Here is a 230,686-nt window from a genome sequence, read left to right on the forward strand (position 1 = left end):
ACGAATGAGTTGATATAATCGTCTGTAAATGAATGCCATTCTTATCCTCACTGTCACTGACTCCTTCAAACAGAAGATTTTTGATATTATTAATGAATATATATTGCATTTGCGGATGTGTATGCGCTTCCGGTTCTTCGATAAATAACAGATTGATATCCGCAGGTGTTGTGCCAGGATCACTGTCACCGCGCATATCACAAAGAATTGTCTCAATTTCAAATATCATGCTGATGAGATTCATGTATCCAAGGCCGTTGTAGCTTTCCGGCAGATTGTGCTTCTCAGCCTCATACATGACCTTTGTATTTCCCTTGAGAAATTCTTTCTGGCTGAGCGTTGAAACAATTTTTATAATTGTATCGTTTTTTCTAACTCCTCCAAACTTTTTAACTTTGCCAATCACATTGCCAAAAAGTTCGTCGTAAATTTCTGTAAAAGATGCATCTGTGCTGCTCAGAGCATCCTCAAAGCTATCGATGACTGGATTTTCCATGTCATTTTTCATTCTTTCATAATATTTTCCAGACAATGTGGAGAGCGAGGTGTCATTCTCCTTATTGTCACTGTCTCTGCGGGCGCTGATATAGTTAAAACAAACAATTTTGTCAATTTTTACAGACCTGTCGAGTATTTTATAGTCCTCCTCATCGACATCTCCTTTTTCTACATCATAGCGCACTGCTTTTTTCTGTGTTTTAAAATATCTGCTGAGCCGGGACTGCACGAACGCCTCAAAGCATATTTCCTTAGAAGGTTCAGAATCTTTATTTTTCTTCACAGTTTTCTGCCAATACTCTTGCCAGTCCTGCTGGAGCTTTTCTATTTGGTCATCTGGAAGGATGTATTCAAATTTGAGCACAACAATATTATTTTCCGGATCAAGATCCATCATTAAATCACAGATATTCGCATATGAATCATTGTCGTCGTATTGTATAAAAAGGTATAGCTCAATCCCTTTGTGATCTTCGGTTTCCCATCGTCCATCCTTCTCAATAGCCTGATACAGCTTTGACTGAAACTCAAAATTGAAGTCATTATAACCAAATGATGCCGAACTACAATTAATAAATTTGTTCAAGACCGTCAGCAGTGATGTCTTACCTGTGTTATTCTTTCCCACGACCAGTGATAGAAAGTCCTTTAAACTTACATTTATTTCTTTAAAAACACGATAATTGTGTACTCGCAACTGAGTTAGCTTCATAATCTCAATCCCTCTCCCCTATCCCTTAATCTAACTTTCTACCAGCACAGCGGCGCTTAATAGTCTATGCGTAGTAAAAGCGTCGGCGGAACGCCTGCCTTCTTTAAAACTTTGCTGTTTAATCTTCATCTTTTTTCGGGCAAAATCAATTTCTAAACATCAACCCCCAAGATCTTCAGCTGCTCTTTAATTTCGGCCTCTAACGTAGCGATTTCTTTATTATCTTCCTCCAACTGTTTAATCACAACATTTAAATCAATGGGTTCTTCTTCCTCAAATGTATCAACATAGCGCGGAATATTTAGGTTGTATTCATTTTCCTTAATCTCCTCAATCGAGGCCACATGGGCGTATTTGTCCACATCTTTGCGTTCTTTGAAGGTTCTGATAATCTTATTGATGTTTTCACTGTTCAGGATATTTTGATTTTTACCTTTCTCAAACTCCCTGCTTGCGTCAATAAACAGAACATCCTTGGTTTTTCGATTTTTTTTAAACACCAAAATGGTCGTCGGAATGCTCGTTCCATAAAACAAATTGGCTGGCAGACCGATGACTGTATCGAGGTAATTTTTCTCAAGCAACGTCTTTCGTATTTTCCCCTCGGCGGCTCCGCGGAACAGAACGCCATGCGGCAGTACTATGGCCATTGTCCCCGTACTGTTCAAATGATACAGGCTGTGCAGAATAAAGGCAAAATCAGCTTTTGAGGCCGGCGCTAATTTTCCATAATCTTTAAATCGCGGGTCCTTTAATTTTGTCTCAGCATTGTCCCACCTGGCTGAATACGGCGGATTCGCGACCACGGCATCGAATGACCTCGGCTGATCAACGCCCTTGCTGTCTGGCCCGTCCGGCCAGTCGTTTTCCAGGGTATCGGCATTGTTCAGGGTCATGTTGCTGTATGACACATCGTGCATCATAAGGTTCATGCGGGCCAGGTTGTAAGTCGTCGTATTTAATTCCTGTCCATAAAACTTAATGGCGCCCGGCTGGTTGCCGCCAGGCAATTCTTCCCGGACTGTTAAGAGCAACGATCCTGAGCCCATCGTGGGGTCATATAAGGTAAATGTATCCTTCAGTTGTTTTACATCGCTGGTTACAATTTTAGCCAAAACCTGACTGACCTGATGCGGCGTATAAAACTCACCGCCCTTTTTACCAGCGCTTGCCGCAAATTGCCCAATAAGATATTCATAAATCTCACCGAGAATATCCCGGCCATCATCGCTTTTATATTCAATATCATCCACCAGTTTTACAATATTATTCAAGGATTTTGCCCGCGCCGTTGTGGAATTGCCAAGGCGGGAATCACCTAAGTTAATATCGTTAAATACGCCTCTGAAATCTTTGGCTGCCTCTTTGTTGAGTTCGGCGTTTTTGTTAAAATTGTCAAATATTGTCTGATAATCGCTCGGGATAATCTGGGCATCGTTTATCTTTTCATTGAGCGACACCCAGGTATCCTCAGGGGCGATCGCATACCCCAGGCTGGAGGAAATATCTTCCAGATAGTCTGTTAAATCTTCCCCTGCTGCCTGTTCTCTGTAGGCCTCGTTGACGGATTGGCCTTCGGCTACGTCAATGACATTGTAATCGACCAGGTAGGCTTCCTGATGTTCGGACAGATAGCGGTAGAACATAAAAGCCAGAATGTAGTTTTTAAATTCCGCCGCGTCCATATTTCCACGCAGCTCGTTGGCCATGGCCCACAGCTTGCTGGTGATTGTCTGTAAATTACTATTTGACATGGTTTAATTTCCTTTCGATTTTTTGGTTATACAAACATTGATTGTAGTAATGCTTTTTTTAGATCTTGCAGATGGTCTAACTTACGTTGATGAAGGGTGATGAGGGTGTCGAGGTTTCTGAAAAAGCATCCAATTTGGACTTGTTCATTTTTCGTTGGTACTGAAACCATCTTCGCAATAAGTTCGCCTTTTGTAATTCCTTTAATTGATGTTCCTTGAACTGAATTTAATTCCCTTTGCAGTTTTCTATAAATCAAATAGGCCGTAAACCATATATCAGTTTTAATCCTACTCAAAGACAAAAAATCTTGACTTGTAGTATATGAAAACGGCATAACTGCAAGCTTTCCGACACCTACACGAGTAATTATTGCAATGGAATTTTCGGGAACTAATTTCGTCGCAGAATTCATTAACCCACTTTGAGAAATATACTTCCGTGGCTTTACTCCAAATATCCGGTGTTCCTTTAAATCAGAAGATTGTATCCAAGGAATTTCACCGTTCCAGTAAGTATCATTTGATGTATTTGGCGTTCCCCCACCATAGGTATTATCAGCCAATTCTCCCAACTTCCGCTGTTCCCAAGCGTCAGTGAATCCCGGAAAACGAAGTTCTGGAAAATCTTCACCTTTTTTCGGAAACATTTTTTGAAGCAAACTTTTCTTTTCGTCTTTTAAGTGGTCTAACTTACGCTGATGAAGGGTGATGAGGTGGTCAAAAGATTCAAAATATGTAGATATTTGTCTTTGTTCTTCTAATTTAGGAAAAATCACCAGTCCTTTTAATGCATTTTCATTTGATACCTTCATATCATTTTTGGCGCCTTTATTTACAAGCGGACGCATATAATTATTCATTCTTGTATCTTGTTCAAAATACACTTGGACAAATTTGGGATCTGCAATGTCTCTAGGCTTGTAAACTGCATATAAAGTTGATACAATACCTGCTTTTCCTTTATTTGTCTTAATTATTCCATATGGATTAGCTTTCAATGGCGACTTTGTGTAAACAACATCTTCATTTTCCACCACACCATAATTAGCAACCGAAACTCCTGCAAATGATCTACCTTGAAATTCAATCTGATTTACTATGCCTACATCACCAGATACAGATAAAACATCTGTTTTATCGTATGTCTCTTCCTTATTTTTTTTTGGTGATACTTCTAAATATTCTCCCAACTTCCGCTGTTCCCAATCATCCGTAAACCTCGGAAACCTCAGCTTAGGCGCCATTCTCTTCTTCTCACTCACTTCTTCTCTCCCTGAATCTGCCTGATTTCTCTGTCAAAATCTGAAATGATTTTTTGATGTTTATTAAATTCTCTGTATTCTCCGATGGCTTTTTCCTTGGCGGTGCCATGGGAAACGTGTCCATGCCCTTCCAGGATTTCATACCGATTAAATTTCAGGAATTCATCGATGCTTGCCACAAAATCCTTCATCCCCAGCAAGGTCTCATCTTCGAGCAAGCGTTCAACATAATCAAAGTAAGCGGAAATGTTTCTCTCAAGGCGGCGGATTTCCTTCTCGGACAAATAGTTTTTCGCAACCACCACATCAGACTTAAGTATCCGGCCATCCGGTGAATTTTTCCACGATGTCAGTCCCATGTGCTCTTTATTTCGATCTGCACTGTCGTAGACAATCTCTGCCGCTGTTTTTCCTGTTATCGCGTAATGAAATTTGTTTTGAACCGTCGCGTAAAATTGCTTTGTGATCTCGGAATTCTTATCATAGTCATAGGATACTTCGGCAAATACATCGGTAATCTGCTGCCAGATTCTTCGCTCACTTGCCCGAATAGAGCGGACCGTTTCGAATAACTCACGAAAATAATCTTTGCCAAGCACAGCCTCCCCCTGTTTCATACGCTCTACGTCAATCTTAAACCCTTTTTGGATATACTCTTTTAAGATATCGGTCGCCCAGATACGAAACTTTGTCGCTTTTTTGGAATTCACACGGTAACCGACTGAGATGATCGCATCCAAATTATAAAATTTGACATCTTTCGTCTGCGTTTTCCCCTCAAGAGCCCCATGCCGAGTGGTGTTTTCCAAAATGGAAACAACCACTTTCTCATCAAGCTCCTCAGATTCAAAAATATTTTTTAAATGCTTGCTGATCGCAGGAACACCGACATCAAATAGTCCTGCGATGGCCTTCTGTGTTGCCCAGATTGTTTCATCTTTGACGACAACTTCTATTTTTTCGCCTGCGTCATACATTAAAAACTGTATTTCATTCATATTTTCTTCCACCTCAATTTTCCACCAGATTATCCGCTAATTGATGGATTGCTTCACGCAGACCATTGCGATACTTAATCTTTGACAGCGTCTGAACTTCCTCATCATGCGCTAAATTTTTGTAATCAACACTGGCCTTCGCAATGATATCACGAATCTGACCTGTATCATCTAAATCCTGCACGCCGTATCGATGATGGCTGAACAACGCCCGCATCCCGGCGCTTGTGATAATATCCACAATCCCCCATTTGATTCTGAAATCCAGGAGTGTTCGATCCAGACTGATACAGCTGGCTGCCTGTATCGTTTCCTCACTGCTGTTTAATCTTGCCGGATATCTGTAGCCAGAGCCTTTTGGAGGATAATATCCTTTTATAATGGCCGTTGCAGCGTTCATGATCTTCGCAGCATAATTTCGATCCTCCAGGCCATTAGCAAACTGATTGATTTTTTCTCTGGTCTCTCTGGCTTCTTCTGTCTGCTGCTCATGCACCTGATTTAACAGATCTTCAACCAGTTTTGTCAGATAATCATAATCTATTTTTACGTCTTTTACATGTGTCATTTTAAGTTCTATTTGGTACAACGGGACTTTTTTTTCTTTTGCGATATGCTGTTTCAGTTCATTGGTTAATACGGTTGTCAGCATTACTTCCTGCTCGCCCGTCATCCCAAGGGCCTCGACTAACTCATCCGGATCATCATAATTAAAGCCCACTTTAATTCCATCCACTTCCCCGGGATCATACTGTTTTAGTTTGGCCATACCAATGTTGTATTCTTTAAGCAATTCCATCATTTCTTCTTTACTTTTTTCAGATGGCGGCAGCTGCTGAAACGCGTTTGTCAAACCGCTTAACTGGTTCACCACCTTTTTCACTTCGGCAAAAACATCTTCAAAAGGCTTTGCGATAACGCCGTCTTTTTCGTTGGCTTTACGCTGTTCATCCTCAGATAAATTCGCCGATTCTTTATTGGCATAGACCGCCAGAGCCGCATTCATCAGTTTTTCATTCTGCGCGGGCCACCGATAATTTACAACACGTCCCCAGGGTTTTTCCTGCATATCCGCAATACGATTGGTTCTGGAATACGCTTGGATAAGTGATGCTCCCTTGAGTGTTCTGTCGACATAAAGCGTGTTGAGCTCCGGCGCGTCAAAGCCCGTCAACAGCTGATCGACAACGATGACGAGATCGAGAAAATTTTTATCCGCTGCCGTCTTGTTTAAACGGCTGATAATATCCTGCGTGTAACCTGACACATTATCCATTCCAAAGCTCGTATCAAACGCTTTATTGTAGGTTTGAATGGCCTCAAACAGTCCTTTGTTAGTTGAAAGCATGCTGTTATTATTGGAGTTGTTTTGACTGAAGGTCACTGCAACTTTTAAGGTTTGGCCGCCATTCTGTCTGTTTTGAGCATTCACACGTTGGAATTCATTGTAGTACATCATTGCCATCGGCGTACTCGCTTCTCCTCCCCCGACATGGGTTGTAAAAAGAGCATTGTACTTTCCTTCATTCGAGCGATTGCGCCAGTTCTTAAAGATGTCTTCAACGACCAAACGAATGTGTTCGGGGTTTTCATCATAAAAACTCGGTTCAACCGCATCATCCATATCCTCTCCGGTAAGATTTGCAATTTTTTCCTGTATCTGTTCATCAGACCACTTTGGGTGTCGGTTTTTATAGAACCTTGGTAAGTAGTCTGTCTTCATTTTTTCTTCGTCAATCGTTGTTTCAAAATCGACTTTAAATCCCAAAACATTTCGATCTGCAATGGCCTCACGAATTGTGTAAGCGTGAAGTAAAGGGCCAAAAATATCTTCTGTGCGCAATCCCATCTTTATCTCATCAAACTTTGGCGTTCCCGTATATCCCACCCAGGCAGATTTTCTAAAAGCCTTTTGAATTTTTGCAAAGCTCTCGCCCCCGGTTGAGCGGTGGGCTTCATCGACGATAAACACAATATTTTTGTCCGGCGCTTTAAAGTTTTTTCTTTTAACTAAATTTTCCAGTTTCTGCACAGAGGTGACAATGATATTGTTATCCTTTCTTTTTAACTTACGGCTCAACTCATTGGTATTCTTTGTATCTTCGATGCTTCCTATTTTATCGTCGTTGTCGATATCGCTGTCCGGATCATAGGCTCTGTAGTTCTCATTTGTCTGTGTCGTCAGGGCGATTCTGTCCACTAAAAAAACGACTTTATCAATTTTAGGCATACGGCTCGCCAGCCATGCAGTTTTAAAACTGGTAATGGTCTTACCAGAACCGGTCGTATGCCAGATATATCCTACCTTATTTGTTCCGAGTTCAAAATCAACCTTTTTCAGACTTTCAATCACTTTTTGTGTGGCAAATACCTGATAAGGGCGCATCACCTTAAGCATTTGCTTATTTTTTGTGCCGTCCAGAATCATGTAGTTTGTCGCCATTTGATGCGCCATTGGAATACTCAGCACCCCATCCGCAAACTCTTTCCAATGATGTACAATTCCATTGTCTTCTTTACGCTGCCAGTGAAAGGCGAAATCCTTGTTAAATTTCTCGGACGTTGTATTTGCCATGTATTTCACATTATTGGGCGTCATTGCGACCAAAATTTGTAACGTCGAGAAAATATCGCGGTATTGATTCTCATCAATGTACTGGTGCATTTGATTTAATGCTTCGTTGATGTCATGGGTATCGCTTTTTTCTTCTATTTGAATGATAGGCAACCCATTGATGAGCAGTGTGGTATCGAAACGGCGGGGCTTTTTTCCTGCAATCACTGCGGGACGATAGATTTGATTAACGACTTGATAAACCGTATCCCCCGCTCCAATCTGTTTTTGGTCAAACACTGTCAAAAACACATGGCGGCCGTCATCTAAATCAATTTCGATTTGTGATACGCCGTTGAGTCCATATAAAAACTGTCCTGCCTCATAGGGTGTCTTAATATCCGATATAATTTTCTTAACCTGATTAAATTCAACGCTGCTGAGAGGATGATCCAAGGTGTTATGGTTGTGTTGTTCCAAAATATCCTTGAAATTGTTCCAAAGTGCCTCTGTGGTTTTAATTGTCGGTTCATATTTCCATTGCTTGATTTTCACACCATAGCTCTCAACCGTTTCACGAACAAGTGTATTATCCTCCGATTGTGTTCCTACACCGCCTGTTAGATGCTGAATTAGCTGTGTTTCAAACTGATTTTCATTCATTTAGGTTGCCTCCTCCAATTTTTGCAATGTAATGGCTTTTTCAAATCTAATTGCACGCTCTTTGATCGCCGCCAGACGTAATTGTTTAAAGTAAATATCCCCAATAATTTTTTGTCTGTCGAGTGATGGGAAAGCTGGTATCTCAAGTTCTTTTACTTGTTTTACAGTGTATTTTAAAACCTGAGATCCCTGCATCCCTCGCGCAAATTGTTTTCTGACCGCTTTATTTTCGTTCAATAAATAAACCAAATATTGGGGATCGATATCTTCACCAGGAACTAGCTTGACATAATTTTGTGTGTACAGGTATCCTTCATGTTCTTCTCTAACTATTGAAGCTTCACCCGATATTAAACTGAACAGCACGTCTGAAGCCATAAGCGTATTGACTTCATCCCATGTACGTATCATTTTATTATCATTACCGTCCGAACGAATACCAGTTAAATCCTCTGATAAATTCACCTGACTATAAACCAGGTACATAGGTGTACGTTCATCAAAACTCTCATTAATCCTGAATTGTGGCGTGCCGCTTACGAATCGAACAATTTTATGCATCATCATTTTAGTGCCTTCCAAAAATTACATTTTATCTTAGTTCTATTCTATCATCTCACTTTCAATTCGTCAATCTTTTTGTGCTTTTTTCAAATTACAATAAAAAAATGACAGGTTTCAATGGTTGAACACCTATCATTTTTAATCATCGACTTAACCATATATCGAAAGTTAAAACCAATATATGCAATATCGCTCTAAACTCTATATACTTATTTTAAGACCTATTATTAATTTTCCATATGCCACGTGAGCTAACTTTTGCTGACTCCATCTTCCCTAATTTCCGTAACTCCGTTGCAGCCCATCTAATGTCATACTGCCATGTATAAAATAAATTTTCAGAATGTTCTAACTGTGTTTGGTAGTGTTCCCAAATATATTTACATACACTTACAATATCAGCCTTTCCTCCTAATTGATCCAAGGTATCGTACAATATATTTGGCAAATCATTTCTATTCATTACTTTCACCTCATTAATACTATATTTCTAAAACTTCTGCATAACATATTGCCAGCCTCTCTCCTGTTGATAGCAAAAACATCATCACCGTAAGAACACTTATTTTTGTTTGAGATAACAGACCGTCTCCACATGCCCCCCATGAGGAAACATATCCACACAGCAGACCTTCTTCACCGCATACCCTGCTTCTTTAAAAAACGGCAGATCCCGCGCCAGGGAGGTGGCTTTGCAGGACACGTAGATAAAGGTGTCCGGTTTAAAGTCGATAATTTTAAAGATCGCTTTGGGGTGGATGCCATCCCTCGGGGGGTCGAGGATGATGATATCGGGATTGTCAGGAAGCTCGGCGACTTTTTCCATGACATCGCCGGCGATAAACTCGCAGTTGCGCAGGCCGTTGGCTTCGGCGTTGACCCTGGCGGCTTCGACGGCTTCCTCAATGAGCTCGATACCGATGACTTTTTTCGCCACCGGGGCCAGTACCTGGGCAATGGTGCCGGTACCGCAGTACAAATCAAAAATGATTTTATCCTGGCGGTCACCGACGTAATCGCGGACAACAGAATACAGCTTTTCTGCGCCCAATGTATTTGTCTGGAAAAAAGAGAAGGTCCAGATTTCAAATTCCAGACCTAAAATTTTATCATGGATACAGTCCTCACCGTACAGGATATGCAGGTCATCTTTTTTCACCACATCGGCCACGCCGTCGTTGATGGTATGGAGGATACCCTTAATTTCGCCGGACAACCCGAGCTTCAGGAGCAGCTCGATAAAAGCTGCATTGTCCAGTTCTGCCTGAGTGGTTGTGACCAGATTGATGAGGATTTCTCCAGTCTGCTTGCCTTTGCGGATAACTAGATGGCGCAGGAATCCTTCATGGCTGCGCTTGTGAAAATAGGTCACGTCCTTTTCTTCAAAATAACTGAGGACAGCTTTCTGGATAATGTTAAAGTCCTCATCGGTCAGGCGGCAGCAGTTGGTTTTGACAATGTTGTAAAAGCTGCCGCGCTCGTGCATGCCCAGAAGCAGTGGACCATCCTTCACATCGTCGCCGAAAGAATACTCCATTTTATTGCGATACTCAAACACCTCCGGGCTGGGGATAATCCCTCCAAACTCAAAGCCGTCGATTCCAGCTTTATCCAGCAGGTTTAAAACGTAATCGGCCTTTAGATTGAGCTGTTTTTCGTAGGGCAGGCTCTGGTAGGTACAGCCACCGCATTTGCCAAAGGCCGGGCACCTCGCCGGAATCTCTAAAGGAGACGCCTCCAGAATTTCCAGAGGCTGTCCTTCAATTTTCTTACTGCGTTTTTTGGTAATTCGGGTTTTAATGAGCTGCCCGGGAATGCCATTTTTGACCACAACCTTTTTTGCGCCGCTCTCTTCCTCCACCATTCCCCAGGATTTTCCTGGAAATTCAATGCCTTCTATTCTAATATCGATAATATCGCCTTTTTTCATTGGTTCCTCTTTCTCGTGTTTAAATATATTGATAATTTATTGTATCATCTTTGGTTAAAAAAAGAAACGCCACGGCTATATTAAGACAGACAAAACAGATAATATGGTGTTAAGATAAAAAACCCGGAGGATATCAATGTACCCTCCGGGTTTTTTATTCGTATAATTCCTTCTTCATAATCAACAGTTTACGGATACCTGCTATGCGCAGCAGAAGATTGGCCTGTATTTCAGTGGTCTTAAAGCCCAGATGACGGTACAGGCGGATGGCATTTCCGTTGTCGCCGATCACGTCCAGGCTCAAGCTGGTAACACCGATATTTTCAGCCACATAATTGATCATTTTTGTGGCAATGCCCTGTCCTCTGCAGACCGGGTCGGTGGCCAGAAAGTCGATGTAGCCCTCGTCATCCCTTTTTACAGCGGGCTTTCCAATGATAAACATAAGCTGCGTCTTGATGACTCGGCTCTTTACAGGCCCGAATAACCGGGATGCCCCGCTTCTTTTTATATCGAAGGCACGGCGTTTGTTATCGGAGTAGGCCAGCAGGCCCACGACTTTTTCGCCGTCAAGACAGACATAGGCCATATCATTTCGCAGCGCCGGCTCAAAGAGCTGAAACAGCACTTCCTTATCGGCCGAAATAGATTTGATCATATCGTAAAAGCCCTCGACAAACAAATGGACCGCCTGGTGCCGGAAGTCAGACTCCAGTGTATTGAGTTTGGTAATTTTATAATCCTTCTTCATGATTTCCTCCCAGTGTTATTACAATGATTATACCCCGCTTCGCTTAAAGAAAAATCAGGACGTTAAAAAAGACCTGCTCTCGCAGATCCTTTTCCTTTTATAACGAATTGCCGTCTTCAATACTGATTTCATTAAATTTATCGGTCAGGTCTCTGACCACCAGGGCGTCCTTCACGTCGTCAGATTTATCAATCACGATATTACCGCGGTGCATCATGACCAGCCGGTCGCCGTAGTTGATGGCAAACTTGAGATTATGCGTAACCATGAGGGTGGTCAGGTTTTTTTCGCGTATCAGCTTTTCGGTGAGCTCCATGACGTTTTCGCTGGATTTTGGGTCAAGAGCAGCGGTATGCTCGTCAAGAATGAGCAGATCGATGGGCGTCATGGTGGAGATGAGCAGCGCCAGGGCCTGACGCTGGCCGCCGGACAGACTGCCAACCTGCAGATCAATTTTATCCTCAAGCCCCAGCTTTAAAAGCTCCAGCTGGCTTTTATAAAAATCAATGCGCTTTTTATTAACGCCAATGCCCAGTCCATAGGGCTTGCCTTTCCGGTCTGCCAGGGCCATGTTTTCAAGGATAGTCATACTGGGACAGGTACCTAGAGAAGGATCCTGGAACACACGGCCGATAAAGGCTGAGTGCTGGTATTCCTTGAGCCCGGTAATATCCTTGCCGCCGACATAAACCTTTCCCTGATCTACAGGCAGGCTGCCGCAGAGCAGGTTTAAAATGGTCGTTTTTCCAGAGCCGTTACTCCCGATGACAGAAACGAAGCGTCCCTTTTCAATATTCAGATTAAAGTCCTGAAACAACACCACCTCATTGACAGAATCCGGATTGAAGGTTTTATAAATATGTTCCATACGGACAAGGGGTTCATTATTCTGCATGGTTTTTCTTTCTCCTTTCCGGGAAAAGCTTGCCGCCTACCAGAGCAATCGTGAATATAATGGCCATGAGCAGCTTGAGGTAGTTTGTCGGCAGGCCGATCTGCATGGCGATGGCCAGGCAGGCCTTGTAGATGATGGCTCCGAAGATCACTGCAAGGGTCGGTTTTACAAAGGATACCCGCTTGAACAGGTTCATCCCAATGATGACTGAAGCCAGCGCCATAACGACCATCCCTGTCCCTACCGCCACGTTGGCGGATTCGGTCTGCTGTGCCAGAATACAGCCAGACAGGGCGGTACATCCGTTGCCGATGGCCAGACCGATGATTTTCATCTTTCCGGGATCACGCCCCTGTGAGACAACATACTGCGGGTTATCCCCGGACGCGCGGAGCAGCATGCCGGACTGGGTTTTTAAATACAGATCGATGAGCAGCTTGACCACAATACAGATCACTGCCACCATGATCACAAGACCGTAGCCTGGGGGCAGAATGGTCGCCAGCCCGGTGTTAAAAATGGTGGGCATGTTGTAAAAGGGCAGCACTGCGCTGCCGCCGGTCAGGGCCAGGTTAATACTGTACAGCCCCGTCATCACAAGAATCCCGGAGAGCAGGTCGGTGATACCGAGCTTCACATGGAGAAATCCGGTAATACAGCCAGCGGCCGCCCCCACGATAAAGGCCGCGACGCACGCGAGCCATGGATTAACCCCGGCGGTAATCAGCATAGCGGTGAGACACATCCCAAGCGGGAAGGTTCCGTCGACTGAAAGATCGGGAAAATCCAGAACAGAATAGGTAATATACACCCCGACGGCCATAATCCCATAGATAAAGCCTTCCTCGAGGACGTTGATTACCAAGCCACCTATAATATCCATTTAACATAGTCCTTTCATTGATTAACTGAAACGTACAAAACAGAGGCCGCCGCCCGGGCGCCTCTGCCTGATTTTATCTGGGAACCGGATTCGATTCTTCCTTATTTGGAAACTGCGGTCGCTGTGCTTAAATCCTGCGGCAGTGTTAAGCCCAGGGTTTCCATGACTTCCTTATTATAAACCGGTGAGCTTTCAGTCACTTCCTGAACGGCCATATCCGCGGCCTTTTCTTCACCCTTTAAGATTTTAGCGGCCATTTCGCCGGTCTGTTTTCCAAGGGCGACATAGTCGATGCTCTGAGATGCCAGACAGCCGTTTTTAACCTGTTCCTCCTCTGAACCAAACACTGGAATTTTCGCGTCGTTAGCGGCTTTTAACACTGTGCTCAGATTATCCACGACGTTATTGTCGGTAAAGTTGTTAATGCAGTTGACACCCTTTGATACCAGTGTCTGCGCGCCTGCGGCAACCTCTGAAGCGTTGGTCACGCCCACAGCCTCTACCTCAAAGCCATAGTTTGGAGCAATCTGTTTGAACTTTTCCAGATGCGATACGGAGTTCGGCTCACTGGTGGTGTACAGGATACCGATTTTCTTAGCGTCTGGCAGGAAGGAACGGATCATTTTAATCTGGGCTTCCAGAGGCAGCACATCGGCTGTACCGGTGCAATTGTCGCCTGGTTTTTCCATGGACTGAACGATCTTAGCAGATACCGGGTCGGATACTGCGGTAAAGACCACAGGAATATCGCCGCCTTTCGTGGCTGCATAGGCAGACATCGCTGCTGGTGTGGCGATACCGGCGATCAGGTTGTATTTTTTTGACACCATGTTTTTTGCGGCCATATCGGCATTGGCGACATCGCCCTGGGCGTTCTGGAACTCGATGGTCAGATTCTCGCCTTCCTTAAAGCCGCCGGCTTCCAATCCCTGTTTAAAGCCCTCGTAGCAATTATCAAGAGACGGATGTGTCGCGTACTGAATGACTCCGACCGTGACCTTGCCGTCGTCTGACGCGCTGCCGCCGTTACTGCTGCATCCCGCTGTAAAACCTGCTACCATCGCGACACTTACCACACCAACCAATACTCTTTTAAATAATTTATTCATTTCATTTTCCTCTTTCTGTTTTAATATTTAAATGCTGAATTTCCGTTTCTCATTTTATCTATATTATCGTTCCACCAGCCAATCATATGACATCAACTCCTTTTTATGGATCATATTTTGCTACCGTTCGTCCGCGAACGCGCACTACTCACTGCCAATTCCATAGAACTTGGACAAAACATCAAAAAAAGCCTGCCCCTTACACAAGGGACAAGCTTCATAAGCCTGCGGTACCACCCAAATTGACGATAAATCGCCCACTCAAGTTCGTATACTAACATACACGCTCCCTTTATAACGGGTGGAGATCCCGTCAGAGATACTTGGCAATCTGCCTTTTGCTCTGCCCTCATAAGCCCATTCAACCGACCGCATCTCACCGCTTTTCCACCGTCCGCGGCTCTCTATCCAGATGACATGCCTGTTTACTTACTCTTAATCACAGGTTTAATTTATATTATGTTTCGTATTATAAGCTTGCCTGTGTCTTTTGTCAAGCCTTAAATTTTTTACCCTTCCAGAATAATAATAAACATCCCGGCCCCAAAACTTGCGCTTCGCTGCACTTGCCTCTATAATAAAATCAGAAAGGCAGAACCTCAAATGATTATTCGAAACGCATGGGTTTACACTCCCGACCATCACTTTACACAAAAAGACCTTATTTTTGACGGCCCCTATATCCGCACACAGACCGCTAACCCGGCCGAAATAGACGCCTCTGGCCTATACGCCATTCCCGGCCTCATCGATATTCATCTACACGGCTGTATGGGCCATGACTTCTGTGACGCTGCCGCGGATACCCTTAATGCCATGGCCGCTTATCAGGCACGCAACGGCGTAACAGGCTTTATCCCCGCCTCTATGGCCTTTTCTGAGAAAAAGCTGTCCGGCATTTTCAAAAACGCCGCCCGCCGGCCACAGGAGACCGGCGCCATGCTTTTGGGCGTCAATATGGAAGGGCCTTTTCTTTCCGAAGCAAAGAAAGGCGCGCAAAACGGGCGCTACCTTGTCCCACCAGACATTTCGATGTTCCGTCGGCTGAACGCTGTTTCAGACGGCCTTATCAAGCTGGTTACCCTGGCGCCTGAACTCGCCGGCGCCGCTGAGTTCATCACTGCCCTGAAAGATGAAACCGTCATCTCGCTCGGCCACACCGAAGCCTGTTTTGAGACTGCCGCCCAGGCTTTTACGCTGGGCGCTTCCCATGTGACGCACCTGTTCAATGCCATGCCGCCCTTTAACCACCGGGAGCCAGGGCTCATCGGCGCTGCCTTTGACCATCCCAGCGTCACAGCTGAGCTCATCTGCGACGGTGTCCACGTCGCTCCGGCCATGATCCGCGCGGCTTTTAAACTTTTCTCAGCCGGGCGCATTGTTTTCATCAGCGACAGTATGCGGGCTGCAGGACTGGGAGACGGCGAGTATACCCTTGGCGGCCAGACTGTGCAGGTCTGCGGAAACCGGGCAACTCTCGCGGACGGCACTTTGGCGGGCTCAGTCACCAATCTGATGGACTGCCTGAGAAATGCCGTAGCTTTTGGCATTCCCCTGACGGACGCAGTTCAGGCTGCTGCTGTCAATCCGGCGCGGGTCATCGGCGAGTCTGACCGCCTGGGCAGTCTGGAACCCGGCAAGCTTGCCAATGTGGTACTGCTTGATAAGCGCCTGAATGTTGTGAAAATTTTTATTAAAGGAATTGCCGTTTCCTGAAAAAGCCCCGGTCAAAACTGCCTAAGCAGCATTGACCGGGGCTTCTGTTTTTATCCCTTTATTCCGCTGAATAATAATTCAGTTTATCCCTGAGCTCGGACTCTGGTCTCAAACCAACCAGAGTTTCCACAACCTCGCCATCCTTGAACAGCTTCATGGTCGGGACGCTCATCACACGGTATTCTGTGGCTAAAGCGCTGTTTTCATCGATATCGACCTTGACGATCTTCACCTTGCCGCTCATTTCTTCAGACAGCTTGTCCACAATGGGTGTTAAAGCCTTGCAGGGGCCGCACCAGGTCGCGAAAAAGTCGACCAGGACAACACCCTTATGATCTAAAACTTCACTTTTAAACTCACTTGAATTTACTTTCTTTGCCATTTTAATGCCTCCTATAAATTTTTAATCTGCTGTGCCAGCGCATCCAGCTCTGCGACAGCTTTTTTATTTTCAAGTGCCGGTGTCTCATCGGTGTGGGAAATCTCCACAAAGCCCATGGGTACGGCGTTCAGATTTTTCAAATACCATTCCAGCGTGTACTCCATGCCCTTGAACTGGTGTCCGTAGGCAGGGGCGCCGCCCACTCCGATAAAAATGATTTTCTTATTCGGAATATGAGAATGATCCTCCAGATTGTAAATCATCTGGGTACGGTCAATAACGGTTTTCAGTTTGGAAGGAAACGCGGTAAAGTACACAGGGCTCGCAATGACCAGAAGGTCGCAGTCCATAAAATCCTCATAGATCCATGTCATATCATCGTCCCTGATCACGCACTCTCCCTGATGAGGAATACAGTAGTCACAGCCCTTGCAGTGCTCCACGTGCACCTTGTTTACGTTGATGAGGCGCAGCTCATTATCCTCCCGGATCTGTTCCAGAAAATAATTCAGTATTTTATTGGTATGGCCATTATTCCGATGGCTTCCCATAATTGCGGTAATTTTCATCCTTCTCTCCTCGTCCTGTTGGTAACTCTATCCTAAACCCTTTAACAGAAAATGTCAATATGACTTCCCGCTTCGGTTTTTTCCACAATAATCTTAGTATCAATGCGGTCCTTCAGCTCCTCAACGTGAGAGATGATGCCCACTGTGCGGCCGTCATTTTTGATGGCCAGCAGACAGCTGATGGCATTATCAAGGGCTTCTGGATCCAGGGTCGCAAAACCTTCATCAATAAAAATGGTATCCAGTGAAATGCCGCCCGCGTAGGACTGGACAATATCTGAAAGTCCGAGAGCCATGGAAAGCGCCGCCATAAAGGTTTCTCCGCCCGACAGGGTGTTCGCACTGCGGCGCAGCCCTGTATAGGCGTCAACCACCTCGATCTCCAGGCCGCGGTTGCCGGATTGTCTGAAGTCACCCATGACCTCCAGCCGATAACGTCCTGAGGACATTCTTTCCAGAAAAACATTGGCGCTTTCCAGAATATCCTGTAAATATGCGGACAGGATATACCGCTCAAAGCTGATCTTTGGCTTTCCGGCCAGGGTACCCTTGATGGTCTGGTCCAGATGGGTGTAAATTCCCTGAAGGCGCTCGACCTCTTTTAATTCCTGTACCAGCCCTTCGATTTTCCCGATCTGCTGGCGGTTCTGGGCGATCTTTTCATTCAGAAGCGTTATCTCCCGGCGGTAGCCTTCGATCTGCGCTTCCAGTGTCTGCTGGCTTTCACGGTAACGCGTAAGCTCAACAGGGTTCTTATCCCTGAGCCCGTCCTCAAGCTCCCGCACCCTTTCGGCCGTGCTTTTGAGGTTAAACCGGTATTGCGTGAGCTCCTCTTCCATGGTCTGGATCGCTTCATCGCTCATGCTATGGCAGCCTGCATAGGTTTCCGGCGTAAGTCCTGCATCTCTGAGGGCTCTGCTGTAATCTTCGTTCAGCTTGCTTTCTTCCTCGGCTGCCTTTTCCAAAACCTGACTGCCGCTTTTATAGTTGGCTGCCTGTACGGCCTCCTCCTGCAGCAGTTTCTGGTGCTTTGCCTGAATGTTATCTTTATACCCCTTCTTTTCAGCGATTAACGCGCTGGTATTGCGCTCAAAGCTTTCAACTTTTTTTAAAAAAGCCTTTGGGTTCTCCATTTCTGGCGGAAATTTTAAAATCTCTGCCAGGTTCTTGATCTGTTCCTCCATCTGGGAGAGCTGCCCGCGCAGCAGTCCGGCTTCTTCTCTGGCTTCTTTCAGCTGTCCCTCCAATGCCCCGTAGCTTTCCAGCTGAGTTTTCAGCTTTTTTGCCACGGATTCCAATCCTCCTTTTTCCTTCTGCTTAGCCTTCAGCTGCTTTTCAGCGCTCTGGCACCTGGCGTGCAGGACTTCAAAGCTCTCTTCCAGATTTTTTTGCAGGGCGCTCACTGCCGCTTTGTCTGGAAGTACATTATCCGCGGTATCCATCATTTCCGCAAGGCGTCCTGAGAGCTCTGTCTGGCGCGTTTCGATTTCTCTGCGCTGCAGGGTGCCTTCATTCTTCAGGGAGCCGCTTTTAATCTTCAGGGCATTCAAAGCCTCTGTCGTCTCTGCCAGGGATGACTCCTCCACAGGCTCATGGGCCTCGGCCTTCTGGGGATGGTGAACGCTGCCGCACACCGGGCAGGGCTGACCCTCCTCAAGCCCTGCGGCCAGTCCCGCGGCTGTTTGCTGCTGCTGTTTCTCAATTAAAGCCTGATACGCAGCCTCCTCCGCCTTGATACGGTTCTGGTTTTCTTTCCATTCTTTTCTCAGAGCTGTAATCCGGCGCTCGCGATTTTCAATAACACCATAAATTTCCAGCGCCTCCTCCACCCGCTTCTGCCGGCTTGTCAGGTTTTCAAGCTCATGGCCGCTTCGCTGAAAGGCTTTTTCCAGCTCGAATATTTCCTTATCCAGAGTGTAGCTCTCGTGCTCCAGCTTTTTCAAAGACTCACTGTCCTCCTGCTGGCGTTTTCCCTTTTCCTCAAGCTGCGAAAGCTCTCCGCTTCGCTTTTGCAATCCCGCATGCTTTTCCTCAAAGACACGCAAACTTTCAGACAGCCTTTTTTCAATATCCAACTTTTCCTGAAGCTGCTCAATAACCGTGATGTATGATGGCGCGCTGACAGCCTCGTATTCTGCTTGCGACTTTTCAAGGGCTTTCTGGCAATCCTCCAGCTGCTTTTTAATAATGGTCAGCTCTGCGGCAGCCCCTTCTTTTTTACGGTAGGCCCGGGCCCAGGCTTCCTCATAGGGCTTGACCAAAAGCGCTTTCTTCGACAGAGCCAGCATCTCCTCTTTTTCCCGGACTGCTTGCCGCTCATTCTCCAGTTTCACCAGCCTTTTTTTCTGGTTTTCCAGCTGCTCAAACTGGATGTTAATCTGTTCACCAGCGGCAAGAGTAATGCGCAGCTGCTCCAGCGACTGGACCGCCTCTTTCTCCTGTCCTGTCAGAACACCAATTTCAGACGCATCGGCCTCGATTTCCTTCCGGGTTAAATCCAGTACATAATCCATGGTTTTATCATTCTGCGTCAAGGTATCCGCCAGCGCGGAGCCCCCACTGCATTTGATGTGCTGGCGCTCTGTCTCCATCTCAACACTCAGGTCATTATGGCGTCCTCTTATTTCGCGCAGTCCTGAGGCTACCTTATCCTTGAGGGTGTTGTACAAATCCATTCGGAAAATACTTTTTAAGAGCTCAACCCGCTCTTCTTCTCTGGCTTTCAGAAGACGGCTGAACTCTCCCTGGGGCAGCATGACGATCTGGCGGAACTGGTTGGCGTTAATACCGAGGATCTCCTGAACCTTTTCTCCCACCTCTGCCACTGAAGCGGAGATCAGTTTTTCCTCACCGCCTGCTATCTCGTACAGCACAGCCTCGTGCTTTTGCCGGGCCGTACCCTGGCCGCGTTCTTTTTTCCGATCCTGTTCAGGGATTCGCTTAATGCGGTAGGTCTTTTCCCGCAGCTCAAAGGTAAAATCCACCCACATCATCTCCAGCGGGTCGCCAAACTGGCTTTTCATCTCTCTTGACTGGCGAAAGGTGTTGCTGCCCTCGCCGTACAGTGCGTAGCACAGCCCGTCAAAAATAGTGGTTTTTCCGCTGCCGGTGGGGCCGGTAATCAGGAAAAGCTCTTTGTCCAGCCTCGTGAAATCAATTTGCTCCTCCATAAAAGGACCAAAATGGTGCATATAAAGGGCAATGGGTTTCATTTCTCTTCCTCCATAGTGGTTTCAAGCAGCTCCGTTATCACTGCCTGCTCATCTGCCTGCATAGCCTCGCCGTTGACAAAGGTATAAAAATCCTCAAACAGCTTCAGCGGGTCCTGTATCCGCTCCTTGATACGGCGGCTGCTTTTCTGTGCTTCGGTTTTCTCCCGTTTTTCGTAAGCCATCTCCAGCACATTCGGGTAAACCCTGCGAAGCTTGTCCATGGGATTTACCAGCCGCTCCTGATCCTCCAGAATTACCTTCAGATAATCCTCTCTGCCCTCAGCCTCGTAAGCCTCAAGAGCGGTCAGCCCTTCAAGCTCCCCATGGATAACGCGCAGGTCGCGCAGCGGTTTAAAGCTTACCGGTTCCAAAGCCAGAGCACCCTTTTCACCAAGCTCCACCAGTGTCACAGATTTTTTCTGATTCCATTCCGAAAAAGAATATTTTAGCAGAGAGCCGGAATAGCGCACCTTATCCCACAGCACCTTCTGCGGCCTGTGCAGATGGCCCAGTGCCACGTAGTCAAAGGCTTCAAAATGCTCGGCACAGGCGTACTCAATGCCCCCGATCTCAATGGGTCTGACCGAATCATCAATGGTCTGAATATCTGCCATATTGCCTAAAATCAAGCCGTGAGAGACCAAAACGTTGCGTCTGGACATATCCATCCGCTCTGTGATCTCATCGGTAATCTCCCGGTACATCTCATCATAGCTTATGGTCTTTTCAAGCTTCATCAGGCTCCGGTATTCCACAGGCTTAATAAAAGGCACTGTCCAGAAGCAGACCTCGCCCCATTCATCGTTTAGTATCACAGGTTCCTGCCCTGGCAGGTAATTGCCCGCGATATGAAGGCCCTGCTTTTCAAGAATGCCGCCATTCATGGCCAGCCGCTCCCGGCCGTCGTGGTTACCGCCGATGAGCAGCACAGGGATTTTCAGATTGAGAATAATTTCCGAGAGCACTGTATCCACCAGCCCCAGAGCTTCCTTGGAAGGAACCGACCGGTCATAGATATCGCCGGCGACTAAAAGGATATCCGGCCGCTCCCGGTCAAGCCAGGCAAGCAGCTGTGTGAGTACAGCCTCCTGATCCTCCAGCAGGCTTTTTTCATTAAGTGTCCGGCCTATATGCCAGTCTGAGGTGTGTAATATTTTCATGATCGTTCTCCTTTATGACAAGTATAGCGGATTCTTACAAAAAACACAAAAGCCGGAGTACGAATACTCCGGCTGATTTGTAAAAATTTTGAAAGAGGGTAACTTGTTTACAGTGTTATCATACTGCTTTTTGCTTAATTGCCCCTTAAGCTTTTGGGGCGTTTTTATTCTGGCTTACCACGCTTTTTAATGCCTTGTGAAACTTTGAGGAGCACTGAATCTTGGCGCCGCATACCCGATCGCCCTCACGGTAAAGCACGACGTATTTAGCCTTATTCTCGATCCGGGCCACGGTATAATTCTTAACCTTGCCGTTAATCCCCTTAAAGGCCTCCTCCGGTATCACATCGAACATTGCCTTTACTGGAATATCTGCAACTTCTTTGCGCCAGAAAAAGATTTTCCGCTCGATGTTCAGGCTTTGATGCGTCAGCAGCATAAAAAACCCTGTGGTGATAAACCGAAGAATTACAACAAACACCACAATCATCACAATCAGAGCTGCGATGCCGATCCCTGTTTTTAAAGCGTAGTCATCCATTTGACTGATGGAACGGTTATAAATAAATACATAGGCCACGACAAACAACCCGATCAGTATCATGCCAACGGCGCTGAACTCCCGGCTGCGGACCTCTTCTCTTGCCTTTACTGCCATTATAATCTCCCTTGATAATCGATTCTTTTCAATTATCATACCCGATTTGGAGAAGTTTTGCAAGGCTGCCCACTGTCTCAAAAAACAAAAAATCCCTGGCACTCCAGGGACTTATTCAAAAGCCTTAATTAAGCTTCCGGTGAAAATTCATCTTTGCTGACGCCGCATTCCGGGCAAACCCAATCTTCCGGCAGATCAGCAAAAGCTGTTCCAGGAGCTACACCATTATCAGGATCACCTACAGCGGGATCATAAACATAACCACAGATATCACATACATATTTTTGCATTTTTTCTCCTCCTTCGAAGGTCTAGAATTTGTTTGTCTTGTATATACCCCGGAGCCTTTAACTTTAAACTCCGTTACCGCAATTATAACGAAATTTTCTCTATTTTTCAATGAAAACTTAAACATTTCGGGATTTTAAGGTATAATAGTTTTCGACATCTGTCATTGGAGGCGCTTATGCAAAAAATAAAACCCTATCTGGCTATTTCCTATACTCTTGTTTTCTGGGGTATTTCTTTTATCAGCACAAAAATCTGTCTTCAGGCTTTTTCAGTATACGCTTTAATTTTCGGGCGCTTCGCCATCGCGGCGATTATTCTGATGCTGGTCAAGCGAAAGCTTGAGCCCGAACAGCGGCTTCTGAAACATGATCTTCCCCGTGTTTTAATCGCAGGCCTCATCGGCTTTACGGGCTATTATGTTTTCGAAGCTGTGGGCGTAGACCTGACCGGAGCTTCCATGGCTTCCATTTTATTGAGCCTTGTGCCGATTTTCTGCATGCTCATTGACACAATCATTTTAAAACAGCGTTTTACGCTCATAAAAGCTGCCGCCGTAGCCTTTTCCGTAGTGGGCGTTGTTATGATTGTGGGCCTTTCTGAAATTCAGCTCAATCCCTGGGGCTGTGGCGCCATGATTCTTTCGGGCCTTGGCTGGCTTTTATATAACTATCAGGCCAAGCCCCTTTACAGCCGTTATACCGGTCTGGATATCACCACCTATCTCTCGGCCTGTATTGCGGGGGTTACACTGCCACTTGCCCTTATTTTCCCGCCAGATTTCAGCCTTTTTACTGGAGAGATCATCATCAATTTTCTGTTTTTGGCAGTATTGGTCTCCGCAACGGCAAACCTCACCTATATGTATGCCCTGAAGAGCATCCCCATTCTTACTGTGACCATCCTCGTCAATTTTGTACCGGTCGTCACCATTATCTTCAGTGCGCTTGTGCTCGGCGAGACCTTCACAGCGCTTCAGCTGCTCGGCGCGGCCCTGGTTATCGCATCGGTATGTCTAACCGCGCTGCCAGAGAAACCAGCGGATGCTTCTAAAAATAAAATGAAACCTGAAGGTTGATTTCATTTTTGAATTTTTACTTAACTTTAAATTTTCCGTCACCGGAGAGCGCGCTGCGTTTTCCGGCTTTTTATTTTGCCTGCCGCATCCTGTAAACACCTCTATGCTTCCTTATTATATATACGCCAAACTATTTCCTTCAAAAATATTTTTCTATTTTTTTCGTAAAATATTATAAATTTTAAAATAGAAATTTGAAAACACGGATAAAAATCTTCATATTTCATCTTTGAAATCCTTTAATGGTTTTTTTTACAAAAAACGGCTGTTTTTAGCCATTCCTTTGCTTTCGACTTTTTGGCACGAGACTTGCGTTATATAAAGGCATAAGAAAAAACACATAATGATCATGGAGGGTAATGATTATGACACGTAACTTTTATTCCAATTTATTCACTCGCAAAGAGGACATTGAACTGATTCACGACAAAAGCTTGTATCTGCTCGCAAATAAGGGGATTTTATTTGATAACGAAGAAGCTCGCGATATTTTAGCAAAAGCAGGCTGTAAGGTAGACGGCAAGATTGTCTATATCGACAAAGACCTGGTTGAAAAATGTGTGGCTCTGGTTCCAAAGACCTTTGATATGTATTCAAGAGGTATGAAATTCACAACAGGCGTCGGACAGGAAATGATGGTCCAGTCTTCACTGGGTCCGGTCAATGTTCTGGATAACGGCGAATACCGTAAGGCTAACGCAGAAGATTATATCAATTTCATTAAAATTCATCAGGACAGTGATATCATGCACCTGATCGACGCCGACATCGTCGTACCAAATGATATTCCGACAAAAATCCATACTGAATGGACAACTCTGGCAAACTTAAAATATTCCGATAAATTAATCGGCGGTCACAATGGTACCAAGGAACGCTGCGAAAAATTCATCAAACTGGTTCAGGATTTCAATGATGACCACGAACACTGCCAGACCATTACTCTGGCCACTAACTCCGCACCATTTGCATGGAACAAGGAAATGTGCGATACCATCATCACTTACGCCAGAATGGGCCAGGCTCTGGTTATCACAGGCGTTGGCTTAGCCGGCATGACTTCTCCACCGACCCTGGCTTCCACCACGGTTCAGAACAACACCGAACTGCTGGCCGGTCTTGTTTTATCTCAGCTCGTTCAGCCGGGCGCACCGGTTATCTACCAGCTAAGCTCACTGGAATGTGACTTGAGATACTCCCTGTGCGTATGCGGCGGACCAGAAACCTTCCAGTCCTTCTGCACCATGCGTGAACTGGCAGACTTCTACGGACTGCCCTGCCGCGCCAACGGCTGTCTCGCAGACGCCAAACAGGATGACTACCAGAGCGGCGCTGAATCCATGCTGATCTGTCTGTCCGGCTATATGGTAGAACCTGAACAGTTATACATGCTCGGCGGCATCCTGGATTCTTACGGCGCCTTAGGCTATGAAAAATATATGCTTGACGAACAAACCGCCCGCATTGTCAAACATCTCTTAAAGGGAACCACCATCAATGACCAGACACTCATGATGGATAAAATGGAAAAAGTCGAACACAAAACCAACTACATCGCCCGTACCAACAAGCTGTACAAGGCAGATTTCTTCCTGCCGCCACTGTACAACCGTCAATCCATTGGTAACTGGGAAGCTGCCGGCAGCCCGACCGTACAGGAACTTGCACGCAAGGCTTGGCAGGACCGCGTAGCCAACTACGAACTGCCGACCAAACTCGAAGCGTTCCAGGAAAAAATAATCAAAGACTTGATTCCTGAAGAATTCATGTTCTAAATTCCTTAACAATAACTAACCCATTTCATTAGTGCAAAATAGGGATTCGGCAATACCAGAACTTATTTTGCACTAATTTTTTTATCAAGGAGAGAGGAGACCTATGATGAATAACAGTGTTACCAACAAGGACAACTTAAGCAAATTCAGGACAATGCTGATCATTTTCCTGGTCAGCTTTGGTTCAGCAGTGCTTTTTCAGATTATTTACTTCCGTTTTTCGTTTTATGACACCATGATGACCAGCCTGAACATCAACAACGCCCAGCTTGGCGCCACCGGTGGTATCTACGGCCTTGTCGCCACCATCTGCTATCTTCCGGGCGGGATTATCGCAGACAAGATCCGGGCAAAATACCTTGCTTCGATCGGCTTCTTCACCACTGCTGCCGTTATCTGCTGGTTTGCGACACTTCCGTCTTACACCAGCATCATGATTATTTTTGGCCTTCTCGGCGTTACCAGCACCCTTATTTTCTGGGGTATTCGTTATAAGCTGATCCGTCTGGTCAGCGATGACACCACTTATTCGCGAAATATTGGCCTGAGTTACGGAATCTACGGCGTCGGCGGCCTGCTTCTGGGTTTTGTCTCGCAGCAGATTTTTAACGCTTTCGTGTCAGACTCTGCCGCTGGTTTTGTGGTTGTCTTAATTGTCAGCGCTATTTTAAATGTTATTTTTGGTATCGCCACCTTGTTTTTTGTTCCAAAATTTGACGATGAAATCAAGGAGGGACAGGGCTTTAACCTCAATGAATTTAAAGAAGCCATCAAGCATCCTGGCGTTTGGCTGACCACAGCGTCCATGTTCTTTGTCTACTGCGCCTATGCCGCCATGGCTTATACAACACCTTACCTGACCGATGTTTTTGGGGCTTCCATGGGCATTACCTCTACTGTCGGTATGATCCGTACTTACGGTATCGCTCTGCTTTCTGCGCCGATCATCGGCAGCATTGCCACCAGAATCAACTCACCAGCTAAGGTGCTCATTCTGATCATGGCTTTAACAGCAGTCTGCTCGGCAATCCTGATCTTCCTGCCGACAACGGCCGCGCTTTTAATGGTTGCCATCGTATTAATTCTGGCCATTGGTTTTTTCCTGACAGGCGCATACGGCGTTGCTTCCTCCCAGTTTACCGAATCCGCTGTGCCGACCACAATCTTCGGTGCCGCTACCGGTATCCTGTCGGTCATCGCCTTTATTCCAGATATGTTTGTACCGGTTATCACTGGTAACTGGCTGGATCAACATCCAGGTATGATTGGCTATCAGATGAGCTTTGGCTGCTTCCTGATCGCAGCTTCCATCATCGCGGTACTCTGCTCTGTGGCTATCCGTATCTATGTTAAGAAAAAGAATATTCAACCTGAAGATAAATAATAAACACCTGAGCGGGGACGGCCTGGCTTTCCCCGCAAAATATAAAATAGCCTGTTTACCATAATTTATCCGTTAAATCATTGGACTAAACCATCAAAACGTAGTAAGATAAAACCATCTTACGAATACAAATGTGTGATTGTGAAAGACAGAAGGGGGCGGACTTATGAAAAAATTTAAAATCGACAAATGGGCTATTATTATCACGCTGGTCATTGTACTGGCGCTCAGCATCTACATTGTACTCCTGCCGGAACAGGCAACTGCAACGCTCAATAATCTGCGCGTTTTTACAACATCCAAAATGGGTTTTTACTTTGTTTTGATTACCATCGGCATTTTTGCTGTGAACATCAGTCTTGCCTTCTCTAAATATGGAAACATTAAACTCGGCAAGGGCGATCCGAACTACAAAACCTTCAGTTGGATTGCCATGATTTTTTGTGCCACCATGGGAACCAGTATCCTGTACTGGGCTACACTGGAATGGGTTTATTACTATACAGGGCCGCCGATGGGGCTGGCCCCGCAGAGTATAGCAGCCGCGGAGGTCGCCGTATCCTACAGTTTTTTCCACTGGGGTATTCCGGCCTGGGGCATCTATGCCATCGGTACAGTCCCCATTGCCTACCGCTACTATATCCGTCAGAAAGACGGTCTTTCTCTGGCCGGCGGCTGTGAAGGGGTTACCGGCGGAAAGCCTGTCTGGAATAAGATCATCAATATCATTTTTATTTTTGGTATTGTATCCGGTATTATCATCAGCTTTGGAACAGGGATTCCTATGCTGGTCAATAATCTGCACAACAGCATCGGAACGCCAGATACCTTCATCATGCAGGTAATTATGGTTGTAATCGTTACTTTTATTTTTACCCTTAGCTCTTATGCCGGGCTCGACAAAGGGATGAAGTTCTGTTCAGATTCTACAACCTACCTCTTTTTCATCTTGCTGGCTTTTGTATTTATTTTTGGGAATCCTTTATTCCAGATTGAAAACACCATTAAAAGCCTTGGGCTCATGATCAATAACTTTGTCCCGATGATCTTTGAGACAGAACCGATTGTCAAAACCGGCTTTACCGCAGACTGGACGGTTTTTTACTGGGCCTGGTGGATTACCCTGGCACCTTGGATGTGGATTTTTATTGCAAAGATTTCCAAAGGGCGTACTATCAAACAGGTCGTGCTCACCATTTCTCTGGCTGGCCTCATCAGCACAGTACTGTTCTTCGGTATACTTTCAAACTACGGCCTTAACTTACAACTGACCGGGCAGTTTGACTTTGTCTCGATTCTACAGAACCAGAGCCCTGAACAGGTTATCTCATCGGCCATTATGGCTTTGCCGCTTGGCAAAATTGTGCTCTTTGTGTGGTTTATCGTCGGCCTGATGTTGCTGGTCACAACACTGGACTCTGCTGTATTTACACTGGCGGCGGCCTCGGTCACCAACCTGAAAACCGATGAAATCCCTCCCAAAAGCCTGAAACTTTTCTGGGCAGTCATCATTGCCGCGATTCCACTGTGCCTGATGTTTGCCAAGGCTCCGCTGGATTCGCTGAAATCGACCATTATCATCACAGCGGTTCCCGTTTCTATCACGCTGATTTTCTGTATCATTTCCATTTTCAAATGGCTGAAGCAGGATTACGGCGACATGACAAGGGATGAAATCACTCGACTGGAAAAGGAAACACCTCCCGATCTCCCGGAAACCGGAGACCTTTCCCCGAGCACAGGTGAGAAACAAGTGTGATCAATGCTTAACAGACCCGGGTGACTTTCATAAACCCTGAAAACCTTATTGGTTTTCGGGGTTTTTTTGCATTATTAAGCTTCTGTCTCAACAAGATTGGACAAAACGCATAAAATATATTAAGATAACATTACCTTGCGAATGTAAAGATTTTTTCAGCCAGCTCATCTTTACATATCTAAGGAGGTAAAAAAACATGAAAAAATATAAAATTGATAAATGGGCTATTATTATCACTCTGGCACTGGTTGCAGCCTTTAGCGTCTACATCATACTGATGCCGGCTGCAGCGACGGAAGCCCTGAATAAAATCCGGGTTTTCATTACCACCAAGATGGGCGTTTACTTTATTCTCATTACCATTGGAATATTCGTGTTTAACTTTGCTGTGGCTTTTTCTAAATTTGGGAATATCAAGCTTGGCAAGGATAAACCGGAGTACAAAACCTTCAGCTGGATCGCCATGATCTTCTGCGCAACGATGGGCGCCGGGCTTTTGTACTGGGCCGTTCTCGAGTGGGTCTATTACTATATCACACCGCCCATTGGCATTACGCCTGAGAGCATCGCTGCCGCTCAGGTGGCTGTATCCTACAACTTTTTCCATTGGGGCGTTCCCGCCTGGGGAATCTATGCTATCGGCACCATTCCTCTGGCCTATCGTTTTTATGTCCGCAGACAGGAGGGCCTCTCCCTGGCAAACGGCTGCGAGGGGGTTACCGGCGGCCAGCCAATCTGGAATAAAATCATCAACATTGTATTTATTTTTGGAATTGTTTCCGGCATTATTCTGTCCTTCGGGACCGGGATTCCAATGCTGGTTAATAACCTGCACACCAGTCTCGGCACACCCGATAACTTTATCATGCAGGTCGTTATGGTGATCGCCGTCACCATTTTCTTTACAGCCAGTTCTTACGCAGGGCTTGACAAGGGGACGAAATTCTGTTCGGACTCCACTATTTACCTGTGTTTCTTTTTACTGGCCTATGTCTTTATTTTTGGCGGGCCTCAATTCCAGCTGGAAAATACCATTAAAAGCTTCGGCATGATGATCACCAATTTTGTGCCCATGATCACTGAAACTGAGCCCATTGTCAAGACTGGTTTTACAGCGGACTGGACCGTTTTTTACTGGGCCTGGTGGATTACCCTGGCACCCTGGATGTGGATCTTTATTGCGAAAATCTCAAGGGGGCGCACCATCAAAGAGGTTATCCTGTGCATCACCGGAGCGGGCTTGCTCAGTACAATTTTGTTCTTTGGCGTATTATCCAACTATGGACTCCAGCTGCAGCTTACCGGTTCCTTTAACTTTGTCGAAATTCTCCAGACTCAGAGTCCGGAACAGGTTATTTCAACGGTTATCGCGGCTCTGCCGTTTGGCAGGATCATCCTGCTTGTCTGGTTTCTCACTGGTGTCATGCTGCTCATCACCACTTTGGATTCCGCTGTCTTTACTCTGTCTGCGGCTTCTATTAAAAACATCAGAGATGATGAAGTCCCGCCGAACTATCTCAAGCTCTTCTGGGCCATTGTTATTTCGGCGATTCCACTGTGTCTGATGTTTGCAAAGGCGCCACTGGATTCTTTAAAATCAGCCATTATCATTTCGGCGCTCCCGGTATCGGTAACGCTGATTCTCTGCGTTGTATCCTTATATAAATGGTTAAAAAAGGACTTTGGAAGTCTGACACGGGCCCAGATCATTGAAAAAGAAAAAGACCCCACTCCAGATTTTGATCCCGGCGATTTCACTTTACCCGAACAGGATAAAAAGTCAAATAAAGAGGAATCTCTGACCGAATAAAAAAGGACTGCTGCACCGTAATTTTTAATCAACGGACAGCAGTCCTTTTTATTTTGTTTTCTTTATCAAAACCACTGCGCTGGCAATAACACCGATGATCAGAAACATCGCTGCCAGGCCGCCGATATTGGACAGCATCTTTATTCCTGTCAGCCCATCACCTATTCCCATCATAATCCATGTGACAACGCCAATAATGACGCCCCACACAATCTTGAGGTATGCCGGGCTGTCCACCGTTTCATTCTCTGGCTGACGGCAGCAAAGGTTGGTGATGGCAACAGTTGAAGAATCCGCCGCTGTCACAAAGGAAATCAGCACTGCCGCGAGATAAACCGGGACCATGAGCTCTGCCATCGGCAGATTTTTGAAAAGCTGGTAAATAACATTCTCATAGCCCAGCTGATAGGCCTCCACCAATCCGCAGACCGGCGTATTAAACAGAATATTTACAGTCGCACCGGAGATGATCATAAACCACAGCACACTGAACAGCGCGGTGAGAAGCAGATTCATTTTTATGATCTCCCGGATGGTTCTCCCATAGCTGATCTGTCCGAGAAACACAGCCGTGATGGGCGTCCAGGCCATCCAGTTGCCAAAATAGTACATGGTCCAGTTCTTAGTCCAGGGATCGCGCTCCAGCACACCAGTAAACAACGCGCCTGAAAAAAAGGTATCTAAAAACTCCCCTATTCCCTCTATTCCAAAGGAGACGATAAAAAGCGTGCCGCCAAAGCACAGAATAAACAAAAGAATAAAAATGTATATTCCAACATTGATATTTGATAAAATCGTGATGCCCTTTTTTATGCCTGAAATAGCCGATATAATGGAAATACCGCCTACAAAAACAATGATCGCAAGCCAGACAGCCGGGTTAGAGGACAAACCAAAGAGCCGGCTTAGTCCGCTGTTAATGCTCAAAGTTCCAATACCAAGGGACGCCGAAAGACCTGTGACCAGTGAAAAGACACACACCACATCAATGAGCCCGTTCATCCTCACGCGGCCCTTCTCACGAATCAATGGCGCCATCATTGAACCAATGGAAAAGGAAGCTTTCATATTGTAACAGCCGTAGGCGAACATCACTGCCAGCAGAGTATACATGGCGTAAGGCAGCACTGTCCAGTGCCTGTAAATCGCCGCCATGGCAAAACGGGCGGACTCCGCGGTCATGGCCGCAATGCCGGTTGATTCCGGCGGATATAAAATATGCTGTACCGGCTCCGCCGCTCCCCAGAACACAATGCCCGCTGCAATGGTCGTGCCAAGCGTTACCGTAAACCAATTCCAGTTCGTAAGCTTCGGCTTTGCCGCAGGTCCACCGATTCTCACCCTGCCCAGCGGCGAAAAATAAATCCATATGCAGATCCCAAGTGAAACGACAGCGGTGAGCAGAAACGCCCATCCGAAATAATTGAGAATCCAGTCGTAAAAGGCTGTGGCCAGAGCGGAAAAGCCCGCCCCGTCACAAAGATTCCAAATGATACATCCAATAAACAATATAGCTGGCGGCAAAAAAACTCCCCACCTTATTTGTCTGTATTTCATATGAGCGCCTCGATTCCAAGCATAGAAGGGTTCTTTTTTATTGTCTACTCCACTTCCGCTGTCTGTTCTTTACTTTTTCGAATCTGTCTGAACAGCACACCAGCTGCGACTAACCCAATAGCTGTCACCACAATCATGTACACGAAGATATGCTGGTATCCGCCGATTCCAGGATACTTATCCATCCAGTTGCCAATCAGGCTGTAAATATAAGCCTCTGGAATGAAGCCGACCAGTGAGACAAAGCCCATTGCCGTACCGCTGTAGGACAGTGGAATCTTAAGTTCATCAATAGCTGCAAAGTAGATACCTCTGAGCATGAACATTGAAAGTCCCGTTGCCAGCATAAAAGCGATAAATACGCCGAGATACTGCGGGTTATTCGGAATAATCATATATGCGGCATAACAGATAACCGGGATAATGGAGGTAAAGAATATCACCTTGATGTTTGAACCGATCTTATCTGCAATAAACCCGCTGATGAGCCCGCCGACAATAGCCATTCCATAAATACGCAGAATTCCCAGAAATGCGGCTGTTGAGGCAGACAGTCCAAAGAACTCCGTTAAATAAGGGGTCAGATAAGAGTAAGATGCGTAAATGGAGCAGACAGAGAATACCACGATGGATAAAAGCCAGAGCTTCGGCATTTTTACAACCTTTACCAGATCCTTGACTGAGGCCCCTGTTTTTTCTTCTGGATTATCTGTCGGCTTATTGTCACTCAGGCCAAACCAGGCAAAAACACCGCCGATGATGGCCAAAACCGCATAGCCGATAATCACCCAGCGCAGCGCCAGATAGTTGGCTCCGGTGGTGTTAAAGATAAACAGGATCACCATTCCATAAAGCACTGGCATAATGCCCGTTCCGCTTTCACGCATTCCGAACAGACGTCCCTGCTCACTGCTGTCGCCCAACTGTCTTGTGGCTTTCAGCATAGCGGCCCAGAAGGTCAGCGATGAGAGAACTCCATACATGACATAGATAAATATAAGAACAGGGTAAGAAGGATATGTTGACAACAAAATCCCCAGAGCGCCTGTTCCCACCAGTGAGAAGGCAATCAGCTTTCTGGCGGAAAGACGGTCAGCCAGGTACCCGCCAGGAAAGTAACCAATCATTGAGATAAAACCAAAAATACTCATCAACAGGCCAAGCTGGGAGTTTGAAATATTCATGGCTTCCAGAATGACATCGTAATAATTATAGCTTAAATAGGGCAGTTCATAAATCGTACTCCCCGCAAGAATCAATGCGAAAAGTGCCACATACTTTTTAACTTTTGAGTCTTTAGCAGTGCTATCCATTTTTTTCTCCTAATTTTCTAAATGCTTTCCCGGTATTCTTCAGGAATATACGGCGCTACAATCGCGTTCTGTTCCTTTGTGATTTCCGGCGGCTGATAAGAGGCAATTCTTTCCTTCGCAACCTTTTCAGCCATTTCCTTTAAGGAGCGCCGCCCTTCGTTCTGCCATACGTTAGGGTCTTGCTTATTAAAGAACTTTGGCATAACAAACTCTTCACGGTACATCTTTGGCGTTCTGCCCTTTAAATAAGAGCCGCGTGGCCCGATTTTCCTGATCAAATCAAAACAGCCTTTTTCCTCAGAGGTATCAATTCCAGCGGCCATTCGTCTTGCGTAGAGCAAGGTATCTTCATCCAGCATATATTTTTCATAGCTGAAGATATTAAAAGAGCCCATAATACCGCAGGCGTGAAGGATCAGGTCAACGCCGGATTCATAAGTTGCGTTTAACACCAGCATAGATTCCGCGCCGGCCTGGTAGTCCAGATCCTTTGCGTCGCTCAGGCTTCCGCCGCTGCGGCATGGCATTTTATAATAGTCCGCCATGGCTACAGCCGCGTAGACCATTAAAGCGGTTTCCGGTGAGCCAATACTCAAAAGAATACTTCTCAAATCGGTGGAGGCGGAGGTGTTGCCATAAATAACCGGCACTCCCGGGCAGGCAAGCTGCGCCAGCGTTAAGCCTGCCAGTATTTCTGCATTGGTCAGGCTCACAGTCGCAAAGACAGACGGCGGCGAGGTTAACGCCGGCATCGCGCAGGGCGTAAACCAAATCGGCTGCTTTTCAGCGCAGAAAGCAAACATTTTTTCAAGGGGGGCAAAATCATAGCAGAGCGGCGATAAGGAATTGACACAGAAGGAGTTGACATAACGCTCCTGTTCCTCTACCCCTTCAAAGGCTTTAATGATTTTAAGGCTTTTAACCGTTGTATCAAACAGCTCCTCATGCGGTACCGAAAAGGTATCCGGGTCGAAACAGGCGATCTGCGGACTGTATTTCAGCAGCATCCCAACATTAGAGAAAATTTTCTGTTCTTTTGTAAAATTAGTAGTATCCGCAAAATAGTCCATGTAATTATAATCTGTTGCCGGACTGGTAGACGCCAGTTTGAAAATATTGATGGTATCCTCATTACGCATACGGCGAATGGAATTATGGTCCTCAACATATACTGCACCACAGGCAGGCATATTAACGCGGCTGCCGTCGCCAATGGTAACAGACCCCTTTGTCGAATACAGCTCAAATGTCTCTGGACACTGTGCTACGGCCTGATTCACCAAATCTTCGCTTATAAAAACAATGTCCCCCTCAATCTCTGCACCATGCTCTTTGAATAATTCTAAAGCTTTTGGATGCTCAAAACGTACGCCGACCTCTTTTAAAATTCTCAGCGACTCTTCGTGGATGCGCTCGATATCTTCTTTCGAAACATAATGACTAAATTTCTTCAACGTTCTCTCTCCTCGTTTTTTCATTCTAAAAATTTAAACCGGTTAATTTTTGTAATTGTAGGATAACACGATTTTACGATTGTGTCAACACTTTTTTAAACGGGTTAATTTTTATGTTGTAAAAGTTTTGAGAAATGTGATAGAATAAGCACAGCAACACAATTATTGATCAATATCATGAAAAGAGGAAACAATGGAATATAAAAAAAGCAAGGAAACCCGCGATAAGATTTTCAACCTTGCCAAAAAATCATTTTATGAAATTGGATTTAAAAAAACAACGATCCGCAACATTGCAAAGGAAGCCGGCATCAACCACGCATTGGCTTATTACCATTTCAATGGGAAATACGACATTGCCCACCATATTGTTGACGAATTTCACCAGAAGGCAGAGGTAGCCTTTAACAAACTGACGGCCAATATGTCGTTTGAAGATCCGCTTCTTCGCCTTTTAGCCCTCTACCGCTTCGGGCTGCGGGAAATTTATGATAACGAATGGGATTTCAACTTCTATGTCGAGGTTTATCAGCAATCCTACTATGACTCTGATCTTGTGGAAAACTGCGTTAAAATTCTGGATTTTTATCATTATCCCATCGACCGCAAAAAAATTGATATTGCGGTTCTGTCCACCTCCTCCTCATGGGGGCAGTTGTATACCAATGAGGATGTTCCCTACAGAGACCACTTCACACACCGGGATATCATGGACTCCATTGATATCATGCGATGGTCTTATCTGGGTTTTGAACCTGACTTTATCATTGAAAAAATAAAACAGTCTGAGGCGCTGCTTGCCTCTCTGCCCATTATGAATATTCGCATTTTAGAAAAACAGTAAACAAAAACGTCATCCCAGCTACAAACTGAGATGACGTTTTTTTAATCCCCTTTTCCCAGTAGTGGGATACCCTGTATTGGGATAGTTTCCAGAATCTGCTTTGCCTCTTTTATTTTTCGCGTGACTTCTTCTCTGCTGAAACCCAGATAGCACCACCTTAAAATATCCGTTGTATCCCGTATCTCGTCCAGATCCACCGGGGAGGAAAGCAGCTTTGCATTAAAATAAAGCTGGCTCCAGACGCTGGTTGTCGAGAGCACCGCGATCTCAGCCATTTTTTTATCCACAGACATCCCATGCTCCTGGCACGCCAGCATACAATACTCAACCTGCGATTTATCACAATATGGTTTTTCATAAGCGTGAAGATAAAGCTCCAAATCCCTTGGATTTTGATATATCTCTCTTAAAACTGCCCGGACGAGCAGCAGAGAAAATAAAAACAGATCCTTCTCCGCGTCAATATATTTTTTAAACACTGTTGACGCCCTGTAAAAATGCTCGTCTATGATACGGTGTGCCAGCTCATATTTACTGTCAAAATAATAATAGATCAACGCCTGATTTGTTCCCAGAGCGTCTGCAATTGAACGCATGGTGGTCTTTTTAAATCCCACCTCATAAAAAGACTGCTTGACAATACTTAAAATTTTTTCTTTTGTTTCCTTGCCTTTTTTATACTCCATGAAATGCCTCAATCAAATAATTTTTGTATAGCTATATTATAACATACTCTGACAAAAAAATCTTCAAAATAATTAAACGGTTTAATTTTTATTCTTGACATACTGAAATTATGGCTGTATAATACACTCATAAAAATTAAACCGTTTAATTTAAATTTTTAAAAGGAGTCTTTTATGAAAAAGTATAGCCATTATGTTTCAAAGGAAACCATTGAACGTATTCACGAGCAGTCTCTGCGCGTATTGAAAGAAATCGGCGTGCGCTTTGAAAACCCGCGCGCGCTGGATCTTCTGGCCAAAAACGGCGTCAAGCTTGACGGCTGCATCGCCTATTTTGATGAGGAAACCGTCGTAAACGCCATGAAGCTTGCTCCTTCCGTTTTTGAATTAACCTCAAATACCAAGGGCAATCTGACCATCGGCAATGAAAGCCGTATTACCATGCCCAGCGGCGGCCCAGTCTACATTACTGAAAACGGCGTTATCCGTAAAACTGTTAACCAGGATATCATCAATTTTCTTAAATTAACTTCGACCAGCGATGAAATCGGTTATCAATACATTGATTTTCTCCCTAACGACGACCATTTAAACGAAGATCAAAAAATTTACGCCTCCGAAGCGCTGTTGCTGAAATACGGCAAACAGCCGGCCTGTATTGATCCCGACACCTTTTTAATGGACGAGGGCAAAATTTACAACGCCACTTTAAAAAGCATTGACCTCATCCGTAAATTTGAAGGTATTGAAGACCACGAAAAACACATCAACTCCTTCTGCGTCAATTCTATCTCGCCGCTTTGCTATGATTTTGCCCCCCTTGAAAAAATGTTTGCCTTCTGCGAACAAAACCAGCCACTTTGGTTCTCTCCCTGTGCCATGCCCGGCATGACTGCCCCTCCGTCGGTTATGGCAACACTGGTGATGACTAACGCTGAAATTCTGGCCATTAACGCACTCGCACAGATGATTAAGCCTGGTGTTCCGGTTATTTATGGCAACACCTCCGCCTCCACAAACCTGCGCACCCTGCTCCTCAGCTTCGGTGCGCCTGAAACTATGCTCATGTGCTACGCCACAGCTGCCATGTCCGACTTTTACGATGTTCCCTGCCGTACCGGCGGCGCACAGTCTGACGCTAAAGATACCGATTACCAGTCCGGCGCGGAATCCATGTTCATGATCCAGTCCTGTATGGAATGCGGTACTGATCTGATCTACCACGCAAGCGGCATGATGGGCAGTATGAACCTTTACAGCTATGAAAAATTTATTCTGGATGAAGAGTGTATCGCTTTTGCAAGAAGAATGGTTCAGGGAATTGATCCTTCTGAAGAAAAAGTCTGCTTCGACGCATTGAAAAAGGCTGGTCCTCGAGGTTCCTTTATCACCGGAAGAACTCCCAAAATGTACCGTGAAGAGTTCTATCTGCCTAAATATTTTAACAAACAGGATGTTAATGTCTGGCAAAACGAAGGCTCACACTCTGTTTTAGAGGTTGCCCGGAAAGCGGTTGACGAAAGAATCGAATCCTATGTACAGCCGGATATTACCAAGGAACAGCAGGAATTATTGAACCCATACCTTCCACCAGAATACAAAGAAAGCATATAGTAAAAAGTATCAACCCCTTCTAATGGAGAATTGAGGATTGGCAGCGGCATATATTGCCTGTATGTGCTCAATTCTCCATTGTTTTAAAAGAAAGCAGAGAAAATGGACAAATATCAATTGATCTCACAACCTGTTCCAAAATTATTTTTTCAGTATCTGATCCCGGCTGTCAGTGGAACGATGGTGAGCGCGGTCTATATCTTGGCCGATACGATCATTATCGGAAAGGGAATTGGCGCAACAGCGCTGGCTGCCTTAAACATTGTCCTGCCACTGTTCAACATTATTTATGGTGCCGGCCTGCTGTTTGGCGTCGGTGGTTCTGTACTCATGTCCATTTGCAGAGGCCGGGGACATGATGAAAAAGGCCAATGGTATTTTACCGCTGCGTTTTTGCTTAATTTATTGGCCGGCATCCTTTATATCTCGGTCTTTTTTATCTTTGAAAAAAAAATTCTGGTTTTTTTAGGTGGAACACCCGTCACTATGCCGTATATTATGAGCTACGCGCCTTATCTGTCGGGCGGGGCTTTATTTCTTTGTTTTTCAACATTTCTTCAGGCTTTTGTCCGTAATGACGGTGCCCCCAGGCTGGCCATGACCGCGGTTATTACTGGCGGGATTTTTAATCTTATCTTCGACATTCTTCTGGTTTTCCCACTTCAAATGGGGATGGCGGGAGCCGCTCTGGCCAGTGTCACCGGAACAGCTCTGGCAGACTGTATATTGCTTTCTCACTTCTTCACAAAGAAAAACGGGCTGCGCTTCCGCTTTAAAGGTTTAACGACTTTATATTTTAAAACAGTCTTCAGCAATGGCTTTACCAGTTTTCTCACCGAAATCTCAACCGGTATTGTTATTTTTGTTTTTAACCTTCAGCTTTTACGCTATGTGGGCGACATCGGCGTCAGTGCATATGGCGTTATTTCAAACACTGCCTATGTTGTGGCCGCGATCAGCAACGGCATCAGTCAGGCTGCCCAGCCAATTTTATCCACAAACTACGGCGCCAGTAAGTTTGAACGCATCGGCGAGGTTCGCAGAATTGGGATTAAGACTTCCCTGGCAATCTGCGCCATCCCTGCTGTTTTCGGAATTTTTGCGCCAGGCGTGTTCACCCATATTTTTCTAAACCCTACGGCCGAGGTGCTGGCACTTTCAACCTCAGCCATACGCATCTACTTTATTGGATTTTTTGTCATTGGCATCAATATTTTTATGATCAACTATTTTCAGTCTGTTGCCCGTCCGAAAATTTCATTTGTTCTTTGCCTGCTAAGAGGTTGTATTCTCAATGTGCTGTTTGTTTCTGTATTACCCTTATTTTGGGGCGTAAACGGAATCTGGATGGCAGCGCCCCTGACTGAGTTTACCTCCCTTGGAATTGGTGTTTTTCTGACAAAAAAAATTTCTCACTAAAAAACGAAGCGTTTTATCTAAACACTCCGTCTTAAGCCATCTATTTTTTCATTAAATCCTTACAGTATTCACTCACCAGCCGAAAAGCCTTGGAGTGGCTGATGTCCAGATCTTCCGCGACTTTTTTCATATTTCTGTACTTTTTATAGGACTCACGGATCAGCTGTTTCCCAACGCTTTCCAGAATATAATCATAGCTTTCCTTGTAGGTTTCCTCTACCATAGCGGTGCCCTCAATCATAAATTCCGGCAAATCCTTCGGCGCAACGGGACCACTGGTGGACAGAAGAACCGTACGTTCAATAAGATTTTTCAGCTGCCGTATGTTGCCCGGCCAGTCGTAGGCGATGAGGATCGCCATGGACTTTGGCGAAAAATCAATGTCCTTTCCATATTTTTTATTATATTTTTTCAGAAAATAGGCTGTCAGAGGCAGAATATCCTCCCGGCGTTCTCTGAGTGCAGGAATCTCAATATTGATGGTATTGATCCGCCAGTACAGGTCTGAACGGAACTTCTTTTCAGCGACCAGCTTTTCAAGATTTGCGTTGGTGGCGGCCACAATGCGGATATCCACATGCTTCATTTCACTGCCCCCTACCTGGATGAAACGCTTGTTTTCCAAAACGTCCAGCAGCTTGGCCTGAAGCCCTGGCGCCATCTCACCGATTTCATCAAGAAACAACGTGCCGCCGTCGGCCAGCTCCACAAGACCGACCTTTCCCTTTGCGCTGGCCCCTGTAAAGGCATGGGGCGCATAACCAAATAGTTCTGATTCCAGAAGGTTTTCCGGGATTGTGGCACAGTTGATAGCCCAGAACGGCTTTGAAGCCCTCAGACTTGTTTTATGCACATATTCGGCAATCAGTGTCTTGCCTACCCCTGACTCTCCCGTTAAAAGGATTGGGACGTCGGACTCTGAAACTTTTTTAATGGTCAGCAGAATTTTGCAGAAAATATAGCTTTGTCCGACAATCTCATCATCATCCTTGCCATCCTCCGCCTCTATTGTGTGTGTTTTACTCTTGCTGCCGGCCTTGCTCTTTTCACCATCCAGCTTTCGCCAGGTCATGTCATATTTTTCAGGGAGTTCATTGGCAATGGTCACAACCATTTCGATTTCGCCGTCCTTATCAAAAATGGGTGTAAGCACAGTTGAAACGCTTTTTCCAATGAGCAGATAGTTCTGCTCTGCAAAGACAGTACGTTTTTCCATGACACATTTTTCTAAAGCTGTTGGCGTCCACTTCCCTTTTCTGAAGGAATAGTTGTTCTGACCGATCATTTCTTTAGGGTCTACCCCATAATGGCGGATGGAGTTGGGATTAACGTAAATAATCTTTCCCTCTTTGTCCATCACATATACATCTGATGAACAGTTTTCCAAAATTTTAATATAGACGTCCACCGGAATGGAACGGAGATATTCCAGGTACTCTTCATCAATTCCAAATTCTTTGTTTATTTTTCCCATAAGGCACCTCTGTTGTCTTCTGAATCTTCTCAAACGCTATACGATTTCAATAGAAGTATTATATCATAGCAGCACTTACTTTTTCCAGTTAAATTCACAGCCTTTATATTCTTGAAAAGCAGTGTGCAATTCTGCAAACGGCAAGAAAAAAACACCATCCCCGGGGAATGGTGTCTTCTTTTTGTATTCTTATTAGTCTTCAGGTACAATTGCTTCTACTGGGCACTGATCTGCGCAAGAACCGCAATCTGTACATAAAGCTTCATCAATTTCATAGATAGAACCTTCAGAAATTGCTTCTACTGGACATTGATCTGCACAAGAACCGCAAGCGATACATTCGTCTGTGATTTTGTAAGCCATTTAATACACCCCTTTCTTGAACAACATTTATTTTATTATATCTTATTCTTGATTTAAAGCAAGACAATTATTTATCTTTTTTGCCTTTTTCAGGTTTTTTTTCTGATTTTTTTTCGCGTTTCCGCTCAGGCTTGCGCTCGGGCTTTTTTTCCTGCTTTTTCTTCTGAATATCCGCTAACAGATATTTTCGAACTTCGGTTTCATCCTTTTCCAGCTGCATTTTGACAAAAACTGTTTCCTCAAGGATGCTTAACTTAAAAACCTCGCCCTCGCCGTCCGGTGTAATGACCTGCTGGCCGACTCTCGGCATCTTCTTGGTGACTTCCTCATAAAACTCCTGTTCGTAGGTCAGGCAGCACAAAAGCCTGCCGCAGATACCGGATATTTTGGTGGAATTCAGCGATAGGTTTTGTTCCTTGGCCATTTTAATAGACACGGGGGTAAAATCCCCAAGCCACTGGGCACAGCAGGTCGTTCTGCCGCATACACCCAAACCCTTAAATATCTTAGCCTCATCCCGAACACCGATCTGGCGCAGCTCAATGCGCACCTTAAACACAGCTGCCAAATCCTTGACCAGATCTCTAAAATCCACACGGCCGTCAGCCGTAAAGTAAAAGATCGCCTTCTTCTTATCAAAGGTATACTCCACATCAATGAGCTTCATCTCAAGCTTGTGGGCTTTTGCCTTTTCGATAAAAATATCCTTGGCCTCAATTTCCTTGCGCTTCAGCCGCTCAAAATCCGCTGTATCTTTATCGGTGGCTTTCCTGATAACGGGCTTGATGGGCGCTGTGATCAAATCATCCTCGATCTCCCTCGGCCCCAGGGCAACCTCTCCGTATTCCACGCCGCGGACAGTCTCAACTATGACATGGTCGTACTGCTCTACTTCCAGATTCTGTGGATCAAAATAATAAATTTTACCGACTTTTTTAAATCGGACTCCAACCACTGATTTTGCCATCTATAGTACTCCTGTAAATTATATTTTTAATAGGACGCTTTCCCACTGCAGCCTCAGGTTGACATTATACTGCAGGGTGTTCATAAACTCAAAAAGGATTTCTGCGATCCGGCTGTTTTGACGCGGCGTCAAAACCGAAGCGTATTTTACCTGCCAGCTATAATATGGATTCCCATCATCCTCTGCGCCTTCCAGAAACAGCGCCATGCTGTGAAACCAGACAAGCAGAAAATTCAGAACCTCGGCGCTGGCGTTTTTGTCCTTCCCTATCTTTTCACTGAAAGCGAACGCCTTAAAGGTATCTCCCTTAAGTATAGCATAAAATACATTTAATGCTTCAATTTTTAAGCTTTCCAGCTCAGTATTTTCAAGAAATTCTAAAGCCTTTCCCGGCGATCCTTCGCAGCTGTAGACCGCCTGATCCACCGCCTCGCCTGGCGCATAACCCTTCTGCCTCAAAATTTCGCGGATGCCAGCGTCCGAGACCGGCTCAAAGCTCAGCACCTGGCAGCGTGAGCGGATGGTGTTCAGCATTTTTTCCAGATTCTCCGCTGTAATGATGAAAACATTGTGAGGTTCTGGCTCCTCCAGGGATTTCAACAGAGCGTTCTGGGCCTCCGGTGTCATTTTATCGCCGCCTTTTATGATGCTTACCCGCAGATCGCTCTCAAAGGGCTTGACCGGCAGTGTGGTGATGAGCTTACGGACCTGATCAATTTTAATGGCGCTCTCGCCCTTTCCAGGCTGGGTGATTAGAACATCCGGATGGTTGCCGTGCTCAATCTTCTCACAGGGAATACAGGCGCCGCAGGGCTTTTCATCCCCCCGGCATAAAAGGGCTTTTGCAAATTCAAGGGCCATCATGGTCTTGCCAATACCTTTTTTTCCCACAAAAAGATAGGCGTGACTCACTTCATGATTAGCCAGGCTTCCCGCCAGAAGCTTTTTAAACCGCTCCTGCTCAATAATTGCCTTAAACATGCCTGCTCCTTCCTAGTGCCATTCTTCTTCGGCTAATTCTGAAAAATCTGTTTTAAGCAGCGCCTTTGCCTCCTCAAGATCTCCCGGGTCCACAAATATTTCAATATTGGCCGTGGTGAAGGTTCCCATAAAAATACTGCGGATCGGGCCGCCAAAGCCTTTTTCCCTCGAGGTGACCTTAATGCCGTTCGCCTCCAGAAAGCTCCGCGTCATGGCAAACTCCATGTCCGAATAGGCTACCTTCAAAAGCGCATAGCGGTCCTCAAACCGTTCCACTTGTCATCACCCTTTCATATATTTCTTCGTGTATATCCTCAATACTCCGGAGTCTGCCCTCCGCAACACATACGATCTCTGTCCAACTATACTTCTCAATGAGCTCAAGGGCATTCTGATACGCGTGGATCAGGTGCTCCGGGCTTTTTTCGTGTATATCTTTCTCCGCTTTACCCGTGATTTTATTGGCGCGGCCCTCCATCAGCTTAAAGTTAATTTCCGGCGGTATATTCAAAAAGAAAACCGCGTCTGGTACAGGCAGCTCCATCTTGTTAAACTCATAATCTGACAGCCAGTCCATAAAACGGCCGCGCTCCTCCGGATCGCTGATTTTACCCGCCTGATGAACCATATTGGAAGTAGTGTACCGATCAGCGATCACGATGCCGCCGTCCTTGTAAAAGGCCTCGTAATCTTCCTTGTAGGAGGCATAACGGTCAGCTGCGTAAAAGGTCGAGGCGATGTAAGGACTGATGCTGTCCGGGTCATTGCCAAAGGCGCCGGACAGGTACAGCCGTACCATGGCGGAGGACTCCTTATCGTAACGGGGATAGGAAACCTTCATAACATGCTGTCCCTCCCTTTTCAGGCGGTCGTAGAGCTTTTCTGTCTGTGTCTGCTTACCGCTGCCGTCAACACCCTCGATGACAATCAGCTGTCCTTTATTTTCCATTGATAAACCTTCTTTTCTCATTTTGTTTCAGGCATTATTATATCATAACGGCCCATGCATTAAAACGAAGAATTGAGAATGACTTCAATCATTCCCCCACTGTCTATTCCCACAACCGCTTCGCCGTTTCTCCGCCGTCTTAAGAGCTCCGCCACGGTTTCTTCTGTCACCAGACTCCCAGGCAGCAGCACTGGTATCCCCGGAGGATACGGGATGACAAAGCCCGCTGCGGCACTGCCTGCTGCGTCCTCCAAAGGCAGCCGCCCGGTTTCCATATTGTAGAGCGCCTGCCACAGGGGATATTTTTCCTCGTGCTTCCAGACACTGACAAATCCAGCATCCGGCAGCTCAGAGACTTCTGGACAGTCTCTGTTCATGTCTGCCACTGCTGCCATCAGCTGATCCAGTTCGCCGGCTGCAGTGCCGATTCCAGTCATGGCCAGCACATAGTTAAATCCAGACATCTCACACTGAATGTTATACTCTGTTAGCAGCCGCTTTTCAACAGCAGTGCCCTTTCCGTTCTTTACCATCAGCAGCCACTTGCTTTTATCGTAGGGCTGCCCATCCTCCGGAGTATACAGAGCAATGCAGTCGCCCACCCCTGTCCGTTTCTGATAAAAATCCCAACGCTCCGCAATGGTTTTAAAAACAGTTTCTCCCTTTTCGCAGGCTTCGTCCACCGCGTTTTCCACACTCATCATCAGCAGATAGCTGGGACTGGAGGACTGAAGCATGGCCAGAAATTTTTTAACACGGCTTCTTTCTACCAGGGGCCCCTGCATGTGAAGCAGAGAGCTCTGGGTAAAAGCGCCTAAAAGCTTATGCGTGCTCTGAATGACAATATCTGCTCCGCAACTCACCGCGTCCGGCGGCAGCTCAGCACAAAACCTCAGGTGTGCCCCGTGGGCTTCATCCACGATCAGCACCTTGCCTTTTTTATGAAGCAGCTCAGCAATGGCAGCAACATCACTGACCGTGCCATAATAGGTGGGATTGACCAGTATCATCCCCTTTACCTCTGGGTGCTCCCGCAGATTTTTTTCTACCTGTTCCAGAGAAATACATTTTCCAAAGCCCAGCCGCGCATCGTATTCCGGTTCAAAATAAACACCTTTTATCCTGCCCAGGGCCAGCCCTGCATAAACAGAACGGTGGCAGTTTAACGGCACCAGAAGGCTCTCGCCTTCTCTGCAAACACCCATAATGGCACTCTGTATGCCGGTTGTGGTGCCGTTTACCAGAATACAGGCCTCCTCCGACCCGTAAGCTTCTGCCAGCTTTTTCTGAACCTTTAAAAGAATATCGGAGGGATCGTGCAGGTTATCCGCGCCAGGTATCTCTGTGACATCCAGAGTTGCCCAGTTTTCATTATCAAAACAAAAATTTCCCTTGTGCCCGGGCATATGAAACCGCAAAGCCCCTCTGTCACTGAGTTCTTGTAATCTTGTATATAAAAGTCGTTTTTTCATGAATTTATTTTATCATAAAATCCGGATTTTTCCCCTTTATTTTTAGATGGATTATTGGTATGATAATCTCTGTAAAAAAATTCAAGGAGTGAAAAAGATGGCAAATATCATCTCTGTCGATATGACTAACTTTGAATCGGAAGTGCTGAACTATACGGAAGGCCCTGTCATGGTTGATTTTTGGGCTGAATGGTGTGGTCCCTGTAAGGCTCTCCTTCCGATCATCGAAGAAATCGCCGGCGAAGTCCCTTCAACCGCCAAAATCTGCAAGCTGAATGTAGATGAAAATACTGACCTGGCCAGACAGTTTCATGTCATGAGCATCCCGACCTGTGTATTCTTAAAGGACGGCAGTGAAGTCGAACGTTTCGTGGGAAGCCGCGATAAGCAGGAATACATTGATACCCTAAAAAATTTATAAGTTTTTCAGACCACGCTTCGGGCATGGTCTTTTTTTATCGAACTATTTTTTATTAAATTTTCTTTTACAATACAAGACGTTTCTCTTTTTATTCTATTTTTATAACTATTATTTCGAAAATCCTTGAACCTTTTTCAAAAATATGTTACTATGAAAATTGTTTATAGATTCCTTATTTTCAATCATATCTGTCAAACACTCGGGAGGAACTCCAGATGAACAGTAAATACCTCGGGCAGCGGCTTCGCCAGTTTCGAAAAGACGCCCGTCTTACACAAAACCAGCTGGCTAAAAAAGCCGGTATCACCCCCACATACCTCAGTATCATTGAAAGGGGAGCGCAGCTGCCCCGGCTGGAAACTTTTATCAATCTGGCCAATATCCTGTCCGTTTCAGCCGACGATCTTCTGATGGAAGACCACGCAGAATCTCGCAAAGAAACGCACACTTCTTTCGCCATTCCGTCTGACAATCTGTCAGATGAGGAGCTCACTTTAGTGCAGGATATGGTCAAACTGATGTGTGACCATTTCAAAACAACAAATCACTGAATTATTTGTTTAAATTCTTGGACAAAACTATAATTGAATATTGACTTCATTCGCATTGTGAGTTATAGTAAATAATATACATCCGAATCATTTTGAAATAGGGCAAAACTACTGAAAGGTAGTGACGCAAAGCCAAGGGTCTAATTCATCAGGAGATGAAATGACAGCCGGTTGCTCGGGTATTAAACTTACTGAATGCAATCTCCCTGCCTTGGTTTGTGTGCCGGGGTCTTTTTATTGCCCCAATCTCACGCAGAGGAGTTAACCACAATGGATAATAAAGTTATTGGCAGGCATATTCGTGAAGCCCGTCTTGATAAAAAACTGACGCAGTACCAGCTCGCGGAACGTGTTCATATTACACCGAATTATCTGAGCATGCTGGAACGCGGCACCCATCTGCCCAAACTTGAAACACTCATCACTATCTCCGAAGCACTGGAGGTTCCTGTCAGCGCGCTTCTTGCCGATTTTCCCGTCGAGTCCTTTACCAGCCGGATTCACTTTCTGTCCACTGCAATGGAAGGGCTGGACGACGAGCAATCTAAAATCGTGTGCGATGTCATCAAGGTAATGACTGATGGCTTTAAATTGAAAAAATAGCTAAAAAACCCGGATCTTATCGATCCGGGTTTTTTAATTAAAAGTCTGCGGCCGGGTAAAACAAATCGTTTCGCCGCCTTGCTGTATCCAGCATATTATTGTAGAGCATCTGCTGGTATTCCAGAACCTCTCGGTCGTGGATCGTCGGGTCTCCCCTTCTGAAGTACTGCTCCTCATTATCGATAATCCCTACAGAATTAATAACCGGCAGTGTCTCAGACAGCCTCATTAAATAATCATTGTAGGGCGTCCCCTGGATACCGGCCTGCTCCAGCAGCAGGCTGGAAAGGTAATTTATGCTCAGCTTATCCACCTGGGCCTCCGGGATGTCATAGTTTGCCCAGATGACAAAGGGCGTGACGTAACGCTTCTGCAGCTCCTCTGTGCTCCACTGATCCAAAGGCTTCTGCATGAGCTCTTCATAAAATGCCTGCTCAATATATGCCTGGTGATCTCCAAACATAACTATCAGCGTGGGCTCATCCTGCCCGCTGAAATAATCGATCAGACCTTTAAACGCTGCGTCGGAGTTTCGCATCAGAGATAAATACTGCTCGGTTTCGGGGTAACTTCCCTCCATCCCCTCCAGAAGCACTGGATCAAGATCATCAGCGTTCATCTGGTAGCCAGCGTGGTTTTGGATGGTCACATCAAAGACAAACAGCGGATTATCCCCCTTGTTCTCATAAAGATCAATGACCTTGTCATAGGTGGCCGCATCGCTGACCCATTTTTCTCTAAGCGTCTGCGATTCCAAAAATTCTTCTTCTGAGAAAAACTGCTGAAAGCCAAAATTCGGATAAACCTTGTCACGGTTCCAGGCGTTCCGCTCTCCGGGATGGATGGCATAGCTGTTGTAGCCCTCATAGTTCAGCGTTGACGTAAGGCTGGGCGCCGGAACCTTAATATACAGTTGATAGGGTCTTGCATTTTCCGGCAGATAAGCCGTCGTATTTCCGGTCAGAAAGGCATATTCGGAGTCACAGGTACCTCCACCGAAAACCGACACATAAAGATTCCCTTTAATGGTATTCTCCTGCAGGCTGTCAATAAAGGGCATAACGTCAATATTGGTGGAAAAATCCCCCACGGTCCGCAAATCGCTGAAGGACTCATTCATAATGGCAATGATATTGGGTTTATGATTGTTTTTCACTCCAGGTCCTGCAGCGGCTTTTTCCGTTGTCCCGCCCCGCCCGACGGCCCCGGTGGTCATGGGCTGCTGAACATTTTTGATGCTCTCGCCCAAAAACGCCAGGTCATAGCCCTCGGGTTCCCTGACATGGGAAAGCTTGGCATTGACCGTAAAAGTATAGGGGTAACCGTTAACCGGCATATCCCAGGCATAATAATACCGCTCCACATTGGTCTCAAAAAACAGACCAAAGGTGATGGTCAGTGTTACAAAAGCTGTCAGCCTCAGCTTACGGCTTTTGTATTTATCGTGAATGCTGCCGTTTGCTTTAAAGGCCCAGAACAACAGCGCCGTCAAAACCAGCGCAGCAAGCAAAATGGTGCCGCTGAGCTCAAAATGATAAGCTGAGGCGACCTGGAGTCCTGTCTTTGCTGAGAACAGATCCGTATAGAGCAGCGTATCTCCTCTGAACAGACGGACAAAGTAGCCAGCCAGTCCAAAAATATACATCAGAATTCCTCCGCCTATCAAAGACGTTCTCATCCGCCCGGTTATAATATATAAAAACACATAGACTGCCATACAGCAGGCCAGATTTAAAAACAAACGGATCCCCTCCGTATCGAAGGGTGCTTCCTGAAAAATCTGGAAGATGGTATAGGAAAAGGCTGAGGACAGGACAAGCAGCAGCACGTTCCACAGAGCTGCCGCCCGTTCCCGGCACGCTATATTTGAAAAGATGGCCAGCCCGATCATAAACACACACAGCCCTGCTGTATTCAGGTAGCCCTCATCAAAGCCCATCATCTGGTAGCAAAGCGCCAGACTCAGGCTCAGCGCTGCCACTGCCGCCAGCGCCGCCAATATTCTTTTTTTACTCGTTGTTAAATTGATTACAGAATCCAAAAAAAACCTCCCGTTCTCTGGATATTATACCATTAAACGGGAGATTTTGTGTCATTTTCAATACAAATTAAGTTTTACTCTTTTAGCTTACTTTACCACCGGCTGGAATCACATCGCCGTCGACCGTCAGAATACTCAATTTTTTTCCTTTTACAGCGGAAAGAATCATTCCGTTGGACTCCAGTCCGCGCAGCATTACTGGTTTCAGATTTGTACATACAATCACCTTTTTACCCACAAGGTCTTCAGGCTTATAATATTTGGCGATTCCAGAAATAATCTGGCGCTTTTCTGTCCCCAGATCCAGCTGGAATACCAGCAGTCGGTCTGCGTCAGGGTGCTGTTCACAGGAGATAACCTCCGCGACCTTCATCTCAACCTTGGCAAAATCGTCAATGGTGATCAGACCTTCCGGCACCTCGGTTTTTTCTTCCTTCTTCGCCTGTTTTTCCTTTTTAGGCTGCTGCTTTTGCTCTGGTTTTTCCTTCTTTACTTCAATTCTCGGGAAGATCGGTTCACAGCGTTCTACCTGGATGCCGTCCGGATATTTTCCAAAGGACTGGATGCTTTCCCAAGTCCTGAGTTCCTCCGGCACCTTGAGCTCATCGGCGATCTTAACGCCGGTATCCGGCATTGCAGAGCTTACGAGCACAGAAATTATTCTGAGAGACTCTGTCAGATTATACATAACCATTGCCAGCCGGGCTTTCTTTTCAGGATCTTTGATCAAAACCCAGGGCTGTGTCTCATCGATGTATTTATTTGTTCGGGATACCAGCTTCCAGATCGCCTCCAGCGCACGGCTAAAGTCCAGTTTATTCATGTAATCTTCCACAACGCCGGGAGTTTCCACGGCCAAGGCAGCGAGGTCAGCGTCAAACTCACCGCTTTCACGCTCAGCCGGAATCACACCGCCAAAATATTTCACGGTCATGGCCACTGTCCGACTCAGGAGATTACCCAAGTCATTGGCCAGATCAGAATTGATATGGCTGACCAGCAGGTCTTCGTTGTAAATACCGTCTGCACCATAAGTCATTTCACGCAGCACATGATAGCGCAGGGCGTCCACGCCGTATTTTTGGGCCAACTCTACCGGATCAACTACATTGCCCACAGATTTGGACATTTTACCGCCCTTTAACAGAATCCAGCCATGACCGTAGACGCGTTCCGGCAGGGGCAGATCCAGCGCCATGAGGATAATCGGCCAATAAATGGTATGGAAGCGGATAATGTCCTTACCGACCAGATGCACATTTGCCGGCCAGTATTTATCCATGAGCTGAGGCTTGTCATTCATGTAGCCAAGGGCCGAGATATAATTCGGGAGAGCGTCGATCCAGACATACACCACATGCCCCGGGTCAAAGGTTACCGGAACACCCCAGCTGAAGGAGGTTCTGGAAACGCAGAGATCCTGAAGGCCGGGCTTGATGAAGTTGTTGATCATCTCGTTCTTCCGGGATTCCGGCTGAATAAAATCCGGATGGTCCTCAATATACTGCAATAAGCGGTCTGCATATTTGGACATTTTAAAGAAATAAGCTTCCTCAGAGGCCTTTTCAACTGGACGTCCGCAATCCGGGCAGTTGCCGTCCACCAGCTGGCTTTCTGTCCAGAAGGACTCGCAGGGCGTGCAGTACCAGCCTTCATATTTTCCCTTGTAGATATCGCCCTGATCATAGAGTTTTTTAAAAATCTGCTGGATGGTTTTCTCGTGTTCCGGATCTGTGGTGCGGATAAACTGGTCATAGTTAATGTTCATCAGCTTCCACAGCTCCTTAATTCTTCCCACTACGTCATCCACATAGGCCTGTGGGGTAACACCCTTTTCCTCGGCAACCTTCTGAATCTTCTGACCATGTTCATCCGTACCGGTTAAAAAATAGGCGTCATAGCCCGTCAGCTTTTTAAAACGGGTCAGGGTATCGGCGGCTACCGTGGTATAGGTATGACCAATGTGTAAATCTCCGCTTGGATAATAGATCGGAGTTGTGACATAAAAAGTTTTCTTTTCTTCCATCGTATTTCCTCCTAAAAAAATAAAAAATAAAGAGAGCCTCTCCATATAAGGACGAAGCTCTCGTGTTACCACCTTACTTTCCGCCTGTCTCACGGCAGACGGCTCAGCTAATAAACCGGCGGGGTTTATTATTTGTTTTTAACGCTTTCCGCGGCTCTGGCTTAGGCGGCAGCCCTCACCAAAGCTTGCTCAGAGGCCATCTTCCATTCCTTGTCCACAGCCGGCTTTCACCTTTCCCGGCTCTCTGTATGCTTCCTCCGAATGTACTCTTCTCTTCATCGCAGCTTATATTTAATTTATTACTATACTATTATATCCAAATATTTTTAAAATGCAAGCCCTAATCGCTCTGGTTACCGTTTCAGTTCATTATAAATATCCCGCTTGCTCACGCCGCGGTCCCTGGCCACCTGTTTCATGGCTTCCTTTTCGCCCATGCCCTGGTCTTCGTAATGGGCCATGTGATCCTCCAGCGGAAGGGACATCAAATCCTGACCTCCCTCCGTAAGCCCATCGCCGCCTTCAATAACCAGCACAAACTCGCCCTTGGGCGGGTTTTCAGAATACCAGTTCAGATGCTCCTGAACTGTACCCATTCGGGTCTCTTCGTATTTTTTTGTTATTTCCCTGGAAATACTCATTTTTCGGTCCGGAATGACCTGAACCATGGCTTCCAGTGTTTTCACCAGTCTGTGGGGCGTTTCGTAGAGAATAACTGTATTTTCAGAAGCGGCTATTTTCTCAATACCCTCGCGAATCTCTTTATTCTGCTTTCCTAAAAAACCCAGAAAGGTAAAAACCCGGGCGTCAATGCCTGAAAGCACAAGCGCACAAAGCCCTGCGTTTGGTCCAGGCACCACCTCCACCGGGATTCCGGCTTCATTGCACCGGCTGACAATGACTGAGCCAGGGTCAGAGATAATAGGCATTCCCGCATCGCTGACCAGGGCGATATTTTTACCCGCTGTCAAAAACTCCAGCAGCTTTTCACTGCCGCTCTGCTCATTGTGCTGGTGATAGGCCAACAGATGCTTCTTAAGCTCAAAATGATTGAGAAGCTTGACAGTATGACGGGTATCCTCCGCGGCAATCACATCCACTTCCTCTAAAACCCGAAGGGCCCTCAGCGTAATATCCTCAAGATTCCCGATGGGTGTCCCGACAATATATAATTTTCCCGGCATGGCATTCTCCATTTTTAATCAAACAAATTCCGCGCCACATAGACGCCGTTGACCGACGCCTGCATCAGACCGCGGGTGATGCCGGCGCCGTCGCCCAGCACATACAGGTTTTTAATATTGGTCTGAAACTTTTCGTCCACAGCCACCTTGTTGGAGTAGAACTTGACCTCCACCCCGTAGAGCAGCGTCTCGTCACTGGCCAGACCTGGCGACACATGGTCCAGCGCCTGGATCATTTCATCGATATCCTTCATGATGCGGTATGGCAGAACCAGACAGAGGTCTCCCGGTACAGCGTCCTTGAGGGTCGGACGAATATTGTTGCGGTGAAGCCGTTCCTCGTTGGTTCGCCGGCCTCTTATAAAGTCGCCATAGCGCTGCACCAGAATCTTATTCCCGGTGAGCATGTTTCCAAGGCTGGCGATATGCTTGCCATAAGCGATGGGCGCGTTAAAAGGCTCAGTAAAACCTTTTGAAACCAACAGCGCAAAATTGGTATTATCTGTTTTTAAAGCGTCAGATTTGTAGCTGTGGCCGTTGACCACTGCCAGATTGTCATCATAATACTCGGTTGAAACCACGCCCCCAGGATTTGAGCAGAAGGTCCGCACTGCGTCGTCAAAAGTCGGCGTGTAGTAGACCAGTTTGCCTTCATAAAGGGCGTCGTTGATTTCCTTCATAATTTCATTGCGGGTTTCAAGGCGGATACCGATATCCACCTTGCCCACCGTTGTATCTATGCCATAGGTGTCGCACATGGCTTTAAACCATTCAGACCCATCACGGCCTACACCGGCTAAAATTTTGTCCGCGTAATATTCACAGTCCGCCTGCACGCCAACGGCTGCACCATCCTCCACAATCAGGCTCTTTACCGGATTGCGGAACTTGATTTCTACCCCAAGATCATGGATCAAATGATCCTGGATGCGCTTATAAATGGTGTAGCCAACCTCTGTCCCCATATGGCGTATGGGACATTCAATAAGCTTTAAATTACTCTGAATGGCCTTTGTTCTTATCTCACGAATTTTCTCTGGATTATCAAGACCGTGTACCTTGGGGTCTGCCCCAAAGCGCAGGTAATGCTCATCCACATAGGCGATAAGTTCTTCGGTTTTCTCATAACCGATATAATCCGGCAGCTCCCCGCCGACATCCGGCGACAGCGAGAGCTTCCCGTCTGAGTAAGCACCCGCTCCGGCAAAACCGGTTGTAATGTTACAGGGCTTACAGCCCACACACACACCGGTCTTGCGCTTTGGGCAAATTCGTTTTTCAATGGCGTTGCCCTTTTCCAGCATTAAAATACTGAGCTCAGGCTTTTCTTTTTTTAGCTCAAGCGCAGCAAAAATGCCGGCAGGGCCGGCGCCGATTATGATTACATCATATTTGTTCATATGAAACCCTTCTTACCCTGATCGTCAGGGTAACCTTCAATAAAAAATAATGGAAAATTATTTGTTCTTTAGTTTTCCATTCTCCATTCAACCGATAAAGGATCACAGATTCTTCGGAAATCGATCATCCATTATGGGATGATTTCCTCATCATCTGCGTTAGCTTCATTATCGCTCACCCACTTACGCTCCTGTTCGCTACCAAATTTGCCGATGGCAAATTTGGATTCAGCATCAGTATCCCGGGTCCTCGTAGAAATCAGGGGCGGGATCATTAAATTTAGTATATTCAGGCAGCCACGCAAGCTTCAGGCGGCCGGTCGGGCCGTTACGCTGTTTAGCGATATCCAGCTCTGCAATGTGTGGCTCAGATTCCTTGTTATAGTAATAATCACGGTATAAAAACATAACCACATCCGCATCCTGCTCAATGGAGCCAGACTCACGGAGGTCGGCGAGCATGGGATGATGGTCTGTCCTCGCATCTGGCGCACGACTGAGCTGTGAGAGACAGATCAGCGGACAGTCCATTTCACGGGCAAGGCCCTTCAGACCTCGGGAGATCTCCGAAATTTCATTCTGCCTGTTTTCCGCCTTTCCCCTTCCGCTCATAAGCTGCAGGTAGTCGATAAGAATCAAGTCCAGTCCTTTTTCTGTCTTGAGGCGGCGGCATTTTGACCTTACCTCTGACAATGTCACCCCCGGAGTATCGTCAATAAAGATATTGGTATTGTATAAATGGCTGTAGCCAAGGGAGATGCTCTCCCAGTCCTCCGGTGAAAGCTCTCCTGTACGGATCTTGTTACTGTCGACCAGAGATTCCGCGCAGAGCATACGCTGTACCAGCTGGGCTTTGGACATTTCAAGACTGAAAATAGCGACCGCTGCGTTTTCCTTCAGGGCAGCGTTCTGGGCCAGGTTTAAGGCAAAGGCCGTTTTACCCATGGAGGGGCGCGCCGCCACGAAGATCAGGTCAGACCTCTGCAGACCGGAGGTATAAAGATCAAGCTCTGAAAAGCCAGTGGTCAGACCGGTCAGATTACCCTGGTTCTGCTGGATCGTCTCAATCTGCATCAGGGTTTCACCAAGGGTCTCGCTTATGGGCTCAAAATCTCCACGTTTTTTCCCCTGTGAAACCTTAAAAATACTCTGCTCTGCGCTTTCGATGACGGATTCCACATCGTCATACTGGCCGTAGCTTTCATTGAGAATTTCGGTGGCGGTGTCAATCAGGTTTCGTATAACCGATTTTTCCTGAACAATTTTACAGTATTCCTCATAATTCGTGTACATGGGGACCTGGTCAACCAATCCCGCGATATAGGCCGGTCCTCCGATTTCTTCAAGAACGCCCCGGTTTTTAAGCATATTGATCAGGGTTACGGTATCAATGGGCCGTCTTTCATCATGCAGTGCCAGCATACATTCAAATATTCTGGCATTGGCTGTGCTGTAAAAATCATCCGGCGACAGCAGCTCCTCGGCTCTGGCGATATTGGATTCTTCCAGCAAAATCGCTCCGAGCACCGACTGCTCTGCTTCAAGGTTGTGGGGCGGAGTCTTCGGGTTAATCACCTGATTTCACCTCCTTTTTTAAAAAATTTCCCAGGAAATTGGCACGGATTTCCAAATTTATTTTGCGGCTTCAACCACCACTGTCAGGTTGCCCTCAACGCCGGCATAGGTTTTAACCTTCACCTCAATGCGTCCGACATTTCTGACCGGTGCGTTTAAAGCGATCTTGCGTTTATCCACTTTGATCTCTTTCTGAGCTTCCAGGGCCTCCGCAATATCCTTGCTTGTGACAGAGCCGAAAAGCTTTCCGTCTTCCCCTGCTTTTTCAGCGATGGTGATGGTCGTATCGTCAATGACCTTGGCCATAGCCACAGCAGCCTGGCGTTCTTCTTCCATCTGCTGTTTTTTCAGAGCCTGAGCTTCCTCTGCCTTAGCAATATTTTCCTTTGTTCCCGGAAGACCTTTATTGGTTTTGATTAAAAAGTTACGGCCATAGCCATCCTTAACATTGACAATTTCGCCGGCTTTGCCGACATTTTGAACATCTTCTAATAACACTACTTTCATTTTTCTTCTCTCTCTTTCATATATTCTTCTATAGCGTCAAGTAACATCTGTTTTCCGACATCCAGATCATTGATATCCGGAAGCTGGGCACCCGCGATGGCCAGATGACCGCCGCCGCCCATTTTTTCGAGGATCAGCTGAACGTTAACCTCACCCATGGAACGGCCGCTGATAACCAGCCCGCTGCCACTCTTTAAGAGGATGAAAGATGCATTGATCCCCTTGATATTTAACAGCTCGTCCGCTGCCTGGGCAGCGATGATCTTAGCATATTCCGATTCGTTTTCCAACTGGGAAATCGCGATGCTGTCAAAATAGATTTTCGCGTTCCGCACCGCTTCTGACCGGGTGGAATAGGTTGCGAGGTCATCCTGAAGCATGGTTTTAGCGATAATGGTATCCGCGCCTTTACGACGGAGATAGGAGGCTGCCTCAAAGGTCCGCACCCCTGTTTTAAAGGTGAACATCTTTGTGTCCATGCACATACCTGCCATGAGGGCATTGGCCTCGGTTTCGTTCATGCTTTCCTTTTCATCAAGGTACTGGAGCAGTTCGGTGATCAATTCACAGGTCGAGGAGGCATAGGCCTCGGTGTAATTGAGCACCGTCTTTTCGATGAACTTTCCTGAACGCCGGTGGTGGTCGATAACCACAATCTTTTCGATTTCTTCGATCAGCTCTGGAACCTCCAGATAATTGGCGTTCTGGGTATCCACGATGATCAGCAGGGTATTGGGCGTAATGTAGTCCTCCGCTTCCTTTGGCTTGATAAAAGATTCCCGGTACTCGTCATTTTCCATGAGATACTGAAACAGCTCCTTGATACTGTAGTTAATCTCCTTGATAACAATCTTACCGGTTTTATTGAGGGCCTTGCAGGCGCCCAGAAGGCCGACCGCCGCACCCAGACAATCCATATCCGGTGTCTGATGCCCCATAATCAGAACATTATCGGATTCCCGGATAAGCTCTCTGAGGCCGTGGGCCTTAACCCTTGCCTTAACCTTGGTCCGTTTCTCCGTGGCTTCGGTGGTTCCGCCATAAAAAGCCATCTTTTCATCCTGCCTGACAACGGCCTGATCGCCGCCGCGGGCAAGGGCAATGTCCAGCGCCGCGTGGGAAAGCTCGTCGGCTTCACGAATGGCCAGTGGCTCATCAGACACACCAATACCGATACTCAGGGTTACCTGGGATTTTTCTTCCGTTTCTGTCTCCCGGATTTCATCGAGAATACGGAAACGCTCTTCCTCCATGGCCCTGAGTTTTTCTTTTTCAAAAATCATTAAATAGTGGTCATTTTCATATTGAATAATCACCGCTCCGACCGTCTTGGCCCATTCGTTGATCTTCAGGTCAATCTGGCTCAGAACCGCAGACCGCTCATGGCTGGGGAGCTGCTCGATGATATCGTCGTAGTTGTCGATTAAAATATAACAGAAAACCGGTTCGTTTTCCTTATAGATTTCCTGCTGTTTTTTCTGAATGGTGACGTCGAAAAAGTGTAACAGGATCAGTGTTTCATCTCCATCGCTGAAGCTGTTTGACACAATGGTATAGTCTGTATCTTTGTGGTTGAATTCCTGTTCCTTTTCCCTGAGCAGGGTTTCCAGATCAATCCCAAGCTCTTCCTGAATTTTTTTGCCAAAAAAATTGGCCGCCGTATCCTTCTTTTTAAAATTCCGATCAAAATATTGGTTATACCAGCAGATTTGTCCGTCTTCATTGACAATGACCAGGGCAATCGGCAACTCATACATCCGCTCCTGGTTTAAACGGTCGATATCGCCATAAATAGTCTCAATGGCTTTCTGAAGACGCAGATTGGACTGCTTTTCCTCCTGGCTGTCACGCCAGAAGCAGATACCGCAGAGCAGAACGCCCAGACACCCAAGCGGGATATTGTAGAACAGGAGAATCAGCGACAGCAGAAAAATCACCAGATAGAGTTTCGACGCGATTGATTGCTTCTCTTTCATATGTTTGTACCATCTCGATTTTCTATAAATTTTCGTACATCAATGTAAATATCCGCAACGCCTACAAAAGAAATGATATAGGAAATATACGGTATAAACAGACAAAGTACGACGATCAGAATCTTCAGGCCCATGGATTCCTTCGCCCGCTTGCGGTTTATCAGCCAGTACACAAAGGATATCCCCATTAAAAAATACAGAAGATAGATAATCATCATCAGTGTATAGGTGTAGACGGCCGGAATCGTATCAATATGTGCCAGATCAATGACTAAAAGGACAATGACCACCATAATGAGAAAATTTTTAAAGGATCTCGGCAGACGCCATTTACTGAGCTGCGGAAGGGTTTTTACCGGCAGACGCATCCGTTTCAGGATCGTGTCAGAAATTAACACATTCGCCCAGGCAATAAAGAATGGCGAAATCAGAAACGCCAGCGGAATGACCATTTTCATGGTCTCCTTCATCTGGTCAACGGCTGTTTGCAACAAGCTCAGCTGATCCTCCGGAAACGCGCCCAGAGAACGGTAAACGTCCATTACCTGCGCCGATGAGGTATCAATGGTTTCTGTAAGCATTGCGACAAAATTCTGTCCCGTCAGGACCTGCAGCAAAATAATGATCAGAATGATCGCTGCAAAAATCCCCGCATAAGCGACAGCAAGTTTAAGAAAACCATCTTTACGCTTGTAATACATATACCCAAGACTACAGCCCACAAAAATCATATAGATACCATAGCCCCCGGCTGTAAGCGGGTCCATAAACATAAATAGAATCAGCGTTGCCGCCAGGCCCGCGATAAGTGTTACCCTAAAGCCCTGTTTTTCCGCCAGTATCACCATCGGTACTGGAATCAGGAAAAAAAGCAGCAGTAAAAAGGGAACATAAGAAGAAAACAGAGCGATGATTACCGCCAATGCGCACAGCATTGCACCCTCTGTTATGGCCTTAGTTTTCATTTTTCATACCTTCCTTTTCAAGGCATATATATCCACTTTTATTATACACGATACACCTTGAATTAGTTTTAAAATACCTGTCGTCCTTAAAAAGACTAAAATGAACCTAGATATTATACCACATTCCCGGCTTAATGAACACATTTCTGTAAATTTCACAACATTTTTGCAACATTCTTTTTATCTTTATGATTTTGTGGTATAAATAATATCAGCATTTAATTGAAGAATCTTTTACGAAATGTTAAACTATTTTTAAGTGGATAACTGAAAGGAGAAACAATGTCTGATTATATTGTAAGAGCCACAGCTGCCGACGGACAGATTCGCGCATATGCCGCGACGACACGGGAGCTCTGTGCCCATGCGCATAAAATACACAATACTTCCCCTGCTGCCACTGTGGCACTCGGCCGCCTGCTGACAGCCGGCAGCTTAATGGGAAGCATGATGAAAAACGATGATGAGGTACTGACCCTGCAGATTAAAAGTGACGGCCCCATTGGCGGTATTACTGTCACTGCCAACAGCAAGGCCGATGTCAAGGGATTCGTCTTTGAACCTCAGGTGAAAAGTGAAAACCCGCTTGAAACGGAAAAGGTGATTGGAAATGGAAATTTAAGTATTATTAAGGATATTGGCTTAAAGGAACCTTATGTGGGCACCTCACCGTTGGTAACCGGCGAAATTGCTGAGGATTTAACCTATTACTATGCCTTTTCTGAGCAGATTCCAACCTCTGTGGCACTTGGTCTTACCTTAAAGGAAGAGACAGAGGTCAACCAGGCTGGCGGTTTTATCATCCAGCTCATGCCTTATACCTCTGACGAAATCATCGACCAGCTTGAGAAAAAATTAAGCCAGGCCGAATCCGTCACCACACTTCTGGAAAAGGGCCAGACTCCCGAAGAAATTCTGGAAATTATACTGGGCGAATTCGGCGTAAACATCATTGACCGTCTGCCCACCCAGTTCAAATGTGACTGTTCGAGAGAACGTGTCACCAAAGCCCTCATCAGTGTCGGTGAAAAAGATCTGCAGGAAATGATCGACGACGGCAAGACCATTGAGGTCAACTGTGATTTTTGCGGCAAACATTACTATTTTACTCCAGAGGATCTGCAGATCCTGCTTCAGATGGTAACAAAGAAAAAAATGCAGAAATTTAAGGTCGTGGACGCAGAATAATAAAAGCACTAAAAAAACGAACTGAAAACTCAGTTCGTTTTTTTAGTGGATACCGGAATGAAACCTTGGTTTCCGGCCTCTTCAACCATCTTCAGAAAATAGCGGTACACTCCCGCGTCCTCAGTCAGCTCAGGGTGAAAGGCGGTTGCCAGCATATTTTCCTGTCGGGCAGCTACAATATGCCCCTCCAGCTCACACAGCGCCTCTGTGCCGCCTCCTACAGACTCTATGTAGGGCGCCCGGATAAAAACCATCGGCATCGGCGCCTGGCCAAAGGCCGGAATGGTTTCATAACGCTTAAAGCTGTCAATCTGCCGTCCATAGGCATTACGTCTGACGGTGATGTCCATGACGTCCAGATACGGCTTTTCTCCCAGTATATGCCTTGCCAGCAGAATAAGCCCCGCACAGGTCCCCCAGACCGGCATGCCATTCAGAATACGGTCTTTCAGCGGCTCCATGAGGCCAAAGTCCCGCAGAAGCTTACCGATGGTCGTGCTCTCGCCTCCAGGCAGGATCATACCGTCCACAGACGCGATTTCCGTTTTTCGTTTTACCGGTATGCCCCGCACGCCCAGACGGCCCAGGCACTCCAGATGCTCCTCCACTGAGCCTTGAAGCGCCAGAACCCCGACGCTCGGGCCTTTACCAGCCCCGGCCTGCATAGCGCTCTTCCTCGGTCAAATCCTTCAAATCGATGCCGGACATGGCTTTTCCAAGGCCCTCGCTGACCTCAGCCAGAATTTCCGGATCATTGTAACAGGCCGTTGCCTTGACAATGGCCTTTCCAACCTTCTCGGGATTCTCCGACTTGAAAATACCTGATCCCACAAAAACACCCTCACTGCCAAGCTGCATCATAAGGGCTGCATCTGCCGGTGTCGCGATACCGCCAGCGGAAAAATTAACCACAGGCAGCCTGCCGCTTTCATGGACTTCACACACCAGATCGTACGGCGCCTCAATTTCCTTGGCATAGGCCATCAGCTCTTCTCTGCGCATTCCGGCCATCTGGCGCATATCCGCCTGAATGGTCCGCATATGGCGCACTGCCTCGACGACGTTACCAGTGCCTGCCTCACCCTTTGTACGGATCATAGAAGCACCTTCCCCGATACGGCGCAACGCCTCCCCAAGGTTTCTCGCACCACATACAAAGGGAACCTTAAATGCGGTTTTGTCAATGTGAAAGCTTTCATCCGCAGGCGTCAGGACTTCACTTTCGTCGATATAGTCGATTCCCAATGATTCAAGGATCTGCGCTTCAGCGATATGACCGATCCGCACCTTCGCCATAACCGGAATAGTCACTGCCTCCTGGATTTCCTTAATCATCTTTGGGTCGCTCATTCTGGCGACGCCGCCCTCCTTTCGGATGTCTGACGGAACCCGCTCCAGCGCCATAACCGCTACCGCCCCGCATTCCTGGGCGATTTTTGCCTCCTCCGGTGTAGTGACATCCATAATCACTCCGCCTTTAAACATTTGAGCCAGATTTTTATTTAATTCATTTGTCATGATTTTTCTCCAATTTATATTTTTTATTGACAGATATCTGTAAGCTTGGGTATTATTATAGTTAAGAACTGACTCCTGCACAATAACCAGATTTAAAATAATTAATAGTATCAGATTGGAGAATTATGTTAACCTTTATTCTGAATCCCGATCACGAAATTCCACTGTATCAGCAGCTATACAGCTTTATCCGAAAGGAAATCGAAACCGGCAGGCTGCAGCCCGGTGAAAAACTGACCTCAAAAAGAAAGCTGGCCGCCCACCTGAAAATAAGCCAAAATACTGTGGCCACAGCCTATGAGCAGCTGGCTGCAGAGGGTTATATTATATCTAAGCCCAAGAGCGGTTACTACGTGGCGGTTTTGGAGGACATGCTGCCCGATATACCAAAAAATCCTCCTGAGGCAGCGGTTCACTCAGACGAAAAGCCCAAGCGTGAGCAGTGGCTTTATGACTTTAAAACCAATACTGTTGACGCCAACTTCTTTCCTTTCCCAACTTGGGCAAAAATCTCACGGGAAATCCTCCACAACCGCAACCGCAATCTGCTGAGGGCCGTAGATCCCAGGGGGTATTATCCCCTGAGAAAGGCCATCGCGGACTATGTGCACCAGTACCGCGGGGTCAACTGCACGCCGGAGCAGATCATCATCGGCGCCGGCTCGGAATATCTGCTGGGACTTGCGGTGCAGCTTCTCGGGCGGAAAAGCCGCTACGCGGTGGAAAATCCCAATTACAACAAGGTTTACAAGGTTATTAAAAGTAACGGCGCAGACGTGAGCCTTATGTCCCTGGACGATGACGGTGTATCCATGGAAAGCCTGAAAAATTCCGGTGCGGATATCCTCCATCTTACACCGTCCCACCAGTTTCCATTAGGCATTGTCATGCCTGTGGGCCGGCGCATGGCACTGCTGAAATGGGCGCTGGAGTCTCCGGAGCGCTATATTCTCGAGGATGACTATGACAGTGAGTTTCGTTTTAACGGTCGCCCGATTCCTGCCCTGCAGGGACTGGACACCGCAGATAAGGTCATTTATTTTAACACCTTTACCCGGAGTCTCGCGCCCTCCATGCGTATCTCATACATGATTCTGCCCGAGCGGCTGCTCCACAGCTACTGTGAGGATTTTTCCTTTTACTCCTCCACTGTTGCCCGCTTTGAGCAGCATACCCTGCACCAGTTTATGGAGGACGGCCATTTTGAGCGTCATTTAAGCCGGATGCGTAAAATTTACAAGGTGCGGCGGAATAAAATGCTGGAATGTATCCGCAGGCTGCCCATGGCGGATAAAATAGAAATCTCCGGTGAAAACGCTGGGCTTCATCTGCTGCTGAAATTTGATCCGCCCTGTACTGAGGAAGCCCTTGTCGAACGGGCAAAGGCTGCAGGTATCCGGGTCTACGGACTGTCAGAATATTATATTGAGTCAGATATTAAAATGCCCCGTAACGTCATCGTCTTGGGCTACGCCAGCTTTACTGAAGAAGAAATCGAGAATGCTGTGGCGCTTTTAGGTCATGCCTGGAGCGCGATTTACTGAGGAGAAAACTATGAAGCGTTATTATATCATTGTTGAGGGCCGTGTTCAGGGCGTCGGCTTCCGGTATTTTGTCCAGTCCATTGCAGCAGGTTATGGCCTGACTGGCTGGGTCCGCAATTTGGACAACGGAATGGTGGATATGGAAGTCCAGGGTGAGGAAGCTCTGATTCATAAGTTTATGGTCGCTGTCCGAAAAGGCAACCATTTTATACGTGTGGATGACTATTCCATGAAACCCATCGCTCTGGGAGTGGATGGCAAATTTAAAATAAAGTATTAAAAAAACACCGGAATCTAAAGATTCTGGTGTTTTTTATGCTTTTTAGTTGTTAGATGTGTATGGTAATAATGCAATATTACGTGCACGTTTAACAGCTTCGGTTACCTTACGCTGATGTTTTGCGCAGGTTCCAGTAGCTCTTCTTGGTAAGATTTTGCCACGTTCAGAAATGTATTTCTTTAACGTAGCCACATCTTTATAATCGACTTCTGTTTCATGTCTTTCACAGAATTCGCATACTTTTCTTCTTCTTTTAAACGGTTTTGGCATTGTTTTATCCTCCTATCTTAAAAAGGTACTTCGTCATCGTCTGCCATCAAATGGAAATCGTCATCGAAATCTAAAGGCATATTATTGGCTGGCTGCGGTGCTGCTTTTGCCGGCGCCTGATTGTAGCCGCCACCAAAATTATCATTATAACCGCTTCCGCCGCCATCATTTTTACTACCGATAAAATCAAATTCTTCCAGAACAACCTCTGTCACGTAACGTTTAGAGCCATCCTGAGCGTCGTAGGAACGGGACTGTAATCTTCCGGTCAGAGCGATTTGTCTGCCCTTGCCAAGATACTGGCAAATGACTTCAGCCTGTCTTCCCCATGCAACAATATTGAAAAAGTCTGCGGTTGGCTGACCTTCCTGTTTGAACCGTCTGTCAACAGCTAAAGAAAAAGTCGCTACTGATTTTCCGGTATTGGTTGTGCGCAGTTCAGGGTCTCTTGCTAATCTTCCTACTAAAATTACTTTATTCACGGTTTAACCTCTATTTTTCTTTTTTAACGATGATGCTTCTGATGAACTCTTCATTCATCTTGAATAAGTAGTCAAGGCTGTCTAATACAGACTGTTCAGCTTTGAATTCAATCACAACATAGTAACCTTCGGTATACTTTTTGTCGATTTCGTAAGCTAACTTTCTTTTACCCCATTCATCAACAGTTCCAACTTCACCTGCTGCTGCAATGGCGCCTTTAACCTTCTCAATCCAGGAATCTGTAACTTCCTTTTCTAATTCAGGTTGTAAAACAAATACTGTTTCGTAAGCTCTCATTTCATTCACCTCCTTGTGGACTATGGCGCACCGCTTCTGCAATGCGCAAGGGTACAGTTCAATAGTATATCATAAAAGTAAAAAAAAGCAAACTCTTTTTTAAAAAAGAATTTGCTCAGAATTTCCTCCAGATAAAAGATGCAGTCTTGGCTATACCAGTTTATGCGTCTGCTATTGATCATCCCCGTTGTGTTCAACAACTTTTTTAATCATCTTATTAAACTTGGACCGCGGCACAGTAACCATGTGCTCACAGCCTGTACATTTTAACTTGATTTCTCCTCCCATGCGAAGAATTTTCCAGTTATAGCTGCCACAGGGGTGTTTTTTCTTCAGCTCCACAATATCCCCAAGGCCATATTCCCTGTTTTCCATACAGGCTCCTTTCTATTTTTCCATAATTTGCGGCTTAGACTGTCCATTGGAATAGACAACGTATTTGCCATAAGGGATCTCGATTCCCTTCTCGTCAAAAACTTCCTTAATGCGTTTTCTGAGAGCAGTTTCCGCCTTTACCTTTCTGGCCGCGTCCTCGTCAGCAATGATGCGGATATTCATGGACGATGGGTCCATCCGGGTCACACCCAGTACCTCTGGCTTCCCGACAAACAACGTTTCGTTGGCGTTATAAACTTCCTCACAGATTTCCCGGAGAACAGAGAGTACATAATCAATATTTTCTTCATAGGCAACTCCGACGTCCACCACAGCCTTGATGGTTCCCTTAGAGTGGTTAATGAGCCGGTCGATTTTTCCGTTGTGGATAATAAACAGACCGCCATCCATTTCCCGTATCGCCGTTGTCCGGACGCCGATGGTTTCCACCACCCCGTAGTGGTCATTATCAATGGTCACATAATCGCCCACAGAAAACTGGTTTTCAAAAATAATGACAAAACCGCTCATGACATCTTCCACCAGGCCCTGGGCGCCGAAACCAATGGCCAGAGTTCCAACTCCGGCAACCGCGAGAAGGGCCCCTACGTCGGTGAAAAAGGATAAAACGGTCAATAGTTCCGTCAAGAGCAATGCCGTCCTTAAAAACGTCTTTAAAGCCTTTTTAAGGGTAAGTACTCTTTTTCGCTCTTGTGGTGTGATATTTTTCTTATTTTCATTGAAAAATTTATTGACCAGCCCATTGCTGACTTTGATGAGAATAAAAAAGACAATAATCGTGATGACAACCGAAATGATTTTTTCAGTCAGCTCGCTCAGATCAATTCCACTCAGCAAATGCTGCCAGAGATCTCCAACATTTTCGTATACCATAAATCCTCCCTTCTAATGCAGATACAATGCTATCGGCCCGGTAAGGACACCATTCTTGACCAACTGTACAATGGCGACGTCCCCTGAAAAAATACCATAATATAATACGACGGCGATCACAATCACGGCGATCACCAGTCCAATGACTAGACCAATGGCAAGCCCCGCCACTCTATTGGCGGTGCCGATAACAGGCACGCGGTTCATTCCCTTTCCAATATGGCGGATAATGCCAAAGGCCGCGCTGCACAACAGCAGCAGAATCAGAAATACAAATCCGTTTGCAATCTGATAAATGACCGGCTGAAGTGCCTGATTGACAGCCTGGGCGGCTGCCGCACTGCCGGACAGCGCCGATGTGTCGGTAATGCCCGACAAAAAGTCAAGTCCTGCGATTCCCTGAAGATTTGTAAGCGCCTCACTTCCATACTGTCCTACAGCGTTTATGACATTTTGAGTGATGGCATCATTAATAAAATTTTTGACAGGCTCTACATTGAGCAGCCAGTTTGTTACCGGTGCTGAAAAAATCCTGGCTATGACAAAAGATGCAATAAATCCCGCCAGACCAATGAGCGTATTTATTGCACCTTTTATATAACCGATCATTCCAACCCCGATCACCAGCACAATGCAGATGATGTCAAGAGTTGTCATATTCATATTTATTTCCTTTTATTTTTATCATTCTGAGACATCAGCTTACGGATATGTTCCAGCTCTGCTGTGATATCCTGTGTTTCTGATTTTTCTCTGTCAAGCACGTTATCTTTTTCACGTGGCGCTCTTCCCGGCTGCTTCGCTGCCTTAAGGCCTCTTTGGGTTTCAGCTATGGCGCGGTTAACTGCTTCAGTATCAATTTCATCGATCAGGCCTTTTTCCACATGATCCAGAATTTCTTCTGTTTCTCCAGAAGGGCCAGCAGCATCAGCCATCTTGTCCTCAAGATTTTCCCTCTTACGCCGTTCTGCTTCTTCAAGCATTTCATCGGTTATGACGGAAAAAGCTTCGGTATAAATAATCTGCGGCTGATCATCGTCATCGCCAAATGGATCTTTTGGGTCAGCCTTTTTAGGCTGCTGCTTTGGCGGTACTTTTTTCTTTGGTTTCTGCGGCGCTGCCTGCTGGCTGGCCGCGGGTCTTCTTTTTTTATTATATGGCTCAATGACCTTTTCAACACTGATCTGTTCTTTTTCTTTTTCACGTCTTTCCGCACGCTCGCGCAGCTTTTTACGTCTCCCTGAGCCCATGGCAATACCAATACTCTGGAAAACAACAACCAGTATCAGGCAGATAACAAAGTACACAATAATGGGAATGGCTGAGCCGACAAAGTGATAGATTAATCCATAGGGTAAATACCAGAAAATCGTCGGTGCCACCAGAAAGGTGAACTCATTCCAGGCGCTGGTGAAGTTTGTTCCAGGCGCTGCGTAAATCACAACAGTGGATACGATGGTAAAGACCAGTATGGGCAGAAGACTAAAAAATATGTATTTTGCATAGCTCCCATCCTGGTGACTTGCCGGATTTCTGAACAAAAACCAGTTCAGGAATATCCAGTAAACTGCTGTTATCACCAACTCGATGGCGCCAAACCAGAGCTTATAGTTGCCATCATTTCCTATAAGATCTAGAACATTTTTCAATATCAGAACAAGCACGATATAAATCAGGTTGCCGAGCAGCGCTGTCTCTATCGGGCTCATCCTTTTTTTAATGTGATAATTATTCTGATTCATCATTACTCCCGTCATTTTCATATCCCAAAAGGTCCAGAATACGGTTCAGATCTTCTGTAGAATAGTACTCCAGCTCGATCTTCCCCTTATCCTTTTTCCCGGAGATTTTTACTTTGGTGGCAAATTTCTGCTTTAATCCATCCTCCACTGCGGTAATATACGGATTTTTTTCAGACTTTGCCTTCTCCTCCTTCGGAGGATTCTTCAGCAGCTTCACCTTTCTTTCGGTTTCACGTACGCTGAGTTTTTTATCAATAATCTCTTCACACAGTGCTTCCATCTGCTTCTGATCTTCCAGTGACAAAAGAGCTCTTGCATGGCCTGAACTGATATGGTCGTCAAGAACTTCTTGCCGCACCTTATCCGGAAGATTCAAAAGCCGCATAGTGTTGGTAATAGCCGCCCGGCTTTTACCGATACGGATACCGATCTCACCCTGTGTCAGATTGAAATGCTCCATAAGCGCGCCATAGGCCTCGGCTTCCTCGATAGCATTCAGGTCCTCTCGCTGAACATTTTCGATGAGTGCAAGCTCCATAACATCTTTTGCCGGCAGGTCTTTCACAATAACCGGAACCTCTTTCAGCCCAGCCATGGTTGCTGCCCGCCAGCGGCGCTCCCCTGCAATAATGGTATAGCCGTTATTTTCCGGCCTTACCACCAATGGCTGAAGAATACCATGCTCCTTAATGGAAGCGGCCAGTTCTTCCAGTTTTTCCCGATTAAATTTTTTACGGGGTTGGTCGGCATTTGGTCTTATCTTATTGATCTGGAGAAAAAAGACCAGCTTTCCGGCATTATCAGCATCACTGTTGTCAATGCTCATAAAGCTTTCATCGGGAATTAATGCCTTCAAACCCTTTCCTAATCCTCTGCTTTTCGCCATGATCTATTCCTGCCTTTTTATAAACTCTTGTGAAAATTCTGAATAGGCCTGAGAACCTTTTGAGTTGATCGCATATTCAAAAATTGTCTGACCATAGCTCGGCGCTTCCGCCAGCCGGACATTTCTCGGAATATAGGTATTATACACTTTGTCCTTGAAATATTCCTTTACTTCATCCACAACCTGAAGCGAAAGATTGGTACGGCCGTCGTACATGGTCATTAAAACGCCCTCAATTTCCAGCTTGGGGTTTAGCCCTTTTTTTACAAGCCCGACGGTATTCATCAGCTGACCAACCCCCTCCAGCGCATAGAACTCACACTGGATCGGTATCAAGACTGAATCGGAGGCTGCCAGAGCATTGATGGTTAAAAGCCCCAGGGACGGCGGACAATCAATGAAAATAAAATCATAAAAATCCTGAACACTCTCAAGGCTGTGTTTTAATCTCAGCTCACGCTGACTCATGTTTGTCAGTTCAATTTCACTTCCCGCCAGTTCAAGATTAGATGGGAGGATGTGAAGGTTTTTGTACGAGGTTGTCAGGATAATCTCTTTGGGATCATCCCCGACAATGAGCGCGTCATAAATACTTTTTTCCAGCTCATTTTTATTGATGCCGAAGCCACTGCTTGTATTCCCCTGGGGATCGGTATCAACGGTCAGTACTTTATAATTCATCATGCTTAACGCAGTGGTGAGATTCATGGTTGTCGTTGTCTTTCCGACACCACCCTTTTGATTAAAAATCGCAATAGTTTTTGCCATATCAGGGTCCTTTCCAATATGTTTCACGTGAAACATACATAATCTCGGCACAGTTTGTACTCTAATATTATAATAAACAACAGACTGGTTTGTCCATTTTTTATTGGTATCTTAATTATTTTTTTGCATAAAAATGCTTCTTCATCGTGAAGAAGCAAAATGTTTTTTAATTCTGTTACTCCCTACTTCGGAATAATAATTTTTATTTCGACGCAGTCTTCCCGCTCGATTTCTTTATACTCTGCCGTGTTACGGCTTTCCTTAACAGCCTTAAATGCAGTCTTGATTGTGTTGATATAGATCTGAGCGTTGATAAAAGATTTGACCCTGGCCTTTTTTTCCGACGTCAGCTTTTCATCATAATTATTTGTCAGGACATCCTTACGGATTTTCTCAACCAATTCCTCGGTTTTTTTGACGGTCATATCTTTTTTGACGACCTGTTTCAAAACTTCTTCCTGAAGCTCTGTATCCGGGATTCTCAAAAGAGCCCGAGCGTGCCGCTCTGTCAAATTGTTTTCAGTCAATGTATCGATAATGGATGGATCCAGCTTTAAAAGGCGAATTTTATTCGCGACGAAGGACTGGGATTTTCCAAGAAGCTCGGCAATGCGGTCCTGCGTTAAATTATAATATTCCATGAGCTGCCGGTAGCTTTCAGCCTCCTCAAAATAAGTCAGGTCTTCACGCTGAACATTTTCCATAATCGCGATCAAAGCGGAATCCTGATCAGACATTTCCACAATGATGGCTGGGATGGTTTCCTCCCCTGCTACCTTACTGGCTCTCAGCCGACGTTCACCAGAAACCAGTTCATAAAACTCATCACTGATCTTCCGAACCTGGATGGGCTGAATGATACCAAAGGATTTAATGGATTCCGCCAGCTCGGTAATAGCAGAATCCTCAAAATGTTTTCTTGGTTGATTTGGATTTGGAAGGATTTTATCAACTGGTATCTGTTCAACATTTGATTCAATAATACTCTTCATTTGATTATCTCCTACATGTGTTTCATATGACATGTTTCACGTGAAACATCTTAACCCGGAAAAGGTTCCTTTTTAATTTTACCAAAGGATCTCGGAAACTTCTCCGGTGTGATTTTAACTTTGTCAATTAATATTATAACATGAACCAAGTCGCTTTGCAGTAACAAACAGGATTCTATTCCGGTTATTTTTCCGCCAAGGACCTTAATCGCCTTTTCTCCATCATCCATCTCATCCAGGTAGTTTTTTCCTTTAAGGGCAATAAACTGGCCTCCCTTTTTCACCAATGGCAGGCACAGCTCCGAAAGCAAACATAAGTTCGCCACCGCCCGGGATACAATACAGTCATAGCTTTCCCGGTAGGCAGGATTTTTTCCAAATTCCTCCGCTCTGCCGTGAAGAAATTCCACGTTTCTTATTCCTATCTCGGCACAGATATTTTCAATGAGCTTCAGCTTCTTACCCGTAGCGTCCATCATGGTGATTTCCGCTTCTGGAAGCATAATCGCAAGGGGCACTCCTGGAAAACCACCGCCAGTGCCTACATCTAAAATTGATTTCGCATCGTGGTGAATAAATCGAAGACAGGTGAGCGAGTCGATTAGATGCTTTTCAATAAACTCATCCTCATCCGTAATCCGTGTGACATTGATCTTTTCATTCATAACGAGCAGTTTTTCCATATAAAGGACCATCAGACGGCTTTGCGTTTCGTCAATGTCAATTCCGCATTTTTCACCGGCAGCGATCAGCTTTTCAACATTATTCATTTTTATCTCCCTCTGCCGGCGCCTGTCTTCGGTTTTGTTCCAGATAAATGAGCAGGACCGATAAATCCGCCGGGGATACGCCAGAAATACGTGAAGCCTGTCCCATGGATTTTGGCTGAATATCTGTCAGCTTTTCAACCGCTTCAAGTCGAAGCCCGCCGATGGCGCTATAGTCAATATTTTCTGGTATGAGCTTTTTTTCCATTTTCTTAAACTGCTCGACCTGGGCAATTTGTTTTTTTATGTAACCGTCATATTTAATCTGGACTTCTACCTGCTCGCACACAGCGTCAGAAAGAACCGGACGCTCAGGGTCAAGCTCGGCGGTATTGGCATATCCCACCTCTGGTCGGCGGATAAGCTCTGCCAGGGTTACGCCGCTTTTAATGGGTGAACTTCCAATACCTTCGAGTACCTTGTTTGTATGTTCACCGGGTTTAATAGTTAACTGGGTTAACCTTTCCTTTTCCCGCTCAACCGCTGCTTTTTTTTGCAAAAATGCCGAATAGCGTTCATCTGAGATCAGTCCAATCTCATGGCCAATGGGTGTTAACCGCAAGTCAGCATTATCCTGACGTAAAAGCAATCGATACTCTGAGCGGGAAGTCATCATGCGGTAGGGCTCTTCTGTTCCCTTGGTGATAATATCATCAATCAAAACGCCAATATAGGCCTGCGAGCGGTCAAGAATAACCGGCTCCTTTCCCTCGATGGCGCGCACAGCATTAACACCGGCAATGAGTCCCTGCGCCGCAGCTTCCTCATAACCGGACGTCCCGTTAATCTGCCCCCCGAAGAAAAGACCTTTAATATCTTTAGATTCCAGGCTGGCCTTTAACCGGGTGGGATAGATACAATCATACTCGATGGCGTAAGCTGAACGCATAAACTCGACATTCTCCATTCCAGGGACCGTGCGGTAAAGAGCGATCTGAACATCCTCAGGAAGGCAGGAGGACATGCCCTGCACATAAACCTCGCTGGTGTTCAGCCCCTCAGGCTCCATAAAAATCTGATGCTTGGGTTTATCGGCAAAACGCATGACCTTGGTCTCAATGGACGGGCAGTAGCGCGGACCGACCCCGACGACATCCCCAGTATACAGTGGAGAACGCTCCATATTTTCATTGATAATCCGGTGGGTTTCCTCGTTAGTGTAGGTCAGGTAGCAGGGTACCTGGTCAATTTCAATTTTCTCCGTCTCAAAGGAAAACGGAACGATTTTTTCATCACCGTTCTGAATCTGCATTTTGGAGTAATCCACAGTTTTTCCGTCTACTCTGGCAGGCGTGCCTGTTTTAAAACGCTGCAGTTCAATGCCCTGTTTAAGAAGGCTGTCTGACAGCTGCATGGCAGGAAAAAGACCATTTGGTCCGCCGTCGTACTGAACCTCGCCAATAAAAATCTTCCCTTTAAGGTAAGTACCGGTACAGATCACGCAGGCCTTGCATTGATAAACGGCTCCGGTCTGCACCTCTACTCCGGTAATGCTTCCGTCTTCCACAATAATACGGGTAGCCTCCTGCTGCTTTAACAGCAGATGCTCCTGATTCTCGATCACTTCCTTCATCCGGAACTGATAAGCCTTTTTATCCGCCTGTGCCCGTAAAGAATGGACTGCCGGACCTTTACCTGTGTTCAGCATCCGGCACTGGATCATGGTAGCGTCAATATTTTTACCCATCTCGCCGCCCAGAGCATCGATCTCACGTACAAGATGCCCTTTACCCGTTCCGCCGATGGATGGGTTGCAGGGCATCATGGCAACAGAATCCAGATTGATGGTTAATAATAAGGTTTCAAAGCCCAGACGCGCAGCCGCCAGAGCTGCTTCGGCGCCGGCGTGTCCGGCGCCGATGACAACCACGTCAAAGCTTCCTCCCTGATAGTTCATGGTATTCCTCTACTTTCCAATACAAAAATTCTTGAATATCTGATTGACAATATCCGAACCTACCGAACGTCCGGTAATTTCGCGGATCTTTTCAAGCCCGTCCTTAATATCAATGGAGACAAGCTCCAGCGGCATTCCCATATCGATGGTTACAAGAGCGTTTTTAAGACAGGTCATGGCCTCCTCCAGCAGATGGACGTGACGCACATTGTTGACGATATAATCTGCCTCCTGATCCACAGAACCGCCCATAACCATTTCGAGCATCTTATCCTTGAGCACCTCGATGCCCTCATCTTCTTTTAAGGACAGCGGCAGCCACCCTTCGGGAATATCCCGGCCCTCTATCCTACTGTCTGTTTTATTGGCGATAAAAAGGGTTTTTGACGGGTCCAGCTCCTCGATAAGCATTTTTTCCTCATCGGAGAAGGGACGGCTGAGGTCTGTCATAAATAGCACCAGATTCGTATTTTTAATGAGCTGGCGCGATTTTTCCACACCGATCTGCTCAACCAGGTTATCCGTCTCACGGATACCGGCGGTGTCGATAATTTTAAATGGAATGCCGCCGATATTGATATATTCCTCAATAATATCCCGGGTTGTTCCAGGAATCTCTGTAACAATGGCTTTGTTTTCCATCAAAAGCGTATTGAGCAGGGAGGACTTTCCAACATTGGGCTCTCCAAGAATCGCAGTGGTAATCCCCTCGCGATAGATTTTTCCGGTCTCGGACGCTTTGAGCAGCGCATCCACCATGTCCATGGCCTGATGGATGTGGTCATTCAGATAGGCGGTGGTCACCTCCTCAATATCGTATTCTGGATAATCTATGTTGGCCTCCACATTTGCCATGACATCAATGAGCAATGCGTCGATGGCGTCCAGACGCTGAGAAAGCTTTCCTTCAAGCTGACCAACGGAATACTCCAGGCTCTTTTCAGTTTTGGCCGAAATAATATCCATGACGGCTTCGGCCTGGGCTAAATCCAGCCGTCCGTTTAAAAAGGCGCGCTTGGTAAATTCGCCCGGCTCTGCCAGACGCGCACCTGATCGGATAACCGCGTCCAAAATTTTTTTTAGCGACACAATGCCCCCGTGGCAGTTGATCTCCACCACATCCTCGGCGGTGTAGGAAAAGGGACCTTTCATTTTTGAGACCAGAACCTCGTCGATGATCTTTCCATTCTCAGGCTCAAGGATATTGCCGTAAAGCAGCTTGTGCGATTCTGCGTCCTCCACAGTTTTACCAGCATGATTTACAAAAAGCCGGGTGACAATGGACACCGCTTCCGGTCCGCTGACGCGTATAATGCCAATGCCCGCACCGCCAAGCCCAGTGGCAACCGCTGCGATGGTATCTTCATTTAATAATGCTTCGTTCATTTTTATTTCCTTTACTCGTTTTAACAATTAACAATAAATAATTTCAAAAATTGTTCATTGGTAATGGCTAATGAGGGTCTTAATTCAGAAAAAACACTTTAATTCTATGAGAATCAAAGTGTTTTTCCCTAACATTATAGCATAGTTTTTTAAATAAACCTATAACAGGACAAGCATACCTTACTTATCCTTTAGCTGAATAACGACATGGCGGTAAGGCTCATCACCCTCGCTGAAGGTAAAAACCTTATCGCTGTTCTGAAGCTTTGCGTGGATGATTCGTCTTTCAGACGGATTCATGGGCTCCAGTGACATTTTCTTTCCGTAACGCACAGCTTTTGAGGCCATTTTTTCAGCCAGCGCTTCCAAAGTTTTCTGGCGCTTGCTGCGGTAATTTTCCGTATCCAGAACCACGCGGATATACTTTTCACCAGAACGGTTGACCACCAGGCTTACCAGATACTGAAGAGAATCCAGTGTCTGGCCTCGACGGCCAATCAAAATGCCCATATCCTTTCCCTCAAGCTCAACATGAAGCACATCGTCTTCCAAATGTGAGGTGATGGTACAGGGAATATTCATGGCATCCAGCATTTCGCCCAGAAAAACCTCCGCCTTTTTGCCTGCATTGTTTAAAACAGTGACCTCGACAACCGCTTCCTTTTTTCCAAAAATACCAAAAACGCCGGATTCCGGTACCTGAACGACGTTGGTTTCCACCTCGTCCAGCGTTACGCCCAATTCTTTTAAACCTGCATTAATGGCATCTTCAATGGTTTTTCCTTTACCAACTACCATTTTATTCATGATTCTTCTCCTTAGCAGATATCCTGACTCCGGCCAGGGACCAGAGCCTCATTCCCATAATCCTATTTGTTTTTTGGCTCTTCCACCGAAGCATCCCTTTCAGGAATTTTAGTGATGGTCTGGCGTTTTACCTTTTTACTGGAAGCCGGTCTTGTCAAAGGCTTTTTGTCGGTCGGCTCCTCCTTCTTTTTCACTGGCTTGCCGGACTGAGCCGCCATGGCTTCTGCTCTGGCTTCACTCTGCTGCTTGCGTTCTTCCTTTTTCTTTTTGATCTCTTCTCGTTTTGCTTCTTCAACACGTCTTTCAGCTTCACGCGGGTCGATCTTTTCAGCAGGCTTGCGCAGCATGATAAACTGCTGGACAAAGGTAAAGACGTTCTGAACAACCCAGTACAGCGCGACACCGGCCGGCATGCCAATGGCTGCGAAACCGATGAAAATCGGCATGATGTAAAGCATCATGTTCTGGGTTTTTTCAGCAGATGGATCCATGGTTCCCTTCTGTACAGACATGGTAAACTTCTGTGTAATAAAGGTAAAGACCACACAAAGAATTGGCAGAATGTACCATGGGTCCGGGTTCCCTAAATCAGGAATCCATAAAAACTGCTGGCTGATGGCTAAAACATCACCGTTTGTAAATACCCATTTCCCAGGATCTCTCAGAGCTCCAAACAAAGCGTAAATAATGGGCAGCTGGATCAGAAGCGGAAGACAGCCCGCCATCGGGCTGACATTATAAAGCTTGTACAGCTTCATGGTCTCCTGATTGAGCTTTTCTGGATTATTTTTATACTTTTTCTGCAGCTTCTGCAGTTCAGGCTGTAACGCCTGCATTTCTCTCATGGATTTTGTCTGCTTGATGTTCAGTGGTAAAATACAAAATTTTACCAGGATAGTAAACAGAATGACGGCCACGCCATAATTCTGAACAAGATTATAGATTTGAAACAGTACAAACCCAAATGCCTGATATAAAATATGCATGCAATAGCTCCTTTAAAATTTCCCCTGAGATTTTCAGGGGAGCGGATCATAGCCTCCCGGATGAAAGGGATGGCATTTTAAAATTCTTTTGGTACCGAGGAACAGTCCTTTAAAAATACCGTACTTCACTACGGCCTGGTAGCAATACTCTGAACAGGTTGGTAAAAATCGACACGAATGCGGCAGACAGGGCGAAATATAGCGCTGATAGCCTCGTATCAATTTTAAAATAAACCTTTTAATCATGATCCTGCCTCATAAGATTCTTCTTATAAAATAAATGCTTTAAAGATTTTTCAATAACCGGATATTTTTCATCTTTACAGCTGGCTTTGGCAATTAATACTAAATCATATCCCAGTGCAAACTGATTTTCATTAAGCCTGTAGGCTTCTTTGAGCTGTCTCCTGATACGGTTGCGCACAACCGCGCGGTTGGAAACTTTTTTGCTCACTATGATACCCAGACGATTGGTATCTTTCCCATTTTTTAAATAATGCATCACAAGATTACGATTGCCAAAGACCTTCCCTTTTTGGTACACAAGCTTAAAGTCTTTCTGCTTTTTTAATGTACAAATTTTTGCCAAAAAGATTACTCCTGACATTGAGTTTTTACCCGATTTACAGGTAAGCCACAGTAAACAAAAGACCGTTCAAGAAGCTTAAACGGTCCATACAAGTCTATGCAGATAATTTTGCTCTACCTTTTGATCTTCTTTTCTTTAAAATCACGCGACCACTTGTGGTAGACATTCTTTTTCTGAAACCATGTTCTTTTTTACGTTGTCTTACTTTTGGTTGAAATGTTCTTTTCATTACGACACCCCCTGACTTTCCGATTTATCATCATTTAGTTTTCATAAGCATATTAGACTTTTACTTTAGGATTATATAATTTTGGCTCTCTGTTGTCAAGAAATTTTCTCAAAAAGGCATGTTTTCCTTTGTTTTTTTCATGGCATCTGTAATGGTATTTTTTGTTCTAAACTGGTAAAAACCCATTTTTTTATCCACAATCTCCTTTAATCTTATTGAATTATCCACAGGACTTTGTTATACTGTACTATACTGTTAATAAGTATCTAAACTTTTCCACAGCTTTCGTTTTTTGTTTATTAGTTTATGGATAAGCTGTGCACAATTTGATAAAAACTCTGAAACCGGCTTGTTTAGGCGGTTTTTCTTGCGGATAAATACTTATTTTTTTATTAACATTTGTGTTTACAATTAAAATAATTTAACACCTGTGCACAACTCTGTTTAACTTTTGTGCATAAAATCTTAATTAAACGACCCTAATACTCAAAAACAAATCGGAGGTTGACTTGTGGATGATTCAATTGTAAAAATCTGGGAGAAAGCGCTGAGCCTTATTAAGGAAGAGATGTCTGAGCTCAGCTACAATACCTGGTTTACGAATACAAAGCCGCTAAAAATAATCGGCGGCACCTTTTATCTTATTTCAGATAATGATTTTGAACGCGGCATGCTTGAAACCCGCTACAAGGCTTTGATTACCAACGCACTGAGCCAGGTGATGGAACAGGAATGCAAAGTCCAGATCGTTTTATCCGAGAAGGAAGTGCCGGATATTGCTGAACAAAGCGCTCCCATGCCCAAAAATGAGGGAAACACCAAGACTTCAAACAACGGCGGCAGTATGAATCCCAAATATACCTTTGAAAAGTTCGTCATCGGTGAAAATAACCGATTTGCGCACGCTGCCTGCGTCGCTGTATCAGAAGCGCCCTCAGAACGCTACAATCCTCTGTTTATTTACGGAGGTGTCGGTCTTGGGAAAACCCATCTTATGCAGGCCATCGGGAATTATATTCTCTCCTATGCGCCCACCAAAAAAGTGGTTTATGTGTCCTGTGAAAAATTTACCAATGAATTCATCGACGCCATCCAGAACCAGAACAACATTGACTTCAGAAACAAATACCGCAACGTGGACATCCTGCTCATCGACGATATCCAGTTCCTTGCCGGCAAAGACGGAACACAGGAGGAATTTTTCCATACCTTCAATGCCCTTCACGAGGAAAACAAGCAGATTGTCATCAGCTCAGACCGCCCGCCAAAGGAAATTCCAAAGCTGGAAGAGCGCCTGCGCTCACGCTTTGAGATGGGCTTGATCACAGATATCTCCGCTCCGAACTTTGAAACGCGAATCGCCATCCTGCGTAAAAAAGCCGAATCCTATAAGGAAGAGATTCCAAACGATGTGCTCAGCTTTATCGCGGACAGCATACACTCAAATATCCGCGAACTGGAGGGCGCTTTAACCACAGTGGTCGCTTACTCCAAGCTTCACGGCGAGCCCATCTGTCTGGAAACAGCCAAGGACGCCTTAAAGGATATCTTCAAAGCCAAGGAAAACATTGTCATCAACAGTACTTATATTAAGGAAATGACCGCCAAATACTTTAATGTCACCATTGAAGATATCGACTCCAAAAAAAGAACAAAGGCTATTTCCCTTCCCCGCCAGGTCGCCATGTACCTTACCCGCGATTTAACCGACCTTTCTCTTCCAAAGATCGGCGAAGAATTTGGTGGCCGTGACCACTCCACGGTCATCCACGCCTGTCAGAAGATCAACGAAGAAATGGAAGCCAACACAGATTTTAAAAACCTGATTATCCGCATACAAAAGGAAATTACAGGTAACTGACGCCGAGCCCAAATTTTTGCTCTGCGGAACGTCCTTTATCTGTTGTGGATAACCGGATTTTTCTCAACACGGAATACCTTGGTTTATCCACACCTTGTCCACTGTGAATCATCTCAAATTCCAGCAGTCTTTCGCTGTTTTCTGAGTTATCCACAGTCCGCACATCCCCTACTACTATTATTACTAAAATAAATACTTATATATTATTTAATATTCAGGGAAGCAGCCTTCCCAAAAGAGAGGTGCCTTTATGAAATTCAGCTGCTCACGCGACGCGCTTATCAACGCTTTATCCATTGCCCAGAAAGGGGTATCCAATAAAACCACCCTTCCTGTGCTTGAGGGAATCTTGTTTCAGGTATACAATAATCAATTAGTCTTAACTTCTACCGATTTGGAAATCGGCGTTCAAACCAGTATTCCAGCCAATGTAGACATGGATGGTGAGATTATTTTATCATCCAATTTAATCACAGAAGTGATCCGAAAATTATCGGGAGAAGAGGTTTTTTTCCAAAAAGACGACTCAAACCAGGTAAAAATCGAATGTCTTCTGTCAAACTTTACCATTAAAGGATTCCCCACCGATGAGTTTCCAGAATTTCCGGAAGTCATTGAGGAGCACAGTTTTGTCATTGAAGCAGGCGTTCTGAAAGAAATGATCCGCGGCACCATCTTTTCAGTGGCTGTCAGCGAAAATATTCCAGTGCTCACTGGTCTTAAAATGGAAATTGAAAATGAGGCTATCAGCTTAATCGCTCTGGACGGCTATCGTCTTTCCCTGAAAAAGGGTAAGCTTAAAGAGCCCATTGACGGCAGCATTTCGGTCATTATTCCGGGAAAGAGCATGAATGAGCTTAACAAGCTGTTATCCGGCTATAATGAAAATGTTATTGTGAAATTTTCAAAAACCCAGATTTTCTTTGAAATGGGCAATACCCAGTTCACTTCCCGCCTGCTGGAGGGTGAGTTCATCAATTATAAGCACATCATCCCAACAGAAAAGGCTGCTCAAGTCAAGGTTTCCAGAAAGCTTTTGCTGGAGAGCAGCGAGCGCGCCGCCCTTTTGGCGAGAGAGGGTAAAAACAACCTGATTAAAATGGATTTTAACATTGATCAGTTGATTTTGACCTCCAATGCTGAAATCGGGGATGTCTTTGAAGTGATTCCCATTGAAAATCAGGGCGATCCTATCAAAATCGCTTTTAACTCTAAATTTTTCATCGACGCGCTGAAGGTTATCGACCGGGATGAGATGAGTATTGAACTGACTACCTCTGTCGGACCGGCGGTTATCGTGCCCGCAGACGGTTCAGATGAATTTATTTACCTGATTCTGCCAGTCCGGATCGCTGAGGAAGCCTGAGTTTTTTTATCCCAGAGAAAAACCTGTATTATCATTAAGAAAAATCATGATTTTAAAGGATTTGTTTACAAATCCTTTTTTATTTGTGGTATACTATCCTATGTATGCGATTTTTATTGCTGTTTTTCGAGCGTATTTCCAATTTTAAGGGGAAAACGCGAGAAAAACTATTTTTTAAAAGGCTTACAAACTTAAAGAGGAATAAATATGGAAATTATTGAAATTAACACGGAGTTCATAAAGCTGGATCAGCTTCTTAAGTTTGCCGGGCTGGTTGGTAATGGCAGCGACGCAAAAATGGTGATTCAGGATGAAATGGTGCGCGTAAACGGAGAAATCTGTACCATGCGCGGTAAAAAACTTCGTCCCGGAGATGTGGTTGAGGTGGAGGACGCCGGAAGCTTTGAGGTTGCCGCCGCCCAATGATTCTCACCAGGCTGCACCTCGTCCATTACCGGAATTATAAGGATGAAACCTTTGAATTCTCACCGGGTATCAATGTAATCTGCGGACAGAATGCCCAGGGAAAAACCAACTTAGTCGAGAGCGTTCACCTGTTGTCCAGAGGCTATTCCCACAAGACAGGAACTCTGGCGGATATGGTGGGCTTTGACGAATCCGGTTTTTTTGTAAAAGCGGATATTGTCAAGAAGGACATCACCCACAGCCTGTCCGTTAAGATGCAGGATAAAAAAAAGACTGTTCTTTTAAATGGTAAGAAGGAAACCAGGCGTGACGCTGTGCTGGGTGTCCTGACCACCATTCTTTTTGAACCCGACGACCTGAAAATCGTGAAAGAAGGGCCAGAAAAAAGAAGGCGTTTCATGAACAATGAGATCAGCGGGTTCAAGCCAAACTACCCCTATGTTTTAAAGAATTACGCCAAAATACATAATCAGCGCAATGCACTGCTCAAAGAAATAAAGTATGACAGTACCCTGGCCCTTACCCTGGATTCCTGGGATGAGCAGCTGGTCAAATACGGCGCTGTGCTTATGCGCTACCGCATTGATTACCTCAGGCGGCTGAACATAAAGGCCCGTGAGCTTCACCGTGAGCTCAGCGGCGGCCGTGAGGAGCTGGTGCTCTTTTATCAGAATAATGTTCTTGAAAATCCCCAGGAGTTTTCAGACCTTGAACGGATTTTTAAAGAAAAGCTACAGGCCTCCAGACAGGAGGACATTGCCCGTGGATCCACCACCTACGGGCCTCATGTGGATGATATCATGATTCACTTAAACGGTAAGGATGCAAAAAAATACGGCTCACAGGGACAGCAGCGAACAGCTGCTATTTCTTTGAAGCTTTCTCAGATTGAAATTTACAGGGAGAGCACCGGGGATTACCCAGTGGTGCTCCTTGATGATATTCTGTCCGAACTGGATGACAGACGCCAGCGCAATATTCTTTCCATTCTGGGAAAGACCCAGGCTTTTATCACCTGCACGGACCCATCTTTTATCGAGCATTACAGCGAATACCCATCAAAAATTTTTAGGATAGAGGATGGAAAACAATTAAAAGTTGAGAGTTGATAATTGATAGTTGATAGTTGGGAACAAAAATGCTTTGCATTTTTGATTTAAATCAAATTCGCACAGCGAATTTGTACAATAACTATCCACTATTCACTATCATCTATCCATTAATAAACGGAGGTTTTTATGTCAGACAATTTAAAAAATGAACAAAACGGCTATACAGCTGACCAGATACAGGTGCTGGAGGGCCTTGAGGCTGTCCAGAAAAGACCTGGGATGTATATCGGGAGCACCGGCAAGCAGGGGCTTCACCATCTTGTCTACGAAGTCGTGGATAACTCCATTGATGAGGCCCTGGCGGGTTACTGTAAGAATATTGTGGTCACCATTGATAAAAACAATGGTATCACTGTTGTGGATGACGGACGTGGTATTCCGACAGGTATGAACCACAAAATGAAAAAGACTGGGGTTGAACTGGCTCTGACGGTTCTGCACGCCGGCGGTAAATTTGGCGGCGGAGGATACAAGGTATCCGGCGGTCTTCACGGTGTTGGGGTTTCCGTGGTTAACGCCCTCTCCTCTGAACTGACGGTTGAGGTCAAGCAGAACAAGAAGATTTACCATCAGAGTTTTGCCAAGGGTAAAAAAACCTCTGAGCTTGAAGTGACCGGCAATACCAACCGTACGGGCACCACGGTTCATTTCCAGCCTGACCCAGACATTTTTGACGAGCTGGTGTATGACTTTGATGTTCTGGAGCACCGCCTCAGAGAGCTGGCCTTTTTAAACAAAGGTGTCTCCATCACGCTGGCCGATGAACGTGAAGCTGAAAAGCGCAAGGAAACCTACTGCTACGAAGGCGGTATCCGTTCTTACATTGAATACATGAACAAGAATAAGGACCCCCTTTATGAACAGATCGCATATTATGAAAAGGAAATGGAAGATTACAGCTTGGAAATCGCTTTCCAGTACACTGCAGGCTATTCAGAAAATATCTATTCCTACGCCAACAATATTTACACACCTGAGGGCGGGAGCCATTTAAACGGGTTTAAGAGCGCCCTGACCCGTACCATCAACACCTATGCCAGAAAGAATAATTACATCAAGGGCAATGATAAAAACCTGACCGGCGAGGATGTGCGCGAAGGCCTGACAGCCATCATCAGCATTAAGCTGCTGGACCCGCAGTTTGAGGGCCAGACCAAAACCAAGCTTGGGAATCCTGAAGTCAAGGGGATCGTTGAAACCATTGTCGGTGACGAGCTCTCTGCTTTCTTAGAAGAAAACCCAACCATTGCTAAAACCGTTATCGAAAAAACACTGAGCGCCTCCAGAGCGCGCGAGGCAGCCAAAAAAGCACGTGAGCTCACCAGACGTAAAAGCGCCCTGGATACCACTGCCCTGCCGGGTAAGCTGGCAGACTGCCGTGAAAAAGACCCGTCCATGTCTGAGATATTTATCGTGGAAGGGGATTCCGCGGGCGGCTCGGCCAAATCTGGCCGCGACTCCAGAATTCAGGCGATTCTTCCCCTGCGTGGTAAGATCCTGAACGTTGAGAAATCCCGTCTTGACCGTATCCTGACAGCGGATACGCTGAAATCTATGATCACTGCCTTTGGCACAGGGGTCGGCGAGGACTTTAATGTTGAAAAGGCCCGCTACCACAAAATCATCATCATGACAGATGCCGACGTCGACGGCGCTCATATCCGTACACTGCTTTTAACCTTCTTCTACCGCTACATGCGTGGACTGATCGAGGAAGGTTATGTGTACATTGCCCAGCCGCCGCTTTTCAAGGTAGCCAGAGGACAGCATGTCGAGTATGTTTACAATGAAAAGGCTCTTGACAAAATGTTTGAGGATAAAGACCGCAGCAAATACACCATCCAGCGTTACAAAGGTCTTGGGGAAATGGACGCCCATCAGCTGTGGGAAACCACCATGGACCCCTCTGTCCGTATCCTGAACCGCGTCAACATCGAGGACGCCGCCTATGCCGACGAGGTATTCACCATTCTCATGGGCGATAAAGTACAGCCGAGAAAAGAGTTTATTGAGCGCAACGCGGCTAAGGTTAAAAATCTGGACATCTGACGCCGAATCCAAATTTTGAAAAAATTTGGCAGAACACGCAAAGGGAGCCGCCGCTCCCGGGTGTTCGGCAATGAGGCTAACGCATTTTGTATAAAAAATCATCCGAAAGATGATATAAGATTTTTTATGCAAAATACGATCATTTTAAACTTGGGAGTTAAACTAAAATATGGATGAAATTATAGAATATGACCGAATAAAAGAAGTAAATATTGAAGAAGAGATGAAGTCCTGCTATGTGGATTACGCCATGAGTGTTATCATCGGGCGTGCTCTGCCGGATGTGCGCGACGGTTTAAAACCTGTTCACAGACGTATTCTGTACGCCATGAGCGAACTCGGCATGACGCCGGATAAGCCGACCCGTAAATCTGCCCGTATCGTCGGGGAAGTTCTGGGGAAATATCACCCACACGGCGATATAGCGGTTTATGACGCCATGGTGCGTATGGCCCAGGAGTTCTCAACCCGATACATGACCATCTTCGGACAAGGTAACTTTGGCTCTATCGACGGTGACGGCGCTGCCGCCATGCGTTACACAGAAGCCAAGATGTCTAAAATCGCGCTGGAAATGCTGCGTGACATCAATAAGGACACCGTTGACTTTATCCCGAACTTCGATGAATCTGAGATGGAACCGGAAGTCCTTCCGGCCCGTGTTCCCCACCTGCTGGTCAATGGCTCTGCCGGGATCGCGGTCGGGATGGCCACAAACATTCCGCCGCACAATTTAGGCGAGGTGGTTGACGGCACCATCGCTTATATTGATAATCCGGACATTACCATCGATGAGCTGATGACCCATATCAAGGGGCCAGACTTTCCAACCGCCGGTATTTTGCTGGGAAAATCCGGTATTAAGGAAGCTTACCGTACCGGCCGAGGACGTATCAAGATACGTTCAAAGGTTGAGATGGAGACCACCAAAAAAGGCCGTAAACAGATTGTTGTCACCGAGATTCCTTATATGGTCAACAAGTCTAAGTTGGTGGAAAAAATCGCCGAATTGGTCAAGGAAAAGCGTGTAGAGGGAATCGCGGATCTCCGTGATGAAACAGACCTTAAAAAGGGTATCCGTATTGTCATTGAGCTCAAGCGCGACGCCAATGAGACCATTATTCTGAATCAGCTGTACAAGCATACACAGCTCCAGGATACTTTCGGGGTGATCATGCTGGCGCTGGTGGGCAATGAGTACGACAAGAAAAAACTTGAGCCAAAGGTTCTGAACCTGAAGCAGGTGCTGCACTACTATGTAGAGCACCAGAAGGAAATCATTACCAGAAGAACCATTTTCGATTTAAAGAAGGCTGAAGCAAGAGCGCATATTCTGGAAGGTCTGCGCATTGCCCTTGACAACATCGACGAAGTCATCGCACTGATCCGGGCGGCTAAGGACGGCAAGGAAGCCAAAATCCAGCTCATGGAACGCTTTGCTCTGACCGAAATCCAGGCACAGGCCATTCTGGACATGCGCCTCCAGCGCCTGACCGGTCTGGAACGCGAAAAGATCGAGGAAGAATACGCGGAGCTGCAAAAAATGATCGCTGAGTACAAGGCGATTCTGGCAGACGAACAGCTGGTATTAAACATCATCAAGGATGAGCTGACAGAGATCAAGGAAAAATACGGCGATGAAAGAAGAACCTCCTTTGACATCGACGTGGAAGACTTTGATGTGGAAGACCTCATCGAAGAGGAGGAAGTGGTCATTACCATGACTCACATCGGCTATGTTAAACGGATTTCAGCAGATACTTACCGCTCACAGAAACGCGGCGGCAAGGGAATCACTGCCCTCTCTACCCGTGAGAACGACTTTGTGGAACACCTCTTTACCACCACTACCCACCACTTCCTGCTGTTCTTCAGCAACAAGGGCAAGGTGTATCGTCTGAAGGCCTTTGAAGTGCCGGAGGGCGGCCGTACCGCAAGAGGGACTGCCATCGTGAATATTCTTCAGCTTGATCCGGATGAAAAGATCACGACCATGATTCCGGTTAAGGAATTTACAGCGGATAAATGCCTGATCATGGCGACCAAGCAGGGGATTATTAAGAAAACTGATCTCACCGAGTATGATTCTTCCAGAAAGAACGGCATCATCGGCATTAACCTGCGCGAGGGCGATGAGCTCATCAATGTCCGTCTGGTGGAAGAAAATGAGGAGATCGTCATGGGGACTCAGAAAGGTTATGCCATCCGGTTTGCCTCAGAAGAAGTGCGTCCGCTGAAACGTACCTCCATCGGTGTACGGGGGATTGAGCTGCGCGACGACGATGTGGTTGTGGGCATGGACATCGTATCCGATGATTTATTTGTGCTCTGTGTATCCGACAACGGCTATGGCAAGCTGACCTCCGGTGACCAGTACCGCTCGCAGAAACGCGGCGGCAAGGGTGTCCAGACCTATAAGGTCACCAAGAAAACCGGCGAGTTGGTTGGCTTCTGCGTCATCAGCCGAGATGGTGAGATCATGATGATCAACAACCAGGGCGTGGTCATTAAGCTGGAGGGCAATGACATCTCCACTGTTGGCCGTAATACCCAGGGCGTGCGCCTGATGAAGCTTCAGGCCGGAGAACAGATTGCGACCATTTCCAAAGTTTACAAGGAAGACCCGGAAGAAGATATTGAAGACGGCCAGGTTTCCATTATGGACGAGAAATAGAAAATGCTGATCAATCAAAAATACATTCAGATTAACAGAGAGGCGGCGGACTGCTTTCAAGCGATAGAGGCCGCCGCCTCTCCCCTTTTAAGGGATCATAAAATTGACGAGGCTTACATTGCAGCGGCCTGTGAGCGGGAGAAAATTTTTCCGACAGGACTGCCGACGTCCATTGGCGTCGCCATTCCCCACGCCGAGCCGGACAATGTGCTGGAGGAGGCTGTATCGCTGCTTACTTTAAAAAAACCGGTGGTTTTTCACGGTATGGGAGCGCCGGAGGAGCGTATCGAGGTCTCTATTGTCTTTCTTTTAGCCATAAAAGATGGTGAAAAGCAGATTGAAACGCTGCAGAAAATTGTCCTGATGATACAAGATGAAATGGTTTTACAAAAAATAGCAGGTGCAAAAAGTCCTGAGTGGATATATAATTTAGTAAAAGATATCGACGGGCTGGATTAGTTTCTCAGCCGATCGTTAAGATGATCATTAATAAGAGAGAGGTACTCATTATGAATTATAAAATTTCCCCATCAATGCTGAGCGCGGATTTTGCCAACCTGGACCGTGATTTGAAATCCGTGGAAGCCGGCGGGGCGGACTGGCTTCATGTGGACGTGATGGACGGCCATTTTGTTCCAAACATCACCATTGGGCCAGATCAGGTAAAATGCCTCCGTAAAACCATCGGCCTTCCCTTTGATGTCCATCTGATGATAAGCGAACCGCTGAAATACATCGAACGCTTTGCCGACGCCGGAGCAGATATCATCACGGTTCACGTCGAAGTCGAGGACGATACCAGAAAATGTATTGACCTGATTAAAAAATCCGGCTGCAAAGCAAGCCTGGTCATTTCCCCGGACACCCCCATCGAGGTGCTGGCGCCTTTTATGGACGACATTTCCATGATTCTGGTTATGGGCGTTTATCCTGGCTTTGGCGGACAGAAGTATATTCCTGAAACAACAGAGCGTTTAAAGGGAATCCGCGCCATGATCGGCGACCGTGATGTTGATCTGGAGATCGACGGCGGCGTGAGCTTTGAAACCCTGAGTACTGTTGTCGAAGCCGGCGCCAATGTCATTGTATCGGGCTCCTGCCTGTTCAGCGGCGATATGAAAGAAAATATCAGCCGTTTCAGAGAAATAATGGATGGTGTAAAGAGATGAAAACTGTTTTAGTGGCCTGCGGTGCCGCTGTGGCGACTTCTACCGTAGTGGCCAAAAAAATTGAAAAAATTGCGTCGGAAAATGGTGTTGAATTGAAGACCGTCCAGGCAAAGGCATCGGAGGTGGCTCAGAAGGCCGCTGAGATTAAGCCGGACATTATTGTATGTACCTGTCAGCTCGATGGCGACATTGATATTCCGGTCATGAATGGCCGTTCCTTTTTAACGGGCATCAATCTTCAGAAGACAACCGGCGAGCTGCTGGAAATTCTGAAAGGATAACAGACAGACGATTTTTTCGAATAGGATTTCATTTTTAAGCGGCTCCGGCCGCTTTTTTGTTATCCGAAAGTGGCTGAAAAGCGGCTTGTGTTTCGGAAAATTTAATGATACACTGTTTTATTAGAAACAGAATTTATTCAAAAGAAAGATATGGGACAAGCGAGATGAAGTTAAAAATCAGTCTGAGGATGACGACCTTTATTTTTTGTGCTCTGGCGATTATCGCGGCAGTTCTGTCTTTTATCAATACACAAAATGTTGACCTTAAGATTCGTGAACAGGCAGACCGGATGGAAAATCACAACCAGTGTGAAGATAAAATACTGGAATTCTCGAAAGCTTCTGATGATCTCACCACTGCCACGCGGCATTTTGTGGCAACAGGAGATCCGGTTTATATGAACCAGTACTGGCAGGAGGCCGATGAATCCCGCCATCGCGAGGACGCTGTAAACAGCCTTAATGCTCTAGGCATTAGTGAAGAGGAACGGACGCTTTTAAAAAATGCCATGGAGGCTTCCGACAGGCTCATGGAGACCGAAACCCTTGCCATGCGGTTAAAGGCCGACGCTGTTGGAATTCCAGAAAGCCAGATGCCTCCTGAAGTGGCGGCTTATGTCTATAAAAACGGTGAGGAGAGCAGCGGTCCGGAGGAAAAGGGACAGCTGGCCATCAAAAGTATTTTTAATAACACCTATGAAAATCAGAAAAAAGAAATCACAGACAATATAACGAGCTTCAGAAGCCAGCTTTACAACCGAAAAACCAGTGAGAATACCCTCTCTAACAGTGAGACAATGGGCTCGCTGAACCATATGCTGGTCTATAATTTTTTTCTGCTTTTATTACTGCTGGTCTTGTCTTTCTTTCTGCTGTTTTTTGTCACCACTCCCCTGCACCGCTATTATAAAAGCCTGAAAAATTCAAGGGAAAACAGTGCAGAGCCCTTAATCCCCGCAGGTTCTAAGGAGCTTCAGCAGTTCGCTGAGAGCTTTAACAGCATGGTAAAGGACTTAAAGAATCAAAATGCTGCGCTGCTTGAAAAGAGCCGGACCGACGGACTGACTGGACTTTATAACCGGGAAGCTTTTGATCTTTATATCAAGGAGACCATTGAAGCACACGGCGGCAGAATGGCCCTGTTTTTTATGGATATGGATGAGTTTAAAGGACTCAATGACCGGTACGATTACCTTGTCGGCGACCGGGTTCTGACAGAGGCTGGTAAAAAGTTGAGGGCTATTGCGGAAAAAAACAGCGGGATGGCCGCGCGTGTCGGCGGAGAGGAATTTGCCATGCTGCTGCCGTCTGTTAAGACACAGCTGGCAGCGCAAAAGACCGCAGAGCAGATTATAAAGGTTATTTCTGAGATAAAACCTGAGAGCAGCCGGAAAGCCCGGAAGGATTTTCCGGTATCTGTCAGCGTGGGGGTTTTGCTGTGGGACAGCCAGGCGGACGCTCTTCCGCTGCGTGAGGTGCTGCACCGCTCCGATCTGGCCTGCAGCCGTGCAAAACAGCAGGGAAAGGGACATTTTAAGTTTTACTACGCCAACGACAGCGATCTCCAGGCCATGCAGTATACCCAGGAGCACGAGCAGCAGGTCGAGGATGAAATGTACGGTGCCCTTGCCAGGCGGGAGTTTGAGGCGTACTATCAACCAAAATATAACATCGAAACCGGGGAGATCATGGGAGCGGAGGCGCTGGTAAGATGGAACCATCCGACCAGAGGAGTCCTCTCCCCGGCCCACTTTATACCGGTTTTTGAGGCCAACGGCTTTGTGGTCCAGCTGGATTTTTATATTTTTAAAAAGGTCTGCAGGACATTGGCCGGACAGTTTAAAAACAATGAGCCGGCAGTGCCAGTAGCGGTTAATTTTTCCAGCCGCCATTTTGCAAACCCCGGCTTTGCCGATGAAATCAGGCGTATTGCGGAGCTTTTGTCTGTACCGCCTTCCTTTTTGGAAATCGAGATTACCGAGACGGTGCTCATGGAAAACTGGGATGAGACCATTACCCAGACCTGTAAGCTTCGGGAGATGGGCTTCAGCGTCGCCCTCGACGACTTTGGAACAGGTTATTCCTCTATGGGCGTTCTTCAGGAGCTGCCCGTAGATGTCATTAAAATAGACAGAAGCTTTATCAACAGAGATTTGAGCGAACACCGCAACGCGATGTTTATCACCGGCATTGTCAATATTGCTCGGGTGCTGAACCTGAGAATCATCTGCGAGGGCGTGGAAACCCGGGAACAGGCCGATTTCCTGAAAAAGAACGGCGTCCTCTTTGTCCAGGGATACTATTATTCCAGGCCGGTCTCGGAAGCTGTGTTTAAGGAAATGCTGATAAAAAATAAAAGTTGACGATAAGGGCTGGAAGACCAGCCCTTTTTTGTATTCTTTTTTTGCAGGATTGACAGAGCTTTCGCAGATTTTTATAATGACATTAAGGGATGCCGCCAAAAAGGCGGTGAAAAAGGAGGAGAAAAAATGAAAAAGGTGGTTATCGGATGCAGTGTGCTTCGAAAGGAGATTGAAGCCGCGCTTGGGGAGCGATCGGATTTTAAATTCAACTGGCTGGAGGATCAGCTGCACAATGTGCCGGAAACCCTTCATGAAAAGGTACAGGCCGCCATCGACGCGGAGACCGGTGCAGAAAGGATTTACCTGCTCTACGGGCACTGCGGACAGGCTCTGACCGGCATACAGGCAAAAAACTGTCCGGTGGTACTGCCAAAGGTAGAGGACTGCATCGACGTTCTGCTCTGTCATAACCCAAACACCACCGAAATGCGACGAAGCTCATATTTCGTATCACAGGGCTGGTTATGGGGCGAAGAGGGCCTCGGATATGAATATGACCGTATGAAAGAAAAATACGGCGAAAAACGGGCTTTACGCGTCATAAAAGCCATGTATAAAAATTATAAGTACCTCATGTTTGTCAAAACCGGCGTGGAGGACCAGAGTGTCCGTGAAAAATGCGCTGGTGTGGCAGAAAAGCTGAACCTCGAGCTGCAGGAAACCGAGGGCGATGTGGACCTGATCATTGAGATGCTGGGCGGCAGCACTGATGAGCGGTTTATTGTGATTCCTCCCGGAGAGATGATTCGGGAAGAGATGTTTCGAGCTGGTTAAATTCCCCTGCCCATTCAAAGCCTTTTTTTGCTATAATGACAGCGATCACCTCATTGATCACAGCAGCAGCGGCGATGGTTCCCTGGATAATCCTGGCGTTTCCCGGGGCGGCCACAGACAGCACTGAGACAGCAATACCGGTAAATACCAGTGAAACGCCCGAATGAGGCAATAAAGTAAAGCCAAGGTATTTCCGAACTGTTTCCGGCGATTTTGTAAGTTTTGCTCCGATCCACGCACCGCCGTATTTCCCGCAGGCACGGGAAATGATATAAATAAAGGTAAAGAGTCCGGCTCCCAAAATAAGATGGTAGTCCAGCGGCGCGCCAAGATTTAAAATGACAACAATCATGGCCAGGCCCAGGATAGGGTTAAAACCGGCGACTATTTCTTCCAGGCGTTCTGGGGAAACTAGGTTTGAAAAGGCAGCAGAGAATGCCATGCCCATGAGCATAAAGTTTAGTATCGGTTTTGGCATCAGGCAGGTGTTGCATAAGAAACCAATGGCAGAGGTTAAGAGCAGCATGATTATAAGGATAAACAATGTAACTGGTGGTGTTGATTTTCTGCGAAGGAGAAGCCCGGCGGGCACGCCGGTCACCACGCCGATAACAAGCGGCAGAAGCACGACAACAAAGATCATATACGCAGGAAGCTTCTGTTCACCGATATTTCCGGCAACAAGAGCGATAGTGGTGAAAAAAACAACGACCCCGACGATATCATCCAGAGCGGCCATAGGAATCAGGGTTTTGGTGACCGGTCCGTCGGTTTTAAACTCTCTGACGATTGAAAGTGCCGGTGCTGGAGCGGTCGCCAGAGCGATTCCGCCAAAAATTACAGCGAGGTAAAGCGAAATACCGCTTATCCAGAAAACAACAGCAAACACAGTCGATACTAAAAGAAAAGTACCGAGGGACTGTGTGAGAGTAGTGATGACAAGCGCTTTCCCGGATTTTTTGATACGGTTCCAGACAAGCTCTGTACCGATCATCAGGCCGACTGTGCATTCCAGAATATGAATAACAGACTGGTACCATCCAGCATCCAAAATGGCGTTGTTTACAAGACCTGCGGCGTGTGGCCCCAGAAGCATGCCGGCGATGAGCCAGCCCAGAATGGCGGGCAGCTTTATCTGTGAAACAAGCTTTCCGACTAAGAAAGCCGCGGAAATGGCGAGCAGAAGTCTTAAAAGAGCAGTGATCATGACTCATACCCTCTTTCTGCCAGGCCGTAAAGCATAAAATCCAGAAATTTTGCCAGGTTAACTTCATGGGAGGAGACAATGTCAGAAAACGGCAAATTATTATAGACAGGGCTGCTAAAGTAGCCGTTAAACATATCCTGCATCAAGGAAAAATATGCCAGTGCATCTTCCTCAGAAATACTCTCCCTTAAAGTAATGGAGGACAGTATCTCTTTATAGAGTATAAGATTAAAGGCTTTAAAATCCTTCTGGATATTTTGGATCTCTTTTTTTAGCTGTGCGGGCGGCTGGAGAATGGCCTCAAAAAAAAGATGTGTTTCATACTCGTTTTCCTGAAAAAAGCGCAGACGGGCATCCATGTATCCGCGCAGGTCTGAGCCGGTGTTCTGTTTTTTTAGATAAGCGGTTAAAGCACTGAAGCTTTTCTCTACGCATGCCAGGTAAAGGGCATCCTTATTTTTAAAATTATGGTACAACAGCCCCTTTGGAATACCAGTACCGCAAATATTATTGAGTGATGCGGCAAAGTAACCCTTTTCACCAAATTCCCGCATGGCGGCAGTCATAATTCGCTCTTTCGTGATTTCTGTTTTTGCTTCTTTTTTCATCGTTAAACTCCTATATTATAGACTTATAAGTCTATAATATAGGAAATAGACCAACTGGTCAATAAGATTATAAAATTAATACGTGTTTATCATATAAAATTAAGCGCCGCATATATGCCCATGCCAATGACCCCGCATCCCAGCATGACATAAATGGGATTGAGCTTGAATTTCCGGAGGATAAAAAGGCTGACGGCAAAGAGAACCACAGCCACAAAATCGATATTGTCCGCTGTAAGCTGTACCAGGCCGTTCTTAAAAAAGGTTACAATGACGATTGAAAGACCGGCCGAGGCGATGAGGGCTACCACAGCGGGGCGGAGGCCAGAGAGCACGCCTTTGATGGTGTGCAGATTTCGAAAGCGGTAGTAAACCGCAGCCAGGACCAGCACGATGATGCAGGAGGGTGTGACACAGCCGACAGTGGCGACAATGGCGCCGCCGATCCCTGCGGTTTTGATGCCCACAAAGGTGGCGGCATTGATGGCGATGGGGCCTGGCGTCATCTGGGAAATAGTGATAATGTCAATAAACTGGGTCATATCCATCCAGCCGTGGAGGTTGACAACCTGCTCTTGAATGAGCGGGAGCGCCGCGTATCCCCCGCCGATGCTGAAAAGCCCGATCTGGAAAAAGCTGATAAATAACTGAAGATAAGTCATGGCCGCCTCCTATAAAAGATTCTTTCCGGTACGTTTGGCCGTAAAGGTCACCAGAGCGCCGATGAGGCCGCAGATCAGGATGAGGATAATCACATTCATTTTTACAAAAGCGCTGAGGATGAAAACCACAAACATCATAACGACGGGCAAGGCCTTTCGTGCTTTAAAAATATCGCCGCCCATGTCAATGACGACATCCACAATGACCGCGGATACCCCGGCCTGCATGGCTTTAAGCAGGAATCCCACGTACAGGTTGTCGCGGAAAGCGGTATAAAAAAGTGAGATAACAGACAAAATGATTAAGGGCGGCAGTACTGTCCCGACAATAGCTACAAAAGCGCCGAGAACACCCGACACCCGGTAGCCGACCAGGATGGAGGCGTTAACTGCCATGGCGCCGGGAGAAGACTGAGCAATGGCCGTGAGATCCAGCATTTCCTGCTCCTCGATCCAGCCCAGCTCTTTGACGAATTTTTTCCGCATGAGCGGCACAATGACGTAGCCCCCGCCAAAGGTAAACATGCTTAGACTGAAGGTAGAGATAAACAATTTAAAAAGTTTCTTAGCATCCATATAAAAATCCTTTGTATGAGATTTGATGATTCTATTGTACTTTAGGGGAATAAATTTGGCAAATAGTATTATATAATTAAAAAGATAGGCAAAAGCCTATCTTTTTAGAGCGCTGCACGGGCAGTCTTCTTTTTTCAGCTGCAAGTGCCGCTTAACTTATCAGCTGTTCAAAAATTTTAAGGCGATTTCTGAAAATTCTTCCGCGTTTGTAGCTATCGCAGGATGTCCGCCGGTATTGAAAAAATAGATTGTTCCATTTTTAACGATTCTCTTCATCTCTGCATATTCTTCCAGCATATTCTTTCGGCACATTGTATCTTCTAAACTTCCTGTGAAGAGAACAGGAACCCTCAATGATTTCAAAGGTTTTGAGAATAACGGTAACTTTTTCTCTGCGCATTCTGTCAGTGCCTGTGTATTAAGGTCTACCACAGTTTCCCAATCCTTGCCCTGGCACCATTCGTAAAACTGCTTAGCAAAAGGATCGTGTTTTGCGTATTCGCGTTCTTTCAGTAAATTTACTGCAAAGTCTTCATTTAGAGTCCTGCCGTCAAAGCTGTCTGCAATAATTTTGTCTATGAGGTCGGGACGCTCTAACGCTGTATTGACAGCAACCCAGGCGCCTCCACTTGTTCCAATCAGATTTGCTTTTTCAATTTTTAAGTGTTCAATAAGTGCGATAACCTGCTGAGCCTGTGAAATCCATAAATCCGGCGGAAATTTTTTAACTCTGTCTGATTGTCCATTGCCTAAAAAGTCGATCAAAATTACCCTGAAATGTTTTTGATATAAGGGCAACAGCATTTTAAACATAACTGATGAAGCGGTGTCGCCATGTAACATGACAAGCGGCTTACCCCAACCAGCTTCTTTATAAAATATTTTTTTTGACTGATAATTAAAATATGACATATTCATCTGCCTCCTAATCATTTTTTTAATTATTTGATTAGCAAGGCGTAATAACAAAGGTACACCTTGCCATTACTTTGTAATCCAGATACCCATAAAACAGTCCTCCCTTTTGCCTGTTGATTGCTTTTATTATACTTCACAGGGTTACAAAAAGATATACCATTTTATTTTTCTGTATGAAAAATGCCGTTTAGAATTTTGACGAGGCCTGTAAAGCGTCTGAGCCAATAAAAAAGCACTCCTGAGTCAGAAGTGCTTTTAATGTCAGTGATTTGGATGGCTTTCGTTCCAGAGACGATCAGCGTTGACCTTCCAGGCTTTTGCGGCGTCCAGGCATTTGTCCGAAAGCGCTTTTACATCCTCGGGGTGAGTGAGGTCGGTGGAGTGCGCGCCGGACAGTTCAACCATGCTGGTCAGGCGGCCTGGGTTATCAAGCAGCGGACAGGGGCGCAGATGGTTTGGGTTGAAGGGCTGGTTTTTATGGTACTGCATGAAAAGCGGCCGCCTGTAAGCCTCCAGTAAGGTTTGCTCATGGATGTTGGAATCGGAGTAATGGATGAAGGCACAGGGCTCAATGTCGCCGCCAGCATTGATGTGCAGGTAATTGCGGCCTCCTGCGATACAGCCCTTGACGTACTCGCCGTCATTCCAGAAATCCAGGGTAAACAAGGGCTTGGTGCCTCGGAATTTGCGGATCTGGTGATACATGTACTCTCGCTGGTCCGCGGTGGCCATGAGCTCGGGGACAGCGTCGACACCGACAGGCATATAGGTAAAGAACCAGCCAAACTTACAGCCCTTTTCGATCATGGCGTCAAAATACGCCTCACTGCCGATGACATCAGTATTCTGACGGTGGTAGCAGGTAGAAAAACCAAAGGGCAGCTTTTTGGCTTTTAAAATATCCATGGCTTTTATGACCGCAGCATAGGTTCCTTTACCGCGGCGCATGTCGGTTTCTTCCTCAAAACCCTCGACGCTGATGGCCGGGATAAAGTTCTGAACCCGCAGCATCTCATCGGCAAAGGCTTCGTCGATGAGGATAGCGTTGGTAAAGGACAGAAAGGCACAGTCGTCATGCTTTTCACACAGCTTGATAATGTCTTTTTTGCGCACAAGGGGCTCTCCGCCGGAATAGATATACATATAAGTCCCGAGGGCCTTTCCCTGCTCGATGATGCTGTCCAGCGTATCGAAATCCATGGACATTTTATCCCCGTATTCCGCAGCCCAGCAGCCTGTACAGTGCAGATTGCAGGCTGAGGTAGGGTCCATGAGAATGGCCCACGGGATATTGCAGTCGTATTTTTCCTTGTTCATGTTCTGGCGTTTGCAGCCGATGATGACACTGTTGATGATAAAATTGTTAAAGAGACGCTTTCGGACACCGGGGTCAATGTCGGTCCACAGGCTTTTTACCAGCCGGTTCCAGTTGTTATTTTCATCGGCCAGAGCTTTCTTGACGACCTTCATCTGGCCAGCGATGGTCTGGTCTTTATCAAATTTTTCGACCCACTCAATGATTCTTGGAATATTTTTATCCGGGTCTGCATCCAGATACCTGATGACCTGTTTCATACCAAAGGACTTAATGTTTTCACTTAAACTCATATTTGATGCCATTTTAAAGCCTCCATTCTGTAAATCTTGCCTGCATTTAGCGCCCGATTTTCTGATTTTACTATAGCATCAGGAGAGTTGCATGTAATTAGACAATGTCTGGCTTTGTAAAAAATTCAGACAGATTCTGGAATTTGTCCAATAAAAAAGCGGCCCACAGGCCGCTGAGAAGCAATTTTACTAATTTGTCGGGATTTCCCCCACCCCGTTTAAAATAAACTGTGGACGGTATGGGAATTCCTGGACGGTTTCTGGTGTGGAGACGCCGGAGAGGACCAGGATGGTGTGCATGCCGGATTCGATACCGGAGATAATGTCCGTATCCATGCGGTCGCCGACAATGGCGGCATCCTCAGAATGAACGCCGAGCATACGAATACCAGTGCGGACCATGAGCGGATTTGGCTTTCCGACAAAATAAGCAGATTTTCCGGTTGCCAGCTCGATGGGCGCGGTAAATGCTCGGCAGGCTGGTACCAGGCCGCCTTCGGCAGGGCCGGTGAGATCCGGGTTTGTCCCGATGAGCTTAGCACCTTTTAAGACAAAACGAACGGCCTTCAGGATGGTGTCATAGTTGTAATTATAGCTCTCGCCCACAACAACGTAATCCGGGTTCATATCATTCATGGTAATACCGGCGCTGTATAAGGCGTTGATGAGACCGGGCTCACCGATGACATAAGCAGAGCAGCCTGGTGACTGTGTGCTCAGAAATTTAGCGGTGGCCAGGGCGCTGGTATAAAAATGACTCTCGTCAATGTCAAGGCCAAGGCGGGAGAGCTTTTCCTTTAACTCGAGTGGCGAGCGCTCGCTGGAGTTTGTAAGGAAGAGAAAATTTTTATCCTCCCGGTACAGCCAGTCCACGAACTCGGGAACGCCGGGAAGAAGGCGGTTACCATGATAGATAACGCCGTCCATATCACAGATAAAACCTTTTATGCTGTCAAGGGTTTCTTTTAAAGCTTCATTCATCGATATTACCTCCAAAATTGAAAATCGATCCTATATGATTTTATTATATACGCTGTTGCTTAAATTTGTAAAGATAAAAACCGTTAATTATATCCTTAAAAAAAGGTTAATTCCCAAAAAATCATAAAACTATCACACCACGTGTAAATAATTATGATATAATAAAATCCATTAGGAACATCCAATGGATTTGAGGAGATTTAAATGGAGAAAAAAAAACTTGCCATGGGCATTGTGGCGGTTGCGGTGCTTAGCCTTGTGCTGGCGCTGTTGACAACCGGTATCAGTACAAAGGTTAAAACAGGTTCAGAGGCTGCAAAGGATGAAAAGCTGATTCTTGGAGCGTGGGCAGATGATTCTGGCGTCGATATTGAATTTGCAGATAACAATGTGTTTAAAATGTTTGGTGACGACGTCGCGACCTATACAATGGATACAAAGGAAAAAAACGTGGACATGAAGTATGCTCAGGCCTACGGCGGGCAGACCACTCATATGTCCTATGTCATTGACGGGGATACCCTGACGCTGACAGACCGGGACACAGGCGACGTCCATGTTTATAAAAAGACCCAGTAACGCAGGCAGCGCTTCCGTACAAATGGCGGAAGCGCTGTTTTTATAATTATATTTCAAATTTAAACCCCTCGGGCAACTCGGTGTTGAGTAGTTTTTTCTGTTCTAGGCTTAAGTCCGGCAGTTTATAGGAATCCATACGGGCATCGTAGATTTTTTTAGCGCGGTCACGGATATCACCTTCTTCTTCACGGGTGTTTTCCTTACAGCCTTTTCGGTTAAATACAGCGCTGGCCAGGTAGTTATCCTCACGGTATTCCTTTGGCGTACGGCCGCTCAGGTAATTGCCTCGTGGGCCGGTCTTTTCGATGGATTTAAGGGCCTTTTTCTGATGGTCATCGGAGACGTCAAACCCCTTGCGCATGCGTTTCAGATAGCGGATGGTTTCTTCGTCTTCAATGAATTTTTCGTAGCTTGTGAGATTAAAGCTGCCCATGGTACCTACTCCATGAACGATCATGGCAGTTTGAGTGAGCATCGGCGCCATAAGGCCTACTGTGGATTCTACACCGGCCTGGTAATCGGCCTTGAACGCATCGCCCAGGCCGCCGCCCATGCGGGCAGGAATACGGTAATAGTTGGCTAAGGCGATGTGCGCCAGGGTGATGAGCGAGAATTCCGGCGCGCCCATGCAGAGCTGAACATAGCGCATATCTGTCATGGAGGACAGGCTGGTGTACATACAGGGAAGGCCTGGATTCATGAGCTGTGATAAAACGACAATGGACAACACCGCTGCCGCGTCCTGCACCACAGAGCCAAACAGAGAGCCCGGCGCCGTCAGGTTGGTCATGGAGCAGGCCGTAATGCTCAGCGGCTGGTTTTCCTTAATTTCCCCCATAAAGTAGGCCATGGATTCCCAGCCGACGGCCAGAGGTGAGATGACACAGCCGCCGCTGTAGCATACGTATTTATCCTCTATTCCAAAGAATTTTTTGGCAAACTGGATGCCCTCGCGGGTACCGGTTTCAAGGTCGGATTTTTTGTAGTTATTCTCGGTGGCGGTGAGTACGTTAAAGATAGGCTTGTGGCTGTACTTCAGCATCAAAGCAAGCTGAGGCAGGTAGCGGTCCCTGGATTTATCAAGACCGGGAACGTCGATGGCGATCTGGCTTGTGATGCCGATGACGTCAGAGGTGTCAATAAGCTTGTAAAAGTTGATGACATCGTGAAGATCTGTGTCACTGTAGCTGCCGTCAAAGTTTAAAACCAGAGGCGTGCCGTTGGTTGGAATGATGACCGGGTCATGGTCCAGGCCGATCGCGACGCTTCTGTCAAAGCCCTGAAGCTCAAAATTGTCGGGTACAGTTTTAAGCGCCTTGTTCAGCAGAGCTTCATCAATATAGACAATATCACCGTCTACCCTGGCACCATGTTGGCTGTAAATACCGCGGGCTTCCTCGTTTTCAATTTTAACACCAACGGTGCTTAAAATATGTAGCACGCTTTCGTGCAGTTTTTCGACATCCTCTTTGGTAAAAAAGACATCGGTTAAACTTGTTCTAATCATTGGATATTCTCTCCTTATATTTCAATTCAAACATTTCCGAAAGGCAAAGCCCGGGCCCAGAATAAAGGCCCAGGCTTCAGTTAGTTTTAGTCGTCATTTAAAGATTCACGCTTCGGCAGGCTGGATATCAACCGGTTCAGTTAGCTGTTTATCTTCTGATGATTCTTGACTGTCGTCTCCTTCAAACGGTGCGACGAGTTCATCGACAGCTTCTGGTTCAATTTCAGGCTTATTGCGTTTATAGTGATTTCGTATAATTTCCGCGTAAGGCAGGCCTTTGTCCTCCTTTACCATCAGGAAGAAAGAGACCATCATGATGCAGATAAAGATCAGCGTTGGTATGGACGGCGCGATGATAAAGGTCTGGAGTGTCTGCAGGGATCCGTCCGCGCCGGAGATTGTCAGGGCAACCGGTACGACGACCAGTGCGACAGCCCAGAACATACGATACCATCTTGGCGGCTCCTGCCCAAGCTTCAGATTTTTACAGGATAACTGAGAGAGAACGAAAGCAGTGGAATCCAGTGAGGTAGCCAGATTGATAAACATGGTTATCAGCATTAGCGCCAGTATAATCTTGCCGAGCGGCAGACTGGTCAGAATGGTGACGATGGCCCAGGTATCGCCCTTGGCTTCAAGCACGCCAACGATATCGATCCCCTGAATAGTCTGGGCGTGAACGCCGTAGCCGCCCAGGATGGCGAATACCATCAGCGCGCTTCCTGCGCTGACGACCAGCTCAGCGATAATGATTTCACGGAGCGAGCGGCCTTTAGAGATCCGGGCAACCCAGAGACCCATAAAGGGCGCGACCGTGATGCACCAGGCAAAGTAGAAAATGGTCCAGCCCTGCGCAAAGCCGTTTTGTCCGATTGCGTCTGTGAACAGGCTCCACTGCATATAATTCTGAAGAAGTAAACCAATGGAATCGCAGGCTTTATTGAAGATAAAAGCGGTTGGTCCAAAGATTAAGACCATTCCCAGCATCACGAAGGCTACCCACACGTTAATGCGGCTTAGATTTTGAATACCAGAGTCCAGTCCTTTCCAGACACTGGTACAGAATACAGCGCTCCAGGCCAGAATAATGGCCAGCTTTGTCCACATGGTCGGTGGAATATTGAAGAAATATTCCAGCCCGGTAGCGATCATCGGAGTGCCGAGACCAAGGGTAGCGACATAGGAAATCAATATGACGATTAGAACAACGAGGTCGATGACAGACCCGGTTCTCCCGCGGGTTAATTTAACCGGCAGTACCTTGCTGCAGGTCTGGCTTAGGCGGAGTATTGGGTCTCTCCGGCGCCAGTAGAGATAGGTCATGGGAATGGCCGGCAGGCAATAGAGCGCCCAGGCTGTAGGTCCCCAGTGAAGAAATGAAAGGGCAGTTGAGATATTGGCGGCTTCGACAGATAAAGAAGCGTATCCCGGAGGCGGCGAAGTGTAGTAATGCGCCCATTCAATGCATCCCCAGTAAATGATGCTGGAGCCCTGTCCTGCGCAGAAAAGCATGGCAATCCAGGAAAAGGTGGAGTAATCTGGCTTTTCGGACGGAGAACCCATTTTTGTTTTGCCGAGCTTGCTGACAGCAATGGCAATACACAGGATAAGCGCGCCAAAAGAGAAGAGCAGGAATCCCCAGCCAAAGCCATTTAACGACGCCTGTTGAATGGCTGTCATGATTTTCTGACTTTGCTCAGGAAAGGCAAGAATTGGAATAATAAGAGCAGCTAGCAAAATGAAAGCACCGATAAAGATAAGCCGGTCAACACGCACTTTATCTTCATTGGGACTTTTTATAGAAGTGTTTGGTTTCATCAGTATTTTCCCCCTTACTTATAAAAACTTCTAAATAAATTTCCCCTGAATTTTTCTTATGATCGTACCCGCGGTTCCAGATCAAGCAGGTTTCCCTCGCTGTCAAATGGAAGCGGAGCCGGTTCGCTGAGAATTTCAATGTCATCTCTGCCCTGAACCTCGCTGTAGTAGGCTTCGGACAGCATAATGTGCTGAATAAAGGATGAGTTTGGAATGCGGACAATTCTCGGATTGTCCTTGTCGTTTCCGACGCAGATTTTCACACAGAGCTGGATGGTTTCACGGTCTGTTTTCATGACACAGGGTATACGGGCACTGCCGACCTCAACTGAGGTAATTGAATTTGGATACATTTCCTCAAGATCAAGCTTTCTGGCGCAGCGGGCTGTGGTAGCGTTGGCCATGCCAATCCCGATCCCGTTTCCCTGGGTTTCGGGTGAAAGGTCCAGAACGCAGACATACTGCGATTTAATGCCGCCGTCAGCATAGGGCGTGCAGAAAGTTCCGGTAATATTAGGGTCCATACCGTCACCGCTGAAGTTTTTGCCAAGCTCATCCACAATCAGTACATCGCACGCATCCACGAGAATACGCGGCATGAGGTCTGTCGCTTCCTGCAAAAGCACTGGTTCCGCATCGCCGACATCATCGCGGTGGATACAGGCGATTTTACAGGTTTCATCATAAGCGTTCTCTATTGTGGCGACTGCAAACAGCATCTTAGAGTGGTCGATAATGGCCTGGCCATACATGTGTATGTTTTTAGGAAGAAGCTCATAGCCCTGGGCATGGCAGTTTTCAGCCCCGGCTTGCTTTGCGAGACCGATGGCCATCATTTTCATGATCCCGCTCTGGTAAGGGCCCCGGAAGCAGGTATGGGGCTTTACACGGTTATAGATAATGATGCCGTCAGCTTCAGCGGCGTTTTTGTCAATATATACATCCCGGCCGTCAGGTGTCAGGCCGATTTTTTTAACCTCCATGGAGGAAATGATCGGGCAGCCGATAACCTCCTCTGTAATGCCATAACCGTTTAAAATTGAAGTCTGGAGCTCGGCCACTGCGCCGCCGTGACTGCCCATGGCCGGGACAACAAAGGGGGTTGCGCCCTTTTTCTTGCAGAAATCGACAATGGCTTTCAGGATTCTGGCATAGTTGGCCAGCCCTCTGCTGCCGGCTGTGATGGCGATACGCATGCCAGGCTTTATCTGATCTGCAAATTTTGGCGCTTCCAGCTGGCTGTGCACAACCGATGGAATATTCTCGGGTTTGATCACAGGCCTTGGAAAGGTCTGCTTGATTTTAAAAAATTTTGGTAGCGGTGTGTCTTTCAGTAAATCGGATACTACGCTGCTCATTTCTATCCCTCCTTCTTATAACAGTGTTGCGCCGGAAGCTGTGTCTCCGGCATAACGGGTAAACAATCCTAGAACACCATTGTACTCAGGTGACTGGTTTTTCCAGATGGCTCTGCGTTTTTCAAGTACCGCTGCCATTTCATCATCGCTCTCTCGTTTTCCCTTTACGCCAACAAGCCTCAGGGTGCGCTTGGGTACATTGATGTCGATGATATCATCGTCTTCGATAAGAGCGATGGGGCCGCCTACGGCGGCTTCTGGTGAGACGTGGCCGATGGCTGGGCCTCTGGTGGCGCCGGAGTAGCGACCGTCGGTGATGATGGCAGTGCTGGCGCGCAGCTCTGGATGGTAGTGCAGCGTCTCGGTAGCCCGGAACATTTCGGGCATGCCGCATCCCCTTGGGCCGACGTAGCGAATCACCACGGCATCGCCCGGTACGATTTTGCCGGATTCGATGGCCTCTACAGCGTCCTCCTCATTGTTGAACACTCTGGCACGGCCAGTAAAGATGTGGGTAGCCGGGTCGGCCGACGCATGTTTGATGACAGCGCCGCCAGGCGCGATGTTTCCGTAGAGGGCCGCCATACCGCCGTCAGGCTTGCAGGGATCTGTCAGCGGGCGGATGATGTCCCGCGGCTCGTGGCCAAAGTTTTTCAGATAGCTGGCAGTATGTCTGAAAAAGCCGGTGCGCTCAAGCTCCGCGAGGTTTTCCCCGACGGTTTTGCCTGTGACAGTCATCTCGTCCAGGTAAAGGAAGTTCGCAATCTCCCGCATGATGGCGGGCACGCCGCCTGCAAAGTACAGATAAGAGGTCGGCCATTTTCCGCTGGAGATCAGTGATGTCAGAACAGGTATCTGGCGGTGGATACGGTCAAAATCCGACAGAGTAATGTTAATTCCGGCCTGCTTTGCGATGGCAGGAATGTGCAGGGTTGCGTTGGTTGAGCCGGAAACGGCAGCGTGAACCATGATGGCGTTCAGAAAAGAGCGCTTAGTAAGAATTTTCTGAGGCGTCAGGCTTTCCTCCACCATTTCAACAATGCGCTGTCCGGCTTTCTGAGCGTATGCCCTGATCATACCGGCCCAGGCAGGCATGAGTGCGTTGCCGGGAAGAGCGAGGCCAAGGGCTTCTGAAAGCAGCTGCATGGTGGAAGCTGTGCCCATATACGGGCAGGAGCCAGGAGTAGGACAGGCGTTACAGTGCAAAAATTCTGCGTCATCCTGAGTAATCTCTCCCCGCGCGAGCCGCCCGGGCGTTTCATAGCCAACGACACCGGTGATGAACTCTGGCCCAGGCATCATGGCGCCGCCGCAGAAGTGGATGGCGGGAATATCGAGCCGGGCGATGGTCATGAGGTGTGCGGGTACGGCTTTGTCACAGGAGGAAAAAAGAACCATTCCGTCATAAGGGGCGGATTTCGCATGAATCTCTACCAGTGATGAGATAATATCCCGTGAGGCCAGTGAGTATCGGATGCCCTCGTGTCCGCAGGCCACACCGTCGCAGATATCGGTGGCAGTATGGACCGCTGGCTTGGCATTTTTTTTATAGACACCGAGTCCGGCGCTGTCGACCAGGGCGTTCAGATGGGTGCTTCCAGGGTGGCTGTCGCCAAAGGTACTCTCTAAAAGTATCTGAGGCTGTGACAGCTCCTCGGGGATCCATCCGGTTCCCAGCCGCATGGGGTCAAACTCGGGATTTTCTTTTCTTGCTTTTTGACTTTTAAGCATGATATTGTGCTCCTTTTTTGTGTAAACCTGTTTTATGGTAAATAGGATAACACAAAAGTTTGTGAATGGAGGATCTTGAACGAAGAATTGAAAATCACATAACAATTCTCCGTCCTTAATGATACATTCTCCATTATATAATTTAAAAGAGGGGCTTAGATGATGCCGGCTTCTACCAGAACACTGTAGAGCTGGCGTTTGCCGTCGATATCGATGGCGGCGGCAGGCTTTCTCGGGAATCCGCAGTCGATCCCCTGCATTTCAACCGCTGCTTTCAGCGAGCTTGGGAAGGGTTGTCCAAAGATAACCGCCATGACCTTGCAGAGCCTGCGGTGATATTCTTGGGCTTTTTGCAGATCTCCTGCCATAAAGCTATCGTACAGGCGGCGGCAGAGTTTTGGAGCAGCGCAGGCGCCCACACCCATAAAACCGTGCCCGCCGCAGGCCAGTGTCCCGAGGAAGGTTTCATCGGTTCCGGTCAAAACGCCAAAGGCCTGGTCTCTGGTTTCATTGATGATGGACACTGTGCTGGTAAGGTCGGCCACATTTTTAATGCCGTAGATATTCTTTTCTCTGGACAGCTCAACAATGGATTCCACAGACAGCGTTACATTGGTGTAATCCGGATAATGGTAAATGATTACGCCGGGTTTTGAGAAGCGGGCGATTTCTTTATAGTAGTTTACCATGGATTCCTCAGTGGTTGGCGGGTCAAAGGGAGTCATGATGAGGTTGAAGTCCACACCGATTTCGCCGGCGTATGAGCAGAGCTCCTTAGTGCCGGCGGTGGTGTTGGCGCTGCAGCAGGCAGCGATCTTGAGACGGCCATCTGCAGCTTTGACAGCTGCCTTGAACAGTTGCTTTCTCTCCTCGATACCCATGGCTGGATATTCGCCGGAGCTGCCGCCCACCAGAATACCGTCAAGGCTCTCATCGGCAAGATGATCCACCAGCTTTTTCACCGATTCGACGTTCAGGCTTTCATCACGATTCATGGGGGTTACCATGGCTGCATACACACCTTTAAATGATTTGGCCGCTGGCAGCTCCTTTCCCTCCAGGTAAGCTCGGCTGTTTTGCTGCTTCAAATTGCCCATGTCCATTTTAGCGTTGATGCGCAGTCGCTGGGGATCATAGAATACACGGTCGCAGAGGGTGACTTCCACAGTCTGTCCTCCGGTTTTTACCATAACTTTCTCCCCGTTTTTAGCGTGTCCGGATTCGATGAGGCAATAGCCAATGCTCTCTTCCACTGTGTAGCCATAATTGGCGGTAGTGACCTTTCCGATCACCTTTTCCTTTACTAAAACCGGGCTTTCGTTTTCGATGTCGATGGCATCGTCACTGGCTACAAAGCCCATGAGTCTGCGTTCAGGACCCTTCTCCTTGATTTTGAGGAGCTTTTCTTTTCCAGTGAAATAGGGCTTATCCCAGTTGACAGACCATTCCATGCCCATTTCCAGCGGGTTTGTTCCACCGAAATCCCGGACAGTGATGAGTCCCTTTTCGGTGGGAACGCTCTCGAGGGTGACGTCGCTTTCGACAATGCGGACACCGTATTTTTTTCCGATCCGCAGCAGGTCTGCGACGATCTGGCTGATACGGGCGCTGTCTGCGAAAATTTCAAAGCCAAGCTCACCGGTGAACCCAGTGCGGGACAGGATAATGGGAATACCGCCGGCCTCATTTTCCATAAAGGTGTAGTACTTCATGTCGGTCATGTCGCACTTCAGGTAGGATGCCAGCATACGGCGGGAATCCGGACCCTGGACAGACCAGAGGGAAATTTCGTCGCTCAGGTCTTCAAAGCGGACCGCGCGTTTGTTTTTATGCTTTTCAAACCACTCAAGTGTGTTGTCCTTAAAGGGTGAAATCATCCAGAATTTTTCATCGCTGTAACAGTAGAAGGTGACATCGTCGATCATCACAGCTTCCTCGTTTAAAATACTGGTGTACATGACCTTACCTGGGACCAGGTGCGCCAAATCGTTTACACACATCTCATCTAAAAAGATGCGTGCATCCTTTCCGGTAATTTCCACAAGGCCCATGGTGAAGTCAAAAATCGCCACGTGATTGCGGATGAGTTCATGGTCATGTCTTCTGGCCATATCATTTTTTTTGTACATTCTCTTCCTCCCGGTTGGTTAATATTTATGTGATAAATGCTTTGCTGGCTTTGGAGAATACCGGCAGCCAAAAGCTTTTTTATCGGATACTCAGTTATAACGCAAGGCGTGTGCCAAAAGGCAGAAATGTCAAAAAAATTTTTGTAAAATTTAAGGTATAATGCTGGAAGCCCTTGATTTTAGGCGTAAAAAACACGACATGCTTGTCAAGGATAAAGCCGAGTGTTACAATTGAGACAGTTTTTTAACAGGCTATCATCGGGGAAATGATGAAAAAATTCATTGCCGTGATGATAGAATTCATCACTCAAAAAGATGGTTTGTTTTGGAAGTATTGGTTGTAAAAAGGTGAGGGAAAATGAATTTAGGTGATATCTGCAGTTCAGAATATCTGCTCGCGGACCTTGAGGAAGGCCTTGAGCAGGCGGTCAAAAAACTTTCGGGGCAGGATACAGCGTTCGTACTGGCGGCTGATCTCGGCCAGGTTGAAAAGGTATTTACAGACAGGGCGCTCCTGCGCCTTTATATGGAGAGCGGCGGCAGTGAAAGCACATTAGAGGATTGCGTTTCAAGAATGGCCTTTAAAATTTTATCGGCAGATCTGCCGGTTGAGCAGGTTCCTGAAATGGCGGAAGGGACGCTGATCATTGCCCTTAAAGACGAAAAGCCCGTCGGCGTGCTCCACTATACAAAAGCCATACGGGAACTGCTGTCTGCCAACAGGACCTTTGATTTATCCATTGAAGGATTTCAGCAGGTTTTTGAAAATATTGAAGAAGAAATCGTTGTTTCCACAGGAGACGGCCGTATCTCCTATCTGAATCCCAAGGCTGAGCATCTTATCGGGCTGCCGGCCAAAGAGCTGGTGGGTATGAGTCTTGAAGAGCTGGTGGAAAAGAAAATTTTTTATCCCAGCGCGGCCCTGGAGGTATTAAAAATCAGGAAAAAAGTGGACATGCAGACAACCCTGAAGGACGGAGAGGAGCGCCTGAGCACCGCTATCCCTATTTTTGACCAGAACGGCGGGATAAAATATACGGTGTGCACCTCGAAAAATGTGGGCGAGATTTTAAGGCTCAACCAGCAGCTGCTCTCCAAGAAAGCCAAGCTCAGGCAAAAGGATGAGGAAATTGAGCGGATGCAGAAAAAAGAATTTGAGCAGATGAATTTCTACTTTGACAGCCCGGAAATGTATAAAGTTATGCGCTCCATCCGGCGCACTGCACCCCTTGACATGACTGTTCTGATTCAGGGAGAAACCGGTGTGGGCAAAGGAATTATCGCTAAGAGCATCCACTATTTAAGCAACCGGAGGCATCAGCCCTTTGTCAAGATCAACTGCGGGCTGATCCCAGAAAACCTTATCGAGGCTGAGCTTTTCGGTTATGAGGAGGGCGCTTTCACTGGCGCTTCCAAAGGCGGCAAGGTCGGCAAGGTCGAGATGGCCAACGGCGGCACCCTCTTTCTTGATGAAATCGGTGATATGCCGCTTCCTCTCCAGATCAAGCTGCTGGATTTTATCCAGGACTCTACCTTTGTGCGGGTAGGCGGCGTAAAGCCACAGAAGGCCGATGTGCGCATCATATCTGCCACGAACAGGAATCTGGATAAAATGATGCAGGAGGGCACCTTCAGGCAGGATCTGTTTTACCGGCTCAATGTTTTTAACCTGACCATTCCCCCGCTGCGTGAGCGCACAGGGGATATTCCCGAGCTCATCGAATTCTTTTTAAAAAAATTTAACAGCAAGTATGGCTTGAACAAAAAACTGGCGCCGGACCTTATCTATGAGCTATACCAGTACAGCTGGCCAGGCAACGTGCGTGAGCTGGAGCACACCCTGGAGCGCTTGATCGTGATGAGCGAAGGCGACGAGATTAACTCCGAAACCCTTCACGAGGCATTGAATAACGCCCAGAAGCCTTCACTCAACATTGTCTGCAACGGGATTATGCCATACAAGGAAGCTAAAAGCACCCTTGAAAAAATATTGGTGCAGCGGGCCTACGAGACCTGCGGATCAACCTACAAGGCTGCCGAGGCACTTGGAATCGATCAGTCCACTGTGGCCAAGCTGCTCAAGAAATACCGGGCCGAAAACTAACCAGAGTCAAAAAATAGCCTTTATGAGCACAAAAAGTGCATTTAACAGATTACACCATAGTGATATAATAAATAAGTAAAAGTTTAGTATCAGCTTGGGGGAATTGCCATGGGGTGTAAAAATTTTAAAGACATTAACAAAGAAACGGTTAAGGACTATTTAAAGGAGTGTACGGATTATTTTGCGCCGGATGCGCGTTTGAGCGTGTATGAAATCGGCGAAAGCGAGGAAGACGGCGACGGCTTTATCAATTTTCTGTACCGTGTCTGGGACGAAAACGGAAAATCCGTGATCGTCAAGCAGGCTAAGACCTATTATAAGGCCTTTGAGGAAGGCGTGGGCCCCTTTGTACAGGACCGCAACGCGCTGGAGGCGGATGTCATGCGCATCAAGGGCGCCATCACACCGGAATATATTCCAGAGGTCTATCAGGTAGACCTTGACAACCATATTTACCTCTGTGAGGATTGCAGCGATTTAAAAATTCTGCGGTTTGAACTGATGAAGGGCAAAAAATTTCCGGATTTTCCAAAGAAGATCGGCGAGTTTATTGCCAAATCCAACTTTTACACCTCCGAGTATTATCTGGACGCCACGGTTTACAAGGAGCTTCAGGCAAAATTCCTGAACCCCAATATGCGTCTGGTATTTGAGATCGGCCTGTTCCTGAAAGATGAGCATGCTATCGACGACCATGATCCTCACGATGATCCAAACGCTGATCCCGAGCGTCTGGCCATGGGCGACGCGCCATGGAAAAGCAAGGCCTTCCGTACCGAAATGCTCAAGCTGCGCGACATTCACATGAAGCACTGCGAATGTCTGGTACACGGCGACCTGCACACCTCCAACATTATGATAAACGACGAAAAAATGAAAATTATTGACCAGGAATACGCCTTTATGGGGGCTTCATCCTCCGATACTGGCTACCTCATGGGCAGTGTGCTCTATGAATACATTCGCTGGTTTTATATGGATGATTACCCTGAGGATTTCTGTAAGGATTTCAGGGAAACTATTCTCGGCTATATGCGGGACATTATCCATACCTACAATGCGGTTTATACCGAGTGCTGGAAAAAGGACGCCAAGGTGACCTACCGTGATTTTGACGATTTTCGCGAGTCCATCCTCAGGAATTTTATTCAGGAGGTCTGCGGTTTTACCGGCTGCCAGATTACGAGCCGTGTAGGCGGGCTTGTCCCTCTCCCCGACTTTGACACCATCGAGGACCGGGAAAAACGCAACGAGGCCTGCCGCCTGTCCCTCACCATCGCCAACTATCTGATCATGCACCGCATGGAAATCGAAAGCATTGACGACATGGTGGACACGATTGTTCAGATTACAGAAAACTTCTTTAAACTGATAAAGATTATTGATTAATATAAAAGCCCCTCATATAAATTTTATATGAGGGGCTTTGTACAAGGAGATATAAATGAAAACCATCGATTGCCTCGGGGATATCTGTCCCCTGCCGGTTATGAAGCTTCAGAAGGAGACAAAAAAGATGCAGCCCGGCGACAGTGTCATGCTTGTCACGGACCACAGCTGCGCGGTAAAAACCATCCGGCAGTTCTGCGAAAGCCGGCAGTTTTCCTGCGCGTGCGACGAGGTGATGAACGGCGTCTGGGAGATCACAGTCAGCAGATAGTGTCGGCCAGGATCTTTTCAATATAGGAGGTCAGCTTCAGGAGGGTCCGGTCCCGGTATTCCGAAGCCTTTTTCTTAATAATGTAATAGTCGTTGTGCAGGGCCATTTCCTCCACCCCGATAATTTTGAGCTGTTTGTGATACAGCTCTTTTTTTATGCACATATACGGGAGAAAGGCCATGCCGTAACCGTTCATGGTAGAAAGCTTGATGGACTCGATGGAATCCTGCTTAAACATGATCATCAGCCGATCAGGGTCGATCCCCTCCTCGAACAGACGCTTTTCAAGGTGCTGCTCGGTGCGCTGGTCTGAGGTCAGGGTCAGCAGCGGATGGTGGTAGAGGTCCTCCTTATGAATGGTGTCGGCAATGTTCATCTCACTGCCGGCCACCAGAAAAACATCGTCGGAGAAAACCTTCTGTCCTGTCAGTGAAGGGTCTGACGGCGGCCCGGAAATAAAGCCGATGTCCCCCTGGTCGCAGTTGATCTGCTGCTCGATACGGGCGCTCGCCACCGAGGAGATTTCCAGTGAGTAAGTTGGAAAATTCTTTTTTACATAGTACAGGGTGCAGGGCAGCGCATAGGAGGCGATGATGGGTGTGGATAAAATATGAAGCACGCGGTTGCTCTCCTCGTTTTCCTGAATTTCACGGATCATGCTGTCATAGGTAGAGGTCAGGTGCCTGGCGTACTCGTAGACAACTTTGCCGTTACAGGTCAGTGTGACGCCACGGTTGCTGCGCTCGATGAGCTGAGTATTGAAAAGCTGCTCCATAGTTTTGATCTGCTGGCTGAGAGCTGACTGAGAGATATAAGTCTGCTCAGCTGTTTTGGTGATGCTGCCATTGTCCACTATTTTTATAAACATTCTCAAAGATTCGATATTCATGCCATTGCCTCCTTTGTCATTGATTACAGTATATCACAGAACAGGAATAAGGTGCGGAAATTCTGTCATCAGTTTTTCTTATGCTGAATCGCTTTTCAATGTTATTCAAATTACTGATGAGGTGCTATAATGGAATCATCAAAAGTTGATAGTTTTTTAACAAAGGAGGGGAAAGGATTTGGAAGAAAAGATTCAGCGGTCTACCAGGACCCGCGCGCCGAGGAAGCCGAAAAAAAACCAGATACCCATCGCCATTGTGGTAACGATTTTAGTCGTAATCGCGGGCGTCTATCTTGGACTGGGAAGCGAGAAGCTGCCGGTATATTGGATTATCGGGCTCTGCTTTGGTTTTATCCTTCAGCGGGCGCGCTTCTGCTTTACCGCATCGGTGCGTGACCCGAGCCTTACCGGGAGCACCTCACTGACCCGGGCGGTGCTCATCGCCTTTGCGGTGACGACCATTGGGTTTACAGCCATCAAGTATGGTGCCTACCTAAACGGTCAGGAAATACCGGGCATGAGCTCAGTAGCGCCCATCAGTCTGCCGCTGGCGCTGGGGGCGGTGTTCTTCGGTATCGGCATGGTCATCGCCGGGGGCTGTGCCTCTGGAACGCTGATGCGTGTCGGTGAAGGGTTCACCATGCAGATGCTGGCTTTGGTGTTCTTTGTGGTCGGTTCCTTCTGGGGCGCTCACGACATGGGATTTTGGGACGGTGTCTTTAACACCAACGCGCCCAAGATCTTTTTACCGGATGTGTTTGGATGGTTTGGCGCTTTAGTCGTCCAGGGATTAATTATTCTTCTGCTGTATATTGCCGCAAGGCAGTGGCAGAAAAAGAAGATGGGAACAGCGGATTAATTTGGAATTCAAAAAAAGAAATTATAAGAAAAAGGAGAAATTAAAATGAGTGAATATACGTTAGATTGTTTAGGTGAAGCCTGTCCAGTGCCATTGATGAAAACTGAAAAGGAACTGGCAAAACTGAATGTCGGCGATCTGTTAATCGTCTCTATTGACCACAGCTGTGCCATGAAAAATGTGCCGGAATGGGCGCGCGCTCAGGGCCATAACGTCGAAATCGAGGAAGTGGACGATGGCGAATGGGAAGTTGTGATTGAAAAAACCAAATAACCCAATATGAGGGGGAGGTTGTTATTGTGAAAGAATTTTTTCAAAAGCTCAGTAAAAATGATTTTTATAAAAAATTGATGAAAGAGCCTTTGACCTATGTGGCTGGCGCGGTGCTCCTGTCTGTTTTCCAGATCGCGCACCTGGCGTCCCTCGGCAGTGCCTGGGGCGTTACCAGCGCTTTTGCGGACTGGGGCGCCTGGATATACCAGGGCCTTGGCGGGGATGTGAGCTCCTGGGCTTATTTTGCAGGCGAAAAGGCGCAGCATACCCTGGCCGCAGGCTTTCTGCACGACGGCGGTTCTATCCGAAATATTGGAATCATCGTTGGAGCATTGCTGGCCACGCTCTACGCATCACAGTTTAAAATTAAAAAGATCAAGTCTATCCGTCAGGTAGTGGCCGCCATCTTAGGCGGGCTGCTCATGGGTTATGGCGCCAGAATGGCCCACGGCTGTAATATTGGAGCGCTGTACAGCGGAATCTCTTCCCTGTCCCTTTCCGGCTGGATTTTCGCAGCCTTCCTGATGGTCGGCGCCTTTATCGGCAGTAAACTGCTGGCAAAGTATTTTATGTAAAATCAATTAGGAGTATGGAATGAATAAGAAAACAGAGCAGTATGATGTTGTAATAATCGGCGGCGGCGCTGCTGGCCTGACCGCGGGGATCTACTGCGGGCGTGCCCGCCTGAAAACCCTGCTGATCGAAAAGGCACTGGTGGGGGGGCTTGCCACCTATACCAGTGAAATTGAAAACTATCCCGGCTTTCCAGAAGGCTCAAGCGGTCTGGGGCTCATGGATTTATTCCATGAACAGGCCAAGAAATTCGGCGTGAAATTTAAGCTGACCGATGTGCGCTCCGTAGATTTCTCCGGCGAAACCAAGGTGGTTGAAACTTTCAGAAACCGCTTTGAGGCCAAGGTCGTCATTGTGGCCACCGGCGGAAAGCCGCGTCTGACCGGCGCTGAAAACGAGGATAAATATCTGTACGACAAGGGTATCTCCTTCTGCGCGACCTGTGACGCGGCCGCCAACACCGGAAAGACCGTTATGGTCATCGGCAGCGGCGACGCGGCCATTGAGGAAGGCACCTTCCTGACAAAATTCGCGGACAAGGTCATCGTTTCCGTTATGCATGAGGAAGGCAAAATGGACTGCAACGAGATCGCCAAGGCCCAGGCCCTGGAAAATCCAAAAATGGAATTTATCTGGAATACCGTTGCCGAACGCTTTGAGGGCGACGAGCACCTGGATACTGTCGTGCTGAAAAACATTAAAACCGAGGAGTCCATCCCCGTCAAGGTAGATACCTGTTTCCTCTTTATCGGCTATCTCCCCAATACCGAATGGTTTAAGGATATTCTGGATATGAACCGCGGCGGTTACCTCATTACCAACGAACGGATGGAAACCAACGTGCCAGGTGTTCTTGCCGCAGGCGACGTCCGTGATAAATTCTTAAAACAGGTTGCCACAGCCGTAGGCGACGGCGCCATTGCCGGCTACGGCGCAGAAAAATATATCTCCGAACTGGAAGTCTATGAAAGCCAGGTGCTCAACAATGGCGAACCCTCCGTCGTCTATGTATGGAACGCGGTAGATCCCAACTGCCGTGAGCTCATGACCACCGTTGAAGCCTTCCAGGAAAAACACGCAGGTGACCTCCACGTCACCAATGTGGATATTTACAAATCCGACGGCATTGCCAGACGTTTGGGCATCTCCGAAGTGCCGGCGGTCCTCTATATCAAAAACAACGAAGTCCAGAAAACCCTGACTCAAAATATCTCCATGGAAGGGCTTGAAGGACTGGTAGATTAGACCGTAATCCATTATCAAGATTAAACCAACTCGTTAATACACCCAACTTAGACCACTTAGATAAAGAAGCCCCGCTGAAAAAGGCGGGGCTTTTTTTAATTTATTCTGATATGGTAAGCGCAGCGCTGCTCTGGTTACCAGCAAGATCACTGGAAAAAAGAGTTAGATTTTTGTCAGGAATTTCAAAAACAAAGGTACTGCTGGATTTACGTATAGGGAAATATTGATTTCCATCGGCGTCAAGCCCATAAACACTGTCTGGGTTAACGCCGCTTTGATTGTCCTTTAGCGTAAAGGTGAGTTCCTTATCGCTGGAGGAGTAGCCTGAGAGAACAGGTGGTTCGGTATCCTCAATTGAGCCGGTATTTTCCGGATTGAGACTGGATACGCCCAGAATGAGACCTATAACAGCAGCAAAGACAGCGGGAATCCACCAAATTCCGCGCTTTTTGGAAGAAATATTTTTTGCCGGGGGCTGTGCGGTTGCCTCAGGAAGCGCTGATAAAAAAGGCAGCGTTTCGGGAAGAGCGCCTTCGGAGAGCTTGAACATAGCTGGCAGCAGACCAATTTGAAAGCTGTAAAGCCCACGCTGAGAAAAGTATTGATGAAGTGTTTTCTGCGCGGTATTCAATCGGCGTTTTACGGTGCTGAGGGAGCAGTTCATAATTTCCGCGATTTCTGAGAGCTTATGATTTTGGTAATAGCGCATGGACAGCAGAAAACGTTCATCTGCCGAAAGTGTTTTCATCGCCTCTGCCAATGCCGAATAGCGTTCATCGCGCAATGCTTTTTCCTCTGGGATAAAGACAAGATCCATTTCGGGTTGATTTAAAAAAAGCGTGTCATCCGAACAGTGCTGCTCATTTTGAGGTTCCTTTTTCCGATAATAGGAAATACAGGTATTATAAGTAATCCGATTTAGAAACGCCATAAAGGTTTTAGGGTTTTTAAGGGTTGAGATAGACTGAAGCAGCTTGACATAAATATCCTGAAGGATATCCTCTGCTAAAATATCTGAGTTAAAATATTTTTTGACAATGACGTACTGCCGCCGCCATGTCAGGCGGTAAAGCTCCGAAAATGCCTCGGAATCTCCTGCTATGGCCCGTGACACGATGGGCTCATGGCGTTTATAATCAAAAATTTCCATTATTCTGTCACCTTCAGTTTGAGTAGTTCATATCTAAATGTACTAAATATGCAAAAGAATGTCAATTGAGAATCTCAAATTCAGACTTTTCTTAAACTTTAAAAAATTTTTCAAAAAAGATGACCCCTCTATATGAGTACGGCGTCTTACTATAATAAAATCCCCGAATTCCGAGGCCTGAAATTTAAGATAGCGGGCTTCGTTAAAATATTTTATAATAGTACAAAAGAGAGGTAAGGAAGAAGATGCAAAAGCGAAAAGAGGTCAAACGTTTTATATGCTTTGTCATGGCGTTTGTACTGGCTCTGTGCCTTGTCGGAACATTGGCACCCGGTAAAGTAAAGGCCCAGACAAGACAGCAGGTATGGGAGGACGGTATCCGAAAGATCAGCCGGAAGGATACGTCAGGTATGGGTGACACTGCCACCGGCAGTGCAGTTCCCCGTTGGGACGGCAGTGCCAAAGCGGCAAAGCTGAAGGAAGGCAGCACGACCGTCTATGAAATATGGACACCGGAGGAGCTGCGCTGGGCCTTGAGCGGCAGTAAAAATGTCGAACTGATGTGTGATCTGGACATGGGCGGAGAGATTAAAACAACAAATTTCGACGGTACCGCCAATGACACAGCCGATACCGCCAACGGTGATTATAAATTATGGAGTATTGTGACACTGAAAAACTGCGAGGTGAACGGAAACGGCCACACCATCTACAATCTGTCCGCGAACACAGGCTTTGTCAACCTTGGACTCGGAGCTGTGCTCCGGGATATCACCTTTGACACCTTTAAAATATACGGCAGCGGAGCAGTTGGGGTTGTTGCCAGCACAAGCGGCAGTACCGAAGCCATTCCGTCAGTTATGACAAACGTCGGGCTCGAAAACGGCGTGGTAAGAGGCGGCGACTTTGCGGGGGGCCTTGCGGGGTCAGGGTATAATTCCAACATTACCGGCTGCCATATTAAGAATGTCCAGGTTAAGGGAAATGCTCATTCGGCGACAATCGCCGGCGCCGCTACAGGTGAAATCTCAAATAGCTATGTGGTGGACTCGCTTTTAGTTGTCACTAGTCATGCAGGCGGTGTCGTTGGGTGCACAAACGCAGGTGTAAAGGTTAAAAATGTATTTACAAATGTAAGTATGTATGGAACGTCTGAAATAGGTTCTTTTCAAGGTGAAGGAATAAAATCTGTTTTTGAAAACTGTTACTCTGCGGGATTTGTGGTTGGTACAGGATCACAAGTTGGCGGATTTATTGGCGATGCCAACAGCGCGCAATTTAAAAATTGCTATTCGAGTGCCATGGTTATCAACGAGGCTGGAAGTAATTATGGCGGTTTTGCCGGGTATAGCGATGGGACAGCAGCTGTATTTTCAAATTGTTACGCTGTGGGTGAAGTCGGAGCATTGACAACACCTAATAAATCCTATAGTAATATAGGCGGCTTTATAGGCGCTAACAGCCGCAGCTTTATAAATTGCTACTACGATAAACAGACAAGCGCACGCCGTGAGTTTGGCGGTGGAACCGCAGAAGTTAAGGGTTTAACCACCAAGAACTTGACAGGTGTTGAGCTGTCTGGCTTTGACCCGGAAGTCTGGGATTTTCAGGAAGGGCGTTACCCACAGCTCAAGGTATTCTCCACAGGCTCTGCCTTCACCGATCCGGATGATATTGCTACCGCCAAGGTTTATTCTCAGGCATCCGTGGCGACTGCTTTTCTGAGAGACCAGACCGGGGGTGATCCTAACAGTAAGAACTATGATACTGTGCGGGAAATCACTGACCTGTTCCCCATGACCAATGATGAAAATACCGGCGAGGGAGAAAATGGCCTGGTGCATTTCACCTGGGAGCAGGACCCCGCCCACCCCGACAACATCGTGGGGCCCTTTGGCAGTGACATTCTCACTATTTCCGACAGTGGCTCAAAGGACCATGTTTCCAATATGACGCCGGGTATCGGCTGGGCCAGAATTGAAGCAGACCTTTATGAGAACGGAAAGTGGTACTCGGGAAATCACGCTGTGCGTTTTGTACCTACAGTGATCCTGTCGCTGGATCAGGAGGGCGATTCAAGTCTGGGAGCAGGAAAAGACGCGGTGCTCTACCCGTCTCTGACCGGCGAGGAAACGCTGTACGACCATGTTGACGGCGTGAAGCTGGCCAAGACCGACGCGGCGACCCTGAGCAAAAACCCGGCCACACTCTCCTCCTACCCCTATCCTGAGGGTAACGGCTATAAAGACCAGCCGGTGGTGATCCAGTACGGCGGACAGGAAGTGACTGGGAAAATCAGCGTGGTCATTACAAAAACCCTTCCCGACGGCACCCAGAGCGAGGATCTTCTTACAGGCGGTAATGCCCAATATTATGCCGATTTGTTTAACGGCATTACAGCTTTTACCGAAGTGGATAAGGGCGTTTATACCCTTACCTATTCCTGGCAGGTCAATGACACCGATCCGGATATGATTCTTAAAAACAGTAAAAAGGTTACTGTGCGTGACGGACTCACAGCTGTTTTCAAATGGAATGACAGTATTCACACAGAGGAAAGCGGTGAAAACAGCAGCACCTACGCAGAACTGAAGCCGCCAGAGGATACCCTGAAAGTGGGAGACACTCTTGGCGATAAAATACCGCAGGATCCGTCGCAAAAAGGACATAGCTTTATCGGCTGGTCGACTCGTGCGGACGCTACCGAGGCAGACTATACCAAAGAAAAAAATAACACTGTGGCGTTTAAAAAAGATACAGTCATGGAAAGTGATGTGCTGGTCTATGCTCTGTGGAAGCCCTACCAGTATAATTTTGAGTTTAATATGCCTGAAAATGCCGCATCCGTCACAGTAAGAGGGACCTACGGTAAAACACTGGGCGACAGCATGCCACAGGCTCCAGAACAGGGCGGCTATGTGTTTGCAGGCTGGAGCACAGAAAATCCGGCTGACAACCCCGGCGCCGCGCCGTCACTGAAGGGCGATACAATTATTGACGAGACCCTTGTGGGTGAGACTGGGAACAATGGAACCATCCAAGTATATCCGGTTTACCGTCCCTCTGAAGGCACATTGAGCTTTTATAAAAATGATGGGAGTCTCGATAATGATGGTAAGGGACCGCGGATTGGCGATGCTGTCACCTACCAGTACGGTGGTACCCTGCTTCCTCCGCCGGATGCCGGCGAGCGTCCCGGACATGTTTTTGCGGGCTACAGTACAGTTCAGAAGCCAGTGCTTAAACCGGATGAGGCTTTTGACAGCGAATATCCTGAAAATGGAACCTTCGATCAAAGTGACGAATACTACGCCGTATGGCAGATCAAAACCTTTGCGGTTACGCTGAAGAACAATGACGGAACAGACCGTGAAATTCTTCTGGAAACTATTCCATACGGCAGTCTTTTGAATGATGAACAGATGAAACCGCCTGTGCGGGAGGGGTATACCTTTACTGGATGGTCAAGGGACCCTGAAGGCACAGATAAACTTTTAGAGAATCCAGTGGTCGAAAGCGATCAGACCTATTACGCCTGCTGGTCCAAAAACCCCTATAGCCTGGATGTGTTTTTAAGCCCAGACGCCAAGGAGCCCTCAAAGCCTGACACGGTGATAAAGGACGTTCCCTATGGCACACCGCTGGGAGATCGGTTGCCTGTACCACCTCAGTACTGGACCGATGAAAGCGGACAGAAGTGGGAATTTACAGGCTATGTCGATGCCAATGGTAATCCGGTAGACAGCCAAACAGCTTTTAATCCCGGAGATTTGAAAGAGGATCACGGCGTTATTACAGGCACCTATAATCAGAAGGTCTACACCATTTCCGGAAATAAATATGGACACGGCAGCTTTATCAAAGGACTTGGTATTTATCCAGATGGAGAGAATACAGTAGTCAGCTGGCAGCCGGACAGCGGCTATAAAACGATTCAGGTAATGATTGATGGTGTTGTGCGGGATGATCTGTTAAATAGCGGAAAAGGCGGTGATATTGCCTTTAAGGATATTCATGAGGATCATCAGGTTTATATCGCCTTTGAAAAGGACAGCGGAAACGATCCCGAAAAACCGTGGTACACAATATATACAACAAAAACAGGCGGCGGAGACCAGTCCACACTCACCAAAACAGCGACGGTTGAGGAGGGAAAAAATTATCAGGTTGAATGGAAGGCAGCCGACGGTTACACTGTTACAGGCATCACTGTGGACGGCGTGACACATCCGGTGAGCGATTCGGGCAAAATTGATTTTAATCAGATTGGGAATGACCATGAAGTCATTGTCGTGTTTGAACCGGCTACGCCGGAACTGGACGCCGGATCAACACCAGGTTTCTGGACCATCACCACACGTCAGACAGGCGGCGATGCTTCGGGCGGCGCTACGTCCCTCACCCCCACCGCAGTGGTGGTTAAAAACTCCAGCCCATCGGTAGCATGGTCAGCAGCGCCGGACAGCGGCTACCTTGTAAAGACAGTGGTTATTGACAAGGGAACGCCTGAAGAGCGTGAGCTGACTAACGATGAAATAGCAGCTGACCAGTGGCTGTTCGACAACATTTCAAAGAATCATACCGTGGATGTTGTCTTTGACCACCCGGAAAAACCAGTTGATCCAGATAAAAAACAGTACAAAATTGAAACAGTCCTCACTGGAGGACCAGGTGTGATTACCGGTTCGGCAGTGGTGGAAGAAGGAGATCAGTATAAAGTAGAATGGAAAGGACCTGAGGATGAGCGTTACATTGTTGAGGAAATTAAAGTTAACGGGACGCCACAGGAACTGGACAAGGAAGAGACATTTTTTGAAAATATTCAACAGGATAGCCGGGTAGAAGTTAAGCTCAAACCCAATTTGCGCGTGGTTGAGACCAGCAGAGTAGGACAGGGCAGCATCGATCCGTCAAAGACTGTTTTTTATAAAGACAGCTACATGGTCAAGGCCGCACCTGCCCAGGGCTGGTATCTGCGGAGAGTAGAACTTGACGGCGAAGTCGCAGGAGAATTTACGGATCCGACGATACCCCAAACAATGATGCTGATGAGCGCTCTGGCCGATACAGCGGAACAGCAGGTTACCATTGACGAAAATCAAAACATTGTCATACCCCTCGAGGGCATTGTTGAAGACCATGAAGTTAAGGTGACATTTGTAAAAGAAGGTGAAACTGAGATACCGGAGGATAATTTATTTAACCTGTCAACACGTATTGAAGGAGGGACAGGAATAATTACGCCGGGTAGCGCTGTGTCCAGGGGTGAGACTGTCCAGATTAACTGGAGCCCGGACGCTGAATTTGAAGTTGACCATATTGACATCCGGGTAAACGGTGTTCTAAGAAATGATCTCGCAGCTACAGTGCAAAACAACAGCGTGATTCTCAACGATATCTGCGACACTTACGATATCACGGTGGTATTAAAGCATGGCGATCTAGAGGCGGATGACCCATCCGGCGGCGGGTTACCTTTATACTATAATATTCAGACAGACATCACTGGCGCCGCTGGGGCGGATATCACCCCGTCTCAGTATCATCGGCCGGCCGGATCCTCAGTGCCGGTGCAGTGGAGCTATGACGCTCTGCTCTACGAGGTGAAAGCGGTCAACGTCGACGGCGTCAGCCATCCAGAGCTGGCTGCCAGCTTTGAATACGCGTTTGACGATATTCAGTCAGATCACCGCATCGAAATTGTTTTGGGAGTTATTGAGCAAAAGGAGCCTGAAAAGGGCCAGTTTACGGTCAGCACAGCCGCCAGAGGCGGCGGCAGTATTGACCCTGCTGTGACAGTACAGGAAGGCAGCGACGCTGTGGTGCACTGGAAAGCATTTGAGGGTTACGAAGTATCAACCGTTATTATCGACGGAATTGTGCGGGGTGATCTGCAAAAGCCGGGTTCAGAAGGAAGTGTGGTTTTTGAAAAAATAGACCGAAATCATACGGTGACCGTAGTATTCCAAAAGGACAGCGGGAGCATTACCCCTGAAAATTATGTGGTCGAAACCTTCAGGCAAGGAAACGGCAGCATCACTCCCACCACGGCCATCAAAGCGGGTTCAGACCATGAGGTTGTTTTTGCCCCAGATCCCGGCTATAAGGTAACGCGTGTGGAAATCGACGGTGTGAGCCGTCCAGAGTTTATTAAAGAGGGAAAAATTGTTTTCAAACAGCTTTCAGGAAACCACCAGGTACAGGTGATTTTTGAAAAAGACGGTGAACCGGTAATCCCTGTGGAAACCTGTACAGTCCGCGTGACTGTTACCGGAGGTTCTGGAAAAGTGAGCGCGTCAGCGACTGTTTTAAAGGGCGAAAGCTACACAGTTAACTGGCAGCCCGAGGAAGGCTGGCGTGTTGGCAAAATTTTGATCAATGGGACAACTCGCCCTGACCTGTTAAATAAGACAAGCCTTGAGCTGAAAAAAGTTACAGAAGATCAGGAAATAGAAATATTTTTTGAACCCATTGAGAGCAGTGTTCCCCCAGAAACTGACGGCGGGCCTGAGGATGGGAATAAACTGGAAGAAGGAGATAACGGCAGTTCTATGAAGCCTATGTATCCTGACGAAGGTATGACAGAAAAAGAAGAAACACCTTCTGCGGAAAGTATTTCAAGTAAAAAAATTGTTCTGAGCGGTTTTGCACCAAATACAGGACTGCGTGAAAGCGGAGCGGGAAGGACGGCCCTGCTCGCAAAGCTTCTGAACGGGCAGTGGCCACTCAAAAGTGACAGAATGGCACTGGCAGATTTGATTTTGACAGCCCTGTCGGCCGCGCTGGCGGCGGAAGCGCTTGTGTTCAGAAGAAAGAAAAAAGCAAGGATGGTTGTAATGATGGCCGCAATCACATCTTTACTGCTGTTTTTACTGACACAGCCCTTGATTTTACGCTTTGTGATATTTGACAGCTGGAGTATTTTGTTTCTCGCCTTGATAGTCTGTCAATTGGCGGCTCGGCGGCTTTCTAAAGAAAACGAGGACGCTCCGGAAGAAGAAATTGAATAGATTTTTATGAAAAAACAACGCCCGTTTTGGCACTGTGCACTTACCACAGGCTGGAACGGGCGTTTTATTTTATTCGATTATTACAATTGATCGTCCGAGATTTCCAGCATAGTCTGAAACATAAACCTCCAGCTGGCCGGGACGCTCCGGAAGCGAAAAGGTAATACCGTTTTGCTCGGGGGATGTGCTTTCGGGATAGATAACTTCACCTTGGCTGGTGACAGCGTAGATGGACGCAAAATTAACACCAGAGCCTTCGTCATAAAGGATAACCGAAAGAGTTGTCGGGGTTGCTTGATAGGAGAGCAGCTCAGGAATGGTTGTGTCTACTACCGTTATGGGTTCAGCAGCAGAAAATACCAGATCGCTCAGGGCAGCGGGCAGAACAAGTAATATGGATACAAACGCAAAAACCGGTGGGAGAAGCCATTTTAGATGCTGTTGTCTTTTTATACGCTCGGCGGTGTTTAAAAAACTTTGGAAGGTGTTTGGATTTTGCGAAGCTGCAAAGCCCTCTGGTTGAGTCATTATTTTATTTAAAAGGGCAGAAGCCCCGGAGCTTTCAAAAGCAAAGCCGGCAGCTGAGGTTTTGAGCGCGGGCATAAGAAAAAAAGCCGGACTGCGCTCCTTCCCCAGCTTTTCGACAAATAACTGACGGATTTTTTTTAGCTGCCGTTTAACGGTACTCAGTGAGCAGTCCAGAGAAAGGGCGATGTCCTTAAGCTTCATATCCTCGCGGTAGCGAAGAATGAAGATGGCTCTGTCACGGTCTGAAAGAAGCGACAAAAAGCTTAAGAGTTCCAGGCTGGTTTCCTGATGCATAAGCTTTTCAGCCGGTTCGGGATAATACGAGTGTGTGCTGCTGAGAGAATCCAGATAGCTGTCCTCTGACGGTTTTTCCACAATATAGTATTGCTTTCGTTTGTAAGAGATACAGGTATTGTAGGTCATTCGGTTGAGATAGGAGATAAGCATTCCCGGCTTTCTGATGGTATCAATGTTGCTTAAGAGCTTTATGTACACATCTTGAATGACGTCTTCTGCCAGATAGGGATCTTCCATAATCTGTGAAGCCAGAAAATACTGTGAATCATAGGTTAATCGGTAGAGCCTTTCAAAGTCTGCTTTATTGCCCTCCTGAACGCTTACAACCAGCGCGCCAAGCTGCTCGTAATCTAAATTTTTCATTAAAAACCTTCCTTTTTACCTTATCTAACTAAACTGTAAGCTAATCTGCCTGGCTTGTCAAGTTTAAAAACATTAAGACCAGCCATAAGAAAATTTTTTTCTTAAGAATTCAGAAAAAATGAACCTTTTTGAAAAGTCTGTGCGTCTTATTAACGGTTTAAAAGAATCAGCGCCTGTGCTCGTCGAAAAAATCCAGCGCAGGGCTTTAACATTGATTTAATATGATGGAGGAGTAAGGATGAGAGGTAAAAAGAAATTTATCAAACAGATCATGGTCATGGCGCTGACGATGATCATGGCCGTTGTGAGCCTGCCCGCCGGGCTGGGCTCTGCTCTGGAGCCGGGAAACGTCCAGGCAGCAGATGACTGGGCCAGCGATGTGGCGGAGTTTAAGGGCTACGGCAATGAGGGATGGACAGAGACGCAAGACGCTGTCCCTAAATGGAGCGGCAGCAATGCTGTTTCCACTAAAAATGATGGAGACCCCGAAAAGGATGCTGCGGTCATACCACATCAAGTTTTACAAGAGACCGTCCAATATAAAGCAATCAATGTAGCGGGAGACGGGACCCTTATGCTGCCGGCAGAAGAAACGGAAGAGGTAGCGTACTATGAAATCTATTTTCCAGAACAACTGCGCTGGGCTATTACAAATCAGAAAAGCTTCAGGCTGATGAGCGATCTGGATATGGGCGGACGGGACAGGACATGGTCGACAGCTGATTTAAGCAGTAAAGTTTTTATGGACGGCAACGGACACACCATTTATAATTTAAATACCACTGGGGGTGGCTTGATTGGCTCTTGGAGCCAGCCGATTATCGCGAAAAATATTAAGGTGGTGTCTGCCCAGATGCAGAGTGGATTATTTACAGGGACAAACATCAGTACTTATATTTCTATGGAAGAGGTCAGTCTGGAGCACGCCTTAATTCAATCCAATGGGTTTGGAGGCGGATTAATTGGAGGTTCTTATTACCGTCCGTCTGGAAGTTATGGCCGTGTTTACGCTTCAAATTGCCACGCGAAGAACGTTTATGTGAATGGAACAGGTTGTTCTGGGAATATTTTTGGACCCATCAGCGGCTTTGTTGAAAACTGCTATGCCGTTGACGGTACTGTCCGTACGCAGCATCATTCTGGTGCTTTCACATCCTGTGCTGGAAATTACATTATTAAAGATTGCTTTACCAATGTGCGGGCATACGCAAATACGACAACCGGTGCTTTTGTAGGGCATCCAGAGGACAGTTACTACGCACCGCCTTATAGAGGCAGGAGTCATACATCTCAATTCATCAATTGCTTTTCATCAGGACGCATCGAAGGCGGTTCGGTTTTAGGAGGTTTTGTTGCGGGGACAGGATCATCTGTAAATAGTGAGACTCATAGCTATATTTTTGAAAACTGCTACAGCACCGCCATGGTCGGTATGCAAAATGCCGCCAGTGCACAAGGCGGATTTATTGGCCAGATTGAAGAACCTACGACAAACGCATCTTTTATCAATTGTTTTTCTGCAGGGGAAGTCGGCACACTCACCACAACGACGGAAGGTGAGAACAGTACCATCGGTGGATTCATTGGACAGAAGTTAAATTCCCAGGCACAAAGCCCGTTTGACAGATGTTACTATGACAAACAGACCTCGGCCATGCGTGAGCGCGCTGTGGGAACGGTAAATACTAATTTTGCCGGTATTATTGGTCTCACAACAAAAAACATGGCGAACACTGCCTCGCAGATTAATGGTGATGTCTGGGTCTCTTTCGAGGGCCTGTACCCTCAGCTCAAAGCTTTCACCGAAGCAGACGGCTTCACCAGCGAGGAGGATAAGCTCACCGCCAAGGCCTACTCAGCGGCCTCGGTCACCACGGCCTTTATGCGGGATAACACCACGGCAGAAAACCTGACAGACTACGATACCGTCCGGGAGATCACCGAGCTCTTCCCCCTCAGTAATGACGCCATGGCAAAGGGCAGCAGCTTTAAGATCAACTGGACAGCCCGGGATATCGAGAGTGGTATTGTTAAAGATACGCAGGTTCTGACCATCGGGCGAACCAACGCCCTGAACACTCCGAATAACGATCAGGTGACCAATATGGCGCCGGGCATTGGGTGGGCAGATGTGCAGGTGCCCTACACACAGGGCGCAGATACCGTGATCGGCCGCCGGTCGCTGCGGATTGTCCCCACCTCGGTGCTCTCCCTGAGCGGCGGCCAGGGCAGCCTGGACGCAGGCAAGGATACCTACCTGTATCCGAATATCGCAGGGAAAAACACCTACGACCACCGGCCAGGCGTCAGCCTTGTCTACGCCACGGCAGCACAGCTGGCGACTGGAAATACAATAACTCCAATCAATTATCCATTGAATGATACGACCTACAATCCAAATGTCACTGTTTCTGCAAAGAACGGCAGTGTCAAGGTGGAAATCTTTAAAGAAAATCCTGACGGCACTCTGTCAGCGGATCTGCTGCGCAGCGGCACAACGGAACAGCAGCAGCACTACAAAGATTTATTCGCAGGCGGAACCTTTACCTCGGAGGATAAAGGAACCTACACCATTAAATACACCTGGACCATTGAAAATGGGCAGACTGCCGAATTAACTAACAGCAAACGTGTCATCGTGCGTGATCCGATGACTATTCAGTTTAAATGGAACGACGGCGTCCACGATGACACAGTGGAGAGCTACGCCGTCCTGCCGGAGGGAAGCTCAACCGTCCAGCTGCTGGTTGGTGAGACATTGAAGGATAAAAATGTGGACATGCCCGCAGACCCGGACCGCACAGGCTATACCTTTGTGGGCTGGTCAGTGGATAAGACTGCCAGCGCCGCGGATTTTACCGATGAAACGGCTCTTCCCAATGTTGAAACCCTGAAGGTTTACGCCCTGTGGCAGCCCAAAAATTATGATGTGAAATTTAATTTTATGGAAAACGGCAAAGAAATCATCCTGTCGGACGGTGTGGTGCCGGCAGAAAAAAACGTGGCGGATATTCCCTACGACACTGCCATAGTCCAAAAAGGCGCAGAGGCTTTCCCGGCTGATCTGGCGCTGGGAGCGACCTGCACCGTTGACGGTACTGCCAAAAGATTTATGGGCTGGAGCACGCTCAATCCCTATAAAGATGGTAAGCAGTTTATCTTTGCGGGGAATTTTACAGAAGATACAGCCATTACTCAGGGCGATAAAACAGCAAAGGACAATCCGTTAAAGAATTTTGATTTTGACAACAGCAGCACTATTGATGTCTACCCGGTTTTTGTTTACAGTACGGGAAGTTGTAAATTTTACGACAATAAAAATACTGCTCTGGACAAACCTGGCAATGGTGGCGCTTTAATCTCAGGCGCCGGCGGAACGGTAAATTTCGGCGCCGCCCTCACCCGACCTGATGATCCCTCGTGGGAAAACAGCCGTGTCTTTTTAGGATGGTCGGAGGAACCAGTTAAGCTGTTCACCCCACAGGGGCCAGCTGAAGACGAATTTACCGACGTTTTTCCAGAGGGCGCCACCTATGACGGACAGGAGCCTGTTTTAAAATATTATGCAGTCTGGCGTGATAATACCTACACGGTCAATGCTTATGTAAAGGGCAGTGACACTCCCGAAGATACCCTCAGTCAGACGGGTATCTACGGAGAAAGGATTGCTCTGCCGGATATGAGGGACTATCAATATTACACAGACAGTTCAGGCCAGAAATATCATTTTACCGGATGGGTCAACCGGGAGCATACCACAGAGGCAGTCACAGAGGAGACTGTCTATCATGTTGGCGACGCGTCGGTGGGCAGTGACAATGTCCTTGACCTTCAGGCTCAGTATGAGAAGGTCTATGATGTCACCTTCCACAAAGAGAGCGGCGAAAATTCAGAAACCTTTATGGCTGTCGAAAATATTCCCTCAGGCCAGGCCATCGGCGGTCAGTTTCCAACAGGCAGCCCGGCGCCGCCTGAAGGAAAAGTATTTATCGGATGGGCATTAACGCCAGATGCTGAAACAGCAGATGCCAATGTGAATGCAGACTACGCAGTCACGGCAAATACGCATGTCTACCCTGTGTTCCGGGAGGCGGCGGGAACCTTGGTCTTTAAGATGAATGACAGTACAGACCATCACTTTGTGGAGGCAGCTGTTATCCTTTACGGCGGTTTGTACACCCGGCCACAGGCTGAGCCAGCGCGCGAAGGCTTTGAATTCATGGGTTGGTCGAGGAAGGCAGAGGAACCTCTGGATTTTGAACAGACCTTTGATGATGAACTGCCAGCCGGCTCAGAAAAACCCTATGAAGGCTTTGAAAAAGAAATAACCTATTATGCGGTCTGGCGTTACGTGCCGTTAACGGTGCGCTTTTATCCAAATATCAATAACCCAGAGACACCGTATCAGGAAGTTAACGCCATAAAATACGAGCAGACTCTGAGCGAGGTTGGTCGATATCCACAGGAACCTGTCCGGAGCGGTTACCGCTTTATGGGCTGGTCGTTGGATAAGGCTGTCAATAATTTTGACCAGAATACGCGGATTACTGAAAAGGAAATGGAAGTCTACGCACTGTGGAGCGCCAATGCCTATATGGCAGTTTTTGACGCTAACGGCGGCAGTTTTGGGGCGGGACAGAGCGTTCAGAATATTGAACAGACAACAGACCAGCCTTATAAAACGCCAGAGGCCAGCCCGGTACGGGACGGCTATATTTTTGCCGGATGGTATGCGGACAGAGAAAACCAGGGCGGCGAGCCCTATGACTTTAGCCAAAACTTTACAGCAGCCAGAGACCAGAGCTTTTATGCTAAATGGAGCAGTGATATCAACACGCCTTATACAGTAGAGCATTACAGGCAAAATGTAGACAGAGACAGTTATACTCTGGCAGAGACAGACACTCTGGCGGGGACCACCGGAACAGAGGTAACCGCCATCTCAAAGGCTTATACAGGATTTATATGTAAAGGGGACAAGGACGGAAAACAACCGGTCAAGGGAGTGATCACCGGCGACAGCACCCACCTGGTGCTGAGACTTTACTACGACCGTGTCAACGCAACGATTCGTTTTGACATGAATGGCCACGGAGAGCAGCTTGCCCCGATTACCCTGCCCTACGGCTCCAGCCTTACCCCACCCCAAAATCCAGTGGCTTCAGGTTATGCCTTTAAGGGCTGGAAGACTGTGAGAGCAGATGGAAGTCTGGAAGACGGTTTTTATGCCTTTCCTGAGACCATGCCAGCGTCCGATGTCAGTCTGAAAGCTGTCTGGAGCAGACTCTTTGAGATAACTGCTTCTAAATATGGCCGGGGAAGTATTACCGGCGGTACTGGAAACTTTGAGGAGGGGGCTGCCACGACAGTGGCCTGGAAGCCGGATGACGGATATGTAGCAAGCAGGGTCATGGTCGACGGACAGATCCGCGATGATCTGCTGAATGGCGGAGCAGCCGGGAGTGTGGCATTTGAGAATATTACGGCAGATCATCATGTTTATGTGACCTTTGAAAAAACCGAAGGCAGCCCAGTGCCCGGAGAGAACAGTTTTTATACAGTTTATACCAAAAAGACCGGCGGCAGCGACGACTGCTTCCTGAGTCCTACCAAGACGCTTCCGGGAGACAAAAAAGGCAGCTATGTGGTTGAATGGAAAGCTGCGGAAAAATACTATGTGGCACAGGTGATCGTGGATGGCGTAAGCTATCCGGCCAGTGATGAGGGATTCATTCCCTTTACCGGCATACAGAGTGACCACTTTGTAGAAGTGATTTATGAAAAGAGCACCTCTATTGGCGGCAGCACAACCCCAGGTTTTTATACCATCACCACCAACCATATCGGAGGCGACCCTTCAGAAAATGGGAAAACCTTCCTGACACCGAGCAGTGTGGTTAAGCCGGGCAGCGACCATACCGTCAGCTGGTCAGCACTGGCGCCTTACAGCGTCGAGCGTATTATTATTGACCAGGGGACAGATCATGAAAGAATACTGACACCAGGGGAAATCGCGGCGGGCTCCTTTGACTTTAACCAGACAGACGCTGACCATGTTGTGGATGTTGTCTTTAAAAAGGCAGAATCCGGCAGCCAACCTGATCCCATAGAAAAGGTTCAGATCATTACCAGTCTGGTTGGTGGACCGGGTGAGATCACCAGCTCTGCCGTGGTTGAAAAGGGCAGCGACTATAAAGTTGAATGGAAGCTTCCGGATGAAATCGCAAAGCCGGACGGCGAATATTACAATTATTATGTGGTGGACAAGGTGCTCGTCAATGATGAGGAGCACAGCAAGGATATGAGCGTTGAAGAATTTAACGCGATCGAGGAGGATCAGGTAGTCAAGGTTATCCTGAAGCCAAATCTGTACAATATTCAGACAGCGGTCGCTGGAAAAGGAACCATCTCCCCCTCGGCCACCTTGTTCTACGGACAGGATTATGAGGTTAACGCTCAGCCGGACGAGGGCTGGTATTTATGGAAAGTCAAGGTTGACGGCGAGACCATCCACGAGTATAAAGACCCGGATGCGCAGCAGACAGCCAGTATCAAAAATCCTTTCGCGGAACAGATTGTGTATGCGGCAGAAAAAAACGAAATTGATACAAACATTGTCGGCGACCAGGTCGTCGTACCGGTCAGCGGTATTACCACAGACCACGAGGTAAAGGTAATTTATGCTAAGAACGGTGAAGTGCCACCCTCTGAGGAACAGATGTACACTGTCACAGGCCATATTGAAGGCGGCCCGGGGACAGTGAACGGTACAGGGATGTTTGAAGGTGGAGAAGGAACAACCGTTCAATGGACAGGGATTCCGGACACCTATGAGGTCAAAAAAGTGACCGTGACCGTCAACGGCGTAGAACGGCTGGACCTCGCGTCTTCTGTGTCTGAGGGCAGTCTGAGCCTGGAGGATATTCATGACCATTATGACATCATTGTGACCATTGGCATGAAAGGAAACAATAGCTCTGGCAGCAGTGACCCCGAAACGCCAGAAGCACCAGAGACGCGTTACGCCATTGAGACAGCCGTGAAAAACGGCGAGGGAGAGATTACCCCATCCATCGTGGGCATAGCCCCGGGGGGCCAGAAGCACATTGAATGGAAGATTGACAGCAGCCGCTATGAGGTACAGGAGGTGAGGATTGACGGAAACCTTGTTGACAGCTTGAAGGAGGCCACAGCCTATGATTTTACAGACATTCAGGCCGATCACCGGATTGAGGTTATCCTGAGGGAAAAAAGTCAGGATCCTAGTGATATACCCGGCGAAAATAGCCAGTATACCATCTCTACCCTCCGCAATGCCGGAGGCGCCATAAGCCCTACCGTAACCGTTGATAAAGGAGCAGATCATCGGGTTACCTGGAAAGCGGACGAAGGCTACAGAGTGGCCAGGGTGATTGTGGACGGCGTTGAGCGGCCGGATCTTGTGGATAAGGACAGCGCAGGCTTTAAGGACATTCAGATGAGCCATCAGGTTGAGGTGACTTTTGAAAAAGACGGCGGAAGCGGCGGACAAAAGCATGAACACACCATCGACACCACTATTGGCGGAGGCAGCGGCAGCATCGACAGCACCGCAGCTGTGCCGGACGGCCAAAGCCATACGGTTCACTGGCAGCCAGGCGAAGGCCAGGAGGTCGGCACTGTTATTGTGGATGGCGTCGTCCGCGATGACCTCAGAGATAAAGACCGTATTACCTTTGACAACGTCACAGAGGATCACCAGATTACGGTAATCTATACCCCAGCCGGAAGCGGTGGGGAAACTCAGAAAGATTTTTATGAGATCGGCACCTCAATTGAGGGACAGGGCTACATCACGCCTACGGCCAGCCTGGAAAAAGGCAGCAGCTACACAGTTGCCTGGAAGCCTGAAAAAGGCTGGAAAGCAGTCCGGGTAGAGATTGACGGCGTGGTTCAGCCACAGCTTACCCAAAAAGATGAAATCACTTTTGACAGCATCGGAAAAGACCATACCGTCAATGTTATCTTTGAAAAAGAAGACGGCATCGTGCCCTCCCCAGGCGAGCAGGTTCAGATAACAACAGGGATCACGGGCGGACTTGGAACCATCAGCGGCGGCATGACAATAGAAAAAGGAGAGAACGCCTCTGTCCGTTGGACACCGGCAGAGGGATACGTGGTTGAGATGGTCTGGATAAACGGCGAAGAACGCCCAGACCTCATTGGGAAAAATGGAATTGACCTTAAGCACGTGGAAAACAGCCAGGATATCCGGGTTTCCTATAAAAAAACCGATTCCCCATCTGGCGAAGGAGCTGTTACGCCGGGTTATCCCGATGGAGACGGACAGGGAGGTCATGACAGCGGACAGTATAGCGGCGGAGCTGTAAATAGTGAACCGGCTTCAATGTTTGAAAAAACAACACAGGTGACCATGAGCAGCATTGCGCCAGTTACCGGAATCAGAGACCGTGTGGCGCAGGAAAACGGCCAGAAGCCCCTGCTTCAGAAACTGTTTGGGTTAAAAGACAGCGCCAGCACATTATCGCTCCTTGACCTGTTTGCGACCTCTGGTGTGATTGTGCTGACTCTGGCGGCCTTCCTGTTTAAAAAACGGGCATGGGGCTTTGGCGTCATTGCCTCGCTTACTGCGGTTATCTTGTTCTTTGCCACACAACCGCTGATTTTGAAATTTACCTTTTTTGATAAGTGGTCTCCCCTCTTCCTGATACTGCTTCTGATGGGAGCACTGATGTTAATTTTGCTGGGAGATCAAAAAGAAAAGGAAGATACCCCTCAATAAAAAATACCCCTTTGGATGGCTGCCAGCAGACAGCGTCTAAAGGGGCGTTTTTGTTATGCTTTTGCAATGGTGGTTATGGCTGCTCAGGGGCCGGGTCGGGTTCAATAACCATGCTCCCGCTATTCCCTGCTTTATCGCAAATATTGACCATTAAAGGCGCATTTGAGATTTCAAAGGTCACCTGGTTTTCAGCCTCGTTGATGTTAACAGGAGGGATAGGTCCGGCATCCGAAGTGGCAGTTATGGCAGCGTAATCGACACCGGAGGAGTCGTCCTTTAAAGTCAGCACAATGGTCCCGTCGATGCACTCATAGGAAACCAGTTCTGGTATTTGTGTGTCTGTGGAGGCATTTGCCGCTTCCAGATTTTCTTCAGCAAGGGTATAGGGTTCCGGTTCAAGGGATTCTGTTGTATCATCTGCCGTTACAATGCTGTGATGAATGGCCGATGGCGCAATCAGCACCGCTCCGGTCACCACTACCGTACAGGTTGCAGTGATAAGGGTCGAGGAATTTAAGGACGAGAAAAAGACAGAAAACTTGGAGTTGGCGGATATGGAGGATACCGCTTGTGCGGAGATGCCAGCAGCGCTTCCCTGCCCTGCCAGCTCAGAGCCGTGTTCCATCAGCGCGTAAAGGATACTGTCTGCCCTCGCTGTGTCCATGGCAAAATCGGTAAATCCCTTCTGGACAAAGGAAGCCAGCGTTCCAGTGAGCAGAAAACCAGGCATCCATCTGGGATGAAGTATATTTTTCATGTGCTCTCTGGCAGTTTGGATTTTGCGCTTAACCGTACTTTTCGACAACCCAGTAGCAAGAACGATTTCGTTTATTTTCAGCTCGTCAACAAAACGCATGATAAAAATAGTCCGCTCATCCAGCGGAAGCGTCTGGAGCGCAGCGTTCAGCTCATCGCTGGCGGCTGTGAGAACAGCATGGGATTCTGGAGAAACATCCGGCCGTTCATCCTCGATAAAACACAGAAGCTCCTCGTCCGCCCGGCACTCATTCGTGTTGATCGGTGAGGAGATTTTATCGATACAGAGATTATAGGTAATCTGTTTCAGATAAGCGTAGGGATAGCGGATATTGGCGATTTTCTCGGGGTTTTTATAAAGGCGCAGAAAGGTCTCCTGGACAACGTCCTCTGCCATGCAGGCATCGCCGAGAAATTGACAGGCCTGAAGAAACTGAAAGTTGTAGGCAAGCCGGTATACCTCCTCAAAGGCTGAACAGTCCCCTTTTCCATATGCCACGAGTAAGGATTCAATTTTTTTCTTAAGTTTTGGGCTCATTTTATTCATGATTATAGGATAGGCCAATCCCAGCATTCTGTCAAGAACAGAAAATTTTTTAGACACAGGCATAAAAAATGAACCCTTTTTCCAAAAAAGATGGTCTAAAAAATCAGGGAACGCTTTATCAGGGATTCTTGGAATCCGGTAAAAAAAAGTTTAAAATGACAGAAAAGAGCAAAACAGATATAAATAAGGAATATGAAGCTTCCCCTGAACAATAAAAAAGGTAAGAAGTGAGGAGAGTAAAATGAGTGGCGCGAAAAAGGGAATAAGGTGTTTGGGATGCATGATGATGATTATCATCTTTCTGCTAGGCATGATGGCTGTGGCGATGCCGGAAACGGCGGAAGCGAAAAATGAAGATATAAGGGATGCCTATGAGGCAGAAATTAAGTTTAAAACCTTTTCTGCAGAAGACGGGATACCCGTGTGGGATGGTATAAATAGTGTCACAACAAAGCCGGCAGGTGCGGATATTACTGGAAATATATGTACGGTAACAACACCGGAGGCGTTGCGTTGGGCTATGACGCAGTACAGCACAAACAGCATTGCGAAAATTGTCATTGCAGCAGATATGGATATGGGCGGGCGTGAAGATGCTGTGCCGCCAAAATGGGAACCGGTAACGCTGACAGGAGCCATCAGCATTGAAGGCCAGCGGGATGGAAACTGCAGCTATTATGGTGGCAGGGAATACCCGACCCTATACAATTTAAATGTTGAGACTGCCAGTGGACATACGGGTTTTATTGCGTCAACGGGAAAGGATACTTCTCTAAAAAATTTATATTTCGACAGTGCGAAAATATGTACAACCGCCACTGGAGTACAGGGTGTTGCAGTTATTGGGTATGCAGATGATAGAGTTGCTATTGAAAGTATCGGTATTGAAAACTCTTTAGTAAAGACCGGGTTTTATGGAGCGAGTGGTTTAATCGGTAACTCAGCCCAAATTGCTAATGGTATAACAGTAACAAATTGTTATGCTAAAAGGGTTTATATAACAGGAAGCCAATGCTGTGGTGGCTTATTTGGACCTATTTCTGGTGGGATTATCACCAATTGTTATGCTATTGACGGTGCTGTTATTAATACCGGAGGCGGTCACTCTGGTGGTTTTGTCTCATGCAGCGGCGGATATACGATGAATAATTGTTTTACGAATAATGTGGTTTATAGCACACAATATACTGGTGGATTTGTGGGATGTCCAGAATTACGAAAAACTATTTTTAATAATTGCTGGGCCGCAGGCAGTGTAGAGGGAACAAGCAGCATCGGAGGTTTTACAGGACACACAAATACGACAGTTGAGTTTAATAATTGCTACTCTACAACAATGGTGGGCATGTTAAACAGCGGGACCAGCATGGGTGGTTTCGTTGGGTATGCCGCATCAAGTCCGAGTTTTAAAAATTGCTACGCGGCAGGTGAAGTCGGCGGCTTAACCACAGTGCCGGGAACCGCGGCGGCGTCTGTCGGCGGTTTTGTAGGCTCAAGCGCAAGCACAGCCACTTATTCAAACTGCTATTACGATAAACAGACCACTGCCATGGGTGAGTACGCCAAGGGCGGTACCACCGATAAGCAGGATGGAATCACAGGCCTCACCACCGAGGAGCTCCAGAAGCAGCCGATGGATGCCTACACCATTGAAAGCGGCTTATATCCGCAGTTAAATACGCTCGCAAACCCGGCAGATACAGCCTTTTCCTCTGATTACGAACGGCTGACTGCCAGGGCTTATTCAGCGGCTTCGGCATCCAGCGCAATCTTTAACGTTGAGAAGGATAAAAATACTGGGGCCATCAAGGGCTACGACACGGTTCGGAATATTTTAAAGCCGCCGACCTTCAGCAATAACACGGTGGTTGACACCGGCAAATACAATGTCAAATGGACAGCCGGCAGCGACGCCAGCCCACTCCAGATTGAACAGACAAAAAAGGACGACAAAGGCGAACCGGTACTGGGCGCAGATGGAAACCCGGAAAAGGAGATGATCAATCCGCCGGTACTGACCATTGGACGCACCGTTAAAGAAGACGGGACATTGGTTCAGGATGACCATATCACCAGGATGTACCCAGGTGTCGGCTGGGCAAATGTGGAGGTCGCTATGACAGAAGGTGAGAATACCGTTGTCGGTAAACGGGCCATGCGTATTATTCCTACCACTACAATGTCTCTTGGCGAGAGTGACCATCCTCTGGCGCCGGGCTCTAAGGATTCTCGGATATATGTGGGACTGCAGAAAAATGACGGCGGGCTTGTCGCAGATGTTGACCAGAAATATAACCACCGGAACACCATTGCCTTTGTCAAGACCAGCGCAGAGGAATTGGATAATATTATGAAAAATTCAGGCGGTTCCAGTCTGTCAGCCATCCGATATAATCCGGATATTATAGATACCGGTTATACAAACATCGCTGTAGACAGCACAAATAATGACCGTGGAAAAATAACCACTACGGTATATAAGGTGACAAAGGATAAGGACAACCCCGGCAAGGAAATTGAGACACTGATTTCAGATTTGTCTCAGAATAACCTGGACGCTAAATTTCGTGGAGAGAAAGATTTTACAAATGGCAGCGAGGATGTATCAGGAACGGCAACCTCTGACGACCGGGGAACCTATCGAATCAAGTATAGATGGGAAATACCTGTAGCGGGGGGTTCAGGTGCGGTCACGACCTATGAGGACAGTAAAACCCTCACCGTCACAGACCCCCTCACCATCACCTACTACAACAATGTAAAAGCAGAAGACCCGGATGTGGCCGAATACGCAAATCCCGAAGGGTTTGATGAGGCTGACCGGAATACGGCTGAGGATAAAGCAGTATTTGACATCTACGGCGACAGCACTGGCGAACGGACACTCAAGGCTGGCGACAGAACAACAGCGCTGCAGAAAAAAGTAACTGGCAATGACGGTGCGGAAACCACCATTGACGCCCCATCCCGTATAGGATACACGTTCGCAGGCTGGTCAAAAAACAGCCAGGTGGTGCCAGACAGCACAAAGGATGAGGAAATGACAGATGGCGATATCCGTCTGGCTGATTTCAAACAGGAGCTGCAGGCATTTACAGCCGCCAATCCTGACAGCCCGGACTATACCGAGCCGGCCAATGCCTTTATTCCTGGTAAATCCATTGTGTCTGCGGATACAAAGGCATATGCGGTCTGGGAAAACAACGCCTATGATGTCCATTTCGATTTTGATCCGTCTGCCGCTGAACCGGCAAAACCCGGCGACGGCAGAACTGTTAAGGACATCGCCTATAACGGCTCGGTCCAGGAAAATGATTTTCCCTCTTTTAACGGCGCGCCGATAGCCGAAAATTTTGTGGATACCACAGCAGTCGATGATGAAGGCAAGCCAAAATCCCGCCTTTTTACAGGCTGGAGCGTGGAGGACCCGTCGAAGGCTGTGGCACCGGCGGCAGAGACAGAGGAGGAAAAGGACAGTGCCTTTACAAAGGACAGCAAAATCACAAAGGATCTCTTTGGAAAAGAGGTCTTTGCCAGGGACGCGGAGAACGCAGCAGCCGGGAAAAACACGCAACTGGAAATCTACAGTGTATTCAAAGATGCCCAGATAACCTTTCTAGACAGCAGCCAGAAGCAGGTCGGTGATACCCCAGAGACAGCAGACCAGCTGAAGCAATATGGCGAAAAGGTCAATGTCTCAGCCGATAACACCTTTACCCTGCCAGATATGAACGCACAGGCAAACGCAAGGGCGGGCTATAAATTTCTGGGCTGGTCGGCCAAGCCACACACAGATTTTGCTGCGACAGACAAAGATTTTTCAGCTGCTGAGCTGATTTCTGAGGACAAGCTTGGAAAGGATTTTAAAGCGGACAGCCCCACAATACTATACGCTGTCTGGCAGAATACCGGTTATGTCATTACCTTTGACTACGGCCCCCAGGGGACAGAGGCAGCCAAGGTAAATATGGTTTACGGACAGGCCATCGGCGATAAACTGCCGGAAACGCCTCAGAATTGGATGGACAGCCAGGGGCAGCAATGGCGTTTTGACGGCTGGAAATTCGGGGAAGAAAGCATCACGGCTGAAACCGTCAAGAATGAAGGGCAGGTTTCAGGAGACGCCATGACAGCCAAGGCGCAATGGAAAAAGGTTTATGACATCCTGACCGCTAAGGTGGGTCATGGAACCATCGATCTTTCTAAAACAGTCGATGAGGGCAGCAGGTATTCTGTGAGCTGGAAAGCAGACGAGGGCTATCACGTCGCCCAGGTGATGATCGACAATGGCGTTCATGACGAGCTGCTGGGCAATGGACACAGCGGCAGCTATACACAGTCAAGGGCGGACAGAAACCGTACCGTTTATGTCATTTTTGAAAAGGACGCGGACGCCCCGTCCGGCGAGGCGGTCTATTATACCGTGCAGACCGTGAAAGTTGGCGGCGATGCCACCACTTCCCTGACAGAAACCCAGACAATCGCAGCAGGTGAAAACCATACGGTGACATGGAACGCGGGTGATTTGTACCGGGTCACAGGAGTTGTTGTGGATGGTTCCGCGCGGCCCCTTCAGGATGGTGGAAGCTTTACCTTCAGTGATATGAACGCAGACCACAAGGTGGAAGTTCATTTTGAAGAAAAGCTGCCAGATAGCAGTCCCTCTGCCCTGCCGGGCTATTATACAGTGAGCACTGTCCGAAATGAAGGTGGTGTCATTACAGAAACCGGTGTGGTAAAAGAAGGTGCATCCAGAGAAATTGCATGGTCTGAGGATTCGGGTTATACTGTAAAATCCATTACCATTGATGGGCAGCCTGCAGGCGCGGATATTATGACAGCGAAAAAGGTGGTTTTCAATGATATCAGGGAGGATCACACAGTTAAAGCGGTTTTTGAAAAAAACGGCGAAAATCCACCGATTGATAAAGTACCTGTAGAGACGGTGCTTGTAGGAGGTCCGGGCGAAATCAGCAGCTCTGCCGTCGTCGATAAGGACGAATCCTACAAGGTAGAGTGGAATGCCCCCGAAGACAAGCGGTATCTGGTTGATCATATTCTGGTCAACGGAGAGCGGCAGGAGGTGGCAGCGGAAGCAGTGACCACAGGACACATTGAGGTTAAGGCTGAAGCTGAAACAAAGGTAGAGGTTATCCTGAAGCCGAACCTGTTAAAAATTGCAACAATGGTAGAAGGCCAGGGCTCCATCGATCCGACAAAAACCGTTTTTTACAATGATGAAACCTATACGGTAGCCGCAAAAGCTTCAGAGGGCTGGTATGTCAAGAGCTATCAAATTGACGATGGTGAAGAACAGACAGTGTCCTCCCCGCAGCCTGCGGCTTTAATGTCAATGTCTGAGGATGAACCACAGCCTGCGGGTGACAACAGTAGCGTTGTCATTGACGTACCATCAGACAGCAACAATAAAATCGTGGATAATCATCGCATAAAGGTGAAAACAGAGCGGCTGGATGGCAGCACGCCCACAGAATTATTTCCAGTAGCGACAGGAATGGAGGGCGGTACTGGCACCATCACTGCCGGAAGCTCTGTTGAAAAGGGTGGCAGCATGGAGGTTTCATGGATGCCCGACGAAGGCTATGCGACGGCCGGTGTTTCAGTGACTGCCAGTGGTGTCCCGATTCCTGTAAGCTATGCGGATAATCATTTGATTTTAAGTGATATCGCAGATCCTTATCAGATAACCGTCCAGCTCAGGCCTGTTGAAAAGGCGCCGCCGGAGACGGTGCCCAAATACAGCGTCAGCACCAGCATTACCGGTGCTCCCGGCGCGTCCATTACACCATCACTGGCTGGAAATATTGAAGAAGGAAGCAATATCAGTATTGACTGGAGCTGGTCCGATACTGTCTATGAGGTCAAAGCCGTAAGGGTAGATGGCCAGCCACTCAGTGGTGCGGTAAAAGATTTGAGAAGCTATGCCTTCAGTCAAGTGAATACCGACCACAGTATCGAGGTCGTTCTGGGAAAACCAGACACCAATCCGGCACCAGATACCGATGCGTTTAATATCACAACAGAGTGCACAACCGGCGGCAGCATCAGCGCTTCATCGGTGGTGGCAAGGGGTGATACCTCTACGGTAACCTGGGCACCGGACAGCAGTGATTATACGGTAAAGGCAATCTATATTGACGGTGTAAAAAGGGACGATCTGTTAACTACGGACTATGTTGCCTTTGAAAATGTCGTCCAAGATCATTTTATCGCTGTTGAATTCGGAAAGACCGGCTCTCCTGATGAACCGGAAAAGCCTGATGAGCCGGCCAAAACCTATACTATCACCACCGAAATCGTCGGCGGTATTGGAAGCATCATTGACAGCAGCCGGATTGTAGACGAAAATGAAACAGTTACCATCAGCTGGAAACCGGGCAGCAATGCCTATATCACAACAGTGATTATTGATAATGTTGTTCGTGATGACTTGAAGTCTGCCGGAAGCGTCACCTTTGAAAATATTACCGCAAACCACCGTGTGCAGGTAGTCTGTCAGCCCATACCGCCAACTCCGGGAGTACAGCACTGCATAACGGTTTCTAAAAATGGACAGGGGCAGGTTAACGGTACAAAAACAGTCGAAACGGGTGCAACCTATGAAGTGTTCTGGGAAGCAGACAGAGGATGGCATGTGGAAAGTGTGAAGGTTGACAATACTCCGATTAAAAATCCGGAAAATAAAGGCAGTGTGAAGTTTGAAAAGATTGACACCGACCATCATGTTGAGGTTATTTTCAAAAAAGATACAGATGAAACGCCATCAAAAGCATGGCCGGTTATCACAGGGATTATTGCTGGTAATGGAACCATCAGCGCAGGAAACAGCAGCGTTCCAGAGCATGGAGATTATTCCGTCAGCTGGAAACCGGCTGAGGACTGGCATACTGCCAGGGTGTTCGTCAACAATGCTGAGCGCAAAGATTTACTGGATAAAAGCAGTGTCACACTTACGAACATAACACAGACACAGACGGTACAGGTCGAGTTCGCAAAGGATACGGCACTGCCGCCTGAGCCTGATAACCCGGCGGAGCCTGATAAACCAGAAAATCCCGATGCATCAGGGCCTTCAATTGATCCGCCAAGTTTGGATATACCAGACACGAATGCAGAGGGCAGCGTACTGGATAAGATCCAGAAGGAAGCTGACAAAATCCTGCCGCGCACGGCTAAAGCCAGCAGTATTGCGCCAAATACTGGCATAAGGGATAGTGGTCAGAGTGCTGCCTCTGCTTCTAAAATAAGTGGAAAGCCTGGAAGAAAAACGCAGAAAAGCACTGTGGAGCGCTGGATCAGCGGCGAAGGTGAAAGCCTGCTCAGTCATATTGTCGGGAATAGTAGCAATGCGGCGATTCTGGGCAGCAGAGAGATATCCGTCTTTAACTTGCTGGCCGTTATGGGAGCAATGCTCTTGATGATGACATCTTTAAAGAAGAATAAGGTAATCCGCTGGACTACCACCTTGATATCCCTTGTATTATTAACGCTTTTCTTCCTCACGCAGCCCCTGAGCCTGAGCTTGAGGCTGTTTGATCCATGGTCTGTTATTTTTGGACTGTTGGTTTTACTGGATGCGGCAGCAGTCTTTATCAGAAAGCGGAGCCATAAAATGTTCTAAATAAAAGAAAACCCAACCTGCAGGCTGTTCCTGCAGATTGGGTTTGTTTTTTTAATACCCCTGAGCTTCCCCACCCTTGAGCATGGAGACAGCAGAGCTGGTACCGATACGCTCACAGCCGAGCTCCAGGAAGTCGATCAGGTCTTCTTTGGTTTTCACGCCGCCCGCGGCTTTCATCTTAACCTTTGGGCCAATGTGTTCTTTAAACAGGCGGATATCCTCTCTGGTGGCGCCAGCGGTGCCGAAACCGGTAGAAGTTTTGATGAAATCTGCTCCAGCGGCGGTGACCAGCTCGCAGATTGCAATTTTTTCTTCCTCTGTCAGGAAGCAGGTTTCAACGATCACTTTCAGGATGTTATCCCCCACCGCTTTTTTGATCTCTGCGATTTCATTCTGGACAAAATCGTATTTGCCGTCCTTTAAAGCGCCGATGTTGATGACCATATCGATCTCAGCCGCGCCTTCTTTTACGGCTTCTTTTGCTTCAAAAACCTTGGTGGCAGTGGTATTGTAGCCAAGAGGGAAGCCGATAACCGTGCAGATGGTGAGCTTATCGCCGTAGGCTTCTTTAACAGGTTTTACAAAGGATGGCGGGATACAGACAGACGCAGTCTTGTTTTCAATGGCGTCATTGCAGATTTCTGCGATCTGTTCCCAGGTGGAAAAGGGTTTTAATAAGGTATGGTCAATGTGGCTTAAAATTTCCTGATTGTTCATTTTGTCAATTCCTCTATCTTTCTTTAGACATGGTGCCTTTTAGTTCTTCATATAATTCAACATAGGTATCGAATACCTTCTGGTAATCATCGTATACGTCCGGGTTCGGGGTAACAGTGTAGGCTTCCTTGACCATCCCCTTGGTGGCCTGCTCAAAGTCTGGGTAGGCTTTTGCGCCGACAGCGGCGACGATGGTACAGCCCAGTGCACCGGCGCTTGGATCAACGGTAACGATGATGGGTTTTCCGGTAGCGTCTGCGATGATCTGCATCCAGGTGGCGTCCTTTGTGACCCCGCCGCAGCCGACGACCATATCGACCGGGCAGCCCTGTTTTTCAAAGTTGTCGATGATGTTTTTTGTGCCCAGGGCAACGGATTCCAGTAAAGCGCGGTAGATGTGCGCTTTGGTGTGGCTTAAGGTGAGGCCGTAGATGACGCCCTTTGCGTTTGGATCTTTGTATGGTGTACGGTTCCCCTGGAAGAAATCCAGAGCCACTAAGCCGTCAGAACCGGGCGCGATTTTTTCGACCTGTTCATTCATGTAAGCATAGGGGTTTTCCATTTTGTTCAGGTCAAACTCACGCATGAACCATTTGACAATGGAGCCGGCAGAAATCTGGCCGCCCTCCAGAAGCCACGCGTTTGGTACAACCGGTTCATTGTAAGGCCCCCAGATACCTTCAAGCTTTAGTTTTTCATCGGCATTGGCAAAGGCGAGCTGTACAAAGCTGGTGCCCATGATCATCGCCATTTTGCCCGGTCTTGCAACGCCAAGACCAAGCATACCGATGTGGGCGTCGATGCCCCCCTGCACAACCATCATATCCGGGTTTAAGTCATATTTTTCCGCAAAGGCCGGGTCAATTTTCCCCAGTTCTTCGCCGAGGCGTCTGACATCGGTGACGAGTTTTTCTTCGTAATCTTCCAGACCGATTTTTTTGAAAAATTCGCTGTTCCATCCGCCCTCGCAGGATACATAATTCCATTTGCAGGCAGCCTGGCAGATGGAGGTGGCAAAGGTACCGCACAGCTGATAGTTCATCCAGTCCAGCTGCTCGATTATTTTGTAGCTGTCCTTGTAAATTTCTGGTTTATTGTTTTTGATCCAGAGCGTTTTTGGGATCATCCATTCAACGGAGTCTTCCCCGCCGCAGTATTCCAGCACCGGATCGGCAGTGGCGTTGATTTTTTCCATTTCCTTAACCGCGCGGGTGTCCATCCACATGATGGCGTCCATCATCGGGTTCCCCTGTTCGTCGACAGCTAAAACTGTGGATGAGGTTGAGCAGACACTGATGGATTTAATGCTGTAGCGGATCCCCATTGATAAGTTTTTAGTCACATTTTCAACCGCTTTGTTAAAACAGCTCCACCAGTCCGCGGGTTTTTGTTCCGCCCAGCCAGGCTGCGGATAATAGGTTTCATAAACCTGCTCGTCACTGGCGACGATATTCCCACTGATATCTGCAACAACAACACGCACACTCTGTGTTCCGGTGTCAACTCCCATAAAATATTGAGCTTCGTACATAATGATTCTCCTCTTAAATTCCCTATAGATTTATTTTAAAAACAAATTGTATTAAACCGTGTCAAAATCCCCGTCATAACCGTCGGGATAGAACATGACTTTATTATAAAAGTAGCCGCCCTTGGCGATTTCGCTGAGTACAGCGGGCGCGTCGGAAAGCGGCAGACGGTGGCTGATGATATCCTTGGCGGTCATGCCCTTTTCATCAAAGCCCTTTAAGGATTCTGTCCAGTCTTCACCGGGATATGGTTTGGTGAAGGAGTTCCATGAACCGACAACGCTCAGCTGGCTTCTCATGATGGTGTCTACTTCTTTTTCGCTTAAATCCAGGCCTTTGTGAGAAATGCCCAGGAAAACGACACGGCCCATTTTGCTGGCCATTAAGATACACTGCTTTTGCGCGATTGGTGCGCCGGAAAAGTCGATGACGATGTTTGCCCCCTTGCCATCTGTTGCCTGGTGAACCGCTTCGACCGCGTCCTCCTTGGTGGAGTTGATGACTACGTCTGCGCCCACCTTTTTGGCGATTTCCAGCTTTTCATCCCAGACGTCCACTGCGATCACCTTGGAAGCGCCGTATAATTTGGCGTACTGCGCTGCAAATAAACCGATGGGGCCAGTGCCCACAACACAGACGCTGTCGCCCTCTTTAAAGTTACCGCGCATCAGGCCGTGGTATGCGTTTGCGCATGGGTCGAGGGTCGCGGCGTCCTCAAAGGAAACCTTGTCGGGAACCTTTAACAGGTTAGATTCTTTAACAGATACGTATTCGGCCAGCGCGCCGTCACGTCTTGAACCATAGTAGTCATAATCTTCGCATAAGGAGTAAATCCCCTTCTGGCACCATTCGCATTCGCCGCATGGAATAAGCGGCGGAACCACAACGCGGTCACCCGGCTTGAAATTCTTGACTTCTGAGCCAACGGCTTCGATTTCACCGGAAAACTCATGGCCGATGGTAATGGGAGAAACATGCGCCCCGTAAACCAGCGCTCTCGGAATATCCGATCCGCAGAGGCCGACTGCCTTCACCTTAACCATGGCTTCATCGGGCATCATCTCTGGTTTTGGCACATCTTCAACTCTTAAATCTCCGGGTTTATACATACGTACTGCTTTCATCATAATCCTCCTTAAATGAAAAGTTTGCTTGAAATATTTACGGTTTATTATTTACTAAAGTAAATTATTTACCGTAAATTTTGAACTTATTCTAGCATGATTTTTTGAGGTTGTCAACAAAAAGCGTAAAAAATTTTCTGTTAATTAATTTTTTGCGTTTTTAAATGTTTTACAAAAGCAAAATTATAAAGTATAATCAATCTTATAAAAAGAATAAAAAGATAAATAAAATATAGAATGGAGGTAAAGGGTACCTTGAAATCTCTTTTATCAGATATCAGAATAAAATACAATACCTTTTCAAAGGCACAGAAGCGTTTAGCGGATTATATCCTGTGTGAACCGGAGAAGGTGACTTTGCTATCAATCACAGAGCTGGCCGGGAAGGGCGACACCAGCGAGACAACGGTCATGCGGCTGCTTAAAAAGCTGGAATACGATTCTTACCAGGTTTTTCGTATTAACCTGGCAAAGGAATTGACAGAAAAGCCGGGTGAAACCCTTAATGAAGAGCTGAGTGAGGAGGATGGCCTGGCGACCATTAAGAAAAAAGTCATCAAGCACAATGTAACAGCCATCAATGACCTGGAGCAGACCTTGAGTGAAGACACTATTGCCGAGTTCCTTGAGTTTCTCGCAGCGTCGAAGCGGGTTCTCTTTTTTGGCGTGGGCGCGTCAGCGTCTATTTCACAGGATGCGCTGCACAAATTTGGCAATATCGGCATCAATGTGTGCAGTCATCCCGACCCCCACCAGATGAATATTATCTGTGCGCATTCGACACCGGATGATCTTTTCATAGCGGTGTCGCACACCGGGGAGAGTCAGGAGGTACTGAATGCGGTGTCCATTGCCCGGAAAAACGGAAGTAAAATTATCAGCCTGACCAGCTATTCCAACTCAAGCCTGGCCAAAATGTCAGATCTTTATCTGCTGAGCTCGACCAATGATAAGAAATATCATTCTGAGGCCATGGCGTCGCGTATTGTGCAGCTGACCATCATTGATATTCTTTATATTGCGACCTTTATGCAGAATGAGGACGTTTATTTTGAAGAGATGAACAAGTCCCGTATCGCCGTGGCGCTGAACAAGACCTGAGAAATAAATAAGAGCAGCCGCGGGGCTGCTCTTAAAAGACAGGAGATAAGTTTGATCAATATGGTCAGGGAGGGTTTAGCGGTATTTATCCTGGAAGGCTACCACCTGGTCAAAGGCGCCGGTAGACAGGGATTTGTAAATCTGTTGCCAGGTACGGAAGGCGTCCTCGTAGCGTTTTACGTTTTCCGGATTGGGCTCATAGCGTCTGCGGATTTTTACCATGTGTTTTTCGGCTTCTTCGAAGTCCTTGTAGATGCCCACGCCGACAGCGGCCACCATCGCGCAGCCGAGGGCTGTAGCTTCTTCCACAGCGACCACCTCGCAGGAGCGGTTGAAGATATCGGCCTGCATCTGGCACCAGAGCTCTGAGCGGAAGATGCCGCCAGTCAGGCGGACCATGTCAAAGTCTGGCGCGCCGCCGGAGACCATGGCGTCCAGCATGTCGCGGATATCATAGTTCACGCCTTCCATGGTGGCGCGGATAAAGTCTTCCTTGGTGTGTCCGACAGTCATACCGATATAGGTGCCGCGGGCGTTGGGGTTCTGGTTTGGCGTAACCGCCCCGGCAAAGTAAGGCAGGAAGAAAAGGCCGTTTGCCCCAGGGTTCGATTTGGTGGCTACAGAGGTCAGGAAGTCGTAAACGCTGATGTCGAGGGATTCCGCGGCCAGCTGTTCAACATCGCAGAACTGTTCCTTAAACCATTTGAAGGCAGAGCCGGAGGCGTTGGCAACCCCTTCCATAACCCATGCGCCGTCAGGTGTGCCTAAAACGTAGCATCTTCTGGATGGGTCGCGCAGCAGGTTAAAGGATTTGCCGGCTACGATACCGGCAGTACCGCCGCAGGCGTAGCCCACGCCCTCACGCACACAGCCGCAGCCCAGGCAGCCCGACTGCTGGTCGCCGGTACCCATGACGATAGGGGTGCCCTCCGCCAGGCCGGTTCTCGCGGAAACCTCAGCGGTTACCTTGCCGATGATGGTGCCTGGCTGCCGCAGCGGCGCCATTTTATTAATATCAATGCCGAGGGCTGCACAGATCTGCGGGTCATACTGGAAGTCTGGACCGTTGAGCTGTACCCATGGGGTATCGTTAATGTCGTCGTAATAATCGTCCGCGCCGTAAGCTTTGGTGACAAGGCCCATCATGGTGTGAATGGTAGCGGCTTTTTCATAGGCTTCCGGCATGTTTTTCAGAATCCACTGGAGATTGCTCTGCGGGTTGACGCCGCCTAGCGGCATACCGCAGCGGTCGTACAGCTCATCGGCAGATAAGCCTGCCGCTACAAGCTTGCGTTCAACCTCGGGGATCATTTCGGCGCTCCGCATATCCTGCCAGATAATGATGGGCATGGTGAAGCCGCCGTTTTCATCGCGCAGAGCCACGGTGCAGCGGAACACGTCTGTACTGATGGCCGCGATTTCTTCAGGATCAACGCCGCTGTTGTCAATGGCAAGACGGGTGGTGCGGTATAAATGCTTGATGAGCTCGTCGCCGTCACATTCCTGGCGTCCGGGAGCTGGATAAGTCAGCGGATTCATGATCTGGCCTGAGCCGATTTCATTGCCGTCAAAATCAAACACGACGGTTCTCGCACTGGTTGTTCCTAAGTCGATACCTACTACATATTTTTTTTCTTTCATGATTTTACCCCTTATTTTAAATTAATTTAAATTTTCCCGATCAATTGTGTTTTATGCTAGCAAGCTTTTTTGTCAATGTTTTTGGTGGCAATAACATTGACGCCGGTGCCGCAGACATCCGGTACAATGATATCCCCAATTTTTACAGGTGCAGTTACAACGATTTCACGGATGGCCTCCATGCAGTCGAATATTTTGTTCTTTGGTATGTCGGATTCTGTCTTGACGGATACCATCTGGATATCCCCTTCATTGACTTTGACAATGGAGGTGACGATCCGGGTGGGATGTGTAACCTCTTTGCGCGCATACTTTTCGCCGCGGCTGCAGGTGTATCCGGTGACGCTGGTAATTTCCCCCTGCTCCATGGTGATGGTGACAGCGCAGCCGAGCGGGCATCCGATACAGGTAATTTGTTTTTCCATATGCTTAGGCCTCCTCGATTTTAATCAGAATCTGTTTTAAGTCCGGTTCAGCCTGGAGATCCTGCCTGGTGAGTTCAATTTCTTCCATTTCCCCTGGGGTGACAATTCTCTTTTTCCGGTGCTTGACGCGTTTGTCATCAAAGTAAACGGAAATATAACTGTTTTCGTAGACGCCGCTGACACGGAAGCGGACTTTAAGGGTTTCACTCATACGGCTCAGGTCAATGGTTCTGGGCACTGTGTAGCTGATACCTTCCCCTGTGGCCAGCTCGATGACCGGCCCTGCCTCTGCTTTTAACTGCTTCCGGACATATTCCGCCGCGCATTTTCCCGCGCAGGCAGCTTCCTCAGAAACATAGTCGACCAGATCGTGGACATGGAGCACGTTGCCGCAGGCAAAAACACCTTCCACATTGGTCTCAAAGCTTTCGTTGACCACCGGGCCGTTTGTTTTTTGGTCAAGGTCTACACCCATTTGACTGGAGAGCTCATTTTCAGGAATGAGACCGACTGACAGCAGGAGCGTGTCACAGCTGTATTCCTCCTCAGTTCCGGGAACAGGTTTCATATTTTCGTCCACCTGGGCAATGGTGACACCCTCCACCCGTTCCTGCCCTTTGATATTTACGACTGTGTGGCTCAGCCTGAGCGGAATGCCGTAATCGTCCAGGCATTGGACGATGTTGCGCTTAAGGCCGCCGGAATAAGGCATGATCTCTGCCACGACCTTTACCTTTGCCCCCTCCAGGGTCAGGCGTCTCGCCATGATGAGGCCAATATCTCCAGAGCCCAGAATAACGATTTCGCGGCCGGGCATAAAGCCCTCGATGTTGACAAAGCGCTGGGCAGTGCCGGCGCTGTAAATGCCAGCTGGTCGAAAGCCTGGTATATTGAGCGCGCCTCTGGGGCGTTCCCGGCAGCCCATAGCCAGCACAATGGCTTCTGCCTTAAGTTTAATCAGGCCGTCGGTGCTGTTCATGATGGTGAGCACCTTATCCTCGGTGATGTCTACCACCATAGTGTTCAGCTTGTACTCAATCCCCAGACGGGTAACATCGTCAATAAAACGCTGGGCGTACTCGGGGCCGGTCAGCTCTTCCTTAAAGGTGTGAAGGCCAAAGCCATTGTGAATACACTGGTTTAAAATGCCGCCGAGCCGTTTGTCACGTTCCACAATTAAGATATCGCCGGCGCCTTCTTTTTTGGCGGAAATGGCGGCCGCAAGTCCTGCCGGCCCTCCGCCGATGATGACTATTTCATAAGACTTCATAATCAACCTCTCATTTCTGTCCGATTTCTTTGTCACAGCCGATCAGAAGCTGCGATGCGCCGCCCTTTTTGGTGATATCTGTCATTTTAACGCCCAGCTCTCTGGAGAGAATCTCCATGGTGCGCGGCGTACAGAAGCCTGCCTGGCAGCGGCCCATACCAGCCCGGGTTCTGCGCTTGACAGAATCCATGGATTTTGCGCCGATGGGACGGTTGATGGCGTCCATGATTTCGCCCTCGGTGACCATCTCACAGCGGCAGACAATATTGCCGTATTCGGGTTTTTCCTTGATGAGCGCCATTTTTTCTTCGTTGGACAGGCTGTCAAATTTCAGGACACCCTTGCGTCTGGCGATGAAGTTTGTTTTCTTTTTAAGCTGCATTTTCTCCGCGATGATCCCGGAGAGCATGACGCCAATGGCCGGTGAGCTTGTGAGACCCGGCGATTCGATACCGGCGGCGTCAAAGAAGTTTTCAGCGTCGGCCACCTCCTCGACAATGAATTCGTGGTGGTCCTCGTGTGCCCGCAGGCCTACAAAGGAGGTGATAATCTTGCCCAGCGGCAGAGGATTTTTATGCAGAAAATCAGGTGAAGCGGCAATTTCCTTTAGTGAGTCCAGCACCTCCTGAGTGGTCTGGAAGGATTCCTTGTCGTCCACGTCGGCTGCGGTTGGCCCTACAAAGAAGTTGCCGTGGATAGTCTGGGAAGCGGCGATGCCCTTACCCATTTTTCCGGGCAGAGGTACTACCGTCGCGTTGAAGATGGTTTCGAGTGATTTGTCAAAGAAAATATACTCGCCCTTTCTGGGAGTGATGTGAATTTTCTTTTCACTGACCATGTTGTGAAATTTATCGGCGTAAACGCCGGCAGAATTGGCGATGGCCTTTGTCTGGATATCGCCGCGGCTGGTTTTGATGGTGTAGAAGCCGTCGCCCTTAACAATGTCATAGGCTTCGGTTTCAAATTTGAACGCCACGCCGTTGACGTTGGCGTTTTCACCCATGGCGATGGCGAGATTAAAGGGACAGATCACACCGCCGGTGGGCGCATAGAGCGCGGCGACAGTCCGCTCTGTGAGGTTAGGTTCAAGCCGCAGCACTTCATCCCTTGAGACGATGCGGCAGCCCGGAACGCCGTTTTTCTCGGCGTGATCCAGCTGCTCCTGAAGCTTTGGCAGGTCTTCCTCATGGGTACAGACAATGAATTTTCCGTTTTTCTTTACCGGAAAATCCAGCTCCTCAGAAAGCTCCCACATTAATCGATTACCTTCAACGCATAACTTTGCCATCAAGGAGCCCGGGTCAGCCTCAAGGCCGGTGTGGATAACACCGGTGTTGGCCTTTGAGGTTCCCGAAGCGACATCGTCCCCTTTTTCGATGACGCATGCGTTTATTTCATATTTTGATATTTCACGTGCTATGCAGCAGCCGGTAACACCGGCGCCGATGATCACAAGATCATACATTTTTTTCACCTGGCCTAGCTTTCTTTTAAAAGTCCGATGGCTGAGCTGGTGCCGATGCGCTCACAGCCTGCGCCTAAAAACATTTCCAGATCGTCTACGGTTTTCACGCCGCCGGAGGCTTTCATTTTTACAGATGGTCCGATATGCGCTTTAAAGAGGTTGATATCCTCAATGGTGGCGCCGCCTGTTCCAAAGCCGGTGGAGGTTTTGATATAGTCTGCGCCAGCGTTTGTGACCAGCTCGCAGACCTTGATCTTTTCTTCTTCGGTGAGGTAGCAAGTTTCAACAATGACTTTTAAGATGTGGTCGCCGGCTGCTTTTTTCAGCTCGGCAATTTCATTTTGGACATAGTCGTAATCCTTGTCCTTTAAAGCGCCGATGTTGATGACCATATCCACCTCGGAGGCGCCGCCTAAGATGGCTTCCTTGACTTCGAAGGCCTTGACGGCAGTGGTGTTATAACCCAGAGGAAAACCGATGACGGTGCAGACATTCAGGGCGTCGCCGTAGGTTTCTTTCGCTCTCTTCACAAAGGAAGGGGGAATGCAGACAGAAGCGGTTTTATATGCCACCGCGTCGTCGCAGAGGGCCTTGATCTGGTCCCAGGTTGAGAATGCTTTTAAAAGTGTGTGGTCAATGTGGCCTAAAATTTCTTGTTTGTTCATTTTTATACTCCTTCATTCAGTCTTGTCATCTTTATTTCAGCAACTCAATGAGTTCATTGAGCGGCATGCCGTCCTTTGGAATAAACTGGCGCCAGTACGCGCAGGTTTCTTTTAATTTCTTTTTGATTTCTCTTGGATGCTCAGCGTTAGATGCGAAAATTTCAAAGCTCAGATAGATGGCCTCAGCCTTTGGCGGCATGGCGGCGTCTTCCGCTTCATAGGATTTCGCGATAGCCCTTAAAAGCCGGGTGCCGTCGATGATGCCCGCTGTGTTGTTATCCCTTGTAAAGGCCGCGTGGGAAGAGGTAATACCGTTGGTCTGCTGCATATGCATGATGGGGGAATAGCAGGCCAGCTGTTCAAGCCAGGCGTAAGGGTCAGAGTCTGCCGGATCAAAGGAGAAAAGATGGGGGTAGCGCGCCATATCGGCTTCAATGGCGTTCAGGACTGCGTCGCCGGCGTCTCTGTTTTGGATGGCTTTCTCCCAGATTGCGTAGGTGGTGTCGCCGCCCAGCCAGGGTTCGGTGAAGGTCTCGCCTTTTACAGCGGCTTCAATGCTCTGGCGGATCTCGCCGCGGCAGGGCTTCCGGAAACGTACCTGGCCGACCATATGCCCCAGATCAACCGTGGTATAGACGGGGTTATGGTCAATGCTGTAGATATCCCGGAGAAAGTTTTTTGTGCCCTCGATGGTCCAGGGGGTCTGGTGCGGTGCGTACATAGCCTCAACACATACGGGAATACGGCCGTTTTCCTTTGCGATTTTGCCGATTTCGGATAGAATCGCTGAGACCTTGCGCGTTTCCTCTTTGTAAAGGTCTGGATCCTGAAGCACGCTGTCGGGATAAGCGTGAAGGGAAAAGCCAATGCCGGAGCCCCGTGCGCCCAGCCTTTCAATGGCGGGCTTTACCCAGCCCTCCAGCATATGGCGTGCCATTTTAGGATTTGGATGGGCCAGTCCGGCAGTCCGGTAAGTCTGGTAGCCGGTAAAAAAGTTGGCGACACGGATGTCCTGCGCGGCCTCCACTGCCTTGACACGCTCAAACCACTCATCAAGGTACCAATCCGGTGAATAGAAAAAGTCGGCCTCGTTGTCAAAGCTGGCCTCGACATAGTCAAAGCCAAGCTCTTTAATGAGCGGCCCCCAGATTTCGGGCTCCACCCAGCGCTTGATGGCAAAGCAGTTATCCAGTACCAGGTATATTTTTGGGTAGTTCATAGATGATCTCCTGTTTCTAGTTTATGGGTGAACAACAACCTTCATGATGTTTTCATCCCGGATTGCGGTGAAGCCGTCCATGATGTTTTCCAGCTTAATGGAACGCTCGATATATTTTTGGGCATCCAGCCTGCCCTCTGCCATGAGCTGCATGATCTCACGCATGCAGTCTGGTGTGGTGGCGTGCACGCCGCAGACCTGAAGCTCCTTGTAATGGATCAGGTTAGAGTCGATGTGGCCCTTGCTCTCGCCCGGTAGTCCGCCGAACAGGGAGATACGCCCCATTTTCGCGGCGATGATCTGCGCTTCGGTGTGCACAGAGGGGACGGAGGTTGCAGTGATGACGACGTTGGCGCCGCGTCCCTCTGTGATTCTTTCAACTTCTGCCACCGTATCCTGAGTGAAGGGATTGACCCAGATCACCCCCGGTACCTTTTCCATGGCGATTTTTCCGCGTTTTTCGACAGGTTCCACAATAATGACCTTTGCAGCCCCTTTCTGGAAAGCAAGCTCGGCATGGATACAGCCAATCATGCCGCTGCCGTAAACGACCACGAAATCGCCGGGCTCGATGTGCATGTAGCGCTGGCCGTTTAAGGCGCAGGCTGCCGGTTCGATCAGGGTGGCGTCATCATACTCGATGCTGTCCGGCAGCTTGATGACATTGTTCATTCTGATGGCCTGGGCCGGAACCTCCAGATAAGGCGCGAAAACGCCCTCATACTGAAAGCCGATAGTGGTCAGGTGGTCACACATATTGGTGTGGCCGGTTTTGCAGGGCCAGCACTCGCCGCAGCCGATGGCCGGGGCGATGGTGACACGGTCTCCTGCCTGATAACCATGCTCCCGGGCAAGCTTGCCGGCATGGACAATATCCCCGGCACACTCATGGCCCAGGACACGCGGCACATCAATTTTGTCATTTCCCTTTAGGAAAGTCCGCATGTCTGTGCCGCAGATCGAAGCGGATTTTACCTTGACGATGATGTTACCGTCATTTCCCTGAGGCTCGGGAACCTCCCGAACCACGAGCTCTCTGTTTTCATTAAGTACGAATGCCTGCATGTCTAAGTTCCTTTCGATTATTCCTGGCCCCAGGGATAGAACATCACCTTGTTGTAGAAGAAGCCGCCCTCTTTGATTTTATCGAAGATACCCGGGCAGTCGTCCAGAGGCAGGCGGTGGCTGATGATATCTTTGGCGGTCATTCCGCGTTCGCCGAACATTTTTAAGGATTCCGTCCAGTCTTCACCGGGATAAGGCTTCGTGAAGGAGTTCCATGAACCGATAACGCTCAGCTGGCTTCTCATGATGGTGTCCACTTCTTTTTCGCTTAAGTCTAAGCCTTTATGAGAAATTCCGAGGAAGACAACCCGGCCCATTTTAGAGGCCATGAGAATACACTGTTTCTGGGCTGCAGGAACACCGGAGAAATCAATGACCAGATTTGCACCTTTGCCGTCAGTGGCTTTTTTAACCGCCTCCACAGGATCTTCATTTAAAGAGTTGATCACCACATCTGCGCCAACTTTTTTGGCGATGTCCAGCTTTTCATCCCAGACGTCAACAGCAATGACCTGAGAGGCGCCGCAGAGCTTTGCGTACTGCGCGGCGAATAAGCCAATGGGGCCAGTGCCGCAGACACAGACGCTGTCGCCTTCTTTAAAGTTGCCGCGCATGAGTCCGTGATAGGCATTTGCGCACGGGTCAAGGGTCGCGGCGTCCTCATAGGATACGCCTTCCGGAACCTTGAGCAGGTTCGATTCCTTGACGGATACATATTCGGCAAGGGCGCCGTCGCGTCTGGAGCCATAGTAATCATAATCCTCACATAAAGAATAGATTCCCTTCTGGCACCATTCGCATTTTCCGCATGGAATGAGCGGCGGAACCACAACCCGGTCCCCGGGCTTAAAGTTTTTCACATTTTTTCCAACCGCTTCGATTTCGCCGGAAAATTCATGGCCGATGGTGATCGGAGAAACATGAGCGCCATAGACCAGAGCTCTCGGAATATCTGAACCGCAAAGACCAACAGCGCGAACCTTTACCATCGCTTCGTCGTCCATCATTTCCGGTTTTTCGACATCCTCAACTCTCAAGTCCCCAGGCTTATACATTCTTACTGCTTTCATTTTTAATCTTTGCCTCCTCTGAATATTTGTTTTCACGAAAATAGTATTAAATTTACGTTTTGCATTTACTATTCGTAAATTATAAACGAATTATAACATCATTTTTTGACGATGTCAACATAAGTATCGTAAATTATTAACGAAAAAGTGTTTTACTTTCAGAGAGTTATGAAGTATAATTAATTCAAAAAGAGGAAAAAGGGAGAAATCTTATGGCTTCTTTATTAAGTGATATACGAACAAAGTACAATCTGCTCTCTAAAACGCAGAAGACCATTGCAGACTACATACTGGATAATCCAGACGCCACCATTCTTTTGTCCATTACAGAGCTGGCCAATAACTGCAGCACCAGCGAGACAACCGTTATGCGGTTTCTTAAAAAGCTGGATTATGATTCCTATCAGATTTTTCGGGTTAATCTCGCAAAAGAACTGATTGACAGTCCCAGTGAGACCATCAATGAAGAAATTGCGGAGGGTGACAGTACCTCTGATATCAAGCGCAAGGTAATTAAGCATACCAATACCGCAGTCAGCGATCTTGAGTATTCCATTGACCAGAAGGATATTGACCAATGTGCGGAGATGATTCTTAATGCAAGGCGGGTGACATTTTTTGGGATCGGTGCGTCTTCGGCCGTCGCCATCGATGCGCTGCATAAGTTTGGAAAAATCGGGTTGAATGTCAACGGCTTTCAGGATTCACACCTGATGAACATCCACTGCTCACATATGACCTCAGAGGACGTTCTGTTTGTGGTTTCTCATACAGGTGAAAGTGTGGAGGTGCTGAACGCAGTCACTCTGGCCAAGGAAAACGGCGCAAAGATCATATCGCTGACCAGCTTCAGCAATTCCAGCCTGGCCAAAAAATCCGATGTGTTTTTATCCAGCTCCACCAATGATAAAAAGTACCATTCCGAAGCCATGGCGTCCAGAATCGTTCAGCTGGTGATCATCGATATCCTGTATTTGTCCGTCTTTATGCAAAATGAGGCTAAGTTCTATAAAGCTCTTAACCAGTCGCGAATCGCGGTATCTTTAAACAAAACATGAAAAAAAGTTCCAGCCAGAATTTGGCTGGAACTTTTTGTATTGGGGTAAACACTTCCCCTACCTCCATTATACCCCATTAAATTTTTAACTACAAGACTGTTTATTTCCAGAAAATGCGCGTACAATAGAGGATACTTTACATGAGAAAGGAAGTGTCTGGAAATGATGGATCTTATGAAAACAGCGGCTGAGGTACAGCTGCTGGAGGACACAAAAGCAGTGCTGGCCTGCAATGAGGAAAGCGAACACTTTGGCCTTGCCCTGTCCAGCGAGGATGCGCTGGCAGTGATGGAAGCCCGAAATGAAAGCCTTAAGAAACACCAGCGCGTCGAGATTGGCCCCTGCGTCACTAAGAAAATCATCCACCTTTTTTGTGACTCCCAGTATATCTGGCAGGATAATTATGTCGAAACGCTCAAGCGGCTGCAGGATATTTTTTTCCTGTATAAAAACGAATGTGACGACCTGGTTTCAGACGACGAGCTGCTGACTTTTATGCAGGAGCAGTTCGAGGGCGTGTGCTTCGGCGATCTCGACTACCTGGAGACCACCTGCCTCCAGCGCTTCTGCATGGCAATTCAGGCCGGCTACCGCGGCTACCGGCAATCCGGCGGCCACAGCGAGTACAGCCTGTTTGACGAAGAACCGCGGTGGGATAAGGCGCTTTATATGCAGATGCTCAGGGAGCTGGCATGGGAGTAGAAAGGTCTATATGATCAGCCTTAAAGCGCATTGCCCGTTTTACTCAGAAAAAATTCCCTGAAATTTTCCGGTGTTCCCTTTGTGAAAGCATTCTTTTGGAGTACAAAATAGATATTTTTGTAGTAAAAGACAAAATGAAGATCATCTTCTTTAAAATTGGTCAGCTCACTGTATTCCAAATGCTTCATAAAAGTACAGTCGGCGTAGTTTTCATAAAATAAAAACACAGGGGGATCGTTTTTAACATTATTCACTTTTCTTAGTCTGGAACCCTTTAACTTTGTTATACAAAAGATAAAGCGGTCATAGTTACAAGCATAAAGCTCAATAAGTACTACAAGGCTCAGTGCAGCTAAGCCGATGAGTGAAATCAGATCAAATTTAAACCCGCTTAAAAGAAAAATGATTATTTCCATTCCGGCGATAAGCACTCCTATGATTTTTATGTTTGTCATATCTTTGGATAAACCCAGGGTATTTTTTTTCAAAAGTTCTTCAGTATCCACTTTGGTGTAGTGCGGCTCATTTATGTATAGCGCTTCCATGATGACCTCCATTATTATCTATTCAAAGCAATCTTTGAATTGATGAATTTTTCAAAATCATTTGGCAATCCTTGAATAAAACCGCTTCTATGAATTACAAAAAAATAATATCCAAAATAAACAATCCATAACGTCCCTTCGTCCTCATTATGCAGATTTGTAATATCAGAATATTGATACTTTTTGTTTTTATCTCGATAATTTCTTCGGAATCATTAAAGAGAACGAATTTATTAATAATATAATCTTCATAAAAAAGGATTCTCCCTCTTGGGATAAATCCAGATTCTGCTCATTTTTCCTTTCTGAAGCTTTCATTCTTTTGGCTAATACAAAGTTAATATATTGGGAAAAAAGGAAATACACTAAACCTAATACCCCAAAAGCCAGGCAAAAATAAAAGAGCACAGAGTAGAATGATAGAGTAAACGGACCTATTTGTTTAAACAATAAGTAATCAAGTAATAAAAATATTATTAAGAAGAGTAATTTTCTTACCTCTATTTGGAAATTTTAAATATTTCTTGCTAATCTTTTTTACTTCTTCTTCAGTAAATCTCTGTTCGTTTATATATAGTAATTCCATAAAAACATGCCTTGCTTTTTTAGATCAGTTATTTTTTAAATACAAAAACTTAATCAACTCGTTATATTCCCCTAAAGATAGATCCGATCGTTTTATCAAAAAATAAAATCTTTCTGCCTTTAGGATTAAACGATTTTCATATTCAATTATCTCCATATCGCGATATTGAATATTTTTATATTCTAAGCAATCAATATGGTCAATGTAAAATTCTATTTTTTCATTGATTTTTTTGTTCATCAAGTTTGCAATAAAATTTATACCAATACCGATACATTTAAAGCTTACCCACTTTGGTAAAAATACAGCCATAATAATTCCAAAAATCGCTGCCATCACCCAAACCCATAGATTTTCCACGACTATTATTCGCATAAGCGTGACAAATAATATGATCACCATGAATAGTACTGCTACAATACGAAGACCAATAAAAAACGGTTTGTTTTCAAACAATCTCCAACATTCTTTCGGGAATTGTTTCATCTCTTCTTTGGTATATGATGGTTCTACAATAAACTCAGGCTCCATTTTTCCTCCTTAAATGAATCTACTAAAAACGGATAAGTGCCATTCAAGCACTTATCCTTTAAAAATCTAACTCGCAGTTAAAAATGCACCGAGGGCTAAAATCGCTGTTAGCACTTCTCCAAAACCCGTTCCAAAACTTGCTGCCAATAGGACTAAAAGAAGCAGACCTACACTTGCTCCCAAAACAGTAATGACCGTTGATCTAAGTGCGCCTGTATCCGGTGGATCTGGCTGATTTAAATTGAATGTGTATATTACCTCTGTATATATAGAGGTTTCACCTGTGGAAGTTTCAGCAACTTGTTCAACCTGTATATCAAATACAGGATTTCCTGCGCTATCAAGATAAAAAGCTAAGGTAAGCTTGCCATTACTGACCGTGTTTGCAATTGATAAAGCTGGTTGCAATGAATCTGAGTCCCCGAACAACATTTTCATTGACGTATCAAGATTATCATATGTTGCTTTTGCACTTTCGAGTTCCACTTCATCAAACTGGCCATCATTGATATTAAAGGAAATCTTTTGTTCTGCCGGAACACCTCCAAGCGCAGCCATTGGTGAAAATTGTCCTGTAATCCCCATTTTATATTTTCCATCAACCACACCAGTATAAAACGGATACTCAACATTAAAGTCCCAGCCAACGGATACATCAAATCCTAATGATTCCAGTGTATCTTCGCATAGAATGCGCGGTAAATTTGAAACTGTAATCGAGCCAACTCCACCATCTCTGCCGGAAGCGATGACTTTGTCGTAATCCATATATCTTGACTGGACCCCAATACTATCGAACCAATATTGATCAAAGGCCCAGTTTGAAGGCATTTTCTGACCAATATTTCCAGAAAAACCAACAGACATATCGGCAACATAGCTGTATTCGCTCAGGCCTGCTGCTGCGACTTTCGAACAGCAGCTCCTGCTGGCATAAATACCAACACGGTAGTCGGAGCTTTGGTTAAGTTTAGTTTTTACAGCTCTGAAATATGGAATAATATTTGATTCAACTTCAAAATCATAGACATCGAAATCAACAGCGAAATAAATAACACTTGATCTCGGCAGGCCTAAGCGATCCGCCGCTTCAATTGCATATTGCGCGTCGCTTGTTCCCTGAGTGGAAGTAAAATAAGGTGCTTCAGTAACTTCATGTACGATGCCTTTCATATCGTCGCCGGAACGTTCAAAAATCGGAATATAGCGAAGGCCTGCTGCCAAAATCTTATTGATTTCGGAAATCGTGATTGGCCAGTAGCCTGTGAGGTATCGTCCGACATAATCAATGCCGATACCTTTAAAATACTGCGCTCTGTTTGAATTGATTCTTGCAGTGGTATCAATTGCGTTGGGAGCCCGGTCCGTATTGCCTTTGCTGACTAGTAAAGCTGCCCATGTCGATAAGCCAACCCAGCCATCGGCATCTAAGGCCATCATTTCCTGAAAGTCCATGACAGCGGTCTGAACGCCATAGCCAAAGCCACCGTCAAATTCTCCAGGATCAAAGCCATTTACATATAACATATACTGAAGCAGGACGACGAGTTCTGTTTGCCCGCTCCAAAGTGCAACGTTATGGTCATTCGCTCCTTGTGCTGTACTGGGACCAAATACACCGTTTGGCTCATCAATACCCACTTCTTTCTGGAAAGCATAGAGCATGGCATTACAGGTGTTTCGCCCATACTCACCATCCACTGGGCAGATGTTCAGGTCTTTCCAAAAGTAATCACTGTACTTTGAGTTTAGACCTCTCTGAATCTCCTGAATTCTGGGGTCACCCATGCTACCCCACACAACGGCATCCGTTGATAAAATTCCCTTAAAAGTTTTGGGATCAACCTCCCCATCCTGCGGCAGACCTGCTGCTTTTTTAAAGGCATTGACACCAATAATTGTTGCACCATCATAGGTTTTTGTCAAGTCTGATGAGCTGTAGCCTTTACACCAAAGTGCTCCCTGCAGAATGTTAACCTTATTCCCAGCTGAGCCAAGTTTAAGGGTTGGACACATGCTGGCTGTCAGCGGTCCGAATTCACCGGTAACCGGCGATACGCCAATTTCAATCTGTAATGCGGAAATCAGGGAAGCAATGGTTCCATTACCGGTTGCCCCGTCCTCGTCACAGTGAATATAACCTGTTTTTCCTGAATAGGTATTGTTTAACCATACCTGCGTCATTAATACTTTCTGATCCATAATATAAATCCTTCTTTCTTTTTTTATTTATTTTTTTTAGTAAACCGGCAATGTGCACTTGCCGGTTTAAGAAGGACCGGTCCTCTGCTTTAGTTTTTGGCCTTATGCAGTGTCGGGCGCTTTTATAATTCTATTTTAGCCGCGTTTCTCTGCTTTGTCTGTGCACAAATCGTGTGTTAATTATTCCACTGAAAATGCACAAAGCTTCTGTCATAATAGCGGATGGTCTTCAGGCCATACCGCTCACCCGCGTCTGCCACCGCATCGACAGTATATCCATTGGCGGTATAGACGGCAATATCAGCCGCCCGTCCCAGTTTATGGTAGGAATCCGGCACACCGCCGACCTCTGCGTTGAGGATTTCACACCTTACGCCAGAGGTCACAACCAGGGGAATCCCCAGGTCCTTCCGAACCTGTTCCAGCTTTTCGATGAGCGTCCGGTTCATCGGAACCGGAAACCCATCGCAGTATTTGCCGCCGCACTCACATTTAAACTCCTGCATATTAAAATGCTCGGTTACCTGTTCCTGCGGATCAAAAACCGGCGCCGGATCGGCTGCGGCATAGTCAAACAGGGCGGCTTCAGTGTTATAGCCGACGATGCCGTCAGCGACGAGTCCAAAATCGGCTTGCAGTGCTTTGACGGCTGCATCTGTTAAGGGCCCTGGAAGGCCATCGACTGGGCAGCTGTAGCCCTTTGCGTTTAACTGCGCCTGTATGCCGCGTACTTGCTCGGACAGGTGGTCTTTTGTCATCGGGCCGGCAATGCCGTCAGCCTCAATGCCATAGCCTTCCTGGGCCCGCCTCACAGCCGCCTGGGTTTCGGGGCCATCATAGCCATCGACCGTCCCCGGCGCGTAGTTGCAGAGCTTAAGGGCTTCCTGAACCTGTGTTAAGGTCATCTCCATTATTTTCACCTCTTTCCTTTTTGTCTTTCTTTTTTAATACCTGTTCGGAATCGCTGATGCTGGGGGTTGTCGGATCGACAATCACGCCCATTGCAACGGCACAGATGACCGCTGCGTTCAAAATCTTTTCGATTAAAGGCACGTTAAAATCTGTTGAGATAAATCCCTGGGCGTACTGCAGGATCAAAACGATCAGGCCGATACAGGCAATCCAGAAGGCTTTGTTCTTTAATCGAATCTTTAAGTTCATTCCGGTTATCACCTACTTTCTATCGAAGGCTGATGATGTTGTGGTATCGCGATAACAGCTATGCTTTCGATAAACACATTATAGCACCGCATTCGTGGACCGGCTGTGTTCACTTTGTGCTGTGTTTGCTTAAAAAGAAAAGAGCCTTTCGGCTCTTTGGAGGCAAGTGGGAGAATTTGATTACTTAATCTGATGTTTCATCGCTTGATTTGCTTTTGAGGCGACATGGCGGATATAATCATAGTCATACTCGAGCTCCTCGGCGATCTGTACCAGCGATTTTCCAGTATAGCGCTGCATGTAAAATACTTTTTTCTGAATGTTTTTAAGTTTTGGAATTGCCTCAAGAATAACCTTAAGGCTTTTTTCAAGCAAGTGCTCCTGACGCCGCTGCTCACCCAGCGCCTCTCGGATAAGCGTTAGCTGCTTTAGAATTTGCTTTTTTCTTTCGACCTTTGTGTAAGGTGTTTTTTCAGATAAACGCATCCATTTTTCTTCAAGCTGAGTAAGATAGATAATCTCCTCCTGGATAATGGCCAGCTCAGCTTTCAGGCTGATGACAGAGTCGTCCTTTTCCAATAATTTCATATACTCCCACCTTTCGAATAAATTTTCTTTTTACAAACATATGTTCTTTAAAATAATCATACGCTCATCAAGAGAAAATGTCAATGAAATCCATTGGAGTGGACAAATATTTACTCTAATTTAAGCAAGTATTTTTTTGATTTTAAAGATGAATATTATTCTTTGTAGCTGTTTTTAAAATAAAGTTTTTTAGAAGTGTCATTATTTTGGACAGATTTTGTTCGCTATAGTTGGATTTTCGTTAAAAACAGGATTTTTAGGTTTGTTGCTTTTTATGACAGTGTCATTATTTTGAACGAAGGAGAGACAAAAACTAAGCAAAAAAACAAAATTACGGTGTTTTAGAACAATAAATGGCTTTATTCGCGGTTCGTTTTTGGCATAAAAATTGCATTTACTAAAGATTAAGATTTAATGCTGCTGCATTTGGGAGGAATAAGATGAAAAAATATGAACAGTTTATTGCAAAAGAAGACATTGAATTAATTCATGAGAATACCATTCGTATTCTGGAAAACGTCGGGGTCAAGTTTGAGCATGAGGAAGCTCTGGAGATTTTCAGGAAGCACGGCATACGGGTCGAGGGCGATGTCGTCTATATGGGTGAGAAGGACGTGCGCACGGCCCTGTCGACGGTTCCGGAGACCTTCACGCTGTACTCGGGCAGAGGAACGGTAGAGGTTGGAGACGGCAGTATGGTCAAGCTGCCGGTGGGCTGTCCAGCCTTTATCGAGGATCATGGCAATATCCGCAAAATTTTGAATAAGGACATTATTGATCTGTTTAAGCTTATTGATACCAGTCCATTGCTCGACTGTAACCATGTTAACTTTTTTACCGAATCGGAAGGCTTTTCCGATGATGTAAAGCGCTATTCCTATCTGGCGCTGCTTATGAAATACTCCAATAAGCCTTTCCCTTTTGCCATTCCCGATACCTCGGCGGAAAAGGGCAGCCTGCGGGAAGCCATGGCCAGCGGTATCCGCCTGATGAAGCGGTTTGAGGGCGTTGAGGATAAATGCCTGGCTTCGGTGGGGATCAACCCCCTTTCGCCGCTCTGCTATGACCATGCCCCCATCGAGCGGATCATCGGAACCTGCGATGAAAACCAGGGGATCTGGCTGGCCTCCTGTGTGATGCCGGTTTTAACGGCTCCGCCGTCTGTCGCTTCGATCCTGACCATGGTGAATGCGGAGATTCTGGCAGGTTTTGTTTTTACACAGCTCTTAAAACCCGGAACACCGATGATTTACGCCAATGTATCCGGCTCGACAGATTTGAGGACCATTCAGCTGAGCATGGGGAATCCAGAGGCTGCGCTGATGATTTACGGAACTGCGGCTCTGGCCGATTATTATCGCGTGCCCTTCCGGGCTGGCGGCGCCATCAGCGACGCCAAGGATCTTGATTTCCAGGCAGGTATGGAATCCATGATGATGGCTGAAGCGACCGTAGAGGCAAAACCAGACATGATCCTCCACAGCACAGGCTGTCTGGGGACATATAATATCGTCAGCTTTGAAAAAATGCTGATGGACGAGGAAATCTTTGCCTATGCCGAACGGATTCACCGGGGTATTGATGTAACGGAGAAGAAAATCTGTTTTAAGGATATTGAAAAGACCGGGCCAAGGGGCAATTTCCTGTCTGGCAGAACGCCGAAGATGTACCGTGAAGAATTTTATCTCACCCAGTACCTGAACAAGGCCGACGCCAACGACTGGCAGAATAAAGGCCGGGTTGGGCTCAAGGAAAATGCCGGCCAAAAGGTGCAGGAGAGAATTGAGGCTTACCAGGCGCCGGAAATTACAAAAGAGCAGGAAGAATTGTTAAAGCCGTATTTGCCGGAAGCTTACCGGGACCAGATTTAGGAGGCCTGTCATGAGTAAGGGAAAACGTAATTTTCTTTTGGTGTTGATCAGTGTAATGGTGGGGATTATCTATTTTATCCCCTATCTCCGCTTTTTCTTTTATGACCAGATGCTGGACGGATTTCATCTGACCAATTTGCAGCTGGGCACGCTTGGGTCAATTTATGGCCTGGTTGCCCTGTTCTGTTACCCGGTCAGCGGTTATCTGGCCGACCGTTTCAGCGCGCGCATTCTGCTGACCATCTCTTTTTTAGTCATGGCGGGGCTCACTTTCTGGCAGTCCACTTTTCCAGGCTATAATACACTGGTGGCTATCTATGTCCTGTACGGCTTCTTTACGACCGCCACTCTCTGGTCGCCTTATATCTGTTTTGTGCGCCATCTGGGAACAGAGGAGGAGCAGGGAAAGCTTTTTGGTGTCAGCGAGGCCATGCGCGGTGTGGTCAGCGCGGTAACCGGCTTTGTTTTTCTCTGGATGCTGGGCCTTTTTGTGGACAGCGTGGGAGGAATGCAGGTGCTCCTGTGGATTTCGGTTGGGTTATATGTGCTCTTCGCGGCTTTGAGCATCGTCTTTTTACCCAAAACAGAGACTAAAGCTTCAAAACAGAATAATCCACAGGAAAAAGGGATGAAAAATATTATAAAAGCGCTCAGGCTCCCTGGCACATGGCTGGTTGCATTTTTTCTGTTCAGCTGTTTTTGTGTGATCAATACCGGGACAAACTACCTCGGCACTTATACGACGCAGGTGCTGGGCGTATCGGCCTCTGTCTCCAGCGGACTGGCGATTTTCAGAAGCTATGTCATCGTGATCGCGGCAGGTGTGCTGGGCGGTATACTGGCGGACAAGGCAAAGTCCAGAGCGATTTTTATCAGCGGCCTTCTGGGCGGCATTATCGTGTGCGCGGCGCTTTTAATTTTTAGCAGCAGTCTGGTGACAGTGGCCATTGTCATTACCATGGTCATGTCCTTCCTGTATTTTACGGTTAAATCTGTTTATTATTCAGTCATGGGTGAAGGCGGGATTCCACTTGAACTGACCGCGGCCGCCACAGGCATCATTTCCTTTATCGCCTATGCGCCGGAGGCCTTTATGACAACCATCATGGGCTCATGGATTGACGCAGACCCGGTGATGGGCTTTAATAAGATATTTATCTGGATGATCAGTTTTTCGGTGATCAGCATCATACTGGCTGTGATTATTTACAGACGGCACAAAAAAGCTGAGGGCATTTAGCCCTCAGCTTTTTCCAGGTTGTACTTCTTGATTTTATTGTGCAGATTTGTCCGGGAAATCTGGAGCTGCTTTGCAGCTCTGCTGACATTATGCCCGGTTTTTTCAAGGGTATCCTGGATAATCTTTGCTTCATAAGCGTTCATCAGCTGGCTGAGCCCTTCTTCCCCGCTGGTTCCGGGCAGGCCGGAGGGCGGCGCAGCTTCGGGAGCTGTATTTGTCCTAAGCAGGTACTCAGGCAGGTGGTGGGGCTTAATAAAGGCTTCATCCTTTCCCGCAAAATAGATGGCCTGAGTGATGATATGCCGCAGCTCCCGGACATTGCCGGGCCAGCTGTGGGATTCAAAAATCTGTTTTACCGCGCTGGATAACCGGGTGACCTTTTTTCCGAGCACTGGCGCCATACTGCCAATAAAATACTCAGCCGTCTCAGCGATATCCTCCCTGCGGCTGGCCAGCGGGGGCAGCTCAATAGAGAAAACGGCCAGGCGGTAATAGAGGTCTGCCCGTAAATGGCTGTTTTCAATGGCGATGAAGGGCTCCTCATTGATGGCGCTGATGATGCGGCATTTGCAGGGTTTTTCCTCCTGACCGCCCACTGAACGGAAGCGTCCTGTCTCCAGAACGCGCAGCAGCTTTGACTGGAGCCCGACAGCCATGGAGTTGAGCTCATCCAAAAACAGAGTGCCGTTCTCAGCCTCTTCAAACAGTCCCTTTCGGTTGACCGCGCCGGTATATGAGCCTTTACAGGTGCCAAACAGCGTGCTTTCAAGCAGGGCTTCTGGGATAGCGCTGCAATTTACAGCCACGAAGGGATAGGGAGAAAAGGCACTGTAGTTGTGAATGCTCTGGGCAAAAACTTCCTTGCCAGTGCCGGTCTCGCCCCAGATGAGCACAGGGGCGTCTGTTTTAGCCACGATTTTCCCCCGGTAAATTGCCTTTTGCAGCATCGGGCTGCTGCCGATCACATTGTCAAAGGTGTGCTGTGTACCATTTTGCTGGTAATGGGAGGGGATCTGGCGGTCACTCTGTTTTTTATTACCCTCGGCGATCATTTCCAGATAATCCGAGACCTCGCGGTAAATGCACAGGGCATAATCGATTTTACCATTTTTTCCGTATATAGGATAAGTGCTGCACAGAATATTCGCCTCATTGCCGCCGACGGTGGTGTAATAGTCCAGCGTTTCCTGATAGATTTTTCCGGTTTTCAGTGTATCGAGCACCATTGAGCGCTTTGGGCGGATAATGTTTGGAAACTGCTGTGGGTTATAGAGCTCCTCAGGGCTTTTTCCAATAACCTCGTCACGCCGCAGGGCTTCAATCTTTTCACAGCCCTTTGAGTAACAGATGATCCGCCCCTCTGCGTCAAGAATCATCACGGCCATGTCGGTGATGCGCTCCAGATCGCCGATACTCAGCGGGCGCAGCGCCTTTAAGTCCTTTTCCATGCTCATTCCTCCTTAGCACAGTATTTTCGTATGAGCCGGCTGGCCTTTGACTGGGTGATGCCCAGCTCCTCGGCCACGCCGACAGAGGTTTTTTTCCGGCTGTAGCAGTCCTGGATAATGTAGCTTTTGACCTGATCCAGAAGCTGGTCGTAAGAATGGTAAAACTTATCATCGGTCTGGGGAACGTGCATGCGGATCTCCTCGGGCACCTTGCTTTCGTAGATAATGGAGCCGCTGGTTAAGACGTACATGCGCTCAATGACATTTTTGAGCTCCCGGATATTGCCCGGCCAGTCGTAGTGGACCAGGGCGAGCAGGGTCAGGGAATAAAAAACCTTGTTTGTGCCGTACTTTAAATTTTGTTTTTTCAGATAGTGGAGGGAGAGGGGAATAATGTCCTCCTTGCGTTCTCTGAGAGGCGGGATATAGCTGATAAAGGAGCCGATGCGCCAGTAGAGGTCCTCCCTGAAGGTTTTTTCTGCGATGGCAGTCTTTAAGTCTTTGTTGGTGGCGGAAATGATGCGCACATCCACATGGACTGGTGTGGTGCCGCCCACAGGCAGGAAGGATTTGCTCTCGATGGCGTGCAGGAGCTTTACCTGGAGGTTTAAGGGCAGATCCCCGATCTCATCGAGGAATACAGTCCCCTTGTCGGCAGATTCCAGCAGGCCCTTTTTTCCGCGGGTATTGGCGCCGGTAAAGGAGCCGGAGGCATAGCCGAAAAGCTCGCTTTCCAGCAGATTGTCGGGGATCGCGCCGCAGTTGATGGACATAAAAGGGCCAAAGCCGCGGTCACTGCACTGGTGGATGTACTCGGCGATCAGGGTTTTGCCAGTCCCGCTCTCCCCCAGAAGCAGGATGGACATGTCCGACTTCGCGATGCGCTCCAGCTCCACAATCCGCTTCAGGAAAGCATGGCTTTCCCCCACAATATTGCGCCTCTGGCGCTTTTTTACTTTTTCGGGCTTTTCCATGAGCTTAGCGTCAGCGTCAAAGTCCACATCCGAAAAATTTTCCTGAATCACATAGACGGTAAAGTCAATGTCGTTGGGTGCATCCTCCTTCATGACCGGAGTGTCGATGATTTCCATGTAATTGCGCGACAGCATATTTTTCTGTCTGTAGATCAGCGGCCTTTTCATGGCCAGCATATTTTTATAGGCGGGCGGGTAGACAACGCCCTCCCATTTCCCCCAGTCGCTATCGCCCACCAGATCCTCTGGCAGTTTGCCGTAATGCCTTGAGATGGCCGGGTTCACATAGATGGTTTTTCCGTTCTGGTCGCTGACAAAAACGCCCAGAAAAAGATTTTCAAGAATTTTAATATAGAGCTCCTTTGGAAGAGACATCAGATAGTCCAGGTATTCTTCGCTGTGCTGAAATGGATTGTTCACAAAATCACCGCCTTTCTTCTAGTATACCGGGGTTCTTTATAAAAAACAAGCGATTTCCGAAAAAATAGTCATTTTTGCATAGATTATTAAATATTAAAAAGTATAGGTAGTTAAAAATGATTAACAGGTTGTTCTTTTTGGAGGAGAAATGGCGCAGCTGGGGCTTTTTTAAGATTGGCACGGGTCTTGCGTTATTAAACGGCATGAATCGGAAAGCCGATACTTCCAGAATCTGCAGAATGATGGAATAAAATGGAATTAATGAAAAATGACTGATATGAAAAATTGGAGGAAAAACATGTACCCAAACCGTAATTTATTTGAGAAATATATCACAAAAGACGAAATTGAGCTGATCCACGAATATACTCTGAAAATTTTATCCGAGGTTGGTGTGATCATCGAGAGTGATGCTGCCGCCGAGGTCTTTAAAAAGAACGGCGCCCGCGTCGAAGGCCATAAGATCTTTATTGACGAAGCCCTCTTAAAAAAAGGCCTGTCCACTGTGCCAAAGGAATTTGATATTTACAGCCCGTCCGGCAAGCTGACCCTCGGCGAGAGCGCCCCCACGATCTGCGCGGGTCCGGTGGCGCCCACCACTATCCAGGATTTTGAAAACAATACCTACCGCCCAGCCAATTTAAAGGATGTTGAGCAGTATTACATTCTTCAGGAAACCAGCAAGGTCATCAGCATGCCCACGCATTCCTGCCAGAATACCGACGATTTGGATAAATCCGGCGATGATTTCCACACACCGCAGGCAGCCATGGGCCTGAAATACTGCCAGAAGCCCATTTACCAGGGCAACACCATTACGCCCATCAACTATAAAAAAGGCTCGCTGATCGAAGCCAACCGCAGACTGGTCAAGCTGCACCGCGAATTTTATGACATCTGGGACAAGCCGGTAACCATGTCCAACTGCTGTGTGCTGTCGCCGCTGGCCATTGGCGCAGAAGTAGCAGACACCATCATCGGCGCGGTTCAGGAAAACCAGCCTGTGATCATTATCTCCTGCTCCATGACGAACCTGACCTGTCCTCCGACACTGGCCAGCGCCATTGTTCAGGATAACGCCAATATTCTGGCTGGTATAGTGCTGACACAGCTCATAAACCCTGGGGTGGGCGCGGTTTACGGCTCAGTGACCTCCCCCACCGACATGCGCAATGTCCAGCTGGCTACCGGCGCGCCCGAAGCCGTGCTCATGCAGATGGGCCTGGTCGCCATGGGGCGTTATTATAACCTGCCAGTGCGCTCCGGCGTATCCGCGACCACTGCGGTTGACCTGGATTTCCAGTGCGGCGCGGAATCCATGATGACCCTCATGACCGGCATGCTCGGCAAAACCGACTTTATCCTGAACGCCGCAGGCGCTTACGGCGGTTATAACCTCGGCTCCCTTGAAAACTTTGTGCTGGATGAAGAAAACATCGCTTACCTCAAACGTGTGAACCAGGGCCTTGACATCACCGAGGACAAGCTGTATTTTGACCTCATTAAAAAAACCGGACCGCGCGGCAATTATCTGAAAGGCCGCACGCCAAAGGATTACCGCATGGAAAACTACTTCCCGAACATTTTTATCCGTGAGGGCGGCTCGCCGGCGGACGTTATTGAAAAGAACGGCAATCTGGTTGCCCGGGCCCGCAGTGTGGTAAATGAACGCCTGGAAAGCTACGAACTGCCGGATGTTACCACCACCCAGAAAAAGCTGTTGAATGAATACCTGCCGGAAGGCTACAAATACGATTTATAAAAGATAAGAGGAGCGTAAAACAATGAGATCAAATGACCGACAATTACAGTTAGGTATGCACACCTATACCCTTCACCTCAGCGGACTTGGTGAGAGCTGGGGATTTGACGACCCCCACGCCTTTGAAAAGTCCATCAACCTCATGCAGCTCATGGATCTGGCTGTGGAATGGGGACTGGACGGACTCCACATCACCAACGTGGATCTGGAAACCCTTGACGCCGCCCATCTGGCAGAGGTGAAGGCCGCGGCTGAGGATCACGGGCTCTACCTGGAATACAACGTATCCTTTGACGCCCCCTGCGACCCGCGTGTCAACTCCACCGTGCGCGACGCTCTGTTAAACGGCAAGGCCATGGGCGCAGATCTGGTGAAATTCAGCCTGGACATCGAGCGGCCAAAACCGTTGTACGGCACCTGCTTCCACCCGGATGTCATGGTACAGCTGGCAGCGCGCTACCATGAATTCAAAGAGAATATTCCGCTCATGGAAGCGCTGGGGCTTCAGGTTTCCATCGAGAACCACTGCGATACCTACGCCGATGAGGTTATCTGGCTGGTAAAACAGCTGAACCATCCGAGTATCGGGGCATGTCTGGACACCATCAATTCTCTGTGTGTACTGGAAGGCCCGGAAGCCTGCGCAGAGAAGATGGCGCCCTACGCGAACTGCTGCCACTTCTGCGACAACAAGCTGGTCATCGACCCGGACGGCACCCACTCCATCGGTGTGGCCATCGGTGATGGGGATATCGACTGCGCCAAAATCCTGAAAATGCTGAAGGAGCAGGCCCCTCTTTCCCGAATCACCTTTGAGGTGGAATATGAGATTGGGGAGGATACACTGGAGGCTGCGAGAGAAAAGGAAATCGAGGCCTGCAAGAAAAGCATCGACTATCTGCGCAATGTGTTAAAGCTCGGCGTCCGCGGACGCTAAGCGGGAAGAGGGGGTAATAATATGAAAGTAACCGGGAAAAAAAGATGGGTCGTGCTGGCGCTGGTTTCTCTGCTGGGCGGCATCATGGTCTATGTTCCGTTTTTACGCTACAACTATTATGATCAGATGATCATTGTCTTTACACAGTTTAAACCCATTGTGTCCGCGTCCTACGCCCATGAATTTATTGGGGATATTGGGCTGTGGTTTGGAATTTTCTCTGTTTTGATCTACCCGATCGGGGGGATACTGGCCGATAAGTTCAGTGAGCGAAATCTGCTGGTTATCGGCGCTGTGATGATGGGGCTGGCCTCATTTTGGTATGGCATTGTCCCTGGAAGCATTGAAATTATGATCATTCATATTTTATACGGCATCGGCACCAGTATTTTCATCTGGTCAGCTTATCTGAAGGTTGTCCGTAAAATGGGGACAGATGCTGAACAGGGAAGAATGTACTCCACGTCTGAATTTGTAAGGGCCATTGTGGGAACACTGATCGGTTTTTTCGGCGCAAGCCTTTTAAACAAAGCGGTTTTTCCGGGAACCGGGATTGACCCGCAGGTGCTGGGGCAGCAGTGGCAGATGATGTTGTTCTTCAACGGCGCCCTGTTCATTATTTTGGCAGTCCTGATCTTTATTCTGGTGCCGGGCAGAATCATCGGCGCAGAGGAGGGCAATGAGGTGGTCCAGGAAGGCTTCAGCATGAAGAATATCGTCACGGTTTTAAAAATGCCGGGTACCTGGCTGCTGGCGCTGCTGATTTTCTTCTGCTTTTCCTTTACCTCAGCAGGCGCGGGCTATCTGGGCACTTACACCACCAACGTTCTGGGCATTTCGGAAACACAGGCCAGCAATTTTGCGGTAATCCGTAATTATATCATCGCGGGCCTCTCCACCCTGGCCATCGGGTTTATTGCGGATAAGATCGGCTCAAAGGTTAAAACGCTGGGAATTTACCTGGTGCTGGCCACCATTATGACTGTGGTGATGATCCTGACCAGGGATGCCACCATGATGTGTATTGTCGTCACCTTTGTCTTTGCCACCGTTTATACCGGGATGCGCGGCATCTACTTTGCAACTCTGGGTGAAGTCGGCATTCCCCTTTCGCTCACTGGCGTATCTACCGGAATCATCTCGCTGATCTGCTATACCCCGGATATCTACTTTGCCAAGCTTGCCGGCTCATGGCTGGACGCCTACGGCAACGCAGGCTATGATTTTATCTGGTACTGGGCCATCGGCTGCGGTATTTTAGGGATTATCACCGCGGGGATTACCATGGCTTACTCAAAAAAATTACAGGCTAAAAACAAACAGGAACCGTCCGCCGATCAGGCGGCGGAAGTCAAATAAACAGGAGATAAAATATGAAACAGACCTATAACTTTGCTCCGCAGGAAGAGCTGGAGCTGATCCATTCACATTCACTGAGACTTTTAAAGGAGACCGGCGTTGTCTTTTACTGTGACGAGGCGCTGGAAATTTTCAAAAAACACGGCGCCCGGGTGGACGGAGAAACCGTATTTATCGAAGAAAAAATGCTGGACGACGCGCTGAAAACCATTCCGAAAACCTACGAGTGGTACGGCAGAAAAGGCTCCCTCACGCTGGGGGACGGAAAGCCTGTTTACGCCTCTAGCTATGGTCCCATGTACGTTTATGAGGACGACGACTACCATTTCCCAACCCCCCTTGATTTCGCTAATTTCGCAAAGCTCGACCAGAGCAGCAAGGTGGTGACTATCGGTAATCCCAACAACATGGATATGCCGAAGATCAAGCCCGAGGACCGGAGCAACTACGCCATGGCGGCCACGCTCATGTATCTGGACAAGCCGCTCATGGGCATGGTTGACGGCAGAAAAAGCGCCGCCGAATGTATCGATATGGTGCGCCGCTTTTATGGCATAGACGATTCGGACAAGCGCTGCGTAGTTTCTGGACTCATCAACGTCGCCTCCCCCTTCCACTATTCACAGGCCATGTGTGAAGGCCTGATCAAGTACGCGTCAGAGGGACAGGCAACCTTTGTCACCTCGGCGGGCATGAGCGGTCTGACCGTTCCGGATACACTGGCCTCACATATTCTGGTAGCCAATACAGAAATTCTGGCCGGCGTTGTGCTGACACAGCTTATTAACCCAGGCGTCCCGGTGGTATACGGCCTCCAGGGGCTTGGCTCAGATCTGCGCTATACTGTAGGCACAATGGGCAGTCCGGAGCAGTCGCTGATCTTCCAGACCGCCAAATCACTGGCAAACTTTTACGGCATGCCAGTTCGCACCGGCGGCTTGATGAATGATGCCAAGGATATGGATATCCAATCCGGCGTCGAATCCTTCAACAGCGGCTACGCGGCCATTATGTCCGGCGTGGACGTCATGCTGCTGTCCTGCGGTATGCTGGACTCTGTCAACACCATCAGCTATGATAAGTATATCTATGATGAAGAGATGATCCAGTCCATCGAACGTTTTGTCCGCGGCTATGAGGTCACAGAGGAAACCCTGCTGTTTGACAAAATTCAGAAGGCCGGCCCTGGCGGAGATTTTCTGGGAAGAACCACCCGCCTGTATCGAAACGACTACTTTATGCCAGATATCTGTAACCGCCTTTCCCACGGCAACTGGGTTGCGGCGGGAAAACCAACCATCAAGAGCAAAACCAGAGCCGCTTACCAGAAGCGTCTGGAGGAATACGTCATGCCCGAAATGGACAGCGGCCAGAAAGCACTGATCGAAAAATATATTCCAAAAGAATTCTGGTATTAAAAGGCTGAGAATAAAAATATATTTCAGGCTGGGCAGAGGTCCCTTTACAGGCGGAACCTCCCCAGTCCTGTCTGTTTGGAGAACATGTATAAAAAGGAGGGTAACATGTCTGGTAAAAAGGAAAAGAAGAACGGAAGTATGTGGAAGGCAGTTGATAAGAGCGTGCTGATTCCAGGAGGAGTCTGCCTGCTCCTGGTAGTGGTCGCTGGCGCAGCTTTCCCCGAACAGTTCGAGTCAATGCTCGGCGCCTGCGTTGATTTTATTATGGCACACTTTAAATGGCTTTACATCATCTGTGTCTGTGCCATTACCATTGTCTGCTTCTGGCTGATCTTTGGCAGGTACGGCAGTATAAGGCTTGGCGGAAAAAAAGCTAAGCCGAGCTTCAGCCTTTTTACCTGGTGCACCCTGTCGCTTACGGGCACCATCGCTGTCGGCATCTGCTTTTATGGTGTGTCCGGCCCGGTCAACGCTTTTATGAACCCTCCGGAATTTCTGCACGTGGCGGCCGGAAGCCCTGAGGCGGTCATTCCCAGTCTGAAATATTGTTTTCTGCACTACGGTATTCCCCCGTATTTTTTGATGGTCTTTTTCGCCATGATTCTGGCCCTGGTCTATTACAATGGAAAGCGGGACCTGCGGGGGAGCTCCACGCTATTTCCGCTGATTGGTGAAAAATCCAAAACCTGGATCGGGAATATCGCGAATATCCTCATGGTAGTCTGCCTGATTGTCTGCGGAACCAACATGGGACTCGCCGTTATCCAGCTGAACGCGGGCATTGGTACGGTGGCCGGAATGGACCAGACACCCAGCTTTGAAGTAGTTTTAATCATCATCTATACAGTGGCGTCCGTCATTTTTGCCACCTCCGGCGCCCATAAGCTCATGGGATATCTCAGCAATGTCAATGCCGTGTGCTACGCTGTGATTCTGGTTTTTGTCATACTGGCCACGAGCGCTAATGAAACTTTTACCCTGCTTTTTACGGCTCTTGGCGAATTTGTGAGGGATTTTATTCCCATGATCTCCTTTGGTGATCCGGTCTATCAGACCGGCTGGCAGAGCAGCAACTCCATGTTCTACTATGCCTGGAATCTGGTGCCGGCCCTCATGCAGGCCCTGTTTTACGTCAGTATCGCCTATGGACGTACGCTGCGCCAGTTTCTTTTAGTCAACTGCCTGCTGCCCTGTACGGTTGTGTTTACCTGGTACGCCGCCTTTGGCGGTAACGCCATGATGGGTATTTTAAACGGCAGCGATCTCTTTGCCCAGATGCAGCAGTTCGGCGATGGTATCGCGACCTTCGCGTTTTTAGACACCCTCCCCCTGGGTTCCGTCATGAAATGGGTCTTTATCATTGTTGCCATGATGACCTTTATCACCTTCTCGGATTCTGTAGCCTACTCTTTCCCCATGCTTTTGATGAAAAAAACGTCGACGGACGTCTCCCTGACCAAAATCCCCAAAAGCCTGAACGCAGCAGTCGCGATTTTTATGGGTGCGCTGACAATGGTACTCCTTTTTGTGGGCGGTTACGACGCCCTCAATCAGGTAATCGTCGCTCTGGGTTTCCCGGCAGTTATTTTTACGATCATCGTGCTCATTGCCGGCGTGAAATTTATTCTGCACCGCGATCGGTATGACGCGACTTATATTGAGGAAATGGAGGAAGAAAGGCAGCGGGAGCAGATGGAGAAAGAAAAGGCATAAACTTAAGAATGCCCAGATCTCTTTATTGTAAGAGATCTGGGCATTTTCATTTTTCACCAAAAAACTTTATAGAATCGTATAATGCATAACCGGGATCTGGGCAAGCTGTTTTTCTGCGAGATCAATATATTCCCGTGCTTCCTGATAGGAAAGCCCCATCATCAGCATTCGGGCGGTGTCTGTTTCGTCACGTATTTCTTCGTAGGAAATCTCGATGGTACCGGAGATCTTTGCCTTGTTCAGGGCAGTCCAGATGCCGTTAGACTTAATGCCAAGCTTTTCTGAAAACTGATAATCTTCTGTTCGGTTCATGTCCTGAAAGGCATTATATGTAAATAAAAATAAGGGTGGTGATATATAGTCTGCGTCCATCCAGGTTTCGATATAAAAATCTAAATCATTTTTACTGTCGAGCAATTCGCGCAGAATATAGCGGTAAAAAACAAGTGAGTAGAGCAAGGGGTCCTGATCATCCAGATAATCATGCATTGTTTTAGCGCATTTCCTCGAAAAATCATCGCACATCATTTTTGCGATGGTATATTTTCCGTCTGGAAAATAATAGTAGGTTAAAGATACATTAACACCTGCAGCCGCAGCGATATCACGCATTGAGGTTCCGTCATAGCCATTTTGCTTAAACAGATTTTTGGTTTCACTTAAGAGTTTATTATAAATTTCATTTTTATCTCTTTTTTTTGCCATTTTTATGCCTCTGTTATCCTGTTTATGTATTTTCATTAATTATACACTTTGAAAAAAACAAAGTCAACAGATTCAATATTTGTTTTAAATTATTTTGAACTGTTTAAAATAATTTAAAACAAATATTGACAAATTTAAAATATATTTATATAATGGGGTCAATAAAGGAGTGAAGTCCTTTACCAAACTGCTGAGTAATACACTGCTATTCTAGACATGCTGGTGTTTACTTGTTTCCGCATAGGGGGGAAAACATTGAAAGCATATGAAAGATTTATTTCAAAAAATGATATTCTGAAAATCCATGAAAATAGTTTGGATATTTTGCAAACAGTGGGGATGGAATTTGATCACGATGAAGCCTGTGAGGTGTTTAAAAAGCATGGGGCGAAGGTTGATGGACATAAGGTTTATATTCCGAGAAAGATGGTTGAGGATGCGCTGAAGCTCGCAAAGCCCAGCTTTGAGTATACGAGCCATAAGTGTACGAAAACAGTCGGTAAGGGGTCAAAGCTTTTTGTTCCGCTGGCCGGATATATTTATAATAATGACCATGGTAAAATTCGTAAATGTACGAACCGGGATTATGTTAATCAGTTTATTCTATCTGAAACAAGCGATGTTATCAATGTGTCTAACTGTAATTTTATGATTGAAACCGACCATTTGACCGATGCTCAGAGGCGTTTTGGCTCCATTGCCATCATGCTCAGATATTCAAAAAAGATGACTTTATTTATCAGGCCAAATCCACTTAAGGATCCGGCTGAAAAAATGCGGGCGATCTGCAGAGAGCTGTTTCAGTTTACGCGCCGCTTCGAAGGAGTGTCAAAAGATAAAATTTGCGGCCTTGGCCTGACAACAACGTTGACACCGCTGAGCATGCACTTTGCTCCGGTTGAGATGATTTTTACCTGTTGCGAAGAAAATCAGGCGCTTCTGATAACCAGCGTGCCAATGCCCAAGATGACAGTGCCGGGTTCCATGGCGGGAGAGCTTGCGGTCAGCAACGCAGAAGTTTTAGGCGGCTATGTGCTGGCAAAGCTTCTGAACCCGGAGGTTGCTGTTGTCTATGGGAATACACCCGCTTCCGCTAATCTGCACACGCTGCAGCTGTCAATCGGTTCTGCCGAGACAGCCCTTGGTGTCTATGCGACCGCTGGGTTGGCCGATCTTTATAATCTGCCTTTCAGGACAGGCGGCAGTCTGGCCGATTCTAAAACATGCGATTTTCAGGCAGGATGTGAAACCACTCTGATTACTCAGGCGACAGTGGATGCAGACACCGATGTGATTCTTCATGGAGCTGGTTGCTTAGGACAGTTTAATGTGGGCAGTGCAGAAAAATTTGTTTTGGATGAAGATGTTATTCGCTATGCGCTTCGGATAAGAGAAGGAATAAACTGCGAGGATAAACGGTTTTGCCGAGATGAAATTGAAAAGATCGGCCCGAAAGGGAGCTTTCTGATGGGAAGAACCCCTAAAATGTTCCGCGAGGAGTTTGTCGTGCCGCACCTGTTCAATAAAGAAGATCCGTTGAGCTGGCAAAACAACGGCAATAAAGACATCCTGGAAGCTGCAAGAGAGCATATTAAGAAACGTATTGAAGCATTTACGCCACCGGACATCACAAAAGAACAGCAGAAGATATTAGAGCCTTATTTGCCATCGGAATTCAAAGAACGCATTAATTAAGGAGACAGTAACATGAACGAGAGGACTAAAAAAAGGACGCTTGCGATTTTTATTCTTGTCAGTTTTGTATGCGCATTTGCCTATTATATGCCATCCTTGCGGTATACATTTTATGATCAGATGAAATCAGCGTTTATGCTGACAGATACGCAGATGGGTCTGGTGGCTTCGGCTAAAGCCCTGGCTAATACAGTATGTTATCCCATTTCCGGGTATTTTGCATCCAAGTTTTCAACCAAGAAGCTTTTTATCGTTTCTTTAATCGGATTTTTGGTGTTGACCGCCTGGTATTGGCTGGCACACACATATGTTGAGGTCATGATTATTTTTGCCCTGCATTCATTCTTTGCCATCGCGACTTTTTGGTCAGCTTATTTAAATGCTGTCCGCGCTCTTGGAACAGAAGAAAATCAGGGAAAAATGTTTGGGAGCAGTGAAGCGACGCGCGGGATTGCGCAGACCATCGCCGGATTCATTTGCCTGTGGATTGTGGGACTGGTTGGAAATTCACTTTTTACAGGATTCCGCGGCGCTCTTTTCTTCTGCATGATTGCCTATGTTTTACTTCTGGTTGCGACGATTTTTATTATGCCAGACGAAGACCCGGTTAAGGCCGAGGCAAAGAAAGAAAAGTCTGGACTCAAGGGATTCATGGAGGCTGTGAAAGATCCGGCGATCTGGGTAGTTACTTTTGTGGTTATGTGCGCATATGTATCGTGGACGGTTGGAAACGGCTATATGACGACCTACACAGTGCGGGTGCTCAATATTTCACAGCAGACGGCCAGCACAATTGGCATTGTCAGAAGCTACATAATTGTTTTGGTAGCTGGATTTTTAGGTGGATATGTTGTCGATAAATTTTCATATAAAGGACAGGCTTTTATTGTGCTTTTTACCTTGGTTGCAGGTTTAACAGCCGGGGTGATATTCACGTCCTTTAACGTCACTTTGTGTGTAATCATCACTCTGGTTTTAGCGCTTATTGTTAACATTATGAAATCAACCTACTGGTCAACAATGGGACAGGCAGGTATTTCGATTGAAAAAACAGCTATGGCAACAGGTGTTATATCCTTTATTGCTTTTATTCCAGACTTTTTTGTAGGGCCGATCTGTGGTTCCTGGCTCGATGCGGCAGAAGCGGCTGGCAATGTTGCGGTTGGATTTAATAAAATATTTGTTTTTCTCATTGTGTTTTCAGTTTTGGGAATTGTCTCAGCGGTTATTTTGCTCAAAAGGACCAAGAGCGCAGAAAAAAGCGTCAAAAATACGATTTAAAATGTTCTGCATAAGAAAAGAACAGAATGGAGGGGGAACATGGAGTTTTCGTTTAATACCTTGCTGATTGACTTTGCTCTGGCATCTTTGCTGATGGTATTTGCGCAGTTTTTGCGCTCAAAGGTAAAAATTGTTCAGAGACTTCTGTTGCCCGCTCCATTGATTGCAGGTGTTATTGGCTTAGTCGGTGGACGCTGCTTTTTGAATGTTCTGCCATTCAGTAAAGAAATTATCAATTATCCGGTTTTTCTCATTGTGGTTCTTTTCGGAGGTTTGTTTATTGGAAATAAAGGGACGGGCCTGATGAAAGCCATTAAAAAGACGCAGGACACTTTCTATCTCAATCTTGCTGCTGAGCTGGGACAGTATGGTTTTTCACTGTTGGCAGGCTTCATCTTTATTCCCCTTCTTTTTCCAGCAGTCAATACTTCTATCGCGCTGCTGCTGCCGTCCGGATTTGTCGGTGGACATGGATATGCCGTTGCCATTGGGAGCACGCTTCAGGAGATAACAGGATGGGAACATGCTGTCGCTATTGGACAGACGTTTGCCACCATCGGTTTAATCGTAGCCCTTTTAATTGGGATTATCTTAATAAAGTATGGCATATCAAAAGGATACCCTACATATATTAAAAGCATGCAGAAGCTGCCGGAGTCGATGCGAACAGGATTTTATTCACCAAATGAGCAGGATGCCTACGGAAGAAAAACGACATCGGCAATTTCTGTTGAGACTTATACATGGCATATTGGTTTAGTGTTAACCGCGACGGGCGGCGCCTATCTGATTGATTTCTACTATCAAAAACTGGGTCTTCCTTTTGCCCTTCCGCTGGTCTGTCTTGCCCTTTTCTGTGGTATTATGATCAATGCCTTTTTAAAAGCGGCTAAGCTTAATCAATATGTGGACAAAGAGATTATCACTCACATCGGCAGCTCCATTACCGATTATCTTCTGTTCTTCGGTGTGGCGTCACTGGATATTAAAATTGTGTTCGCTTATTGGAAGCCGATACTCTTTCTTTGCCTGTTTGGTATTTTGTACTGTATTATGTTTGTTTTTCTCATTGGAAAGCGTTATTTTGTATCGAACTGGTTTGAGCGTGGCATTTTTATTTTTGGCTGGAACACAGGAATCGCAGCGATGGGGATCATCCTCCTTAGGATTCTTGACCCTGAATTCAAAACAACGGTTTTGACGGACTATTCCCTGGCCTATTCTGTCATCGCTTTGGTGGAGATTTTAATTGTAACGTTTTTGCCGGTTTTTGTGGGATACGGATACGGCTTTGTTTGTTCAGTTGTTTTGATTTTATGCTTTGTTTTATTAGTTTTACGCGCCAGGTTTTATAAGAAATCGACAGAGTAAAAGGGCAAAACAGCCAGAGGAATTGAGATCCTCTGGCTGTTTTTTTCTTGATGGTCGGGCTTCTGTCGGTAATCCAGTTTCCGTGTGATACGCGAGTTGGGATGTTTGGCAAATAATAATCATTTTTGTAGGCTTTTGATGTCCGTCTGATAAAGTTTCCGTCTGGACCTGCTTTGACAATTTTATCGTACATCAAAGTTTTTTCTGTAAATTTATAGCCTCTCAGCCACCTTTTAACTGTGACAGTAAGTTATTTGTTAAATTCATTTGCTTTCTTTTGTTTTTTATCGCTGTTGGTTTCTCAAATCCTGTTCCTTTGCCAGCTGCTGGCCACAGGGTGTTGTGCATAAACCGCCCTTACAGGTACAGCGCAGCTCGCTTGGCAGCTGCATGCCGACTCTGAACATCGTCTCCGCGGCCTGATCAAGAGGAATCAGCGGATCATACCCCCCCATCACCATGTTTGCGCTGACAAGGGAATTGGCCACAGACATGGCGTTTCGGCTGATACAGGGCAGCTGGACCAATCCGGCTACCGGGTCACAGATTGTACCGAGGATATTCTGAACGGCACAGGAGGCTGCCATCAGGGACTGTCTGGGCGTTCCCCCCATTAAAAACACAAGAGCACCTGCCGCCATGGCCGACGCAGCGCCCGGCTCCACCTGGCATCCGTACAGCTCTGCGGAGTAGTTATGATCTTTGGACATGGCGATGCCGATGACAGCGGTTGTGAGCATGAGTTTTATTTTTTCATCCATGTCCAGCTTTAATTGATTTGCCGCTGCCAGAACAGCGCCGGGAAAAACACCGGCCGAGCCGCCCGTCGGCGCGCAGAGCACCACACCCATGGCGCTGCTGTATTCCATCGTCGCCACAGACCAAGGGACCATGGCGTTTAATAGTCCCATATCCAGAGCGCGCCGGTCATGTTCGATGAAGTTTCCGATTTTTCCGGCGGTTGGTTTTAGCACGCCGTTCATTTCGATATCGCCCTTGAGGGCTTCCCGGACACCAGCTTCCATCGTCTCGATGACAAAACGCATGTAGTTTTTTATGGCCTTATCATTCCAGCCGCTCCGCGCCTTTTCATAGTCAATGGCCAATTCCCAGAGCTCTTTATGGTTTTCTTCCGCCAAACGCTGCAGTTCCTCCGCACTGTGAAAGGGGAGCACCGCATTTTTATTGGAAGTGACCACCAGAATCGGGGTGATAAGGTGAACACTCTCAACGCTTTCAAGCTGCTTAATCCGGTTGATGATTTCTTCAGGGATTTCCGTTCGGCTTTTAATATTAATAAGACAGCCCTTATCTCCGGCTGAAAGCGAGGAGCCCTCGTTTTCGGAAAACAGCGAGAGACAAGCCTGCATCAGTTCTTCGGCTGAGTTTCCGCTTGCTTCGCTCTGCAGCACCAGCTCAAAGCAGTCGCCTGTGATGGACACATCAAACCCGTTTATTTTTAACAACCGGACAGTTCCTCCGCCTGTCGAGTCGGTATAGATTTCGGCAGTCTCTCCGCAGTCGTCCCAGAGTGTCATGCGGGATAAATTTGGCTTTATGGGCACAAAGTCACTGATTTCAAACGTGACCTCCACGCCGGCCTCTTTTGCCAGAGTAAAGGCGTCGCGCAGACGCGGATCTTCTGGCCTGTGGCCCAAAAGCCCGTTAATAAATCCCATATCCGAGCGCTGTCCCTGATACATTTCGGTATAAGCGCCATCTCTGGCAAATTCAATTCGGACTTTTTTCAAGTTTCCCCCCACGAGCTGCCTGCACAGATAGCCGATTCTTGAAGGTGCGCATGTGTGTGAACTTGAAGGACCAACCATAATAGGACCTACAATATCATTAAATATACTTGGACTTTGACGTTGCATGATAAACCTCCTGCTCTCCAGTAATCTTTAGCGGTATTATATAGCAGCCTACGGCAAAAAGCAATAAAAATTTCATATATATGAAATTTTGCTATGCGTTTGTGAAAATAACATTGTGTTTTTTTACAAATACAGTATAATAATGATAGAAATTTCTGATTCAGAAAGGATTTGCTATGAAAAACAACGAGCGGCCTTCACCTGTAAAAGTGGGGGAAAAACTCCGAAACCTAAGAAAGAAAAAAGGGCTGACGTTAAAAAAGCTTTCCGAAAAGGCAGAGCTGTCCATTGGATATTTGAGTAACCTGGAGCGTGACGCCTGCAGCCCTACCCTTGAGAATATCCAGAAAATATGCGGTATTCTGGATGTTTCCCTGAGTGAGCTGCTGGAGGAAAATATCGAAAGCCGCACAGTCATAAAAAAAAATGAACGTACGGTTATTTTTGAAAAAGAAGGGGCTGTCTGTTACGAATCCATTGTGTTTGGCGAGGATGAGATGGAGGGACTGTGTATCACACTGGAGCCTCATACAAAATATGACGCCTCGAACTGGGTGCATAACTATGATGAAATAGGCCTGATTATCGAGGGGAGCATGGAAATACGGATCGAGAAGGACTACCATCACCTGAACAAGGGAGACGCATTTTATATCAAGGCTAAAACGAATCACAGTCTGAGCAATGATACGGATGCCCGCTGTATCAGCTACTGGGTAAAAAGCCTACAGTCAGAGTAGGTTTGAAATTTCAAATATATGAAAAATTTATAGGGCTTGCTTTGTTTCTTTCAACTGGAATATACGGCCATGTTTAAATAAAAATTTCATAATATCGCTCTTTAAAGAACTCTTTCCAGGAAAGGGTTCTTATTTTTTTCAAAATTATTGTCGTGTTTGTTTTAAAAACGGTATTATTTTAATAAAATTGAAAAATAATTTTAATTGCTTTATTAAAAAATGTCTGTTTAAAGGGGTTTTGTGCAGATTAGGGTTTTGGCACAAAGCTTGCATTAGATAATTCACAACAAATGCGCATTGTAAATTTACGGAGGTATGGGTTATGTATCAAAACAGAAAATTATATGAGAAATATATCACGCAGGAACAGGTTGAGCTGATTCACGAGTATTCATTGAAAATTTTGGAAGAGGTTGGCATCGCCATTGAAAACGACTATGCGCTGGAAGTGTTTAAGAAGCACGGCGCATCGGTAGAGGGGCAGGTTGTCCGAATTCCAAGAAATGTGGTTATGGAGGCTATTGCCAACGTACCTGGCGAATTCACAGTTCATGGGCTGGAAAAATCTGTCACCATTGGTGAAAAGTATGATCCGGTCAATACAGGGCCGAGCGTTCCGACCATGATCCAGGATTTTAAAAATGGTGGAAGCTACAGGGACTCGATGCTTCCAGATGTGGTTAATTACTATAAGCTGCAGGAGACCAGTCCGGTGGTCAATATCGCCATGAATTCCTGTACAGACACGCCGGATTTGGACAAGTCGGCAGATGATTATTTCACACCACAGCTGGCGCTGTCACTCAAATCAGTTACAAAACCGATTTACCAGGTGCACTGCGTCAATACAGAAAACTATAAAAAGACAGACCTGATTCAGGCAAACCGCAACGTCTTAAATTTTCAGAAGCAGTTTTACGATGAATGGGATAAATATGTGAGTTTGACAAACTGCTGCGTTTTGTCGCCGCTGGCCATCGGGGCAGATGTCGCGGCAGCCTTGATCGGATGTGCCCTGGAGAACCAGCCGGTGATTCCGATCTCCTGCTCCATGACAAATTTAACATCCCCGCCTTCTCTGGCAGGCACCATCACCCACGACAACGCCACACTGTTAAGTGCAATCACTTTGGTACAGTTAATTCAGCCGGGCCTTGGCTGTATCTATGGAACCGTCACCACGCCGACCGACATGCGCACCATTCAGCTGGCCATTGGTTCGCCGGAATCCTACCTGATGATGATGGGCTCAATTGCCATGGCAAGATTTTATGGTTTCCCGGTACGCTCTGGCGTTGGAGGAAGCAACAGCTTCGATTTGGACTACCAGGCAGGGGTTGACGCGTTTATGATGCTGGAGCCGGGCTTCATGGGCAAAACGGATTTTATGCTTAACTCGGTGGGAAGTTATGGCACCTATAATCTCGGAAGCCCTGAAAAGATGGTCCTGGACGAGCAGACGATTCTTTATCAGAAACGCATCAACGAAGGGCTGAACGTGACGGCTGAAACCATTATGTTTGATAACATTAAGGAGATTGGGCCAAGAGGTAGCTATCTCCAGGGAAGAACGCCTAAAATTTACCGAAAAGAGCATTTCCTACCGCTTCTGTTTAACCGCGACGGGGGCAAACCGGGCGCTTTGATGGAAAGCAAAGGAACGCTTATTGAAAGAGCGAGCAAAGAGGTCGAAAAGAGATACGAGGCCTATAAAGCGCCAGATTTGACGAACAGACAAAAAGAACTGCTGAACACGTATCTGCCGGAGGGCTACAAATTTTAATATGCTGAGAATTCCTTATTCAGAAAAGCATAGCTTTCTGAATAAGGATTAACCTTTAAAGGGGTGTAACAAAGGGGATTATTTAAAGAGGAGATTCTCATGAAAAAATTTAATTTTCAGACATTTATGGTGTTTTTTATTCTGAGTGCCACAGTTGCTCTGGCGTATCAGATTCCGTATTTAAGATATACTTTTTATGATCAGTTTGCAGCGGCGTATCAGTTTTCAAACACGCAGATCGGCCTTTTGGCCTCGGCCTTGACCTTTACAAACACAATCTGCTACCCGATTGGCGGCTTTGTCGCGGATAAGTTTTCAACCAAGACCCTGATCTGTATTACGCTTGCGGCCTTTGCCGTTCTTACCGCCATTTTCGCTCTTACAACAAACTTTATTGTTTTAATCATCGTTCATATTTTATACGGATTTTTTGGAATTGCCACCCTGTGGTCGGCTTATCTCAATGGTATCCGCAACCTGGCGGACAAGGATAACCAGAGTAAAATCTTCGGCAGCAGTGAAGCGACCCGCGGGATTATTCAGACCATTATGGGCTTCGCCTTTTTGGGAATTCTGGGGGTGATGGCCAGTGACGCAGCCGGGATTAAAGCAGTGTTACTCTTTGGGAGCGGGGCCTGCGCTGTATTCTTTGTCCTGGCGCTTATCTTTCTGCCAAAAACGGAGATCAAAGCAGAAACACTGGACAGCGCGGAGAACAGTGGCAAAAAATATTCGTTGATGGAGGTTTTGAAAAACAAGGGTGTCTGGGTCACCATTTTTGTCATCATGTTTGCCTACATTTCCTGGACGGTGAGCAACGGCTACCTGACCACCTACACGGTTCAGGTTTTAAACATTTCCCCGGCAACGGCCAGCGCCCTCGGTATTGTCAGAAGCTACATCATCGTGCTGCTGGCAGGTTTTATCGGCGGCTTTGTGCTGGACAAGTTTACGTATAAGGGAAAGGGCTTTCTGGTATTCTTTATTGCCATTATCGCTGCGATCATCGGCGTTATGTTTACCTCCACGGCTGTGCCGCTGTGTATCGCCCTGACACTGGTCATTGCGTTTTTAGCCAATATTATGAAATCCACCTACTGGTCCATCATGGATCAGGCGGGTGTTCCGCTGGGCATGACGGCGATCGCGACAGGCATTATCTCCTTTATCGCCTTTATTCCTGACTTTTTAGTCGGACCTGTCTGCGGTAAATGGCTGGACGACGCGGCAGCAGCAGGAAACGTGGCCGCTGGCTTTGACAAAATTTTCATTCTGCTGATTGTTTCCTCCGCTATCGGTATTGTATCCGCTATCTTATTGACGAAAAGAACCAAAAAACTGGAATCCCAGCAGAAAAAATCAGAAGCGGCTGATTAACAGGACAGCCTGTCTCAAGCTCCGTTATCCTATTGCCGGATAATGGAGTTTGTTTTTTAAGAAATGCAGACGGCTGAGACTTTTTTGCCAAAATCCTTTATAATTAAAAAAACGAAAACAGAAGGGAGGGCGCTTTTATGAGCCCATGTGCGCTGGATAAAAAAATGATGCTGGAAATATTAAACAACCTCTTTCCTGGTATTTTTATCACAGACAAAAGAGGAAAGGTGCTCTATGTCAACCCCGCCATTATCAGGCAGTATGGCAACAAGCCGGAAGATCTGGTGAATGTGATCGACTGGGGAAAATGGGAGGGCATTGTTTTTCCAATAATTTACAGGCATCAGCTCAGAGAGCAGAGACTGCTGCTTTACAAACAGTACTTTCGGTTATCGAATGCCTATCACACCTCAGCAACTGTGCCTGTTTTTCATGGGAAGGGCCCGTATGACTATACCGTCCATGTGATTCAGGAAGACAGTCTGAGGCCAGATGCGCCAGAGTCGGAGCGCCCTTTCCCCGCCTTCTCCCAAAATGCGGCCATGCAGTCTAAGCTTGAACAGCTGATGACCATGGCCGGATCAGATTTACCCATACTGCTCCAGGGTGAAAGCGGAACAGGAAAAACCTACTATGCCCGTCTGATTCACGCGAACAGCCCGAGAAGGGATGCGCCCTTCATTATGCTTAACTGCGGTGCGATTCCGGAATCCCTTATCGAAAGTGAGCTCTTTGGGTATGCCGGAGGTGCGTTTACCGGGGCAGAAAAAAATGGCAGGAAAGGCTTTTTTGAAATGGCCGATCAAGGGACGCTTTTCCTCGATGAAATTGGAGATATGCCCCTGCATTTACAGGCAAAGCTGCTGCATGTTCTCGAAAGCCAGACCATACGCCCTGTTGGCTCAACGGAATCCATTCCCATTGATGTGCGTATTATTACCGCGACAAACAGAGACATTCACAGTCTCATTTCAGACAAAAAGTTTCGTCAGGATCTCTATTGGAGGATCAGCGCTTATACCAGCATTATTACCCCGCTGCGGGAACACAGGGAAGATATTATCCCTTTAGCCCTTGAGTTTTTAGAGGATTTGAACCATGAATACCAGACTCATAAGCATTTCTACCCATTAATTTTTATCTACCTGCTCTCCTATCCGTGGCCCGGGAATATCCGGGAGCTTAAAAATGCTGTCGAGCGGGCCTTTATCTTGACGAGCAGCAACGAAATTAATGAGGAACGCCTGCCCAGGGATATTCTGGGTGTTTTTAAAGACCGGATGTACAAATACAGTCATGATTACAACGGTATTATCCGCCAGGCCGAGGCAGTGCTTTTGAATATTGCCATCACAGCCCAGGGGTCAGATTCAACTCAAAAAATTGCCGAGTTTTTAAACATTACCTATACTCAGGCTCTATACCTAAAGGAAAAGCACCAGCCATGAACAAGCATAAAAATCATTTAAATTTTTCAGAGGATTACTGGGAATACTTATACGCCATGCCAGACCAGATATTTTCAGACGCTTTAGATAAGCTGTATCTGGGAATAATTGTATGGGATGCCTGCGGAACAGTCCTGTTTGCAAACCCGGCTGTAAGAAAATGCTATCAAACCGAGCCAGCGTGGCTGAAAGCGTACTATGAGAATAAACCAGCGCAGGCTGAAAAGCCGCCCTTTTCCCCGGAAATCCGGGAGCCTTTTGTCCTTAAGCCCTCTGAGGATATGACATCAGCCGTTCAGGTAAGAATCGTAAGGCCGGTGTTTTCGGATGAGGAAAAAACACAGCTTAAATTTGTCATTGAGCTGTTTCAGGAAAATCTGCCCTATCTGGATGTGGATGGCTCAAAGGAAAATCTGCGCACAGACAAAGACGGAGAAATGCAGCGTATTGTTGGACGAAGCCTGGCTTTTTTGCGTCCTCTGATTGAATTGAAAAAAATTGCCGACTCCAATATGCCCATTCTGCTTTTGGGTGAAAGCGGTGTCGGAAAAACACTGATCGCACAGTATGTGCATGATTGCAGTCCCAGAAAGGACCAGCGTTTTTTCGCAGTAAACTGCGGAGCGATCCCCGGCAATCTGCTGGAGGCCGAGCTTTTTGGCTATGCGCCGGGCGCCTTTACCGATGCCAGTAAAGCTGGACGGCAGGGGATTTTTGAGATTGCAGACCGCGGCACGGTCTTTTTGGATGAAATCGGTGATATGCCCCTGCCCCTTCAGGTCAAAATTCTCCATGTTATTGAAAACAAAAGCCTGGTGCCTGTTGGTGGCCGGGAAGCCATCCATGTAGATGTCCGGATCATCACCGCTACAAATAAGAATCTGAAAGAAATGATCAGGAAAAACCTGTTCCGCTCAGATCTGTACTGGAGGATCAGCACCTTTTACCAGACCATTCCGCCTCTTCGGGAGCGAAAAGAGGATATTATTCCCCTGGCTCATTTTTACCTAAACCAGCTGAATGAAAAGTATGGTACCCATAAGGTTTTTGATTACGCCACCCTGTACACCCTGCTGGATTATGACTGGCCTGGAAACGTCCGGGAGTTCCGGCACGTTGTGGAGAGAATGTATTTTTTGAGCAGAAAGTCCATTATCTATTTCCCGGATTTTGAGATGGTCCAGAAACTGGAGGAGGAAGAAGAAAAAGCACCGGAGTATGATTTCGAATTTATTCTTGACGCCATCAGGAAGCATTTAGTCCGGAAGTCCTACGCTGAAAATAAAACCTCACACCGGGTGGCAGAAGATTTAAGCATTTCACCGTCCAAAGCTTATCGGCTGATTAGAAAGTACTGCAAAGATTAAGATAGCTTTAAAGCTCTGCCGAATGCTGGATAAGCTTTATCAGCCCTGGAGGCGGTAAGACATTATCTGCAGTATGTATTTCAAAAGAACAGATAAATAAACAACAAACAGAAAAAAGTATAAAAGACAGATGAGATTATCTATTTTTAAAACCCAAAAAGAAAATTTATCTAAAAATAAATATTATTCTCTAAAATAATGGTCATTTATGGGGAAAATTGAGTGAATCGGGTATGGCACGCTTCTTGCATTATATTAAAATCATAAAAACTATCCGAATGATATAATAAGGAGCCAGGAAAATGAAAAAATATGAGCAGTATGTCTCAAAAGAAGATGTCTTAAAGATTCACGCGTATTCGGTCAGAATTTTGGAAGAAGTCGGTGTGCGGTTCGAGCACGAAAAGGCTTTGGAGGTATTTAAAAAGCACGGCGCCCGGGTGGAGGGCGAGACGGTTTTTATTCCGGAAAAGATGATTGACGAAGTGCTTAAATATGCGAAAAAAGAATTTACCATCCGATCCTGCAAAGGAGATATTACCATCGGTGCCGGCGAGCAGCACAGTATCGGTATTTATGGGAACATCTACAGACACCATCACAATGGCAGAATCGAGAAGATGACCAACCAGGACGTTCTGGACCAGTTTAAGCTTGCGGATACCAGCAAGATCGTTACTGCGGCGTCCATGAACTTTTTTCTGAATTATGACAACAGCTTTACAGAAGATCAGAAAATATTCGGCAATATTGCCATGATTTTGAAATATGGACACAAGCCCATGATCATGGCAAGCCCCAATACCTTTGGCATGGATGATGAGAAGGTTTCGGTCGCTTTCAGAAGAAATATTGAGCTCATTAACCAGTTTGAGGGGAATGACGATGTCCACAACGCTTATGTGGTCAATACGCTGTCTCCCCTTACCCTGGATCACGACCCCATTGAACGGACCTTTATTCTGGCGGAAACCAAGCAGGCCATCATCGTGACGCCATGCGCCATGCCGCTCATGACAGCGCCGCCGTCAATGGCGTCTATGCTGGCCATGACAAACGCCGAGGTGCTGGCGGGTTACACGCTGGCCAAGCTTCTCAATCCTGAGGTGCCTGTGGTTTACGGCAATACCTCAGCCGCGACAGATATGCGTACCGTACAGCTCTCCATTGGTTCGCCGGAGTCCGTGCTCGTGAGCTACGCGACTGCCGGGCTGGCAGATTACTATGGCCTTCCCTACCGCACTGGCGGCGGCCTGAGCGACGCCAAGCAGCCGGATATACAGGCAGGGGTTGAGACCATGATGAACATCGAGGCTACCAGAAACTGTGAGGCGGATATCGTCCTGCACACCTGCGGCTGCATGGGGTCCTTTAATGTGACGGACTTCGGGAAATTCCTGATCGATGAAGAAATGCACAACATGGCGCTTCATATTAACCGGGGCATTAACTGCGAGGATGATCGTTTCTGCTTTGATACCCTTAAAAAGGTTGGGCCAAGGGGTGTATTCCTAAAAGGGAGAACGCCAAAAATGTACCGGGAAGAGGTTTATCTGCCAAAATACTTTAATAAGGATGATCCAAACCAGTGGCAGAACAAGGGCAGCGTGACTGTCATGGATGTTGCGGAGGAGGACGTCAGAAAACGGCTGGACAGCTTTATCCCCAGTGAGATCACAAAGGAACAGAACGAGCTGCTGCTGCCCTACATTCACGAAAACTACCGTGAAAGCATCTAAAGAACCAGGCAGGATCTGAGGTGAGTCATGGAAAAGGTGATCATTAACACAAAAGCGGCTCCTGAAGCGACGGGCCACTATTCACAGGCAATTATGGCCGGTGATTTTATCTTTACCTCCGGCCAGCTGGGACTGGTGCCTGAAACAGGTGAAATGCTTACGGGCATCGAGGAACAGACCAGACAGGCCCTGGTCAACACTGAAAATGTCTTAAAGGCGGCGGGAATGGACCGGCGTAATATTGTCAAAGTCAACATTTTTGTCGAAGACCTCGATGCGTTTCCGGTTGTCGACGCATTGTACGCGGATTTTTTTGGAAAGCACCGGCCAGCCCGCTGCAGCGTGCAGGCGGCAAAGCTGTACCCCGGCAGTCTGATCGAAATCGAGGTGGTCGGCGCGCGGTAAAAAAGAATTCCATAATTAACACACTCTAATTTGAAAAGCGGCACTGCGCGTGCCGCTTTTTTTATGGCTCTAAATCGGCACAGTATTTTTTCACCAGGCGGTAGGCCTTATTCTGGGAGAGTCCCAGCTTTTTCTGCACTTTTGTGATATTCTTCTCTTTTTTGTAGCAGTCTCTTATAATATCCCGTTCATAGGCTGTCATCATCTCGTCGAAGGTGCCCTGGGGCTCATAGGGAGTATCCACGTTAAGCTCCTTGATTTTTCGAGGGAATTTATCGGGCGAGATGTTGTAGCCTGGCGAAAGAATGTAGCACCGCTCAATAATGTTTTTGAGCTCGCGCACGTTTCCGGGCCAGTCATACTGCATCAGATAGCTGATAAAGAGCGGGTCCATCTTTTTGTTCGTGCCGTTCTCGAGGTTGTTTTGCTTTAAAAAATGAAAGGCCAGAGGTACAATATCGTCCTTGCGCTCTCTGAGCGGTGGAATGATTGAGGTGATGGCATTGATACGCCAGTAAAGGTCATCCCTGAATTTTTTCTCCTCAATCAGCTTTTCCAGGTCCTGGTTGGTAGCGCTGATGACGCGGACGTCGACTTCAATATACTTTTCAGAGCCGATGGGTAAAAATTTTCCAGTCTCCAGAACAAACAGAATTTTCGCCTGAAGGGACAGCGGCAGATCCCCGATCTCGTCGAGGAACAGGGTGCCGTGGTCTGCCAGTTGAAACAGGCCCTTCTTCCCTTTTGGGTTTGCCCCGGTGAAGGCGTGGGGCACATAGCCGAAAAGCTCGGATTCCAGTAAATTTTCCGGAATAGCGGCGCAGTTTATCTCCAGAAAGGGCTGGTCCTTCCGCTTGCTGCAGTTATGGACATAATGCGCGGCCAGGGATTTACCGGTTCCCGATTCCCCCAGAATCAGGATGGAGGTTTTTGATTTGGCGGCGCGGCGCAGTGTCAGAAGCTCTTGCAGATAGACCTTGCTCTCACCAATGATATCTTTAAAGCTGCTCTTGGCATCATCGGTTTTCTGGCAGTAAATTTCATCATAGCTGCGGTCAAATTTCACGATGTTATCCTGGGTGACACCGATGAGAAGGTCGATATCCTGGTGCTTATCCAGAACGGGAATCGCGATGGTGGTGAGAATTTCCTTGGAAAAAAAGTGCATCTGCCGGTAAAAAAGCGTCCGTTTTTTTTCAAAGACTTCCTTGTAAGCCGGCGGCGACACAATGCCTTGCCAGATGCCCCAGTTTGAATAGGTCACAAGCTCCTCCGGCCGTTTTCCGTAGTGGCGCGTAATGGCGGGGTTTGCATAGACGGTGTTGCCATCGCGGTCGCTGACATAAACGCCAAGGTAAAGGTGTTCCAGAATTCTTAAAAAAAATTCCTTTGGCAGACTGTTTAAATATTCAAGATACTCAGCGCTGTGGTTAAAAGGGTTTTCCATGAAATGATCGGCCTCCTGCTGTCTAAAAATAAATAGTATCTGTGTTGCTTTTTTATTTTTAGATAAATTTTCCATGATTATATCACAAATTTGGGCAAAAATGTGGGAATTTTACCATTCTTAAATTGGCACGATACTTGCATTTAATAAATAGCATAAGAAAAATAGCATAAGAAAGCTTACCGGTAAGGACAATTACGAACAAGGAGAGAGAAATGGTAAAACTAACGGAATATGAACAGCGTATGCGTGACGGGGAGTTTGGGGAATTCAAGCAGGTTGCAATTCAGAAGATCATTGAGTATGCTGAATCACTGGGCGCGGAGGAGCTCTGCGAGGTGTCCAAGGCAACCCTCTATTTCGGCGCACACCCTTATCTGGAGTCCTTAGGTTCAGAGGATTACAATGAGATTTTTTCAAAAATGTACCTGTGCGCGGACAAAACCATCCCCATGGGTGAGATGGAAAAGGGCTGCTTCTGCCAGACCTGTGTGGCGCCCTGCGACCAGTATGTTTACGAGCCCCTGCACCTGGACAGAGAGCTCTTTGAAAAAAACAGAGAATATCTGGAAATCACCAAAAAAGCCGGCGTCTCGATTACGGGCAGCTGTACCCCTTATCTGATCGGATGGATTCCCTTAAAGGGAGAACACTTTGTCACCACCGAATCCAGCAATGTGGTCATGTGCAACTCCGTCTTTGGCGCCTGCGGCAACTCCGACGGTATCGAGGCAGCGGCATGGAGCGCTGTCTGCGGGAGAACCCCGCTTTGGGGAAATCACACCAGGGAGGCAAGGCTCGGCACGGTCGTTTTTGAAATTGAGTGTCCGTCGGAGACGGAGATCGACTGGGATATTATCGGCTATACGGTTGGACGAAAGCTGCCGCCGCACGGCGTTCCCGTCATTGACGGCGCGTTTAAAAAACCGAATCTCATCAAGCTGAAGCAGTGCTTTGCGGCCATGGCGACCACCAGCGGCGCGGAAATGTGCCACATTGTCGACTTTACGCCCGAAGCGCCAACCCGTGAGGCGGCCCTTGGCGGTAAAAAGGACGCGCAGGTCATTAAAATTACCCAGAAGGATTACGATGAATCGCTGGCAATGCTGTGTGATAAGGGTGAAAACACTGTGGACTTTATTGCGCTGGGGTGTCCCCACTATACCCTTGAAGAAATTCGGGACGCGGCGCTTTACATTGAAGGAAAAAAATTCGCGGAAAACGTGGAGTTTGCCATCTGGACCGATTACGCTACCAGAGAGATGGCTGTGCAGAACGGCTACTGCAAGATGGTTGAGGATGCCGGCGGCTATATTTTAACCAGCGGCTGTCCGCTGGTCATTGGCAGTAAGTATTTTGGCCACGCCAAGGGAATGGCCACAGACGGCGCCAAGCAAGCGCATTATATCCGTTCTGAATTTACCAATCCTGTCTATTACGGAGATAAATACGCGTGTATTGATGCGGCGGTTGCCGGAAAATGGTTGGAGGGAAAATAAATGGAAATTTTAACAATGTACGGACGCGGCGCTTTTCAGGGAGTTGCCGAGGGTGAAGCACTGGTGTGCAGGGAAAGTATTCAGGGCTGGGCCGGCGTCAGCGATACTACCGGCGAAATTATTGAGAAGGGGCACGCCGAGGAAGGCCAGAATATCCATGGAAGAATTCTGGTGCTCCCGTGCAGCAAGGGTTCAAACGGCTGGTCCTGCCATTTTCATTCAGCCATGATCTCAGGTTTCAAGCCAGCCGGCTGGATTTTCAGCAAGATGGATTCCCGCGCCGGGGTGGCCACTGTTGTCATCGGATCACCGGCGGTAACAGATATTGTTTCAGCCGACCCCTGCGAGGTGATCGAGACTGGCGATTGGGTTAAGATTAACGGCTACGAGGGAATCATTGAAGTCTACAAAAAGGAGAAGCCATGCCAAGGGTAACCATACACGGGATACCCCGTGAGGCAGCGGCAGCGGTTGCGGATTCTGTTAAAAGAATTATCGTGGAGGTCGCTGAGACCAGTCCGGAGTATATCCATATTTTGTACCAGCAGTCCATCCATCTGGACCAGCCAGGAAAAGAGGAGGAAATGCCCATTGCCGATATCTTATGGCTGGGGCGGTCCCGGGAAATCCAGGATAAGACCGCTAAAGCGCTGACCGCGTTGTTTGAGGATAACGGATTCGGGGAGTCGCAGGTGACCTTTACCAATATACCGGCCAGTTGTTTTTATGACAATGGGGAACATTATTAAGTCTCGGTAAAAATCGAGCAGAAGGGGGAAGTTATGAATAGTAAAGCGCGTAAGTACGATTATATTGTTATTGGAATATCAGCAGTCATTTTCGCCATCATTTTTGTGCTGAGCCAGATTGATCAGGAGGGCTTTGTCGCTGCGCTCAATGGGGTCGTCAACTTTTTGTGCGGCAATCTGGGATGGTTTTTGAATCTCGCGACACTGATGTGTATTGTTTTCGCACTCTATTTTATGTTTTCAAAATACGGGAAGATCAAGCTGGGGGGCAAGGACGCCAAGCCGGAATTTAAAACCTTTACCTGGTGGGCCATGTCTCTGTGCGCCGGCATGGGGATGGGGATTGTTTTCTTCCCACCCGCGGAGGTCATTGAGTATACCTTCAGGCCGGCCGTGGGTATTGGCCTCGAGGCAGGCAGCTACGGCGCCCTGAGCTGGGCCATGGAAAACACCATGATGCACTGGTCGCTGACCCTGTACGGGGTATATGTTATCGCCGGGCTCATCGCTGGCTATGTCTACCATAACATGAAGCAGCCCTTCAGTGTGTCGGCCACCCTGTATCCGCTGTTTGGGGATAAGGTATACCGCTACAGAAGCTGGATCGACGGTATTGTAACCTTTGCCATTGTCGGCGGGGTCGCCGGCTCCTTCGGCTATGGGATTCTGCAGGTCGCCAACGGTCTCAGCCAGGTGTTTGGCATCGGCGCAAATTATCTTTCCTACATTATCATCGGCATTGTCATTACCCTGATTTACACGCTCTCGAGCGTCTCTGGACTTAAGAAAGGGATTCAGTGGCTCGGAGATAACAACGCCAAGCTCTTTATCCTGATGCTCGTCTATGTGGTCATCTTTGGACCGACGATTTTCTCGCTTTCACTGGGAACAGAAACCACTGGCAGCATGATCACGCATTTTTTCTCAAACATGACCTTTAATGAACCGATGGTGGGCGCAGATAAATGGTCGGTTTGGTGGAACTGGCTCTGGTATATTGATTTCTTTATCTTTGCGCCGACAACAGGGTTTTTCCTGGCGCGTCTCGGCAGAGGCAGAACCTTTAAGGAATTCATCGGCGTTAACATGATCGCGCCGGGCCTGTTCGGTATGGTGTGGTGCTGGCTCTTCGGCGGACTGGCAGCGCATGAACAGTTCTTTGGTGGGTTGGATTTAAACGCCATTATGTTAAAGGACGGCACCGAAGCCGTCATGCTCACCCTGTTTGACAGCATGCCCCTTTCAAACGTTATGAAGGTTTTAATGATGGTCATCATTGTCATTTCCTTTGTAACTCTGGCCAACGCGGTCACCTCTACAGTTTCCAAGATGAGCCTTAAGGGACAGGATGATGAAGCAGAGGACAAGGATGCGCCAAAGGGCATCCAGATTTTCTGGGGCGTGCTCATGGGCGGTATCGCACTGCTGTTCCTGCTTTTAGGCGGTTTGGACGGCGCGAAAGCCGTTAAGCTGCTGGTTGGCTTCCCCATCGTGTTTTTACAGGTGGTGGTGGTCTTTGGCTTTGTAAAGATGTTCTGGTCCAAGCAGTATCTGGAAGTGGAAGAAATCGAAGGGAAAGAAGTTGCCCAGGCGGCTGCCCTCAAACGTGAAAAACGGGCAGAGGAAAAAAGGCAGAAGAAAGAAATGAAAAAAAATAAAGCGAACAAAGGAGAATAAAGAAAAAATGAAGGATACTTTAGAGATAAGATGGCATGGCCGGGGCGGTCAGGGCGCTAAAACAGCGGCCCTGCTGCTCGCCGATGTTGCCTTTTCAACAGGAATGTATGTGCAGGGCTTTCCCGAGTACGGCCCTGAGCGAATGGGCGCGCCGATTACAGCGTATAACCGGCTGAGCAGAGACAGGATTCGTGTGCATTCAAATATTTATGAACCGGACTATGTGGTGGTCGTAGACGAGACTCTGCTGGAATCCGTGGACGTCACAAAGGGGCTGAGCCCCGAGGGCGCTGTCATTATCAATACCAGCAGAGACAAAGCCGAGCTCGCCCAGCACCTGAAGGGCTATACCGGCGGCGTTTATACCATTGACGCCCGCAGGGTTTCCATCCAGGCTCTCGGAAAATACTTTCCAAACACGCCCATGCTTGCCTCCATTGTAAAGGTGAGCGGCGTCATGGAAAAAGAAGCGTTTCTCAATGAAATGCGGCATTCCTTTGAACATAAATTCGCGTCAAAGCCAGAGGTCATCGAGGGTAATATGAAAGCCCTGTCTCTGGCGCTCGAGGAGGTAAAATAAATGGCAACAGATATTTCTAAATTAACGGAAAGCGTCAAATGGCAGGACCTTACAACCGGCTGCAGCGTTGCGGGAAGCAAAACCTCAGAAGCTTTTAACACCGGAGAGTGGCGTGTAGATTCGCCGGAATATATTAAGGATAACTGCAAGCAGTGCCTGCTCTGCGTGCCGGTCTGTCCAGACAGCTCCATTCCGGTAAAGGATGAAAAGCGCCTGGATTTTGATATGGCTCATTGTAAAGGCTGTGGAATCTGCGCCAGGGTATGCCCCTTTGAGGCAATTATCATGAAGGAGGGAGAATAGAAGATGAGAGAACGTTTATCAGGAAACGAAGCCATCGCCATTGCGATGCGGCAGATCAACCCGGATGTTATGCCGGCCTTCCCCATCACGCCGTCCACTGAGGTTCCCCAGTATTTTTCAAGCTTTGCCGCAGACGGCAAGGTTGACACCATTTTTGTGCCGGTTGAGAGTGAACACAGCGCCATGAGCGCAGCCATCGGCGCAGAAGCCGCCGGCGCCAGAACGCTGACGGCCACCTCCTCCTGCGGGATGGCGCTTATGTGGGAAATGCTCTATGTGGCAGCCTCCAACCGCCTCCCCATTGCCATGGCGCTGGTCAACCGCGCCCTGTCCGGCCCGATCAACATAAACTGTGACCATTCCGACGCCATGGGCGCAAGGGACTCTGGCTGGATTCAGATTTTTGCCGAAAACAATCAGGAGGCCTATGACAATTTTGTTCAGGCCTACAGGATTGCCGAACACCCCGATGTGCGCCTGCCGATCATGATCTGCCAGGACGGTTTTATCACAAGCCATGCGGTTGAAAATATCGATTTGCTCGAGGACGATGCCGTCCGGGATTTTGTGGGAGAATACACGCCGGATGAGTATCTCTTAAAAGCCGGAGATCCCCTGGCAGTGGGGCCGTACGCGGTGAGCTCATATTACATGGAAGCCAAGAGAGCGCAGCTTGAAGGCATTAAAAACGCCAAAAAAGTCATCCAGTCTGTTGCGGATGATTTTGAGAGCATCTCCGGAAGAGCCTACGGACTGTTTGAGGCTTATCAGTTGGAGGACGCAGAATATGTCATGATCATTATGGGCTCGGCGGCAGGTACGGCCAAGGATACCGTCGACGGGCTTCGGTCTGCGGGAATCAAGGCCGGTATGCTCAAAATCCGGGTATTCCGCCCATTCCCCTCAGAGGAAATTGCAGAGGCCGTCCGGCACGCCAAAATCATCGCCTGTATGGACCGTACCGAAAGCTATAACGGCTACGCAGGTCCCATCGCAGAGGATGTGAAGAACGCCCTGTATAACATAAATGTCAATATTCCGATGATCAATTACGTTTACGGCCTTGGCGGTAGAGATGTTACCACAGGAAGCCTCGCATCTGTCTTTGACGATATGCAGAAAGCGGACAAAGCAGGCGATGTCGGCGAAAACTACCGTTATTTATCGGTTAGAGAATAGGAGGAGTAATAATGTCGTATAATTTTAAAGAAACGATGAATAAAGAGGAACGGCTGGCGCCAGGCCACAGAATGTGTGCCGGCTGCGGCGGAACCATCGCGGTTCGGAATGTCCTGCGTGGCCTGCACGAAGGCGACGAGGCTGTTATTACCTGCGCCACGGGATGTCTGGAGGTATCCTCTTTTATGTATCCCTTCACAGCGTGGAAGGACTCCTTTATACACAACGCTTTCGAAAACGCCGCGGCCACCTGCAGCGGTGTGGAATCGGCGTACCGCGCTTTAAAGAAAAAGGGAAAGGTGCAGGAAAACTATAAGTTTATCACCTTTGGCGGCGACGGCGGTACTTATGATATCGGCTTTCAGTCACTGTCTGGAGCCATGGAAAGAAACCACGACATGGTTTATGTCTGTTACGATAACGAAGCCTATATGAATACCGGAATCCAGCGCTCCTCCGCGACGCCCATGTACGCAGACACCACCACAAGCCCCGTCGGCAGAGAATCAGACGGAAAGGAGCAGAATCGAAAAGATTTGACCGAGGTGCTTGCCGCCCACGATATCCCCTACGCGGCACAGACCACCTTTATCCGGAATTTTAAGGATCTTCATACAAAGGCAGAAAAAGCGATCTATACAAAAGGCGCGGCCTTTTTAAACGTCCTCGCGCCCTGCCCGAGGGGCTGGCGCTACAACACGCCGGAGATCATGGATATCTGCAGGCTGGCGGTTGAGACCTGTTACTGGCCCCTGTATGAGGTGGTTGAAGGCAAATGGATTCTCAACTATGAGCCGAAGAAAAAGCTGCCCATCGAAGATTTCCTGAAGGTCCAGGGCCGTTTCAAGCATCTCTTTAAAAAAGAAAACCAAGGACTCATTGAAAAAATGCAGGAAGAAGTCGACCGCAAATGGGAGGCGCTTCAGAAAAGATGCAACGCTTAGGCGTTTTGACTAGGTCCATTTTACACAATTGCCCTCTTTTAAATCACATAAACGAAAGAACCCAGAACATTTTGTCTGGGTTCTTTTGTTTTCATGAAATCAGGGGTACTCTCGATCCACCGTCACGGGTGCAGTTCCTGCGTTGCCGTGGATATCGGCGAGGTGGAGTGTATAGGTATCTCCGGAGATGGGAAAGACCACGGTGCCGCTGGAAGGGTCAACGGATAGAGGCGCCAGCCTTTCGCCAGCCGGTGTCGTCATGTAGACTGCTCCGTAGTCAATCTCCGACGCGTCGGTGAGCATTACGGTAAAGGTGTCGGCTGTATTGCTGAAAGAAACCACAGACGGCGGCGTCTGGTCTGCCACGGCAGAAGTCTGAGCAACGGAGGGCTCGGGAGCTTTGGGTCTGTTGAGGGCGATGGCCGGAGCCAGCAGGAGGCCGAGAGCAGCGCAGAAAGACAGGACCGCCACCGTCGCTTTCTGGCTTTTGGTCATGGATCTGTGCGGTGGCTTTTCGGATTTTTCCTCTGCGGTTTCCAAAATGTTCATGAGGAACCGCTCCTGCTGGGGTGCGCTCAGCAGAAAAGCAGGGCCGGCCAGAATACCATGGAGCTCGCGCTCGGTCAGATAATCGGCCAGCTTTTTCCGGGCGGTTTTAATCCGCCGTTTGACAGTGCTCTCGGACAGCCCCATCTCCCCGGCTATTTTCTGGATATTTTTATTTTCGTAGTAGTGCATGAGAAAAGCGTAGCACTCCTCCTCGCTCAGGCTTCTCAGCCCCTGGGCCAGGCCACGGGATTTTTCCAGCCGGAGGGTGTTATCCTCCGGAACACGCGATGCGGCCGGCTCCTCGAATGCCGACAGGGTCTCGTCGTCCACACAGCCCTCCGTCTGGTAGAAACGATGCCGTTTATACATCAGGCATTGATTAAAGGTCATGCGGCTCACGTAAGCCAAAAATTTTTCAGGTTCCTTAATCCGGCCGATGTTTTTATACAGCTTGATATAGACCTCCTGAACCATATCCTCCGCCAAAAAAGGGTCGTTCATGATCAGGCAGGCATAGTGATACTGCTGCTGGGAAGACAGACGGAAAAGCTCACTAAAAGCCTCCCGGTCGCCCGCCTGCGCGGCAGTCACCAGCTCGTAAAGGGATTGATTTTTAATTGTTTGCGCCATTTTTTTACCTCTTCCTTATAGCATAACTTTAGAATTTTTCCGGATCAAAGTCAAGCTGAAAAATATCGTCTTAGAGAATAAAACGCAGCGGGCCAGCCATGTAAGAAAAAAATGCAAAAAAACTTAAAAAATGTGACCCGATTCTTAAAAGGCGCTCATCATCTAAAATAGAAGGGATTGCTTAAAATAAAGGAAATAAATTAAAAGCTGGAAAAGGTGAAAAGTATGTTTATAATAAAGTATGGATAAAAATGCCAGGCAGATGAAATAAGCGTGTTTGAAAAATTACAAAAGGATAGAAGAAAGGAGTGCAGGCGGCTTCTGCGACGCGGAAGCGCTGTGAGAGAGATGAGAGGGAAACGTTTATTGACACTGTGTCTGTGCCTGGTGCTGATGGCAGGTTTGATGCCATGGGCAGGGGGCATAGCGCAGGCGGCGGAGGAAACATGGGAAGAACATTTGGACGCCGTATGGAGAGGAGCCATCAAAGAATTTGAATCCTATGGCGTCAAAGGCTGGACAGACACCGCTCAGATAGAGAACGTAAAAAAATGGAGCGGCCAAAAGTCAAGCTTGAGTACAGGAACGCCTTCAGAAGATCCGATGGTCATCCCCACAAAGGACAGTAACGGCAATTATGATGTTTACTATCCTGAACAGTTAAGATGGGCTATGGAGAATGCGCAAAAAACAGCGAGCACCATTACGCTAAAAAACGATATGGACTTAAGTGGAACAGACACTGATGGCGAAAATGCTGTCATGTCGACTTTCTGGGATCCGGTTGTCCTTGAAAAAAATACTACCATCAACGGAGAAAATCATATAATCTACAATTTAAATGTTAACCATGTAGATACAAATGGCAGCTATCTGGATGACACTGGTTTTATCGGAAAAAGCGAGGCAAAAACACAGATAAACGACCTGCATTTTGTGTCTGTTAAAATTATAGGAGGGCGGACTACCTCTCTTTTTGGAAATTTTATGTCATCTCAGGCCAATAAAAGCGCTGTTAAAAATTGCAGCCTTGAACATGGGCTATTAGAAACCGGAGGAGTATCTGGAGGTATCGTTACTGGGAGAAGTTTTCAATTTGTCGATGTATCGGATTCGCATACAAAAAATGTTTATATTAATGGAAAAAATACAGAATATGCAAAACAATGCTGTGTCGGTAATATGTCTGGCCCGACATCTGGCATTATTAAAAATTCCTATTGTATCGACGGAATTGTCATCGCACCCTGGGGTGACGCCGGTGGTTTTAAGTCTTGCAGCAATGGAAATACCACCATTGAAAATTGTTTTTCCAATATCTCCATGTTTGGCAATACCGCAGTTGGCGCTTTTGTCGGAGCAGACTACGGCGGAAATACCTTTATCAACTGTTTCACATCAGGCTTAGTTGAGGGGAGAGAAAAGACAGGCGGTTTTGCAGGACATGCATATAATATTGGCGCGGCGAGAAATTATACCAACTGTTACTCTACAGCGCTTGTCGGTATGGAGTATTGTAAAGACAGGCAGGGTGGTTTTATCGGCTGTGTTGAACAACCTGTGACATTAAGCCAGTGTTATTCTGCCGGAGAGGTTGGAAAACTAAGTGGAACAGCGACCAACAGCGGTGGTTTTTCTGGCGCAAATGCTAATCTGACAGTTAAAAACTGTTACTATGATAAGCAGATGAGCGGTATGGGAGAAACTTCAGGAAAAAGCGGTGTTCAGGGAGTAACAACAGCGAAGCTCACCGGCAAAAATGCCGCTTATTTTTCAACAAACGCAGACTGGGTCTGCAAAGACAGCCTCTACCCCCAGCTCAAGGTTTTCGCGGACCGTGACACGGTCATAGAGAACTTCGGCGAAGAGGAGGCCGATCTGGTCATGGCTTACTCCGAATCGTCGGTTTCCACGGCCTTTTTAAGGGATAACACTGCGACAGACGCCAATGATTATGACACAGTCCGCGACATTGCGGACATCTTTGAATTTACCAACAACAAAAACGCGCCAAACAACAATGCTTCTTACGAATGGCGGCATGACAGCGTTCGTCATCCGGATAACATTAAAAGCCTTGTCTCTCCCGGTGAAGATATCTTAACTCTTAATAGGGACGAAAATAATGATCGAGTTACAAACATGGCTCCGGGTATTGGCTGGGTGCAGGTTAGCGCAACGGTTAATGGTGAAACCGGTAACCGAGCTCTGCGCTTTTGCCCCACGGTTTCCCTTTCCCTGTCTGCTGCTAATCCGGATATGGGTATCGGAAGTGATGTTCGCCTGTACCCCAGTCTTACGGAGGCTGACAGCGAAAAGTCCTATGATCATAAAAAGGGCGTCAATTTTATCAAAGCTACCGCGGCGGATCTGGCCGCCTATAACCCAGATGATCCGGCCACAGCACTGCCGTCGGTGACGTATCCAGGCGACGATTATAAAAAAGTGCCGGTAAGCATAGGTGGGAAGGTCATCGGGGAAGTCAGCGTTACCATCCAAAAAGTGAGCCTGGACGGAAAAACCACGGTCAAGGATATTTTGGACACTGGTGACAACAAAACCGTGGACGAGTACGAGGCGCTGTTCAACGGCACTGTCCCATTCACTGATCAGGATTACGGCACCTACACCATCACCTACAACTGGCTCATTGACAAAAAGCCCATGACAGCCAGCAAAAAGCTCTACGTGCTGCCGGGTGTCAGCCTGAACTACTGTTATAATGACAGCGACGACACCACCGGCAGTGCCGATAACCCTGAGGACGATCTTTTCGCCCAGGACACGGTGCGCATTGACGCGAAGGTGGTGGACGCCCTGACCGAAAATCCAACGGTGCCGGGCATGGAATTCCTGCTGCCGGCTGGTACTCCCGCACGAACGGGTTACACTTTTATGGGCTGGTCGCTGAAGGAAGATTCCACGCCGGAGGAATATAATGCGGGAACTGGCGCCTTTAAGAAAGACAGCCAGATTACAGAGGCAATGGGCAGCAGCGTAAATATCTATGCGGTATGGCAACCCCGAAAATATGATATCCAGTTTAATTATCCGGTTGGCAGCTTTGAGGATAAAGCCCCGCAGGCCTTAAGTGATGTATCTTATGACAAAAGTGTTAAAACCGACAATAAGGCTTTTCCGCAGGATTTAAAGCTCAACGACGTGGACATAGAAAGCAACAAAATTTTTCTGGGCTGGTCCACCATCGACCCAGCGAATCCGCCGTTCGATACTGAAGCCAATAAACCTGTGGAAGTAGCGGTTAACTTTGATGAAAATACCATCATTAACAAAACCCAGGATTCTTTCAAATATTACAGTAACTATTTTGAAAATGAAGGTGACACTAACACGGTTATTATGGTTTACCCCGTTCTGGACACTGCTTTTGGGACGGCCACGTTCTACCAGAATGATGGCAGTCAGGAAGAGGATGGCACCGCGAAAGTTTATGACAGGCAACAGAAAAAATATAACGATACCGTGGTCCGACCGGCGGCAGCACCGAGCCGTCCTGGCTATATCTTCCGGGGCTGGTCTGAAGAAGAAATTGCTCCCATCGAAAAAAACGGGTGCTTTGAGGAGGTCTTGAAATCTGGTGAAAGCGTTACGTGGCTGGGTGAAAATCAAAGTTACTACGCGGTATGGGAGCGTGTCCCCTACTCCATTGACTTTTATAAAAATGACGGTACCACCGAAGTGCAGCCTTACCGCAGTCTGAGCGGAAGAACCTATGGGGACAGGCTGTCCGCCGCCGAGTTGGCAGGCCCCAGCCGGACAGGTTACTCATTTGTGGGCTGGTCGGCGAATAAAGATGCTGTTTCTGCAGATTTTACAGGCGATACAGCTATCACCGATAATACAACCCTGTACGCGGTTTGGAAGATTCACGAATACAAGGTCACCTTCTGTGAGGCAGAGGAAGATACAGCAGCTATCTTTGGCGAACCCGTGACTGGTGTGAAATACAACACCACAATCACCCTGCCTGAGAATCACCCGGTTCGTGCGGACTACAGTTTTGCGGGCTGGAAATTCCGTGAGAACGGCCAGGAAAAAGATTTTACAAGTAAGGTGCCTATCGTACGGGATATCCGTGTCTACGCGGCATGGACAAAAGCGGTATATAATCTGGAGGTGTTTTTAACTCCGGATTCCCAAAATCCGAAGGAGCCAGACAGGACGCTCTCCGATATTCCCTATGGCGAGGCCCTGGGGGAACGTCTGCCCATTGCAGCGGCTTATTGGACAGACAAAAACGGCCATAAATACCAGTTTACAGGTTATGTGGACAGCAAGGGAAACACTGTGACCGGGGAAACCATCTATCAAAAAGGTGATCTGCCAGAGGACAGAGGAACCCTTACGGCCACCTATACCCAGAAGGTTTATGACATTACTGCGGAAAAATCAGGCTATGGCAGCATTATTGACGGTACTGGTACCTTTAAGGCTGGCGATAACACTGCAGTCACCTGGTCTCCGGATAAAGGTTACCTGGTGGACAAGGTGTTTGTGGACGGAAAGGTAAGGGATGACCTCCGAAATGGCGGAAAGGCTGGTAGTGTAACCTTTGACGCCATCGACCAGAATCATCATGTCAGCATTGTGTTCAAAAAAGAAGCAGGGACAGAGGAGCCTCAGAAATGGTACACGATCACTACTACCAAAAACGGCGGCGGTGACACCTCCACCCTTACCCAGACTGCTACTGTGGAAGCTGGTAAGGACTATGAAGTTAAATGGCAGGCTGGAGACGGCTACCGCGTGGTAAGCATTACCGTGGACGCTGTGGAGCACTCCGTCAGTAACAGCGGTGTCATAAGCTTTACACAGGTAGGCGGTGACCACGAGGTGGTCGTAAATCTTGAACCAGTTGCGCCTGAACTGGATAAGGGCAAGACACCAGGTTTTTGGACTATCACTACCCGCCAGACCGGCGGCGATCCAGCCCAGACAATCCTTACGCCCACCATGGTCGTGAGCAAAAACAGTGATCCTGTGATTAAATGGAGTGTGGCGGAAAATAGTGATTATCAGATCAAAAGCGTCATTCTTGATAAGGACACCGCTGATGAGCGCGTCCTGACTGCCGAGGAGATTGCTCAAGAAAATTATTGCTTTGAAAAGATCAGCTGTGACCATACAGTTGATGTGATTTTTGCAAATAGTAACGGCGAGATCATAGATCCGGAAAAGAAGCTGTTTAAAGTTGAAACCATCCTGACTGGCGGCCCGGGAACCATCACGGGCTCGGCCGTAATACCAGAAGGCGGCAGTTATGAAGTAGAGTGGGCCGGACCCGAAGACGAACGCTATATTGTGGAGGACATTAAAGTAAATGGCGAGCCTCAGGAAACCACTAAAACTCAGGAAGTATTTGAAAATATTCAGGAAGACAGCCGGATCGAGGTCAAGCTTAAGCCAAATTTGCGCCATATCATGACCGACAAGGTGGGCAGTGGCACCATCTCGCCCAGCAAGACGGTCTTCTATAAGGAAGATTACACTGTTGAGGCCAGACCGCGGGAGGGCTGGTATCTGCGCCGTGTCGAATTTGACGGAGAGGTAAAGGAATTTAACGATCCTACCGGTGTTCAGGCTAAAACACGCTCACTTTTTAAAGAGCGCGTGGTTCAGGCCGATGACTTGATTCAGGTAAACGGCGACGAAATTACTGTGCCGCTTCAGAGCATTGTGAAAGACCACCAAATCAGGGTGACCTTTGTGAAAAACGGACAGGAGGAGATGCCAGAAGATACGCTTTGCAGTGTAAAAACCAGCATTATCGGCGGACCGGGTACCATTGATGGCGGAGGTACCTTCCTGAAAGGTGAATCGACTTTGATCACTTGGGGAGATATCGAGGAGCCCTTTACCATCGACAAAATTTCCGTATACGTGGACGGCGTTCTAGACAAGGATTTATCTCAGTCGGCCCAGAATGGAAGTCTGGCGCTGCCCGAACTCCAGAGTAATTATGAGGTCGTCATCATCCTGAAGCATAGCGATGACAAGGAAGACGAAATTCCTCCGGATCAGCCCAAAAGCACTTATGATGTGGTCACCCGCATCGGCGGTGCACCGAATGCGAGTATTACAGCGTCTCAGCTTAGTGTGAACGAAGGTAACAATGTTTCCATCGAATGGCAGTATGACAGTAACCTGTATGGAATAAAGGACGTTATCATCGACGGACAGAGCCATCCTGAACTTACTACTGCCAACGGCTATACCTTTGAGAGCCTGGCAGGCAGCCACCTGATCGAGGTAGTTCTGGGAGAAAGAGGCGCAGAGACACCGGAGCCGGGACCTGGACAATACCATATTACCACCAGTACGGCTGGTGGCACGGGCGGTGTGATTGACCCGTCTGTCATTGTGAATGAAGGCGACTGCCAGAGTATTGCATGGAAGGCTCAGGAGGGCTACAGAGTAGCCGCGGTGATCGTGGACGGCATTATCCGCGACGATCTGAGAGATCTTGGGGATGAAGGACAGGTAAGCTTTGAGGATATTCATGAGAACCACAGCGTGACAATAATTTACAAAGAGAAAAATAGTGCGGTAACGCCAGAGCATTTCGTCGTCGAAACCAGTATTGAGGGTGAAGGAAGCATTACCCCATCACAAACCTTAAATGCTGGAGCAGATCTCGAGATTGTATTTAAACCCGCAGAGGGCTGGGCAACCGGTCGAGTCGAAATTGATGGCGTTGTCTGTAATGAATATATTGAAATCGGCAGGATTTTCTTTAAAGGCCTGTCCGAAAACCATCGGGTCAATGTCATTTTTGAAAAGAAAGACAGCGCAGCTGTGCCGCCGGACGATAACGGCTCAGACGATGGTGATGAATCTGTTATCCCCGATAAAAAGCCTGATCATACCGCCAGTCCCATTCTTCCGGCTTACCCTGGAACCACCGGGCACCCGGTGGTGACTGTCGGCGATGTCGCGCCTTACACAGGCCTTGTCGGTGATATAGCTAGAAGAAGTGAAGCGACCGCGAACGGCGGCTTATCAGCCGGCTACACCCCGCTGCTCCAGCGTCTGCTGGGATTTTTATCCGGAAATGGCGATGGCTCGTTTGACAGGCTGACAGATATGTCTTTACTCGACCTGCTGTCAACAGCCTTGTGCCTTGCTATGACCGTATGTGCCTTCTGCTTTAAAAAGAAGGCACGCTGGGTAACCCTGCTCATTGCCTCGGCCGCGGTGCTGATCTTCTTTATTACGCAGCCTCTGGTGCTCACCTTTATTATCGCGGATCGTTTCAGCCCAGTATTTTTGCTGTTGGTGTGCGTTTCGGCCATTGGGGTGTTGATGATGGGGGAAAAGAAAGAGGAAGAAAGAGAGAAAACAGAGTAAGTGAAGCTACCGGCTTTTTAAGGGCTATTACAACCCCTGCTCTACCAAATTGCCTCTCTTTTAATTAAATAAACAAAAGAAAGCGAAAGCGCTCCGTGGGATTTCTGTTAATCCTGCGGAGCGCTTTTACTTGATTATAACACAATGCTCTATTGTCCTTTTGATCTGCTGGCCAGAATATGTTGAAAGTACAAATCCGGCGGAATCCGTTTTTTTATTTTGGAAGATACCGGGATAGCGCTGAGAGCTCCTCCACCCGCTTCAGTGCCTCCTCCCGCCCTGTCTCGCTGAGTTTCCGAAAAAGCTTCAGGAGCGCGACCTCCTGCTCGGTAATGAGCGGGAGACTGTTGTCACTGCGCTCAATGCTGACATCATAGCCCATGAGCCAGGCTTCATTGACGTTCAGGGCTTTTGCAAGCAGATAAATATTATTCTGCTTGGGCTCAAAATTGCCGGAAATATATTGGTTGATGGCAGAGGGGCTGATCCCGGTTTTTTTGGACAGGTCGCTCTGCCGCATATGGTTTATTTCTAAAGCCAGCCGGATGCGCTGGCCAATGGTTTGCTTCATAAGGTCTTCTCCCGATTGTCGATGTTTTTAGATGAAAGGTAAACACTTTTGCTTACAAAGTAAACTTTTTCGTTTACTTTATCCTGTGCATTTATTATATGCTATTTTCTAAAAAAATACATCAAATAAAATAAAATTAGAAAAAAAATGAAATTATTATTGTGTTTATAAATAAAGTATGCTATTATATAATAAAATTTATCAAAACTAAAGAATCTGGGGAGGATCATGTGTTTTAATTACGACAGGTTATTGGAGAGAGTGTTTGAAGTCTTTCGGGATAAACGTGTTTTTGCCATTAAGATGCAGATGGCTGAATCTGTCTTGATCAGCCGGATTGAGAATAAGACCCAGTTCAGAAAGGAGGAAATTGACCGTGCGGTTATACTATTAGGCATTGAGCATAAAAATATATCCGAGTATTTTTTTGCGATTGAAAACGATAAAAAGAGGTCCAATTGAAAAAATGTGATTACAAGCTCTGCGGAAATTTTGACGAGCGCTTCGGCAATAACTGCCGGGCCCTGGCCAGGATTATCCCACAGAAGGAATGTTTTGCCAGAATGAGCCGGCAGATGGCCAGACAGGTAGACGAAGAAATCCGGGACGCGCGGGAAACAGAGACCACGCGGACGAACCGGCGGTATTATGAAAAGAAAAATAAAAATACGAATGATAAGAAAAAGGGGAAATGACCAATGTATTCAGAAAAAACAAAGTTTTACACCCATCCGGAGCTCGGGATTCAGACGGTTGCCTTAAAGGATGGACAGGTCTACTTTATTCCAAAGGATTTTACAGGCCGTTTTGGCTATAAATGTAACGACGCGCTGGTCCGCCGCCTCTGCAAAGGGCAGCGGATGCTCATGGTACCTGTGGGGCCGGATACCAGAAAGATGCGTAAGGTGCTGGGGGTTCCCTGCCACGAGGCACTGGCCATCGTCAACGATATTGCCCGCTATATTACAGAAAAGGAAGCCTACCGCCTCTGGTTTGACGAGATTCTTGCAGACTTTATGAAGCCGGAATTTGATTTAAAGGAGGAGCTGCTCAAGTGTATCCACCGCTATCACAGCAATGGAGGGGCAACCTTTACAGATATGGAGCGCAATTTTGACCGCTACGGGTACGATTATCAGGGCGATTGCAGCCTGGTGTTTGAAGCCATTGGCAGCGGCCAGCCAGTGTACTTCTGGACAGGCTGGAATAAGGAAGCCTTTGAGGCGCTGGCTCAGCTGGTTGAGGAGGGGCGTATCCAGAGGCGGTATACGGGTCCCCTGCCCTATTATTATGAGGGGCGCGGCCTGAGCCTGCCAGTCATTCATGATATTGACGGCATTGCCGAAGGCGGCTGGCTGCCCATTGGCTTTAGCATCACGCCTGCGGGTGAGGCGGAGCTGGAAGCGGCGTAAAATAAGATTGATATGAAAAAAGGCCATGTTTAGGCATTCTAAACATGGCCTTTTTTAAAGGATTTTACCTGAAACTTTAACTGGGAAGGAGAGACTGCGGTCTTTTAAGACAGAGACTTTTTTACAGGCGTCCGAGAAGCTCATGGCCGGCAGTTTAGCCAGAGGGTATTCCTGCCCAAGGTATGCGTAGGTGGTCTGCCCCAGGCGATGGTAGGGTAAAAACTCCAGCTCTGCGCAGGAGGCGAGATTTTCGCAGTAATCGGCGACAGCGTGAATGTTTTCAGGCGTATCGTTAATATTCCAGATCAGCGGAACGCGGATATGCAGCGCGGAGGGCTTGCTGTCTGCGGCGGCCCTGCGGGTGTTTTCCAGGATTGTCCGATTATCCACGCCGGTCCATTTTTGGTGCTGGATATTATCCATGAGCTTAATGTCAACATAGAATGCGTCCAGATAGGGCAAAAGCATGGCGATCCTTTCGTAATCGCCGAACATATCAAGCTCGGCCATGGTGTGGATGCCGGAGTCCTTACAGCCGGCTAAAAGCTCCCGGGCGAAGTCTGCCTGGCACAGCACATCGCCGCCGCTGAGAGTCACGCCACCGCCGGAATGATAATAGAAAATTTCATCCTTCAGGATCTGCTTTAAAACCTGCTCGACTGTCATGCGCTCACCGTAAACACCCAGCGCCCTGGAGGGGCAAAGCTCTGCGCAGCGGCCGCAGCGGCGGCATTTGTCCCTGTCAATGATGAGCCTGCAGGTATCCCCAGTTTGGTGCAGGGCCTTTTGGGGACAGGCTTCAACGCATTTTCCGCAGGAAGTGCATTTAGCGGGCTGATAATAAAGCTCCGGCGCCATTTTTCGGGATTCTGGCGTTGAACACCAGGCGCAGCGGAGCGGACAGCCCTTGAAAAACACAACAGTGCGCAGGCCTTTTCCGTCATTGGGTGATATTTTTTCGATTCGCAAAATTTGAGCTTCTCTACTCATGGGCTTCCCTTTCTGTTTGGCCAGGCCTGAGCGGTCAGCACACCGCGGCATGGGCGGTGCGTGAGATAATATCGTCCTGCACTTCCCGGCCAAGCTCCACAAAATAAGCGGTGTAGCCGGCTACCCGGATGAGTAGCCCTCTGTGCCGCTCTGGATTTTTCTGAGCGTCGATCAGCACATCCCGGTCGATAACATTGAACTGGACGTGGAAAACGCCCAGGGTACACATGCTCTTTAAAAACGACATTAACAGCTGGGTGGCGCTGTCACTCTGGTTAAAGGCCGGGTCCAGCTTGAGGTTCAGAAGTGTCCCCTGGCTGAAGCGGCCGTGAGGAATGTAGGAGACAGACTTGATAATCGCCCCCATGCCCTCGATGTCTGTGCCGGCGCTTGGGCTGACGCCGTCGGCCAGCGGAACATAGGCTTCTCTGCCGGAGGGCAGCGCGCCGACTTCCAGGCCAAAGGGGGTATTCCCGGATACAGGAAGGATACCGGCAGTCATATGCCCGAATTTACTGTCATAGGATTCGATCAGGTCAGCGATAAAGGTGAACAGATCGGCTGTCAGCTGGTTGACAGCCTCGTCGTCATTGCCGTATTTTGGGCATTCCAGGCACAGCTTCTGTACGTCCTCGTAACCCTTAAAATCATTTTCCAGGGCGGCGAGCAGGGTTTCCATGCTCACCCGTTTTTTATCGTAGACGAGGTGCTTGACCGCGTAGACACTGTTGATGAGGTCGGCGACCCCGATGGCGTCAAGGCCATTGCCCACATTGTATTTTGGCCCGCCCCAGGCGTAATCCCTGGCTTTAGAGATGCAGTCCTCAAAAGACAAGGAAAGCGCTGGACAGACACGCTCCTGGCAAATATCGTCGTTTACGTGGCTTCCGGCGACCATGGCACGGATAATGTATCTTATCTGTTCCCTGACGGCTTCAAGGAAGACATCGAAGGAGTCGAAGTCCCGGGGGTCTCCTGTTCGCACAGAGGCCGGAAGACGGTATTTTCGGCTGACCCCGTCGTTTAAGGCAAACTCGACCACTGAACCAAGGTTGTAGTCGGCGTAGGAGGTGTAGCAGTGCATTTTTCCCGCGAGATTTGTCTCGACACAGCCGCAGGGGTTCCAGTTGTATGCTTCCTTCAAAGGAACACCCTTGTTGAGCATCATCTGGATACCAATCTCGTCGCAGTGGAAGGCCGGGAATCCTGTGCCCAGCTGCATCAGCTCCGTTACCCTTTTCAGAAAAGCGTTTGAGTTCCGGGCCATGTTATAGCGCACAGACAATGAAGGCTGGTACAGCTGGACGTCCATGGTGGCCTGGAGGATCATAAAGGAAAGGTCGTTGACGGCGTCCATGCCGTTTTCGTCGACCCCGCCAACACAGACGTTCTGGAACATGGGGTATCCGGCGGAGAATTTAGCGGTGACCTCGTCCTGGAAAAGGCAGGGCTCGCTGAACTTGACCCACAGGCAGTCCAGTAATTCCTGTGCCTGTTCCGGTGTGATCCTTCCGGCCTCGAGATCCGCTTTGTAGAAGGGATAGAGGTACTGGTCCATACGCCCCGGGTTATAGCTGGCTGCGTTTTGCTCCATAAAAATGCAGGTATGGTAAATATAGAAGGACTGGAGCGCTTCGCGGAAGGTGCGGGCGGGCTTTTCAGGAACCCGGCCGCAAATGTCGGAGATGGCGAGCAGCTCTTCTTTTCGAGCAGGGTCTTCCTCGAGACCGGCCAGCCTCAGGGCTTCGGCCGAATAGCGCGCAGCCAGCTTTACAATGCCGTCCGCGCTCAGTGAAAGCGCCCGGAGATAGACCAGCTTCTCATAATGGCCTGGTTTTGTGATATCCAGGGAAGCTCTGGTTTCCTCGATACGTCTTCTTACGCCTTCAATCCCTTCGTTGATGATCATCTCATAGCCTGCGGTGGTCTCGCCCCAGCCGCGGACAGCCTTGCGGTTAATATACAGGACGCCGCAGTCACGCAGAATACGGGTTTCCTCGGGAATCTGGCAGAGCCATTTTTCATAGGTCGAACGCCCGCTCCAGTAAGGCCGGATCTCGTTGATGAAGCTTTCCCGGTCCTCGTCCTTTAAATAGAAAGGATCATACTCTCTGCTGCTGATGGTGTCCAGCTCGTCATCAAGAACGGACCAGCAGGTATCTGGACAAAGCAGGCCGCCGCGCTGCTTGCTGCCAGAATTGCCGACGATGAGTTCGTCTCCCCAGATTTTGACGGTTTTTTCCATGCACTGTTTGCGGAAAGCGTAGGCTTTTTGCACAACAAAGGGCTCGCCTTCGGATTCTTTAAATCCACGTGTTAAAATCAGCGCGTTTTCGAGGTCCATTTCCGGACGGGTGTTTAACACGCGATCTTTAAGTCTCATGATACGCTTCATATAGGCTTTGTCTTCCATCATCATTACCTCCAAATAAAATACTGCTGGAAAATTCTTCTTAATGATTACTATATCACGTTGTTCGTTGTTTGACAAGATAAAAATGTCATATATGACATTTTTCTTATGAGAAAATAGAGTTTTTAAAGATTCAGGACAATAAAAAACGGCGGACAAAGAATCGGCTGTCCGCCGGATGGCTTTTGTTATAGCTGGCCAAGCTCTCTGCATCGGTCGACGCAGGCCTTGACGCCCTCTTTCAAGCAGGTATCAAAGCCGAGCTCATCCATTTTGTCCAGGGCCGCCAGGGTCGTACCGCCAGGCAGGCGAAGCTTGTTTTCCAGGGCTTCGGCGCTCATGCCAGAGCTCAGAAGCGTTTCGGCGCTTCCCTTCATGGTCTGGGCGAAAAGCCGGAGCGCTGTGTTTTCATCCATGCCCATCTGTACAGCTTCATCAACGATAACGCGGGCCATATGATAGAAATACGCCGGGGCAGAACCGTTGATCGGAACCACCTCACACATGAGGGCTTCGGGGATTTCCTCGACGATTCCGCAGCTTGTCAGGAAGCGGTCCACTTCTCTGTAGTCGTCATCGCTCACGGCAGCTGCGCGGGAGACGGCAAAAGCGCCCAGGCCTGCCTGCGCTGTCAGGGTCGGCATGCAGCGGACAACCTTACAGGTGTCTGTAAGTCTTTCCTGATACCACTGATTGCTGATCCCGGCCGCAAGAGAGAGAAGGACTGTTTCGGCAGAGAATGTGCTTTTAATCTGGGGGACAATGGAGTCAATAACCTGAGGTGTCACAGCGACAACGACAACAGGCGCCTCCCGGACCAAATCCTCAATGGATTCATAAACGGTGTAGCCGTTTTTCATAAAACGTTCGCGAACCTCCGGTGAAACATCGAAGATTCCGATTTCTCCAGGTGAGTAGACGCCGCTCTTTTCAATTCCTGAAAGAATGGCCTGAACAATGTTTCCGGCACCGATAAATCTAACAGTTGCATTCATTCTTTTACCCCTTCCTTTCCGTGGTGTAACAAGCGCAGGGAGTACGCCTTGTTACCTCTGAATCTAGTATATTGCGACTTTATATTTTTGTCAAGATAATTTATGATAATTTTTCCTATAGTACAAAAATGTGATATAAGAAAATAGAGTAGGAGGCGCAACTGCAGGAAAAGTAGCTGTTAGTGTGCGTATTTTTATAAATTATCATAATAAAGTTTATTTTGAAATACGAAAAAGAACCCCTTTTCTATTAAGAGAGGGGATTCTTTAAAAGTTGCTGGTATACTCAATGCCATTTAATGATCAGCTTCGAATTCGCTCAGTCAATAAATTTAACACCAAATTTGTCTTAGCCCTCTACTCCCCGGGCTTTAATTTTCATACCTCGGCGTTTTAAAAGAACCGCCGATAAAATTCCCAAAGCCGACCAGACCACCATCCAGACAATCATGATGTTAAAACCAATGGTCACATCGCCTTGTGCCTCCCCGTAAGCCAGAAAACGGCTGATAATCGGCGCGACAAAAATATCCGGCGACAGCCCGATGAGGGAGATAATCCCAGTGGCGATGCCCGTCATGGCCAGCGGCACACCCGCCTCGCCTAAAATTGACCAATAGGTCGATTTGATCACATTGACCAGATAAGCCAGAATCACTGTGACCACCACACAGATCATGGTTGTCTGAGAGGTGAAGAACACCGCAGCAGCACAGACCCCAGTGGCCAGAAAGGCAAAGAACATCCCTGATCCCTTGAATTTGAATTTATCCATAATGATCCCGCCCGAGATTCCCGCGACAAAAACAATGATGTAGCTCCTGATAATGGACAAAGTGCTGGAGAGCTCAGGCGTGATCATCAGAACACGGGTGCAGTAGGTACCCATATAGCTGTTGGCTGTGTTCCATAAAATGTACCCGCACATAATGACAAAAATACACAACCAGATCGAGGATTTGCCAAAGGCTTTCCACATACTCTCCTTCTTTCCCGTCACAACCGTTTCCTTACCTTTGTCTTTATCAAAATCCGGCACCAGGAAAACGACCAGCAGCGTCAGCAGGGCAAAAACCGCGGCGTTGATCAACAGCACGGCCCTGAAGCCCGCCGCTTCCGTTGCAAAAAGTCCCATGACGCCCAGGCAGATAAAAGCTACGATGGTCTGCCCGACACCGCGGACTCCCTCGCTGATGCCAAATAGACGCCCCTGCTCGCTCTCATCACCCAGATTCCGGATCGCCTTGAGATAGGGCGACCAGAAGGTCCCCACACTGAATATACCATAAAGCCCATGGATAACGATCAGCGCTGTAAAGCCAGGAAACATCGAGTACCACAGGGTAATGAGACACATAGCCGCACAGGACAAAATCAGCAGTTTCTTCGTATTGAATTTTTCCGCCAGAATCCCGCTGGGTACATAGCCGATGACACTCAGCGTCCCATAGACGCCAGCAAGCGTCCCCAGCTGTATGTCTGTGATTCCCAGCGCGGCGACCATCTGATCATAAAATGTAAAGCGGATCAGTGGTGCCAGGTATGCGATTCCTGCGATAACGCTCAGGATAATGAGAACAATGTTTCTTTTTGACTTATCCAAATTCATAATTTTCCCCTTACTTTTGTTATTTTTTTAAAGAATAATGACAGAAGCCACTTTTTGGTGCTTTTATCGTGTTTTTTCGTAAAATACAGGTATTATTTAAGCAAATCATACCATGCTTTTATCCAATAAGTCAACTATTCCTCTTATAAGAATTATTTTTCTTATAGTGTCATTTTTCTTGACTTTTCTCTTTTTTGGTGCTATATTTTAACTAAAGTACAGGTATTATTAAATTTAAAGGAGTAAAATGATGTATTCAAACAGAAAATTCTATGAAAATTATGTATCCACACGCGACGTTGAGCTGCTGCACGACTATACCATGCGGGTTTTAAAGGAAGTTGGCGTTTCCTTTGCCTGTGAAGAGGCACTGGAAGTTTTTAAAAAACATGGTGCCAACGTTGACGGTAACATCGTCAAATTTGACGAAACTCTTCTCAACAAAGCATTGGAAACGGTTCCGAAATCCCTCACCATCTACACACCGGACGGTGAAACCAAAATCGGCGAGCGCTTCAGACCAAAGACCGTCGGCTGCTACGGTCCGCCCACCTTCTTATTTGAAGACGATACCTACAGAATCGCACAGAAAGATGATATGGTCAAATTTCTCAAGCTTATGGACACCAGCGACGTCACCGATTTTGTTAACAACTCAGCCTATGACACACCAGACCTTGACAAAACCCAAGATGACTTTTACATGCCCCAAGTCGCCATGTGTCTGAAATACTCGAAAAAACCGACCTACGGAAATGTCGCCAACAGCATGAATGTCCGGGGTAAAAGTCTGAAGCAGGCCGCCAAGGATATCGCTGTTCTCTACAAGGAATTTTACGACATCTGGGACAAACCAGTGCTGCTCACCAACTGCTGTGCTTTGTCTCCTCTCGGCTATTCCTATGAAGTGCTGGACAACATCATCGGCCTGGTCGAGGAAGGACAGCCCGTGGTTGTTATTACCTGCTCCATGACCAACCTTACCGCACCTGCATCGCTCATGGGTTCTGTGGTTCAGAACAACGCCACTATTTTAGCGGGCATCGTCCTGACCCAGCTGATCAACCCGGGAACACCAGTCCTTTACGGTTCTGTCTCTACCGCTAGTGATATGCGTACTGTCACCTGCGCCACCGGCGCGCCGGAAGCACAGCTGATTCAGATGTCCGCCCTGGCACTCGGCCGTTATTACCAGGTTCCTGTACGTACAGGGATCTGTGTTACCGATGCCCTGAAGCCCGACTACCAGGCTGGTGTGGAAAGCTTTATCAACCTGATGCCCTCCTACCTCGGCAAGGCGGACTTCATTCTCAACAATGCCGGCATCCTGAGCTCCTTTGCTGTGGGAAGCTATGAAAAATACATCATGGATGAAGAAATCAATCGCGTTCTCATGCGCCTGAACAAAGGCATTGATGTCAGCGACACCAAAGGTGAAAAAATCCTGGCCGAAATCAAAAAGGCCGGTCCTCTGGGAAACTTCCTTTCCGGACGTACCCCCAAAGAATACCGCCAGGAGCATCACCTCACCAACCTGTTCAACCGCAAAGCAGGCAACCCGCAGCCCCTCTATGAAGAAATCGGCGACATCCGGGACCGTGCCTGTAAAATCATCGAAGAGCGCGTCGAAAGCTACAAGCTGCCAGATCTCACGAAAACCCAGCAGGATATCCTAAACCGTTTCCTCCCAGAGGACGAAAAATTCTAACACCCTCCAATCTTTCATGGGCCGCGCAGCCACATCGTGCGCGGCCTTTTTCCGTAAAAAATAAAAAAGCCCGACGCCGCTTCAGGCATCGGACTTTTTTATCAAATTTATTTTATCCCTAATCACAAATTTCAATCCAATAGCTTACACAGTCCTCTGCCGAGAGGTTTGTCACGATGTGCTTTGTGTTGGCCCGGATCATGATGCAGTCCCCTTCCTCGAGGGCGTAGTTCTCTCCCTCGACCTCCATGCCCAGATTTCCTCTGGCCACAATCCCGAACTCGTCATAACTGTGGACCGTGTAGGACTTTTCATTCATACCGCCTCGCAGGGTCATGACATTGACCTTGAAGCCCGCCATACCGTCAAAAACTGACTCGAAATCCATGGAGTCGCTGATGCCATAAATGGGGAGCCGCTGATCCTTCCGGACCACATAAGTCTTATCTTTTTGGTCGTTGTTGATCTTTTCTACTTCGCCCGCGTCAACCATCAGCTCGTTGGCCGTAATGTTCAGTGCAAAACACAGGCGCTGGATGTTTTTTACCGAAGGATTGACCTCACCCCGCTCAATTTTGCTGATGTATCCAGCGGAGATTCCTGATTCGTCAGCCAGCTGCTGCAGCGTCATTGACTTTTCCTTGCGGAAACGCTTTAATTTTGTGCCGATCAGTTTAGTATCCGTCATCATTTTTTTCCTTTAAAATTACTATTGATTTCAGAATTTATATTGATTGTTCTGTTAAGAAAATTATACCATAAAATAAGAAAAATTATAAGACAAATGCTGGAATGAATCAATTTTTTTCTTTGGACGTGTATTCTTTGGCGTGCTTGAGTAGTTCTGGCCTTAGATTATTTTGACTGAAATCTTACGGTAACTGCTTCTCGGTGTCAGGCTGTCAAAGAAGCCGACTGCTTGATTCAAAGAAAAAGCAATTAAAAGTGCAGCCAAAGGCCGTATCGCATCAAATTTGCAAAAGGCAGATTTGCACCATAACTATCTACTGAACAATCCTCTTTTTAACGCTTTATCGCTTCATGATAAAGTTTTTTGCCACGCTGACACCTTGCTTGTGTTTAGCAAGCAGGGTGTTTTTTATGATCCTTTTATTCAGCCAGACTAAAGGACACCTCCACGCTCCCGCTCCCAAGGGCGTCGGCCAGGCCGGCAGCGTCTGTGATAGACCCCAGGCGGGTATAGCTGTAAGCGCTCTGAAACCCCTTGTAAAACAGGACGAGACAGTTATCCCCATAGAGCATCAGGTCACCAGGGGCAATACTGTCTGGCCGCCCGGCGTTTGTTGGCAGTGTATCTGAAAGAAAAAAATATTTTTCGTTTCCGTTCATTTCATCCATGTTTAAGGTCATGGGCATGGCGTTGACCAGGGCTTTTGCGGCCGGGGTATCCTCGAGCTGTGCGGTGTAAATCCTGCCCCCAACCTGGACGTGCAGCTCTGTGCCGGCAGTGCGTTCAGCCTCGGTTTCGGGCTGCGCAGAAATCTGAGCCGTCGGGCTGGGCGGCGCTGGTTCAGGTGTGCCTGAGCCCGGCGCGCCCTGGGAACAGCCTGCGAGAGCAGCAGCCAGAAGCAGAGAGCAGCACAGGAAAGCGGCTTTCAGGCGAATTATCACTGTTAGTACCTCCGATACGCTTGTTTAGAGCGCTCTACCCATATCATAGGCCGCCTTTAAGATAGGCGGTGCGTTTTTAGCCGCGCCCATACCGTCCAGGCCAGTACCCCGAAGCACGCCAGTCAGCTTTGCGCGTTCAAAGCAGTCGATCCAGCCCTGAAGGCCCTTGATCGCGCCGTCCATTGAGTCCCCGTTTTCATCTGCCGAGGTGGCAAGCAAATAGATGTCTCTGAAGGCATAATCGGCTGGAAACAGTGGATTGCTGCGGTCGAGCAGCGTTTTCATCTGACCGGACATTTCATAAAAGTAGATGGGCGTTGCGAACACCAGCACATCGGCGCGCAGCATTTTATCCACAATGGCGTTGGCGTCGTCCTGAAGGACACAGCGCTTGGTTTTCTGGCAGGCCAGGCAGCCCCGGCAGAATCCAATGCTTTTGCCGGCCATGCTGATCTTCTCGGCGTCATGGCCCGCGTCTCTGGCGCCTTGTGTGAACGCATCGGCCAGTGTGTCAGAATTGCCCCCTTTGCGGGGACTGGTTGAAAGGATTAGAATATTTTTTTTCATGGCGGATTACCTCTTTCTCTGAAAATTTGTATTTTATGCGTCAAGCTCGCGGATGACCTTCGCGGGAACGCCGGCAGCGATGGTATTTGCCGGAACATCCTTTGTTACCACCGCGCCGGCGGCGATGACCGCGTTATCCCCGATGGTCACGCCAGGCACCACCGTGACGCTTGCGCCCAGCCAGACATTTTTGCCGATGACCACAGGAGCCGGGTGCATGGAGCTCCGCCTTTGGGAGGAAAAATCGTGATTGAGGGTGGTCAGCACTGCGTTATGGCCGATGAGCGCGCCGTCGCCGATAGTAATGCCGCCCTGATCCTGGAAACGGCAGCCACTGTTGATAAAGACGTTTTTCCCTACCGTAATATTTTTTCCGCAGTCGGTATAAAAAGGCGGAAACAGGCCAAAGGAAGCGTCCACCGGTTTACCGGTGAGTCTGGAGAACAGAGCCCGAACCTCCTCCGGCTCATGATAGGCGCTGTTGAGCTCGCAGGTTATCTTCAGGGCCTCCTGGCTTACTTTGTGCATATATTCGTGGACCGGTGAATCCCCATCGACGGTTTCGCCGCGGTTCAGATGGTCTAAAAATTCATTGAGATTCATTTGCATGGTTTCCTTTCGTGTTCATTTTCTGCAGGCTTATTATATAATCGGCAGAACTGAAATAGCAAATACTTATAGCCTATATTTATCCATACTTGACAAGCATATCTAAGCCAACTATACTGAACCTATGAGGAGGTGTTTCGTATGGAAGTACGGGTTTTACGTTATTTTCTGGCCGTCGCCCGGGCGGAGACCATATCCGGCGCAGCAGAGTCGGTCCACGTAACCCAGCCTACCCTTTCACGGCAGATGATGGAGCTGGAAGAGGAGCTGGGAAAAAAACTGTTTATACGCGGAAACCGGAGGATCACTTTAACGGATGAAGGAGTCTTTTTAAGAAAACGCGCCCAGGAGATTGTCGATCTTGTGGACCGTACAGAGTCGGATTTCAGCGCGCCTGACGACATTATCAGCGGGGATGTCTATATCGGGGGCGGCGAGACAGACGCCATGCGCCTGATCGCCCGTGTTGTAAGGCGGATGCAGAAGGATTATCCGAATATCCGGTACCATCTTTTCAGTGGAAACGCCGATGATGTCACCGAGCGCCTGGATAAGGGACTGTTGGATTTTGGCATACTCATCGAGCCGGCAGACATCAAAAAATACGATTATATACGCCTTCCGGCAACGGATACCTGGGGGCTGCTCATGCGAAAGGACAGCCCGCTGGCGGCACTGCCCAGTATCCGAGCTGAGCATTTGTGGGGGCTTCCCCTCCTGTGCTCAAGACAGTCCCTCACCGAGAATGAGCTGTCTGGATGGCTTGGCAGCAATGCCGGGCGTCTGGAGGTTATCACCACCTATAATCTGATTTACAACGCAGCCCTCATGGTGGAGGAGGGCGTGGGCTATGCCCTGGGGCTGGACAAGCTGGTGAATACCACAGGCAACAGCGCGCTCTGCTTCCGGCCGCTGGAGCCGCGCATGGAGGCCCATCTGGATATTGTATGGAAAAAATACCAGGTTTTTTCAAAGGCCGCCGAAAAATTTTTAAAAGTGCTCCAGGAAACCCTGACGTCAGAGTAGTTCAGAAGGCCAAGATTGTTTATGAATCAGTTTAAAATACGAAAAACGAATGGCTGATCATTGGATATAGGCATTTTACATTTTTGAGATGCGCGTTATAATATAGGTGTACCCAATAAAAGGTACACCTTTTTCAGTTTTAGAAAGTTAAAAGGAGAAAACAGAGTATGAGTAAAATTTTAGTCGCATATTTTTCAGCAAGCGGTGTCACCGCAGGATTGGCAGAGAGGCTGGCAGCCGCGACAGGCGGAGACCTGCATGAGATCCAGCCCGAAACTCCCTACACACAGGCGGATCTGGATTGGATGGATAAAAAAAGCCGCAGCAGCATTGAGATGAATGACAAGACCTTCCGTCCAGGCATTGCAAACCGCGTGGCAGATATGGAAAGCTATGATGTGGTTTTTGTGGGCTTCCCGATCTGGTGGTATGTCGCCCCGACCATTATCAACACATTTTTAGAACAGTATAACCTTGAAGGCAAGACCATTATCCCCTTCGCGACCTCCGGAAGCAGCCAGATGGGCAATACCAACGCCGAATTAGAGGCTTCCTGCAAAGGGGCAGAACTGAGAACAGGCAAGCGCTTTAACGCAAACGCGAGCGAAAAAGAGCTTAAAGCCTGGTTTGACAGTCTGGGACTGTAAGGATAAAGCGGAAAACAACATGCCCGCCGTGCCTGGCTTTCCATATCCATATGCCCTATGGTGATCACCATTTTAAAATCTGTACACGAAGAACAGATTAGAGAAAACTTTTCAATCCATGACTTCAGCCTGTCTCATGAAGATATGAAGCGCATTGAAGATATGGCTATGGGAAAAAGCTTCATACTGGACATTCAAAGCCAGGACGAGGTATACCGTCTGCACGACATACGCTTTGAGCAGCAGGCTCCCGGCGCTTAAGTCAGAATATCTGTCATTAAAAAAGGCCAGCAGAAGCTGGCCTTTTTTGTGTACCGTTTATTTTAAGAAGTTTACCAGAATAATGGAAACCCCCAGTACCGAGAGCACTACTCCGGTGGCTCGGTTCAGGACAAGCGGGCTGGTTCGGTTGGCGAATTTCGCCGCAATTCTGGCCCACAGCAGGGTGGATAAAACGCAGAAAACGAGACTCCATATATCCGGAGCTCCGCCGATGGCAAAGTGGCTGACCGCGCCCGTAAAGGCAGTGAAGGTCATGACAAACACACTGGTGCCCACCGCTGTTTTCAGTTCATAGCCCAGCACACTGGTGAGAATCAACAGCATCATCATGCCGCCCCCAGCACCCACAAAGCCGCAGATAAAGCCAATGGCGACGCCACAGACCACCGATTGCAGGAAGCGTTTTTTAGGGTCTTTGTCCTTCATGGATTCTTTGGTAGTCATGACTGGCCGGACGATAAATTTAATGCCCAGCAGCAGCGTCATAAAGACCGAGAAACCGCCCATGGCACTGTTAGGAACCAGACTGGAGATCCAGCTGCCCACCAAAGTAAAGCACAGAACCGCCGCCATCATAACCAGACCATTTTTAATGTCCAGATTTTTGTTTTTGCCATAGGTGTAAGCGCTCACCGCGCTGGCGAGCACGTCACTGGCCAGAGCAATGCCTACTGCCTCGTAGGCTGGCATTCCCAGAAAGGTGATGAGCATGGGGCTGATAACCGCCGCTGCGCTCATGCCCGCAAAGCCTGTCCCCAGTCCGGCGCCGATGCCCGCAATAAAACAGATAATAAATTTAAAGAGCATGGTCTGTCCCCCTTTGTCTGTCGAAATATGCCCTCTTTATAAATATACCTTGTATTGTAGTCTTTTATCTTGAGGGTGTCAATGCAAAACTGTGCTCTTAATTCCTTTGCAAAAAAGGTTGACAGGCCTTAAACTAAGGTTACAGGCAGCGCGCAGACCTGAAAAACTTTTGGAGGTTAACAATGGCAGTAACAGCAAATATAAAAAGTGTTGGGTTGAAAATCGTTTCAAATTATGGTGAGCAAAATGGGAAGATCGTTAAAAAATCTAAAACCTACAGCGATGTAAAAAGCGACGCGTCCAATGAGAGTATCTACAATACCTATAAGTGGATCAAGAACATGCAGGAACCCATCGGTGAGTCCTGCACCAAGGCCGTCATCGAAGAGCTCATGGATGTCGCATAAGGATAAGGAGGAAAAGAAAAATGGCAGATTTAGTATCAAAGGATTTACAGCTGGGTTATGAACTGGCCAATGGAAAAACTTATAATATGGTTATTCCAGATTATAAGGACAGTATTACCGATGCCGAGATCGCTGAGGGAGCGAATGGTATTCTAACCGAAGGGATTTTTTCGCCCGACGGGCAGCCCCTGGCAGCGCTGGTGTCCGCAGTGCGTATCGACACCACCAAAACCGAAGTGGCTTTGGGTTAGGCGCCGGACAATGAAGGAAATCATCCGGGGAGCCGCCGCAGTGGCGGGCGGCATCCTCTCCTTCCTGTTTGGAGGGCTCGATGATTTGCTGGCAGTATTGACGGTTTTAATCTGCCTGGACTATGTGTCCGGCGTTATCAAGGGAATTTACAGGCATGAGCTTTCCAGTGCGGTGGGCTTTTATGGAATATTAAAAAAATTGATGATTTTTCTGGTGGTCAGCGCCGCTTTCATGATCCAGCGGATTATAATAGCCGAGCTGCCCATCCGGGACATCACGGTGCTTTTTTATATTTCCAACGAAGGCATCTCACTGGTCGAAAACGCCGCAGAATTTATTCCCATTCCCGATAAGCTAAAAGCCGTTTTACAGGAATTTAAGAAAGATGAAAAGGAAAAAGAATGACCATTTTAGAAGTGCAGAGAATTTTGTCCCATCTGGGCTATGACCCCGGTGAGCACGACGGCCTGGACGGCCCGAACACCCAGGCGGCCGTCAGGGCCTTTCAGCGAAAAACAGGCATTGAGACAGATGGTATTGTGGGCCCGGTCACCAGGGGACATCTGGCAGAGGCCTATAAAGACAGCCGCGCCAGCGAGCATTTTGCCATGTGTGAATATCAGTGTGACTGCGGCGGTATGTACTGCGCCGGCTTTCCCGAGCTCATGGAGGAGGCCCTGCTGGCTCAGGTGGAAAACCTGAGAAACTGTCTGGGCCGTCCAGTCATCATCACCTCCGGTGTGCGCTGCACACAGCGCAACCGCGAGGTGGGCGGCATCGAGCACTCCAAGCATAAGATCGGCTGCGCCGCAGACCTGTACTGCCCCGGCGTCCACTACTCCGAGGTGGCCGCCATCGCCAGAGACCTGGGGCTGGGTGTGATCGAATACCCCGAGCAGTTGTTTGTGCATGTAGAGGTATAGAAAAGAAACCCCAGGCATTGGAAGACGTTCTGATGCCTGGGGTTAAAAAACAGATAATCAGTTAATCAGCAGTGCTTGTGATTATCGGGGAAAATTTAGCGGGCTGTGTTTCGGTATAATAGGTATTGAATGCATCGGCATTGTTTGCTTTGCTGGCGCCGATATAGTGGAAGGCCACGTCGAAGCCGTAAGATTTGCCATACGACTGAAAAGTCGATACGATTTGATCCTGATACAAATCCCCTGCCATGGACACTGCTTCTAAACCGGGATACTGCTGAGTAACGGACCATGTTGTGGAAGTAATGTTTGTATAACGAAGCGCCCAATTTTTTGAAAGTCCATTGCCTTTTGCTGTGGCAAGAGACTGCTGAATATTATCGAAAGGAATGGCCGTCCCGGAAAAAAGAGGAGATACTCCGATAAATTTTTTATCAAACCAGATTGCCCCGGCGTTGATTGTTTTGTCCGAGTCATGGCGAAAATCATCCGACAGCTTAAACGGATTGCCACCATCGCCCCGTATCATGGCCTGCAGCTGAGGCGTACCCATTCCAGCGCTTCCACCAACGCTCTCGAGTGTGGCGATTTCTTTACTGCCGGCGGCGGCTTTTAGGCTGTTCACAAACTCATCCTCACTGGCCCAGGAATAGGATTTGTAGTTGCTGATCGTCATTTTCACATTTTTGACATAGTCCTGATATTCTTTGTGCTGTGTGTAGTTGTTTCCCTTGAACGTCTGATGGCTGTATTCTGTTTTGGGTTCGATATAAATACCAAGGCCGTAGGTGTAATCTGCACCGTCTACCCCGATCTCTGTTTTTACATGAACATTTGTCAGGGATGGCGTAATCGCGGGTGTGTCTCCTGTTATCGGCGAATCGGCGTATACATAGAAGGCGGCCTGGCCTGCCTGCTGCACCCATACATTTGACACATGAGCATTTCCAGATAAGCGGACGCCATATTTACCGTATTTAACGCTTGACTGTTCGAGTGCGCCGCCAGCCTTAACATGAACCGCGGCGATGTGGTCATAACGGTAGTTGTCTGGTTTCACGGTGCTTTGGGGTTCATAGTAAGGTGTGCCCATTCCAATGGAACGTGGCGCGATAACCTCGGTGTTTTTCAGTGTGCCCTCCACAGCGAGCATTTCACAAAGACCATGATCAGCGGGCATTACAAAGTTTTCGGTGGTTTCACCGGCGTCTGTAAAAGCGCTGATTGTTTTACCGTTTCCATCAAGCACATGACCTGCAGGAATGGTAATGGTGTTGGTTACGCCATAAATGCTATTCATCACTTTTACGTCGCCACTCGTAATGCCGTTTATCAATTCTTCAAGCGTACTGACTTCAGTGATACCATTGCTTTCAATAGCCGCCTTGGCGACAGGCGCGTTTTCGTTTTTTTCGGCTTCTTTTGCAGGTAAAGCTGCTTCTTCCTGGCCGCTGACTTCCAGTTTAGTTTGGTTTTCCTTTACAGGAGCCGCTTCATCCGTTTTTTTCGCAATACTAGCTTCCAGTTGTTCTTTTTCGGGTGGATCAGTCGTGGTGATCGCTTCGGACGCAGGTTCATCGGCGATTATTTCTTCAGCCATTACAGGGTGGATGAAGAGAAGCGAAAACAGCATAAAGAAAATCAGTAAAACGGCTTCTGCTTGAATAAGATGCTTTTTAAAAATCATTTGTTTTTCCTCCTCGTATAATATCTCATTTTAGATAATTGTCAAGTATTTCTTTGATATATGGAACATGATCTGATGGGCAGTTTACCACAGTGTCATATCGGCAATCCTTACTTTCATTTTGATAGGATGGAAAATTCAGGGCATGTCCACAATAGTTTAAGTAAATGATATTTCCGTCAATGATATAAGTATCTTCGGTTCTTTCCGTTAATAAAGTTGAAAATTCAGATTGTCTTTGGAGAATTCCAGATTTTATTGCTTTCAATTTAACTGGATCGTTTGTATCAAATTGCACAGCAATAACTTCATTGCTTAAATCTAAATCATCCGAATTTGGCTTAGGCATTAGACAATTGCTTGCATGACAACCTAAGTTATCGTCAATATTATCATCAAGTATTAATACGAAAGCCCTGAGGTTTCCTTCATCATTTGAAATATTCATTGTCTCGCTGTCTTTAAAAACATCCGTTAAATCATATCCATCAAGCCAATTCTCCGCGGGGCCGCCGACAAGGTCGCCTTTGCAGCTATCATCGTAAGATGCAACCGTATTGCCAGAAGCTGTGCAGTGAGTCAGGGTTGTTTTGGGAGCTGTGGCGTTACCCACAATGCCTCCTGCGTAAGGGGTACTCTGAGGAGCACCGTTTTTGACTGCTGAAACAGTATTGTTCGTTGCGCTGCATTTTATAAGGATTATGTCTGCGCCCGCGCTGCCTACCAGTCCGCCGACATTGGCATTTCCCTGAATACTGCCCTCTGTCACGCTGCAATTTTTGATCGTCGTATTGCCATCAACCGAACCGGCCAGGGCGCCAATGTTTTCACGGGCTTTGATGTCTGTTTTTTTAATGCTCAGATTTTTTATTTCCACTGCGCTGATAGCGCCAAACAGCCCGGTGTTATCGGACGATGAGGTTGTTTTCAGATTTGAAATAGGATGCCCACCCCCGTCAAAGTTTCCCTTGAAAGGCGTGTCCGGTTTGCCAATGGGGGTCCACTCCCGATTGTCCAGGTCAATGTCCTGACTCAGCTGAATGGTCTTTCCGGAAAAATCATTTCCGTCATTTACCAAGGCTGCCAGTCCTGCCAGCTGCTCGCCGGTGGAAAGAGAAAAGCTGGTGTCCGTGTTGTTGTACCAACGGATGTCCGCAGAATCGGACCAGCTTGTCTTCTGCAAAATATCCTTGATATACAATTCGGTTTTTCCTAAAACAGAAGCCTGGCCGTGTGCATTGACATAGCCAGTCATTTTAACATGGTTAGTGATATCTGCATCTGCAGCGGGATTGACTGAGTCACCCAGATAGAAGTCATCATCAATATGAACGATGGCATCGTTCACCTGTGCGATTGCTGTGCCATCATAGCTGCAGCCGCCAGCATAGAATCTTCCGATTTTATCATTGCTGTTATTATCCTGTAATCGGACATTTCGAGCATTTATTACGACATTTTCAACATTAGCAGTCTTGCTGCTAAGAGCCATGGCACCTCCAAATATTTCAGGGACTGTGCTGTCCGTTATATCTATTGCCGCTGTACCTGTCACATTAACGTTCGTGCCGGAATTGAATACCATGCCACCACCGATGATGGAGCCTGTTGTTGTGATCTTATCAATGATGATGTTCGTATTTTCACATGATGCGTCGCTATCGGCGCTGTCTGAATGGCCGCCGCCCAAAATAGACGCGTTAAAGTTCACAAGATTTTTAAGCGTAAGGTTTGTAGTTTTTACTGTTGCGCTGGCGTTTTTGCTTAAAGCCCATCCGCCCGCGTAAATATTTCCTTCGTCCATGCTGTTGTCACTGCAATAATAGCCCATATTGAACGTGCTGCTGTCGATTGAGATATGGGTGTTATTCACATCTGCTTTGGAGTTCGCTCCGTTGGCATAGCCGCCGCCCACAAAACAATCATCCACATATCCACCAGTGATGGTGATGTTGGTATCCCCGGTTACGCTGGCGTCTGCGTTGGCTTCTGTAGTCTTACCGCCGCCAAAGAGGTAGCTGATGCGTCCGCTTTTCATGGTAAAGTTTGTTGATGCAACGGTTTTATTAAGACCACCGGCAACAAAGTATAAGGATAAATTGTTATTATACTTTTCATTCAGAGGAATCATCTCCATGCCATCGCCAAACTCAAAATGATGGCCGTTGGCATACATATACCGGATGCCGTTGACATTTATTTTGATGTGGTCGAAAAGAGTGTCGGCGTCAAAGATCAAATCAGACTGCATCACCAGTCTTCCGTTATCCTTTCCCGTAAAGTGTACGGGCTTTGTAACGGTATATAAAGTTCCATTGCCAATATCCACGTCCCCGCTTACATAGACTGTTGTCTGTTTATCATCGGGCGCCTTTTCAAGCGCCGCTTCCATTGTTTTCAGCGGTTTACTCTCTTCAAAGCCAGGATAGCTGTCATTTCCGTTTGTAGAATCGACATAGAGCTTATCGGCAGCTGCAATTTCGAAAGTCAGTGTCAGCTCGGCTTTCGTCTGATTTTTTCCGGTAACCTCAATGATTGAGGTTGTATTTCCCTTAGTCGCTGGTGTTCCTGTGATTTTACCATTTTCCAGTTTTAGACCTTCCGGTAAAGGCTTGTCCTCTTTGACGGTGTAAGTGACGTTGCCGATGGCGGCGTCGTTTTGAATGGTAATTTTTGCTGACAGATCGTAAGCTTCAATGGCCATACCTACACTGCCTGCAACAGTGACGCTTTTCGGATTTAAAGTAATTTGTCTTAATTCGGGTTGGTTTCCTTCAAGTTTTCCATTTCCGGAGATAATCCCATTACAGACAATCCTGCCATTGTTGATAATGGTTCCGTTATTAATAAGCTCTTTATCTTCAGGAATGGTAAGTGTCTGCTCTTTAGGGATGGTCAGTGTGACGCCTTGTGGTATTGTCGCACTACCCGTTAAATCCATTGATCCTGTCAGTTCCACAGCCGGTGTCTGTACAAATTCGCCAAGCTTGGCGCTTGAAAGAACAGATGACAGGTAGCCCGCTGTCTTAACGATGGTTCCATCGACTATATTATTTGAATACTGAATTTTTCCTGGGCTGTTGTCGATATGGATAATTCCTGCCGCTCCTGAGCTGTTCGAATTTATTGAATCCGGGGACTTTTGAGTAAGGATTCCTGTCGTCTGACAGTTTTCGACTTTTGACCCATCAGCTCCTTTAATCCAAGAACCGATTCCCGCAAGCTCGGTCCCGCTGACCATACCGGTATTTTTGCAGTTTAAAATTTCTATTGTTAATTTTTCAGAAGTATCAATGGTTCCAAAAATCCCACCAAAATGCCAGCCTCTTGTCTGAGTAAAGTAAGGCTGTGTATTGTCTGAGAGATTGTTGAAATTGTCGGTCGCCCAAAAGATATCGGCGGCGTTGCTGCAGCCGCTTACCTTGACTGCGCCGTTTTGGAGATCTTTTCGCTCAAGAGCGCCGATGATCCCCGCAGCGCCTGTGTCCATAGCGTTGATCTGACCAGAGAGAATATGGCAGTTTTCAATTGTTACTGCGTCATAGCCAAAGCCGACAACTCCGCCAACACCGTAGTATCCCGTGATATCAATATCTTTAAGCTGAATATTTTTAAAGGTGGCGCTGTTTGCGTTGCCAAAAAGGCCCACGGAGCACATTTTTTGAACGGGCTGGGATAAATTTGATATTACTTTATCGTTGCCATCAAAAGTTCCGTTGAAGCAGCAGATGGTTACCTTACCAGCTGTTTGGCCGTAATAATCAGCTTTTGAAATATCTTCGCTCATAGCGGTCTTGCCAATGGCGGTCCAGGCTTTGCCTGATAAATCAATGTCGTTCATCAGTGTAAAAGTTTTGCCTGCCATAATATTGGCGGCCAGAGCAGTGTTGTTCTGGTCTTTTGCGTCGCCGTTAACCAGGGCTGCAAGGCCAGCCAGCTGGGCTGGGGTTTTGATTTCAAAGTTTGTTTCTTCAGCGTTAAACCATGCGGTATCCACTCTGCTACCATCCCAGGCGCCCACAGCTACGGCGGAGGTGGTGACAGCCTTTGAAATCCCGACAATGTTGGGATCGGTACTGCTTACCTCTGCCTGAATGAACTTGCCGATATCATTGACGGTTACCGCATAGCTCGCTTTGTCAGCCCCGTCAATTTTTGTAAAGGTACCGTCTTTTGTATCGCTGGTAAACCACTGGTATTGAGTATCGCTGCCTGTGGCGTTTTTCACGCTGATGGTATCATAAACTTCTGGCGCTGTGTTATCCAATTCAATCTGAGCAATGTCTTCCTTGACGGTTACAACACAGGTATCGGTTTTTTGGCCGTCTTTCGTGGTGACGGTAATATTGGCGGTTCCTTTGCCAACAGCCTTTACCACGCCGTCTGTGTCCACGGCTGCCACGGCTTCGTTGCTGCTGCTCCAGGCAATGGTTTTATCTGCGGCGTAATCCGGCGTGACATTGGCCGTTAAGGTCTGCGTTTCACCAGTCTTCATTTCCAGCGTGTTCTTATCCAGGCTTACGCCGGTCACCTTATTATCTAAGATTCCGCTTAGTCTTGCGCTGGGACTGTCCTTATAATCGCCGGTTCC

Annotated in this window: 186 protein-coding genes, 1 riboswitch and 2 other annotated features (2 of these 189 running past the window's edge); of the genes, 77 read left to right on the top strand and 109 right to left on the bottom strand. The window is 47.5% G+C overall.

What is annotated here, in order from left to right; translation table 11 throughout:
• The 12 genes from CPZ25_RS12790 to CPZ25_RS12845 all read right to left on the bottom strand — a co-directional run.
• Positions 1–1,210 carry the 5' portion of an AAA family ATPase gene (locus tag CPZ25_RS12790; protein ID WP_096918768.1) on the bottom strand. Its footprint begins 938 nt before the window's first position, so only the first 1,210 of its 2,148 coding nucleotides appear in the window; its start codon is at positions 1,208–1,210; its stop codon lies beyond the left edge, outside the window.
• Between the two features lie 152 nt (positions 1,211–1,362).
• On the bottom strand, positions 1,363–2,964 hold the full coding sequence (locus CPZ25_RS12795) for a type I restriction-modification system subunit M (RefSeq protein WP_096918769.1): 1,602 nt from the start codon (positions 2,962–2,964) through the stop codon (positions 1,363–1,365).
• Between the two features lie 26 nt (positions 2,965–2,990).
• Positions 2,991–4,226, bottom strand: a complete 1,236-nt coding sequence (locus CPZ25_RS12800) for a restriction endonuclease subunit S (RefSeq protein ID WP_096918770.1) — start codon at positions 4,224–4,226, stop codon at positions 2,991–2,993.
• Complete coding sequence (rhuM, locus tag CPZ25_RS12805) at positions 4,223–5,224, bottom strand: RhuM family protein (protein ID WP_096919231.1); 1,002 nt, start codon at positions 5,222–5,224, stop codon at positions 4,223–4,225. Before rhuM ends, CPZ25_RS12800 begins: the two co-directional genes overlap by 4 nt.
• 13 nt (positions 5,225–5,237) lie before the next feature.
• Complete coding sequence (locus CPZ25_RS12810; protein ID WP_096918771.1) at positions 5,238–8,441, bottom strand: type I restriction endonuclease subunit R; 3,204 nt, start codon at positions 8,439–8,441, stop codon at positions 5,238–5,240.
• The gene (locus CPZ25_RS12815; RefSeq protein ID WP_096918772.1) at positions 8,442–9,008 is read right to left on the bottom strand and encodes a restriction endonuclease subunit S; all 567 of its coding nucleotides are present in this window, start codon (positions 9,006–9,008) and stop codon (positions 8,442–8,444) included.
• Between the two features lie 211 nt (positions 9,009–9,219).
• Positions 9,220–9,468, bottom strand: a complete 249-nt coding sequence (locus CPZ25_RS12820) for a hypothetical protein (protein ID WP_096918773.1) — start codon at positions 9,466–9,468, stop codon at positions 9,220–9,222.
• A gap of 99 nt (positions 9,469–9,567) precedes the next feature.
• Entirely contained in the window at positions 9,568–10,935 is a 1,368-nt protein-coding gene (gene rlmD, locus CPZ25_RS12825; protein WP_096918774.1) for a 23S rRNA (uracil(1939)-C(5))-methyltransferase RlmD, read from the bottom strand.
• A gap of 154 nt (positions 10,936–11,089) precedes the next feature.
• Positions 11,090–11,686: a GNAT family N-acetyltransferase gene (locus tag CPZ25_RS12830; protein ID WP_096918775.1), complete on the bottom strand. Its 597-nt coding sequence runs from the start codon at positions 11,684–11,686 to the stop codon at positions 11,090–11,092.
• A gap of 97 nt (positions 11,687–11,783) precedes the next feature.
• Entirely contained in the window at positions 11,784–12,581 is a 798-nt protein-coding gene (locus CPZ25_RS12835; RefSeq protein WP_096918776.1) for an ABC transporter ATP-binding protein, read from the bottom strand.
• Complete coding sequence (locus CPZ25_RS12840; protein WP_096918777.1) at positions 12,571–13,464, bottom strand: ABC transporter permease; 894 nt, start codon at positions 13,462–13,464, stop codon at positions 12,571–12,573. The genes CPZ25_RS12835 and CPZ25_RS12840 overlap by 11 nt, the downstream gene beginning before the upstream one ends.
• Before the next feature lie 101 nt (positions 13,465–13,565).
• Complete coding sequence (locus CPZ25_RS12845) at positions 13,566–14,573, bottom strand: ABC transporter substrate-binding protein (protein WP_096918778.1); 1,008 nt, start codon at positions 14,571–14,573, stop codon at positions 13,566–13,568.
• A 203-nt stretch (positions 14,574–14,776) separates the two neighbouring features.
• Positions 14,777–15,025 (bottom strand) — a binding site (T-box leader).
• A gap of 151 nt (positions 15,026–15,176) precedes the next feature.
• Here CPZ25_RS12845 and nagA point away from each other — a divergent pair.
• A complete protein-coding gene (nagA, locus tag CPZ25_RS12850; protein WP_096918779.1) occupies positions 15,177–16,289 on the top strand; it encodes an N-acetylglucosamine-6-phosphate deacetylase in 1,113 nt (370 codons plus the stop codon).
• Between the two features lie 58 nt (positions 16,290–16,347).
• Here nagA and trxA (CPZ25_RS12855) read toward each other — a convergent pair whose 3' ends face one another.
• From trxA (CPZ25_RS12855) to rd, 6 genes are all read right to left on the bottom strand, one after another.
• Positions 16,348–16,671 (bottom strand): thioredoxin, encoded by a 324-nt coding sequence (trxA, locus tag CPZ25_RS12855; RefSeq protein ID WP_058696259.1) that lies wholly within the window; start codon positions 16,669–16,671, stop codon positions 16,348–16,350.
• A gap of 11 nt (positions 16,672–16,682) precedes the next feature.
• Complete coding sequence (locus CPZ25_RS12860) at positions 16,683–17,240, bottom strand: flavodoxin family protein (RefSeq protein ID WP_058696260.1); 558 nt, start codon at positions 17,238–17,240, stop codon at positions 16,683–16,685.
• A 41-nt stretch (positions 17,241–17,281) separates the two neighbouring features.
• Positions 17,282–20,452 carry an AAA family ATPase gene (locus CPZ25_RS12865; protein WP_096918780.1) on the bottom strand — a complete coding sequence of 1,057 codons (3,171 nt, stop codon included), beginning with the start codon at positions 20,450–20,452 and terminating at the stop codon, positions 17,282–17,284.
• A complete protein-coding gene (locus CPZ25_RS12870) occupies positions 20,449–21,612 on the bottom strand; it encodes an exonuclease SbcCD subunit D (RefSeq protein WP_074616423.1) in 1,164 nt (387 codons plus the stop codon). The genes CPZ25_RS12865 and CPZ25_RS12870 overlap by 4 nt, the downstream gene beginning before the upstream one ends.
• A gap of 145 nt (positions 21,613–21,757) precedes the next feature.
• Complete coding sequence (locus CPZ25_RS12875) at positions 21,758–22,270, bottom strand: hypothetical protein (RefSeq protein WP_096918781.1); 513 nt, start codon at positions 22,268–22,270, stop codon at positions 21,758–21,760.
• A 128-nt stretch (positions 22,271–22,398) separates the two neighbouring features.
• Entirely contained in the window at positions 22,399–22,560 is a 162-nt protein-coding gene (gene rd, locus CPZ25_RS12880; protein ID WP_013382779.1) for a rubredoxin, read from the bottom strand.
• Between the two features lie 176 nt (positions 22,561–22,736).
• On the opposite strand from rd, the gene CPZ25_RS12885 reads away from it, so the two are divergent.
• The 5 genes from CPZ25_RS12885 (at position 22,737) to CPZ25_RS12905 (ending at position 30,364) form a co-directional block, all read left to right on the top strand.
• On the top strand, positions 22,737–23,636 hold the full coding sequence (locus tag CPZ25_RS12885; protein ID WP_096918782.1) for a DMT family transporter: 900 nt from the start codon (positions 22,737–22,739) through the stop codon (positions 23,634–23,636).
• 365 nt (positions 23,637–24,001) lie between these two features.
• A complete protein-coding gene (locus CPZ25_RS12890; RefSeq protein WP_058696269.1) occupies positions 24,002–25,411 on the top strand; it encodes a trimethylamine methyltransferase family protein in 1,410 nt (469 codons plus the stop codon).
• Positions 25,412–25,514: 103 nt separating this feature from the next.
• Positions 25,515–26,795 carry an MFS transporter gene (locus CPZ25_RS12895; RefSeq protein ID WP_224168775.1) on the top strand — a complete coding sequence of 427 codons (1,281 nt, stop codon included), beginning with the start codon at positions 25,515–25,517 and terminating at the stop codon, positions 26,793–26,795.
• Positions 26,796–26,961: 166 nt separating this feature from the next.
• Positions 26,962–28,554 (top strand): BCCT family transporter, encoded by a 1,593-nt coding sequence (locus CPZ25_RS12900; RefSeq protein ID WP_058696271.1) that lies wholly within the window; start codon positions 26,962–26,964, stop codon positions 28,552–28,554.
• A gap of 196 nt (positions 28,555–28,750) precedes the next feature.
• Positions 28,751–30,364 carry a BCCT family transporter gene (locus tag CPZ25_RS12905; RefSeq protein WP_096918783.1) on the top strand — a complete coding sequence of 538 codons (1,614 nt, stop codon included), beginning with the start codon at positions 28,751–28,753 and terminating at the stop codon, positions 30,362–30,364.
• A 48-nt stretch (positions 30,365–30,412) separates the two neighbouring features.
• Here the strand turns inward: CPZ25_RS12905 and CPZ25_RS12910 are convergent, their stop codons facing one another.
• From CPZ25_RS12910 to CPZ25_RS12920, 3 genes are all read right to left on the bottom strand, one after another.
• Positions 30,413–31,888: a BCCT family transporter gene (locus CPZ25_RS12910; protein WP_167495229.1), complete on the bottom strand. Its 1,476-nt coding sequence runs from the start codon at positions 31,886–31,888 to the stop codon at positions 30,413–30,415.
• A gap of 77 nt (positions 31,889–31,965) precedes the next feature.
• On the bottom strand, positions 31,966–33,234 hold the full coding sequence (locus tag CPZ25_RS12915) for an MFS transporter (RefSeq protein WP_096918785.1): 1,269 nt from the start codon (positions 33,232–33,234) through the stop codon (positions 31,966–31,968).
• A 17-nt stretch (positions 33,235–33,251) separates the two neighbouring features.
• Positions 33,252–34,688 carry a trimethylamine methyltransferase family protein gene (locus CPZ25_RS12920; protein ID WP_096918786.1) on the bottom strand — a complete coding sequence of 479 codons (1,437 nt, stop codon included), beginning with the start codon at positions 34,686–34,688 and terminating at the stop codon, positions 33,252–33,254.
• Between the two features lie 193 nt (positions 34,689–34,881).
• Here CPZ25_RS12920 and CPZ25_RS12925 point away from each other — a divergent pair, with 193 nt between their 5' ends.
• Positions 34,882–35,532 carry a TetR/AcrR family transcriptional regulator gene (locus CPZ25_RS12925; protein WP_096918787.1) on the top strand — a complete coding sequence of 217 codons (651 nt, stop codon included), beginning with the start codon at positions 34,882–34,884 and terminating at the stop codon, positions 35,530–35,532.
• Between the two features lie 41 nt (positions 35,533–35,573).
• Here the strand turns inward: CPZ25_RS12925 and CPZ25_RS12930 are convergent, their stop codons facing one another.
• Positions 35,574–36,218: a TetR/AcrR family transcriptional regulator gene (locus CPZ25_RS12930; RefSeq protein ID WP_096918788.1), complete on the bottom strand. Its 645-nt coding sequence runs from the start codon at positions 36,216–36,218 to the stop codon at positions 35,574–35,576.
• A gap of 174 nt (positions 36,219–36,392) precedes the next feature.
• On the opposite strand from CPZ25_RS12930, the gene CPZ25_RS12935 reads away from it, so the two are divergent.
• Positions 36,393–37,832, top strand: a complete 1,440-nt coding sequence (locus tag CPZ25_RS12935; protein ID WP_096918789.1) for a trimethylamine methyltransferase family protein — start codon at positions 36,393–36,395, stop codon at positions 37,830–37,832.
• Between the two features lie 102 nt (positions 37,833–37,934).
• Positions 37,935–39,251, top strand: a complete 1,317-nt coding sequence (locus tag CPZ25_RS12940; protein WP_096918790.1) for an MATE family efflux transporter — start codon at positions 37,935–37,937, stop codon at positions 39,249–39,251.
• Positions 39,252–39,291: 40 nt separating this feature from the next.
• Here CPZ25_RS12940 and CPZ25_RS12945 read toward each other — a convergent pair whose 3' ends face one another.
• From CPZ25_RS12945 to CPZ25_RS12975, 7 genes are all read right to left on the bottom strand, one after another.
• The gene (locus CPZ25_RS12945; RefSeq protein WP_058696280.1) at positions 39,292–40,725 is read right to left on the bottom strand and encodes a sigma-54 interaction domain-containing protein; all 1,434 of its coding nucleotides are present in this window, start codon (positions 40,723–40,725) and stop codon (positions 39,292–39,294) included.
• A 192-nt stretch (positions 40,726–40,917) separates the two neighbouring features.
• Positions 40,918–41,088, bottom strand: coding sequence for a DUF362 domain-containing protein (locus CPZ25_RS12950; RefSeq protein WP_074616416.1), 171 nt, complete (start codon positions 41,086–41,088; stop codon positions 40,918–40,920).
• Positions 41,089–41,155: 67 nt separating this feature from the next.
• Positions 41,156–42,055 carry a PSP1 domain-containing protein gene (locus tag CPZ25_RS12955; protein ID WP_074616415.1) on the bottom strand — a complete coding sequence of 300 codons (900 nt, stop codon included), beginning with the start codon at positions 42,053–42,055 and terminating at the stop codon, positions 41,156–41,158.
• An 18-nt stretch (positions 42,056–42,073) separates the two neighbouring features.
• A complete protein-coding gene (gene holB / locus CPZ25_RS12960) occupies positions 42,074–43,036 on the bottom strand; it encodes a DNA polymerase III subunit delta' (protein ID WP_096918791.1) in 963 nt (320 codons plus the stop codon).
• A gap of 12 nt (positions 43,037–43,048) precedes the next feature.
• Positions 43,049–43,312, bottom strand: coding sequence for a hypothetical protein (locus CPZ25_RS12965; protein WP_058696283.1), 264 nt, complete (start codon positions 43,310–43,312; stop codon positions 43,049–43,051).
• A complete protein-coding gene (locus tag CPZ25_RS12970) occupies positions 43,299–43,985 on the bottom strand; it encodes a dTMP kinase (protein ID WP_096918792.1) in 687 nt (228 codons plus the stop codon). The genes CPZ25_RS12965 and CPZ25_RS12970 overlap by 14 nt, the downstream gene beginning before the upstream one ends.
• Positions 43,986–44,044: 59 nt before the next feature.
• Positions 44,045–45,457, bottom strand: a complete 1,413-nt coding sequence (locus CPZ25_RS12975) for an aminotransferase class I/II-fold pyridoxal phosphate-dependent enzyme (protein ID WP_096918793.1) — start codon at positions 45,455–45,457, stop codon at positions 44,045–44,047.
• A 97-nt stretch (positions 45,458–45,554) separates the two neighbouring features.
• Here CPZ25_RS12975 and trxA (CPZ25_RS12980) point away from each other — a divergent pair, with 97 nt between their 5' ends.
• The 3 genes from trxA (CPZ25_RS12980) (at position 45,555) to CPZ25_RS12990 (ending at position 47,032) form a co-directional block, all read left to right on the top strand.
• Positions 45,555–45,878, top strand: coding sequence for a thioredoxin (gene trxA, locus CPZ25_RS12980; RefSeq protein ID WP_058696286.1), 324 nt, complete (start codon positions 45,555–45,557; stop codon positions 45,876–45,878).
• 215 nt (positions 45,879–46,093) lie between these two features.
• A complete protein-coding gene (locus tag CPZ25_RS12985; RefSeq protein WP_058696287.1) occupies positions 46,094–46,429 on the top strand; it encodes a helix-turn-helix domain-containing protein in 336 nt (111 codons plus the stop codon).
• A 91-nt stretch (positions 46,430–46,520) separates the two neighbouring features.
• Positions 46,521–46,608, top strand: a riboswitch (cyclic di-GMP riboswitch).
• 91 nt (positions 46,609–46,699) lie between these two features.
• Positions 46,700–47,032: a helix-turn-helix domain-containing protein gene (locus tag CPZ25_RS12990; RefSeq protein WP_058696288.1), complete on the top strand. Its 333-nt coding sequence runs from the start codon at positions 46,700–46,702 to the stop codon at positions 47,030–47,032.
• 37 nt (positions 47,033–47,069) lie between these two features.
• Here the strand turns inward: CPZ25_RS12990 and CPZ25_RS12995 are convergent, their stop codons facing one another.
• The 8 genes from CPZ25_RS12995 to CPZ25_RS13030 all read right to left on the bottom strand — a co-directional run bounded on the left by CPZ25_RS12995 (position 47,070) and on the right by CPZ25_RS13030 (position 58,706).
• Positions 47,070–49,073: an LTA synthase family protein gene (locus CPZ25_RS12995; RefSeq protein WP_096918794.1), complete on the bottom strand. Its 2,004-nt coding sequence runs from the start codon at positions 49,071–49,073 to the stop codon at positions 47,070–47,072.
• Between the two features lie 82 nt (positions 49,074–49,155).
• A complete protein-coding gene (metG, locus tag CPZ25_RS13000) occupies positions 49,156–51,144 on the bottom strand; it encodes a methionine--tRNA ligase (protein WP_423245037.1) in 1,989 nt (662 codons plus the stop codon).
• Positions 51,144–51,387 (bottom strand) — a binding site (T-box leader). It overlaps the preceding gene by 1 nt.
• Positions 51,388–51,452: 65 nt before the next feature.
• The gene (gene rsmI, locus CPZ25_RS13005) at positions 51,453–52,283 is read right to left on the bottom strand and encodes a 16S rRNA (cytidine(1402)-2'-O)-methyltransferase (protein ID WP_096918796.1); all 831 of its coding nucleotides are present in this window, start codon (positions 52,281–52,283) and stop codon (positions 51,453–51,455) included.
• A 14-nt stretch (positions 52,284–52,297) separates the two neighbouring features.
• Complete coding sequence (locus CPZ25_RS13010; RefSeq protein WP_058696292.1) at positions 52,298–53,683, bottom strand: NAD(P)/FAD-dependent oxidoreductase; 1,386 nt, start codon at positions 53,681–53,683, stop codon at positions 52,298–52,300.
• Positions 53,684–53,917: 234 nt separating this feature from the next.
• Positions 53,918–55,258 (bottom strand): replicative DNA helicase, encoded by a 1,341-nt coding sequence (dnaB, locus tag CPZ25_RS13015; protein WP_058696293.1) that lies wholly within the window; start codon positions 55,256–55,258, stop codon positions 53,918–53,920.
• A 57-nt stretch (positions 55,259–55,315) separates the two neighbouring features.
• Positions 55,316–55,765, bottom strand: a complete 450-nt coding sequence (gene rplI, locus CPZ25_RS13020; RefSeq protein ID WP_074616407.1) for a 50S ribosomal protein L9 — start codon at positions 55,763–55,765, stop codon at positions 55,316–55,318.
• A complete protein-coding gene (locus tag CPZ25_RS13025; RefSeq protein ID WP_058696295.1) occupies positions 55,762–57,741 on the bottom strand; it encodes a DHH family phosphoesterase in 1,980 nt (659 codons plus the stop codon). The genes rplI and CPZ25_RS13025 overlap by 4 nt, the downstream gene beginning before the upstream one ends.
• A complete protein-coding gene (locus CPZ25_RS13030) occupies positions 57,738–58,706 on the bottom strand; it encodes a YybS family protein (RefSeq protein WP_074616406.1) in 969 nt (322 codons plus the stop codon). The genes CPZ25_RS13025 and CPZ25_RS13030 overlap by 4 nt, the downstream gene beginning before the upstream one ends.
• Before the next feature lie 282 nt (positions 58,707–58,988).
• On the opposite strand from CPZ25_RS13030, the gene hslO reads away from it, so the two are divergent.
• Entirely contained in the window at positions 58,989–59,894 is a 906-nt protein-coding gene (gene hslO / locus CPZ25_RS13035) for an Hsp33 family molecular chaperone HslO (protein WP_058696297.1), read from the top strand.
• Between the two features lie 29 nt (positions 59,895–59,923).
• Here hslO and pdxT read toward each other — a convergent pair whose 3' ends face one another.
• Entirely contained in the window at positions 59,924–60,559 is a 636-nt protein-coding gene (gene pdxT / locus CPZ25_RS13040) for a pyridoxal 5'-phosphate synthase glutaminase subunit PdxT (protein WP_074616405.1), read from the bottom strand.
• Complete coding sequence (gene pdxS, locus CPZ25_RS13045) at positions 60,540–61,412, bottom strand: pyridoxal 5'-phosphate synthase lyase subunit PdxS (protein ID WP_096918797.1); 873 nt, start codon at positions 61,410–61,412, stop codon at positions 60,540–60,542. The genes pdxT and pdxS overlap by 20 nt, the downstream gene beginning before the upstream one ends.
• A gap of 125 nt (positions 61,413–61,537) precedes the next feature.
• Between pdxS and pdxR the strand changes: the two genes are divergently transcribed.
• Together pdxR and CPZ25_RS13055 are read left to right on the top strand one after the other, a co-directional pair.
• Positions 61,538–62,956, top strand: a complete 1,419-nt coding sequence (gene pdxR, locus CPZ25_RS13050) for a MocR-like pyridoxine biosynthesis transcription factor PdxR (protein WP_096918798.1) — start codon at positions 61,538–61,540, stop codon at positions 62,954–62,956.
• Between the two features lie 10 nt (positions 62,957–62,966).
• On the top strand, positions 62,967–63,236 hold the full coding sequence (locus CPZ25_RS13055) for an acylphosphatase (protein WP_074616402.1): 270 nt from the start codon (positions 62,967–62,969) through the stop codon (positions 63,234–63,236).
• A 42-nt stretch (positions 63,237–63,278) separates the two neighbouring features.
• Here CPZ25_RS13055 and rpsR read toward each other — a convergent pair whose 3' ends face one another.
• The 18 genes from rpsR to rpmH all read right to left on the bottom strand — a co-directional run bounded on the left by rpsR (position 63,279) and on the right by rpmH (position 76,604).
• Positions 63,279–63,506, bottom strand: a complete 228-nt coding sequence (rpsR, locus tag CPZ25_RS13060) for a 30S ribosomal protein S18 (RefSeq protein ID WP_013382824.1) — start codon at positions 63,504–63,506, stop codon at positions 63,279–63,281.
• 17 nt (positions 63,507–63,523) lie between these two features.
• Positions 63,524–63,988 carry a single-stranded DNA-binding protein gene (locus CPZ25_RS13065; protein WP_013382825.1) on the bottom strand — a complete coding sequence of 155 codons (465 nt, stop codon included), beginning with the start codon at positions 63,986–63,988 and terminating at the stop codon, positions 63,524–63,526.
• A gap of 10 nt (positions 63,989–63,998) precedes the next feature.
• Positions 63,999–64,286, bottom strand: coding sequence for a 30S ribosomal protein S6 (rpsF, locus tag CPZ25_RS13070; RefSeq protein WP_013382826.1), 288 nt, complete (start codon positions 64,284–64,286; stop codon positions 63,999–64,001).
• A gap of 171 nt (positions 64,287–64,457) precedes the next feature.
• On the bottom strand, positions 64,458–64,661 hold the full coding sequence (locus CPZ25_RS13075; RefSeq protein WP_058696302.1) for a DUF951 domain-containing protein: 204 nt from the start codon (positions 64,659–64,661) through the stop codon (positions 64,458–64,460).
• Positions 64,662–64,673: 12 nt separating this feature from the next.
• Positions 64,674–65,555 carry a mechanosensitive ion channel family protein gene (locus CPZ25_RS13080; protein ID WP_058696303.1) on the bottom strand — a complete coding sequence of 294 codons (882 nt, stop codon included), beginning with the start codon at positions 65,553–65,555 and terminating at the stop codon, positions 64,674–64,676.
• A 12-nt stretch (positions 65,556–65,567) separates the two neighbouring features.
• Positions 65,568–66,218, bottom strand: coding sequence for a CvpA family protein (locus CPZ25_RS13085; RefSeq protein ID WP_096918799.1), 651 nt, complete (start codon positions 66,216–66,218; stop codon positions 65,568–65,570).
• A gap of 2 nt (positions 66,219–66,220) precedes the next feature.
• On the bottom strand, positions 66,221–67,300 hold the full coding sequence (locus tag CPZ25_RS13090; protein WP_138721009.1) for a G protein-coupled receptor family protein: 1,080 nt from the start codon (positions 67,298–67,300) through the stop codon (positions 66,221–66,223).
• Entirely contained in the window at positions 67,284–68,183 is a 900-nt protein-coding gene (locus CPZ25_RS13095; protein WP_096918800.1) for a ParB/RepB/Spo0J family partition protein, read from the bottom strand. Before CPZ25_RS13095 ends, CPZ25_RS13090 begins: the two co-directional genes overlap by 17 nt.
• Before the next feature lie 3 nt (positions 68,184–68,186).
• On the bottom strand, positions 68,187–68,951 hold the full coding sequence (locus CPZ25_RS13100) for a ParA family protein (protein WP_058696453.1): 765 nt from the start codon (positions 68,949–68,951) through the stop codon (positions 68,187–68,189).
• A gap of 182 nt (positions 68,952–69,133) precedes the next feature.
• Positions 69,134–69,943 (bottom strand): ParB/RepB/Spo0J family partition protein, encoded by an 810-nt coding sequence (locus CPZ25_RS13105; RefSeq protein WP_096918801.1) that lies wholly within the window; start codon positions 69,941–69,943, stop codon positions 69,134–69,136.
• A 50-nt stretch (positions 69,944–69,993) separates the two neighbouring features.
• A complete protein-coding gene (gene rsmG, locus CPZ25_RS13110) occupies positions 69,994–70,713 on the bottom strand; it encodes a 16S rRNA (guanine(527)-N(7))-methyltransferase RsmG (RefSeq protein ID WP_096918802.1) in 720 nt (239 codons plus the stop codon).
• The gene (mnmG, locus tag CPZ25_RS13115; RefSeq protein ID WP_074616394.1) at positions 70,706–72,607 is read right to left on the bottom strand and encodes a tRNA uridine-5-carboxymethylaminomethyl(34) synthesis enzyme MnmG; all 1,902 of its coding nucleotides are present in this window, start codon (positions 72,605–72,607) and stop codon (positions 70,706–70,708) included. The genes rsmG and mnmG overlap by 8 nt, the downstream gene beginning before the upstream one ends.
• 9 nt (positions 72,608–72,616) lie before the next feature.
• A complete protein-coding gene (mnmE, locus tag CPZ25_RS13120; RefSeq protein ID WP_096918803.1) occupies positions 72,617–73,993 on the bottom strand; it encodes a tRNA uridine-5-carboxymethylaminomethyl(34) synthesis GTPase MnmE in 1,377 nt (458 codons plus the stop codon).
• Positions 73,994–74,173: 180 nt separating this feature from the next.
• Entirely contained in the window at positions 74,174–74,800 is a 627-nt protein-coding gene (jag, locus tag CPZ25_RS13125) for an RNA-binding cell elongation regulator Jag/EloR (RefSeq protein ID WP_038353309.1), read from the bottom strand.
• Between the two features lie 62 nt (positions 74,801–74,862).
• A complete protein-coding gene (locus CPZ25_RS13130) occupies positions 74,863–75,786 on the bottom strand; it encodes a YidC/Oxa1 family membrane protein insertase (protein WP_096918804.1) in 924 nt (307 codons plus the stop codon).
• Positions 75,787–75,819: 33 nt separating this feature from the next.
• Complete coding sequence (gene yidD / locus CPZ25_RS13135; protein WP_074616391.1) at positions 75,820–76,032, bottom strand: membrane protein insertion efficiency factor YidD; 213 nt, start codon at positions 76,030–76,032, stop codon at positions 75,820–75,822.
• The gene (gene rnpA / locus CPZ25_RS13140; RefSeq protein WP_224168776.1) at positions 76,025–76,375 is read right to left on the bottom strand and encodes a ribonuclease P protein component; all 351 of its coding nucleotides are present in this window, start codon (positions 76,373–76,375) and stop codon (positions 76,025–76,027) included. The genes yidD and rnpA overlap by 8 nt, the downstream gene beginning before the upstream one ends.
• A 94-nt stretch (positions 76,376–76,469) precedes the next feature.
• Positions 76,470–76,604: a 50S ribosomal protein L34 gene (gene rpmH, locus CPZ25_RS13145; RefSeq protein ID WP_013378361.1), complete on the bottom strand. Its 135-nt coding sequence runs from the start codon at positions 76,602–76,604 to the stop codon at positions 76,470–76,472.
• A gap of 511 nt (positions 76,605–77,115) precedes the next feature.
• Between rpmH and dnaA the strand changes: the two genes are divergently transcribed.
• Positions 77,116–78,465: a chromosomal replication initiator protein DnaA gene (gene dnaA / locus CPZ25_RS13150; protein WP_074616390.1), complete on the top strand. Its 1,350-nt coding sequence runs from the start codon at positions 77,116–77,118 to the stop codon at positions 78,463–78,465.
• On the opposite strand, the gene CPZ25_RS20525 is transcribed toward dnaA, so the two are convergent.
• Positions 78,452–78,619: a hypothetical protein gene (locus tag CPZ25_RS20525; protein ID WP_167495231.1), complete on the bottom strand. Its 168-nt coding sequence runs from the start codon at positions 78,617–78,619 to the stop codon at positions 78,452–78,454. The two genes, dnaA and CPZ25_RS20525, sit on opposite strands and share 14 nt — an antisense overlap.
• Positions 78,620–78,715: 96 nt before the next feature.
• Between CPZ25_RS20525 and dnaN the strand changes: the two genes are divergently transcribed.
• The 10 genes from dnaN to CPZ25_RS13200 all read left to right on the top strand — a co-directional run bounded on the left by dnaN (position 78,716) and on the right by CPZ25_RS13200 (position 90,679).
• The gene (dnaN, locus tag CPZ25_RS13155) at positions 78,716–79,831 is read left to right on the top strand and encodes a DNA polymerase III subunit beta (protein WP_074616389.1); all 1,116 of its coding nucleotides are present in this window, start codon (positions 78,716–78,718) and stop codon (positions 79,829–79,831) included.
• Between the two features lie 207 nt (positions 79,832–80,038).
• Positions 80,039–80,257: a S4 domain-containing protein YaaA gene (gene yaaA, locus CPZ25_RS13160; protein ID WP_013378367.1), complete on the top strand. Its 219-nt coding sequence runs from the start codon at positions 80,039–80,041 to the stop codon at positions 80,255–80,257.
• Complete coding sequence (recF, locus tag CPZ25_RS13165) at positions 80,254–81,366, top strand: DNA replication/repair protein RecF (RefSeq protein ID WP_096918805.1); 1,113 nt, start codon at positions 80,254–80,256, stop codon at positions 81,364–81,366. The genes yaaA and recF overlap by 4 nt, the downstream gene beginning before the upstream one ends.
• Before the next feature lie 129 nt (positions 81,367–81,495).
• Positions 81,496–83,418 (top strand): DNA topoisomerase (ATP-hydrolyzing) subunit B, encoded by a 1,923-nt coding sequence (gene gyrB / locus CPZ25_RS13170; RefSeq protein ID WP_058692960.1) that lies wholly within the window; start codon positions 81,496–81,498, stop codon positions 83,416–83,418.
• A gap of 169 nt (positions 83,419–83,587) precedes the next feature.
• Complete coding sequence (gene gyrA, locus CPZ25_RS13175; protein WP_096918806.1) at positions 83,588–86,092, top strand: DNA gyrase subunit A; 2,505 nt, start codon at positions 83,588–83,590, stop codon at positions 86,090–86,092.
• A gap of 3 nt (positions 86,093–86,095) precedes the next feature.
• Positions 86,096–86,551, top strand: a complete 456-nt coding sequence (locus CPZ25_RS13180) for a PTS sugar transporter subunit IIA (RefSeq protein WP_096918807.1) — start codon at positions 86,096–86,098, stop codon at positions 86,549–86,551.
• Between the two features lie 50 nt (positions 86,552–86,601).
• Complete coding sequence (gene rpe / locus CPZ25_RS13185) at positions 86,602–87,261, top strand: ribulose-phosphate 3-epimerase (RefSeq protein WP_243129303.1); 660 nt, start codon at positions 86,602–86,604, stop codon at positions 87,259–87,261.
• Positions 87,258–87,542 (top strand): PTS sugar transporter subunit IIB, encoded by a 285-nt coding sequence (locus tag CPZ25_RS13190; protein WP_058692964.1) that lies wholly within the window; start codon positions 87,258–87,260, stop codon positions 87,540–87,542. The genes rpe and CPZ25_RS13190 overlap by 4 nt, the downstream gene beginning before the upstream one ends.
• 164 nt (positions 87,543–87,706) lie before the next feature.
• Positions 87,707–89,905 carry a putative bifunctional diguanylate cyclase/phosphodiesterase gene (locus CPZ25_RS13195; RefSeq protein WP_167495232.1) on the top strand — a complete coding sequence of 733 codons (2,199 nt, stop codon included), beginning with the start codon at positions 87,707–87,709 and terminating at the stop codon, positions 89,903–89,905.
• Positions 89,906–90,031: 126 nt separating this feature from the next.
• On the top strand, positions 90,032–90,679 hold the full coding sequence (locus tag CPZ25_RS13200; protein WP_096918810.1) for a DUF1638 domain-containing protein: 648 nt from the start codon (positions 90,032–90,034) through the stop codon (positions 90,677–90,679).
• Here CPZ25_RS13200 and CPZ25_RS13205 read toward each other — a convergent pair.
• The 7 genes from CPZ25_RS13205 to CPZ25_RS13235 form a co-directional block, all read right to left on the bottom strand.
• A complete protein-coding gene (locus tag CPZ25_RS13205) occupies positions 90,624–91,886 on the bottom strand; it encodes a cation:proton antiporter (protein ID WP_096918811.1) in 1,263 nt (420 codons plus the stop codon). The two genes, CPZ25_RS13200 and CPZ25_RS13205, sit on opposite strands and share 56 nt — an antisense overlap.
• Positions 91,883–92,494, bottom strand: coding sequence for a TetR/AcrR family transcriptional regulator (locus CPZ25_RS13210; protein ID WP_058692968.1), 612 nt, complete (start codon positions 92,492–92,494; stop codon positions 91,883–91,885). The genes CPZ25_RS13205 and CPZ25_RS13210 overlap by 4 nt, the downstream gene beginning before the upstream one ends.
• 89 nt (positions 92,495–92,583) lie before the next feature.
• Positions 92,584–93,156 carry a chromate transporter gene (locus CPZ25_RS13215; protein WP_074616382.1) on the bottom strand — a complete coding sequence of 191 codons (573 nt, stop codon included), beginning with the start codon at positions 93,154–93,156 and terminating at the stop codon, positions 92,584–92,586.
• A gap of 9 nt (positions 93,157–93,165) precedes the next feature.
• Positions 93,166–93,732, bottom strand: coding sequence for a chromate transporter (locus tag CPZ25_RS13220; protein ID WP_058692970.1), 567 nt, complete (start codon positions 93,730–93,732; stop codon positions 93,166–93,168).
• Between the two features lie 159 nt (positions 93,733–93,891).
• Positions 93,892–94,644, bottom strand: coding sequence for an alpha/beta fold hydrolase (locus CPZ25_RS13225; RefSeq protein ID WP_074616381.1), 753 nt, complete (start codon positions 94,642–94,644; stop codon positions 93,892–93,894).
• 267 nt (positions 94,645–94,911) lie between these two features.
• Positions 94,912–96,270, bottom strand: a complete 1,359-nt coding sequence (locus tag CPZ25_RS13230) for a radical SAM/SPASM domain-containing protein (protein WP_243129304.1) — start codon at positions 96,268–96,270, stop codon at positions 94,912–94,914.
• A 177-nt stretch (positions 96,271–96,447) separates the two neighbouring features.
• Positions 96,448–97,239: an HAD-IIA family hydrolase gene (locus CPZ25_RS13235; RefSeq protein ID WP_058692971.1), complete on the bottom strand. Its 792-nt coding sequence runs from the start codon at positions 97,237–97,239 to the stop codon at positions 96,448–96,450.
• Positions 97,240–97,443: 204 nt separating this feature from the next.
• Between CPZ25_RS13235 and CPZ25_RS13240 the strand changes: the two genes are divergently transcribed.
• Positions 97,444–97,818, top strand: coding sequence for a hypothetical protein (locus CPZ25_RS13240; protein ID WP_074616380.1), 375 nt, complete (start codon positions 97,444–97,446; stop codon positions 97,816–97,818).
• 46 nt (positions 97,819–97,864) lie between these two features.
• Here the strand turns inward: CPZ25_RS13240 and mtcB are convergent, their stop codons facing one another.
• The 5 genes from mtcB to CPZ25_RS13265 all read right to left on the bottom strand — a co-directional run bounded on the left by mtcB (position 97,865) and on the right by CPZ25_RS13265 (position 106,361).
• On the bottom strand, positions 97,865–99,325 hold the full coding sequence (mtcB, locus tag CPZ25_RS13245; protein ID WP_074616379.1) for an L-carnitine--corrinoid protein Co-methyltransferase MtcB: 1,461 nt from the start codon (positions 99,323–99,325) through the stop codon (positions 97,865–97,867).
• 105 nt (positions 99,326–99,430) lie between these two features.
• Complete coding sequence (locus tag CPZ25_RS13250; protein ID WP_096918812.1) at positions 99,431–101,143, bottom strand: BCCT family transporter; 1,713 nt, start codon at positions 101,141–101,143, stop codon at positions 99,431–99,433.
• A 56-nt stretch (positions 101,144–101,199) separates the two neighbouring features.
• Positions 101,200–102,501 carry a nickel pincer cofactor-dependent isomerase, group 22 gene (locus CPZ25_RS13255; protein WP_096918813.1) on the bottom strand — a complete coding sequence of 434 codons (1,302 nt, stop codon included), beginning with the start codon at positions 102,499–102,501 and terminating at the stop codon, positions 101,200–101,202.
• A 15-nt stretch (positions 102,502–102,516) separates the two neighbouring features.
• A complete protein-coding gene (gene ilvD / locus CPZ25_RS13260) occupies positions 102,517–104,232 on the bottom strand; it encodes a dihydroxy-acid dehydratase (protein WP_074616376.1) in 1,716 nt (571 codons plus the stop codon).
• 155 nt (positions 104,233–104,387) lie between these two features.
• Positions 104,388–106,361, bottom strand: coding sequence for a dihydrodipicolinate synthase family protein (locus CPZ25_RS13265; protein ID WP_096918814.1), 1,974 nt, complete (start codon positions 106,359–106,361; stop codon positions 104,388–104,390).
• 358 nt (positions 106,362–106,719) lie between these two features.
• Between CPZ25_RS13265 and CPZ25_RS13270 the strand changes: the two genes are divergently transcribed.
• From CPZ25_RS13270 to CPZ25_RS13280, 3 genes are all read left to right on the top strand, one after another.
• The gene (locus CPZ25_RS13270) at positions 106,720–108,465 is read left to right on the top strand and encodes a sigma-54 interaction domain-containing protein (protein WP_058692978.1); all 1,746 of its coding nucleotides are present in this window, start codon (positions 106,720–106,722) and stop codon (positions 108,463–108,465) included.
• A gap of 108 nt (positions 108,466–108,573) precedes the next feature.
• Positions 108,574–109,854, top strand: a complete 1,281-nt coding sequence (locus CPZ25_RS13275) for an S-methyl-5-thioribose kinase (protein WP_074616374.1) — start codon at positions 108,574–108,576, stop codon at positions 109,852–109,854.
• A gap of 55 nt (positions 109,855–109,909) precedes the next feature.
• Positions 109,910–110,125, top strand: a complete 216-nt coding sequence (locus tag CPZ25_RS13280; protein WP_058692980.1) for a sulfurtransferase TusA family protein — start codon at positions 109,910–109,912, stop codon at positions 110,123–110,125.
• Here CPZ25_RS13280 and CPZ25_RS13285 read toward each other — a convergent pair.
• Entirely contained in the window at positions 110,115–111,014 is a 900-nt protein-coding gene (locus tag CPZ25_RS13285) for a LysR family transcriptional regulator (RefSeq protein WP_058692981.1), read from the bottom strand. The two genes, CPZ25_RS13280 and CPZ25_RS13285, sit on opposite strands and share 11 nt — an antisense overlap.
• 178 nt (positions 111,015–111,192) lie before the next feature.
• Here CPZ25_RS13285 and CPZ25_RS13290 point away from each other — a divergent pair, with 178 nt between their 5' ends.
• Genes CPZ25_RS13290 through CPZ25_RS13305 form a run of 4 tightly spaced genes read left to right on the top strand, consistent with a single transcriptional unit; the run spans position 111,193 to position 113,964 of the window.
• A complete protein-coding gene (locus CPZ25_RS13290; protein ID WP_083337015.1) occupies positions 111,193–111,873 on the top strand; it encodes a YeeE/YedE thiosulfate transporter family protein in 681 nt (226 codons plus the stop codon).
• A gap of 45 nt (positions 111,874–111,918) precedes the next feature.
• Complete coding sequence (locus CPZ25_RS13295) at positions 111,919–112,146, top strand: sulfurtransferase TusA family protein (protein ID WP_058692982.1); 228 nt, start codon at positions 111,919–111,921, stop codon at positions 112,144–112,146.
• A gap of 26 nt (positions 112,147–112,172) precedes the next feature.
• The gene (locus tag CPZ25_RS13300; RefSeq protein ID WP_074616371.1) at positions 112,173–112,721 is read left to right on the top strand and encodes a YeeE/YedE thiosulfate transporter family protein; all 549 of its coding nucleotides are present in this window, start codon (positions 112,173–112,175) and stop codon (positions 112,719–112,721) included.
• A gap of 19 nt (positions 112,722–112,740) precedes the next feature.
• Positions 112,741–113,964 (top strand): FAD-dependent oxidoreductase, encoded by a 1,224-nt coding sequence (locus CPZ25_RS13305; RefSeq protein ID WP_096918815.1) that lies wholly within the window; start codon positions 112,741–112,743, stop codon positions 113,962–113,964.
• Positions 113,965–114,064: 100 nt separating this feature from the next.
• Here the strand turns inward: CPZ25_RS13305 and CPZ25_RS13310 are convergent, their stop codons facing one another.
• A complete protein-coding gene (locus tag CPZ25_RS13310) occupies positions 114,065–115,114 on the bottom strand; it encodes an RNA polymerase sigma factor (RefSeq protein WP_096918816.1) in 1,050 nt (349 codons plus the stop codon).
• A gap of 245 nt (positions 115,115–115,359) precedes the next feature.
• Here CPZ25_RS13310 and CPZ25_RS13315 point away from each other — a divergent pair, with 245 nt between their 5' ends.
• Complete coding sequence (locus CPZ25_RS13315; RefSeq protein ID WP_096918817.1) at positions 115,360–122,124, top strand: InlB B-repeat-containing protein; 6,765 nt, start codon at positions 115,360–115,362, stop codon at positions 122,122–122,124.
• Positions 122,125–122,193: 69 nt separating this feature from the next.
• Here CPZ25_RS13315 and CPZ25_RS13320 read toward each other — a convergent pair whose 3' ends face one another.
• The gene (locus CPZ25_RS13320) at positions 122,194–123,312 is read right to left on the bottom strand and encodes an RNA polymerase sigma factor (RefSeq protein WP_096918818.1); all 1,119 of its coding nucleotides are present in this window, start codon (positions 123,310–123,312) and stop codon (positions 122,194–122,196) included.
• A 238-nt stretch (positions 123,313–123,550) separates the two neighbouring features.
• On the opposite strand from CPZ25_RS13320, the gene CPZ25_RS13325 reads away from it, so the two are divergent.
• On the top strand, positions 123,551–132,094 hold the full coding sequence (locus CPZ25_RS13325; RefSeq protein ID WP_096918819.1) for an InlB B-repeat-containing protein: 8,544 nt from the start codon (positions 123,551–123,553) through the stop codon (positions 132,092–132,094).
• Between the two features lie 73 nt (positions 132,095–132,167).
• On the opposite strand, the gene CPZ25_RS13330 is transcribed toward CPZ25_RS13325, so the two are convergent.
• Complete coding sequence (locus CPZ25_RS13330; protein WP_167495233.1) at positions 132,168–133,349, bottom strand: RNA polymerase sigma factor; 1,182 nt, start codon at positions 133,347–133,349, stop codon at positions 132,168–132,170.
• Between the two features lie 289 nt (positions 133,350–133,638).
• On the opposite strand from CPZ25_RS13330, the gene CPZ25_RS13335 reads away from it, so the two are divergent.
• Positions 133,639–141,039, top strand: coding sequence for an InlB B-repeat-containing protein (locus CPZ25_RS13335; protein ID WP_096918821.1), 7,401 nt, complete (start codon positions 133,639–133,641; stop codon positions 141,037–141,039).
• A 51-nt stretch (positions 141,040–141,090) separates the two neighbouring features.
• On the opposite strand, the gene deoC (CPZ25_RS13340) is transcribed toward CPZ25_RS13335, so the two are convergent.
• Genes deoC (CPZ25_RS13340) through CPZ25_RS13350 form a run of 3 tightly spaced genes read right to left on the bottom strand, consistent with a single transcriptional unit; the run spans position 141,091 to position 144,412 of the window.
• On the bottom strand, positions 141,091–141,756 hold the full coding sequence (deoC, locus tag CPZ25_RS13340; protein ID WP_096918822.1) for a deoxyribose-phosphate aldolase: 666 nt from the start codon (positions 141,754–141,756) through the stop codon (positions 141,091–141,093).
• Between the two features lie 13 nt (positions 141,757–141,769).
• On the bottom strand, positions 141,770–143,287 hold the full coding sequence (locus CPZ25_RS13345; protein WP_058692985.1) for an FGGY-family carbohydrate kinase: 1,518 nt from the start codon (positions 143,285–143,287) through the stop codon (positions 141,770–141,772).
• A gap of 51 nt (positions 143,288–143,338) precedes the next feature.
• Positions 143,339–144,412: a galactitol-1-phosphate 5-dehydrogenase gene (locus CPZ25_RS13350; RefSeq protein WP_341473479.1), complete on the bottom strand. Its 1,074-nt coding sequence runs from the start codon at positions 144,410–144,412 to the stop codon at positions 143,339–143,341.
• 252 nt (positions 144,413–144,664) lie between these two features.
• Here CPZ25_RS13350 and CPZ25_RS13355 point away from each other — a divergent pair, with 252 nt between their 5' ends.
• On the top strand, positions 144,665–145,510 hold the full coding sequence (locus CPZ25_RS13355) for a MurR/RpiR family transcriptional regulator (protein WP_243129305.1): 846 nt from the start codon (positions 144,665–144,667) through the stop codon (positions 145,508–145,510).
• 75 nt (positions 145,511–145,585) lie between these two features.
• On the opposite strand, the gene CPZ25_RS13360 is transcribed toward CPZ25_RS13355, so the two are convergent.
• Genes CPZ25_RS13360 through CPZ25_RS13395 form a run of 8 tightly spaced genes read right to left on the bottom strand, consistent with a single transcriptional unit; the run spans position 145,586 to position 154,330 of the window.
• Entirely contained in the window at positions 145,586–147,151 is a 1,566-nt protein-coding gene (locus tag CPZ25_RS13360; RefSeq protein WP_074616367.1) for an FGGY-family carbohydrate kinase, read from the bottom strand.
• 56 nt (positions 147,152–147,207) lie between these two features.
• Positions 147,208–147,576 carry a DUF1667 domain-containing protein gene (locus CPZ25_RS13365; RefSeq protein ID WP_096918824.1) on the bottom strand — a complete coding sequence of 123 codons (369 nt, stop codon included), beginning with the start codon at positions 147,574–147,576 and terminating at the stop codon, positions 147,208–147,210.
• Between the two features lie 4 nt (positions 147,577–147,580).
• Positions 147,581–148,846: an NAD(P)/FAD-dependent oxidoreductase gene (locus CPZ25_RS13370; RefSeq protein ID WP_096918825.1), complete on the bottom strand. Its 1,266-nt coding sequence runs from the start codon at positions 148,844–148,846 to the stop codon at positions 147,581–147,583.
• A 10-nt stretch (positions 148,847–148,856) separates the two neighbouring features.
• Positions 148,857–150,311 (bottom strand): NAD(P)/FAD-dependent oxidoreductase, encoded by a 1,455-nt coding sequence (locus tag CPZ25_RS13375; protein WP_096918826.1) that lies wholly within the window; start codon positions 150,309–150,311, stop codon positions 148,857–148,859.
• Between the two features lie 14 nt (positions 150,312–150,325).
• Entirely contained in the window at positions 150,326–150,976 is a 651-nt protein-coding gene (gene deoC, locus CPZ25_RS13380; RefSeq protein WP_058692991.1) for a deoxyribose-phosphate aldolase, read from the bottom strand.
• Between the two features lie 31 nt (positions 150,977–151,007).
• Complete coding sequence (locus CPZ25_RS13385; RefSeq protein WP_096918827.1) at positions 151,008–152,195, bottom strand: TIM barrel protein; 1,188 nt, start codon at positions 152,193–152,195, stop codon at positions 151,008–151,010.
• A gap of 21 nt (positions 152,196–152,216) precedes the next feature.
• Complete coding sequence (locus CPZ25_RS13390) at positions 152,217–153,260, bottom strand: alcohol dehydrogenase catalytic domain-containing protein (RefSeq protein ID WP_096918828.1); 1,044 nt, start codon at positions 153,258–153,260, stop codon at positions 152,217–152,219.
• Positions 153,261–153,277: 17 nt separating this feature from the next.
• The gene (locus tag CPZ25_RS13395; RefSeq protein WP_058692994.1) at positions 153,278–154,330 is read right to left on the bottom strand and encodes a galactitol-1-phosphate 5-dehydrogenase; all 1,053 of its coding nucleotides are present in this window, start codon (positions 154,328–154,330) and stop codon (positions 153,278–153,280) included.
• A 212-nt stretch (positions 154,331–154,542) separates the two neighbouring features.
• Here CPZ25_RS13395 and CPZ25_RS13400 point away from each other — a divergent pair, with 212 nt between their 5' ends.
• Positions 154,543–155,388 carry a MurR/RpiR family transcriptional regulator gene (locus CPZ25_RS13400; protein WP_058692995.1) on the top strand — a complete coding sequence of 282 codons (846 nt, stop codon included), beginning with the start codon at positions 154,543–154,545 and terminating at the stop codon, positions 155,386–155,388.
• Positions 155,389–155,550: 162 nt separating this feature from the next.
• The gene (locus tag CPZ25_RS13405) at positions 155,551–156,090 is read left to right on the top strand and encodes a DUF6323 family protein (RefSeq protein WP_096918829.1); all 540 of its coding nucleotides are present in this window, start codon (positions 155,551–155,553) and stop codon (positions 156,088–156,090) included.
• Positions 156,091–156,110: 20 nt separating this feature from the next.
• On the opposite strand, the gene CPZ25_RS13410 is transcribed toward CPZ25_RS13405, so the two are convergent.
• The 6 genes from CPZ25_RS13410 to CPZ25_RS13435 form a co-directional block, all read right to left on the bottom strand.
• Positions 156,111–156,578, bottom strand: coding sequence for a YcxB family protein (locus tag CPZ25_RS13410; RefSeq protein WP_138721010.1), 468 nt, complete (start codon positions 156,576–156,578; stop codon positions 156,111–156,113).
• A 667-nt stretch (positions 156,579–157,245) separates the two neighbouring features.
• Positions 157,246–157,752 (bottom strand): hypothetical protein, encoded by a 507-nt coding sequence (locus CPZ25_RS13415; protein ID WP_074616359.1) that lies wholly within the window; start codon positions 157,750–157,752, stop codon positions 157,246–157,248.
• 66 nt (positions 157,753–157,818) lie between these two features.
• Entirely contained in the window at positions 157,819–159,954 is a 2,136-nt protein-coding gene (locus CPZ25_RS13420) for a glycoside hydrolase domain-containing protein (RefSeq protein ID WP_074616358.1), read from the bottom strand.
• Positions 159,955–160,130: 176 nt separating this feature from the next.
• On the bottom strand, positions 160,131–160,865 hold the full coding sequence (locus CPZ25_RS13425) for a peptidoglycan-binding protein (RefSeq protein ID WP_096918830.1): 735 nt from the start codon (positions 160,863–160,865) through the stop codon (positions 160,131–160,133).
• Entirely contained in the window at positions 160,828–161,115 is a 288-nt protein-coding gene (locus CPZ25_RS13430) for a phage holin (RefSeq protein ID WP_074616356.1), read from the bottom strand. The genes CPZ25_RS13425 and CPZ25_RS13430 overlap by 38 nt, the downstream gene beginning before the upstream one ends.
• Positions 161,116–161,295: 180 nt before the next feature.
• Entirely contained in the window at positions 161,296–161,703 is a 408-nt protein-coding gene (locus CPZ25_RS13435) for a hypothetical protein (RefSeq protein WP_096918831.1), read from the bottom strand.
• Between the two features lie 440 nt (positions 161,704–162,143).
• On the opposite strand from CPZ25_RS13435, the gene CPZ25_RS13440 reads away from it, so the two are divergent.
• On the top strand, positions 162,144–163,574 hold the full coding sequence (locus CPZ25_RS13440) for a trimethylamine methyltransferase family protein (protein ID WP_096918832.1): 1,431 nt from the start codon (positions 162,144–162,146) through the stop codon (positions 163,572–163,574).
• A 10-nt stretch (positions 163,575–163,584) separates the two neighbouring features.
• Positions 163,585–164,814 (top strand): MFS transporter, encoded by a 1,230-nt coding sequence (locus tag CPZ25_RS13445; protein ID WP_096918833.1) that lies wholly within the window; start codon positions 163,585–163,587, stop codon positions 164,812–164,814.
• Here the strand turns inward: CPZ25_RS13445 and CPZ25_RS13450 are convergent.
• On the bottom strand, positions 164,811–166,262 hold the full coding sequence (locus CPZ25_RS13450) for a sigma-54 interaction domain-containing protein (protein WP_167495234.1): 1,452 nt from the start codon (positions 166,260–166,262) through the stop codon (positions 164,811–164,813). The genes CPZ25_RS13445 and CPZ25_RS13450 overlap by 4 nt on opposite strands.
• 2 nt (positions 166,263–166,264) lie before the next feature.
• The gene (locus CPZ25_RS13455) at positions 166,265–167,656 is read right to left on the bottom strand and encodes a sigma-54 interaction domain-containing protein (protein WP_096918835.1); all 1,392 of its coding nucleotides are present in this window, start codon (positions 167,654–167,656) and stop codon (positions 166,265–166,267) included.
• A gap of 116 nt (positions 167,657–167,772) precedes the next feature.
• Here CPZ25_RS13455 and CPZ25_RS21020 point away from each other — a divergent pair, with 116 nt between their 5' ends.
• The 6 genes from CPZ25_RS21020 (at position 167,773) to CPZ25_RS13480 (ending at position 174,845) form a co-directional block, all read left to right on the top strand.
• The gene (locus CPZ25_RS21020; protein WP_279230292.1) at positions 167,773–167,907 is read left to right on the top strand and encodes a hypothetical protein; all 135 of its coding nucleotides are present in this window, start codon (positions 167,773–167,775) and stop codon (positions 167,905–167,907) included.
• 47 nt (positions 167,908–167,954) lie between these two features.
• Positions 167,955–169,418, top strand: coding sequence for a trimethylamine methyltransferase family protein (locus CPZ25_RS13460; protein ID WP_096918836.1), 1,464 nt, complete (start codon positions 167,955–167,957; stop codon positions 169,416–169,418).
• A 22-nt stretch (positions 169,419–169,440) separates the two neighbouring features.
• Positions 169,441–170,355 carry a sugar phosphate isomerase/epimerase family protein gene (locus tag CPZ25_RS13465; protein ID WP_096918837.1) on the top strand — a complete coding sequence of 305 codons (915 nt, stop codon included), beginning with the start codon at positions 169,441–169,443 and terminating at the stop codon, positions 170,353–170,355.
• 21 nt (positions 170,356–170,376) lie between these two features.
• A complete protein-coding gene (locus CPZ25_RS13470; RefSeq protein ID WP_074616349.1) occupies positions 170,377–171,714 on the top strand; it encodes an MFS transporter in 1,338 nt (445 codons plus the stop codon).
• Between the two features lie 14 nt (positions 171,715–171,728).
• Entirely contained in the window at positions 171,729–173,132 is a 1,404-nt protein-coding gene (locus CPZ25_RS13475) for a trimethylamine methyltransferase family protein (protein ID WP_096918838.1), read from the top strand.
• A 105-nt stretch (positions 173,133–173,237) separates the two neighbouring features.
• Positions 173,238–174,845 carry a BCCT family transporter gene (locus CPZ25_RS13480; RefSeq protein WP_167495235.1) on the top strand — a complete coding sequence of 536 codons (1,608 nt, stop codon included), beginning with the start codon at positions 173,238–173,240 and terminating at the stop codon, positions 174,843–174,845.
• Between the two features lie 66 nt (positions 174,846–174,911).
• Here CPZ25_RS13480 and CPZ25_RS13485 read toward each other — a convergent pair whose 3' ends face one another.
• Positions 174,912–175,550, bottom strand: a complete 639-nt coding sequence (locus CPZ25_RS13485; RefSeq protein WP_058693011.1) for a TetR/AcrR family transcriptional regulator — start codon at positions 175,548–175,550, stop codon at positions 174,912–174,914.
• A 255-nt stretch (positions 175,551–175,805) separates the two neighbouring features.
• Here CPZ25_RS13485 and CPZ25_RS13490 point away from each other — a divergent pair, with 255 nt between their 5' ends.
• The 3 genes from CPZ25_RS13490 to CPZ25_RS13500 are packed head-to-tail and all read left to right on the top strand — an operon-like array spanning position 175,806 to position 179,897.
• Entirely contained in the window at positions 175,806–177,245 is a 1,440-nt protein-coding gene (locus CPZ25_RS13490; protein WP_058693012.1) for a trimethylamine methyltransferase family protein, read from the top strand.
• Between the two features lie 12 nt (positions 177,246–177,257).
• Entirely contained in the window at positions 177,258–178,526 is a 1,269-nt protein-coding gene (locus CPZ25_RS13495; RefSeq protein WP_096918840.1) for an MFS transporter, read from the top strand.
• Between the two features lie 39 nt (positions 178,527–178,565).
• On the top strand, positions 178,566–179,897 hold the full coding sequence (locus CPZ25_RS13500; protein ID WP_096918841.1) for a sodium/glutamate symporter: 1,332 nt from the start codon (positions 178,566–178,568) through the stop codon (positions 179,895–179,897).
• Between the two features lie 284 nt (positions 179,898–180,181).
• Here the strand turns inward: CPZ25_RS13500 and CPZ25_RS13505 are convergent, their stop codons facing one another.
• Positions 180,182–181,648, bottom strand: a complete 1,467-nt coding sequence (locus CPZ25_RS13505) for an L-serine ammonia-lyase, iron-sulfur-dependent, subunit alpha (RefSeq protein WP_341473480.1) — start codon at positions 181,646–181,648, stop codon at positions 180,182–180,184.
• A 302-nt stretch (positions 181,649–181,950) separates the two neighbouring features.
• On the opposite strand from CPZ25_RS13505, the gene CPZ25_RS13510 reads away from it, so the two are divergent.
• From CPZ25_RS13510 to CPZ25_RS13540, 7 genes are all read left to right on the top strand, one after another.
• The gene (locus CPZ25_RS13510; protein WP_096918843.1) at positions 181,951–182,514 is read left to right on the top strand and encodes a helix-turn-helix domain-containing protein; all 564 of its coding nucleotides are present in this window, start codon (positions 181,951–181,953) and stop codon (positions 182,512–182,514) included.
• Between the two features lie 322 nt (positions 182,515–182,836).
• Complete coding sequence (locus CPZ25_RS13515) at positions 182,837–184,297, top strand: trimethylamine methyltransferase family protein (RefSeq protein ID WP_096918844.1); 1,461 nt, start codon at positions 182,837–182,839, stop codon at positions 184,295–184,297.
• 99 nt (positions 184,298–184,396) lie between these two features.
• Entirely contained in the window at positions 184,397–185,674 is a 1,278-nt protein-coding gene (locus CPZ25_RS13520) for an MFS transporter (RefSeq protein WP_096918845.1), read from the top strand.
• A gap of 137 nt (positions 185,675–185,811) precedes the next feature.
• Entirely contained in the window at positions 185,812–187,122 is a 1,311-nt protein-coding gene (locus CPZ25_RS13525; protein ID WP_096918846.1) for a sigma-54 interaction domain-containing protein, read from the top strand.
• Complete coding sequence (locus tag CPZ25_RS13530) at positions 187,119–188,489, top strand: sigma-54 interaction domain-containing protein (RefSeq protein WP_096918847.1); 1,371 nt, start codon at positions 187,119–187,121, stop codon at positions 188,487–188,489. Before CPZ25_RS13525 ends, CPZ25_RS13530 begins: the two co-directional genes overlap by 4 nt.
• A gap of 302 nt (positions 188,490–188,791) precedes the next feature.
• Entirely contained in the window at positions 188,792–190,228 is a 1,437-nt protein-coding gene (locus CPZ25_RS13535; protein WP_074616334.1) for a trimethylamine methyltransferase family protein, read from the top strand.
• A gap of 27 nt (positions 190,229–190,255) precedes the next feature.
• Entirely contained in the window at positions 190,256–190,633 is a 378-nt protein-coding gene (locus CPZ25_RS13540) for a RidA family protein (protein WP_074616333.1), read from the top strand.
• A 61-nt stretch (positions 190,634–190,694) separates the two neighbouring features.
• Here the strand turns inward: CPZ25_RS13540 and CPZ25_RS13545 are convergent, their stop codons facing one another.
• Complete coding sequence (locus tag CPZ25_RS13545) at positions 190,695–192,080, bottom strand: sigma-54 interaction domain-containing protein (protein ID WP_096918848.1); 1,386 nt, start codon at positions 192,078–192,080, stop codon at positions 190,695–190,697.
• Between the two features lie 215 nt (positions 192,081–192,295).
• Here CPZ25_RS13545 and CPZ25_RS13550 point away from each other — a divergent pair, with 215 nt between their 5' ends.
• The 8 genes from CPZ25_RS13550 to CPZ25_RS13585 are packed head-to-tail and all read left to right on the top strand — an operon-like array spanning position 192,296 to position 199,011.
• Positions 192,296–193,579, top strand: coding sequence for an aconitase X (locus CPZ25_RS13550; protein WP_074616332.1), 1,284 nt, complete (start codon positions 192,296–192,298; stop codon positions 193,577–193,579).
• Positions 193,580–194,014 carry an aconitase X swivel domain-containing protein gene (locus CPZ25_RS13555; RefSeq protein WP_058693025.1) on the top strand — a complete coding sequence of 145 codons (435 nt, stop codon included), beginning with the start codon at positions 193,580–193,582 and terminating at the stop codon, positions 194,012–194,014.
• Positions 194,002–194,328 (top strand): DUF1904 family protein, encoded by a 327-nt coding sequence (locus tag CPZ25_RS13560; protein ID WP_096918849.1) that lies wholly within the window; start codon positions 194,002–194,004, stop codon positions 194,326–194,328. The genes CPZ25_RS13555 and CPZ25_RS13560 overlap by 13 nt, the downstream gene beginning before the upstream one ends.
• 33 nt (positions 194,329–194,361) lie before the next feature.
• A complete protein-coding gene (locus CPZ25_RS13565; RefSeq protein WP_074616331.1) occupies positions 194,362–196,005 on the top strand; it encodes a BCCT family transporter in 1,644 nt (547 codons plus the stop codon).
• Between the two features lie 7 nt (positions 196,006–196,012).
• A complete protein-coding gene (locus tag CPZ25_RS13570) occupies positions 196,013–196,585 on the top strand; it encodes a 2-oxoacid:acceptor oxidoreductase family protein (protein WP_096918850.1) in 573 nt (190 codons plus the stop codon).
• Positions 196,586–196,888 carry a 4Fe-4S binding protein gene (locus CPZ25_RS13575; protein ID WP_096918851.1) on the top strand — a complete coding sequence of 101 codons (303 nt, stop codon included), beginning with the start codon at positions 196,586–196,588 and terminating at the stop codon, positions 196,886–196,888. It abuts the gene before it with no gap.
• 3 nt (positions 196,889–196,891) lie between these two features.
• Positions 196,892–198,067: a pyruvate ferredoxin oxidoreductase gene (gene porA / locus CPZ25_RS13580; RefSeq protein ID WP_096918852.1), complete on the top strand. Its 1,176-nt coding sequence runs from the start codon at positions 196,892–196,894 to the stop codon at positions 198,065–198,067.
• An 11-nt stretch (positions 198,068–198,078) separates the two neighbouring features.
• Complete coding sequence (locus tag CPZ25_RS13585) at positions 198,079–199,011, top strand: thiamine pyrophosphate-dependent enzyme (protein ID WP_096918853.1); 933 nt, start codon at positions 198,079–198,081, stop codon at positions 199,009–199,011.
• Positions 199,012–199,110: 99 nt separating this feature from the next.
• On the opposite strand, the gene CPZ25_RS13590 is transcribed toward CPZ25_RS13585, so the two are convergent.
• Complete coding sequence (locus tag CPZ25_RS13590; protein ID WP_096918854.1) at positions 199,111–200,190, bottom strand: RNA polymerase sigma factor; 1,080 nt, start codon at positions 200,188–200,190, stop codon at positions 199,111–199,113.
• A 348-nt stretch (positions 200,191–200,538) separates the two neighbouring features.
• Between CPZ25_RS13590 and CPZ25_RS13595 the strand changes: the two genes are divergently transcribed.
• A complete protein-coding gene (locus tag CPZ25_RS13595) occupies positions 200,539–207,558 on the top strand; it encodes an InlB B-repeat-containing protein (protein ID WP_096918855.1) in 7,020 nt (2,339 codons plus the stop codon).
• Positions 207,559–207,772: 214 nt separating this feature from the next.
• On the opposite strand, the gene CPZ25_RS13600 is transcribed toward CPZ25_RS13595, so the two are convergent.
• On the bottom strand, positions 207,773–208,129 hold the full coding sequence (locus tag CPZ25_RS13600; protein ID WP_096918856.1) for a helix-turn-helix domain-containing protein: 357 nt from the start codon (positions 208,127–208,129) through the stop codon (positions 207,773–207,775).
• Positions 208,130–208,357: 228 nt separating this feature from the next.
• Between CPZ25_RS13600 and CPZ25_RS13605 the strand changes: the two genes are divergently transcribed.
• The 3 genes from CPZ25_RS13605 to CPZ25_RS13615 are packed head-to-tail and all read left to right on the top strand — an operon-like array spanning position 208,358 to position 209,541.
• Positions 208,358–208,591, top strand: a complete 234-nt coding sequence (locus CPZ25_RS13605) for a DUF739 family protein (RefSeq protein ID WP_096918857.1) — start codon at positions 208,358–208,360, stop codon at positions 208,589–208,591.
• Complete coding sequence (locus CPZ25_RS13610; protein ID WP_058693039.1) at positions 208,588–208,824, top strand: hypothetical protein; 237 nt, start codon at positions 208,588–208,590, stop codon at positions 208,822–208,824. The genes CPZ25_RS13605 and CPZ25_RS13610 overlap by 4 nt, the downstream gene beginning before the upstream one ends.
• 3 nt (positions 208,825–208,827) lie before the next feature.
• Positions 208,828–209,541, top strand: a complete 714-nt coding sequence (locus tag CPZ25_RS13615; RefSeq protein ID WP_074616322.1) for a hypothetical protein — start codon at positions 208,828–208,830, stop codon at positions 209,539–209,541.
• A 54-nt stretch (positions 209,542–209,595) separates the two neighbouring features.
• On the opposite strand, the gene CPZ25_RS13620 is transcribed toward CPZ25_RS13615, so the two are convergent.
• The 4 genes from CPZ25_RS13620 to CPZ25_RS13635 form a co-directional block, all read right to left on the bottom strand.
• Positions 209,596–210,531, bottom strand: coding sequence for a glycyl-radical enzyme activating protein (locus CPZ25_RS13620; protein WP_167495237.1), 936 nt, complete (start codon positions 210,529–210,531; stop codon positions 209,596–209,598).
• Positions 210,532–210,565: 34 nt separating this feature from the next.
• A complete protein-coding gene (locus CPZ25_RS13625) occupies positions 210,566–212,947 on the bottom strand; it encodes a glycyl radical protein (RefSeq protein ID WP_341473481.1) in 2,382 nt (793 codons plus the stop codon).
• 185 nt (positions 212,948–213,132) lie between these two features.
• A complete protein-coding gene (gene proC, locus CPZ25_RS13630) occupies positions 213,133–213,939 on the bottom strand; it encodes a pyrroline-5-carboxylate reductase (protein WP_074616321.1) in 807 nt (268 codons plus the stop codon).
• A gap of 349 nt (positions 213,940–214,288) precedes the next feature.
• Entirely contained in the window at positions 214,289–215,548 is a 1,260-nt protein-coding gene (locus CPZ25_RS13635; protein WP_074616320.1) for an MFS transporter, read from the bottom strand.
• 247 nt (positions 215,549–215,795) lie between these two features.
• Between CPZ25_RS13635 and mtpB the strand changes: the two genes are divergently transcribed.
• Positions 215,796–217,256: a proline betaine:corrinoid methyltransferase gene (gene mtpB / locus CPZ25_RS13640; protein WP_243129306.1), complete on the top strand. Its 1,461-nt coding sequence runs from the start codon at positions 215,796–215,798 to the stop codon at positions 217,254–217,256.
• 118 nt (positions 217,257–217,374) lie between these two features.
• On the opposite strand, the gene CPZ25_RS13645 is transcribed toward mtpB, so the two are convergent.
• The 4 genes from CPZ25_RS13645 to CPZ25_RS13660 form a co-directional block, all read right to left on the bottom strand.
• Positions 217,375–217,944, bottom strand: a complete 570-nt coding sequence (locus CPZ25_RS13645) for a helix-turn-helix domain-containing protein (protein ID WP_207670823.1) — start codon at positions 217,942–217,944, stop codon at positions 217,375–217,377.
• Between the two features lie 422 nt (positions 217,945–218,366).
• The gene (locus CPZ25_RS13650; protein ID WP_243129307.1) at positions 218,367–218,888 is read right to left on the bottom strand and encodes a cyclophilin-like fold protein; all 522 of its coding nucleotides are present in this window, start codon (positions 218,886–218,888) and stop codon (positions 218,367–218,369) included.
• A gap of 24 nt (positions 218,889–218,912) precedes the next feature.
• Positions 218,913–219,455: a flavodoxin family protein gene (locus CPZ25_RS13655; protein ID WP_096918861.1), complete on the bottom strand. Its 543-nt coding sequence runs from the start codon at positions 219,453–219,455 to the stop codon at positions 218,913–218,915.
• A 33-nt stretch (positions 219,456–219,488) separates the two neighbouring features.
• The gene (locus CPZ25_RS13660; RefSeq protein WP_058693042.1) at positions 219,489–220,058 is read right to left on the bottom strand and encodes a sugar O-acetyltransferase; all 570 of its coding nucleotides are present in this window, start codon (positions 220,056–220,058) and stop codon (positions 219,489–219,491) included.
• 147 nt (positions 220,059–220,205) lie between these two features.
• Here CPZ25_RS13660 and CPZ25_RS13665 point away from each other — a divergent pair, with 147 nt between their 5' ends.
• Positions 220,206–221,090 carry a LysR family transcriptional regulator gene (locus tag CPZ25_RS13665; protein WP_096918862.1) on the top strand — a complete coding sequence of 295 codons (885 nt, stop codon included), beginning with the start codon at positions 220,206–220,208 and terminating at the stop codon, positions 221,088–221,090.
• Between the two features lie 167 nt (positions 221,091–221,257).
• Positions 221,258–221,737 (top strand): flavodoxin, encoded by a 480-nt coding sequence (locus CPZ25_RS13670; RefSeq protein WP_096918863.1) that lies wholly within the window; start codon positions 221,258–221,260, stop codon positions 221,735–221,737.
• Positions 221,738–222,055: 318 nt separating this feature from the next.
• Here the strand turns inward: CPZ25_RS13670 and CPZ25_RS13675 are convergent, their stop codons facing one another.
• Entirely contained in the window at positions 222,056–222,826 is a 771-nt protein-coding gene (locus CPZ25_RS13675; protein ID WP_058693046.1) for a sulfite exporter TauE/SafE family protein, read from the bottom strand.
• Between the two features lie 182 nt (positions 222,827–223,008).
• Between CPZ25_RS13675 and CPZ25_RS13680 the strand changes: the two genes are divergently transcribed.
• From CPZ25_RS13680 to CPZ25_RS20845, 4 genes are read left to right on the top strand one after another with little or no spacing between them, the layout of a single operon-like run.
• Positions 223,009–223,233 (top strand): DUF1659 domain-containing protein, encoded by a 225-nt coding sequence (locus tag CPZ25_RS13680; protein ID WP_096918865.1) that lies wholly within the window; start codon positions 223,009–223,011, stop codon positions 223,231–223,233.
• A 20-nt stretch (positions 223,234–223,253) separates the two neighbouring features.
• Positions 223,254–223,484 (top strand): DUF2922 domain-containing protein, encoded by a 231-nt coding sequence (locus tag CPZ25_RS13685; protein ID WP_096918866.1) that lies wholly within the window; start codon positions 223,254–223,256, stop codon positions 223,482–223,484.
• A 10-nt stretch (positions 223,485–223,494) separates the two neighbouring features.
• Positions 223,495–223,890 carry a phage holin family protein gene (locus CPZ25_RS13690; protein WP_096918867.1) on the top strand — a complete coding sequence of 132 codons (396 nt, stop codon included), beginning with the start codon at positions 223,495–223,497 and terminating at the stop codon, positions 223,888–223,890.
• Entirely contained in the window at positions 223,887–224,408 is a 522-nt protein-coding gene (locus tag CPZ25_RS20845) for a D-Ala-D-Ala carboxypeptidase family metallohydrolase (protein WP_096918868.1), read from the top strand. The genes CPZ25_RS13690 and CPZ25_RS20845 overlap by 4 nt, the downstream gene beginning before the upstream one ends.
• A gap of 61 nt (positions 224,409–224,469) precedes the next feature.
• On the opposite strand, the gene CPZ25_RS13700 is transcribed toward CPZ25_RS20845, so the two are convergent.
• Together CPZ25_RS13700 and CPZ25_RS13705 are read right to left on the bottom strand one after the other, a co-directional pair.
• Positions 224,470–226,095, bottom strand: coding sequence for a hypothetical protein (locus CPZ25_RS13700; RefSeq protein WP_096918869.1), 1,626 nt, complete (start codon positions 226,093–226,095; stop codon positions 224,470–224,472).
• A 25-nt stretch (positions 226,096–226,120) separates the two neighbouring features.
• A protein-coding gene (locus tag CPZ25_RS13705) for an Ig-like domain-containing protein (protein WP_096918870.1) crosses the window boundary here: on the bottom strand, positions 226,121–230,686 show its 3' portion. It continues 2,556 nt past the right edge of the window; the window shows 4,566 of its 7,122 coding nt (coding positions 2,557–7,122); the start codon falls outside the window, past its right edge; the stop codon is at positions 226,121–226,123.

This window comes from Eubacterium maltosivorans (genome assembly GCF_002441855.2).
Taxonomy (GTDB): domain Bacteria; phylum Bacillota; class Clostridia; order Eubacteriales; family Eubacteriaceae; genus Eubacterium; species Eubacterium maltosivorans.

Bases quoted from the DNA above. Each gene is read 5' to 3' on its own strand.
- CPZ25_RS12795 (WP_096918769.1), bottom strand. From the start codon at position 2,964: ATGTCAAATAGTAATTTACAGACAATCACCAGCAAGCTGTGGGCCATG.
- rhuM (WP_096919231.1), bottom strand. From the start codon at position 5,224: ATGAATGAAATACAGTTTTTAATGTATGACGCAGGCGAAAAAATAGAA.
- CPZ25_RS12810 (WP_096918771.1), bottom strand. From the start codon at position 8,441: ATGAATGAAAATCAGTTTGAAACACAGCTAATTCAGCATCTAACAGGC.
- CPZ25_RS12815 (WP_096918772.1), bottom strand. From the start codon at position 9,008: ATGATGATGCATAAAATTGTTCGATTCGTAAGCGGCACGCCACAATTC.
- CPZ25_RS12820 (WP_096918773.1), bottom strand. From the start codon at position 9,468: ATGAATAGAAATGATTTGCCAAATATATTGTACGATACCTTGGATCAA.
- rlmD (WP_096918774.1), bottom strand. From the start codon at position 10,935: ATGAAAAAAGGCGATATTATCGATATTAGAATAGAAGGCATTGAATTT.
- CPZ25_RS12830 (WP_096918775.1), bottom strand. From the start codon at position 11,686: ATGAAGAAGGATTATAAAATTACCAAACTCAATACACTGGAGTCTGAC.
- CPZ25_RS12835 (WP_096918776.1), bottom strand. From the start codon at position 12,581: ATGCAGAATAATGAACCCCTTGTCCGTATGGAACATATTTATAAAACC.
- CPZ25_RS12840 (WP_096918777.1), bottom strand. From the start codon at position 13,464: ATGGATATTATAGGTGGCTTGGTAATCAACGTCCTCGAGGAAGGCTTT.
- CPZ25_RS12845 (WP_096918778.1), bottom strand. From the start codon at position 14,573: ATGAATAAATTATTTAAAAGAGTATTGGTTGGTGTGGTAAGTGTCGCG.
- nagA (WP_096918779.1), top strand. From the start codon at position 15,177: ATGATTATTCGAAACGCATGGGTTTACACTCCCGACCATCACTTTACA.
- trxA (WP_058696259.1), bottom strand. From the start codon at position 16,671: ATGGCAAAGAAAGTAAATTCAAGTGAGTTTAAAAGTGAAGTTTTAGAT.
- CPZ25_RS12860 (WP_058696260.1), bottom strand. From the start codon at position 17,240: ATGAAAATTACCGCAATTATGGGAAGCCATCGGAATAATGGCCATACC.
- CPZ25_RS12865 (WP_096918780.1), bottom strand. From the start codon at position 20,452: ATGAAACCCATTGCCCTTTATATGCACCATTTTGGTCCTTTTATGGAG.
- CPZ25_RS12870 (WP_074616423.1), bottom strand. From the start codon at position 21,612: ATGAAAATATTACACACCTCAGACTGGCATATAGGCCGGACACTTAAT.
- CPZ25_RS12875 (WP_096918781.1), bottom strand. From the start codon at position 22,270: ATGGCAGTAAAGGCAAGAGAAGAGGTCCGCAGCCGGGAGTTCAGCGCC.
- rd (WP_013382779.1), bottom strand. From the start codon at position 22,560: ATGCAAAAATATGTATGTGATATCTGTGGTTATGTTTATGATCCCGCT.
- CPZ25_RS12885 (WP_096918782.1), top strand. From the start codon at position 22,737: ATGCAAAAAATAAAACCCTATCTGGCTATTTCCTATACTCTTGTTTTC.
- CPZ25_RS12890 (WP_058696269.1), top strand. From the start codon at position 24,002: ATGACACGTAACTTTTATTCCAATTTATTCACTCGCAAAGAGGACATT.
- CPZ25_RS12895 (WP_224168775.1), top strand. From the start codon at position 25,515: ATGATGAATAACAGTGTTACCAACAAGGACAACTTAAGCAAATTCAGG.
- CPZ25_RS12900 (WP_058696271.1), top strand. From the start codon at position 26,962: ATGAAAAAATTTAAAATCGACAAATGGGCTATTATTATCACGCTGGTC.
- CPZ25_RS12905 (WP_096918783.1), top strand. From the start codon at position 28,751: ATGAAAAAATATAAAATTGATAAATGGGCTATTATTATCACTCTGGCA.
- CPZ25_RS12915 (WP_096918785.1), bottom strand. From the start codon at position 33,234: ATGGATAGCACTGCTAAAGACTCAAAAGTTAAAAAGTATGTGGCACTT.
- CPZ25_RS12925 (WP_096918787.1), top strand. From the start codon at position 34,882: ATGGAATATAAAAAAAGCAAGGAAACCCGCGATAAGATTTTCAACCTT.
- CPZ25_RS12930 (WP_096918788.1), bottom strand. From the start codon at position 36,218: ATGGAGTATAAAAAAGGCAAGGAAACAAAAGAAAAAATTTTAAGTATT.
- CPZ25_RS12935 (WP_096918789.1), top strand. From the start codon at position 36,393: ATGAAAAAGTATAGCCATTATGTTTCAAAGGAAACCATTGAACGTATT.
- CPZ25_RS12940 (WP_096918790.1), top strand. From the start codon at position 37,935: ATGGACAAATATCAATTGATCTCACAACCTGTTCCAAAATTATTTTTT.
- CPZ25_RS12945 (WP_058696280.1), bottom strand. From the start codon at position 40,725: ATGGGAAAAATAAACAAAGAATTTGGAATTGATGAAGAGTACCTGGAA.
- CPZ25_RS12950 (WP_074616416.1), bottom strand. From the start codon at position 41,088: ATGGCTTACAAAATCACAGACGAATGTATCGCTTGCGGTTCTTGTGCA.
- CPZ25_RS12955 (WP_074616415.1), bottom strand. From the start codon at position 42,055: ATGGCAAAATCAGTGGTTGGAGTCCGATTTAAAAAAGTCGGTAAAATT.
- holB (WP_096918791.1), bottom strand. From the start codon at position 43,036: ATGTTTAAGGCAATTATTGAGCAGGAGCGGTTTAAAAAGCTTCTGGCG.
- CPZ25_RS12970 (WP_096918792.1), bottom strand. From the start codon at position 43,985: ATGGAAAATAAAGGACAGCTGATTGTCATCGAGGGTGTTGACGGCAGC.
- CPZ25_RS12975 (WP_096918793.1), bottom strand. From the start codon at position 45,457: ATGAAAAAACGACTTTTATATACAAGATTACAAGAACTCAGTGACAGA.
- trxA (WP_058696286.1), top strand. From the start codon at position 45,555: ATGGCAAATATCATCTCTGTCGATATGACTAACTTTGAATCGGAAGTG.
- CPZ25_RS12985 (WP_058696287.1), top strand. From the start codon at position 46,094: ATGAACAGTAAATACCTCGGGCAGCGGCTTCGCCAGTTTCGAAAAGAC.
- CPZ25_RS12990 (WP_058696288.1), top strand. From the start codon at position 46,700: ATGGATAATAAAGTTATTGGCAGGCATATTCGTGAAGCCCGTCTTGAT.
- metG (WP_423245037.1), bottom strand. From the start codon at position 51,144: ATGGAGAGGCTCTCTTTATTTTTTATTTTTTTAGGAGGAAATACGATG.
- rsmI (WP_096918796.1), bottom strand. From the start codon at position 52,283: ATGCCGGGAAAATTATATATTGTCGGGACACCCATCGGGAATCTTGAG.
- CPZ25_RS13010 (WP_058696292.1), bottom strand. From the start codon at position 53,683: ATGAACAAATATGATGTAATCATAATCGGCGCCGGCCCTGCCGGCATT.
- rplI (WP_074616407.1), bottom strand. From the start codon at position 55,765: ATGAAAGTAGTGTTATTAGAAGATGTTCAAAATGTCGGCAAAGCCGGC.
- CPZ25_RS13025 (WP_058696295.1), bottom strand. From the start codon at position 57,741: ATGAAAGAGAAGCAATCAATCGCGTCGAAACTCTATCTGGTGATTTTT.
- CPZ25_RS13030 (WP_074616406.1), bottom strand. From the start codon at position 58,706: ATGAAAACTAAGGCCATAACAGAGGGTGCAATGCTGTGCGCATTGGCG.
- hslO (WP_058696297.1), top strand. From the start codon at position 58,989: ATGTCTGATTATATTGTAAGAGCCACAGCTGCCGACGGACAGATTCGC.
- pdxT (WP_074616405.1), bottom strand. From the start codon at position 60,559: ATGCAGGCCGGGGCTGGTAAAGGCCCGAGCGTCGGGGTTCTGGCGCTT.
- pdxS (WP_096918797.1), bottom strand. From the start codon at position 61,412: ATGACAAATGAATTAAATAAAAATCTGGCTCAAATGTTTAAAGGCGGA.
- pdxR (WP_096918798.1), top strand. From the start codon at position 61,538: ATGTTAACCTTTATTCTGAATCCCGATCACGAAATTCCACTGTATCAG.
- CPZ25_RS13055 (WP_074616402.1), top strand. From the start codon at position 62,967: ATGAAGCGTTATTATATCATTGTTGAGGGCCGTGTTCAGGGCGTCGGC.
- rpsR (WP_013382824.1), bottom strand. From the start codon at position 63,506: ATGCCAAAACCGTTTAAAAGAAGAAGAAAAGTATGCGAATTCTGTGAA.
- rpsF (WP_013382826.1), bottom strand. From the start codon at position 64,286: ATGAGAGCTTACGAAACAGTATTTGTTTTACAACCTGAATTAGAAAAG.
- CPZ25_RS13075 (WP_058696302.1), bottom strand. From the start codon at position 64,661: ATGGAAAACAGGGAATATGGCCTTGGGGATATTGTGGAGCTGAAGAAA.
- CPZ25_RS13080 (WP_058696303.1), bottom strand. From the start codon at position 65,555: ATGGTATACGAAAATGTTGGAGATCTCTGGCAGCATTTGCTGAGTGGA.
- CPZ25_RS13085 (WP_096918799.1), bottom strand. From the start codon at position 66,218: ATGAATATGACAACTCTTGACATCATCTGCATTGTGCTGGTGATCGGG.
- CPZ25_RS13090 (WP_138721009.1), bottom strand. From the start codon at position 67,300: ATGATGAATCAGAATAATTATCACATTAAAAAAAGGATGAGCCCGATA.
- CPZ25_RS13095 (WP_096918800.1), bottom strand. From the start codon at position 68,183: ATGGCGAAAAGCAGAGGATTAGGAAAGGGTTTGAAGGCATTAATTCCC.
- CPZ25_RS13100 (WP_058696453.1), bottom strand. From the start codon at position 68,951: ATGGCAAAAACTATTGCGATTTTTAATCAAAAGGGTGGTGTCGGAAAG.
- CPZ25_RS13105 (WP_096918801.1), bottom strand. From the start codon at position 69,943: ATGAAGAGTATTATTGAATCAAATGTTGAACAGATACCAGTTGATAAA.
- rsmG (WP_096918802.1), bottom strand. From the start codon at position 70,713: ATGAATAATGTTGAAAAGCTGATCGCTGCCGGTGAAAAATGCGGAATT.
- mnmG (WP_074616394.1), bottom strand. From the start codon at position 72,607: ATGAACTATCAGGGAGGAAGCTTTGACGTGGTTGTCATCGGCGCCGGA.
- mnmE (WP_096918803.1), bottom strand. From the start codon at position 73,993: ATGAACGAAGCATTATTAAATGAAGATACCATCGCAGCGGTTGCCACT.
- jag (WP_038353309.1), bottom strand. From the start codon at position 74,800: ATGAATAAAATGGTAGTTGGTAAAGGAAAAACCATTGAAGATGCCATT.
- CPZ25_RS13130 (WP_096918804.1), bottom strand. From the start codon at position 75,786: ATGCATATTTTATATCAGGCATTTGGGTTTGTACTGTTTCAAATCTAT.
- yidD (WP_074616391.1), bottom strand. From the start codon at position 76,032: ATGATTAAAAGGTTTATTTTAAAATTGATACGAGGCTATCAGCGCTAT.
- rpmH (WP_013378361.1), bottom strand. From the start codon at position 76,604: ATGAAAAGAACATTTCAACCAAAAGTAAGACAACGTAAAAAAGAACAT.
- dnaN (WP_074616389.1), top strand. From the start codon at position 78,716: ATGAAATTCAGCTGCTCACGCGACGCGCTTATCAACGCTTTATCCATT.
- yaaA (WP_013378367.1), top strand. From the start codon at position 80,039: ATGGAAATTATTGAAATTAACACGGAGTTCATAAAGCTGGATCAGCTT.
- recF (WP_096918805.1), top strand. From the start codon at position 80,254: ATGATTCTCACCAGGCTGCACCTCGTCCATTACCGGAATTATAAGGAT.
- gyrB (WP_058692960.1), top strand. From the start codon at position 81,496: ATGTCAGACAATTTAAAAAATGAACAAAACGGCTATACAGCTGACCAG.
- gyrA (WP_096918806.1), top strand. From the start codon at position 83,588: ATGGATGAAATTATAGAATATGACCGAATAAAAGAAGTAAATATTGAA.
- CPZ25_RS13180 (WP_096918807.1), top strand. From the start codon at position 86,096: ATGCTGATCAATCAAAAATACATTCAGATTAACAGAGAGGCGGCGGAC.
- rpe (WP_243129303.1), top strand. From the start codon at position 86,602: ATGAATTATAAAATTTCCCCATCAATGCTGAGCGCGGATTTTGCCAAC.
- CPZ25_RS13190 (WP_058692964.1), top strand. From the start codon at position 87,258: ATGAAAACTGTTTTAGTGGCCTGCGGTGCCGCTGTGGCGACTTCTACC.
- CPZ25_RS13195 (WP_167495232.1), top strand. From the start codon at position 87,707: ATGAAGTTAAAAATCAGTCTGAGGATGACGACCTTTATTTTTTGTGCT.
- CPZ25_RS13200 (WP_096918810.1), top strand. From the start codon at position 90,032: ATGAAAAAGGTGGTTATCGGATGCAGTGTGCTTCGAAAGGAGATTGAA.
- CPZ25_RS13205 (WP_096918811.1), bottom strand. From the start codon at position 91,886: ATGATCACTGCTCTTTTAAGACTTCTGCTCGCCATTTCCGCGGCTTTC.
- CPZ25_RS13210 (WP_058692968.1), bottom strand. From the start codon at position 92,494: ATGAAAAAAGAAGCAAAAACAGAAATCACGAAAGAGCGAATTATGACT.
- CPZ25_RS13215 (WP_074616382.1), bottom strand. From the start codon at position 93,156: ATGACTTATCTTCAGTTATTTATCAGCTTTTTCCAGATCGGGCTTTTC.
- CPZ25_RS13220 (WP_058692970.1), bottom strand. From the start codon at position 93,732: ATGGATGCTAAGAAACTTTTTAAATTGTTTATCTCTACCTTCAGTCTA.
- CPZ25_RS13225 (WP_074616381.1), bottom strand. From the start codon at position 94,644: ATGTCATATTTTAATTATCAGTCAAAAAAAATATTTTATAAAGAAGCT.
- CPZ25_RS13230 (WP_243129304.1), bottom strand. From the start codon at position 96,270: ATGGCATCAAATATGAGTTTAAGTGAAAACATTAAGTCCTTTGGTATG.
- CPZ25_RS13235 (WP_058692971.1), bottom strand. From the start codon at position 97,239: ATGAATGAAGCTTTAAAAGAAACCCTTGACAGCATAAAAGGTTTTATC.
- CPZ25_RS13240 (WP_074616380.1), top strand. From the start codon at position 97,444: ATGGAGAAAAAAAAACTTGCCATGGGCATTGTGGCGGTTGCGGTGCTT.
- mtcB (WP_074616379.1), bottom strand. From the start codon at position 99,325: ATGATTAGAACAAGTTTAACCGATGTCTTTTTTACCAAAGAGGATGTC.
- CPZ25_RS13250 (WP_096918812.1), bottom strand. From the start codon at position 101,143: ATGAAACCAAACACTTCTATAAAAAGTCCCAATGAAGATAAAGTGCGT.
- CPZ25_RS13255 (WP_096918813.1), bottom strand. From the start codon at position 102,501: ATGAGCAGCGTAGTATCCGATTTACTGAAAGACACACCGCTACCAAAA.
- ilvD (WP_074616376.1), bottom strand. From the start codon at position 104,232: ATGCTTAAAAGTCAAAAAGCAAGAAAAGAAAATCCCGAGTTTGACCCC.
- CPZ25_RS13265 (WP_096918814.1), bottom strand. From the start codon at position 106,361: ATGTACAAAAAAAATGATATGGCCAGAAGACATGACCATGAACTCATC.
- CPZ25_RS13270 (WP_058692978.1), top strand. From the start codon at position 106,720: ATGAATTTAGGTGATATCTGCAGTTCAGAATATCTGCTCGCGGACCTT.
- CPZ25_RS13275 (WP_074616374.1), top strand. From the start codon at position 108,574: ATGGGGTGTAAAAATTTTAAAGACATTAACAAAGAAACGGTTAAGGAC.
- CPZ25_RS13280 (WP_058692980.1), top strand. From the start codon at position 109,910: ATGAAAACCATCGATTGCCTCGGGGATATCTGTCCCCTGCCGGTTATG.
- CPZ25_RS13285 (WP_058692981.1), bottom strand. From the start codon at position 111,014: ATGAATATCGAATCTTTGAGAATGTTTATAAAAATAGTGGACAATGGC.
- CPZ25_RS13295 (WP_058692982.1), top strand. From the start codon at position 111,919: ATGAGTGAATATACGTTAGATTGTTTAGGTGAAGCCTGTCCAGTGCCA.
- CPZ25_RS13305 (WP_096918815.1), top strand. From the start codon at position 112,741: ATGAATAAGAAAACAGAGCAGTATGATGTTGTAATAATCGGCGGCGGC.
- CPZ25_RS13310 (WP_096918816.1), bottom strand. From the start codon at position 115,114: ATGGAAATTTTTGATTATAAACGCCATGAGCCCATCGTGTCACGGGCC.
- CPZ25_RS13315 (WP_096918817.1), top strand. From the start codon at position 115,360: ATGCAAAAGCGAAAAGAGGTCAAACGTTTTATATGCTTTGTCATGGCG.
- CPZ25_RS13320 (WP_096918818.1), bottom strand. From the start codon at position 123,312: ATGAAAAATTTAGATTACGAGCAGCTTGGCGCGCTGGTTGTAAGCGTT.
- CPZ25_RS13325 (WP_096918819.1), top strand. From the start codon at position 123,551: ATGAGAGGTAAAAAGAAATTTATCAAACAGATCATGGTCATGGCGCTG.
- CPZ25_RS13335 (WP_096918821.1), top strand. From the start codon at position 133,639: ATGAGTGGCGCGAAAAAGGGAATAAGGTGTTTGGGATGCATGATGATG.
- deoC (WP_096918822.1), bottom strand. From the start codon at position 141,756: ATGAACAATCAGGAAATTTTAAGCCACATTGACCATACCTTATTAAAA.
- CPZ25_RS13345 (WP_058692985.1), bottom strand. From the start codon at position 143,287: ATGTACGAAGCTCAATATTTTATGGGAGTTGACACCGGAACACAGAGT.
- CPZ25_RS13350 (WP_341473479.1), bottom strand. From the start codon at position 144,412: ATGATGAAAGCAGTACGTATGTATAAACCCGGAGATTTAAGAGTTGAA.
- CPZ25_RS13360 (WP_074616367.1), bottom strand. From the start codon at position 147,151: ATGAAAGAAAAAAAATATGTAGTAGGTATCGACTTAGGAACAACCAGT.
- CPZ25_RS13365 (WP_096918824.1), bottom strand. From the start codon at position 147,576: ATGGAAAAACAAATTACCTGTATCGGATGCCCGCTCGGCTGCGCTGTC.
- CPZ25_RS13370 (WP_096918825.1), bottom strand. From the start codon at position 148,846: ATGAAGTCTTATGAAATAGTCATCATCGGCGGAGGGCCGGCAGGACTT.
- CPZ25_RS13375 (WP_096918826.1), bottom strand. From the start codon at position 150,311: ATGTATGATCTTGTGATCATCGGCGCCGGTGTTACCGGCTGCTGCATA.
- deoC (WP_058692991.1), bottom strand. From the start codon at position 150,976: ATGAACAAACAAGAAATTTTAGGCCACATTGACCACACACTTTTAAAA.
- CPZ25_RS13385 (WP_096918827.1), bottom strand. From the start codon at position 152,195: ATGAACTACCCAAAAATATACCTGGTACTGGATAACTGCTTTGCCATC.
- CPZ25_RS13390 (WP_096918828.1), bottom strand. From the start codon at position 153,260: ATGCAGGCATTCGTACTTAATGAAAACAGAGAGCTCGTGGTTCGGGAG.
- CPZ25_RS13395 (WP_058692994.1), bottom strand. From the start codon at position 154,330: ATGAAAGCAGTAAGAATGTATAAGCCTGGGGACTTGAGAGTTGAGGAT.
- CPZ25_RS13400 (WP_058692995.1), top strand. From the start codon at position 154,543: ATGGCTTCTTTATTAAGTGATATACGAACAAAGTACAATCTGCTCTCT.
- CPZ25_RS13405 (WP_096918829.1), top strand. From the start codon at position 155,551: ATGATGGATCTTATGAAAACAGCGGCTGAGGTACAGCTGCTGGAGGAC.
- CPZ25_RS13415 (WP_074616359.1), bottom strand. From the start codon at position 157,752: ATGGAGCCTGAGTTTATTGTAGAACCATCATATACCAAAGAAGAGATG.
- CPZ25_RS13420 (WP_074616358.1), bottom strand. From the start codon at position 159,954: ATGGATCAGAAAGTATTAATGACGCAGGTATGGTTAAACAATACCTAT.
- CPZ25_RS13425 (WP_096918830.1), bottom strand. From the start codon at position 160,865: ATGGAGATGACCTTAACACAGGTTCAGGAAGCCCTTAAGCTCTGCAAC.
- CPZ25_RS13430 (WP_074616356.1), bottom strand. From the start codon at position 161,115: ATGAACTTAAAGATTCGATTAAAGAACAAAGCCTTCTGGATTGCCTGT.
- CPZ25_RS13435 (WP_096918831.1), bottom strand. From the start codon at position 161,703: ATGAAATTATTGGAAAAGGACGACTCTGTCATCAGCCTGAAAGCTGAG.
- CPZ25_RS13440 (WP_096918832.1), top strand. From the start codon at position 162,144: ATGAAAAAATATGAACAGTTTATTGCAAAAGAAGACATTGAATTAATT.
- CPZ25_RS13445 (WP_096918833.1), top strand. From the start codon at position 163,585: ATGAGTAAGGGAAAACGTAATTTTCTTTTGGTGTTGATCAGTGTAATG.
- CPZ25_RS13450 (WP_167495234.1), bottom strand. From the start codon at position 166,262: ATGGAAAAGGACTTAAAGGCGCTGCGCCCGCTGAGTATCGGCGATCTG.
- CPZ25_RS21020 (WP_279230292.1), top strand. From the start codon at position 167,773: ATGATTAACAGGTTGTTCTTTTTGGAGGAGAAATGGCGCAGCTGGGGC.
- CPZ25_RS13460 (WP_096918836.1), top strand. From the start codon at position 167,955: ATGTACCCAAACCGTAATTTATTTGAGAAATATATCACAAAAGACGAA.
- CPZ25_RS13465 (WP_096918837.1), top strand. From the start codon at position 169,441: ATGAGATCAAATGACCGACAATTACAGTTAGGTATGCACACCTATACC.
- CPZ25_RS13470 (WP_074616349.1), top strand. From the start codon at position 170,377: ATGAAAGTAACCGGGAAAAAAAGATGGGTCGTGCTGGCGCTGGTTTCT.
- CPZ25_RS13475 (WP_096918838.1), top strand. From the start codon at position 171,729: ATGAAACAGACCTATAACTTTGCTCCGCAGGAAGAGCTGGAGCTGATC.
- CPZ25_RS13480 (WP_167495235.1), top strand. From the start codon at position 173,238: ATGTCTGGTAAAAAGGAAAAGAAGAACGGAAGTATGTGGAAGGCAGTT.
- CPZ25_RS13485 (WP_058693011.1), bottom strand. From the start codon at position 175,550: ATGGCAAAAAAAAGAGATAAAAATGAAATTTATAATAAACTCTTAAGT.
- CPZ25_RS13495 (WP_096918840.1), top strand. From the start codon at position 177,258: ATGAACGAGAGGACTAAAAAAAGGACGCTTGCGATTTTTATTCTTGTC.
- CPZ25_RS13500 (WP_096918841.1), top strand. From the start codon at position 178,566: ATGGAGTTTTCGTTTAATACCTTGCTGATTGACTTTGCTCTGGCATCT.
- CPZ25_RS13510 (WP_096918843.1), top strand. From the start codon at position 181,951: ATGAAAAACAACGAGCGGCCTTCACCTGTAAAAGTGGGGGAAAAACTC.
- CPZ25_RS13515 (WP_096918844.1), top strand. From the start codon at position 182,837: ATGTATCAAAACAGAAAATTATATGAGAAATATATCACGCAGGAACAG.
- CPZ25_RS13520 (WP_096918845.1), top strand. From the start codon at position 184,397: ATGAAAAAATTTAATTTTCAGACATTTATGGTGTTTTTTATTCTGAGT.
- CPZ25_RS13525 (WP_096918846.1), top strand. From the start codon at position 185,812: ATGAGCCCATGTGCGCTGGATAAAAAAATGATGCTGGAAATATTAAAC.
- CPZ25_RS13530 (WP_096918847.1), top strand. From the start codon at position 187,119: ATGAACAAGCATAAAAATCATTTAAATTTTTCAGAGGATTACTGGGAA.
- CPZ25_RS13535 (WP_074616334.1), top strand. From the start codon at position 188,792: ATGAAAAAATATGAGCAGTATGTCTCAAAAGAAGATGTCTTAAAGATT.
- CPZ25_RS13540 (WP_074616333.1), top strand. From the start codon at position 190,256: ATGGAAAAGGTGATCATTAACACAAAAGCGGCTCCTGAAGCGACGGGC.
- CPZ25_RS13545 (WP_096918848.1), bottom strand. From the start codon at position 192,080: ATGGAAAACCCTTTTAACCACAGCGCTGAGTATCTTGAATATTTAAAC.
- CPZ25_RS13550 (WP_074616332.1), top strand. From the start codon at position 192,296: ATGGTAAAACTAACGGAATATGAACAGCGTATGCGTGACGGGGAGTTT.
- CPZ25_RS13555 (WP_058693025.1), top strand. From the start codon at position 193,580: ATGGAAATTTTAACAATGTACGGACGCGGCGCTTTTCAGGGAGTTGCC.
- CPZ25_RS13560 (WP_096918849.1), top strand. From the start codon at position 194,002: ATGCCAAGGGTAACCATACACGGGATACCCCGTGAGGCAGCGGCAGCG.
- CPZ25_RS13565 (WP_074616331.1), top strand. From the start codon at position 194,362: ATGAATAGTAAAGCGCGTAAGTACGATTATATTGTTATTGGAATATCA.
- CPZ25_RS13570 (WP_096918850.1), top strand. From the start codon at position 196,013: ATGAAGGATACTTTAGAGATAAGATGGCATGGCCGGGGCGGTCAGGGC.
- CPZ25_RS13575 (WP_096918851.1), top strand. From the start codon at position 196,586: ATGGCAACAGATATTTCTAAATTAACGGAAAGCGTCAAATGGCAGGAC.
- porA (WP_096918852.1), top strand. From the start codon at position 196,892: ATGAGAGAACGTTTATCAGGAAACGAAGCCATCGCCATTGCGATGCGG.
- CPZ25_RS13585 (WP_096918853.1), top strand. From the start codon at position 198,079: ATGTCGTATAATTTTAAAGAAACGATGAATAAAGAGGAACGGCTGGCG.
- CPZ25_RS13590 (WP_096918854.1), bottom strand. From the start codon at position 200,190: ATGGCGCAAACAATTAAAAATCAATCCCTTTACGAGCTGGTGACTGCC.
- CPZ25_RS13595 (WP_096918855.1), top strand. From the start codon at position 200,539: ATGAGAGGGAAACGTTTATTGACACTGTGTCTGTGCCTGGTGCTGATG.
- CPZ25_RS13600 (WP_096918856.1), bottom strand. From the start codon at position 208,129: ATGAAGCAAACCATTGGCCAGCGCATCCGGCTGGCTTTAGAAATAAAC.
- CPZ25_RS13605 (WP_096918857.1), top strand. From the start codon at position 208,358: ATGTGTTTTAATTACGACAGGTTATTGGAGAGAGTGTTTGAAGTCTTT.
- CPZ25_RS13615 (WP_074616322.1), top strand. From the start codon at position 208,828: ATGTATTCAGAAAAAACAAAGTTTTACACCCATCCGGAGCTCGGGATT.
- CPZ25_RS13620 (WP_167495237.1), bottom strand. From the start codon at position 210,531: ATGAGTAGAGAAGCTCAAATTTTGCGAATCGAAAAAATATCACCCAAT.
- CPZ25_RS13625 (WP_341473481.1), bottom strand. From the start codon at position 212,947: ATGATGGAAGACAAAGCCTATATGAAGCGTATCATGAGACTTAAAGAT.
- proC (WP_074616321.1), bottom strand. From the start codon at position 213,939: ATGAATGCAACTGTTAGATTTATCGGTGCCGGAAACATTGTTCAGGCC.
- CPZ25_RS13635 (WP_074616320.1), bottom strand. From the start codon at position 215,548: ATGAATTTGGATAAGTCAAAAAGAAACATTGTTCTCATTATCCTGAGC.
- mtpB (WP_243129306.1), top strand. From the start codon at position 215,796: ATGATGTATTCAAACAGAAAATTCTATGAAAATTATGTATCCACACGC.
- CPZ25_RS13645 (WP_207670823.1), bottom strand. From the start codon at position 217,944: ATGACGGATACTAAACTGATCGGCACAAAATTAAAGCGTTTCCGCAAG.
- CPZ25_RS13655 (WP_096918861.1), bottom strand. From the start codon at position 219,455: ATGAAAAAAAATATTCTAATCCTTTCAACCAGTCCCCGCAAAGGGGGC.
- CPZ25_RS13660 (WP_058693042.1), bottom strand. From the start codon at position 220,058: ATGAATCTCAATGAATTTTTAGACCATCTGAACCGCGGCGAAACCGTC.
- CPZ25_RS13665 (WP_096918862.1), top strand. From the start codon at position 220,206: ATGGAAGTACGGGTTTTACGTTATTTTCTGGCCGTCGCCCGGGCGGAG.
- CPZ25_RS13670 (WP_096918863.1), top strand. From the start codon at position 221,258: ATGAGTAAAATTTTAGTCGCATATTTTTCAGCAAGCGGTGTCACCGCA.
- CPZ25_RS13675 (WP_058693046.1), bottom strand. From the start codon at position 222,826: ATGCTCTTTAAATTTATTATCTGTTTTATTGCGGGCATCGGCGCCGGA.
- CPZ25_RS13680 (WP_096918865.1), top strand. From the start codon at position 223,009: ATGGCAGTAACAGCAAATATAAAAAGTGTTGGGTTGAAAATCGTTTCA.
- CPZ25_RS13685 (WP_096918866.1), top strand. From the start codon at position 223,254: ATGGCAGATTTAGTATCAAAGGATTTACAGCTGGGTTATGAACTGGCC.
- CPZ25_RS13690 (WP_096918867.1), top strand. From the start codon at position 223,495: ATGAAGGAAATCATCCGGGGAGCCGCCGCAGTGGCGGGCGGCATCCTC.
- CPZ25_RS20845 (WP_096918868.1), top strand. From the start codon at position 223,887: ATGACCATTTTAGAAGTGCAGAGAATTTTGTCCCATCTGGGCTATGAC.
- CPZ25_RS13700 (WP_096918869.1), bottom strand. From the start codon at position 226,095: ATGATTTTTAAAAAGCATCTTATTCAAGCAGAAGCCGTTTTACTGATT.